Raw genomic sequence first — 224,602 nt, forward strand, 5'->3', positions numbered from 1 at the left:
GGGGGCCGTGCCCACTTTAGGCCTGCATGGAGAAAAGATTAGCTAGACAACAATCGGTTCGATAATCGAACACTGAGTCGATTATCGGATTGTTTGGCGCATTCCCCCGACTTAACCTTCAAAGCACTTCGGCGCCACCTCCGCGCCTTTTTTGATCCACACCGGGAGCCCAACCCCATGGCTGAAATGCTCACCCTGACCGACGCGGTAAAGCGCTTCGTGAACGACGGCGATACCGTTGCACTCGAAGGTTTTACCCACCTGATCCCTACGGCAGCGGGTCATGAAATCATTCGTCAGGGCAAGAAAGACCTGACGCTGGTGCGTATGACCCCTGACTTGGTCTACGACCAATTGATCGGTGCCGGTTGCGCCCGCAAGCTGATTTTCTCCTGGGGCGGCAACCCGGGCGTGGGTTCCCTGCACCGCCTGCGCGACGCGGTCGAGAAGCAATGGCCGCAACCGCTGGAGATCGAAGAACACAGCCACGCCGACCTGGCCAATGCCTACGTCGCCGGTGCTTCCGGCCTGCCGTTCGCGGTGCTGCGTGCCTACGCCGGTTCCGACCTGCCCAAGGTCAACCCGCTGATCAAGAGCGTGACGTGCCCGTTCACCGGCGAAGTGCTGGCGGCGGTGCCGTCGGTGCGCCCGGACGTGACCGTGATCCACGCGCAAAAGGCCGACCGCAAGGGCAACGTGCTGCTCTGGGGCATTCTCGGTGTGCAGAAGGAGGCGGCCCTGGCGGCCCAGCGCTGCATCGTCACCGTGGAAGAAATCGTCGATGACCTGAATGCACCGATGAACAGCTGCGTATTGCCGACCTGGGCCCTGACGGCCGTGTGCCATGTACCCGGTGGCGCGCATCCGTCCTACGCCCACGGCTACAACGAGCGCGACAACCGTTTCTACCAGGCGTGGGACCCCATCGCCCGTGACCGCGAGACCTTTACCGCCTGGATCGATGAATACATCCACGGCACTGCCGACTTCAGTGAATTCCAGGCCAAGCTGACCACACAGCAGGAGGCCCAGTAATGGCTTACTCGACCAATGAAATGATGACCGTCGCTGCCGCGCGCCGTCTCCAGAACGGCTCCGTGTGTTTCGTCGGCATCGGCTTGCCGTCCAAGGCTGCCAACCTGGCGCGCCTGACCTCCTCGCCGGACGTGGTGCTGATCTACGAGTCCGGCCCGATTGGCGCCAAGCCGAGCGTGTTGCCGCTGTCCATCGGTGATGGCGAGCTGGCGGAAACCGCCGACACCGTCGTGCCCACGGGTGAGATCTTTCGCTACTGGCTGCAAGGCGGGCGCATCGACGTCGGCTTTCTCGGCGCAGCGCAGGTTGACCGCTTCGGCAACATCAACACCACCGTGGTCGGTGACTACCACCAGCCCAAAGTGCGCCTGCCGGGTGCCGGTGGCGCACCGGAAATTGCCGGCTCGGCCAAGAGCGTGCTGATCATCCTCAAACAATCGGCGCGTTCGTTTGTCGACAAGCTGGACTTCATCACCTCGGTCGGCCACGGCGAGGGCGGCGATTCGCGCAAGCGTCTGGGCCTGCCGGGCGCCGGTCCTGTCGGGATTATTACCGACCTGTGCATCATGGAACCGGAAGCGGGCACCCATGAGTTTGTGGTCACCGCGCTGCACCCCGGCGTGACCCGCGAGCAAGTAGTGGCTGCCACTGGTTGGGCAATTCGGTTTGCCGACCAGGTCAGCACCACCGCCGCACCGACCGACCTGGAACTGAGCGCCCTGCGTGACCTCGAAGCGCGCACGGCGGCCGCCCACGGCCAAGCGCCTGGAGAAGCCTGATGCGTGACGTATTTATCTGTGACGCGATCCGCACGCCCATCGGCCGGTTCGGCGGTGGCCTGGCCACGGTACGCGCCGATGACCTGGCGGCGTTGCCGATCAAGGCGCTGATCGAGCGCAACCCGTCGGTGGATTGGAATGCCGTCGACGAAGTATTTCTCGGCTGCGCCAACCAGGCCGGTGAAGACAACCGCAACGTCGCGCGCATGGCGCTGTTGCTCGCGGGCCTGCCGGAGAGTATTCCCGGCGTGACCCTCAACCGATTGTGCGCCTCGGGCATGGACGCCATCGGCACCGCGTTCCGTGCGATCGCCAGTGGCGAAATGGAGCTGGCGATTGCCGGCGGCGTCGAGTCGATGTCCCGGGCGCCGTTCGTGATGGGCAAGGCCGACGCGGCGTTCTCACGCACGATGAAACTGGAAGACACCACCATCGGCTGGCGTTTTATCAACCCGCTGATGAAGGCCCAGTACGGCGTGGATGCGATGCCGCAGACCGCCGACAACGTTGCCGATGACTACCAGGTTTCCCGCGTCGACCAGGACGCCTTCGCCCTGCGCAGCCAGCAACGCACCGCCGCCGCACAAGCCGCCGGGTTCTTCGCCGAAGAAATCGTGCCGGTACGGGTCGCCCATAAAAAAGGCGAGACGCTGGTAGAACACGATGAGCATCCACGGGACACCACCCTGGAAGCCCTGGCCAAGCTCAAACCCGTGAACGGCCCGGACAAAACCGTCACCGCCGGCAATGCTTCCGGTGTGAATGACGGTGCCGCCGCCTTGATCCTGGCCAGCGCCGAGGCCGTGCAAAAACACGGCCTGACTGCCCGCGCCCGCGTCCTGGGCATGGCCAGCGCCGGTGTCGCGCCGCGTGTAATGGGGATCGGCCCGGTGCCAGCGGTACGCAAGTTAGTGGCGCGCCTCGGTTTGGCGGTCACCGACTTTGATGTCATCGAACTCAACGAAGCTTTCGCCAGCCAAGGCTTGGCGGTACTGCGTGAACTGGGCATTGCCGACGATGCGCCGCAGGTCAACCCGAATGGCGGCGCCATCGCCCTCGGCCATCCCCTGGGCATGAGCGGCGCGCGCCTGGTACTGACGGCTTTGCATCAATTGGAAAAAACCGGCGGCCGCAAAGGCCTGGCGACCATGTGCGTGGGCGTCGGCCAAGGCTTGGCCCTGGCGATTGAACGCATCTAATAAAAGAGGACTGCACCATGAGTGACAAGCCTGGATACCGGCGCCCGCAAGCGGGCACTCAACCTGATTACCTGCACCCGGCCTACCAGTCGACGAACGTCCGTTCGCCGTCCCAGCCGTTGGTGTTTCTGCCCCATTCCTTGTCGGAAATCACCGGCCCGACCATCGGCGCCGAGCGGATCAACGCGAAGGACAACGACCTGACCGCCCAACATGACGGCGAGCCCCAGGGCGAACGCATCATCATTCACGGCCGCGTGCTCGACGAAAACGGCCTGCCTGTGCCGGGCATTCTGGTGGAAATCTGGCAGGCCAACGCCGCCGGGCGCTACAACCATAAGCGCGACCTGCATGACGCGCCGCTGGACCCGAATTTCACCGGCACCGGCCGTACCGTCACCGATGCCGATGGCTGGTATCAGTTCCAGACCATCAAGCCCGGCGCCTACCCGTGGGGCAACCACCACAACGCGTGGCGCCCGGCGCATATCCACTTTTCGCTGTTCGGTCCCAGCGTGCTGACGCGCCTGGTCACGCAGATGTACTTCCCCGGCGACCCGCTGCTGGAATACGACCCGATCTACAACTGCGTGCCGGACACCCGCGCCAAGGAACGCTTGATCGCCCGTTTCGACCTGGAAAAAACCATTCCTTCCTATGCCCTCGGCTACCGCTGGGACATCGTCCTGCGCGGCCGCGACGCCACGCCGATGGAGAAATGAGATGACACTCAACGCGACCACGTCCCACACCGTCGGGCCGTATTACCACATCGGCCTGACCTGGCTGAACCGCGAAGACCTGACCACCGCCGCCACCCTCGGCGAACGCGTGGCAATCAGCGGGCAAGTGCTGGACGGCAACGGTGAAGTCGTCAACGACGCTATGTTGGAAGTCTGGCAGGCCAACGCCGCCGGCAAGTACGACCACCCGGAAGACGAGCAGGACAAGGCCGTCGACCCGAACTTCGAAGGCTTCGGCCGCGTACCCGTGGATGGGGAAGGGCGGTTTCGCTTTACCACCATCAAACCGGGCGCAGTGCCGGGGCTCAAGGGCACGACCCAGGCGCCGCACCTGGTGGTGCTGGTGTTTGCGCGGGGCCTGGTGAAGCACTTGCTTACGCGGATCTACTTTGAGGGCGAGCCAATGAATGGGGATGACCCGTTGTTGGCGTGTGTACCTGCTGAGCGGCGTGAGACTTTGATTGCCAAGCAGGATGCGGAGGGTGTGCATCAGTGGAATGTGATTTTGCAGGGGACCGACAAGGAGACGGTGTTCTTCGATTATTGAAGTGGTCTTGAGGGCCTCATCGCAGGCAAGCCAGCTCCCACATCTTGATGTGTGAACACCGTCAAAGGTGGGAGCTGGCTTGCCTGCGATAGGGCCGGTTCGGCCACCCCACCTCTAAAGGTCTTGTTGTGGAACGAGCTTGTTGCAAAGTATGTCTAGGCTATAACCGTTCCCACTGAGTGAAAAATCATGACAACAACCACCAGTCACTACACCGGAGAAGAACGCAGCAAACGGATTTTTGCGATTGTCGGTGCTTCCTCCGGCAACCTCGTCGAATGGTTCGACTTCTACGTCTACGCCTTCTGCGCCATCTACTTTGCCCCGGCCTTCTTCCCTTCGGACAACCCCACGGTGCAACTGGTCAACACCGCTGGCGTGTTTGCTGCCGGCTTCCTGATGCGCCCCATCGGCGGCTGGCTGTTCGGTCGCGTGGCCGACAAACACGGGCGCAAGAACTCGATGATGATCTCGGTGCTGATGATGTGCGCCGGCTCCCTGGTCATCGCGTTTTTGCCCACCTACAACGACATCGGCGTGTGGGCGCCGATCCTTCTGTTGATCGCGCGGCTGTTCCAGGGTTTGTCCGTGGGCGGCGAGTACGGCACCACCGCGACCTACATGAGTGAAGTCGCGCTCAAGGGCCAGCGCGGGTTCTTTGCCTCCTTCCAATACGTGACCCTGATCGGCGGTCAACTGCTGGCGGTGCTGGTGGTGGTGATCCTGCAACAGATCCTCACTGAGGAAGAGTTGCGTGCCTGGGGCTGGCGGATTCCGTTTGTGATCGGCGCCGTTGCGGCGGTGATCTCGTTGCTGCTGCGCCGCACCTTGAAAGAAACCACCAGCAAGGAAATGCGCGAAGACAAGGACGCCGGCAGCATTGCCGCCTTGTTTCGCGACCATAAGGCGGCGTTTATCACGGTGCTGGGCTACACCGCTGGCGGCTCGCTGATTTTCTATACCTTCACCACCTACATGCAGAAGTACCTGGTGAACACGGTCGGCATGCACGCCAAGACGTCGAGCTACATCATGACCGGCGCGCTGTTCCTGTATATGTGCATGCAGCCGGTGTTTGGCATGCTGGCAGACAGGATCGGCCGCCGTAACTCGATGCTCTGGTTTGCCGGCCTTGGCACCTTGTTCACCGTGCCGATCCTGCTCACCCTGAAAACCGTCAGCAGCCCGTTCCTGGCCTTTGTGCTGATCACCCTGGCGCTGGCGATCGTCAGCTTCTACACCTCCATCAGCGGTCTGGTCAAAGCGGAAATGTTCCCGCCCCAGGTGCGTGCGTTGGGCGTAGGCCTGGCGTATGCGGTGGCCAATGCGATCTTTGGCGGCTCGGCGGAATTCGTCGCGCTGAGCCTCAAATCCATCGGCATGGAAAACAGCTTTTATTGGTACGTCACGGCGATGATGGCAATCGCTTTCCTGTTCAGCTTGCGCTTGCCGAAACAGGCGGCGTATCTGCACCACGATCTGTAAGGGACGGGTTATGACATTGCGCACGAGCAATCAACTGTTCGACGCTTACTTCACGGCGAGCAGCATGGCCGAGGTGTTCTGCGACAGAGGACGCTTGCAGGGCATGCTGGATTTCGAGGCTGCGTTGGCCCGGGCCGAGGCGAAGGTCGGGTTGATCCCGCAGGCCGCCGTTGCGCCGATTGCCCAGGCGTGCCTGGCCTCGCTGTACGACGTCGATGCCCTCGGCGTGGCGATTGCCACGGCGGGCAACTCGGCGATTCCGCTGGTGAAGGCCCTGGGTAAGTTGATCGCCAGTGAAGACGCCGGTGCCGAGCGTTATGTACACCTGGGCGCCACCAGCCAGGATGTGATGGACAGCGGCCTGGTGCTGCAACTGCGCCAGGCGCTGACGCTGATCGAAACGGACCTGGCGCGCCTGGGCGATATTCTGGCCGCCCAGGCCCAGCGCTATGCCGACGTGCCACTGGCCGGGCGCACCTGGTTGCAGCATGCGACGCCGGTCACGCTGGGGATGAAAATCGCCGGTTGGCTGGGGGCGGTGACCCGTAGCCGGCAACGCCTGGCCGAATTGAAACCGCGTTTGCTGGTGCTGCAGTTTGGTGGCGCCTCCGGCACGTTGGCGGCGCTTGGCGAGCAGGCACTGCCGGTGGCACAAGCCCTGGCCGATGAGTTGCAACTGAGCCTGCCCGAACAACCCTGGCACACCCAGCGCGATCGCCTGGTGGAGTTTGCCAGCGTGCTGGGCCTGATCGCCGGCAGCCTGGGCAAACTGGGGCGCGACTTCAGCCTGTTGATGCAGACCGAAGCGGCCGAGGTGTTCGAGCCCTCCGCGCCGGGCAAAGGTGGCTCGTCCACCATGCCGCACAAACGCAACCCGGTGGGCGCTGCCGTGCTGATCAGCGCCGCCACCCGTGTGCCCGGGCTGGTGGCGACGATGTTCAGCGCCATGCCTCAGGAACACGAGCGCAGCCTGGGCCTGTGGCATGCCGAATGGGAAACCCTGCCGGAGATCTGCCGGCTGGTGTCCGGCGCGCTGCAACAGGCGTTGCTGGTGAGTGAAGGTTTGGAGGTCGATCCTGAGCGCATGACGCAAAACCTCGATCTGACCCAAGGCCTGGTGTTGGCCGAAGCCGTGAGCATCGTGCTCGCCCAGCGCCTGGGCCGTGAGACCGCACACCATCTGCTGGAGCACTGCTGCAAACGCGCGGTCGCCGAAGGGCGGCACTTGCGTGCGGTGCTAGCGGACGAACCCCAGGTCACCGCCGAACTGTCAGCGGCCGAACTCGACCGCCTGCTCGACCCTGCCCATTACCTGGGGCTGGCCCACACGTGGGTCAGCCGCGCCGTAACCGAACATTTCTCTTGAGGAGACCACCGTGGCCTTTGTACAACTCGCCGATGGCGAACTGCATTACCAACTGGACGGCCCCGTGGGCGCGCCGGTCTTGGTGTTGTCCAACTCCCTGGGGACTGACCTGCACATGTGGGACATCCAGATCCCGGCGTTCACCGAGCATTTTCGTGTGCTGCGCTTTGATACCCGTGGCCATGGCAAATCCCTGGTCACGCCAGGGCCCTATAGCATCGAGCAACTGGGCCGCGACGTGATCGCGCTGTTGGATGCGCTGGATATCCAACGCGCGCATTTCTGTGGCTTGTCCATGGGCGGCTTGATTGGCCAGTGGCTGGGCATCCATGCGGGGGAGCGCCTGCATCGCCTGGTGCTGTGCAACACCGCTGCCAAGATCGGCACGCCGCAGATCTGGAACCCGCGTATCGAGATGGTCCTGCGCGACGGCACGGCGGCAATGGTCGCCCTGCGTGATGCGTCGATTGCGCGCTGGTTCACTGCCGACTTTGCGGCGGCCAACCCGCACCAGGCCAAGCAGATCACCGACATGCTGGCCGCCACATCCCCCGAAGGTTATGCCGCCAACTGCGCCGCCGTGCGCGATGCGGATTTTCGCGAGCAACTGGCGTTGATCAAGGCCCCGACCCTGGTGATTGCCGGTACCGACGACGCTGTTACGCCACCAGAGGGCAGCCGCTTTATCCAGAACCATGTGCAGGGTGCCGAATACGCCGAGTTCTATGCGGCGCACCTGTCCAATGTGCAGGCCGGCGCAGCGTTCAGCGACCGGGTTGTCGAATTTTTGCTGGCCCACTGAGGAGTCTTTTGTGGACGAGAAACAACGTTACGCCGACGGCCTGCAAGTGCGCCGCGAAGTGCTGGGCGACGCCCATGTCGATCGCAGCCTCAATGCCTTGACCGAGTTCAACAGCGAGTTCCAGGACATGATCACCCGCCACGCCTGGGGTGACATCTGGACCCGTCCGGGCCTGCCTCGGCACACCCGCAGCCTGATCACCATTGCGATGCTGATCGGCATGAACCGCAATGACGAGTTGAAGCTGCACCTGCGTGCAGCTGCCAGCAATGGCGTGAGCCGTGCCGAGATCAAGGAAGTGCTGATGCAGAGCGCGATCTACTGCGGGATACCGGCGGCGAATGCGACGTTCCACTTGGCGGAGTCGGTGTGGGATGAACTGGGCGTGGAATCCCGTCAACCCTCCTGAACCTGAAACACAGTAAAAAGTGTGGGAGCGGGCTTGCTCGCGAATGCGGTGGATCAGCCAATACATCTGGTACTGACAGACCGCATTCGCGAGCAAGCCCGCTCCCACATTGATTTTTGTGTGTCAGTGGGAATCCGCGTCCCACACCCAATTCCACACGCCCGGCAGGTGCACCGGTTCGCTCACATCCTTCACCGTGCGGGCCAGCGCGGCGCGTTCGAGCTGGGCCGTATCGGTGTAGAAGGGCTCAGCGGCAGTCCTCACGCCGTTGATCCGTGCGCTGTCCAGCAAGATCTGCAAGTACTCCTGCATATGCCGCGCGGTATAGCGGTTGATGTCATGAAACGTCACCACCACTGGAATCACCCCGTCCACCGTCGGCAATTCACCCAGGGCGATGCGCTCGCGCACCACCGACAGTTGGCGATACAAATTCGCGCGGCGCCGCGGGCTGCCGTTGAAACCCCAGATCTTGCCGTCGTTGGCGCTCAAGTCGGTGAGCAGCACGTGCATGCCATGACGCTGATAGGCGGCGAAGGTGCGGCGGTCGTAGTTCCAGAACGGTGGACGTACCAGCAGGGGCGGGCGGCCTGTGATCGAAGCGATGTCGGCCGCGCCTTGGGTTAGGGTGCTTTCCAGTTCGGTATCGTTCAGCCAGCGATGGTTGGTGTGGAACGTTGTGGCCGTGTGGAAGGCCAGGACATGCCCGCCGGCGTACTCGCGCTCCATGGTCTTGCGCCCGCGGGAGCTGCCGCCGGAGCGTGAGGATTCGGTCTGCAGGAAGAACACCGCCTTGATCCCCGGTAACACCGGGTTGTGCGCCAGGTCGTTGATCACCGTACGGCTCGGGTTGTTGTAGCCCGAGGCGCTGGGGCCGTCATCGAAGGTCAGCAGGAAGCGGATCGGCGCCATGCTCTGCAGGCGTTGCTCGGTCTGCGGCGTGAGGGCAATGGGTGCGCCGATGCAGCCGCTGAGGCTCAGGGCCAGGGCTAGCAGGGCGCACGCTAAAGCAAAGGATTTCATGGTGTGCACGGGCTCGAATAAAAAGCCGCTGCTGATTCAGCTCAGCAGCGGCAGGCGCGCACCATACAGCAAGGTCGATGACGGTTTACAGCAGACTGATCGGGTAACTGACGATCAACCGGTTTTCATCGAACTCGTTGTTGCTGTAGTCGCGGCGCATGCTGGAGTTGCGCAGGCGCACATTGAGGTTTTTGGCCACACCGCTTTGCACGGTATAGCCCACTTCGGTTTCGCGGCCCCACTCCTTGCCGTCAGTGATGGTGCCGGTGTGCACGTTGCTGCCACTGATGTAGCGGTTCATCAGGGTCAGGCCCGGCACGCCGAGGGCGGCGAAGTTGTAGTCGTGGCGCACTTGCCAGGATTTTTCCTGGGCGTTGTCGTAGCTGGAGTTGTAGCTGTCGTTGGCCAGGGTGCCGCCGCTGGTGCCGTTGACGCGCATCCAGGCGTTGTTGCCGGTGAGTTTCTGCAGGCCGACGTAGAAGGTGTTGCCGCCGTATTTGGCCGAGAACAGGCCGGACCAGGTCTTGTTGTCGAGGCTGCCGGCGCGGGCGCTGCCGTCGTCCTTGCCGTAGAAGAAGCCAAGGTTGGCGCCCAGGGTCCAGTCGCCCAGGGGTTGGCTGTGGATCAGGTTGACGTATTGCTGGCGGTAGATGTCCTTGAGCTGGGCGTTCCAGAGGCCGACCTGGGTGCGCTTGTCGTTGAACGCATATTCACCGCCCTGGAAGTTGAAACGGTCGGACGTGAAGGCGGTTTTACCGACCATCGACATGTCGTTCATGCTGCTGTCGTCACGCGGGCTGTTGGCGCGGAACTGGCCGCCATACAGGGTCAGGCCGTCGATTTCCTTGGAGGTGATCTGCCCGCCGCGCAAGGTTTGCGGCAGGGAGCGGCCATCGTCTGCGCGCAGGATCGGCAGTACCGGCATCCATTCGCCGACCTTCAGCTCGGTCTTCGAGATCCGCGCCTTGAACGCCACGCCCAGGCGCCCGAACTCGTCCGCCGGGCGGCCATCGTGGTCCAGTGGCAACAACTGGGTGCCGCCGGTGCCGCGCCCACCATCGAGCTTCAACGAATACATGCCCAGCACATCCACCCCGAAACCCACCGTGCCCTGGGTGAAGCCGGACTTGGCGTCGAGGATGAAACTCTGCGTCCACTCCTGCGCGCCGCCCTGGGTCTTGGTCGGGTTGGTGTAATTGCGGTTGAAGAAGAAATTGCGCAGGTTGAGGTTGGCGCTGGCGTCTTCCAGGAAGCCGTGCTCTTCGGCGACGACGGGCAAGGCAAGGCTGGTGACGGCGGCAGCCAGCAACAGCTGGCGAGGGTGGAACGTGCTCATGGCGTTGAACCTATTGTTATTGGAGGTGTGCAGGTGCGGGCCATGGTGCGGGGCGGTGTGCAGGCGGTTCAATCGGGGGGAGGCGGGTTGTGGGCGGTGATCGCACGCAAGTTGCCGGGCAGTGGCGCCCGGCGTTTATGCGCCTAGAGCACGTGCATCAGGCTGGTCCAGGGGATCTCGGGCAAATAGCGCTGGCACAGCAGCGTAGCGGGCACCATCACCGCCAGGAATGCCACCTGCAACGGACTCCAGTGGGCCCAGTGCAGGCCGCTGATCCACGGGTAAAGCTGCTCGAAGTTCTCGCTGGGTTGGCCGATGCGCCTGCGGTGAAGCAGGTGGATCAGGATCATTCCCAGGTAGCCCAGCATGCCCATCACCCCCAGCAGCAGGCCAAACATCCACAACATGCCCAATTGCGGGATGCCGTGGCGCAATACCAGCCACTGCTGATGCGGGTTGAACCGTTCGGGCAGCAGGCGCTCTGTCAGCCACAGGTCGGGGATGATCAAGCGAGAGGTCAGGGCGGCCCATAGCTGTGTGGAACGGATAGCGATGAACGCTGGAATGAGCGTCAGCAGCACCACCATCACCGCTTCGGTGATCATCTCCGATTTGGTCTCGGGCGCGACGGCCAGTGCCGCGGCCAGGGCCAAACCGCCCCACACCCTTATCCAGCTGCGATGGGACACCGGGCGTGGCAGGAATTTACGCCAGAAAAACACGTCGGCCTGGGGCAGGCGTTCCAACAACTGCGGGTAACGCCAGTTGAGGGTTTGGGCCAGCTGTTGGCAGGCGTGCCAGTCGTTGTCGCTGAACTGCGCCGTCATCCAGTTTTGCTGGGTCTTGGACATCGGCGTCAGCAGCAGGCGCGCCGCCATGGCATCGGCGGATTTCCAGGTGCGGTCCTCGGCCTTGGCCTGCAAGTGTTCGAAAAAGCTCTCCTGTTCACAGCGCGTGACCAGTTCGCGCCACATCCAGGCCGGTTCCGGGAACACGCCGGCCTGGTCGTCCCAGCCGAACGCCTGGCACACGCGCTCGAACAGCGGCACGCTCCAGGTGGTGTCATGCAGCAGGTGCAGGACGATGCGTTGCCACTGTTGTTGCAGGTCGAACACCCGCAGCCAGGGTTGGCTGGTCACTTGCGTGAGTTGGGTGATGAACTCGCGTTCGGCCTTCTGCTCCAGCAGCTCCTGCAAGGTGCGCCGGTAATCCTGCAACAACTCGCCGCTCAGCGCGTCGTGCTGCCACGGGGTCATGGCCACCTGTTGCCAGGGTGTCAGCCATTCAAGATGCTGCACCGCCCAACGGGTAATCGCGGCGCGCTCGCCTGGGCTTTCGAAGCAGTGGCGCAACAGGCCGGCCTGGAACGCCTCGGTGCAGCCCTGTTGTTGGGCCTGGGCCCAGCGTTCGTCCAGGTTGTGCAGGGTGAGGCCGTTGATCAGCGCCTGGGCCGGGTCGGGTCGGGGCGTTGCAAGCGGGGCAGGAGGGCGGGCGTTGACGTCCATCAGTTCGGCGAGGTCGTTGACGTTGCCGTAGGCCGATTCGGCCACGGCGGCCGGTACGGTCTCGGCCTCTTCTTCCCAGTCTGCCCGCCAGCGTGCGTAGGCCAGGGCTTCTTCGTAGGCTTCGCGCAGGCGCTGGAAGCCTTCGGCGTCATCGTCCGGGCGGCAGTTTTTGAGCAGCCGCGCATAGGTGCGTTTGATGCTGCGTTCGTCGCTCTCTTGCGGCAGTTGCAGTACGGTCCAACAATCCATGTGGTTGTTCCCTTAGCGCCAGAACCCGTTGTCGAGCTGCTCAAGTTGACGGGTCAGTTCGCTGCGGGCCTCGCGGATGCGGCGTTCGTCCTGGGTGTCGAGCACCTGCTGGAACTGCGCGGCCCAATGGCCGAGTTGTTCGCGCAGCTCGCCGAGGTTTTCCTGGTAAAGGCGTTCGAGGCGGGCGCTGAGTACGGTGTTGACCTGCTGGTCGCGCGGGTGGACCTTGAGCAGCGCCAAGGCTTGCAGGCGTTGCTGGATCTCGTCCGGGCTCAACACGCCAGGGTTGTTCTCGATCACCAGCGAGTGCTGCTCGCCGGTCAGCGGGATCTTCACCTGGGCTTCGAGCAGGCCGTTGTTGTCGTAGGTGAAGCGCACGTCCAGGGACACTTCACCGGCTTTGCGCTTGGGCACGGCAATGTCCAGTTGGCCCAGTTCGATGTTGTCTTTGACCAGCCGGCTTTCGCCCTGGTAGATCTTCAGCAGCACCTGGCTCTGGTTGTCGTGCAGGGTCACGACGGTCTTGACCCGGCTCACCGGCACGCTGCTGTTGCGTTCGATCAGCGGCAGGTAGTGGCCGCTTTCGATATGGCCACCGTATTGGTGCGAGGTTTCGATGCCGAGGGTGTAGGGGCAGACGTCGGTCAGCACCACTTCTTCCAGCGCCGCCGAACGTGCCTTGAGTGCCGCCTGGATCGCGGCGCCGTGGGCGACCACCTGGTCCGGGTCGAGGCTGATGGAGGGGAAGCGCCCGAACAAACCGGCGGCGAGTTTACGCACCAGCGGCATGCGCGTGGTGCCGCCCACCAGCAGGATTTCATCGAGGTCGCCCACGCGGATCCGCGCATCGCGCAGGGCCCGTTCGATTGGCGCCCGCAGGCGTTCGAGCAGCGGCGTGTAGAGCTTGGCGAGCTCCTGCTGGGTGATGGTTTTGACCCATTGGCGGCCGTCGACGCGCAGGGCGAACTCGGCGCTGTCGTCCTGGCCCAGGGCTTTGCGCACGCGCTCGGCTTCGCGGCGCAGGGCGTGCAACACGCTGCTGGTGGGCGGGAAGTCGGCGGCGTTGCGCTGGCTGTCGACGAAGTGTTCGAGCAGCAGGGTGTCGAAGTCTTCGCCGCCGAGGAAGTTGTCGCCGGCGCTGGCGCGCACTTCCATGACCCCGTCGAACAGCTCGATGATCGACACATCGAAGGTGCCGCCGCCGAGGTCGAAGACCAGGAACGAGGTTTCCTTGTCGCGCTGGTGCAGGCCGTAGGCGAGGGCCGCGGCAGTCGGTTCGTTGATCAGTTTGTCGACGTTGAGCCCGGCCAGTTCACCGGCGATACGCGTGGCTTTGCGCTGGCCGTCGCTGAAATACGCGGGCACGCTGATCACGGCGTCGGTGACGGTGTGGCCGTAGGTGCGTTCGATGTCTTCCTTGAGGCTTTTGAGCACCAGTGCCGAGAGTTCTTCGGGACGGAACGAACGGTCGCCCAGGCGCACTTCGGTGGCGCTGCCCATGTAGCGCTTGAACAGCGAGGTCGTCAGGTGCGGGTGGGTGTGCAGGCGTTCCTTGGCGGCCTGGCCTACCAGGATGCGGCCTTGGTCATCCAGGCCGACCACGCTTGGGGTCAGCAACTCGCCAAGGGCGTTGGGCACCATTTCGGCGGCATCACCGCGCCAGACAGCGGCGAGACTGTTGGTGGTCCCCAGGTCGATTCCTACGATCATTACGACAAGCTCCCTCTGTGGTCTGTAAGAATCTGTGACCAATTTTATCCTGAAAGGTTAAGCGAAATGCAAGGCGGCGGGTTTAGGGGGGGCTGATGGGGTTTGACCAAGCGCCGCTAGACCAATGTGGGCGCTGGCTTGCCTGCGATGCAGGCACCTCGGTGTGTCAGTTGCACCGCGGCGATGCTATCGCAGGCAAGCCAGCTCCCACAAAAGCGAGGCTCCACAAGCCAGCGCCTACATGCGCCACATTCAGGGCATAAAAAAACCGCTTCCGGTGAGGGAAGCGGTTTGTTCACAGCGGTGCGATCAGAACAGCTTCAGCGCCGGTGCTTCTTCTTTCAACGCCTCGTTTTTCGCAGTCTGCGCATTCCAGCCACCGCCGAGGGCCTTGTACAGGTTGACCTCGCTGGTGAGCTGCGCCAGGCGGTCGGTGATCAGCGATTGCTGGGCACTGAACAGTTGGCGCTGGGCGTCGAGGAAGGTCAGGTTGCTGTCGACACCAATGCGGTAGCGACGCTCGGCCAGGCGGTAGTAGTCCTGGTTGGCGGCGACGAAACCACGCTGGGCCTCCAGTTGCCGCTTGTAGGTCTCACGTGCGGCGAGGCCGTCGGAGACCTCCTGGAAGCCGGTCTGGATCGCCTTCTCGTAGGTCGCCACGTTGATCTCTTTCTGGATCTTCGCGTAGTCCAGGCTTGCGCGCAGGCTGCCAGCGTTGAAGATCGGGATGTTGATCTGCGGGGCGAACGACCAGGTGCCCGAGCCGCCCTTGAACAGGCCGCCCAAGTCCGGGCTCAGGGTGCCGGCGTTGGCCGTCAGGCTGATGCTCGGGAAGAACGCCGCACGGGCCGCGCCGATGTTGGCGTTGGCAGCCTTGAGGTTGTACTCGGCTTGCAGGATGTCGGGACGCCGTTGCAGCAGGTCCGACGGCAAGCCAGCCGGTACGTCGCTGAGCAGGTCATCCGACAGCGGCTTGCTGACCAGATTCGCCGGCAGGCCCGTGCCCAGCAGCAGGGTCAGGCTGTTTTCGTCCTGGGCCACCTGGCGGGTGTAACGCGCCAGGGCAACCCGGGCGTTTTCCACCGAGGTGCGCGCCTGGCTGAGGTCGAGGGCCGAGGCCACACCGACTTCGTTGCTGCGCGAGGTCAGCTTGAAGCTCTGCTCGTAGGCACCGAGGGTGTCCTGGGTCAGCTTGAGCAGCTCTTTATCAGCCTGCCAGGTCACGTAGGCCGTGGCCACGTTGGCGACCAGGCTGATCTGCGTGCTGCGGCGGGCTTCTTCGGTGGCGAAGTACTTCTGCAGGGCTTCCTCGCTCAGGCTGCGCACACGGCCGAACAGGTCCAGCTCGTAGGCGCTGATCCCGAGGGTGGCCGAGTACGAGCTGTTGATGCTCGACTCGCCGGTTTGCGAGGCACGTGCCGGTACGCGCTGGCGGCTGCCGCTGCCCGTGGCCGAGACGGCCGGGAACAGGTCGGCACGCTGGATGCGGTACTGCGCGGCGTAGGCGTCGATGTTCAGGGCCGCGACACGCAGGTCGCGGTTGTTCTCCAGGGCAACCTGGATCAGCTGTTGCAGGGCAGGGTCATGGAAAAACTGCTTCCAGCCCTGTTCGGCAGCGGCCTGGCTCGGCGCCTGGGCCGACGAATACGCCGGCACCTGCGGGAACTGTGCGGCTACCGGCGCTTCGGGGCGCTGATAGTCAGGTATCAGCGAGCAGCCACTGAGCACGAATGCCGTGACAGCTAAGGAAAGGAGCGACTTGCTCATTGGCCAGCCTCTTTATGGATGTCAGTAGGTTCAGTCTTTTTACGCTCGCCCGCGGCGGACACGGTTGCGAAGAACAGCGGTACCCAGAAGATCGCCAGAACAGTCGCGGTGATCATGCCGCCGATCACGCCTGTACCAATCGCGTGCTGGCTGCCCGAGCCGGCGCCCGAGGAGATCGCCAGCGGCAATACGCCAAGGATGAACGCCATGGAGGTCATGATGATCGGCCGCAGACGCATGCGAGACGCCTCGATGGCAGCCTCGACAATGCCTTTGCCCTGCTCGTGCAACTCTTTGGCGAACTCGACGATCAGGATGGCGTTTTTCGCCGCCAGGCCCACCGTCACCAACAAGCCCACCTGGAAGAACACGTCGTTGGACAAGCCGCGCATGCTCGTGGCGATCAACGCACCGACTACACCCAGCGGTACGACCAGCACCACCGCAATCGGGATCGACCAGCTTTCGTACAGTGCCGCGAGGCAGAGGAAGACCACCAGCAGCGACAGTGCGTACAGCGCCGGCGCCTGGGAGCCGGACAGACGCTCTTCGTACGACAGACCGGTCCACGCGTAGCCGACACCCGCCGGCAATTGCTTGGCGATGCGCTCGACTTCAGCCATGGCATCGCCGGTGCTGTAGCCCGGTGCCGGGGTCCCGAGGATTTCCATCGCCGCTACACCGTTGTAGCGCGAGAGTTTCGGCGAACCGTAGATCCACTTGCCCGAGGAAATGGCCGACATCGGCACCATCTTCCCGGAGTCACTGCGCACGAACCATTTGTCCAGGTCTTCAGGCGACATCCGGCCAGCGGCCTCGCCCTGCACGTACACCTTCTTCACCCGACCACGGTCGATGAAGTCGTTGACGTAGCTGCCACCCAGGGCAATCGCCAGGGTCTGGTTGATGCTCGACAGCGTGATGCCCTGGGCACTGGCCTTCTCGTCGTCAACGGTCAGCTCGTACTGCGGCTCATCGTTCACGCCGTTGGGACGCACGCCAGCAAGGATCTTGCTCTGCGCTGCCATGCCAAGGAACTGGTTGCGCGCTTCCATCAGCTTTTCGTGGCCAACGCCGCCCTGGTCTTGCAGGAACACGTCGAAACCGGTGGCGTTACCCAATTCGAGTACCGAAGGCGGCACGATGGCGAACACCATGGCGTCCTTGAAGGCGCCGAAGAAGTAGCCCTGGGCACGTTTGGCCACTTCGAATACCGACGTCGAAGCATCACGCTCATCCCACGGCTTGAGCATCACGAACGCGAGGCCCGAGCTCTGGCCACGGCCGGCGAAGTTGAAGCCGTTTACGGTAAATACCGATTTGACGGCTTTGCCTTCGCCTGGCTCGCCTTCCTTGTCGTGCAGCAGGAAGGCGCGCATGTCGTCGATGACTTTCTGCGTGCGTTCAGCCGACGAGCCGACCGGGGTCTGCACCTGGGCGAAAATCACGCCCTGGTCTTCTTCCGGGAGGAATGCGCTTGGAATGCGGGTGAACAACCAGACCATGCCGAGGACGATGACCAGGTACACGAAAAACGCCGGGAATTTGTGCTTGATCATGTTGCCCACGCCGCGCTCGTAGCTCAGTACGCCACGGTCGAAGGTGCGGTTGAACCAGCCGAAGAAACCACGCTTGGGTTGGCCGTGCTTTTCCGGGTCGATCGGCTTGAGCATGGTGGCGCACAAGGCCGGGGTGAAGATCAGGGCAACCAGTACCGACAACGCCATCGCCGAAACGATAGTGATGGAGAACTGTTTGTAGATCACACCTGTGGAGCCGCCGAAGAACGCCATCGGCAGCAGTACCGCCGAGAGTACCAGGGCAATACCCACCAGGGCGCCCTGGATCTGGCCCATGGACTTGACCGTCGCTTCTTTAGGCGACAAGTGTTCCTCGGCCATCACCCGCTCGACGTTCTCCACCACGACGATGGCGTCGTCCACCAGCAAGCCGATGGCCAGGATCATGCCGAACATGGTCAGGGTGTTGATGGTGAAGCCGAACGCCGCGAGGATGCCGAACGTACCCAGCAATACCACCGGTACGGTCATGGTGGTGATGATGGTGGCGCGGAAGTTCTGCAGGAACAGGAACATCACCAGGAACACCAGCACGATCGCTTCGACCAGGGTGTGAACGACACCGGAGATCGATTCGGTCACAACCGGGGTGGTGTCATACGGCACCACCGCCTTCATGCCTGGCGGGAAGAACGGTTCCAGGGACGCAACCGTGGCGCGGATGGCCTTGGCGGTGTCCAGGGCGTTGGCACCCGAGGCGAGCTTGATCGCCATACCGGACGCCGGCTTGCCGTTGAACTGTGCACTGATGCTGTAGTTCTGGCCGCCCAGTTCGATACGCGCAACGTCGCGCAGGCGAACCTGCGAGCCATCGGCATTGACCTTCATCAGGATCTTGCCGAACTCTTCGGCGGTTTGCAGGCGGGTCTTGCCGATGATGGTTGCGTTCAGCTGGGTGCCGGGCAGGGCAGGCAGGCCGCCCAGTTGGCCGGTGGCCACCTGTACGTTCTGCGCGGCGATGGCGCTGCTGACGTCTACCGGGGTCAGCTGGTAGTTGTTCAGCTTGGCCGGGTCGAGCCAGATACGCATGGCGTACTGCGAACCGAAGACCTGGAAGTCACCGACACCCGCCGTCCGGGAAATCGGGTCCTGGATGTTGGACACGATGTAGTTGGACAGGTCGTCCTTGGTCATGCTGCCGTCTTCCGACACCAGACCGATCACCATCAGGAAGTTCTTCACCGACTTGGTCACGCGGATACCCTGCTGCTGCACTTCTTGCGGCAGCAGTGGGGTCGCCAGGTTCAGCTTGTTCTGCACCTGAACCTGGGCGATGTCCGGGTTGGTACCCTGGTTGAACGTCGCGGTGATGGTCATGCTGCCGTCGGAGTTACTGTCCGAGGCGACATAACGCAGGTTGTCGATACCGTTGAGCTGTTGCTCGATGACCTGCACCACGGTGTCCTGCACGGTTTGTGCGGACGCGCCTGGGTAGGTCACCTGGATGTCGATGGCGGTTGGCGCGATGGCCGGGTATTGGTTGATGGGCAACTTCAGGATCGACAGTGCCCCGACCAGCATGATCACCAGGGCAATTACCCAGGCGAAAATGGGACGGTCGATAAAAAATTTCGACATGGGTTACTCCCCCTGGCCAGCAGCGGCGGCAGGAGCGGGAGCTGAACCGGCAGGCTTGGCGTTGTCGGCGTCCTTGACCTTGACTTCGATGCCCGGCTTGATGAATTGCAAGCCTTCGGTGATCACGCGGTCACCGGCGTCGAGGCCTTTTTCCACCAGCCAGTAGGCGCCGGACGTGCGGTTGGCAACCAGGGTGCGTTGCTCGACCTTGTTGTCCTTGTTCACCACCAATGCCGTCGGGATGCCCTTGATGTCGCGGGTCACGCCTTGCTGTGGCGCCAGGATGGCCTTGCTGTTCACACCGGCTTGCAACTGGGCATGAACGAACATGCCGGGCAGCAGGGTGTGGTCAGGGTTGGGGAACACGGCGCGCAGGGTTACCGAACCGGTGGTCTGGTCAACCGACACTTCGGAGAATTCCAGCTTGCCGTCCTGGCCGTACGCGCTACCGTCTTCCAGGGTCAGCTTGACCTTGGCGGCATTGGCACCGGCTTTTTCCAGTTGGCCGCTTTCCAGGTCGCGGCGCAGTTTCAGCATTTCAGCCGAGGACTGGGTGACGTCGACGTAGATCGGGTCCAGTTGCTGGATCACCGCCATGGCATCGGTCTGGCCATTGCTGACCAGCGCGCCTTCGGTCACCGAAGAACGGCCGATACGCCCGGAGATCGGAGCGAACACTTTGGTGTAACGCACGTTGATCTGGGCGGTTTGCACGTTGGCTTCCGCGGTCATGCGGTTGGCGACGGCGGTGTCGTATTCCTGGCGGCTGACGGCCTGCTCATCGACCAACTGCTTGTAGCGATCGGAGATGGACTTGGTCTGGGTCAGGCTGGCCTGCGCGCTTTTCAGGGTGGCGTCATACACCGACGGGTCGATCTGGTAGAGCTGTTGCCCTTCCTTCACGTCGCCGCCTTCCTTGAACAGGCGCTTGAGAATGATGCCGTTGACCTGTGGGCGAACTTCCGCAATGCGGTAGGCGGTGGTGCGGCCTGGCAGCTCGGACGTCAGGGTATAGGCTTGCGGTTGAATGGTGACCACGCCGACCTGAGGGGTTTGGGCGGGCGGAGCCGCTTCTTCCTTTTTACATCCGCTGAGCAGCGATGCCAGGGCGACGGCAGTGACCAGAGCGGTAACAGCTGGCTTAAGTTGCATGAAGATCCTCGGGTCAGGCGCGCAGGATGCGCACAAGAAATGTGGAAGGGTGAAAAACAAGCTGTGAGTAGATAAGTAGCTTGCTACGCAATATACTTACGTTCACGGTTGTTTGTAAACTCTTGACAGGCTTCGCGTAATGTTGACAAAGCAGTGCCCAAAGCCTCGATTTCATTACGTTCGGCACCCACGATGGTGCCGTCCCACAAATATTCAGATGATCGTCAACGGCTATTAATTCTGCGTTAACGATAGTCTCAAGTGTCCTGATTGAGGTTTTACTGCCATGGTTCGTCGCACCAAAGAGGAAGCTCAGGAAACGCGCAGCCAGATTCTCCAAGCCGCCGAGCAGGCCTTTTATGAGCGCGGTGTGGCACGCACCACTCTGGCGGATATCGCTGCGCTGGCCGGCGTGACGCGGGGTGCCATCTATTGGCATTTCAGTAACAAATCCGATTTGCTCCAGGCGTTGCTCGACACCCTGCACGAACCCCTGGACGAACTGGCCCGGGCCAGTGAAAGCGAGGATGAACTCGACCCGCTGGGCTGCATGCGCAAGCTGTTGATTCACTTGTACCATCAGGTGGCCCTTGACCCGAAAACCCGGCGCATCAATGAGATCTTGTTCCATAAGTGCGAATTCACCGATGAAATGTGCGACATGCGCCGTCAACGCCAGACTCACAGCCTGGAGTGCAATCTGCGTATCGGCTTGACCCTGCGCAATGCAGTGCATCGTGGTCAACTGCCGGAAAACCTCGACACCACCCGTGGTGCAGTGTGCATTCATGCCTATATCAACGGGTTGATCGGCCAATGGTTGCTGGTCCCCGACAGCTTCCAACTGCATCAGGACGCTGAGCGCTGGGTTGATATAGGGCTCGACATGCTGCGCTTGAGCCCCAACCTGCGCAATTGAGACAAAATGCGTAATTGCATCCGGTTGTGTCAACAGTAAAGCCTAAGGATGGTCAATCGTCCTTGTGCCGTATTTGTGGGGTGACTTTATATACGCGCTGGCCGGGGGTTGATAGGTAGCCGGCTAAGTATTTTGTAGGGATTTTGTTGCAGGGGTGTGAAGGAATGTTTCCTGGCCCCCATGAAAAAGCCCCGGTTCCTGCGAGCCGGGGCTTTTTCGTTTCAGCTTGTTACATCACAGCGCGAGGGTCGGGTAGTCGATGTAGCCGACCGGGCCTTTGCCATAGAAGGTTTGCGGATTCGCTTCGTTCAGCGGCGCATCAGCCTTCAAGCGCGCCGGCAGGTCCGGGTTGGCAATGAACGGCACACCAAAGGCCACCGCATCCGCCTTGCCCGAGGCCAGCCAGGCGTTGGCGCTGTCCTTGGTGAAGCGTTCGTTGGCGATATAGGTGCCGCCGAACGCTTTTTTCAGTTGTGGGCCGAGGCTGTCCGCGCCTTCTTTTTCACGGGAACAGATGAACGCAATGCCACGCTTGCCCAGTTCGCTGGCGACGTAGGTGAAGGTCTCTGCCAGATTGTCGTCACCCATGTCGTGGGAATCGGCACGTGGTGCCAAATGCACACCCGCACGTCCTGCGCCCCAGACCTCAATGGCGGCGTCGGTCACTTCCAGCAGCAGGCGTGCACGGTTTTCCAGGGAGCCGCCGTAGTTGTCGGTGCGCTGGTTGGTGCTGCTTTGCAGGAACTGGTCGAGCAGGTAGCCGTTGGCACCATGGATTTCCACGCCGTCGAAGCCGGCGGCCTTGGCGTTCTCGGCGCCGGTACGGTAGGCGTCGACGATGTCGGCGATTTCCGCGGTTTCCAGGGCACGTGGGGTCGGGTAGTCGGCCAGTGGGCGCACCAGGCTGACATGGCCTTTAGGCTGGATTGCGCTCGGGGCCACCGGGGTTTCGCCGTTCAGGTACGACGGGTGGGAGATGCGCCCCACATGCCACAGTTGCAGGAAGATCTTGCCGCCCGCGGCGTGCACGGCCTTGGTGACGTTGGCCCAGCCACGTACCTGGTCGTTGGACCAGATGCCCGGGGTGTCCGGGTAACCCACGCCCAGCGGCGTCACGGAGGTGGCTTCGCTGAGGATCAGCCCGGCGGAAGCACGTTGCACGTAGTACTCGGCCATCAGCGCGTTGGGCACGCGACCTTCATCGGCACGGCAGCGGGTCAGCGGCGCCATGATGATGCGGTTGGACAGTTCCAGGTCGCCCAGTTTGATCGGATCGAAAATAGTCGTCATGGGAAAACACCTTCTCTTTGAAGTTGATCAGTTGGTCACAGGGGCCAGGTCGGCATCGCCGTTCTGACGGAAAGTAATCAGGGTCACCAGCAGCGCCAGGATCGCCAGGGCACCGGCGGCCAATGGCACGCTGGTGAGGCCGAAACCGTGGGCGATCACGCTGCCGCCGACCCAGGCGCCAAGGGCGTTGCCGATGTTGAAGGCACCGATGTTCAAGGTGGACACCAGGTTCGGCGCGGCTTTGCCGAAGGTCACGACGTTGATCTGCAACGCAGGCACGGCGGCGAACGCGGCGGTGGCCCACAGGAACAAGGTGATTTCCGTCGGGATCACGGCGATGCTGGTCCAGCTCAGCGCGGTGGACACCACCGCCATGCTGATGAACACGCCGATCAGGGTCGCGGCCAGGCGCTTGTCCGCCAGCTTGCCGCCGACGATGTTGCCCAGGGTCAGGCCCAGGCCGATCAACAGCAGGGTCCAGGTCACGCCTTGGGGCGAGATGCCGGTGACGTCGCCCAACAGCGGCGCGATGTAGGTGAAGAGGGTGAACATCGACGCGGAGAACAGCGCAGTCATGGTCAGCGACAACCAGATACCAGCACCTTTAAGGGCCGCCAGTTCGGCACGCATGTCGAGTTTTTCTTCGTCACGCTTGGCCGGCAGGAAGCGGATCAGGCCGATCAGCGCGACCACACCAATCACGGTCACCGCCCAGAACGTCGAACGCCAGCCGGCGGCCTGGCCCAACGCCGTACCCAACGGTACGCCCAGCACGTTGGCCAGGGTCAAGCCGCTGAACATCAATGCCACGGCCGATGCGCGCTTGTTGGACGGCACCAGGTTGGCGGCGACCACCGAACCGATCCCGAAGAACGCGCCGTGGCACAGCGCGGTGACCACACGGGCAAACATCAGCACGTTGTAGTCGCTTGCCAGGGCGCAGAGCAGGTTGCCGACAATAAAGATGCCCATCAACGCTACCAGGGCGGCCTTGCGCGGCAGCTTGGCGGTGGCCAGTGCCATGAACGGCGCGCCAATGGCCACGCCCAGGGCGTAGCCGGTGACCAGCCAACCGGCGCCGGGGATCGACACACCGAGGTCCGCCGCCACATCGGGCAACAGGCCCATGATGACGAACTCGGTGGTGCCGATGGCGAAGGCGCTCAGGGCCAGTATGAGTAGCGAGAGGGGCATTGGGGTTCCTTTACAGCGGTGCGCTGAGTTCTGTAGTGAGCGCATCGAGGAACGCCTGGATGGTGTCCTCGTTGCGTTTGAAAAAGTGCCACTGCCCGGCCTTCTGGCTGCTGATCAAACCCGCGCGTTGCAAGGTCGCCAGGTGGGCCGACACGGTCGACTGGGACAAGCCGCAGCGTTGGTCGATCTGCCCGGCGCAAATGCCGTATTCGTGGTTGTGCAGTTGCTCGGGGAATTGCACTTTCGGGTCTTTCAGCCAGTTGAGGATGTCTCGCCGTACTGGGTGCGCCAGGGCTTTTATTATTTCGTCGAGGTCGATGGACATGGCAGGTGCTCGGTGTCTTGAAGCGTTATATCGCGATGAGGCGAACCTTAAATCGTTATATCCCGATATACCAATATGATTTTGCTCTGAGGACAGGCCAAATCGGTATATCGGGTTATAACGATACGTTGGCGGCAGTGCTAAACTGCGCGCCATGAATTATCTCGCACATCTGCACCTGGGCGGCCAACTTCCTGCGCAACTGCTGGGCAGCCTCTATGGCGACTTCGTCAAAGGCCGCCTGCAAGGCCAGTTCAGCCCGTCAATCGAGGCGGCGATCCAGCTGCATCGTTCCATCGACCGCTTTACCGACAGTCATCCGTTGGTGGGGCAGGCGTTGTCGCGCTTCAGCCTGACCCGCCGGCGTTATGCCGGGATCGTCCTCGATGTGTTTTTCGACCACTGCCTGGCGCGGGATTGGGCGCTGTATGCCGACCAGCCGCTGGAGCGCTTCACCTCGCAGGTGTACCGCGTGCTGGCGGCCGAGCCACAACTGCCGGGGCGGCTGGCGCAGATTGCGCCGTATATGGCGGCCGATGACTGGTTGGGTTCGTATCGTGAGTTTGCAGTGATGGAGCAGGTGCTGCGGGGGATTTCGCGGCGGTTGACGCAGCCGCAGGAGCTGGGATTTGCGATGCAGGAGTTGGGTGAGTTGTATGAGCCGTTGAGCCAGGATTTCCGTCTGTTCTATCCCGAACTGCAAGCCTTTGCACAAAACCACCTGATTAATGAGGTCTAAATGTGGGAGCGGGCTTGCTCGCGAAAGCGGTCTGTCAGTTACCGATGTGCTGACTGATCCACCGCTTTCGCGAGCAAGCCCGCTCCCACATTTTTTTGACCGCGCCCGCTTTAAGCGGCGAATGCAGGCCGAGCATCCACTTGTTCCGCCTCCGGCACCGGCCCGAACAACGCCTTCTGCACCGCCTGCTGCGCCTGATACGCCAGCGCCGCACGCTCCTGCCCGGCGCACGCAATCGGCTTGAGCAGATGAATTTCTACATCGCCCTGATCATTGGCAAACAAGCGCATCAGGTGCGAGAGCAAATCATCATCGCCAATAAACGGCGCCAATGCGTCCACCTGACCCTCGCGCAGATAGCGGATCGCGACAGGTTGTAGCGCCACATCCGCATCAATCGCACTGGCCAGCAAGCGCCCGTGAAAGGTGCGCAGGCTGCGCCCGTCGGTGGTGGTGCCTTCGGGGAACATCAGCAGCGGGTGCTGTTGCTCCAGATGGCGGGTCATCTGCTTGCGAATCAACTGGCTGTCGCCCGAACCACGGCGAATGAACAAGCTGCCGGCCTTCGCCGCCAACCAACCGGCCACCGGCCAGGTGCGCACTTCGGCCTTGGACAGGAACGACATCGGCGCCACGGCGCCCAGCAATGGAATGTCGGTCCACGACACGTGATTGCTCACCCACAGCATCGGCTGGGTCGGCAGCTCACCGTGTACCGTGACGCGAAAGGGCAGGGCGTTGCTCAGCCGCGCCATGAAAAACCGCGACCAACGCTGGCGCCGCGGCATCGAATTGGCGATACCCAAACGCTCGAACAGGCCAAACACACTGGCCATGCTCAAGCCCAGCGCCACCACCACCAGCACGCGGGCAATGCGCCCGTATACCCGCAGGCGGCTCATCACATGGCCGCCTTGAAGTGGCGGGCGTAGCGCGGGCACAAGTTATCGCGCTTGAGCAGGATGAACACGTCGGCCACCTGGAAATCCTCGTCCCAGCACGGCTCGCCGCAGATCTTCGCACCCAGGCGCATGTAGGCCTTGAGCAGCGGCGGCATCTCCGCGATGACGTTGGACGGTAGGTCCAGCGCCGGCAGTGGTTTTTTCGGTTCGGCACGCAGGTGTTCGTTGCACAGGTAGCGTTCGCGCAGGCGCTGCATGATCGCGTGGGCCTGGATGCCACCGTCGTGCATCGGGATGCTCGCGCAGCCCATCAGGTAGCTGTAGCCGCCCTGGTTCAGCACTTCGGCCAACTCGCCCCACAATACGGCGATGGTGCCGCCGTTGCGGTAGGCCGGGTCGACGCAGGTGCGGCCGATTTCCAGGATCGGGCCTTGCAGGTGGAGCAAGCCATGCAAGCTGAATTCTTCTTCGCTGTAGAACCGACCCAAGGTGCTGGCGGCCGCGTGGTCGAGCAAGCGGGTGGTGGCCACCAAACGACCGCTGTTCAAGTCCCGCACGCCGATGTGGCTGCAGTGAACATCATAGTCATCCATGTCCAGACCCAGTTCCGCGCCTTTCAGCTTGGCGTTGAATTCGCCGCTGAACACGTTGAACCGCAAGGCCTGGGCTTCCTGCAATGCCTGCGCGCCAACCAGGCGTTCGGCTTGCAGACGGCGTTCATTGCCGGTGTCGCTGATGCGGGCGATCTGAGTCATGGCGAGTCTCCGAGTGCCGGCCACGATTTCGGCCGGTCGACTTTGTTGTCCAAACTCAGGCTATGGAGGCCCGGTGTCATCTCCATGAAGTTATGGTGACGCTTGGATGACAGGCTGCCCTGTCGCAAATCTGTCATTGCCCTGCGCTAGCCTCGCGGGCTTGAATGCCCCCCTTGAGTCCGCGTCCATGGTCAGAGGCCTGTTGTGTGTTGCCCTGCTGTCAGTCACCGTTACCGCCCACGCCGAAACCTGGCCTGCCAAGGAGTGGGCCAGGGGCTCGCAAATCGAAGGCCCCGCGCTTGATGCCTTGAACGCCTACGCATTTCCCCCGCGCGACGATGCCACCCGCCAAGGCATTCGCACCGATGCGCTGCTGGTGGTCCGTGATGGCGTGGTCATCTACGAACGCTACGCCGCGCCGACCACGGCCAGCACTGCGCACCTCACTTGGTCTGTCAGTAAAAGCCTGATGGCGACGGTGTTGGGCGTGGCCTACGGTGAAAACCGCTTCAAACTGACCGACCCGGCTGCGCGGTTTTATCCGCCGATGAAGCAGCACCCCACGGTGACGATGGCCGACCTGTTGCACTGGGCCTCGGGTCTGGACTGGCAGGAGGACTACGAATACGCCCCGCTGAAATCCTCGGTGGTGGCGATGCTCTACACCCGTGGACATCGCGATATGGCTGAGTTCGCCGCCGACACCGACGCCGCCCACGCGCCGGGCCAGGTGTTCCGTTATTCCAGCGGCGACAGCAACATCCTGTCCGCCGCCCTCAAGGGCATGCTTGGCCACAAGGCTTACATGAGTTACCCGTGGGATGCGCTGTTCAAGCCGTTGGGCATTCACAACGCGACCTGGGAAACCGATGCCGATGAAACCTATGTCGCCTCGTCCTACGCCTACCTCACTGCCCGCGACCTCGCGCGCGTCGGCCTGTTGATGGCGCGGGACGGTCGCTGGGGCGAGCAGCAGTTGCTGCCCAAGGAATGGATTGCCTTCAATCGCCAGGCGTTTGCCCACTACCAGGCCGGCCAGGATGAAGCCGTGCCGGGCGGGCACTGGTGGCTCAATCAAGGCGCCCAAAGGCCGTGGCCGGATGCGCCCGCCGATACCTTCGCCGCCCTGGGCCATTGGGGACAGGCGTTGTATGTGATGCCCGACGAACACTTGGTGATCGTGCGCTACGGCGATGATCGCGACGGCAGTTACCGCCACAACGAACTGCTCAAGCGCGTGCTCGCGGCGGTGCAGCCATGATCCGTGGTCGGCCGTTTACAAGCCTGCTGATCGTGCTGTTGCTCGCCCTGTTGGGCTGGGCCTGGCACGAGCGCGTCAACCTGCAAGCCTTTCCCGACATCATCGCGGCGTATACCGCCAAGGAATATTGTTCGTGCCGTTATGTGGCGAACAACCCCGCCGAGTATTGCCGTGGTTACGTGAAGCAATACGTGCCCACCAGTGCGTTCAGCGATAACCCCGAGCGCAGCGAAGTTACCGCCAGCGGGATGGGGCGTACCCACACGGCGCGCTGGCTTGGCGACCGCCAGGGCTGCCGCCTCAATCCCTGATACGCCTCATATCCCTTGTGGGAGCGGGCTTGCTCGCGAAAGCGTCATGTCAGCCACTGAATAGTTGACTGACCCACCGCTTTCGCGAGCAAGCCCGCTCCCACACAAGCGCCACTCCACTCAAACCCGTGCCCAGATTGGATTTGCGCCGCTTGGGACATTGCGCTTAAGGTTCGTGCAGGTTTTTCTCCCTACGAGTCTTTAATGCTGATCAAACCCCTGGCCTTCGCTCTGTTGGCCGCCGCTGCCGTGCCTGCCCATGCCGACTGGTATCTGGATAACGAATCCTCACGCCTGTCCTTCGTCACCAGCAAAAACACTGACATCGCCGAAGTGCAGCGCTTTCTGGTGTTGCATGGCAAAGTCGACGGCAACGGCGCGGCGCAGGTCGAAGTGGAGCTGGAGTCGATCAACAGCGGCATTCCGTTGCGCGATGAGCGTATGCGCAATGACCTGTTCGAAATCAAGACCTTTCCCGACGCGCTGATCAACGCGCAGATCAACCTGCAACCCATCAATGACCTGGCCCCCGGCGCGCAATTGGAACTGCGCTTGCCGCTGCGCGTCACCTTGCACGGCAAGACCCAGACCTACAACGCCGAACTGCTTGCCACGCGCCTGGATGACCGGCGCTTCCAGGTCGTGACCCTGGAGCCGGTGGTGATGCATGCCGAGGACTTCGATTTGATGCCCGGCGTGGCAGCGTTGCGCAAGGCGGCCGGTTTGGCGTCGATCAGCTTGTCGGTGCCGGTGGGTGCGGTGCTGATCTTTACGGCGCGCTGACCGTGGGCGGCGCAGTGTTCCCGTGGCGCAGCGCCAACCGCTTCGAGTTGTTGATCGACGGGCCGAATTTCTTCCCGCAGATGCTGGTGGAGATTGCCCGTGCCGAGCGGCAGGTTGAACTGGAGTTGTACCTGGTGGAAGCCGGCGCCTGTGCCGAGGCCATGGTGCAGGCGTTGGTGCTTGCCGCTGAACGGGGTGTGCGGGTGCGCTGCCTGTTTGATGACTACGGCAGCCTGGCGTTTACCCTCGGGCTGCGCAAACGCCTGACCGATGCCGGTGTGGAACTGCGTTTCTACAATCGCCTGAACTGGCGGCGCTGGATGCGCAACCTGTACCGCGACCACCGCAAACTGTTGCTGGTCGACCAGGGCTGCGCCTTCGTCGGCGGCACCGGTGTTACCGATGAATTCTGGAACCCGGGCCACGACACGGCCGACTGGCACGAAGTGATGGTGCAGATCAGCGGCCCGCTGGTGCAGGACTGGCAGGCGCTGTTCGACCGCCAATGGCACGCCAACGCCGCCCGCCGCGAATGGAAACCCGCGACCCGTTTCGGCTTGCCGCGCTTGCCCAGAATGCCCGCCACCGGGCCGGGGCTGGGACGTGTTGCATACGCCGACGCCCGCCAGCATCGGGATATTCTGCAATCGCTGATTCGCGCCTTGAACGGCGGCCAGCAACGTATCTGGCTGGCGACCCCGTACTTCCTGCCGACCTGGGGCGTGCGCCGCGCATTGCGCCGGGCGGCAGGGCGCGGGGTGGATGTGCGCTTGCTGCTGACCGGCCCGCGCACCGACCATCCGTCCGTGCGCTATGCCGGGCACCGGTATTACCCGCGCCTGCTGCGCTCGGGGGTGCAGATCTTTGAATACCAGCCATGCTTTTTGCACTTGAAGATGGTGCTGGTGGACGATTGGGTCAGTGTCGGCTCGTGCAACTTCGATCACTGGAACCTGCGCTTCAACCTCGATGCCAACCTGGAAGCGTTGGACCCAGAGTTGACGCAAGCGGTGGCGGGCAGTTTCGAGCGGGATTTTGCCCAGAGCCTGGCGGTCAGCCTGGAGGCATGGAAGTCGCGGCCGTTGTGGCGGCGAGTGAAGCAGCGGGTGTGGGGGTGGATTGATCGGTTGGTGGTCAACGTGCTCAACCGACGCGGTTAACCAGACCGCCGCCCCCACATTTTTTGACTGCGTACGCTTTTAGAGCAGTTCGAACGTCTGCTGCTGCACATCCTGGGAGTCCAACCCGATCTGCACATTGAACTCACCCGGTTCCGCCGCGAACTTGAGCTGGGTGTTGTAGAACTTCAAGTCGTCCTCGGTGATGCTGAAGTGCAGCGTGCGTTCTTCGCCAGCCTTGAGCAGCACCTTCTGGAAGTTCTTCAGCTCCTTGATCGGGCGGATCATCGAACCGGCCACGTCCTGGATATACAGCTGCACCACGGTTTCGCCGTCGACCTTGCCGGTGTTCTTCACGGTGACGCTGGCGTCGAGCTTGCCGGTCTTGTTCAAGGTGGTGGACGACAATGCCATGTCCGACAGGCTGAACGTGGTGTAGCTCAGGCCATACCCAAACGGGAACAAGGGCCCGGTGGTGTCATCGAAGTACTGCGAGGTGTAGTTGCCTGGCTTGCCCGGCGTGAACGGCCGGCCGATGGTCAGGTGGTTGTAGTAGGTCGGAATCTGCCCCACCGAACGTGGGAACGTAATCGGCAGCTTGCCCGATGGGTTGTAGTCACCAAACAGCACGTCGGCGATGGCGTTGCCACCCTCGGTGCCGGCGAACCAGGTTTCCAGGATCGCGTCGGCCTGCTGGTTCTCTTCGAGAATCGACAACGGGCGGCCGTTCATCAGCACCAGTACCAGCGGCTTGCCGGTGGCTTTCAGCGCCTTGATCAGGTCGCGCTGGCTCTGCGGGATGTTCAGGTCGGTGCGGCTGGAGGATTCGTGGGACATGCCACGGGACTCACCCACCGCTGCCACGATCACATCGGCACTCTTGGCGGCTTTCACCGCTTCGTCGATCAACACTTGCGGTGCGCGTTTGTCGTCCACCACTTCCGGGGCATCGAAGTTGAGGAAGTTGAGGTAGTCGACCACGGCCTTGTCGTTGGTGATGTTGGCGCCGCGGGCATAGATCACTTTGCCTTTTTCGCCGATCACCGCGTTCAGACCGTCCAGCAGGGTCACCGATTGCGCCGGGCGCCCGGCGGCGGCCCAACTGCCCATCATGTCGATCGGTGCCTTGGCCAGCGGGCCGACCAGGGCGATGGTCGCGGATTTTTTCAGTGGCAGGGTGTTGTTCTGGTTTTTCAGCAAGACCAGGCTGCGCCGGGCAATATCACGCGCCTCGGCGCGGTGCAGGCGGCTGTCGGCATAGGTGTCGGCCGGGTCATCCTCGGCCTTGCCGATGCGCAGGTACGGGTCCTTGAACAGGCCCATGTCGTACTTGGCGCCGAGTACTTCGCGCACGGCGTTGTCGATGTCGCTCTGTTCTATCTCGCCGGACTTGAGCAGCCCTGGCAATTCCTTGCCGTACAGCGAGTCGTTCATGCTCATGTCGATACCGGCCTTGATTGCCAGCTTGGCGGCTTCACGCCCGTCCTTGGCCACGCCGTGCTTGATCAGTTCGAAGATCGCGCCGTGGTCGCTCACGGCCAGGCCCTTGAAGCCCCAGTCCTTGCGCAGCAGGTCGTTCATCAGCCAGGTGTTGGCGGTGGCGGGCACGCCGTTGATCGAGTTCAGCGCCACCATCACACCGCCGGAACCGGCCTTGATCGCCGCGTGGTACGGCGGCAGGTAGTCCTGGTACATCTTGACCGGGCTCATGTCGACCACGTTGTAGTCGCGCCCGCCTTCCACCGCGCCGTACAGGGCGAAGTGCTTGACGCTGGCCATGAGGCTGTCGGCATTCGCGGGGCTGGTGCCCTGGAACGCCTTGACCATCACTTCGGCAATCCGCGAAACCAGGTAGGTGTCTTCGCCGAAACCTTCGGAGGTACGGCCCCAGCGCGGGTCGCGGGAGATGTCGACCATCGGCGCAAAGGTAATGTCGAGGCTGTCGGCGGCGGCTTCCTGGGCGGCGATGCGCCCGGAGCGGTGGATCGCGTCCATGTCCCAGCTGGAGGCCAGTGCCAGGCTGATCGGGAAGATAGTGCGGTGGCCGTGGATCACGTCATAGGCGAAGAACATCGGGATCTTCAGGCGGCTGCGCATCGCCGCGTCCTGCATCGGACGGTTTTCCGGGCGGGTGATCGAGTTGAAGGTGCCACCGATGCGACCGGCGGCGATTTCCTTGCGGATCAGCTCGCGGGGCATTTCGGGGCCGATGCTGATCAGGCGCAATTGGCCGATCTTCTCATCGAGGGTCATCTGCTTGAGCAGGTCGCTGACGAAGGCGTCCTTGTCCTTAAGCGCAGCAGGCTTTGTTTCTGCCCATACGGGGTGACTGGCCAGAGTGGCAACAAGGCCGAGCAAACACAGCTTTTTCATGAATATCCTTTTTCGGCTCACTGCACAGCGAAAATGCGCTGTTCTGCCAAAATGTGGGGAGCGTACGTTGTTGTTCGAGTGTTATACCGACAAATGCCGCACACTTCGGAACTCTTGTTTGCGGTGGGCATCTTTTTAGCTGATTGATTCGATGCAATCCAGTCGTGGTAGCGGATTATGCCTCACGGTTGCCAAATTCCATCAAAGTTCGCCAGGAGAAACACCATGCAAGCAGCACAGGGTTACCGCTGGGGCTTGAAAGCCGCGGCATTGTTATTGATCAGCAGCGTGCTCAGCGGTTGCGGCATCAACAATATTCCGACACTGGACGAACAGGCCAAAGCCGCCTGGGGCCAGGTGCAGAACCAGTACCAACGGCGTGCCGACCTGATCCCCAACCTGGTGGAAGTGGTCAAGGGCTACGCCGCCCATGAGCAGGACACCCTTACCGCGGTGATCGAAGCACGGGCCAAGGCCACCTCGATCCAGGTGGATGCCAGCACCCTCGACAACCCGGAAAAACTCAAGCAGTTCCAGCAAGCCCAGGACGGTTTGAGCGGCGCCCTCAGCCGCCTGATGGTGGTGTCCGAGCGCTATCCGGACCTCAAGGCCAACCAGAACTTCCTGGCCCTGCAATCCCAGCTTGAAGGCACCGAAAACCGCATCGCCGTGGCGCGCCGCGACTTTATCCAGGCGGTGCAGGCCTACAACACCGAGATCCGCACCTTCCCGGGCCGGCTGTGGCACAGCGTGATGTACAGCGACTTGCCGATCCGCGCCTCGTTTGAAGCCACCAGCGCCGACGCCGATAAAGCGCCGCAAGTGAAGTTCAAGTAAAGCTGCACTGAGGTGTCGATGCGTTTACTAAGGATAGGCCTGGCGCTGTGGCTGTTGGCTTGCGTGGGCGTGGCCCAGGCGGCGCTGACATTCCCGGCGCTGACCGGGCGGGTGGTCGATAACGCCCAGATGCTCGACGCGCCCACGCGCGAGCGGCTGACCCAGCAATTGCAGGCGCTGGAGCAGACCTCGGGCGACCAGATCGTGGTGGTCACCGTGCCCGACCTGCAAGGCGTGCCCATTGAAGACTTCGGTTACCAATTGGGCCGCCACTGGGGCATCGGCCAGAAGGGCAAGGACAACGGCGCACTGCTGATCGTCGCCCGCGATGAGCGCAAATTGCGCATCGAAGTCGGCTACGGCCTGGAAGGTGTGCTCACCGATGCGCAAGCGTGGGTGATCATCAACCAGGTGATCGCACCGAAGTTCAAGGCTGGTAACTTCAGCCAGGGCATCAGCGACGGCGTGGCGGCGCTGCTGCAGGTGGTGGGCGGCGAACCGCTGGCCGTGCCGGCGCATGTGGCGGATGCCAACTTTGCCAAGGATAATCCCGGGTTTTCCATTGGCTTGTTTATCCTGCTGATCGGCGTGTTGTGGTTGTGCAATCGCCTGGGCCTGCCGGTGGGCGCGATCCTGCTGGCGATTCTCAGCAGCAGCGGCCGTGGTGGTGGCGGCGGTGGCGGCGGCGGTTTCCGTGGCGGCGGTGGTGGTTTCGGCGGCGGTGGGGCTTCGGGCGGCTGGTGATGATAATAATGAGAGAGCAACGATAACCATGGCATTACTGACTGAACACGAGCAGCGCCAAGTCGCCGAAGCCATCGCCCGGGTGGAGAAAACCACCGACGCGGAGCTGGTGACGGTACTGGCGGCCCGCGCCGACGATTACGCCTACATCCCGCTGTTGTGGGCCAGTCTGATCGCGCTGGTGGTGCCCGGCGTGGTGCATTACCTGTCGGGCTACATGACCATGTACACCTTGCTGCTGGCGCAGTGGGCGACATTCATCGTGTTGTGCCTGGTGTTCCGCTTGCCCAAGGTCACCACGCGCTTGATCCCGCGTTCGGTGCGCCATTGGCGCGCATCCAACCTGGCCCGCCGACAGTTCCTGGAGCAGAACCTGCACCACACCCTGGGTAGCACCGGCGTGCTGATTTTTGTCAGCGAGGCGGAGCGGTATGTGGAGATCCTGGTGGATGACGGGATTTCCAAGCGCCTGGATGACAGCAGTTGGGATGCCATCGTGCAGGCGTTTACCCAACAGGTGAAGCAGGGGCAGACGCTGGCGGGGTTTATCGACTGCATCGAAGCGTGTGGCGAGTTGTTGAAGGTGCATGTGCCGGTGACGCAAACCCGCAATGAATTGCCCAATCGCCTGATCGTACTCAACTAAAAATGTGGGAGCGGGCTTGCTCGCGAATGCGGTGTGTCAGTCAACAGATTCATTGTCTGATCCACCGCATTCGCGAGCAAGCCCGCTCCCATATTGGGTGTTGTGTCGGCAATACAATTACCGTTAGTCAAATAACCCCGTGCCCTGAAGCCCCGTCCCCCCTAAAATGCCCGGCATTCCCAGCCCGAGGCGTTTTTGTTCATGTCTGTCACCGCTCAACCTGTCAGCGACCACCACGCCCAGTTCATCGAACTGCTCGGCACAAGCCTCGCGCAGAACGCCTTTATCAAGCTGGTGCTGGCCAAGTACGTCGGTGACGAAGCCGAGTTGCAGCGCCTGATCATCAAGGCGGTGACGGTCAAGGAGCAGGCGTGCCTGTCCTTCGTCTATCGCTATAAAACCCGCGACATCACCAAGAACTTCCCCGTGGCCGAGGGCGTGGCGACGATTGCCGCGCTGCTGCCGGCGCAGTTCAAGAACGCGCACTTATTGTCGTTGACCGACGAAGCCCAGCTGGAATACAGCAAGAAGAACAAAAGCTCGCTGTTCAAAAGCAAACCGCAGCAACTGCGCGAGGCGCCGAGCGCCGAGCACAACCGTGAGAAGAATCGCTTCCTCGACCTCAGCCGGCCATTCCTCGCTGACCTGGGCGTGACCGACGCCAAGCAGGCGCTGATCCCGTCGATGTCGCGCAAGTGGAAGCAGATCAACAAGTTCATCGAAGTGTTCAGCCATGCGCTGACCAGCTCACCGCTCAAACTGGACCGCCCGGTGCGCGTCGCCGATTTCGGCTCGGGCAAGGGTTACCTGACCTTCGCCATCCACGATTACCTGCGCAACACCCTCAAGGCCGAGGGCGAGGTGACGGGCGTCGAGTTGCGCGAAGACATGGTGACGTTGTGCAACAGCGCCGCCGCGCGCCTGGAACATCCGGGGCTGGTGTTCAAATGTGGCGATGTGCGCAGCGTGGCGCCGAGCGAACTGGACGTGATGATTGCCCTGCACGCCTGCGACATCGCCACCGACTATGCGATCCACACCGGTATCCGTTCCGGCGCGTCGATCATCATGTGCTCGCCGTGCTGCCACAAGCAGATCCGCCTGCAGATCCAGAGCCCGGCGCTGTTGAAGCCGATGCTGCAATACGGCTTGCACCTGGGGCAGCAGGCCGAGATGGTGACCGACAGCTTGCGTGCGTTGTTCCTCGAAGCGTGCGGATATGAAACCAAGGTGTTTGAATTCATCTCGTTGGATCACACCAACAAAAACAAGATGATTCTGGCGGTCAAGCGTGAGCAGCCGCTGGATAACGCGCAGTTGCTGGAAAAAATCCAGGAGCTGAAGGCGTTCTACCACATCACCGAACACTGCCTGGAAACCCTGCTGCGTGCGGATGGCTACCTGAACTGAACAGCTATCCCCTGTGGGAGTGGGCGTGTGTGGGAGCGGGCTTGCTCGCGAACGCGGTGGATCAGTTGAAAAATGTGTGACTGACACACCGCATTCGCGAGCAAGCCCGCTCCCACATTTAGACCGTGTCTGGCTTGAGAGCAGGCGCAGGCTGCACCGAAGTCTTGCGCCCCAGCATCACCGTCACAATCACCCCACAGGCAAACACCCAGGTAATCGGCTCAATGTGTTCGCCAAAGAACAATGCCGAAAACGCGATGGTGAAGAAGATCTGCAACAGCTGGATCTGGCTGACCCGCGCAATGCCGCCCATGGCCAACCCGGCGTACCAGGCGAAGAACCCCAGGAACTGCGAGAACAGCGACACATACCCAAACGCCCACCACGTACGTATCGACACCGCGCCTTGATGCTGCGCCGCCAAGTACCACACCGGGCCGATCAACAGCGGCGTCGACAGCACCAGCGCCCAGCAGATCACCTGCCAGCCGCCCATCTCCTTGGCCAGGCGGCCACCTTCGGCATACCCGAGGCCGCCCACGGCGATGGCGCCGAGCATCAGCAAGTCGCCCGCCTGGATACTGCCCGCGCCGGTGATCAAGGCATAACTCAACACCAGCCCACTGCCCAGCGCCGCGCAGGCCCAGAAGGCTTTTGACGGCCGCTCGTGGGACAGCCACGCCGCATACAGCGCCACACACAGCGGTTGCAGGCCGTTGACCAGCGCGCCGTGGGACGCCGGCAGGGTTTGCATGGCCCACGCCGACAGCACCGGAAAGCCCAGGATCACCCCGGCAATCACCAGGCACAGCCCGCGCACCTGGCGCCAGCTCGGCCACTGTTCACGGCGCCACAGCAACAAGGCTGCCGCCGGGATCGCCGCGAACAACGCACGGCCGAGGCCGTTGAGCAACGGGTGGATTTCCTGCACCACGATGCGGGTGAAGGGCAGGGTCAGGCTGAAGATGATGACGCCCAGCAGGCCAAGGGCCATACCGGTGTTTTCGCGCGAGCTCATGGAGTGGGACCGAAATCGATAGGGCTTCAAGGGAAGCCCATCTAGCCACAACCCCCGCCGATCAAGGGCCTACAGCTGGGTGCGGATTTATCCGTACAGTTGCATGCTGGAGGAGCCGGGTGTGTGTAGGGAGCTGGGTTTGCCCGCGATGCAGGCACCTCGGTATGCCTGTTGCACCGAGGTGATGCTATCGCAGGCAAGCCAGCTCCCACAAAAGCCAGCTCCCACTCGACCGGCTCGCTCGGTTAGAAGAACCGCGTAACGCTGATCTTCGCGTTACGCCCTTCGCTGTAGGCGCGGTCGCCGCTGAGTGCCGGGCGGTAGTTGTTGTTGAGCAGGTTATCGACGGTGAAGTTGACCTCGGTGCCTTTCAGGCCGGCTTGCTGCGGCTTCCAGTTGGCGAACAGGCCCATGCTGGCGTAGTCGTCGTTGGCGTATTGGTCGTAGAACGTGTCGCCCACGCTGCTGTTGAAGCCGCTGGAGTATTTGTCGCTGGGCAGGCGGTCGGTCTTGCGCACGAACTGCGCGGTCCAGCCGACCTGCGCGTTCCACGCCGGGATCTTGTTGCCCATCATCAGCACCCATTTGGCCGGTGGAATATCTCGCGCGTACACGTGGGTGCTGGTGGCCCACGGGTTGGTGTAGGGGTTGTCGCGTTTGCCGGTGGCCCAGGAGTAGGTCACCGAGCCGAACACGTAAGTCGAGTCGTAATAGGCTTCCAGCTCGAAGCCCTTGATGGTCATGCCACCGACGTTGCGGTAGTTGGTCTTGGCCGCCATGTCGGCGCTGGTGCAGACGCTGTCGATGGTGCCGGACACGCTGTTTTGCCGGTCGCAACCGATGCCCGTGGCCTTGAAGATTTCGTCTTCGATGCGGTTATGGAACAGCGTGGTGCGCAGTTGCAGGTTGTCGCCATGGCCGATGAGGTTGGAGAAGTTGGTGACGTTACCCGCCGTGATCGCCGTGATGCGCTCCGGCTTGAGGTTGAGGCTGGTGGACGTGCGGCTGCCGAGGCCTTGCACTTCGTATTGTTCGTCGATCACCGGGGCGCGCCAGGTTTTGTTCCAGCTGGCGAACATCGCCACATCCGGGGTGATGGCCCAGTAGGCGGCCAGGCGCGGCGACCAACCGGTGTAGGTTTTGTCGCTGTAGTCGTGGCCGATGCTGGGATCGGGGTTGCTGTAGTACGGCGCGTCGTTGGCTTCGCCACGGTTGCGCACATGGTCATAGCGCAGGGACGGGGTGATGGTCACGTCGCCGATCGTCACCGCGTCCTGCACGTAGAACGAATGGGTGTCGACTTTGCCGTGGGGCATGAAGTACGGCTGGAAATGCCCGTAGTTGTACTTGGCGGTGTTGTAGGTGGCGCCCGGCATCCAGCTTTCGGTTTCACGCTTGTGCTTGCGGATCTGCACCCCGGTGGTCAGCGCGTGTTCCAGCGGCCCGGTGATGAACAGGCTGGTGTTGCGCAACTCCAGGATCTTGTCGCCATAGGCCGTGTCCATCTTGCGCCCGCCGGTGGCCAGGCTGAACGAGGCGTCCTCGTTGCGCTCGTCGGTCTGGTCGGTGCGGGACACCGAGTAGCTGAGCTTCAAGTCGATCAGCGGGTTGTCCAGCGGCTGGTAGACGTACTTGCCGGAGTAGGTGGTGTCGACGGTGGTGCGGTTGGCCAGGAAGCGCTTTAGTGCGCCCTCGTAGCCATAGCGGTCGATGGCCGATTGCAGCGGCGGTGTGGGATAGCTTTTGGCCGAGAACGGCGTCCAGCGCTCGCTGCTCGCGCGCGAGTACGACAACCCCATGCTGTGTTCATCGGTGAAGTGCGCGTTGACCTTGAACAGCTTGCCGTCCACATCCTGGGCGCTGTTGGGCAGGCGCTTGGGGTTGATCGGGAACTTGTTGTCGGGATCGGGCGGGGTGCCGGCCAGTTTCATGTCGCCGCCGTCGCGCTGGGTCAGGTAGGCGAGCGCATCGAAGCGGCCGTCGTCGGTGCGGCCGTAGACGGCTGAGCTATAGACCTGCTCGTGGTCGTTGCTGGCGTAGCCGTACTTGAGCATGGCTCCGGCGTTGCGGCCGTCTTCCAGCAGGTCGGGGGCGTCTTTGGTTTCCATGATGATCGAGCCGCCAAAGCCGCCGTTGCCGGTGAAGGCCGAGTAGGGGCCTTTCTCCACTTCGACGCTCTTGATCAGCTCGGGCTCGATAAACACCGTGCCTTGCTGGTAGCGCTCAAAACCGCTCTTGGTCGCGCCATCCACCGACATCGGTACGTCTTCGGCCTCGCCGAAGCCACGGATGTTGATGGTCTGCCCGCCCGGCTTGGACGAGCCGCCCATGAACACGCCTGGCAGGGTCTGCAACAGCGATGGGATGTTGTTGGGCTGGTAGCGGTCGATGTCGGCCTGGCGCAGGGTTGAGCGGCCGACGGTGGTGGAGTCGACCTTATTGCCGGTGCCGATCACGCTCAGGGCATCCAGTTGCACCGCGCCGCTGTTGGTGGTCTTGGGGTCTTCGGGCTTGACCACGTAGGTGCTGCCGACCCTGATCAGGGTAAATTCACCGTTTTTGAGCAGGGTGCGAATGGCCACTTCCGGGGTGAAGTCGCCGTCGAGCGCTGGCGCCTGCACGTTCTTGAGCAGCGTTTCATCGAACAGCAGCTGGATTTTAGCCTGCTGCGCCACTTGGCTCAGAGACGTGGCCAGCGCCTGGGCGGGCAGTTGCAGCCTGAGCGAATCCGCCTGGGCGCTGAGGCTGAACGCCAGGCAACTGGCGATGAGGGTCGGTCGAAGAAACAGGTGCGAAGCGTGGCAAGGCGCGCGAAACATGAAATCCCCCGGTGCGGCTAACTAGCCAAAAGGTGTGCGTATCAAGTGCAGACCGGAGGAAGACGGGGCAGGTAAATAAATCCACACCTGCGAATGCAAAATATTCTCAAATAGGTGTTATTTGCTTGCTTCGATCCTGATGATGCCATCGGCTGAGGTCACGGTTTTTACCGGCAGCAGGGCCGGGAGGGCGCTGAGCAGGGCGTCCGGATCGTTTATGTCGAGGTTGCCCGAGACCTTCAGTTGCGCCACGGCATGGCTGACCTGCATCGGGGCTTGCGGGCGGTAAAGGCCCAGTTCGTCGATCAGGCTGGCCAGCTCGCGATTGCGAAATGCCAGGTGCCCGCTGCGCCAGTCGGCGACTTCTTCGCCGGTGAGGCTTTGCTGCTGCAGGGTGCCCTTGGCGTAGTTGAAGGTGGCGCGTTGTTGGGCTCCGAGCAGTGCGACGGGGCTTTTGGCATCGGGTGCGAAGGCGACCTGGCCATGGGCGACGCTGACCACCAGTTGCTGCTGGCTGCGGCGCACGTCAAAACCGGTGCCAACCACCCGTACATTCGCTGCGCCGGCTTGTACGAACAGTGGGCGTTCCTTGTCAGGCGCGACCTCTATGTACAACTGGCCCTTGTCCAGGTGAAGAATGCGCTGGTAGGCGCTGAAATCCACGCGCACGCGGGTGTTGGCGTTTACATACAAGGTGCTGCCATCGGGCAGGTTCAAGGTGCGCATGCCCTTGGCGTGGGCGGCAACCTGGGTGTGAAAAAGCTCGCGTGGCGTGTCGATCCTGTTGGCCAGCACGGCGCAGACCAACGCGGCGGCCACCGCCAGAGCCGGGCGCCACATCGGCGCTTTGCGCTTGGGCAGCGCCACGGGTTTGTTCAGTTGCTGCAATTGGGCCAGGTCGGCCCACAGTTGCTCGAACTCGGCATAGGCGCGGGCATGCGCAGGCTCGGCCTGCCAGGCGGCAAAGGCCTTGCGCTCGGTACGGTCGGGGTCGTTGCGGTTGCGGGTAAACCAACTGGCGGCTTGGGCGTCGATAGAGTCGATCTCTTCGATGTCCATTGCGTCTGTGTCGCTCAGGCGGTTCATTCTGGCTGCTCCGTGCCGGGTTCGTATTGAAGGCGTCGCTTGCAATGCAGCAGGGCGAAGGCGATGTGTTTTTCCACCATGCTGGTGGAAATCCCCATGCGTTCGGCGATCTGCGCCTGGCTCAGGCCTTCGAAGCGGTGCAGCATAAGGGCTTCTCGGCGGCGGGGCGAGAGCTCGGCGAGGACTTCTTTCAACTGTTCCAGGCGTTGCAAGCGCTGCACGGCGGCCATGGGCTCGTTGTGCTCGTCGGTGACCGGCTCGGCATCCCGTTCGGCCTGATCGCTGTGGACGGTATGGCGCACCTTCTGTTTGCGCCAGTGATCACGCAGCAGGTTGCGTGCCATCTGGAACAGAAACGCCCGCGGCTGCTCGACCTTGGCGCGGTCGCGGTAGTCCAGCCATTGGGTGAAGACGTCCTGGGTCATGTCCGCAGCGTCGCTGGCGTTGTCCGTGCGTTTGCGCAGGAAATACAGAATATCTGTATAGAATCCGCGAAAGGCATCGGCCGACAGCGGGTCGGGCTTGGGGCGAGACATGAATATCCTTCTTGACGAAGCGCGACGTAGGAAAGTCGCGAATGGTATCGAGAACCATTGCTATTTGTCTCTAAAAAAGTGGGAGAGGCCTTGCCCTCGATGACCCTGGTTCAGCCAACGCATGCAGTGGCTGACACTCCGGCATCGGGGCCACGCCCCTCCCACATTTTTCTCAGCGTTCGACGGGCACGGACAGCGCAGGATTGCCCAACGCATGGGTACGCGCGGCAAAGAACCTCAGTTCCACATCGGTTCCCTCGAACAGCTGCGAATACCGCCGCTTCTGCTGACGAATAAACCCATCACTGCGTCCCGACACCGAAATCGCCAAGGTGGTCAATCCCGCCTGGCGAATCGCATCCACCAAGTGTTTGTCCTGTGCCCCCAATTCGTGGCCGAAGATGCACAACGCCCCTTCATGGGTCAGCAATTGCTCATAGCAGAACGACAGGTAATCCGAACTGCGGATGGTCTTGAGCTTCTCTTCAACCTTGCCCTCGCTGACAAACAGTGGCACATCGTCGAGGGTCTTGATCGTGTTGTTGATCGCAAAACTGCTGAGCAAGGTGCTGTCGGTGGTCGGCAGCTTGCGTGCGGTGCCGTCGAGGTTGCGCACCAGGTGCAGACCGCCGTGCAGGTAGAGGATGCGCGTGGCGTCGGTGCGGGTGTTGCGCAGGTCGAAGCTGGCGTCGGCGCTGCGGAACAGGTCGTCAATGCCCGGCGCGTGCAGGATCGCCCAGTAGTTGAGCAAGTCGTAGTTGCTCGTGAATACCGTGGAGTAGCTTGCCAGTTCGCGGTTGATCGTCGCCAATGTCGACGGTTGCACCAGACGCCACGGGATATGCACGGCGTGGATGGTATTGATCAGCGCTTCCTTGATCGCGTAGTAGCGATTGCGCGGCGCCGCCGAGCTGACTGCCAGCGCCTTGTTGACCCGGCTGGTGGTTTTCAGGGCACCCAGGGCTTGCTCGAAACTGCGGGTTTGCAGGGCATCGAACACGCTGAGCTCGGATTGGCTCAGGGGCTTTTCTTCGACGGTGCGGGCGTTTTCGAACAGCGAGTCGTAGGCAAAGTCTTCCCAAATCGTACGGCTGGCGCCGTTGCCGATCAGAATCCCGCTGAAGTCGATCGCGCTGCGCAGGGCGCTCCAGTCTTCAAGGTGGGCGTCAATATCCTGGAAATCCTTCATTGCGGCGGGTCTACTCGAAATCGGCTGGGCGGTGACTTTATCACGAGCGGGCGTTGATCCTGATCAAGATGCGCTGCGCGCCACGGGTTGATTCTGTAGGCATAAAGCCTCTGAGGATTCGCCATGAGCAGCACCTTCTTTATTCCCGCCGTCAACATCATGGGCACTGATTGCCTCGACGAAGCCATGACTGCCATTCGCAACTACGGCTTTCGCAAGGCGCTGATCGTCACCGACGCCGGCTTGGCCAAGGCAGGCGTGGCCCACATGATCGCCGAGAAACTGGCGATGCAGGACATCGACTCGGTGATCTACGACGGCGCCAAACCCAACCCCAACGTGGAAAACGTCGAGAACGGCCTGGCGCTCTTGCAGGCGAGCGCCTGCGATTTTGTGGTGTCCCTGGGCGGCGGTTCGCCGCACGACTGCGCCAAGGGCATCGCCCTGTGCGCCACCAATGGCGGGCATATCGGCGACTACGAGGGGGTCGACCAATCGAGCAAGCCGCAACTGCCGCTGGTGGCCATCAACACCACCGCCGGCACCGCCAGCGAGATGACCCGTTTCTGCATCATTACCGACGAAACCCGCCACGTGAAAATGGCCATCGTCGACCGTAACGTCACGCCGCTGCTGTCGGTCAACGACCCGGCATTGATGGTCGGCATGCCCAAGGGCCTCACCGCCGCCACCGGCATGGACGCCTTGACCCACGCCATCGAAGCCTACGTGTCCACTGCCGCCACGCCGATCACTGATGCTTGCGCGATCAAGGCCATCGAACTGATCAGTGCCAACCTGCGCCTGGCCGTGCGCGACGGCAGCGACAAGGCCGCGCGGGAAAACATGGCGTATGCGCAGTTCCTCGCCGGCATGGCGTTCAACAACGCGTCGCTGGGCTTTGTACACGCCATGGCCCACCAACTGGGCGGCTTGTACGATTTGCCCCACGGCGTGTGCAACGCTGTCCTACTGCCCCATGTGCAGAGCTTCAACGCCAGCGTCAGCGCCAAACGCTTGTGCGACGTGGGCCGCGCCCTGGGCGCCGACGTCAAGGGCATCACCGTGGAAGAGGGCGCCCAGGCGGCCATCGCGGCGATTCGCAGTTTGTCCCAGGACGTCGACATCCCCGCTGGCCTGCGTGAACTGGGCGCCAAGTTGCAGGACATCCCGCTGCTCGCCACCAACGCCTTGAAGGATGCGTGCGGGCTGACCAACCCACGGCGCGCGGATCAAAGGCAGATAGAAGAGATCTTTCGCAGCGCTTTCTAGCGGGGCAGTGACGAGCCGCAAGCGTTAAGCTACAAGTGAAATCGCATTCAACTTGAAGCTTGAGCTTGCGGCTTGCCGCTGAGGTCCCCCTATGAGAGTTCTGTTATTCGGCGCCACCGGCATGGTCGGCCAAGGTGTTCTACGTGAATGCCTGCTGGCCGCTGACGTGCAGGAAGTGGTCGCGGTTGGCCGCACGCCCCTGACCCAGGAACATGGCAAGCTGCATCAGGTGTTGCACAGCGACATGCTGGATTTCCAACCCCTGGAAAACCTGCTGCAAGGTTTTGATGCGTGCTTCTTCTGCCTCGGCGTTTCGTCGGCGGGCATGAGTGAACCCCGGTACACCCACCTCACCTACGACCTGACGTTGGTCGCGGCCAGCACGTTGGCGCGGCTCAATCCGCAGATGACGTTTATCTATGTGTCCGGCGCCGGTACGGACAGTTCCGAGGCGGGTAAGTCGATGTGGGCGCGGGTCAAGGGCAAGACCGAGAATGCCTTGCTGCGCTTGCCGTTCAAGGCGGTGTATCTGTTCCGGCCAGGGGTGATCCAGCCGCTGCACGGGGTGCGGTCGAAGACGCCGTTGTACCAAGGGTTTTATGCCGTGCTCGGGCCGTTGCTGTCGCTTGTACGCCAGGTCAAGCCAAGTTGGGTTGTCAGCACCGAGACTGTTGGCCGGGCGATGTTGCAGGCGGCGAGCCAGGGCGCGCCACAACCGGTGGTGGAGCAGGCCGAGATCAATCGACTGGCCGGCGAGCGCCGCTGATGTTGCACAAGAGCCTGGTGCGCCGCCTGGATTTGATCACCTTGCAACTGTTTGTCGCGGTGTTTGAAGAGGGCACGCTGACCCGTGCCGCTTCGCGCGAAGCCATTGCGGTGTCGGCTGCCAGCAAGCGGCTGATGGAGTTGGAGCAGGTGCTGGGCGTCAGCCTGTTTGTGCGGCGGGCCAAGGGCATGGACCTGACGGCCGCCGGTGAAACCCTGTTGCACCATGCACGGCAGATGCTGTTCAACGTCGAGAAAATGGGCCTGGAACTCGGCGAACACAGCCATGGTGTGCGCGGCTATGTGCGGATGCTGGCCAATCTCTCGGCGATCATTGAGTTCCTTCCCGAAGACCTGCGGGATTTTTCCGCACTGCACCCTCAGGTCAAAACCGACCTGGAGGAGCGCCCCAGCAACGGCGTGGTCCAGGGTGTGCTGGATGGCGTGGCGGACCTGGGCATCTGCTCCAGCGACACCGACATCAAAGGCCTGCCCAGCGTGATTTATCGCCTCGACAAACTGGTGGTGCTGATGCCCGCGGATCACGCCTTGGCAGCCCGCGATAGCCTGGCCTTCGCCGAAACCCTGGACAGCGACTATGTCGGCCTGCACGCCGCCAGCTCGATCAATATGCGTACCCACGCCGCCGCACGGGAGGCGGGCAAGATGTTGCGCCTGCGTATTCATGTGCCGGGGTTTGATGCGATGTGCCGGATGGTCCAGGCGAACATGGGCATCGGCATTCTGCCGCGCAAGGCGTACGAATTGTTCGGCCGCGCCCTGGGTTTGCATGCTGTGCCGCTGACGGATGCCTGGTCGGATCGCAGCCTGATCCTGGTGGTACGTGATGAGGCGCAACTGTCGCCAGTGAGTCGTTTGCTCTTTGATTACCTGAGCAATACGTCTGAGTCCTACAGATAATTCTTCGATCGTTCGCCTTTCGCGAACGCTACTTGCCAACTGACGGTTGGATTTCTCCTGTATTGGCCCTCTAGTCTTGGCCCCATATTCCAAGAATAAGAGGTCCACACCATGACGGGTCCCCTGAGCGGTATCAAGGTGATCGAGATCGGCACGCTGATTGCCGCGCCGTTCGCCGCCCGGCTGATGGCCGAGTTTGGCGCCGAGGTGATCAAGATCGAAGCCATTGGCCAGGGCGATCCACTTCGCAAATGGCGAAAGCTGCATGAAGGTACGTCGCTGTGGTGGTACCTGCAATCGCGCAACAAGAAGTCCCTGGCGTTGGACCTCAAGTCCGGCGAAGGCCTGGACCTGATCAAGCAACTGCTCGGCGATGCCGACGTGCTGATCGAAAACCTGCGTCCCGGTGGCCTGGAAAAACTCGGCCTGGGCTGGGACGTGTTGCACGCCCTCAACCCCAAGCTGACCCTGGTGCGCATCTCTGGCTATGGCCAGACCGGCCCGTATCGCGACCGTCCTGGCTTCGGTGCCATTGGCGAGGCCATGGGCGGCATCCGCTACACCACCGGCAACCCGGACTCGCCTCCGGCGCGGGTCGGGGTGAGCCTGGGGGACTCCCTCGCGTCCCTGCACGGTGTGATCGGCGCGCTGATGTCGCTGTTGCGGGTCAAGACCGGGCAGGGCGATGGGCAGATCGTCGATGTGTCGCTGGCCGAAAGCGTGTTCAATCTGATGGAAAGCCTGGTGCCCGAATACGACATGCTCGGCCATGTGCGTGAACGCAGCGGCGGCGCCTTGCCCGGCATCGCGCCGTCCAACACCTACCTGACCGCCGATGGCGCCTACGTGGTGATTGCCGGCAACAGCGACCCGATCTACAAGCGCCTGATGAGCGCCATCGGTCGCGCCGACCTGGGCGAAGCGCCGGAGTTCGCCCATAACGATGGCCGCGCCGCCAAGAGCGGGCTGCTCGATGCGGCGATCACCCACTGGACCAGCAGCCTGCCCATCGACCAGGTACTCAGCGCGCTGGAAGCCGCCGAAGTGCCGGCCGGCCGCATCTATTCCGTGGCGGACATCGTCAGCGATCCGCACTATCAGGCGCGGGACATGTTGCTCAGCGCCGAGCTGCCCGGCGGCGTGTCGGTGAAGATGCCCGGCATCGTGCCCAAGCTCTCGCAAACGCCTGGCGGGGTGAACTGGTCGGGTCCGGCCCTGGGCCAACATACGGATGACATTCTTGGCAGCCTGGGTCTTACCGGCGCCGATATTCAACGCCTGAAAACGTCCGGAGTGGTGCAATGATTCACGACTATTCAGACCCGCTGATCGTGCAGGAAGTCTCCCCGCGGGACGGCCTGCAAATCGAGCCGACCTGGGTCGAGACCGCCGACAAGATCGCCCTGATCGACCAGCTTTCACTGGCCGGTTTTTCGCGGATCGAAGCCGGTTCGTTCGTGTCACCGAAGGCCATTCCCGCATTGCGCGATGGCGAGCAGGTGTTCCAGGGCATCCAGCGCAAGGCCGGTGTGATCTACGTGGCGTTGATCCCCAACCTCAAGGGCGCCCAACGCGCCATCGAGTCCCGCGCCGATGAGTTGAATCTGGTGATGTCTGCCAGCCAGACCCATAACCTGGCCAATATGCGCATGCGATGCGAGGCGTCGTTGGCGGCGTTCGGCGATATTGTCAGCTTTGCCGCCGACCATCCCGTGCGCCTCAACGCCAGTATCGCCACCACCTTTGGTTGCCCGTTCGAAGGAGCGATCGATGAGGATCGCGTGCTGCAGATTGTCGATGCTTATCGCGAGCTGGGCATTCAGGGCATCAGCCTTGCCGATACCACCGGAATGGCCAACCCGCGTCAGGTCGAGCGCCTGGTCAAGCGTGTGCTGGAGCGTGTGCCCGCCAATGACCTGACCCTGCATTTCCACAACACCCGCGGCCTGGGGTTGTGCAACGTGCTGGCGGCCTACGAGGCTGGGGCCCGGCGGTTTGACGCGGCCCTCGGCGGCCTTGGCGGCTGCCCGTTTGCGCCGGGGGCGTCGGGCAATATTTGCACCGAAGACCTGGTCAACCTGTGCGAAGAAGTGGGCATTCACACCGGGATCGACTTGCCGCACCTGCTGCACCTGTCCCGCCAATTGCCGGCCTTGCTGGGGCACGAACTGCCCGGCCAGGTGGCCAAGGCCGGGCGCAATTGCGACCTGCATCCACCACCGGCGTACATCGCCACGCTGTAACCCCGCACCAGACAACAAAAACAATCGGGCGCCCGTGAGCAGCCCGCTGGAGAGAAAACATGAGCACTAATCCGTTAGAGGCCGGCGCGCGCCCGGCAGGTGAAGTCGATCCGATCAAAGCCGTGGTCAACAAGGTCGCCTGGCGTCTGATGCCATTGATCATGGTCTGCTACCTGTTCGCCTTTTTTGACCGTATCAACATCAGCTTCGCCAAGTTCCAGCTGCAGGCCGACCTTGGCCTGAGCAACACCGCATACGGCTTGGGGGCTGGGCTGTTTGTGGTTGGCTATGTGATTTTCGAAGTGCCGAGCAACATGATGCTCTACAAGGTCGGGGCTCGTCGGTGGATCGCGCGGATCATGGTGTCCTGGGGGCTGGCGACGGCGGCTATGGTGTTTGTCACGGCTGAGTGGCAGTTCTACGTGCTGCGCTTTCTGATTGGCGCCATGGAGGCAGGCTTTGCGCCGGGCGTGCTGTATTACCTGACGCTGTGGTTTCCCCAGGACTTCCGTGGGCGTATTACCTCGATGCTGTTCCTAGCTTCGGCGTTTGCCGGGCTGGTGGGGGCGCCGTTCTCCGGGCTGGTGCTGGAGCACATGGACGGTGTGCTGCAGATGCGCGGCTGGCACTGGCTGTTCCTGCTCGGTGGTATGCCGTGCGTGGTCTTGGCGTGGATGGTGCTGACGCAGTTCAAGGACCGTATTGAAGATGCGCCGTGGCTCAGCGCCGAAGAAAAAACCTTGCTCTCCAGCCGCATCGCCGTGCATGAGGTCCACAAGAAGGGCTCGCTGCTCCAGGCCCTGCGAATTCCCGGTTTCCTGATGCTGGGGCTGATCTACTTCCTGATCCAGGTAGCGTCCTACGGCCTTAACTTCTGGGCGCCGCAATTGATCCGCAGCACCGGTATCGAAAGCTCGGTGGTGATCGGCTTGCTGACCGCCATCCCCTATATCTGTGGTGCGATCACCATGGTGCTGGTAGGACGCTGGTCGGATGCCACCGGTGAACGCCGCAAGTTTGTCAGTGGGTTGGTGGCATTGGGCGCGGTAGGGTTTTTCTGTGCCGGTATCTTTGACGACCACACCACGTTCCTGATCGTGGCGCTGGGCCTGTTGGGTGCGGGGATCATCGCTGCCATCCCGACCTTCTGGACCTTGCCGCCCAAACTGCTGGCCGGCGCGGGTGCCGGTGCGGCGGGCGGGATTGCCTTGATCAACACCCTGGGACAATTGGGCGGTATTGTCAGCCCGGTGATGGTTGGACGGATCAAGGACATCAGCGGCAGCACCACCCCGGCGCTCTACGTGATTGGTGTGTGTGCGTTGATCGCCGCTGCGCTGTTGTTGTGGGGGCTGCCACAAAAGCTGCGTACGTCCGACAAGCGTTGACGAATTATCACGCTGCGGCCAAGGCCTTGGCTGGCGTGGCGCTAAACTGAATCAACGCCACCCCGCCAATCAACAACAACGCCCCCAGCACCCGGGGCGTTGTCAGTTGCCGCTCCGCCAGCCCAAACAGGCCAAAGTGATCGAGCAGCAACGAGGCGAGCATCTGCCCGGCCATGGCCAGTGCAATAAATCCTGACGCACCGAGCTTGGGCAACAGCATCAACGCCAGGGAAATAAAACACACGCCAAATGCGCCACCGGCCCACATCCACAACGGCGCCTTGCTGATAAAACCCAGGCTCGGCAGGGGCAAGCGCAGCGCCACAATCACCGGCAGCAACACGACAATGCTTACCAGCAGCGACGCCAGGGTGGCCCACAACGGGTGCCCGAGCCCGCGCCCGAGGTTGGCGTTGATCGCACTCTGAAACGGCACCACTGCCCCGGCGATCACTGCCAGCGCCAATAAACCCAGCCAATGCAACGTGGTCATCATGAATCTCCCAAAGGTTTTGCTGGACTCTAAGGTATTCGTCGCGCAAATTTAAATTCCAAGTTCTTATGCCGAGCATGCAGCTGATGAATGATCTGCGCCGCATCGATCTCAACCTGCTGGTGATCCTCGACGCCTTGCTCAGCGAGCAACACGTCACCCGCGCCGCCGAGCGTTTGCACCTGAGCCAGCCGGCGGTCAGTCATGCGCTGGCGCGCTTGCGCGATGTGCTCGGCGATCCGTTGCTGGTACGCCAGGGTGGCGGCTTGGTACCCACCGCGCGCGCCTTGGAGTTGGCGGCGCCACTGGCCGAAGCCTTGGCCCAGGTACAGGCGTTGCTGGCGCCCAATCAATTTGATCCGGCGTCGGCCAAGCGGCGGTTTCGCCTGGCGATGTCGGACTACAGTGCGGCGATTTTCCTACCTGATTTGGTGCGCATGCTGCGCCGTGAAGCGCCGGGTATTGACCTGCAAATCATCCAGGCCAGCCGCGAGGGCATGGTGGATGGGGTGCTTAATGGCGATCTCGACCTGGCTGCCGGGGTCTTTCCTGACATGCCGGCGGAACTGCGGACTACACCGCTGTTTGAAGAGCACTACACCTGCCTGGTGGACCGCAACAGCTTGCCGGAGGGTGGCACACTGGACCTGCCCACCTACCTCTCGCGCCCCCATGTGTTGCTGGAAATGCGAGGCAGCGGCACGCCGGAAATCGAGCGCGCATTGACGGCAATCCGTGAGCGCCGGCATGTGGCGATCAGCCTGCCGCACTGGGGCGTGGCGCCGCAGTTGATCCAGGGCACGGATCTGATTTTGACGGTGTCGTCGCGGGGCTTGCTGAACATCGATCACCGGCATTTGGTGGCCGTGGCGCCGCCGTTTCATATTCCGTCGTTCGCGTTTGAGCTGGCGTGGCATGTGCGGCGGGGTGGGGATTCGGGGTTGCAGTGGTTGCTGGGGCGGATGCGGGGTGTATTGACTGATATAGAAGTGTGTTCAGCATTGCGCTGCGAGGTAGAACATGCAGAATCTTTCCACCCTTAACCGTCCGTCAGAGTCGCGCCCATGACCCCCTCCTTGCTGCTCGCCGTCCTCGCTTCAGGTTTTATCTACGGTATCACCCCGGGCCCAGGCGTCCTCGCCGTATTCGGCATCGGCGCCGCCCGTGGCCGTCGCGCCGGGGCGGGTTTTCTGTGCGGGCACTTGTTGGGCGATGTGGTGTGGTGCAGCACGGCGCTGATCGCCATCGTTGGTGCGCGGGAGGTGGGCAGCGGTGCATTTGATGTGCTGGGCGTGCTCAGCGGCCTGTATCTGTTCTGGCTCGGCTGGCGTGCGATCCGCACCCAGCGCCGCAGCAGCGATGCACCGCAAGGCGCTGCGCGGCATCCGTTCTGGCACGGCATCCTGTTCGGCCTGACCAATCCCAAGGCGTACCCGGTGGCGGTTGCAACCTTTACGGCGTTGTTGTCCAGTCGTGCCGAGTTGCTGACGTGGTCGATGTTGCCTGCGCTGATCTTCCTCAGCTTCGTCGGTGGCGTGCTGGCCTACGCGATCCTGATTGGCGTGGTCGGCGCCCAGCGGGTGCGCACGGTGTATCAGCGGCATGAAATCCTCATCACCAGGCTTTGTGGGGTGATGTTTATCGGCTTTGCCATCAATGCGTTGGCCCATGCGCTGCCGGGTTTGTTTGCCAGTAAACCGGCGTGACGCAATCACGACCGTTCGTCGCACTGGCAAGTTTTTTCTAAACCTTTGCCGCCCTGAAAATTCGAATTCAGGGCGGGGTGTATTCCCCCTCGCCTAATTTTGCCCTGGAGGAACCCATCATGAGCCGCATGGCTATCCGGTTACGCACCGCCAGTTTCGCGATGCTGCTGGGCCTCGGCGCCAGCAATGCTTTCGCCCAGTCGCCTGCTGAATTCATCGAGCAGGCCTCGGCCAAAGGGATGGCCGATATCGAAACCAGTCGCATGGCCCACGCCAAGACCTCGTCCCAGGAAATCAAGGATTACACCATCGAGGTGATCAACGAACGCACCCTGGCCAACCAGCACCTGGCGGCCATCGCCAAGAAGCTGGAGCTGCCGGTGGCGCCGCGGGAAAAGATCGTCGACAAAGCCGAAACCTTGATGCCCGAGCTCAAGGACGGCGACTCCTTCGACGCCGCCTACACCGCGCAACAGGTCAAGGAAAACGAAGACGCCATTGCCCTGTTCAAACAGGAAGGTGCGGCGTCGGATGTGCCGGAAATCAAGGCGCTGGTGGATGAGACGTTGCCCAAGTTGCAGGAGCGTCTGCAAAAGGCCCGTGCCCTGGCGTCGACCTACGGTAAAGGCCATCAAGGCGACGGTTGAGTGTCTGGCCGGAACTGAAAAACGGCGGTTGGAGCCTTTCCAACCGCCGTTTTTTATTCGCTCTAGAACGCCATTTCCGCCTGGCCGGTGCCTTCCAGCGCAAGCAGGTATTGCTTGGCTTGCAGGCCACCGGCGAACCCGGTCAGTTCACCCGAGGCGCCAATCACCCGATGGCACGGTGCGATGATCGAGATCGGGTTGCGCCCGTTGGCCGCGCCCACGGCGCGCACGGCCTTGGGGTTGCCGATCTGCCGGGCGATCTGGCTGTAGCTGCGGGTTTCACCGAAGGGGATGGTCAGGAGTGCCTGCCAGACCTGTTTCTGAAAGTCGGTGCCGCTGAAGTCCAGCTCCAGGGTGAATTGACTACGGGTGCCGGCGAAATATTCCTGCAACTGGCGCTCGGTTTCCAACAGCACCGGGCTGCTGTTGGCCTCCTGCAATTGCCCCAGGCGTACACGGTTGGCGCGCTCTTTTTCCCACAGGATTGCGCTGAGCTTGCCGTCGCGCGCCACCAGGGTGAGCTGGCCGACCGGGGAGGGCATGAGTTTGTATTCGTAGGGCATGGGTGGGCTCCTGTGGGCGAACGTCATGGCGCCACTGTAATTGTATCCGCCCGGTTGGAAACTACGTTTCTTGCGATTGAATTTTCCTGGGCCTAGAAGTTCCAGTACACCCAGTTGGCGTAGAGCGGATACCAGTAAATCCAGGAAATGGAATACAAAGCCTTAAGAAATGAGGCTGTTCCCGTCAGTAACAGAGAAATGACATTGAACGCGGTGATGATGGAGGCGAACACGGTCAAGCGTCGGTTGGCATGTTGCCTGGCCAACCGTATGCCATAAGCCGACGCGACGATCGATCCTGCCGCGATGACCGGTCCGATGAAAAACGGCAGCCTCATAAACGACAGTAGCAGCGGCAAGACCAGTACCCAGCCGACCACCTGGCGTCGTATGGCCTTTGGCGTGTGTTGCTGGGGTTCAAGCATGGGCGTGATCTCGGTGTCAGGGGGGAGGAGCTGACATCATTTAGAGATCAACTCGTCACCACAGTCGGACTTTGCTGAAGTGGCGCTGGCGGTCTTGTTGCAGAAACGTCAGCGCCGCCGCCGCGGCTTCTTCGGCAATGATCTCTAAGCATCCTTCGTAAACATTCTGCTTGCTATCGAGCGTCTGCCACTTCACCTATCACCCTCATAAAGGCTTGGACTGATAGGTTTTTTTCTACATCACGAGTCAGCACCAACAACTGTGCACACGCATCCACTTCCACCAAAGGCCTGTACGTCACGCCCTTGTGCATCAAGCTTTGCGCGCATTGCGGCACCAACGCCACGCCTTGCCCTGCCGCCACCAGGGCAATGATCGAGGTGATCTGTCGGCCGGTCGGCCCCGCGCGCAGGGGCTGCCCATGCTCGCGGTACAGCTGTTCGATGGACTGGTTCAGTCCCGATCCATGATCCGCCGGAAACAGGATCAGCGGATAAGCACTGAGCTGCGCCAAGCTCACCCGCGCCTGGCGCGCCAACGGGCTGTCGCTGGCCAACGCGGCCACCAAGGGTTCCTGGCCCAGCGACAGAGCCTGCACTTCGCTGCTTTGCGGCAACCGGCGGCTCAAGCCAATGTCCAGGCGCCCGTCCGCCACCTGCGCGCCGAGGCTGCCGGAGGCGCATTCCACCAGGGTCAGCTGCACGTCGGGAAAGCGTTGGGCAAAGGCATGGATCACCTGGCTGAACAGGTCCGACAAGGCAATCGAACTGACATACCCCAATGCCAGTTGCCCAGCGGTGCCTGCGGCCAGTTTGCCGGCGATCACCTGTGCCAGCTCCACCTGTTCCAGCACACCCCGCGCATAGGGCAAGAACGACCGGCCTTGAGCGGTAAGTGTCACGGTGCGGCTGGTGCGATCGAACAGTTTGAAGCCCAACTCGGCCTCCAGCGCCGAAATCTGCCGGGTCAGCGGTGGCTGGGCCAGGTGCAGGCGAATGGCTGCTCGACCGAAGTGCAATTCTTCGGCGACCGTCAGAAAGTATCGCAGCTTGCGTAGGTCGAGCATCCTGGCCCTCGGGTATTGATCGGTGTGAATTCGGTATTGGTTCAAGACCTGCCGGGCATTCTATAAAGACCTCACAACATAAAACGAGAGGTTTCATGACGTCGCGCCTGTCTTGACCGGCTGCAAGCGCCTTGAGCCTGAGCAGATTCCTACGCCATGACCGACACCGTCGTTATACCCGCTTCCCAATGCTCTGCCCGCCGTCGTTCGTTGATCGCCGGGTGCAGCGCCCATGCCGTACACGATGGCTTGACCGACGTTATCTATGTGCTGCTACCCATCTGGCAGGCGCAGTTCGCCATGTCCTACGCGCAGATCGGGCTTCTGCGCGGCGCCTATTCCGGGATGATGGCTGTGTTCCAACTGCTGGCGAGTCGTGCCGCCAAACGCTGGGGGCGCACACCGTTGCTGGTGGGGGGGACTGCGCTGGCGGGTATTGCTTACTTGATGGTTGGGCAAGCCACCGGGCTGGTGCTGTTGCTGCTGGCCTTGCTATTGGGCGGCCTGGGCGCGAGTACGCAGCACCCGCTGGCGTCGTCGATGATCAGCGATGCCTATGAGGAGGGGGGTGGGATCAAGCAGGTGCTGTCTCAGTACAATTTCTCCGGGGACATCGGCAAAACCCTGATCCCCGGCTTGGTTGGCCTGCTGCTCACCGTCATCAGCTGGCGCGCCAGTGCCACCTTGTTGGGGCTATTGGGTTTGGCGGCGGCGGGACTGTTGTGGTGGCTGATTCCTACGCCGTCGCGAGCACCTGCCACCACGAAAACGGCCAGACCCTCCAGTGGAATCGGCTCCGCCAGCGGCTTGCGCGCACTGATCTGCACCGGCACCCTCGATAGCGCCGTACGCATGGGCTTTCTCACGTTCCTGCCGTTCCTGCTGCAAGCCAAAGGTGCAGGTACGGCGGGTGTCGGCCTGGCCCTGAGCCTGCTATTTGTCGGTGGCGCGTTCGGCAAATTGCTCTGCGGTTATCTCGGAGCACGCATTGGCATGATGAAGACCGTGTGGCTGACGGAAACCACCACCGCGCTGCTGATCATGGCGGCGGTGTACCTGCCGCTGAATGGTTTGATGCTGACGTTGCCGCTGCTTGGCCTGGTGCTCAACGGCACATCTTCGGTGTTGTACGGCGCCGTGCCGGACCTGGCCGGTGCGGGCAGGCGGGAGCAGGCGTTTGCGCTGTTCTACACTGGCACGATCGGCGGCGGGGCGCTGGCGCCCGTGGTGTTTGGCAGCGTTGGGGATGCGCTGGGCGTGCCGGTGGCGGCGATGGTGTTGGCGGCAGTGTTGTTGCTGACGTTGCCGTTGGCGTGGTGGGTGGAGAGGGGGATGGTAGACGAGCGGTGATGTGATTGTTCATCTTGCGACGTTGCCTACACCCCCATCGGAACGGCGCGGGTTGTACTCGCTGTGTGAGCTATTTATGGTTTTCCAACGGCGGCATCGTCAGCCTCGGCGTTCGACGGCAGCTGTGCGCGGTATCACTCGAGTGCGCCGGTATCCCGAAAGCTACCCGGTGCATTTATCCGCGCGCAGCTGCCACCCTTATCGAATCACCTTATTTCAGGCACAAAAAAACCGGCCACCAGGGCCGGTTTTTTCATGCATCCCCCGTCAAAACCATCCTGACGTTGGACCAACAATTAAGTGGAGCGGGTAGAGGGAATCGAACCCTCGTCGGAAGCTTGGGAAGCTACTGTTCTACCATTAAACTATACCCGCTCAGAGCGGCTGACTTTGTACCAGATGTTCATCGGGATTTGAAGTTTTTCTTTGGAAAATGTGCAGGTTGCGTGCGTCGGATAAACCGATGGACGGAGCCTGTGCAGGAGCAAGTCTGCGTTCAATCACTGACGTTCTCCTGCACAGGGTCGCATTTCAGATTGCAAATGCATGCTGTGTCTGGCCTTGGTGGTACCGCAATCGGCTGGCTGGCCGCTCTGATTTCAAGAACCCGACGACCGCGTCCCGGCTGTCCCGGCACGCTGCCTTGTGCTCCATATCCAGGAAGTGCCCGGTGGCCTGGATGGTGCTGAAGCTGCTGTTGGCCACGTGTTGGCCGAACAGCTTGGCGTCGTGGGCGCTGGTGTATTCGTCCCATTCGCCGTTCAGGAACAGCACTGGAATGTCGATCTGCTTGGCTGCCTTGAGGTAGCACAGCCGGTCGCTGTTGAGCACCTGGCTGATGTGAAAGTGCATCTGCCCGTATTCATGCTCGGCCAGGCTGCTCACGTGCTTGTAGTTGAAGCGCTTGAACAACGATGGCAGGTGTTTGCCGATGGTGTTGTTGACGAGGTGGCCGACGCGGTCGCGGTCGAGGTTGCCGAGGTAGTCAACGCCGCGTTCAAGGTAGTCGCGCATGGGCGCGTTGATCACGGGTGAGAACGAGCTGATCACTGCCTTCTCCACACGGCGCGGGCGGTGGGCGAGGGCGACCAGGGTGGCGGCGCCACCCCAGGAGAATGACAGCACGTGTTCGGCGGCGAAGTGGTCGATGAGTTCCAGGAGGATCTGGCCTTCGACGTCCTTTGTCAGCATTTGCTCATGACGGTTATGGATTTTGGAACGGCCAGCGTAGGGCTGATCGTACAAAACCACATTGAATTGCGGGTGCAGGCTTTTGACGGTTTGAGCGAAGGATGCCGTGGTGGCCATGGAGCCATTGACCATGATGATGGTCTTTGCAGCAGCGTCCGCGCGATAGAACTCCGTGTAAACCCGATACTGACCCTGTATATCCAACACAGCGATTTCTGGCCTCATGTCGTAAGACTCCTGGCAAGCGGGTAGGGCGCGCAGGTAACTCTGCACGAGCTTTGTGACAGGTAGGCATACGCCTGGAAAATGAGCGCCCATGTCGATCCGCTGACGGCTGGCCGACGGGTGTTGTTATGGCGGGCAGTTTTGCCTGGAAGGCCCGTAGATCAAGCGCGGGCGGGGGCAAGGTGTTTCTTGGAAGTTATAGGCGACTCGCGAGTCATAATTTGGCTGGTGATTTGGATTCAAGCAGCAGACCTGCCACCTCGCAAGGTTATAAAACGGTTTTTTGCCATCACCGGCCGAACGGTCGTCAAACCTGTCGGATTTCGTCATCGGTCAGCGCCCGGTACTCGCCCGGCGCCAGGGCGGCATCCAGCACCAAGGGGCCCATCCGCTCGCGATGCAGGCCGATGACCTTGTTATCGAAATGCCCGAACATACGTTTCACCTGGTGATAGCGCCCTTCAACGATGCTCAGCCGCGCCGTTCTCGGCCCCAGCAACTCAAGTGCGGCCGGTTGGGTGGTGAGGTCTTCGAACGCAAAGTACAGGCCTGCGGCAAACGTCGGCGCGTATTGCGGGCCGATGTCCTGTTCGGTGTCGACAAGGTAGACCTTGGGCAGCTTGGTCTGCGGTTGTGTCAGGCGCCGTGACCACTGGCCGTCGTTGGTGATCAGCATCAGGCCGGTGGTGTTGAAGTCCAGGCGCCCGGCGATATGCAGCTCGTCCTTGTCCGGTTCATCGAGCCAGTCGAGCACGGTCGGGTGTTGCGGGTCTGTTGTAGCGCTCACGCACCCCTGCGGTTTGTGCAGCATGAAATACCGCGCCGGTTTGCCCGCCTGCAGAACCTCATCATCAACACATACACGACTGAATTCGCGCACTTCATGGTGCGGATCGCTGACTGCAACGCCGTCGACGGTCACACGCCGTTCAACCAGCAGCAGACGCACTTGCTTGCGATTGAAACGTGGCAGGTTGCTGAGGAAACGATCGACGCGCATTACGGCTGCTCAAGTCCGCGTAGCTGCGCATCCACCTGGGCACAGCGCGGGCACAGGCAGGCTTTGTTGCGCAGATCATCGGGCAGCGCTTCGAGCACCGCCGGGTCGATGGTGACGCTGTAGCACCAGCAGGCCTGGTCGACGGTGCGAGGGTCGGCCAGGGCGCAGTCGTTGCGGGCGCCGCAGGCGGGGCAGAGGGTTGGCGTGGTCATCGGTCGGTTCAGGCTGAAAGGGTGCAAGGTCCCGGTGAGTCCCGGTGTGCCTTGCACGATACAGCGCTGCCCCGACGCAGGCTACTTACAGCTGGAACTTGCTGACCAGTACGTTGAACGATGTGGCCAGGCGCGACAGGTCCTGGCTGGAGGCGTTGGTCTGATGGGCGCCAGCGGCGGTCTGGGTGGACAGGTCCTGGATGTTGAGCAGGTTGCGGTCGACTTCACGGGCGACCTGGGCTTGCTCCTCGGAGGCGGAGGCGATCACCAGGTTGCGCTCATTGATCAGCGCCACGCTGTCGGTGATGCGCTGCAGCGCTTCGCCGGCATTTTGCGCCAGGGTCTGGGTGTTGTTGGCCCAGGTCAGGCTTTTGTTCATCGCGGCCACCGCGTCGTCGGCGCCCACCTGCACTTCCCCAATCATTTTTTCGATGTCGACCGTGGAGGTTTGGGTGCGATGAGCCAACGCACGCACTTCATCGGCCACCACCGCAAAACCACGGCCTTGCTCGCCTGCGCGGGCCGCTTCGATGGCCGCATTGAGCGCCAGCAGGTTGGTCTGGTCGGCGATGCCGCGGATCACGTCGATCACCTTGCCGATTTCCCGCACCTGGCCGGCGAGGTCTGCGACCGACTGCGTTGAATCGTTGATCTCGACCACCATCGCGCTCATGCCGGACACCGCCTGCGCCACCTGCTGGCGGCCGTCTTCAGCTTCGTCGGTGGCCTTGAGCGAGGCTTGCGAGGTGGACACGGCGTTGCTGGCCACTTCGTCCACGGCGGCGGTCATCTGGTTCACGGCGGTGGCGGCTTGCTGGATTTCGTCATTCTGGCGGGTCAGCCCACGGCTGCTTTCTTCGGTGACCGCGCTCAGTTCTTCGGCGGCGGAGGCCAACTGGTCGGAGGCATTGGCGATTTCCAGCAGGGTGCTTTTCAGGCCACCTTGCATGTCCGACAGCGCCATCAGCAGTTGCCCGGCTTCGTCGGTGCGTTCGGTGAGGATGGCGTGGGTCAGGTCGCCACGAGCAATGCGCTGCGCACTCTGCACCGCTTGCGCGATAGGGCGGGTGATCAGGCGGGTGATCAGCACGCCAATGATGATCGCGATCAGGAAGGCCATCACGATGCCGCCGATCATCCAGGCCATGGCGCTGCTGCGCAGTTCTTCGGCGGCCACGGCGCCTTCCTTGATCTGGCGGTTATTCGACTCGATGATCACGCGGATCAGCTCGCGTGCCTGGCGGAACAGTTCGTTGTTGGTGCTGTTGAGCTGGGCCCGAGCCTGCTCGAGCTGGCCGCTGTCGAGCATGGCCATGATGCGTTCGGAGTTGCTGATATAGGTGGGCCAGATCTGGTCAAGCTTGTCGCCCGCCGCCCGTTCGTCGTCTTCCAGCGGCGTCGCGCGGTAGGTGGCGTAGGCGGCCTGGCTGCGCTTGAGTTCGGCGGCAATGTCCTGGCGCACGCGGTCGCGGTCTTGCTGGGAGACGTCGCCGTTGCTGGCATCCATCAGCCGGTACAAACCGCGGTTGTGCGCGACCAGGCCGTTGAGGGTGGCGGCGGTGGTGCTGACCGAAACCAGATTGTTGGAGAACGTCAGTTCCAGCGCGGTGGCGAGTCGGACCACGCCTTTGATGCCCAGGGTACCGACCCCAAGTGTGACCAGTGCACAGAGTAGAAATGAAAGGAGAAGCTTGGTTGAAATTTTCATGGCTCGAATCCGAGGGAGTTGGCGAATGACGCACGCTAGAGCCTCCCTGGCCTGGTGCGATGTCATAGTGACATCATCGCAATCCACAAAGTTTCGGGCCAGATAAATTTACTGAATCGATACAGCCCAATGATGGATAAACCTTATGCGTGAGTACGCTGCGAAGGGCGTGTATCGGCAACCTGTGTAGTTGTGTCTAGTTGTAACCAAAACGCACCAGATTCGGTTTTTGTTGTCAGATATTTCGTCATTCGGTGAAAGCTGAGTGCCGCCCCCCAGCGTCGCTGGAGGAGCTCCTTCGCGGTCCAGGAGGCCGCCATGTATCGACGACTGCTGCTCAGCGCTTTACTTGGTCTGACCCTTTCAGCCTGTGTGCCCTACTACGATGGAGGCCAGAGTTACTATCGATCCGAGGTCTATACGTCACCGGCGCCGGCGTATTACTACGGGGGTGGCACCGCTTACCAATACCGCCGTGATTACTACCCCGCACCGCGTTATTACGCGCCGCAACCGCGCTACTACCCGGCGCCGCGCTATTACCAGCCGGCCCCGCGTTACTACGGCCCGCGTGCCGGTTACCGGCCCTATCCGAACCAGGGCTGGGGTGATCGTGGCGATCATGGCGGGCATGATGGACGTGGTCGCGGTTCCGACCATGGCGGCGGCCGCGGCGGTCATCGCTGACAGGACTTGAAGGCAAGCGGCGCAGGAAGCGCCGCTTTTTTTTGCGCGAAATACTCAGTATTCGGACAAATCCGCCAGCGGGTGGCGACCTTCCCACACCTTGTGGAAGTGAGCCTGTACGACCGCGTCCGGCAGGCTGTTGATGTCCGGCCAATGCCAGTGCGGCGTCTGATCCTTGTCGATCAAGCGCGCACGCACGCCTTCGCTGAACTCCGGGTGACGGCAGCAGTTGAGGCTCAAGGTGTATTCCATCTGAAACACCTGGGCCAGGGACAGGTGACGGGCTCGGCGCAGTTGTTCCCACACCAGGTGCGCCGTGAGTGGGCAGCCTTCGCTCAAGGTCTTGCCGGCACGGCTGAACAGCGGGTCGTTGTGCTCGCGCAACTGGCTCAAGGCGCGCCAGGCTCCGCGTACATCACCCACATCCAGCCAGGCGTCGATCTGCGTCCGGCGCGGCAGCCACTGCGCTTCGGGTTGCTGGCTGACGGCTTCCTGGGCCAGCGCCTTGAGCAGGCTGTTGAGTTGTATCGACGTTTGTTCCTGCCAGTTCAGTTGCAGCAGGCCTTCGATCAATTCGTCCTGCTGGTCGTCGCGCAGGAAGCGGTCGGCCAGGCCCAGGTCTAAGGCATCGCGACCGTTGATATGCGCGCCGGTCAGGCCGAGGAACAGGCCGAGTTTGCCCGGCATGCGCGACAAGAACCAACTGGCGCCCACATCCGGGTACAGGCCGATACTGATCTCCGGCATTGCCAGGCGGCTGCTTGGCGTAACGATGCGCACCGACGCACTTTGCAGCAGGCCCATGCCGCCACCCAGCACATAGCCGTGGCCCCAGCAGATCAGCGGTTTCGGGTACGTGTGCAGGTGATAGTCGAGGCGATACTCCGCGGCAAAAAACTGCGCGGCCAGCGCCGGCACCACGCCGGGTTGTTCGCGGCACTCCATCGCGAGGCTGCGCACTTCGCCACCGGCGCAAAATGCCTTGGGCCCATTGCCGCGCAGTAGCACGCACACGATATTCGGGTCTTTCGCCCAACTGTCCAGGCGTTCGCCCAGGGCCAGGATCATCGGTAGGGAGAGGGCGTTGAGGGATTTTTCGGCGTCCAGGCTGGCGATACCGATGCGGGCACCGTCGCTGCCGGTCAGCTCTTCGAAGTGCAGGTTCATCGTGACCTCATTCAGGAAGGTAGAAGATTAGTATGATCGCTTCGTAGGAAAGTGCCGGTGGTGTGTCAGATCAATTGACAAGCGGGGTCGGCTTTCCTAGGGTTCGCCTCATTCTTTTTTACAAGACCATTGCATCATGACCGAAGGCGACCGTATCAAACTCGAACCCACCTGGAAGCACGCCCTGCGCGATGAGTTCGAGCAACCGTATATGAGCCAGTTGCGCGAGTTCCTGCGCGAGGAACATGCGGCCGGCAAAGAGATCTACCCGCCAGGCCCGCTGATCTTCAACGCGCTCAACTCGACGCCGCTGGACAAGGTCAAGGTGGTGATCCTCGGCCAGGACCCGTACCACGGCCCCGGCCAGGCCCACGGCCTGTGCTTCTCGGTGCAACCGGGCATACCCACGCCGCCGTCGCTGCTCAATATCTACAAAGAGCTCAAGCGCGACCTGAACATCGACATCCCCAACCACGGTTGCCTGCAAAGCTGGGCGGATCAGGGTGTGCTGCTGCTCAACACCACCATGACCGTGGAGCGTGCCAACGCCAACGCGCATGCGGGCAAGGGCTGGCAGTTTTTTACTGATCGGATTATCGAAGTGGTCAGCGCGCATCAGCCGCACTTGGTGTTTTTACTGTGGGGCGCCCATGCCCAGGGCAAGCAGAAGTTGATTGATGCGACCAAACACCTGGTGCTGACGTCAGTGCATCCGTCGCCGTTGTCGGCGTATCGCGGGTTTTTGGGGTGCGGGCATTTCAGCCGCACCAACAAGTTTCTTGAGCAGAATGGCGAAACGCCGATTGAGTGGCGGTTGCCGTCGCTTTAATGTCGGCCGCTGTGCCTTACAAGCGGACTTCTGCCACTGTTGAACTGCCGATATTGGCGACGTATGCCAATCGGCCGCTGGGCGCTACAACGATGCCGCGCGGCTTGTCGAAGCCAGGGATCGTGCCAATCACGGTTTGGGTACGGGTATTGATGATACTGACTCGGTTGCCATCGGTTTCGGTGAGGTAGGCTCGCTCCAGCATCGTGTGAAAAGCGATCTGGAAAGGGCCGAGCAACCCGCTGAGAGTCGAGCTTGCCTGAGCGGTGGTGGTGTCCCCGATATACACCTCGCCACGATCCCGGTAGGTGATGTACACGCGAGCGGCGAAGCGTGCATGCACAATGCTGGTGGGCTCTCCAGCAATCGTGCTGGTTTGGAACACGACCCGGTTGGTTCCCAGGTTGATGCTGGTCCAGTCATCGAGGGTCGAGGCGACATGTGAGCGCGCGTTGCCGGGCGCCACACAAATGTCTCTGGGATGGCGCACGGCAGTCGCAGCGATTCGCTGATGGGTGCTGGTATCGATCGCCACCACTTGCGAAGCGCCTTGGTCAGCGACGTACAGGCGCGCACCGGTCGAATTCAATGCAATGCCCCGGACGGTGGTGAACCCCCTGATTTGATTGATGAGCGTGTTGGTCGAGGTGTCGATCACAGTGATAGGCGTATCGCTTGCCTGACTGTTGTCGCTGGCATAAAGGCGAGGGGCCGTTGGGTTCATGGCGAGCCAGATGGGCGATCCTATATTGGTGATCGTGGTGATAATGCTCAAGCTTGCGGTATCGATAACAGTGATGCCGTGTGGAAGTGTTGCACTGGCGACGTAGAGGCGCGAACCATCACTATTGAGCACAAGGCGATTGGGAGAGCCTGGAACGGGGACCGTTCTGATGATTGCAGCCGGTTCGTTATCGTTTTTTTGATCTTCGGACGAGGTATGCATGATCACAACTCTCAATGGTCAGGTACACACCATTGATCTTCGTTACGAGAACGTTCGGCTAGCTGTGAGAATTGACAGTTCAGACGAATGGCAGTGGCCCCTCAGGGGCCACTGTTCGGTGGCGGATCAGGTTTGACGGTTCCAGTGCCTGAACAACGGCTCCGCCAAAAACAACACAAACAACAACCGCATCACCTGCATCGCCGTCACCAACGGCACCGACAATTGCAGGGTCTCGGCCGTAAGGCTCATCTCGGCAATCCCACCGGGCATCATGCCTAACGTCAGCGAGCGCAGGTCCAGATGGGTCAGCGCACTGAGCCCCACCGCTGCCAACGTCGCCAACGCCATGGTCAACGCCGTACCAATCAACGTGCGCCCCATGAACGACGGCGCCCGGCGAAAGAACTGACGATTGAAGTGGCAACCCAAACCGCTGCCGATCAACCACTGGCCGATCTGGCTGCCGCCATCGGGCAGGCCGATATGCAGATCCCATACGACGCTGGCGGTCGCACTCACCAGCAACGGCCCGAACAGCCACGGGTTCGGCTGACGCAAGCGCTGCCACCCCCAGGCCACCAATGCTCCAAGCGCAAACAACGCGAACAGCCACGGCCAACTCACCGGCGCCGGATGAAACTGTGGCGCGCCGCCTTCCAGCACATACTTGAAGATCGCCGGCACGCACAGCACCACCACCAGCACCCGCAGGCTTTGCCCCGCCGCGACCCGGCTGAGCACCGCACCATTGCGTGCGCCGAGGTTGACCATCTCCCCGGAACCGCCCGGCATGCTGGAGAAAAATGCGGTGGCGCGGTCTTCACCGCTGCGCCGCATCAACCAGACGCCGACCACGCTGGAAAGACTGGTGATCAGCGCGCCGAAGAAGATCAGCCCGAAATGGCTCAGCACCTGCTCGATCACCAACGGCGTGAAGTGCAGCCCGATGCCAATCCCTACCACCCATTGGCCGCATTTGCGCCCGCCGGGAATCTCCGCCAACTGCCACGGCGTGAGGCAGCGCACCAGGATGATCGCCAGCAACGAGCCGACCATATACGGCAAGGGCCAGCCGACAAGGCTGGCCAGGTAACCGCCGGCCAGGCCGACCAGCGGTGTTCCCCACCAATGTTTAAAGGTGACTTCAGACATCGGCCACGGCACGACGCTGCAGGGCACGTTTGCGATAGATCCGTACCAGCGGTAAAGCCAGCATCAGCGCGGTCAGCACCCACACACCAAAGGTGATCGGGCTCGACCAGAGGATGTCCAGCGCACCGTTGGAAATCGACAGCGCCCGGCGCAGGTTCTGCTCCATCAAGCCGCCGAGGATAAAGCCCAGCAGGACTGGCGACAGCGGGAAGTCGAGCTTGCGCAGGATGTAGCCGAAGATGCCGATGCCGACCATCAGGAACAGGTCGAAGGTGGTGGCGTGAACGGCGTACACACCGATCGCGGTGATGATCGCGATCACCGGTACCAGCGCCCAGTTCGGCACGGCGAGGATGCGCGTGAAGATGCGGATCATCGGGATGTTGAGGATCACCAGCATGATGTTGGCGATAAACAACGAGGCGATCAGGCCCCAGACGATGTCCGGTTGCTGTTGGAACAGCAGCGGGCCGGGCGTGATGTTGTACAGCGACAATGCGCCGATCATCACCGCCGTGGTGCCCGAACCGGGTACGCCGAGGGTCAGCATCGGCACCAGGGCACCGCAGGCGGATGCGCCGATCGCGGTTTCCGGGGCGGCGAGGCCGCGCATGTCGCCCTGGCCGAATTTGCCGCTGGCACCGGCCATGCGTTTCTCGGTCATGTAGGCAACCGCCGAGGCCAATGTTGCGCCAGCGCCAGGCAGCACGCCCATGATGAAGCCCAGCAGGCCACAACGGATATTCACCAAGAAGACAGCGGATGCTTCCTTCAGGTTGAACATCATCCGTCCGGTGGCTTTCACGGCTTCCTGGCCACGGTGGGTTTTTTCCAGCAGCAACAGGATCTCGCTGATGGAGAACAGACCCAGCACCAACACCACAAACTGGATGCCGTCGGTGAGGTGGATGTTGTCGCCGGTAAAGCGGTACACACCGCTGTTGGCGTCGATGCCCACCGCCGACAGGAACAGGCCGATCAGCGCTGCAACAAAGGTCTTCAACGGTTTGTCACCGGCCATGCCGCCGAGGCAGACAATCGCGAACACCATCAGTACGAAATATTCCGCCGGACCGAAGGCAATCGCCCATTTGGCCAGCAACGGTGCAAACAGCACCATGCCGCAGGTGGCGATGAACGCGCCGATGAACGAACTCCACGCCGACAACGACAGCGCTACACCGGCCAGGCCTTTGCGGGCCATCGGGTAACCGTCGAGGGTGGTCATTACGGTGGAGGCTTCGCCCGGAATGTTCAGCAGGATCGAACTGATCCGGCCGCCGTATTCGCAGCCCAGGTACACGGCCGCCAGCAGGATCAACGCCGACTCCGGCGGCAAGCCCAGGGCGAATGCAATCGGGATCAGCAAGGCCACGCCGTTGATCGGACCCAGGCCCGGCAACAGGCCGACTACGGTGCCGATCAAGGTGCCGCACAGCGCGGTCACCAGGTTGTACGGGGACAGTGCAACGCCGAAGCCCTGGCCCAAATAGCTGAAAGTATCCATATCAGTTCTCCAGAACGTCGAGCAGGCCGAGGGGCAGCGGAACATCCATGGCTTTATCGAACAGCAGATAGAGGCCCACGGCCATCAGGCTGACGATCACCACGCTCGGCAACCAGCGGCCGCCATACAGGCGCGCCATGGGGATGCCGATCAGCATGCTGCTGAGGATGAAACCCAGGGGCTCGAAGGTGGCGGCGAACACGATGAGCAGCGCCACGCAGATGCCGATCTTGATCAGGGTCTCGCGGTCCAGCGCCGGTTCTTCTTCCGTGTGTTTGGTCGGCTGTGGGCGGATGATCATGTAGATCAGGCCCAGGCTCATCAGCCCGAGCATCAGCAGCGGGTAGGCACGCGGCCCGACCGGCTCGTAGGAAAATGCGGCCTGGTACGGCCACGCCATCAGCGCAAGGCCGGCACAGACCAGCAGCATCACGCTGGCGAAAATGCGTTGTAAAAGCATAGGAAACTCCTAGGCCGCTTTTGTGGGAGCGCAGTGGCTCGCGAAGAATGCAAGGGCGCCGCGTGTATCCAGGCCGCACGCGTCATCGTTGACGTTTTTCGTGGGCAAGCGCGCTCCCACAGAGGGCATTTACTGGATCAAGCCAAACTCTTTGGCCAGCACTTTGTAGTCAGCCACCTGTTTCTTCACGTAGGTGTCCAGCTCCGGGCCGGTCATGGCGAACGGGAACAGCTCGCGCTGGTCACGCAGCTTGGCGAACTCGTCGGAGGCCAGCAGTTTGTCGAACGCATCTTTCCACCAGGCGTAGTCGGCATCGCTGACTTTTGGCCCGAGGTAGAAACCGCGCACCACTGGCCAGACGATGTCGTAGCCTTGCTCTTTGGCCGTCGGAATGTTCTTCATTTCCGGCTCGTCCAGGCGCTCTTCGGAGAACACCGCCAGCAGGCGCATGTCACCGCTGAGGATGTGTGGCATGGAGTCGGAGATGTCGGTACTGCCCACCTGGATGTGACCGCCGAGCAGGGCGGTGGCGATTTCACCGCCGCCTTCGAGGGCCACGTAGCGCAGCTCACGCGGGTTGATCCCGGCGGCCTTGGCGATCAGGGCGGTTTGCATCCAGTCCTGGCTGCCGACGGTGCCGCCGGAACCGATGACGACGCTGCCCGGATCTTTCTTCAGGGCTTTGACCAGATCGTCGAGGGTCTTGTAGGGCGAATCGTTTTTCACTGCGATGGCACCGTAGCTGGTGCCGACCGCTGCCAGCCAACGTACGGCGCTTTCATCGAAACGGCCGAACTTGCCCTGCGCCAGGTTCAGCAGCGAACCGCTGGACCAGGCCACCAGGGTGCCGGCATCCGCAGGGCGCTGCGCGACCACCGCGTTGTAGGCCACCGCGCCGACGCCGCCGGGCATGTAGGTCACGCGCATCGGCTTGCTCAGCAACTTCTCGTTGACCAGCGCGCTTTGCGCCAGTTTGCAGGTCAGGTCGAAACCACCGCCGGGGGAGGCCGGGGCGATGCATTCCGGGCGCTTGGGTTCTTCGGCGGCCAGCAGTTGGCCGGCGAACAGCATGCAGCCGGCGGCGAGGGCCAATTTACGCAGTGAAGGGGTCATTTTCTATCTCCGTCATTGTTGTTATGAGTGGCTGTTACCAAAGCGCAATGCTGTAGCTGACCAGCACGCGCATTTCATCCGCATCACGGGCTGAATAGTTGGAGCGGTACGTGGCGTTACGCAGGCGCACGGCCACATCCTTGAGCGTGCCGCTCTGCACGACGTATTTGATCTCGCTGTTGCGTTCCCACTCTTTGCCGGTGTCGCCGTTCTTGAGCTGGATGTTGTCACCCGAGATGTAGCGGCTCATGAAGCTCAGGCCGGGAATCCCCAGTTTGGCGAAGTCGTAGTCGTAGCGCGCTTGCCAGGAGCGTTCTTCGGCGCCAGCAAAGTCGTTGATCTGCACGAAGTTGACCAGGTACGGGTCGCTGCCATCCACATACGGAAACGCATTGTCACCGGACATGTGCTGGTAGCCGGCGCTGAGCTTATGGCCATTGAGGGCATAGCTGAACAGGCCGTTGAGGGATTTGTTGTCGATCTTGCCGCCACGGGCGCTACCGGTGTCATCACTGATGGCCAGGCGCAGGTCGGTGGAGAAGGTGCCGGGGCCCATCGGGCGGGCGGCGACCAGGCCGAGGAAGTGCTGGCGGTACACGTCATCGAGCTGGGCGAAGTGGTAGCTGCCGGTGATCTTGTCGGCGAACTTGTAGTCCACGCCACCGAAGTTGAAGTGCTTGCCGGTGGCGCCACTGACGAAGCGGCTGTTTTTGTTGTTGAGGGCGATGTCTTCGTAATTGGTGTCGTCGCGGTCCTTGGCTTTGTCCAGGCGGCCGCCGGTGAACACCAGGTTCTTGAACTCCTTGGAGGTGACCAGGCCGCCGTTGAAGGTTTGCGGCAGGATGCGTCCGTCGTTGGGCTTGAGGATCGGCAGTTCGGGGGCCAATGAGCCGATCTTCAGCTCGGTGGCAGAGATCTTCACTTTACCGGTCAGGCCCAGCTTGGCGTATTCGTTGGCGGCGCGGCCGTCATCATGGGTGGGTAGCAGGCCGGTGCCGGTACGGTCGGGGCTGGAGTCGAGCTTGACGCCGAGCATACCCAACGCGTCCACGCCAAAGCCGACGGTGCCGTCGGTGTAGCCCGATTGCAGGTTGAGCATGAACCCCTGGGCCCATTCGTCGCGTTTGGATTGCTGTGCACTGGTGCCGTCGCGGAAGTCGCGGTTGAAGTACATGTTGCGGGTTTCCAGGGTACCGCTACTGTCTTCGAAGAAGGCAGCCTGGCTAAGCGGCGAAAAGCCGGCAAGGGCAGCGGCGCTGGCAAGGGCGGTCTGGGTCAGGCGGGAAAAACGCACAGGCGAGAATGCCTGGGGCTGTGTCGACAGCATCGTGGTGTACTCCGTTATTGTTCTTATTTTGGCGAAAACGCTTCGAGGCGTTTTTCGGGCGCTGCGGCTCAGGCAGCTCAGTGGGCAAAGACCACCGTGTCTGGATGCTAAAGGGCGAAGCTTTCACTAACCTTTCAACCACCTTTCAATGTTTTCGGGCTTCACAGGGCAGGTTGCGCCTGTAAACTGCCCGCCAAAGCGTGGCGTCGACCACCCCTGAACGAGGTACAAATCCATGCGTGTCCTGTTGGTTGAAGACCACCTGCAACTCGCCGAAAGTGTTGCCCAGGCGCTCAAGAGCACGGGGTTGACCGTCGACGTGTTGCACGATGGCGTGGCCGCGGACCTGGCCTTGAGCAGCGAGGAATACGCGGCGGCGATCCTCGATGTGGGGCTGCCGCGCATGGACGGTTTCGAGGTGCTCGCACGCTTGCGGGCGCGTGGGAAAAACCTGCCGGTGTTGATGCTGACCGCGCGCAGTGATGTGAAGGACCGCGTGCACGGCCTGAACCTCGGCGCCGACGATTACCTGGCCAAGCCTTTTGAACTGACGGAACTGGAAGCGCGGGTCAAGGCGTTGCTGCGGCGCAGTGTGTTGGGCGGCGAGCGCCAGCAGGCGTGTGGTGTGTTGGTCTATGACCTGGATACCCGGCGCTTTACGGTGGGTGGCGAACTGATGACGTTGACGTCCCGCGAGCAGGCGGTGCTTGAGGCGCTGATTGCACGTCCGGGGCGGGTCATGAGTAAAGAGCAGCTGGCGTCCCAGGTGTTCGGCCTGGACGAAGAAGCCAGCCCCGATGCCATCGAAATCTACGTGCACCGTCTGCGCAAAAAACTCGATGGCCAGCCCATCTCCATCGTGACCTTTCGTGGCCTCGGTTACCTGCTGGAAGCGCGCGATGCATAAACCCAGCAGTTTGCGCTGGCGCCTGTTGTGGAACCTGGCGCTGTTGCTGGTGTTGTTGATGCTCGCCAGCGGCATGAGTGCCTACTGGAACGGGCGCGAGGCCGCCGACACCGCCTACGACCGCACCTTGCTCGCCTCGGCGCGGACCATCGCCGCCGGCCTGACCCAGGTCGACGGCACCCTCAGTGCCAACGTGCCGTATGTGGCCCTGGACACGTTTGCCTACGACAGCGCCGGGCGTATTTACTATCAGGTCAATGATATTGATCAGAAGCTGATTTCCGGCTACGAAAACCTTCCCGGCCCGCCACCCGGCACGCCGCGCACCGATGATTACCCGGCATTGGCGCGGTTCTATGACGCCACCTACCTGGGCCAGCCGGTGCGTGTGGTGAGCCTGCTCAAGGCGGTCTCCGAGCCAAACATGAACGGCATGGCGGAGATCCGCGTGGCCGAGACCGACGAAGCCCGTGTGAGCATGGCGCGCAGCCTGATGGCTGATACCTTGCTGCGCTTGGGCATGCTTGCCGTCGGTGCCTTGCTGTTGGTGTGGTTTGCCGTGAGCGCCGCGTTGCGCCCGCTGGAGCGTTTGCGCACCGCCGTGGAAGAGCGCCAACCCGATGACCTGCGGCCGCTGCCGTTGGTGGAAGTGCAGCATGAATTCGGCCCGTTGGTGCGTTCGCTCAATCACTTCACCGAACGCCTGCGTGGCCAGTTCGAGCGCCAGGCACAGTTTATTGCCGACGCGGCCCATGAGCTGCGCACACCGCTGGCGGCGCTCAAGGCGCGCTTGGAGTTGGGCCTGCGTGCCGAAGACCCATCGACCTGGCGCAGCACCCTGGAAAGCGCGGCCCAGGGCACGGATCGCCTGACCCATCTGGCTAATCAGCTGTTGTCGTTGGCGCGTATCGAAAACGGTGCACGGGCGATTGCCGAGGGTGGTGCGCAACTGCTCGATCTCAGCCAATTGGCCCGGGAGCTGGGCATGGCTATGGCGCCGCTGGCCCATGCACGCGGTGTGGCGTTGGCGTTGGAGGCCGATGAGCCGGTGTGGCTGCGCGGCGAGCCGACGCTGTTGAACGAGTTGTTGAGCAACCTGGTGGACAACGCCCTGGCCCATACACCACCGGGTGGCAATGTGATCTTGCGGGTCACGGCGCCGGCGGTGCTGGAAGTGGAGGACGATGGCCCGGGCATCCCGCTGGATGAGCGCGACCGGGTCTTCGAGCGCTTCTACCGCCGTAGCCAGCAGGGCTTGGGCTCTGGCCTTGGGCTGGCGATTGTCGGCGAGATCTGCCGCGCGCACCTGGCGCAGATCAGCCTGCACGATGGCGAACTGGCGGGATTGAAGGTGCGGGTGAGCTTTATCGCCGGTTGATCAGTAGAACATCGAGCGTGCTTCATCCAGCTCGACGCGCAGGGCTTCGCTGTACGGATCGACGCGCAGCTTCTTGAGCGCGGGGAGTGTGGAAACCACCACATCCGCCAAGGGGTGGTCGGTGCCGCGGTGGCAATACAGCATGGCGATTTGCACCAGATCGATGTAGTCGAGGCTGGCAGAGTCACGTTCAAGGTTCAGGTATTGCCCCGGCAGGCTGGCCAGCATCTCCGGGAAATCCCAGCCGTGCAGCAGCTTGTCGCCGAGCAGTGGGTGGATGCTGTCGATCACGTGGTTGAGGGCGATCGGGTCCGATAGCAGTTCGTAGTGGTCTTCGGCGTAGGTCAGGATCGGCAGCACACCGATCTGATGCACCAGGCCGCCAAGGGCTGCCTGGTCCGGCTTGAGCTGGCTGTGGCTGCGGCACAATGCATAGCTGACGCCTGCCACTTCGAGGCTGCGGCGCCAGACATCACGCATCTTTTGTTCGACCGTTTCGGAGCGGGCGTGGAAGATCTGTTCCATCACCAGGCCGATGGCCAGGTTGCTGCTGTAGTTGGTGCCCAGCCGAGTGATGGCGGTGTGCAGGTCGGTGACTTCCTGGGTCGCACGCAACAGCGGGCTGTTGACCACTTTGATCAGGCGCGCCGACAGTGCGGTGTCGCGCCCGATCACTTTGCTCAAGTGGCTGATGCTGATTTCCGGGTCTTCAGCGGCCTGGCGAATTTGCAGCGCCACTTCGGGTAATGTCGGCAGAACCAGATCATCGTTGCCGATGGCCGTAATCAAAGCCTGTTGGACTTTTTCCGCCAGCTTGTTCATTCAGAATCTCTAGGGTGTTGCCAAAAGGTACGGCGATTAACGCTGGATCTCTCGATCGCGGTCGAGTGTGTACGGCAGGTCAAGCAGGTGCAGGGCGGGGCCTTCAAGGCTGCCTAGATGCACATCGCCACTATCGGCAGCTTCGGCTTGCAATACGGCCAGAAGTTCAATCGTCTGGTCAGCTTTTGCTGCAATCACCACTTCGCCGATCGAGCTGTTATGGCTGGGCGAAAACAGCGGGGTGCCTGGCTCGGGTGTTTCAGGCGTATCCAGGCGCAAACGGTACAGGCGGCGTTTGAGTTTGCCCAGGTACTGCATGCGCGCGACGATTTCCTGGCCGGTGTAGCAGCCTTTCTTGAAGCTGACGCCGCCGATGGCTTGCAGGTTGAGCATCTGCGGGATGAACAGTTCGCGGGTTTGCGCCATGACCTGGCCGATGCCGGCGCGGATCTGGCCCAGCAGCCATTCGTTCAGGTCGGTTTCTTGCGCTTGCGCAGCCAATTGGGCGCGCACGGTGTCGGCGTGCTCGACGGGCACCCAGAGCTCGGCGCGCTCGGGCGAAACCCGAATGGCGATCAAGTGCTCGGTGCGTGCAACGCTGTCGGTCTCGGCTGGCAGTTCAAGGCCGAGGGCGGCCAGTGCCGGATCCGCACCCATCAGGCCGAAACGCACCCAGGCGGCGCTTTCGTCGGTGAGTTTGGATTTGGAGAAGACGGCGTATTTCTTCAAGTCGGCCAGTTGCGGCTCCAGCAGCTCGGTGGCCATGGCCAGCAACACGCCGTCACCTTGCAGCAGGATGCGAAAGCTCGATTGCATGCGCCCTTTTTGCGTGCAGCGCGCGCCGAGGCTGGCCTGGGTATCGCTCAGGTAGTTGAGGTTGCAGGTCAGTTGCCCTTGCAGGAACTTGGCAGCGTCGGAGCCGCGGACGGCGAGAACGCCTTCGTGGGACAGGGGGCAGAAGAAAGCGGAGTCAGCCATGGGTCATCGCAGGTCAAAAAGTCATGGGTGCATCATAGAGGGGCGCCCGGCAAATGGATAGTTTCCGTATGGGGCGACCAAAGCCGACTGTTCGGGTGCGGCCGGGCCTGTATACTTGCCGCCTATTTGAGGAGCGTTCCATGGTCGAAGATGTTGAAATCAATCGCCTCTACTGGCACAGCCGTCGTGGCATGCTGGAATTGGACGTGTTGTTGGTGCCTTTTACCAAAGAGGTTTACGCGACGCTCAATCAAGTGGACCGCGACCTCTATGTGCGGCTGTTGACGTGCGAAGATCAGGACATGTTCGGCTGGTTCATGGAGCGCGCCGAATCTGAAGATCCGGAGCTGCAGCGCATGGTTCGGATGATTCTGGATCGTGTCCAGCCCAAGTAATCACGCCTTTGAATGCCGCTGGCAGGCCTCACGGCTGTTGCTGGCGGCGTATCTCCTTGCCCAGCCGTTAGCACTGGGTGCGCTTTTGTTGCTTGATCTGTCCTATTCCAGCCTTGGTCTGTTGGTGTGCCTGGCGCATGCCGCCTGGGTCTTGCCGCGTCATATCCTGCTGACTCACCGTTCGTCGATTCGTGGCCTGCGCCGCGACGCAGACGGTTGGCACCTGTTCAGCGCCGAGCGGGGTTGGCATAGCGTGCAGTTGCGCCCCGACAGCCTGGCGTTGCCGCTGATCGTGGTGCTGCGCTATCGCGTGCCGGGGCAGTGGTGGGTGCGTTCGATCTGTGTGCCGGGTGATTCGCAGGCAGCCGATGTGCATCGGCGCCTGCGGGTGCGCTTGAAGTTCAGTCGCCGTAGGTGGTTGGCACCAGGATAGTGTCGCGGGCTTCGGGCAGCATCTCGGGGTAGTCGAGGGTGTAGTGCAGGCCGCGGCTTTCCTTGCGTTCCATGGCTGAGCGGATCATCAGCTCCGCGACTTGGGCCAGGTTGCGCAACTCGATCAGGTCGCGGCTGACTTTGTAGTTGCTGTAGAACTCGTCGATCTCATCCAGCAACAGCCGGACCCGGTGCTGCGCGCGTTGCAGGCGCTTGTTGGTACGCACGATCCCCACGTAGTCCCACATGAAGCGCCGCAGCTCGTCCCAGTTGTGGGCGATGATCACGTCTTCGTCCGAATCGGTGACCTGGCTTGCGTCCCAGCGGGGCAGGGCATCCGGCACGGGGATGCGTGGCAGTTGTTCGAGGATGTCCGCCGCCGCCGAGCGGGCGTAGACGAAGCATTCGAGCAGCGAGTTGCTGGCCATGCGATTGGCGCCGTGCAGGCCGGTGAAGCTGGTTTCGCCAATCGCGTACAGGCCGGGCACGTCGGTGCGGCCATTTTGGTCGACCATTACGCCGCCGCAGGTGTAGTGCGCGGCCGGGACGACCGGGATCGGGCCTTTGGTGATGTCGATGTTGAAGGCTAGGCAGCGTTCATAGACGGTGGGGAAGTGGGTCTTGATGAAAGCTTCGGGTTTGTGGCTGATGTCCAGGTACACGCAGTCGATACCCAGGCGCTTCATTTCATGGTCGATGGCGCGGGCGACGATGTCCCGTGGGGCCAGTTCGGCGCGCGGGTCGAAGCGTTGCATGAAGCGTTCGCCGTTCGGCAGTTTCAGGTGTGCGCCTTCGCCGCGCAGGGCTTCGGTGATCAGGAAACTCTTGGCCTGCGGGTGGTACAGGCAGGTGGGGTGGAACTGGTTGAATTCCAGGTTCGCCACCCGACAGCCCGAACGCCAGGCCATGGCGATGCCGTCGCCGCAGGCACCGTCAGGGTTACTGGTGTAGAGGTAGACCTTGGCCGCGCCGCCCGAAGCGAGAATGGTGAAGCGCGCACCGTAGGTGTCGACTTCGCCGCTGCCACGGTTGAGCACGTAGGCGCCGAGGCAGCGATCGCCTTCCAGGCCCAGGCGTTTTTCGGTGATCAGGTCGACGGCGACGCGTTGCTCCAGCAATTCGATGTTGGGGCGCTGGCGGGCTTGGTCGAGCAGGGTCTTGAAGATCGCGGCGCCGGTGGCGTCGGCGGCGTGGATGATGCGACGGTGGCTGTGGCCGCCTTCGCGGGTCAGGTGGAATTCGAAACCGCCGTCATCGCTGCCTGCGTGTTCATCGCGGGTGAACGGCACGCCCTGGTCGATCAGCCATTGGATCGCTTCGCGGCTGTGCTCCACGGTGAAGCGCACCGCGTCTTCATGACACAGGCCGCCGCCGGCGTTGAGGGTGTCTTCGACGTGGGATTGCACCGTGTCGGTGTCATCCAGCACGGCAGCGACGCCGCCCTGGGCCCAGAATGTCGAGCCGTTGGCCAGGTCGCCTTTGCTCAGGACCGCAATGCGCAGATGGCTGGGGAGGGTCAGCGCCAGACTCAAGCCGGCCGCGCCGCTACCGATCACCAGGACATCGTGTTGAAACTGTTGGCTCATTAGAAGGATTCCGCAAAAAGCGATCCAAGGGGCAGGCGCAGACAGGACGCCTGGATCGGCGAATCAAAGGGGCACACGGGCTACTAGTATATAGAGGGGGGGAGCGGCACAATAGCCGGGCATTCGTGGCAATGTGAGATTACGGTGCACGGCTCGGGTAGAATCAGCTGGTTATTGAAGCGGGAACTTTTTGCATAAGCCTCGACTCAATAGCAGGTTGCCCGAAAGCTGGGAAAACGTTGAGTTTATTGGCCCGTCGGGAGCATTGGACGCGTCAGAAAACCGGCGACAAGATTATTCGCGCAGCCGGCGTTGCCCGCGCTGCGTTTTTCGTGTGTGCCAAATCAGTGCGTGCCGGAAACTTGCTTGAAGGGGGAGAACTTTTGCGAAAAGACCGAGTCTATGTTTGCAAGCCTGATCGTTTAGTTATGCAAGCCTCCTTCAAGTACAACGAGGAGTGTTCATGCTAACCCAGGAAGAGGATCAGCAGCTGGTCGAGCGCGTTCAACGCGGCGACAAGCGAGCTTTTGATCTGCTAGTGCTGAAATACCAGCACAAAATTCTCGGGTTGATCGTGCGGTTTGTGCACGACACCCATGAAGCGCAGGACGTTGCACAGGAAGCCTTTATCAAGGCGTACCGTGCACTAGGCAATTTCCGCGGCGACAGTGCGTTTTACACGTGGCTGTACCGCATCGCCATCAACACGGCGAAGAACTATCTGGTCTCTCGCGGACGCCGCCCACCGGATAGTGATGTTAGTTCAGAAGATGCTGAATTTTACGATGGTGATCACGGCCTCAAAGATCTCGAGTCGCCGGAGCGTGCATTGCTGCGCGACGAGATCGAAGGCACCGTTCATCGCACCATTCAGCAACTGCCAGAAGATTTGCGTACGGCGTTAACTTTACGTGAATTCGATGGTCTGAGTTACGAAGACATTGCGAGCGTCATGCAGTGTCCGGTGGGGACTGTAAGGTCACGGATTTTCCGGGCCCGGGAAGCCATCGATAAAGCCTTGCAACCGTTGTTGCAAGAGAACTAAAGACAGCGGCGACAGCCAAGAGAGGAACCGCCATGAGTCGTGATGCCCTGCAGGAATCGCTGTCCGCAGTGATGGATAACGAAGCGGATGAACTGGAACTTCGTCGAGTGCTCAACGCATTTGATGACGCCGAAACCCGTGATACCTGGTCTCGTTACCAAGTCGCTCGGGCGGTGATGCACAAGGATCTTCTAATCCCTCGTCTGGATATTGCTGCGGCCGTTTCTGCCGCTCTGGCTGATGAAGCCGTTCCGGCAAAAGCTGCTCGTGGTCCATGGCGTAGCCTGGGTCGCCTGGCAGTCGCTGCCTCGGTGACTGTTGCAGTGCTGGCGGGTGTTCGCCTGTACAACCAGGACGAAATCGCCGGTGCCGAACTGGCTCAGCAGACCCAGCAGCCGGTCATGGCCGGTCCGCAAGTCAAAGGCCCAGCGGTATTGGCCGGCTACAAGGAAAGCTCTGACACCACCGGCCCGATGGCCAACGGTGTACTGCAAGGCCAATCCGGCTGGCAGGACCAGCGTCTTCCAGGCTACCTGCGCCAACACGCACAGGAATCGGCTCTGAAAGGCACTGAAAGCGCGCTGCCTTATGCTCGCGCCGCAAGCCTGGAAAACCGCTGATTCGTAAGGAGCTCTATGCGCGCCATACCGCTCCTTACGCTTTTGCTCAGCAGTTGGTTTGCACTCCCCGCCCACGCCGATGAAGCCCAAGACTGGCTGACTCGACTTGGGCGTGCAGAGCAGCAGCAAAGCTTTCAAGGTACGTTCGTCTACGAGCGTAACGGCAGTTTTTCCACCCATGACATCTGGCATCGTGTCCAGGATGGCCAGGTCCGTGAGCGGCTCTTGCAGCTCGATGGCTCTGCCCAGGAAGTCGTGCGGTTGGACGGCCGTACTCAGTGTGTCAGCGGCACTCTTGTCGCGGGCCTTGGCAATTCGCGTGATGCACCGTCACGTGCGCTTGATCCGCAAAAACTCAATGAATTCTATGAACTGGCCGTCATCGGCAAGTCCCGCGTGGCCGGTCGTAATGCAGTGATCGTCTCGATCACGCCCCGTGACCAATATCGTTACGGCTTCGAGCTGCACCTGGACCGTGATACCGCCTTGCCACTCAAGTCCCTGCTGCTCAATGACCAGGAGCAGTTGCTGGAGCGTTTTCAGTTCACGCGTTTAAATACGTCGACCGTGCCGGGTGATCGTGATTTGCAACCCAGCAGCGAATGCACGCCTATCGCCGCAGCTGGCGCTAGCGCGCCGCAAGTCCCGACCACCGAGAACTGGCATATGGAATGGTTGCCGCCGGGGTTTCAACTGACCAATAGCGCAGCGCGCACCGATACCCAGACGAAAGCAACGGTCGATAGCCTGATGTATGAAGACGGGCTGGCGCGCTTCTCGGTATTTCTTGAGCCGATCAACGATGCAAGCGTCACTGAAACCCGCACCCAATTGGGGCCTACAGTCGCCGTCTCGCGGCGCCTGAACACGGTGGACGGAGAGATGATGGTGACGGTTGTCGGCGAAATTCCGATCGGTACTGCTGAACGCATCGCACTGTCGGTGCGCGGCGAAAAAAAGACCGCCGCCCAGCCGTGAGTTGTTAATCCTATGTTCATCCTGAGCTTTCAATGTTAAGCCCATGCCGGGTCGGTTGCCGAGAGCATGAAATGAATGGATCAGCATTTTCACTTGCAAAAATCCCCCATGTTTTTTATAGGTCAGGGCTTGTCGGCTCTGGCCTTGCTTTGTTCGCGGAACAAAAATGTCGGTCGCAGTTTTCGGCGTTTCTTGAACCCTGTCGCTCAACCCTGCTCGTCGTAACGGGAGCTGTATGTCGATACCACGTTTGAAGTCTTATCTATCCATAGTCGCCACGGTATTGGTGCTGGGTCAGGCCTTGCCTGCGCAAGCGGCCGAGTTGCCTGACTTCACCCAACTGGTTGAGCAGGCCTCGCCTGCGGTGGTGAACATCAGTACCACGCAGAAACTGCCGGACCGCAAAGTCTCCAATCAGCAGATGCCGGACCTGGAAGGCCTGCCGCCGATGCTGCGCGAGTTCTTCGAGCGCGGCATGCCGCAACAGCGTTCGCCCCGCGGTGGCGGTGGCCAGCGTGAGGCGCAGTCCCTGGGCTCGGGCTTCATCATCTCGCCGGATGGTTACATCCTCACCAACAACCACGTGATTGCCGATGCCGACGAGATCCTCGTGCGCCTGGCGGATCGCAGTGAGCTGAAAGCCAAGCTGGTGGGTACTGACCCGCGCTCCGACGTGGCCTTGCTGAAGATCGATGGCAAGGACCTGCCGGTTCTCAAGCTGGGTAAATCCCAGGACTTGAAAGCCGGGCAGTGGGTTGTCGCCATCGGTTCGCCGTTCGGCTTTGACCACACCGTGACCCAAGGCATCGTCAGCGCCATTGGGCGTAGCCTGCCGAACGAGAACTATGTGCCGTTCATCCAGACCGACGTGCCGATCAACCCGGGCAACTCCGGTGGTCCGCTGTTCAACCTGGCCGGCGAAGTGGTGGGGATCAACTCGCAGATCTACACCCGTTCCGGTGGTTTCATGGGCGTATCGTTCGCCATCCCGATCGACGTGGCCATGGACGTTTCCAATCAGCTCAAGAGCGGTGGCAAGGTCAGCCGTGGCTGGTTGGGCGTGGTGATCCAGGAAGTGAACAAGGATCTGGCTGAGTCCTTCGGCCTCGACAAGCCGGCCGGTGCCCTGGTCGCGCAGATTCAGGATGGTGGCCCGGCAGCCAAGGGCGGCCTGCAAGTCGGCGACGTGATTCTGAGCATGAATGGCCAGCCAATTGTCATGTCGGCCGACCTGCCGCATCTGGTCGGCGCGCTCAAGGCCGGCGCCAAGGCCAAGCTGGAAGTGATTCGTGAAGGCAAGCGCCAGACCGTTGAACTGACCGTCGGTGCCATCCCCGAAGAGGGCGCCACCCTCGATGCCCTGGGCAACGCCAAGCCTGGTGCCGAGCGCAGCAGCAACCGCCTGGGTATTGCTGTGGTCGAGATGACCGACGAGCAGAAGAAAAGCTTCGACCTCAAGAGCGGCGTGGTGATCAAGGAAGTGCAGGACGGTCCTGCGGCACTGATCGGCCTGCAACCGGGCGACGTCATTACTCACCTGAACAACCAGGCCATTGAAACCACCAAGCAATTCACCGACATCGCCAAGGCGTTGCCGAAGAATCGTTCGGTGTCCATGCGTGTGTTGCGCCAGGGGCGTGCCAGCTTCATTACCTTCAAGCTGGCCGAATAATCCGCTAGCTCAATAAAAAGCCCCGCCCTCGGTTGACGAGGGCGGGGCTTTTTTGTGGGCGATGGGGGGGTTAGCTCATCATCCCCTTCACCAGGCGTTCCTGTTCGATCAGTTCACGCTGGCGTGCATCGATGCGTGACGATAACGGGAAATTGCTGCCCGCCCTGCGCTTGGCGAAGTCCAACTGCTGGATGGCCTGCTGGAAGTCGCCCACCAGCGCAAAGTACTCGGCGCGTGCCTGGTGCAGGCCAATGATGTTGCCAGACAAGCCGCGCGTTTCGGCGACCTGATACCAGACATCGGGATCGTCGGGGCGGGACTTGAGCAAACCGTCCAAGGCTTTCTCTGCATCGGCGGTACGGTTCTGTTTCAGCAGAAGGTCCACGCGCACCTGATTCAACGGATAGTTGCCGGGATATTGCGTGAGCATCCGATCCGTACGCTGTTGCGCATCCGGCAGGCGGTTGTTGTCGATGTCCAGTTGGACTTGAGCCAGGTTGTAGGTGATGTCGTTGGGCGCCTTGGCCAGCAAGGGGGCGAGGTTCTCCCGCGCTTCCTTGAACTGGGAGCCTTTGATCTGCGCGATGGCCAAGCCATAACGCGCCACATCGTTTTTCGGGTTCTCGTCCAATTGCGCCTGGAAACGCTTGGCCGCAAGACCAGGTGTGTCTTCGTATTGCAACTGCACCCGTGCGCGAATCAGTTGATAGCGCAGGCTGTCTTCCTTGCCGCCGGATTTGGCTTGCTCGGCGCGGTTGCGGGTGTCGGCGATCCGCGATTCGGTCACAGGGTGCGTCAGCAAGAATTCCGGTGGCTTGGCGTCGAAGCGGTATTGGCGCATCAGGCGTTCGAACATGGTCGGCATGGAGCGCGGGTCGTACCCGGCTTTTTCCAGGTTGAGGATGCCGATGCGATCGGCTTCTTGCTCGTTCTGGCGCGAGAAGCGGCGCTGTTCCTGGATGGCAGCGGCCTGGGTGCCGGCAATCGCGGCAATGCCGGCGTCACCTGCACCTGCGGCAGCGGCAATGATGCCGCCGAGCAGGGCGGCCATCATCGGGATCTGCATGCGCTGCTGCGCTTCCACGCCGCGTGCGAAGTGGCGTTGGGACAGGTGAGCCAATTCGTGGGCCAGTACCGAGGCGTATTCCCCCTCGGTCTGCGCATTGAGGAACAGGCCGCCGTTGACCCCGACGATCCCGCCAGGTGCGGCAAAGGCGTTGAGTTGCGGGCTGTTGATCAGGATGAACTCCAGGCGCCGGTCATTGACCTGGCTGGTCTCCACCAGTTTGTACACGCTGGTTTCGACATAATCCTTGAGTTGCGGATCATTCAGTTGCGAGACCTGGCCCCGCAAGTAGGCCAGCCAGGCACGGCCCAGCTGGTATTCCTGTTGTGGCGAGACAATGGCAGAACTGGCGTCGCCAAGTGACGGCAGGTCGTCAGCGAAGCCTGGGGAGGCCAGCAGGCAAGCCAGCGTCAGCAGGGTGGGGCGCAAAAAAGTCATGCACAGAGCCTTTCGACAAAGAGCTTACTGTAGCCGGACACTGAGCTTCGGACCAGATATTCTAAGCAGCTCAAACCCGTGCCCGGAGTAAAACCATGACCGACGCTGTAGCCTTTGATGCCGAACTCGATGCCAGCGGCCTCAATTGCCCGCTGCCTTTGCTCAAGGCCAAGCTGGAGCTCAATCGATTGGCCAGCGGCGCGGTGCTCAAGGTAATCGCCACGGATGCAGGCTCCCAGCGTGATTTCCGGACTTTTGCCAAACTGGCCGGTCACACCCTGCTGCACGAAGAGGACGCCGCCGGTGTGTACCGTTACTGGTTGCGCAAGGCCTGAACCGTTCGCCCCCACCACCTGAGGTCTATTGATGTTCAAAGTGTTACGAGACTGGATTCAGCGCTACTTCTCCGATGAGGAAGCGGTAGTGCTGGCCGTCCTGCTGTTCCTGGCCTTTACGGCGGTGCTCACTTTGGGTGGCATGCTGGCGCCGGTCCTGGCGGGGATGGTGCTGGCCTACCTGATGCAGGGCCTGGTCACAACCCTTGAGCGGTTGCGCTTGCCGGGCGGTGTGGCGGTGGGGTTAGTATTTGCCTTGTTCATGGGGCTGCTGGTGCTGTTTATCGTGGTGGTGTTGCCGTTGCTGTGGCATCAGTTGATCACCCTGTTCAACGAGCTGCCGGGCATGCTTGCCAAATGGCAGTCGTTGTTGCTGCTGTTGCCGGAGCGTTATCCCCATCTGGTGTCGGACGAGCAGGTGTTGCAGGCCATCGAAGTGGCGCGCGGCGAGATCGGAAAGTTCGGCCAGTGGGCGCTGACGTTTTCCCTGTCCAGCTTGCCGTTGTTGGTCAACATCATGATCTACCTGGTTCTTGTGCCGATCCTGGTGTTTTTCTTCCTCAAGGACCGCGCCATGATCGGCCGCTGGGTGCGCGGTTACCTGCCGCGCGAGCGGGCGCTGATCACGCGGGTGGCCGAGGAGATGAACCGACAGATCGCCAACTACATCCGTGGCAAGGTCATCGAGATCATTATTTGCGGCGGCGTGACCTACATCGCCTTTATCGCCCTGGACCTGAACTACGCGGCGCTGCTGGCATTGTTGGTGGGGGTCTCGGTGGTTGTCCCTTATGTCGGCGCCGTGGTGGTGACGGTGCCGGTGACGCTGATCGCGCTGTTCCAATGGGGGTGGAGTGATCAGTTCATCTACCTGATGGCGGTCTACGGGATCATCCAGACCCTGGATGGCAACGTGCTTGTGCCGCTGCTGTTTTCGGAGGCGGTCAACCTGCACCCGGTGGCGATCATCTGCGCGGTGCTGTTGTTCGGCGGGTTGTGGGGATTCTGGGGAGTGTTTTTTGCGATTCCCCTGGCGACGCTGTTCAAGGCGGTGCTGGATGCCTGGCCTCGGCAAGAACCCGTGGTAGCGCCACTGTTGTAACGGGCTGCTGTAGTGAGCGGGCTTGCCCCGCGCTGGGGGGCGAAGCCGCCCTAAACGGTACGCCGCGGTGTTTCAGGAAGACCGCGGTGCCTAGATTTGGGGCGGCTTCGCCCCCCAGCGCGGGGCAAGCCCGCTCACTACAGTCATGCTTTGTTCAAGGATTGTGCTGCGGCCAACACGGCATCCACATGCCCAGGCACCTTCACTCCACGCCATTCCTGGCGCAGTACGCCATCCTTGTCGATAAGGAACGTGCTGCGATCCACGCCCAGGTATTCCTTGCCATACAGCTTCTTCAGCTTGATCACATCAAACAGCTGGCAGACCGCTTCGTCCTTGTCGCTGATCAGCTCGAAGGGGAATTCCTGCTTGGCCTTGAAGTTCTCGTGGGACTTCACGCTGTCGCGCGACACCCCGAACACTTCGGTGTTGGCCGCCTTGAACGCTGCGTAGTGGTCACGGAACCCTTGGCCTTCGGTGGTGCAGCCCGGGGTGCTGTCCTTGGGGTAGAAGTAGATCACCACTTGCTTGCCCTTGAGGGCGGCGAGGCTGAAGGTCTGGCCGCTGGTGGCCTGAGCTTCGAAATCGGCTACGGGTGTGTCGATGACAACCGGCATGGGGCGTTCCTTACATAGGGTTCTGTGGGCGCCATGGCTCGATCAATGCGTCGAGGTTCAGGGCATCGGCGAAGTCCAGGAACTGGTCGCGCAACCAGCTGATCTGTACACCAGCCGGCAAGGTCACGGTAAACGTGGCGTTGAGCATGGTGCCGCCGGTTTGTGGCGCCTGGTAGGTGTCGCAGGTCAGGTTCTCCAGCTCGACGTTGTGGTCGATAAAGAACTGGCACAGCTCGTTGACGATGTCCGAACGGTACGCCGAGCTGACATACGCCACATAGGGCAAGGCCTGCGGACGGTTTTCCAGGGCGGCGCTGCGCACCACGTTTACGGTGAAGTTGTGTTTCTTGGCCAGGCCGGGCAGGCCGGTTTCCAGGCGCGCCAGGGCGTCCCAGGAGCCGGAAATCTGCAGGACCAGCGCGCTGCACTCGCCGTGGCGGGTCAGGCGGGAGGTCACGACGGCGCAGCGGTTCTCATGGCTGGCGCGGCACAGGACGTTGGTCAGCTCCATGGGGTTGGCGCCGAGGGCACTGATAACAAGGAATTGTTCGCGAACTGTGGGGGTGGACATGCAGCCTTCCTAAAGCGATGAGCGGTCGATACCGCGTGGGCTGTATCGATCAAAGGATGAAGGGTAGCGAAAACCGTCGCCAAGGGCTAGGAGGTGGCGTTTTCATTACGTGAACGGCCAGATTTCGACGCGCTTGGAGGCAGCCTTTGGCCCAATGATGGCATTGCCTGTCGTTTAGTTGCGCCAGAACGCATCCTCAGGCGGTACTTTGCTTGTGCAAGCATCTTGGCGCCAGTACCATTACGGCTCTCTTTTTCCGGCAGGAGCGGTTGCATGATTGCGGGCAGTATGGTGGCACTGGTCACACCCATGGATGCACAAGGTCATCTCGACTGGGACAGCCTGGGCAAACTGGTGGACTTCCACCTGCAAGAAGGCACCAACGCCATTGTGGCGGTCGGCACCACAGGTGAGTCGGCCACCCTCGATGTGGAAGAACACATCCAGGTCATCGAATTCGTGGTCAAGCGTGTGGCGGGCCGCATTGCCGTGATCGCCGGTACGGGCGCCAACTCGACGCGCGAAGCGATCGAGCTGACCAAAAACGCCAAGAAGGCCGGCGCCGATGCCTGCCTGCTGGTGACGCCGTACTACAACAAGCCGACCCAGGAAGGCCTGTACCAGCATTTCCGCGCCATTGCCGAAGCGGTCGACATCCCGCAGATCCTCTATAACGTACCGGGTCGTACCGCGTGTGATATGAAGGCCGAGACGGTGATCCGCCTGTCCACCGTACCGAACATCATCGGTATCAAGGAAGCCACCGGCGACCTGCAACGCGCCAAGGACATCCTGGCCGGCGTGAGCAGCGATTTCCTGGTGTATTCCGGTGACGACGCCACCGCTGTCGAACTGATGCTGCTGGGCGGCAAAGGCAACATCTCCGTGACCGCCAACGTGGCCCCGCGTGCCATGAGCGAAATGTGCGCCGCCGCCATCGCCGGTGACGCCGTGACCGCCCGCGCGATCCACGAGAAGCTGATGCCGCTCAACAAGACACTGTTTATCGAATCCAACCCTATTCCCGTGAAGTGGGCGCTGACTGAAATGGGCATGATGCCGGACGGTATCCGTCTGCCGCTCACCCGTCTGAGCGAAGCCTGTCATGAACCGCTGCGACAGGCCCTGCGCCAGTCCGGCGTCCTGGTTTAATTGAGGAAGCACTACGCATGAAGCGATTGGCCGGACTTTCCGCACTTGCCTTGATTATCTCCAGCACCAGTGGCTGCGGTTGGATCTGGGGCCCGGAAGGCTACTTCCGTGACCGCGGCAGCGATTACCTGGAAGCACAAGCAACCAAACCGATGCAACTGCCACCGGACGTCAACGTCGCCAAGCGCCTTGACCCGTTGCTGCCGATCCCGCGCAACGTCGCCGACGACACCACCAAGGGTGAGTACGTCGTGCCACGTCCACAGCCGATCTCGGCCGTGGCCGATGCCAGCGACTACAGCCTGCAGAAGAGCGGTGATTCGCGTTGGATCGTTGCTCAGCGTCCACCCGCCGAAGTCTGGCCAGTGGCAGTGCAGTTCTTCCAGGACAACGGTTTCCGTATCGACCAGCAGCGTCCACAGACCGGTGAATTCACCACGGCATGGCAGCAGGGCAACGAACTGTCCGCCACCATGGCCAAGCGCCTGCAGGCCGGTGGCGTAGCCTCCGACAGCGAAACCCGTGTGCGTGTGCGCATCGAGCCGGGTGTACAGCGTAATACCAGTGAAGTCTATGTGGTCAGCGCCGAGCGTCCTGCCGGCAGCACCGCCAACGTTGATTTCACCAACCGTTCGGTCAACACCGGTGTTGATTCGGCACTGGTCGACGAAATGCTGGCCAGCATGAGCCGTATTTCCGAGAAGGGCGGTTCGGTCTCCCTGCTCGCCGCACGTGATTACGATACTCCGAGCCGTGTCAGCCTCACCGAGGACGGCAGCGGCAACGTAGTGCTGAACCTCGGCGAAGACCTCGACCGTGCGTGGGCCAGTGTTGGTCGCGCCCTGGAGCAGGGCCCTTGGCGTGTTGAAGACATCAACCGCAGCCTGGGCCTGTACTACATCAACGTGGCTGAAAAAGCCGAGCGTAAAGACGACGAGCCAGGTTTCTTCGGCAAGCTGTTCGGCAGCAAACCGACCAAGGAAGAAATCGAGACCCGCGCCGAGCGTTACCAGGTTCGTTTGAGCAAGGTTGGCGAAAGCGTGCAAGTCACCGTCGAGAAGAACATCAACACCGTTGCGCCGGCTGAAACAGCGCGCAAAGTGTTGGGCGTGATTCAGGACAACCTGGGCTGATCCGATGCGTTTTGCCGTTCTCGGCAGCGGTAGCCAAGGGAACGGCACGCTGGTCGCACATGACGACACGTATGTGCTGGTGGATTGTGGTTTCTCGTTAAAAGAAACCGAGCGGCGCCTGCTGCGCCTGGGGGTACACCCCGCGCAGCTGAGCGCGATTCTGGTAACCCACGAACATGCCGACCACGTGCATGGCGTGGGTTTGCTGTCTCGGCGCTACAATCTTCCGGTGTACCTCAGTCGCGGCACCCTGCGCGGGATGCGCAAACCTATCGAGCCTAGAGGTTTCCTGGCCGGTGGCGAGCAACTGCAGATCGGTGCGTTGAGCATTGATGTGATTGCCGTCGCACATGACGCCCAGGAACCGACGCAGTATGTCTTCAGTGGCGGTGAGCGGCGTTTCGGCGTGCTCACTGACCTGGGGTCCTACTGCTCCAAGGTGCTGGACGGCTACCGCGACCTCGATGCGTTGATGATCGAGGCCAACCACTGTCGGGACCTGCTGGCTCGTGGTCATTACCCGTACTTTCTCAAGCAGCGGGTCGGCGGCGAACTGGGACATTTGAACAACCACCAGGCGGCATACCTGGTGTATGAGTTGGGCTGGCAAGACCTGCAACACCTGGTCCTGGCCCACTTGAGCAGCAAGAACAACCTGCCGACGCTTGCCCGGCAATGTTTTGTCGACACCCTCGGGTGCGACCCGGACTGGCTGCAATTGGCCGATCAAGATTCAGGGCTCGACTGGCGACACATCGCCTAGCCCACCTCACTCAAAGCGGAGCCCATCATGGAAAAACGTGAAGAACTCTACCGCGGCAAAGCCAAGTCGGTGTACAAGACCGACGACGCCAACCGCCTGATCCTGCTGTTTCGCAACGACACCTCGGCGTTCGACGGCAAGCGCATCGAACAACTTGATCGCAAAGGCATGGTGAACAACAAGTTCAACGCCTTCATCATGCAGAAGCTCGAAGAGGCCGGCATTCCGACCCAATTCGACAAACTGCTGGGCGACAACGAGTGCCTGGTCAAGAAGCTCGACATGATCCCGGTCGAATGCGTCGTGCGTAACTACGCTGCCGGCAGCCTGGTCAAGCGCCTGGGCGTGGAAGAGGGCCTCAAGCTCAACCCTTACACGTTCGAGCTGTTCCTGAAGGACGACGCCAAGGGCGACCCGTTCATCAACGAATCCCACGTCGTGGCGTTCGGCTGGGGAACCGCTGAACAACTGGCGCGCATGAAGGAGTTGTCCCTCAAGGTCAACGACGTGCTGAGCAAGCTGTTCGACGACGCCGGCCTGCTGCTGGTGGACTTCAAGCTCGAATTCGGTGTGTTCCACGACGGCTCCATCGTCCTGGGCGACGAATTCAGCCCGGACGGCTGCCGCCTGTGGGACAAGGACACCAAGAAGAAGATGGACAAAGACCGCTTCCGCCAGGGCCTCGGTGACGTTATCGAAGCCTACGAAGAAGTCGCCAATCGTCTTGGCGTACCGCTTTAATCGACGCAAGCATCTGATAGCACGGAAAAAAATCTCGCTTCGAGCTTTGCTTTCCTGAACCACGCTGTTATGATGCGCGCCGTTGGAGAGATGCCAGAGTGGCCGAATGGGACGGATTCGAAATCCGTTGTACCTTCACCGGTACCTAGGGTTCGAATCCCTATCTCTCCGCCATACAAATAAAAGCCCCGTAGACCAAAGTCTACGGGGCTTTTTTGTTTTCGGATTTCATTACTCCGCTGTACTACTCAAATCCTACGTCTCACGGTCTGGAGACGCTTTTTTTGCATGTCTGTCAGCAAGCAGCTGTGCAGCGTCTAGCGCGAACTGAAGGACGTTTGCAGCCTCTATGAAGGCTTCTGGGTCACATCCGTACCTTCATGGATTATTTCGCCTTCTATGACCTCCTGTACGACGCTATCGACGTACAGATAGACGCGCATCCTGTGGCGAGAGGTCGCCAAACCTCCCAAGATTCGGACTGCGCCGGCACCGTAAACGGCTCCAGCCTAGGAAATTACTCAATTAAAGAGTATTCATTGGTGCATATTTTGGGTTATGCATGGAGCTGGTTATATATACAGTTTTGGTGCCTGGTTTCCAGGGCTGTATAGGACACCAGGACGCCGCTTACTTTGAGCTGTTGAAATAAAAAATTTGTGCATTTCTGAACAATGCCAAGTCAGTATGAAGATTTTTATCTCTACAACAAATGGAATTGAGCTACCCCCTATTATTGTCACACCCGATCCGCTTCCACGACTTTCCGCTTAGGCCGGTTGAGCCACCAGGCTATTGCTCACCTTGCGACCCAGCACCAGCACCGTCACAAAACCCGCCCCGACCAACGCCGTGGCCAGGCTCAACAACACCGAGCTGCCCATCTGATCGACGATCCGTCCGCCGAAGAACGAGCCCAGGGCGATGATCACCTGGAACAAGGCGACGAAGAGCGGCATGCCGCGTTCGACGTCCTTGGGTGCCACGACAAACATCCAGATGCTGGCGCAGGCCGGGAAGGCGCCGAAGGCGAAGCCCCAGAGTGCAATCAGCATCGCTGCGCCGGTCATGCCAGTGGCGAAATGGGGGAACAGGGCGGTGCTGGTGCCGATCATCAGTGCGACCAGCAGCAGGGTGTTGCGCACGCTGCGGTTGGCGGCGAAACCGGCAAAGATGTTGCCCAGCACGCCGGCCACGCCATAGAGCAGTAGCAGCGAGCCGATCGTCGGCCCATCGAAACCGGCACTCTGTTTGAAGAAAGGGGCGACGTAGGTATAGGCGGCAAAGTGCGCCAGACCGATCAGCAATACGGCGATCAATCCGACCCGGGCTTGTGGGTTGATAAACAAGGCCGGCAGGTCACTCACGCGGATGGCTTTTTCCGGAGTCAGCCGTGGGAGCAGGAAGACCTGCGCCAGCAACACCGGCACGCCAACCAGTGCAGTCACCAGAAAAGTCATGCGCCAGCCCATCAAGCCGCTGAGCCAGGTGCCTACGGGCACGCCCAACACGGTGGCCAGTGTGACGCCCATCATGATGATCGAGGTGGCCTTCGCCACGCCCACGCCTTTGGGCGCCAGGCGGCCGCTGAGGGCGATGGCTGTGGCCCAGAACCCGCCAATGCTGATGCCCAGCAGTACGCGACCGAACAGCAGCAGGTTGAAGTCGCTGGCAAAGGCCACGACCGAGTTGGCGATGATCATGATCAGCGTCAGGCTGATCAGCAGGTAGCGACGGTCCATGGCGCCAATGAACACCGACAGCAAAGGCGCGGCGAGGGCGGCCATGATGCCGGGCAGGGTTACCATCAGCCCGGCATGCCCGGCACTGATACCCAAGTCGCTGGCGACGTCGTTGAGTACGCCTACCGGGAGAAACTCGCTGGTCACCAGGGCGAAGGCGCCAACGGCCACTGAGAGAATGGCCAGCCACTGCTGTTTGACGCTTTGCTGATTATGTTCGGGAAGGCCGCTAGGGGCCTGGCTGGCGCTTGGCATGATGGTGGGTTCCGAGGTGAATGTCGCCTGAAGCCAGGCGAGGGGAGGGAGTCAGGGAGGGGATTATAGGAATCGGTTGCGAATATCAAGAAGGCGCTCGTTTCGATAGTAATCATCAGTGCTATCGATGCGAAGCGTCTGGCAGGCGCGCTGGCAGGCACCGGGGTGTGCCCCGCGTGCGTGTATGCCGATGGCTCTCAAAGAAACTTTCCACACAAGGCATTACCTTCGTAGCTGTGCATGATCGGTCCCAGGAACATGAAAGGGCCGCATGCGTATAGGTAGGACGGAGGAGGGCGTGACTGGCAAACGGGAAGTTGCAGCGGCAGTGGCAACCCAACCCAAAGCGTCATGCCGCACCATTGGCGTTCGGTTTCTTTCGTGGATGATTCCCGCTGATCTGGAGCGGCTGCGTTTTTTGGCTCGGGAAGTGAAAGTTGCGCACCGACACAGCCGGTCAGGCAAGTGATCAGCACGCAGGCGATTAGAGTTTTTTCCATTTCAAACCGACTCGGGGGGAGTTTTCGACGTTCTCAATATTGTCGTTCGCGGGTATCGCGATTTCAGCGGCCGTGATCTACGTCGCGGGAGATGTTACTCAGGCGTCAGCTCCAGCACGCGGTTTCTCCCGCCCTCGGCCACCAGATAAGTCCCGCGCCCGGTAGGCACAATCGACTGCGGGGCTTTGAGGAACGACAGAATGGTCTGCTGGCGCCCCTGCTTATCAATCAGCAGCAATCGCGCCCGGTGCGTGGCATCTTCATTGATCCACAGCCCGCGCTCGTCGCACATCAGGAAGGTCGGCTGGTTCAAATTGCCCAGCACCACCGGGTCACTGCCGTCGGCGGTCAGCTCGCGCACCACGCCCTTTTTCTTCTCGTTGTAGAGCAGGCGGCCGTCCGTGCAGCGCACGATGGCTTCGCCTTCCTGCACCTGGTCGCGCAACACGGTCAGAGACTGGTCGCTCCAGCGGTAACGCAGCAGGCGCCCGGCCGGCTTGCGATCTTCGATGGCGTAGAGGTCGTCGCCCTCAACCCACACGCCTTGCACGCTGTCACCCTTGAACAGTTCGGTGACCACGCCGTCCTTGTAGAAACTGACGGGCAGGTCGGCGGACTCCTGGCTGAACACCCAGCCGCCGCGGGTTGGCACAATGCCGTCGGGTTTTGACAGGTTGGCCACCACCACCTCGCGCGATCCGTCGGGGTGGATGCGCACGATGCTGCCCTGACCTTTGTCGAGTTCCTGGCTGACCATCAGTGAGCCGTTCGGCAACGGCATCAGCGATGCCGCTTTCGCCACGTCGCGGTGTACCACCTGAACGCTCCAACCGCTCGCCGCACTCACGGGGTAGAAGCTCTGCCAGGCGAAGAAACCGAGGGCGGCGATAACCGGAGCGCCGACGAGGCACGCCCCGAGTCGCCAGAGACGCAATGGGTTTTTGTTATGGAATCGGGAGGTCATTGATCGCTCGGTCGATAGGATTCGGCATGCAGACTACGCAGGTGAGGGGTTTTTTTAAATGCGCGCAGGCCTGTTGCCGCTGCATTCGTATGATAATGGCCGACAAATCGACCTCATTGGCCCTTCTTCGTGATCATCAACTTCGACCTCAACGACCTCCAAGCCTTCCGCGCCGTGGTAGACAAGGGCAGCTTTCGCGGCGCTGCCGAGGCGATCCGGATCTCGCAGCCGGCGCTCAGCCGACGTATCGAAAAGCTCGAGTCCGCCCTCGACGTCAAGCTGTTCGAGCGCACCACACGGCGGGTCAGCCTGACCATGGTCGGCCGCGCTTTCCTGCCGCAGGTGGAGCGCATGCTCGACGACCTCGACATCGCGCTGATGGGCATCAGCAACGTTGCTTCCACGCGCATGGGCAATGTCACCATCGCCTGCGTTCCGTCGACCGCGTATTACTTCATGCCCCACGTGATCTCCGAATTCCACAAGCTGTATCCGAAAATTCGCCTGCGCGTGCTGGACGCGAGCGCCGGTGAAGTGTGCAACGCCGTGGAAAGTGGCGAGGCGGACTTTGGCGTGAGTTTCAGCGGCAGCCTGGCTGATGAAGTGGAGTTCGAGTTGCTGCTGCAGGAGCGCTATGTGCTGGCGTGTCGCCGTGATCATCCGTTGGCCGGGCGTGAGAGCGTGCCTTGGGCCGAGGCCTATGAACATGACTACATCACCGTGGATAAGACTTCAGGCAACCGCTCCCTGCTGGATCAGGCGCTGCGAGGCGTGCGGGTGAAAAAGCCGAGCATCTGCGAGACGCACCACGTGACCACGATGATCGGGCTGGTAGAGGCGGGGTTGGGGGTGGCGATGGTGCCTTCGATTGCCATGCCGGCAAACGAACACCCGCTGCTGGTCAGCGTGCCGTTGGTGGAACCGCAGGTGATGCGCAACGTGGGCTTGATCAAGCGCCGCGGACGGACGTTGCCGCCGGCGGCGCTGGAGTTGGAGCGATTGGTGCGGGAGATGCCGTTTCGGTCAGCGTGACACCGAGTCCAGGCCGGTGGATTGCACCACCGGTTGCGCTGCGGGCGAGGCGAGGAATTGCAGCAGCGCCTTGGCCTGCGCCGGGTGTTCGGCATTGACGGGAATACCCGCCGCAAAACGCGTCACAGACTGCACGTCCTCCGGGATTTTTCCGACGTAAGTCACCCCTGGCACTGGTAACAATTCCGCGACCTGCTGTAGACCGACTTCGTAGTCCCCCTTCGCGACCACCGAGGCCACCGGGATGCGTTCGATCATATTGCCCTTGGCCGGCATGCCGAGTTTGTGGAACAACTCCTTCTCGACATACACACCGCTGGCACTGTCCGAATACGCCACGGACTTGGCCTTGCTCAGCACTGCCTTGAGCTCGGCATCGGTGCCGATCGCCGGTTTGGGCGCGCCTTCCTTCACCACCAGGCCGATGCGCGAGTCCGCCAGTTCCACGCGGGAGGCCTTGTCGACCTTGCCCTGCTTGATCAGGTCATCCAGGGCGTAGCCGACCATGATCACCACGTCCGCGTGTTCGCCACGGGCCAGGCGGTTGGGAATCGCTTCCGGCGCCTTGCCCATCGACGGGCCGAGAATGGTGTCCAGGGTGTCGCCGCTCTGCTGGGCGTATTGCGGGCCCAGTAGTTTATAGGCAGCGGTGAAACCTCCGGAGGTCATCACCTTGAGCTCCTCGGCCTGGGCCGCCAGCGCCAGCGCGCCGAGGGCCAGGGCCGTCAGGGTATTGAGCAGCGGCTTCATCATGCCGCCCCCTGCATCACCTGGCCGCGACTGTTGGCGCGGCGATACAGGGCCAGGGTCGAGCACAGCGCGCAGGCTGCGGCGAACATCATCCAGTAGGCCGGCGAAGCCTTGTCCTCAGTGATGTGGATGAACCAGGTGGAGATCGCCGGGGTGAAACCGCCGAAGATCGCGGTTGCCAGGCTATAGGCCAGGGAGAAACCGGCCACGCGCACTTCCACCGGCATGATCTCGGTGAGGGCCGGGATCATTGCGCCGTTGTACATGCCATACAGGAAGGAGAACCACAGCAGGGTTTCCAGCATATGGGCAAAGCTGGGGGCGTTCACCACGTAGGACAGTGCTGGGTAAGCCGTGAGAACGGTCAGCGTCGTCATGGCGATCAGCACCGGTTTGCGCCCGAAACGGTCGCTCAAGGTGCCACCGATGGGCAGCCAGACAAAATTCGACACGGCCACCAGCAAGGTCACCAGCAGCGCGTCGGACGTGCTCAGTTGCAGCACGGTCTTGCCGAAGGTCGGCGCGTACACGGTGATCAGGTAGAACGCGGTAGTGGTCATCGCCACCATCAGCATGCCGCCGATGACCACGCTCCAGTTCTTCACCAGGGTGGCTAGCACTTCGCGCATGGTCGGGCGATGCTTGCGGTTGGCGAACTCTTCGGTTTCCTGCAGGTTGCGCCGCAGCACAAAGATGAACGGAATGATCACGCAACCGACGGCAAACGGAATGCGCCAGCCCCAATCGGCGACCACGGAGGGCTCCATCCACACGTTCAGGCCGTAACCGAGTGCGGCGGCGACCACGATGGAGATCTGTTGGCTGCCCGACTGCCAGCTGGTGTAGAAGCCTTTGCGGCCCGGGGTGGCCATTTCGGCCAGGTACACCGACACACCGCCCAGCTCTGCGCCGGCCGAGAAGCCTTGCAGCAGGCGCCCCAGCAGCACCAGCAACGGCGCCCAGAGGCCAATGCTGTGATAACCCGGCACCAGCACGATCAACAGCGTGCCGCTTGCCATGATCGACAGGGTCACGATCAACCCTTTGCGGCGGCCGACGTCATCGATGTAGGCGCCCAAGATGATCGCGCCCAACGGACGCATCAGGAACCCTGCGCCGAACACGGCGAAGGTCATCATTAATGACGCAAACTCATTAGCGGCGGGGAAGAACGCGGCAGCAATGTAGGTGGCGTAGAAACCGAACAGAAAAAAGTCGAACTGTTCAAGGAAGTTACCCGAAGTCACGCGAAATACCGCGCCAACTTTAGAGTGGGCAGCGTCGGGCCGGGTCGGACTAGTCATGGTTTTGTGTCTCCAGCGTTCTTTTAAAAGTGCTTGTTTCGCTTAAGACCTAGAATAGTGGCTGACACATTTAGAAATGAAAAGTGACAAATTTGGATGGATTGATGCGCGTTGGTTGTCAATGGCCGGCCCCGCCGCAAATGCCGACGCTGTTCTATGCTTGAAAGTGCGACCCATTTTTAAGGACCGGAGATGGACATGACTGACAAACAGAAACCACGGGAAGTGCCACAGGGTGAGCAACCCCGGCGACGTGAGGAAGAAAAGCCACAGACCTGGAAGCATCCAGACGACGGTACAGAGCTTTCCGAACGGGATCAGGAGCGTCCGCTCAAACCCTGATCCCTCGGCGGTGAAGATCAAATGTGGGAGCGGGCTTGCTCGCGAAGGCGGTGTGTCAGTTACAGATACTTCAACTGACCCACCGCCTTCGCGAGCAAGCCCGCTCCCACAGGGTTTCTATGTTCAGCCTTGGATAGGTGTGCACAACTCCACTAGCGTCCCATCCGGACAACGCACATACGACACCACTTGCCCCCACGGCTTGGCGCTCGGCGCCGACAGTTCGGTCGCGCCGTGTTCAAGGGCCTTGGCATGGGCGACGAGCACGTCTTCAGTCACAAACCCCACCTCCATGCCCAAGGGCTGCTTGGAGGCATGCGCCTGCACATGGCCGCCCGGGAAATTCATCTCCCCCAGTTCATGGGCAGCGAACGAGAGCGTGGTCTCGCCAGTTTCCAGCTCGCCATACGTGCCGGATTCATGCAGGAAACGGCGACTGAAGCCGAAGGCTTTTTCGAAAAATTCCAGGGAGGCGGCCACGTCGGGCACGTAGATGATGGTGTAGGCAAATTTCATGGTTGGCGGTCCTTGTCGGTAGTGGGCAGAGGTAGCAGCCCTGGGCGGTAGCTGGCGATCAACAGCAGTGAGGCGAGGCAGAGGGTTGGTTTTATCACAGCAGGGCATCCATTCCACAAGCAGACAAAAAGGGCACTACACCAGCAACGACGTCGGAAACCCCGCCGCCAGCACCACAAAGGCGATCACCGCCGCCAGGCACAAACCGATGAACACGCGCAGTAGCGTCCTCACGGTGGGGGAGGCGATGAACTGAACAACCCAGATACAGAGCCCGGCCACGACAATGGCCAAGGCGATAATGACCCACACGATGGTGTTCCCGCGACCTTCAAACGCTGATTTATAGTCCCAAAGCCGCCGGATGAACAGTGTGCACATAGACGCAGCCCCGCGGGCTTCCTACACTGCGGCTTGTCGTGGGGAAAGGGCAGGCGCCGATGAATCGCAATGAATTACGCAAGGCCGACATCAACCTGATGGTGGTCTTCGAAGCACTGATGCTGGAGCGCAACGTCACGCGGGTCGCGGAGAAGTTGTTTCTTGGCCAGCCCACCATCAGTTCGGCGCTCAACCGTCTGCGCACATTGTTCAACGATCCGCTGTTCATTCGCGTCGGTCATCGCATGGAGCCCACCGCGCGCGCCGAGGAAATCATCCAGCACTTGTCGCCGGCGTTGGATTCGCTGTCGTCAGCCTTGAGCCTGACCCACGATTTCGACCCCTCGATCAGTTCCATGACCTTTCGTATCGGCCTGTCCGACGATGTCGAGTTCGGCCTGCTGCCGCCTTTGCTACGCAGCCTGCGCAGCGAAGCGCCGAAGGTGGTGTTCGTGGTGCAGCACGTCGACTACTGGCGCATCCCCGATCTGCTCGCGTCTGGCGACATCACCGTGGGCATCACCCAGACCCGTGGCCTGCCGGCCAATGCCAAGCGCAAACTGCTGCGCCATATCCGCCCGCGTATCCTGCGCGCCGACGCGTCCGACACACCGCTGACCCTCGATGAATATTGCTCACGGCCCCATGTGCTGGTGTCCCACACCGCCAATGTCTCCGGGTTTGCCGATGAGTGGCTGGCAGAGATCGGCCGCAAGCGCCAGGTGGTGTTATCGGTGCCGCAATACAGCGCATTGCCGGCGCTGCTGGCCGGCACCGACCTGATCGCCAGCCTGCCGGACTACACCGCCGAGGCCATGGCCGTGTCGGGCAACCTGTTCTGCGAGCCGTTTCCGTTCGAGACGCCAACCCTGGATTTGTCCATGGTCTGGCTCAGCCACGTGGACACCGACCCGGCCGAGCGCTGGGTGCGTTCACGACTGGAAGCGTTTATGAGTGACCGCGGCCTGGCAACCCAAGCCTGAGGCGTTTATCCGTGATATATCTAGAAATCTTCCTACGTTAGCCTCGGAGACACCCATGCCGCACCTGCACCTGGAATACACCGCCAACCTGACGCAACTGGACACCGACAAGGCCTTGTTGCGCCTGAACCATGCGTTGGTGGCCTCCGGTCAGTTCGGCGCCGAGTTCGACATCAAAAGCCGTGCGTGCAAGGTCGAGAATTTCCGTGTCGGCACCGGCCTGAACGAGCGTGGGTTTGTTGCGGTGCGCCTGGCATTGCTCAGTGGGCGTTCGCCGCAGGCCAAGAAGCAACTCTCGGAAAGCCTGCTGGCTGTGTTGCAGGAGCTCAGCGTGTGGCCTGAAGGCGTGCAGGTTCAATTGAGCGTCGAACTGCTGGATATAGATCGCGATTCCTACAGTAAAGTCGCCATCGGCTGACCCACAACCCCTTGTGGCGAGGGAGCAAGCTTCCTCACCGCAAAGCGTTATAGCAAGCCCTGGTCAGCGCAGACTTTCACCACCTGCTCACGAAACCACGTATTGGCACTGTCCTGCTCACTGGTTTCGTTCCATTGCATATCCAGGGTGAACCCCGGCAACCCGTTGGGCGCCTCGCAGTGGCCAAACACAGTGGCGGGGGCCAGCAGTTTCTGCACGCGGCGCGGCAGGGTGACGATAAAGTCAGTGCCGGTGATCATCTTCAGCGCGGCGCTATAGCTGTTGGCGCGGGCAATCACTTGGCGCTTGTGGGCCTGGCGCGCGAGCCAGCCATCGATCATGTTGGTGTCGGAGGTCCACGGCGTGGGGAACACATGGCGCCGTTCGATGAAGGATTGCAGGCTGAACGCCGGCTCTTTCGGCGCCGAGCGCTTGTCGAATACGCACACCAGGTCGTCTTCCAGCAGCATCTGGGTCTTGAAGTCTTTGTGGGCGCGGTGAAAGTGCGGGCCGAAGCAGATCACCAGATCCAGGCGGCCTTCGCGCAGGTCGTCGGCCGGGATGTCGGTTTCCAGTTTCTGCACATTGACGATCACCGGCAGGTCGGCGCGGTCGAAGTTCTTCAGCAGGCGCGGCAGGATCAACTGCTCGAAATACTCCGGAGCACACACATTGAAGGTCACCGCCTTTTGCGTCGGATCAAACGCCTGGCCACCGGCGTGGCACAGGTTGATGCTTTCAAGGATCTTCTGCACATGGCCATACATGCTGGTGGCCTTGTACGTCGGACGCATGCCCGCCCGCGTGTTGATAAACAGCTCATCTTCAAAACTGGTGCGCAGTTTCTTCAGGCTGTAGCTCACGGTGGACTGGCTGACGAACAGTGTTTCGGACACGTCGGTAACGCTGCTCTGGTCGTAGACGGCGATAAACACCATCAAGTCCTGCATATCGAGCTTTCTGAGCAAGTTACTGTTTAACATCGGTTTCGTCCGTAAACCCGTTGTACCGAACTCAGTACAAGACAGCGCAAAAGCTTAACGGAACGGCCGTACCATTAGAAAGCTCTGTAGGGCGTTTCTATGTTTGGCGTGAGACAAATACTGTTGGCAACACGACGTCAGCGGATATGGCGGGCGTAATGCCTGGGGTCGAAGCGCGTGACGATCAGCAGCATCACCACCACTACCGCTGTCAGCGACCACCAAGCCCATTCGAAGCTGCCCAACTGGTCGCGGATCATCCCGGCGATCAGCGGCGACAAGCCCGCAATCAGGTAGCCCACGCCTTGCACAAACGCAGTCAGGCCGCCGGCGCGGCGCGGGTTGTGCAGATGGTCTAGCGACAGGATCAGGCTCATCGGGAACAGCCCGCCGATGCCCAGGCCGAGCAGGCACGGCCACAGCAGGCTCAGGTGTTGGGGGCTGAGGATCAGGCCGCAGAAACCCAGGATGATCAGCACCAGCAACACGGCGACCACACCGCGTTTATCCTGGCGACGGTTGGCGATAGCCGGGGTGACCAAGCCGGAAACCACTTCCATCGCCGTCAGAAAACCCAGGAGCAAACCGGCGTTCTGTTCACTCCAGCCTTGCTCCACGTAGTACGGCGCCAGCCACGCCAGTACACAGGTGTAGGACGCTGTACCGAGCCCAAAAAATACCGCCAGCAGCCAGGCGCGGCGGTTGCCGAAAAACGACTCCTGCGTGCCGGCAGCGGCGTGGGGTAATGGCGGCAATGCTGCGCGCTGTGTGTACCAGCACACCAGGGCCAGCAGCGCGAGCAGCGCCCACACGGCCAGGCCGATGCGCCAGCTGCCGGTCTGCACCTGCACGAACGGCGCGAACGACGCCGCCAATGCCGCGCCGCCCATGATCGCAGTGACGTATAAGCCCATGAACAGCGAGACGTTATCGCTGAAGCGCGACTTGATCAGCGCCGGCATCAGCGCCTGGATCAAGGCGATCCCGACCCCGGCGGCAATCGCGCTGACGATCAACTCCAGCGCCGAATCCAAAAACAACCGCGACAGCGTCGCCACCCCAATCACCACCAGCGACCACACAATGCTGCGGTGCTCGCCAATGCGCTTGGCCACGCCCATGCCAAAAAACATCGCCAGCCCCATGGCCATCACCGGCAACATGGTCAGCAAGGCGGCACTGCTGAAACTCAACGGCACCTCGCCGCGTATCGACGACAACAACGGGCCGACCGCCGCCATTGAGGGGCGCAGGTTAAGGGCGACCAGCACCACGCTGATCATCAGCCAAACGGCGGTGGTGGGTTTTGCGTGAACGTTTTCCATGGGCCTGCCTTGAGTGAACAAGGGCGAATCAGGCCACGGGCGGGGCAGGGGGGCAAATCAGAAAGTCGCAGGCGCTATTGAAAAAATGCAGGTCGCTCACACACCACCTCTCTAAATGCGGAAACTGGCTTGTGTGGGAGCGGGCTTGCTCGCGAAAGCGGTGTATCAGTCAATACCTTCAGCGACTGACACACTGCATTCGCGAGCAAGCCCGCTCCCACACAATCTCGCGCCGACAGGCGAACTTCAGTGTCAGGTGGGCCTGATCACATGCTTGACCTCCTGAAACGCTGCCAACCCCCACGGCCCCAGCTCGCGGCCGATGCTGCTCTGCTTGTAACCGCCCCACGCCGTCTGCGGGAAGATCACCTGCGGTGCATTGATCCACACCAGCCCAGCCTGCAACGCATTGGCCACGCGCGCGGCGGTTTCGGCATCACTGCTGACCACACTGGCCACCAGCCCGAAATCGCTGTCGTTGGCCAAGGCGATTGCCTCGGCTTCAGTGGCAAAGCGTCTGACACACAGCACCGGGCCGAAGATCTCTTCGTTCCACAACGCGCTATCCAAGGGCACATCGGTAAACACCGTCGGCCGGATGAAAAAGCCCTGGGTCAGTTGCGCCGGACGCTCACCGCCGCACACTAACCGCGCGCCGTCCTCGATACCGCGTCTGATGTGCCCGAGTACGCGCTGGTATTGCGCACGGTTGATCAGCGCACCCATTTCCACCTCGTCGGCAAACGGATCTGCCACGCGGATGCCTTCAGCGCGCAGCTGCAAACGGCGTAGGAATTCGTCGGCCAAATTGTCGGCCACCAGCACGCGGCTGGTCGCCGAACAGATCTGTCCCGCGTTGAAAAAGCCACCGCCGCACGCCAGCTCCACGGCGAGGTCGAGGTCGGCATCGGCCAGTACCAGCAGCGAAGATTTGCCGCCCAATTCCAGGCTTACGCCCTTGATGGTTTCGGCCGCGCGCTGCATCACCTGCACCCCCACGGCATTGCTGCCGGTGAAGGAAATCTTCGCCACGCGCCGGTCCGCTGCCAGTGGCGCACCCACCGCCAGGCCGGTGCCGCAGACCAGGTTGAACACGCCCGCCGGGAAGCCCGCAGCGGCGATGATCCGCGCCAGTTGCAGCTCGGCCAACGGCGTGACCTCCGACGGTTTGAGCACCACGCAGCAGCCGGCGGCTAGGGCCGGCGCGAGTTTCCAGGCGGTGGTCACCATCGGAAAATTCCACGGCACAATCAGCCCCACCACGCCGCACGGTTCGCGGCGCAAGCGTGCGCTGAAATCCGTGGTGGGCAACTCGACCGGACGGTCCTGCCCGGCGTCCATGTCCTCGGCAATCGTGGCGTAGTACTCGAAGGTGGCGATCACGTCGTCCACATCGATACCCGCCTCAAACAGCGGTTTGCCGTTGTTGCTCGATTGCAACTGCATCAGCGGTTCGCGCTGCTCGGCCACACCTTTGGCGACCTTGCGCAACAGTGCGCCGCGATCCCTGCCAGTGCTTTTCGACCAGTCGCCGAATGCCGCACTGGCCGCGTCCACCGCCCGCGTTACCGCCGCGGCATTGCCTACGCTGACGTGCGCCAACACCGCCTCGGTGGCCGGGTTGATCACCTCCAGCATCTCGCCACCGGCCAGCCATTCGCCGTTGATAAACACGCCGTTCATACCGCCACCTCCTGCATCCAAAGTCCCTGGTCGATTTCAATCAGCGTCGGCCCCTGGCGATCAACGGCCGCGCGCAAGGCGGCGCGCAATTGCGTGATGCCCTGGATGCTCTCGGCGGCGCAGCCCAGTGCCTTGGCCACGCCGATGAAGTCGGGGGTGTAGATGTCTACGCCGACGGGTTCGATGGCGCGGTTGAGCATGTATTTCTTGATCTCTTCGTAGCCCTGGTTATTCCACAGCAGCACGATGATCGGCGTGCGTGCCTCCACCGCACTGGCCAGTTCCGGCAGGGTGAATTGCACGCCGCCGTCACCGATCAGGCACACCACCGGTTGCCCGGTGCCACGTCCCAGCCAGGCGCCGATCGCGGCGGGCAGGGCGTAGCCCAGGGTGCCGTAGCCGGTGGACGAATTGAACCAACGGCGCGGGTGGTCGAGGTTCAAGGTGAGGTTGGCGCTGTACACCGGTTGGGTGGAGTCGCCGACGATGACGGCATCGGGCAGTTCTTGCAGGACGGTGTCGAGGAACAGGGTTTGCGCGCGGGTAGCGGCGTCCCAGGTGGGCGCCAGTTCGGCCCACAACCGGGCAACGCGTGGTGCGCCCCAGTGGGCCTCGCGTGGGGGCAGTGGTTGGCGGTTCAGCTCGCTCAGCAGCGCCTCGGCGGCGATCTGTGCGTCGGCCACCAGCGCCACTTGCGGCGGGTAGTTGCGCACGGTCTGGTCGGCGTCGATGTCGATGCGCAGCAGGGCGCCGGGAATCTTGAAACCGCCGGCGAAGGTGACGTCGTAGTCGGTCTCGGCCAGCTCGGTGCCGATGGCCAGCACCACATCCGCTTCGGCGACCAGGGCGCGGGTGGCGAGCAGGGTCTGGGTCGAGCCGATCAACAGTGGGTGAGCCGAAGGCAGCATGCCTTTGGCGTTGATGGTCAAGGCCACCGGCGCGCCCAGCGCGTCTGCCAACCGGGTCAGTTCGGGGGCCGCATCGATGGCACCGCCACCGGCCAGGATCAACGGGCGCTTGGCCGCCGCCAGCAACTGGCTCATCTGCTTGACCGCCGCCGGCGCCGCCCCGGCACGCGCCACGCTGACCGGCTCGCTGCCGAGCAGGGCGTCGGCGTTTTCCACCAACACATCCAGCGGAATCTCGATGTGTACCGGCCGCGGTCGCCCGGCCTGGAACAGCGCGAACGCCCGCGCCAATACGCCGGGCAACTCGGCTGCCGACATCAAGGTATGGGAGAACGCCGCCACGCCGGCCATCATCGCGCCCTGGTTCGGCAACTCGTGCAACTTGCCGCGCCCGCCGCCCAGCTGGCTGCGCGATTGCACGCTGGAAATCACCAGCATCGGGATCGAGTCGGCATACGCCTGGCCCATCGCAGTGGTGATGTTGGTCATGCCGGGGCCGGTGATGATGAAACACACGCCGGGCTTGCCGCTGGTGCGTGCGTAGCCGTCGGCCATGAAACCGGCGCCCTGTTCATGGCGCGGGGTGACGTGGCGGATGCTGGAACGGGCCAGGCCGCGATACAACTCCACGGTGTGCACGCCTGGGATGCCGAACACCAGGTCCACGCCATAGCCTTCGAGGAGGTTGACCAATACTTCGCCGCAGGTTGCCATTGAGGTCGCTCTTGTTATGGATTCGAGGCGGTATTGGAGCGGCTGGCCGGTAGCGGCAACAATCGATAAAAAGTCATACTAGCCATGTCTCCACGTCATGGCTGCGCCTCCAATGAAACGCCTTCCGCCGTTGCCCGCGTTGCACACCTTCTGGGTCACCGCCCAGTGCTGCAACTTCACCCGCGCCGCCGAGCAATTGCACATCACCCAAGGCGCTGTCAGCCGACAGATCGCCGGGCTGGAAAGTCATCTGGGCTACACGCTGTTCCAGCGCCAGGCGCGTGGCTTGAGCCTTACCGACGAGGGCCGCGAATGGTCACTGCGGGTGCAACAGGTATTCGGCCTGATCGGTGAAGCGGTGGAGCAGATCGGCGGCCGTCGCCAGACCCTGCAACTCAAGGCTTCCACCTGTGTGATGCGTTGGTTGCTGCCGCGCCTGATGCAATGGCAAAAGGAGCGTCCGCAGGTTCCGGTGGAGCTCACCACCACCGTGGCCTACACCGTGGACTTTCGCCGCGAGCAGTTCGACGCGGCGCTGATCTATGCGCCCATCGCCGAGCAGCCGGCCGAGGCGCGGCATTTGTTCGATGAACAACTCACCCCGGTCTGCGCGCCCACGCTGCTCGGCGACTTGCACAGCCCGGCGGATCTGCAGCGACAGGTGCTGCTGCACCCCACGCGGGACGAACGGGATTGGGCGTTGTGGTTGAGCGCGGCAAACACCCGCTTGAGCAACCTGGCCCAGGGGCATCATTTCGAAACGCTGGATCTGGCGATGACCGTGGCGTCCCAAGGCTCGGGCGTGGCGATTGGCGACAGCGCGTTGATTGGCGAGGATGTGAAGGCGGGACGATTGGCGATGCCCTTTGCGCTGAGGGTGCCGACGGGGATGGGGTATTACCTGGTGTATCCGCCTGGGACGGTGCCGTCGCAAGGGCTTGAAGCGTTAATGGATTGGTTGGTCAGCCAGGCACAATCGTCCTGACACCGCAGATCCAATTGTGGGAGCGGGCTTGCCCGCGAAGGCGGCCTGTCAGTCAACACAGATGTCGCTGACCCACCGCCATCGCGGGCAAGCCCGCTCCCACATAAACCAGCTCCCACAGGTTTTACCGCGTTGTGTCAGTAGCCCACAGTGAAACGTTGGCGCGAGTGTTTTGGCGATTCAACTTCATCGATCAACGCAATCGCATAGTCCGCAAAACTGATCCAGCTACGACCTTCACTGCTCACCAGCAAATCATCCTGACCCACACGGAACTGGCCGGTGCGCTCGGTCTCCACGAACTCCGCCGACGGCGACAGGAAGGTCCAATCCAGTTCCTGCTCCTGACGCAGCGCAGCCAGAAATTCAGCGCCGGCACTGGCCTCAGCCTTGTACTCGGCCGGAAAGCCCGGGCTGTCAATCACACGGCTGCCATCCGGCAGCAACAACGAACCCGCGCCGCCCACCACCAGCAGGCGTTTGACCCCGGCTTTTTTCACCGGCCCGATCACCGCACTGGCGGGCAGGGTGGCGAAGTGTGCCGCGCTGATCACCACATCGTTGCCGCTGACCGCTGCCTGCAGGGCCTGGGCGTCCAGCGCATCGGCCTGCTTGACCGTGACGCCAGGGCGCGCGGCGATCTTGTCGGTATTACGCGCGATGGCGGTGACACTGTGCCCACGACGCAACGCTTCTTCCAGCAGTTGGCTACCCGCACGGCCGGTAGCACCAATGATTGCAATCTTGCTCATGATCTTCTCCAGTCAGTCAGGGGGTTAAAACCATTCACCACTTCATTTCGCCCTTGGCGACTTTGGCGCTCAGTTCCAGCGAGCTTTCGTCGGCGAGGGTCGGGTAACGCTTTTTCATGGCCGCGATCAGTGCGGCGGAGTCTTTGGCCTTGGCGGTTTCGATGTCGAAGGCCTTGATGTAGTCGGCAGTGAACGCCACCGATTTCAGGGTCGGCGTACCGAGGTAGTGGCCCGGGATCACGCTGCGTGGCTTGAGCTGTTGGATGCGCTGCAGGGTCGCCAGCCAGTCTTTGTGGGACTGGGCACTCTGGGTGTCGGCCATCCACAGGTGAATGTTCTCGGCGACCACCACGCCACCGACCACGGCCTTGATTGAAGGGATCCACACAAAGCTGCGATCCGGCTGCGCGCCGTCCAGGCCGATGACTTCCAGTTGCTGGCCTTCGAGGCTCAGGCTATGACCTGGCAGCACGTCCGGCACGATGGTTTTAGCCGGCTTGTCGGCGCCCATTTTCGGGCCCCAGAATTCCAGTTTGCCGGCCACGGTGGCCTTGATGTGGTCGACCACTGGTTGTGGCGCGAGCACCTTGGCATCGGGGAATGCAGTGGTGAGGGTGTCGAGGCCGAAGTAGTAGTCCGGGTCGCCGTGGCTGATGTAGATGGTGGTCAAGTGCTTGCCGCTGGCGCGAATCTTCTGCACAAGCTGCTCGGCCTGGGCCTTGCCGAATTGCGCGTCCACCAGGATCGCGTCCTTGGCGCCGCTGACCAGCACCGAGCTGACCGGGAAGATCGCGGCTTCGCCTGGGTTGTACACCTCAAGGGTCAGGTCGGCTGCGGCGGCGTGCGCGGCGAAGGCCAGGGCGGCGGTCGCCAGGGTCAAGCGTTTGAGGGTGGACAACATCGGGCAGCTCCAGCAGTCGATTCAAAGGATGCACAGAGCTTAGTTGCACCAAACCCAACTAAAAATGCGATGCTGGGACATAGTTTGTTTCTAAAAGCGGGCAAATCATGGATCGGCTTCAAGCAATGCGCGTGTTTGTCACGGTGGTGGACCTGGGTAGCCAGTCTGCCGCCGCCGACCACCTGGACCTGTCACGCCCGGTGGTCTCGCGTTATCTGGCCGAGCTGGAAGATTGGGTCGGCGCGCGCCTGCTGCACCGCACCACGCGCAAACTCAGCCTGACGGCGGCCGGCAGCGAAACCCTGCCCCGTTGCCGGCAGTTGCTGGAGCTGAGCTGCGACATGCAAGCCGCCGTCAGTGAACCCGATGATGCGCCCCGTGGCCTGCTGCGCCTGAGCGTGAGCACCTCGTTCGGCCAGGCGCAATTGGCCGAGGCGATCGCCGAGTACGTCAAGCGCTACCCGCTGGTGACGGTGGACCTGCAAATGCTCGACCGCACGGTGAACCTGGTGGATGAGCGCATCGACCTGGCCATCCGCACCAGCACCGACCTGGACCCCAACCTGATCGCCCGACGCCTGACGGTTTGCCGCTCGGTGGTGTGTGCCACCCCGGCGTACCTGCTGGAGCATCCGGCGCCGCAGAAAGTCGAGGACCTGGCGCGGCACAACTGCCTCACCCATTCCTATTTCGGCAAAAGCCTGTGGCATTTCGAAGAGGGCGGCGAACACGTTTCGGTGCCGGTGCACGGCAACATCACGGCCAACGAGGCCAGTACCTTATTGCGCGTGACCCTGGCCGGGGCGGGGGTGGGCATGTTGCCCAGCTACCAGGCCGGCGATTACATCCGCCGTGGCGAACTGGTGCGTCTGCTGCCCGCGGCCGAGCCCCGGCAAATGCACATCTATGCGGTATACGCGTCACGCAAGCACATGCCGTCGGCGCTGCGCAGCCTGTTGGATTTCCTGGTGTCGAGGTTTCCCCAAACACCTGTTTGGGACGAGGGGCTCTGAGTCGATATAAACAGACTGAATAGGCGCCAATAATGGCAACTTGCCCGGGCTGGCCTATGCTTTAAACAGCACTGTGTAGATCCGCTCAGAGGTCTGTGCCATGAGCATCAAAACCAGAAAGTACCTGATGATTTTCACCCTTAGCGCATTGGCCAGCGCGCTGTACGGGACTGCCGCCTACCGCGTCGAGCAAACCCGTATGCAACCGAGCTTTGCGATCAGTTGCCATCAGGACCAATGTGTCCCCCACACCGGCAGTTTCAGCGCCTTGCGCTAGAACCCGTCCGCTGGAGATTCCATGTGGGAGCGGGCAAGCCCGCTCTCACATAGACCTGTTCCCACTGTTTAGTTCGGTGTTGTCTCAGCCTTGAGCTGCTCGCGAAACGCCTTGGGTGAAAACCCGACCCGTCGGCGAAACAGTCGGGAGAAGTTGGTCGGGTCGGAAAAACCCAGCACTTCCGACATTTCATTGATGGTCATGCTGGTGTAGGTCAGCAGGCGTTTGGCCTCCAGCAACTGGCGGTCATGCATGATCTGCAATGCCGGTTGCCCGCCCAGTTCCCGACACGTCCCATTCAGGTGTGAGACCGAGATCCCCAACTTGTGGGCCAAGTCCTCAATCTTTGGATGTTCGCGGTAATGCTGCTCGACCAGTTGGGTAAAGCGCCGAAAGTACTCGCGCCCGCGCGGCGCGCGCGGATGGCGACGCTGAATCGCCTGGCGGCTGATCCACACCAGCAGCACGCTGACCAGGGCGTGCATCATCATGTCCCGTGACGGTTGTTCGTCGGCGTATTCTTCCTGCAGGCGGGCGAACTGGCTGTTGAGATAGCCACTGTCCTTGCCCGCCGGGTAACTGCCCAGCGCCTGCAAACCGTCCATCGTGCCGCCCAGTTGCGTCTGCAAGTGATTGACCAGTGGCGCCGCCAGTGTCACCACATAACCCTCGACATCCTCGGCAAACCGGAACCCGTGCACACACAGCGGCGGCAGCACCTGCAATGTCGCTTCGTTGAGGGTACTGCGCAGGCCTTCGATTTCCAGTTGTGCCTGGCCTTTGTGCACGTACAGCAATTGGCACAGATCCGCGTGCCGGTGGGGCTGGATTTCCCACTGGTATTCCCGGCTGCGTCGGGAAATGGTTTCGCAGTGCAACAAATCGGGGGTCGGCCATTGCTGGTTTTCCCCGTAAAGCTTGAAGACCGGAATCGCGGTTTTGGTCATGGTTTCAATCCGACACTCAGGACAGTGGTGCGGTAATCGCCCCGATTGGCGAAAAACGCAGGTTTTGGCTCAGTTTTCACCTTCTTATGCCAGCCACTCAAGTTAAAAATGCCAGCAACAAGATCAATGACAACTCTTTCACTCTATCCGTTCGAGTGGAATACGCAGGCGATAAAAATAATGAAAATCCTGAAAACCCAAGTCGCCATCATCGGCGCCGGACCTTCCGGGCTGTTGCTCGGCCAACTGTTGCACAACGCCGGTATCCAGACCCTGATCGTAGAGCGCCAGAGCGCCGACTATGTGCGTGGCCGCATCCGTGCCGGGGTGCTGGAACAAGGCATGGTCGACCTGCTGCGCGAGGCGGGCGTGAGCCAGCGCATGGACGCCGAAGGGTTGGTGCATGACGGCTTCGAACTGGCGCTGAACGGCAAGCTCAGCCACATCGACCTCAAGGGTTTGACCGGCGGCCAGTCGGTGATGGTCTACGGCCAGACCGAAGTGACCCGCGACCTCATGGCCGCCCGCGTCGCTGCCGGCGCCACCACCTTCTACGAAGCCAGCCATGTGCAGCCGCACGCGCTGAAAAGTGATCAACCCTGGCTGACCTTCGAACACCAGGGCGAACCCTATCGCCTGGAGTGCGACTACATCGCCGGTTGCGATGGATTCCACGGTGTTGCCCGTCAGTCGATTCCGCAAGAGTCGCTGAAAATCTTCGAACGTGTGTATCCCTTCGGCTGGCTCGGCATCCTCGCCGACACGCCGCCGGTACACGCCGAGCTGGTGTACGCCAAGCACCCGCGTGGCTTTGCCCTGTGCAGCATGCGCTCGCCCACGCGCAGTCGTTATTACTTGCAAGTGCCGGTGCAAGAGCCGTTGGATGAATGGTCGGACGCACGCTTCTGGGATGAACTGAAGACCCGCCTGCCAGGCGACCTGGCCGCGCAGTTGGTGACCGGGCCGTCCATCGAGAAAAGCATCGCGCCGCTGCGCAGTTTCGTGGTCGAGCCGATGCAATACGGGCGCCTGTTCCTGCTCGGCGATGCCGCGCACATCGTGCCGCCCACCGGCGCCAAGGGCTTGAACCTGGCGGCCAGCGATGTGAACACGCTGTTGCGGATCTTGCTCAAGGTGTACCGCGAAGGACGTGTGGACCTATTGGAAAACTACTCGGCGATCTGCCTGCGCCGGGTGTGGAAGGCCGAGCGGTTTTCCTGGTGGATGACCTCGATGCTGCACCAGTTTCCAGAGGCGGATGGCTTCAGCCAGCGGATTGCCGAGAGTGAGCTTGATTACTTCATCCACTCCGAGGCGGGGCGTAGGACCATTGCCGAAAACTACGTAGGCCTACCCTACGAAACCATCGACTAACCCCCCTGCAACGCCTGTAGGTGGTTTCAGGGGCTGTAGTAACCCACTGCGACCATGTAATGCCCGCTCTTGCGCAAGTACGCATGCTTGTTCTCGACCTTGCCGGTCACCGGGTTTTTCCAGCGGTACTTGTACTCACCCTGGTCCTGCTCGGCCATCAGCTTGAGGATCGGCTCGCCCACCGGCTTGCCGTCCGGGTCCTTGATCTTGCCGAAGTCGGTGTTGATCAACCGCAGGGTGGTGCCGTGGGCCACGTAGCGCTCGGTATTGAGGTCGACCACGAACACGTACAGGTCATCCTGCAGGAAGCCGCCTTGCAACGAATTGATCGCCTTCAGTGTGCCGGCTTCGTCCTTGACCAGTGCGTTCACGGCCTTGTTGCGCAGGGCACGCGCCTGTTCCGGAGTGGCCCGTGGCAGGTAGTAGCCGACCGCGAGGATGCGCTCGCCGACGCGCTGATAGAACACATGCTTGTGTTCCACTTTGCCGTCGTTCCAGTTCTGCCAGCGATAGTCGGCCTGCTGGATGCCTTGGCTTTCGGGCACGTTGAGGGCGTCCTTGAACGATTGGCGCAGCTCGGGCCCAAGCACCTCACTGACATCACGGCCGATCAAGGCGGAGGAGGGGCCGCCGCTGGCCAGCAGCACGCCTTTGGTGTCGAGCACGAACACGTAGCGGTCCTTGTCGATGAATTCGCCTTGGCGGCTGAACGCGGCGAAGGCCTTGTCACCGTTGCTCTGGTAATACGCCAAGGCTTTTTCCAGCAGTGCCTTGGCGGCTTGAGCGTCCTCGTCCTGAGTCGTTGCAGCGTGCACCTGGCTGAAACACAACAACAGCAGCCAGGTGATGTGGCGCAGTGCCTTCATGGTCCGTTCCTCGTTCTTGTTGATGTGCCAAGAGCGTAGACGGCTGTAGTCCAAGGCGTCGAATGTTTAGCCAAGTTGCACCCAAACTCCGCCAAGCCTGAATTTATTCACCTATGCCGGCGTGTGACGCTGCCGGGCATCGACCTCACTGTGATCGCCCATGGACGGTTCCGCCGATACGCTCCCCGAGCTGGCTTTCTGGGCACTGTTCCACTGCCGGCACGCACGCCCACCAGACGCCTTTCTTCTACGTTGATCCACCCCCTGTAGGGCGTGCTCCTGCGCGCCTGTCCGACACAAACGTATGAGAATGCCCATGAGCGATTTCGCATGCCTGCACGAAGCCCAGACCTTTCTGGACCAGCACCCGGACATCGAGATGTTCGAACTGTTTATCCTCGACAACAATGGCGTGCCACGTGGCAAGCTCCTGCACCGCGATGAACTGCTGGCGGTGTACGCCAGCGGCCGGCCGCTGCCCAGCACCATCCTCGGCCTGACCATCAATGGCGACGACGTAGAGGACTCCGGGCTGGTCTGGGACGTGGGCGATATTGACTGTCGCGCCTACCCCCTCAGCGGCAGCCTGCAGCGCATGCCATGGCGGTTGATCCCGACGGCGGCGGTGCAAGTCAGCATGCACCCAAGCGAAGGCCTGCCCGCCACGGTGGCCGACCCCCGGCACTTGCTGGCCAGGGTGATCGACGGGCTCAAGGCCGACGGTTATTACCCGGTGATGGCGGCGGAGCTGGAGTTCTACCTGCTGGACCAGCAACCCGACAGCCATGGCCGCCCGCAACCGGCACGGGACATGGACGGCGGCCGCCCACGTTCGACCCAGGTCTACGGCCTGCGCGAGCTGGAACAGATCGAACCGTTTCTCGCCGACCTCTATAGCGCCTGCAAATTGCAAGGCATCCCGGCACGTACGGCGATCTCCGAATACGCCCCGGGCCAAGTCGAGATCACCCTGGAGCACCGCGCCGACGCCCTGCAAGCGATGGATGAGGCGGTGCGCTACAAGCGCCTGGTCAAGGGCGTGGCGCACAAGCACGGGATGACCGCCTGCTTCATGGCCAAGCCGTTCGACGACCTCGCCGGCACCGGCATGCACATGCACGTCAGCCTGGCGGACGCAGCGGGCAACAACCTGTTCGCCAGTGAGGCTGCCGACGGCACGCCGCTGCTGCGCCAGGCGGTGGGCGGCATGCTCAGTACTTTGCTCGATTCGCTGCTGCTGTTTTGCCCCAACGCCAACTCCTACCGGCGTTTCCAGAGCAACAGCTATGCGCCACTAGCCGCCACCTGGGGGGTCGACAACCGCACCGTCAGCCTGCGTGTACCTGGTGGCCCGGCCCCATCCCGGCACATCGAACACCGCATCTGCGGTGCCGACGCCAACCCCTACCTGGCTGCTGCTGCGATCCTGGCCGGCATCCATCGAGGTATCCGCGAACAACGCGACCCCGGCGCGCCGGTGGAAGGCAATGGCTATGCCCAGGCCAAGGAGTTGCTGCCCACTGACTGGCTGACCACCCTGCGTGCGCTGGAAGGCTCAAGCTGGGCGCGAGAAGCGTTTGGCCATGAGTTCCTCGGCGTGTACCTGGCGGTAAAACGTGCGGAATACCGCCAGTTCATGGGCGAGGTCGGCGCGCAGGATTGGCGCTGGTATCTGCATCAGGCCTGAACAAGTCGACGGTAGTGATGGTTTCAACCTTTTTTTCACGTTGCAGTGGTTAAGCTGCGAATCAAGGTCGTTCACTCCCGTTTCACTTACATGAGCTCGCGATGTCGCCACAACCTCCATCCTCCATCGAGATCGAATTCGCCGAGCGCTGTGGCCGTGAGCACGCGCGGGTCTGCGGCGATACGCGTCCGCCCGGGCTGCTGCAGCGCCTGGCGGCCTGGCGTGTGCAGCGGCTGGTGCGCCATGCACTGAACGCGGCGGGCGAGCCGGGGCTGATTCTGGATCTGGCGTGTGGTTCGGGGCGCTTCTGGCCGGTGTTGGCCGAGCACGTCAACCGCGTGATCCTGGCCTCGGATAATTCCCAGGACATGCTCGACCACGCCCGCGGTCATCACCCGGCATTGCTCAAGCGGATCAAGACGTTCCAGGGCTCGGCGTTTTCCATCGGCCTGTCGGCGAACGCGGTGGACTGCATTTTCTGCCTGGAGCTGTTTCGGCATGTCCCCGGCAGTGACGGGCGCCTGGCACTGCTGCGCGAGTTTTACCGGGTCAGTCGCGACACGGTGATTGTTTCGGTCAATTCGGCGGTGGCGGTGGAGCCGGAGTTTCGCCAGGCCGGTTTCGAGGTGCTCAACCACCAGGAATTCGTGCCGGGCTCCAAGCTGTGGCGGGTCTACGTGCTGCGTAAGGCAGGATAACTCCCGTTCATCGGACTATTCTTTATCTCTTGTGGGAGTTTTCGTGTGGCGCACGCACTGCGGATGCTCGCAATGCCCTTTCGCGATATATACTGCGCGCCATTCTTCAAGGGAGAGCCGTGTGGCCATCGATATTCACTGGATCTGCGACAACGATAGCCTCGGCCAGCATTGCGCCGAATGGCAGCAGTTGCCATTCGTCGCCCTCGACACCGAATTCATGCGGGTCGACACCTTTTATCCCATCGCCGGGCTGATCCAGATTGGTGATGGCGTACGCGCTTACCTGATCGATCCCCTGACCATCGACAACTGGCAACCCTTGGCCGCCTTGCTGGAAAACCCGGCGGTGATCAAGGTGGTGCACGCGTGCAGCGAAGACCTCGAAGTGCTGCTGCGCCTGACCGGCAGCCTGCCGGTGCCGTTGTTCGATACGCAATTGGCGGCCGCTTACCTGAACCTCGGTTTCTCCATGGGCTATTCGCGCCTGGTGCAGGCCGTGCTGGACATTGAGCTGCCCAAGGGCGAAACCCGCTCGGACTGGCTGCAGCGGCCGTTGTCCGAGACGCAGATCAGCTACGCCGCCGAAGACGCGTTGCACTTGGCGCAGGTCTACATCCGCCTGCGTCCGCAGCTGTCCGACGACAAATACGCCTGGGTATTGGACGACGGCGCCGAGCTGGTGGCCAACCTGCGCCGCGAAGTCGACCCCTACGAGGTGTACCGCGACGCCAAGCTGGCCTGGAAACTGTCCCGCGCGCAACTCGCGGTATTACGTGAGCTGTGCGCCTGGCGCGAACAGCAGGCGCGTGCCCGCGACCTGCCGCGCAACCGCATTATTCGCGAACACTCGCTGTGGCCCCTGGCCAAGACCCAGCCGGATAACCTCGCCGCCCTGGGCAAGATCGAAGACATGCACCCGCGCACCGTGCGTCAGGATGGCCAGTTCCTGCTGGACCTGATCAAACGTGCCGGCAGTGTGCCCGCTGACCAGTGGCCGCCCGCCGTCGCCGAGCCCTTGCCGGTGGACGCCGCCGCGCTGATCAAGCAACTGCGTGCCCTGGGCCAGGCCGAAGCCGAACGCCTGAACATGGCGCCGGAACTGATGCTGCGCAAGAAAACCCTCGAAGCCCTGGTCAAAAGTGGCTACCCCGATGGGCCTTACCAATTGCCAGACTCGCTGCGTGGCTGGCGCCGCGAGTTGATGGGCCAGGCGCTGCTCGACAGCCTGGCCACTGCCGGAGAACAGCCTTGAAACGTATTTGCTCCATCTACCGCAGCCCCAAACGCGCCGGCATGTACCTTTACGTGCTTAAAAGCGATGTGCTGGAACGTGTGCCCGAAGGCCTGCTCGCGGTGTTCGGCAAGCCGGTGCACGCGTTCAACCTGGTGCTGACCCCTGAGCGCAAGCTGCAACAGGAAGACATCGCCCAGGTCCTGGAAAACCTCGACAAGCAGGGCTACCACCTGCAAATGCCGCCGCCCGAGGACGAGTACATCGAGCACTTGCCCGAAGAACTGCTGCGCCGTAACGACCCGATGTGATCGGTCAGTGCCCCCTTCCGGGCACATTTTTCAATGCAATCGTATTGGTGGGCGGTGGCCGTAAGGATGCGGGCGGCCGTCTGCACTGTTTTTGAAAGGTTTTAAGCATGCGTGTTCTGATTGCTGAACAGGATCACCCGCTCTACGCCCAATTGCTCGGCGAAGCGGCACCGGACCTTGAGGTGTTGACCAGCGGCGACTCGGCCGAATTGTCCCGCCTGGCCGCCGATTGCCCGGTATGGCTGGGCCAGCCCGATCTACTGGCCACCCTGTTGCGCCAAGGCCATCAACCGCAGTGGCTGCAATCGACCTGGGCGGGCATCACGCCGCTGCTGGCCGACGGCCTGACCCGCGACTATCGCCTGACCCGCGCAGTGGGCATTTATGGCCAGGTCATGGCTGAGTTTGTCCTCACCTACATGCTCGGCCATGAGCGCGAAGTGCTGGCGCGCTTGGTCAGCCAAGTGGAACGCAAGTGGGACAGCCGCACGGGCCAGAGCCTGGCGGGGCGTAAGGTGCTGATCGTCGGCACCGGCGATATCGGCCAGAGCGTTGCGCAGTTCCTGGTGCCGTTTGGCGTCAAGCTGTACGGCATTGCCAGCACTGCGCGCGAGCAGGCGCCGTTTATCGAAGTGGCCGGTCTGGATCAGTTGGGCCGCTTGGTGGGCGAGGTGGACTATGTGATCAACCTGCTGCCGAACACGCCGAGCACCCATGATTTGTACGACGCGGCGCTGTTCAAGCAATTCAAGCCGACAGGTTTGTTTATCAACGTTGGGCGCGGTGTTGCTGTGGTCGATGCCGACTTGGTCGAAGCGCTGAAGGAAGGGCACTTGGCTGGCGCGGTGATCGACGTGTGCCGCCAGGAACCATTGCCGCAACGCCACCCGTTCTGGACCGCCTGGGGGCTGTTGCTGACCGGGCACAGCTCGGCGCCGACGTCACCGCAGTTGATGGTGGAATTGTTCTTGCAGAACGTGCGGGCGTATCAAGCCAAGGAAGTGCTGCGCGGCGAAGTGGATTTCGCCCGCGGCTACTGACACCACGCAGTAAAAAATGTGGGAGCGGGCTTGCTCGCGAATGCGGTGTGTCAGTCGCCTGATGAGTTGGCTGACCCACCGCCTTCGCGAGCAAGCCCGCTCCCACACAAGCCTGCTTATTGCCTCAGCTTCAGAGGCTGAAATCGCCTTCGGAAACCAGCTCGCTCAACGGTCGACGCGGGCTCGGCACTTCACGGCCTTGCAGGTATTCCGGCAAGGTCGATTTGTCGCCCAACTTGCCCACCGCCACGGCGGCATGCAGCGCATAACCTTCTGGAATCTTCAGCTCTTTGCGCGTCAGCTCCTGATCGAAACCGGCCATACCGTGGGTGTGCCAGCCGCTGAGGCTGGCTTGCAACGCTAGGTGGCCCCAGGCCGAACCGGTGTCGAAGGTGTGCCACAGCGCTGGGGTTTCTTCGCTGGCGCCGGGGGCGGTGAAGTCGGTCTTCGAGGCAATGATCACCAGGGCCGATGCGTGTTGCGCCCAACCACGGTTGAACTCATTCAGCAGGCCGAGGAAACGTTCCCAGTCCGGCGTATCGCGGCGTGCGTAGAGAAAACGCCATGGCTGCGAGTTATAGGCCGATGGCGCCCAGCGCGCAGCTTCGAAAAAGCTCAGCAGGGTTTCCTGTGGGATGCTCTCGCCGGTAAAGGCGCGGGGCGACCAGCGGTCGGTGAACTGGGGGTGGATCGGGTAATCGGCAACACGTGTCATGTGCGGTTCCTGAGGGTCAATTCGGCGTTCAAAGCTACTGCGCGGTCACTAGACTGACAAGTGTTGTTACACCGCCAGTCGTAAGCGCTTGGTTCCAAGGGCCTTGGGCACTAGACTGGCGGCCTTTTAACATACCGATACTGATGTAGAGCCATGGCCGCCAAAGTCGAACCTTTCTGGATACGCAAAACCCTTGAACACCTCGATCAGGAGGAGTGGGAGTCGTTGTGCGACGGCTGTGGCCTGTGCTGCCTGCAAAAGCTTGAGGACGAAGACGACAACAGCGTCTATTACACGCGCATCGCCTGCAAACTGCTCGACCTGAAAACCTGCCAGTGCACCGACTACCCCAACCGCCGCGACTCGGTGCCCGATTGCATCCAGCTCACGCCCGGGCAGGCCGACCAGTTCAAATGGCTGCCGCCGACCTGCGGCTACCGCCTGGTCAGCGAGCGCAAGGATCTGCCGCTGTGGCACCACCTGGTCTGCGGCGACCGTGACGCGGTGCACCACGAACGTATTTCCCAGTCCGGGCGCATGCTCGCCGAAGGCAGCGTGCCCGAAGACGACTGGGAGGATTACCTGATCTTCCGCGCAGGCTGATAAAGGAGTCGCTATGACGATCGCAGCCAAGCTGGCCACCACCCTGGTGTTGCTGGCGCTGAGCGGGCCGGGGTGGTGCGCGAAGAAAGTCGATCTGGATTATCACGTCAAGTTGCTGCCCCAGAGCGATCAGGCCGAAGTGCGGGTGAGCCTGTCCCAGGGTTCGGCGGTGCGCAGCCTGGACTTTGACCTGGGCCGTGACGGCGACTACAGCGACTTCAAGGCCGACGGCCAATGGCGCGTCAAAGGCCAGCGGGGTGTGTGGCAGCCCGGCGCCGACAAAGTCAGCCTGACCTACCGCGTACGCCTGAGCCATGCACGCAAGGCCGGGATCTACGAAGCGCGCATGACCCCAGGCTGGGCGCTGTTTCGTGGCGAAGACCTGGTGCCCACTGCGCGGCTCGACCAGCAGGACGGCGTCGAGTTGGTCTCGCGCCTGACCTTCGAATTGCCCGCCGGCTGGAAAAGCGTCGAGACCGCCTGGCCGCGTATCGGCAAAAACAAATTCCGCATCGACAACGTCTCGCGCCTGTTCGACCGGCCCACCGGCTGGATGCTTGCCGGCACCCTTGGCAGCCGCCGCGTGCGCCTGGGCGAAACCGAGGTCACCGTGGCTTCGCCCAAGGGCCAGGCCATGCGCCGCATGGATGTGCTGACGTTGCTGACGTTCGTCTGGCCGCAAGTGGAAGCGGCGTTCCCACGCCATCCAGCCAAGCTGCTGGTGGTCGGCGCCAGCGACCCGATGCGCCGCGGCGCGTTTGCCGCGCGCGATTCGATCTACCTCAACAGCCGCACGCCGCTGGTCAGCGAGAACGGCAGCAGCCCGTTGATCCGCGAAGTGGTGCAGGCGATTGGGCGCTTCAATGATCACGACACCAGCGACTGGATCAGCGAAGGGTTGGCGCAGTACTACGCCATCGAGCTGGTACGGCGTGCCGGGGGGATTACCGATGAGCGTTATCAGGCGATCCAGGCGCGGTTGGTGAAGGAGGGCAAGGACGTGACGTCGCTGCGCGGCGAGCATGTCAGCGGGGCGACGGTGTCGCGGGCGGTGGTGGTGTTGCAGGAGCTGGATCGCGAGATTCGGGTGAAGACCCACAACAAGCGCTCGCTGGATGACCTGGCCCAGGCGGTGATGCGGGCCAACAGCATTACCACAGCGGAGTTTGTGCAGCTGGCTGAAAGCGTGATCGGCGAAGGGTCGGTAGTGCTGGACAGCAAATTACTGCGTTGACGCTGAACCCAATGTGGCAACGATCAATGTGGCAGCTGGCTTGTCTGCGATAGCGGTCTATCTGTGCCAGTTGTATTGGCTGAACCACCGCTTTCGCGGGCAAGCCCGCTCCCACAATTGGATCTCCAACATCTGATAGATCGTGTTCAGACAGTGGGTTTTTCCGCAGCCACTTCAGCCGGGGTCTTGAGGTTTTTCAACTCGGTTCCCACGCGTTCGATCTTTGTACGAATGGTGTTCATCTCCTGCCGGCCCTGCTCCAGCTTGTCCTTGAGCGAACTGTGCCCAGTTACCCCACGGGCCAGCACAACGCCGCCAATCGCCACCTGGATCAGGCCAAAAATCCCGCCACGGCGCAGGCCTTTGCCTACCATCATCATGCCACCGGCCACGGAGCCGATGCGTTCCAAGCCGTGCACGTTTTTGCTGTCGTTCATGATCTGTCTCCAACAAGGCGAGTGATACGTAGCTGACTGCCGGCAGGCGCCGGATGTTCCCGCAAAATCAGTATTTGGGGCCCGAGCGGGTGTTGTTGCCCTTGGCCAGGCGGTCGTAAAGCACCACATTGACGGTGGCGGCGAGGTTCATGCAGCCGGTGGTCGGGATGTAGACCACGTCTTCACACCAGTCGCGGATCTCTTTGTCGAGAGAACCGTCCTCGGGGCCGAAGATGTACAGCGCACGGTCGGGGTGGGTGTATTCGGGCAGCGGGCGGGCGCCGTCCACCAGCTCTACGGCGACCGGGATGCAGCCCAGGGGCAGGATCTTTTTCAGGTCATCGATGCCGATCAGCGGAATGTCGTGGTGGACCTTCTTGGTGTCGGTGATGAAGTCCCGCGCGCGCTCGTAACGCACGCCGGTGTAGAACACCGAGGCCACGCCGTAGCAGCCGGCGGCGCGCATGACCGAGCCGACGTTTTCGGGGGATTTGGGGTTATACAGACCGATGCAGCTGTAGCGTTTATTGCCCACGGGGAAGGGTGCCTTGGCGGAAAAAAACGCGATTATACGGTGCTGAGGGCTGTGGTGCTTGGGCCATTGCTTTCGCGAGCAAGCCCGCTCCCACATTGGATTGGGTTCACAGATGTCTATCTGTGAATACAGTCAAATGTGGGAGCGGGCTTGCTCGCGAAGCGGCCAGTACCGACAACACAGGACTATCAGTCGTCCTTCTTCATCAGCCCCGCCAACGCCGCAAACGGGTTGTGCGTGGCCTTGGCAATCGTCGGGCTGCTGGTGGAGCCTTCGCCGAAATACTGCTGGTCGGTGTACCGCGAGTGTTCATTGTCGTGGCAATACAGGCACAGCAATTCCCAGTTGGAGCCATCCTGGGGGTTGTCATCATGGTTATGGTTACGGTGATGCACGGTCAGTTCGCTCAGGCGCTTGCCGGCGAATTCACGGGCGCAGCGGCCGCACACGTGGGGGTACATCTTCAACGCTTTGTCGCGATAGCCCATTTCCCGGTCGCGCTGGGCATCGGCGAGGATGCGGTCCAGCTTGGCGGTGTGGGAGGGCGGGTTGGTTGAGCTCATCATGGCTCCTATATTTTGGTGGTCACGGTAAGGCTTGATTCTAGCCGTTCACGGCGCATTTAGCCCTTGAGCTTTTCGGCGATCCAGATGGTGTGCCGCGTGCCTTTGTTGCCGTGGGCGAACACCTGCACCTCTTCGGCCTTGAAGCTGGCCTTGCGCAGTTTATCGCTGAACAGCTTGTCGGCACTTGCCGACCACACCGCCAGTACGCCCTTGGGCCGCAGGGCCTTGGCGCAGGCCGCCAGGCCGCCGGCGGAGTACAGCCAGCTGTTGGCGCGTTGGGTGAGGCCTTCGGGGCCGTTGTCGACGTCGAGCATGATCGCGTCAAAGCCCTGCGGCTCGGCCTGCAGCACCTTGGCCACGTCTTCCATGCGGATCACCGTGCGCGGGTCCAGCAACGGCCGGCCGGATTTCTCCCCCAGTGGGCCACGGTTCCACTCCACCACGCCGGGCACCAATTCAGCGACCACCACCTCGGCGGTCTTGCCCAAATGCTTGAGCGCCGAGGCCAGGGTAAAGCCCATGCCCAGGCCGCCGATCAGCACCCGTGAATCCGGGCGCCCGGCGACCTTGCGGCAAGGAATCTCCGCCAGCGCGTCTTCGGAGCCATGCATGCGCGTGTTCATCAGTTGGCCGCCGTCACCGCCCTGGATCTTGATCACAAAATCCTCGCCGTATTCGAACAGGCACAAGGCACCGCCGTTGTCGGGGATCGGGGTGGTGTCCAGCAGAACGAAACGTTTCATGGAAATCTCATTGGGAAGGGCATTCTTGCGCGGTTGGGAGTAGCCTTACGACATTCCGGTCAGGCCATGGAGCCATCGATGAAGTGCAGCATTCTAACGGTCATTGTGTTGAGCGCGCTCACATTGGGTGCGGCGCAGGCTCAGGAGTTGCAAACCGTACCGGTTGCGCCGGCGCCAACCCCAGGCGCACCAGGCACGCCCACGCCGACGTTGTATCCGCAGGTCACCCCGCCGGTCGCGCCCAAGGCCACGGCTAACGGTTCCCCCGCGCTGGTGCCGATCGTGTTGCCGACGCCGCCAAAAGACCAGACGGTGCCCGGCTTGCAGCAGAACGACAGCAAACCGAAGACCCCGGGCGGTTAAAACTGCTGGGAGAGCAATTGCCCGTCGGCCATGCGCAGGCGCTTGGACAGGGCAATGGCGATGGCGCGGATAATCTTGGCCGCGACCCTGGGCGCGTCATTGAGCATTTTCTCCAGGGAATCCTTGCCCAGGTTCAACAGCACACACTCCGAAGCGGCCACACAACTGGCGGAACGTCGCTCGCCATCGAGCACGGCCATTTCGCCAAACGCCCGCCCACTGCGCAGGGTGGCGATGGTCACGCGCTGGCCGCTGGGGTTGGCTTTCTGCACGGCCACCTGGCCGCTGTGGAGGATGCACATGAAGGTGCCGGCATCGCCTTCCAGGAAGATCACCTCGTCCCGGGCCATGCTGCTGATGTTGAAGTAGCCGGCGGCGATGTGAAAATCTTCCGGCAACAAGGGGTCGAACAGGCCGCAGTCCATGAGCATGTCGCGGATTGCATTGTTGAGTAAGGTCGGTTCTGGCATGGCGTAGGTATTGGTCCGTCAATCTTGTAGGGCGGTTCTGTGTTCAGACAGAACCGCCGCGCTAAGTTCCTAAATCAACCCCAGCGCCTTGAACACAAATGCATATTCGAGCGCTACGTCACGTAATCCCTGGTAACGCCCGCTCATCCCGCCATGGCCGGCGCCCAGTTCGGTCTTGAGCAACAGCAGGTTGTTGTCGGTCTTGGTGTCGCGCAACTTGGCCACCCACTTGGCCGCTTCCCAGTACTGCACACGGCTGTCGTTATAGCCGGCGATCACCAGCAGGTGCGGATAGGCCTGGGCGCGTACGTTTTCGTACGGTGCGTAGGCTTTTATCCGCGCATACACCTCGGGTTCTTCCGGGTTGCCCCACTCGTCGTACTCAGTGATGGTCAGCGGCAGCTCCGGGTCGAGCATGGTGTTGAGCACATCGACGAACGGCACTTCGGCAATCGCTGCCTGGAACAGCTCCGGGCGTTGGTTGAGCACCGCGCCGATCAGCAGGCCGCCGGCACTGCCGCCGCTGATCGCCAGTTGTGAGGCGCTGGTCAAACCCTCGGCGATCAAGTGTTCGGCGCAGGCGATGAAGTCGCTGAAGGTGTTCTGCTTGTGTTCCTGCTTGCCGTTGCGATACCAGGCTTCGCCCAGCTCGCCGCCGCCGCGCACGTGCGCGATGGCAAACGCCACGCCACGGTCCAGCAGGCTCAGGCGGGCGTGGGAGAACCACGGGTCGAGGCTCGAACCGTAGGCGCCGTAGCCGTACAGATACAGCGGTGTCGGCTTGCCCAGTTGGTCGCGCTTGACCACCAGGCTGATCGGCACCTGGGTGCCATCGGCGGAGGTGGCCCACAGGCGCTGGCTCACGTAGTCGTCGGCGTTGAACACGCCGAGCACCGGGGTTTCCTTGAGTACCTGTTGCGCGCCGCTGGCCAGTTCCAGCTGGCGCACCTGGGCCGGGCGGTTCAGGGCTTCGTAGCGCAGGCGGATCTTGTCGCTGGCAAATTCCAGGCTGTTTTGTACGTAGAGGCTGTAGGCGGCGTCGGGCAATTCCACGCGGTAGGCAGGCAGACCCTCTGGATGCACTTCGATCACCGGCAGCCCGCCGATGCGCAGGCTCAGGGTCATGGCGCTGGTGTTGAGGCTGACGCCATCGAGCATCACGGCGTCGCTGTGGGGGATCAGGTTCTGCCACTCGGCTTCGGTCGGCACGTCGCCAATGTCGGTCGCCACGAACAGCGCGTAGTTGATGCCATCGCGGTTGCTGCGGATAAACCAGGTCCAGGCGCCATTCAGTTGGCCGTGGTCGACATCGTATTCATGGTCTTCGACCCGTGGCGCCAGGCACCTGAAGTCAAGGTGTGGCTGCTCGGCGTCCAGCGCCCAGATCTCGCTGGTGGTCTTGCTGCCCAGGGCTAGCAGCAGTTGCCGTTCGGAGCTGGAACGGTAGCAATGCAGGAAGAAACGTCCGTCGGGCTCGTGGAACACTTCCTGCGCCGCCGTGCCGTCCAGGCGGTAGCGATACAGCTTGTGCGGGCGGTGGGTGTCGTCCAGCTCGGCAAAGAACAGGGTCAGGCTGTCATTGGCCCAGGTCATGCTGCCGTCGCAGTTCTCGAACTCCAGTTCGCTGACCTTGCCGCTGGCCAATTCCTTCACGAACAGGGTGTAAATCTCTTCACCGTTGGTATCCAGACTGTAGGCCAGACGCTGATGGTCAGGGCTGATGCTGAACGCGCCCAGCGAAAAAAAGCCGCCATTGGCCAGTACGTTCGGGTCCAGCAGCAGTTCTTCGCTGCTCTCGTCCACGGTGTTGCTGTCATCGGCCGGGCGACGGCAGCGGTAGTGGCGGGCGTATTCGTCGCCGGCGGTGGTGCGTGTGTAATACAGGTACGGGCCCCATGGGGAGGGCAGGGACAGGTCGGTTTCGAGGATGCGGCCCTTGATCTCTTCGAACAGGGTTTCGCGCAGGGCCTGCTGGTCGGCGAGCTGGGCTTCCTGCCAGGCGTTTTCGGCCTTGAGATAATCCAGCACCTCGGCACTGTCACGTTCCTGCAGCCAGGCGTAAGGGTCCTGGCCTGGGGCCTTGCGGGCAATCGGGGCGTTGGATGATAAAGGCATGTATCTATCCCTGTCTGGCGGACGGTGGCAGGCATTGCAGCCGCGGCACGCAAAAGCCGTTATCATAGCCGCCTGTTTGCCTACCTTGCCATGGACACCATGACCGAGAACGACTATCTGACCGCTTGGGGCCTCTACGCCTTCGCCGCTTTGGGCTGCCTGTTGGTGTGGTGGCGCATGACCCGCTGGATCTGGCGCTGGCTGCGCGAGCCGCTGCAGTTGCTGATGGCGGTGCTGCTGTTCAGCCCGACCATCGTCGACCCGGTCAAGACCCAGTTCGCGCCCGCCGTGGCCATCACTGCGCTGGACCTGGTGCTCAAGGTCGGCAACAACGCATGGCGCGCCATTTCCGATTTGTTTATGTACACGATGATTGCCTTTGGCGTGTATCTCGTCATCGTGTTGATCCGCTGGCCCATCGAACGCGCGGCCAACGCCCGCCGTGAGCGCAAGGCCGCTGCCGATGCGGCATTGGCGGCCGAGCCAGAAGAGGATGACGAACCTTTTCGCCGTCCGGCGCCTGTCAGTGGCATGCGCGTCGAACCGCGCCTTTAACGACGTAGCGAGAGCCCTGGCATGTGTGAATTATTGGGCATGAGTGCCAACGTCCCCACCGACATCGTGTTCAGCTTTACCGGGCTGATGCAGCGTGGCGGGCGCACCGGTCCCCATCGTGATGGGTGGGGCATCGCCTTCTATGAAGGCCGTGGCCTGCGGCTGTTCCAGGACCCGGCGGCGAGCAGTGAGTCGGAAGTCGCGCTGCTGGTGCAGCGTTATCCCATCAAAAGTGAGGTGGTGATTGGCCATATCCGCCAGGCCAACGTCGGTAAGGTGTGCTTGTCCAACACCCACCCGTTCGTGCGCGAGCTGTGGGGGCGCAACTGGTGTTTTGCCCACAACGGCCAACTGGCGGACTTCAACCCGCGCGCCACCTTCTATCGCCCGGTGGGCGATACCGATAGCGAAGCGGCGTTCTGTGATCTGCTCAACCGTGTGCGTGAGGCTTTCCCGGAACCTGTGGACATCGAGCAGGTGCTGCCGGACCTGATCGCCGCCTGTGCCGAGTACCGCAGCAAAGGCGTGTTCAACTGCCTGCTCAGCGATGGTGACTGGCTGTTCTGCTACTGCTCGACCAAGCTGGCGCAGATTACCCGTCGCGCGCCTTTTGGCCCGGCGCGTTTGAAAGATGTCGACGTGATCGTCGATTTTCAGGCTGAAACCACCCCCAATGACGTGGTGACGGTGATCGCCACCGAGCCGCTGACCGACAACGAAAACTGGACCCGCTACGTACCGGGCCAATGGAGCCTGTGGCGACGCGGTGAATGCGTCAGCCAGGGCATCACCGAGTAAGGATATTGACCATGTTGCTCAGCTATCTGCGGTTGGTGTTGTTTGCCATTGGCTTGTTGGTCGGCGTGCAAGTGCCGGGGTTTATCAACGACTACGCCAAGCGCGTCGAAGCCCACCTGATCGAGGCCCAGACCGGCCTGCGCGGGTTTGAGTCGACGGCGCAGCAGTTCTTCAACGGCGATTTGAAGGCGCTGGTCGCGCATTACCGCGCCAGTGATGACCCGGTGTTCCAGAGCGATGCCAGCAGCCTGGGCGCGATGCTTGATCGCCAGGTGGCGTTGGACAAGCAATTCCAGGCGATGCAAGGCCCGTGGTACATCCGTGCGCTGCAAGTGGCGGTGGCGGCCGACCCGGACATTCGCCTGGAGACCTGGAAGGGCTACAGCTACCAGATCCTGCTGACACCCGAAGCCATGGGCTGGGGGCTGGGCGGGGCGATGTTGCTGTCGTTCGGGTTGGAATGCCTGTTCCGGTTGATCGACTGGGTGGTGTTGGGCGGCAAGCGTCTGCGCCAGAGCCGGCCGATCGAAGAGCGCGACCTGAAGGGTTTATAAGCCGCACACAGATCCACATGTGGGAGCGGGCTTGCTGGCGAAAGCGGAGTGTCAGTCAAAGATGTTGTGACTGATCTACCGCATTCGCGAGCAAGCCCGCTCCCACAGTTTTAATCGGGTTTCGTCAGTTGCATTCTGTTTTCGCCGACTTCTACCGCATACCGAGCCACCACCTTCTGGCACAACCCGACAATTTCCTCCACCAACTCCACCCCTACGCGCCACGACACCACCACCTGCAAATTCGGCAGTTTCTGCGCCATCGGCAACATCACCAATTCGCCGCGCTCCAGCTCTTCCATCACCAGCACCGGCGGCAATGCGCCAATCCCGAAGCCGTCACGCAGCAAGCGGGTAATTGCCGACACCGAGTTCACACAGTTCATCCGTGGTGCGGCCACGCCGTTGGCTTGCATCAGGCTCAACACGTCCTGGTGCGGGTGGGAGTTTTTCGAGTAGGTGATGATGCGTTCCTGGGCCAGTTCGGCGAGGGACGCGTAGTCGCGGTGGTAGATCGACTGGCTGGCGACGATCCAGGCCATCGGGTGGCTGGCCAGTTCCAGGCTGCGCACGGTTTCGAGGCGCAGCAGGTCGGTTTGCAGGATCAGGTCAAGGAAGCCTTTTTGCAGCTGATCGCTGAGGTTCAATGCGGTATCGGCGACCAATTCGATTTCCACCAGCGGGAAATGGTCCATCAGTTCGGCGACCAACGGGCTCAGCCAGGTGTGGATCACTGTGTCCATCGCACCGATGCGGATGCGCCCGACCTTGCTGCTGCTGGTCTCCAGGGACTGCTTCAAGCCTTGCATGGTCACCATCATCTGCTCGGCGTAATCGAGCACCTTCACGCCTTCCGGGGTCAGGCTCACGCCGCGTGAGTCGCGCAGAAACAGTTTCACCCCCAGCTCGCTTTCCAGCACGGCGATGCGGCTGGAAATCGAGGCCTGGGTGGTGAACAACTTCTCGGCGGTCAGGCGAAAGCTCTTGAGCTTGGCCACCCAGACGAAGGTTTCGAGGAACTTCAAATTCATGGGATCAACTTTTTCTTATGCATGGATCGGTTTTTATTAGTTGGACGCCGCACCAGGCCAGCGCCAAAAATCGAGCTATTCCACGATAAGCGTGTAGGGGTGTCAGGACAAGTTGCGAGTTCTGCGTAAAAAATCCCACACTACAAAAAAACAAAGCCTACAGGAGTAGCCCACCGTGAGCCGTCTGCTATTGAATTGCGACATCGGCGAAAGCTTTGGCAACTGGACCCTGGGTCTGGACGCCGAAGTCATGCCGTTCATCGATTGCGCCAACGTGGCCTGCGGTTTCCATGCCGGCGACCCGAGCATCATGCGCAAGACTGTCAGCCTGGCGCTCAAGCACGGTGTGCAAATCGGTGCGCACCCGGCATATCAGGATCTGCAAGGCTTCGGCCGCCGCTCCATGGCCTACACGCCGCAGGAAATCCAGGATCTGCTGCATTACCAGATCGGTGCGCTGGATGGCATCTGCCGCGCACAAGGTGCACGTGTCAGCTACGTCAAACCCCACGGCGCGATGTACAACGACATGATGGCCAACCCGGCGCAATTGCGCGCGGTGATCCAGGCCGTGGCCGCGTACGGCGACTTGCCGCTGATGCTGCTGGCCACCCGCGACAACAGCGCGGCCCAGGCCTTGGGCGATGAGTACGGTGTGACCCTGTGGTTCGAAGCGTTCGCCGACCGTGCCTACGACAGCCAGGGCCACCTGGTTTCGCGGCAATTGCCCGGTGCCGTGCACCATGATGCCGACACCATCGTGCAGCAGTCCCTGACCATTTCCCGCGGCGCAGCGCTGGTCGCCAGCGACGGCAGCCCGCTGGTGTTGCAGGCCAACACCCTGTGCGTGCACGGCGATAACGCCAGCTCGGTCGCCGCCGTGCAGCGCATCCGCGAGGCATTGAAGCCCGCATGAAGCCACGGATCGAAGTAGTGGCCATCGACTGCCTGATGGTGCGCCTGTTTGATGTCATCGCCGAAGCCAACATGCCGTGGATGCTTGCCGCCACCCAACGCTTGCGCAGCGGATTCGGCGCGGCATTGGTCGACCTGGTGCCGTCCTACACCACCTTGATGGTGCATTACGACCTCACGGCATTGAGCCCGGCCCAGGCACGCGAGTTGATCGACCAGGCGCTGACCGACCTGCAACCGCACACCCAGGGCAGCGGCCAGTGCCACGTGCTGCCGGTGTGGTACGACCTGAGCGTCGGCCCCGAACTGAGCCTGCTCAGCCAGCGCAGTGGCTTGAACATCGACGAGGTGATCCGCCGCCACAGCGCCCACGAATACCAGGTGTTCGCCCTCGGCTTCGCCCCCGGTTTCGCCTTTATGGGGCTGGTGGAGGACATCCTCGCCACGCCGCGCCTGAGTACTCCGCGCAAACGCGTGGCGGCCGGCAGCGTCGGCATCGCCGAACGGCAGACCGCTGCGTACCCGGTGGTGTCGCCGGGCGGCTGGAACCTGATCGGCCGCACCCCGGCCAAGTTGTTCGACCGCGAGCGCGACGGCTACAGCCTGATGCAGCCCGGCGATACGGTGCGCTTCGAACCGGTCGAGCACGCCGAATTCATCCAGCTGGGTGGCGATGACACACCGTTGGAGGCGCAGGCATGAGCCGCTTATTGATCGAGGCCAGCACGCCGCTGTGCCTGTTGCAGGACGCCGGACGCTTTGGCGTGCGCCATCTGGGCGTGACCCAGGGCGGGGCGCTGGATTGGGTGTCGATGGCCTGGGCCAACTGGCTGCTGGGCAATGCGCTGGATGCGCCCGTGGTGGAAATCACCCTCGGCGGTTTTACCGTGCACGCCGAGGACTATTGCTTGTTGGCCCTGGCCGGCGCGGACCTGGGGGCGTTTATCGACGAACGTGCGATCAGCCCCGGCCGCAGTTTTATCCTGCAAAAGGGCCAGCGTTTGCGTTTCACCCAACCGTTCAATGGTGCGCGGGCTTACCTCGCCGCGCCAGGCGGGTTTGACGCGCCGCAGGTGCTCGGCAGTTGCGCCACGGTGGTGCGCGAAGAACTGGGCGGGGTGGATGGTTTTGGCAAAGCGCTGGCTGAAGGCGGGTGCCTGGCGTATTCCGGTGCCGGCGGCGCGATGAAAGTGCTCAGCGATCCAGGCTTTCCGGCCAAAGCTGCGTTGGATGTGATCGTCGGCGCACAAATCGGCCAATTCAGCGGGCAAAGCCTGTTCGATGCGTTCAACAGCGAATGGACCCTCGACAGCCGCGCCGACCGCATGGGCATGCGTTTGCTGGGCACGCCGTTGCAGTACCAGGGGCCGTCGCTGATCTCCGAAGGGATTCCGTTGGGGGCGATCCAGGTGCCGCCGGATGGGCAGCCGATTGTGTTGCTCAACGATCGACAGACGATTGGTGGGTATCCGCGCCTGGGCGCGTTGACGCCGTTGGCGCTGGCGCGGCTGGCGCAGTGTTTGCCGGGGGAGAAGGTCAGGTTGGCGCCGGTGGTGCAGGAGACGGCGCATCGGCAGCACACCGAGTTCTTGCAGCGTTTTAAGTAACGTCGCAATTAAAAATGTGGGAGCGGGCTTGTGTGGGAGCGGGCTTGCTCGCGAATACGGTGTGTCAGCCACCTGATGAGTCGACTGAACCACCGCTTTCGCGAGCAAGCCCGCTCCCACATTGGGATCTCCGTTTTATTTGGAGAGGAAGCGCATCCCTTCTTCCAGCCCGCGCAACGTCAGCGGATACATCTGATCCTCGACCAACTCCCGCACAATCCCCGTCGACGCCGTATACCCCCAGGTGTCCTTGGGATACGGGTTAATCCAGATCAGCTTCTTGTACTTGGCCATGAAGCGCTGCATCCACACATACCCCGGTTCTTCGTTCCAGTGCTCGACGCTGCCGCCGGCCTGGGTGATCTCATACGGTGCCATCGACGCATCGCCGATAAAGATCACTTTGTAGTCCGCGCCGTACTTGTGCAGCAGGTCCTGGGTGGAGGTGCGCTCCGAGGTGCGGCGTCCGTTGTTCTTCCACACCGACTCGTACACGAAGTTGTGAAAGTAGAAGTACTCCAGGTGCTTGAACTCGGTCTTGCACGCCGAAAACAGCTCTTCGCAGATCTTCACGTGGGCGTCCATCGAGCCGCCGATGTCGAACAGCAACAGCAGCTTGATGGTGTTGCGCCGCTCCGGGCGCATCTGGATGTTCAGCAAGCCGGCATCGCGGGCGGTGTGGTCGATGGTGCCGTCGATGTCCAGCTCTTCGGCGGCGCCCTGGCGCGCGAACTTGCGCAGGCGGCGCAGGGCGATCTTGATATTGCGTGTGCCCAGTTCCACCTGATCGTCGAGGTTCTTGTACTCGCGCTGGTCCCACACTTTGACGGCCTTGCCCTGGCGCTTGCCGGCGTCACCGACGCGGATGCCCTCGGGGTTGTAGCCGCCGGAACCGAACGGGCTGGTGCCGCCGGTGCCGATCCACTTGTTGCCGCCGGCATGGCGTTCTTTCTGTTCTTCCAGGCGTTTCTTGAACTCCTCGATCAGCTTGTCGAGGCCGCCCAGGGATTGGATCTGCGCACGTTCTTCATCGCTCAGGGAACGTTCGAACTCCTTGCGCAGCCAGTCTTCGGGGATCAGTGCCTGCAAGTGCTCGTCGAGCTTTTCCAGGCCGTTGAAATAGGCACTGAACGCCCGGTCGAACTTGTCGAAATGCCGCTCGTCCTTGACCAGGATCGCCCGGGCCAGGTAGTAGAACTCGTCCATGTCGGCGAAGGTCACGCGCATTTTCAGCGCGTTGATCAGGTCCAGCAGCTCGCGCACCGACACCGGCACCTTGGCGGCGCGCATTTCATTGAACAGGTTGAGCAGCATCAGCGATTACCGCGACGGCTCATGAACGCCAGACGCTCCAGCAACTGCACGTCTTGCTCGTTCTTCACCAAGGCGCCGGCCAGTGGTGGGATCGCCTTGGTCGGGTCGCGCTCGCGCAGTACGGCTTCGCCGATGTTGTCGGCCATCAGCAGCTTGAGCCAGTCCACCAGTTCGGAGGTGGACGGTTTTTTCTTCAGGCCTGGCACCTTGCGCACGTCGAAGAACACGTCCAGCGCTTCGCTGACCAGGTCTTTCTTGATGTCGGGGTAGTGCACGTCGACGATCTTTTGCAGGGTGGTACGGTCGGGGAAGGCGATGTAGTGGAAGAAGCAGCGGCGCAGGAACGCGTCCGGCAGCTCTTTTTCGTTGTTGGAGGTAATGATGATGATCGGGCGCTTCTTGGCCTTGATGGTCTCGTCGATCTCGTAGACGTAGAACTCCATCTTGTCGAGTTCTTGCAGCAAGTCGTTGGGGAACTCGATGTCGGCCTTGTCGATTTCATCGATCAGCAGGATCACCCGTTCCTCGGACTCGAAGGCTTCCCAGAGCTTGCCCTTTTTCAGGTAGTTGCGTACGTCGTGCACCTTGTCCACGCCCAGTTGCGAGTCGCGCAGGCGGCTGACCGCGTCGTACTCGTAGAGGCCCTGGTGGGCCTTGGTGGTGGACTTGATGTGCCAGGTGATCAGCTTGGCGCCGAAGGACTCGGCCAACTGCTCGGCGAGCATGGTCTTGCCGGTGCCGGGCTCGCCCTTGACCAGCAGCGGCCGCTCCAGGGTGATGGCGGCGTTGACGGCCAGTTTCAGGTCGTCGGTGGCTACATAGGCCTGGGTGCCTTCGAACTTCATCGGTGTTTCCTCGAATTCATCAATGCCCGGACTATACCGCGCAGCCCCGGCGACTGTGAACGCAGACGGGTTATTCAGTCTCTGAATGGCGGGTCACGACCTGAATGTGTACTCGTACCCATGTGGGAGCGGGCTTGCTCGCGAATGCGGTGGTTCAGTCGGCATTTACGGTGGCTGACACTCCGCCTTCGCGAGCAAGCCCGCTCCCACATTTAATCGGCGCTGGGCTTGGGTTGCTCGTAGCGGGCATTAAAGGCCTGGATGAAACCATTGCGTAAAATCGCCAGAAACGCACCGAATGCGCTGACATCTCGCTGATGCACGCTGCCGCTCAATTCCACCCGGGTGGCGAACTGGTTTTTCTGCTGGTTCTTCAACACGGTTTCGCTGGTGCCCACCACGGCCTCCCAGATCGACCGGAAGATGTTCTTGTCTTTGTTTTCCACGTCCTGTTGCCAGTCGAAGACTTCCACGTCCCGCAGCAGCGGCTTGATATAGCCAGTCAATTGGCCTTTTTCCGCCTGGGCTTCGATCACCACATCGCCGGTACCGGCCTTGAAATCGAACTTGCCGTAGGCCGAGGCGAAGGCGTTCATGCGCTTGAGTTGCAGATCCTTGGCGCGGAAACGGAATTCAAAGTTCTCGAAGTTGCTCAACGGGTCGAAAGTGGCGCTGGCTTCCAGCGGCGCCTGGCCTTGCAGCAGGGCCTTGCCCTCGAAGCGGGCGTCGCGCTGGCCTTTGACGTCTACGATGTTGGTCAGGTTATAGAAGCTGGCATTGACCGCCGTTGCGTTGATGTTGACTGGCGGCTTGGAGCTGAAGTTGTGGAAGGCAATTTTGCCGTCTTCGATGCGCACTTCGTCGAGGGTGATCGGTGCCAGCTTGCTCAGTTGTGCACGCCAGTCGGTCCCCTTACCGGTCTGGGACGCCTGTTTGTTGGCGCCGCCGTCAACGAAGTTCACCTCAGGCTTGATAAACCGCACCTTGGCCACCACCGCACGGTCGGACCACAATGCTTGCCAACTCACCGCCAAATCGATCAACGGCGCCTTGAGCAGCGGAACTGGCACCTTGCCGTCAATCTTGATGATCTCCAGGCCGTTGATCCTGTACGCGCCGCGCCACAGGGCCAGGTCCACGTCGCTGACCCGGCCGCGGTAGTCGCCCATGTCGGCGAGCTTGTCGTTCAGGTAGTTGCGCACCAGATAGGGCAGGGCCAGGTCCAGGGCGACCAGCACCACTACCAGCCCGGCGACGGTCCATAGCGGCCAGCTGTAGCGACGTTTCATGTAGGTATTCTCCGTATAGATAGGCGATTGACCTCTAAGGGGCGCGCAACGTTCCAGCGACTGGACGCTTTGCCGCACGAGGCATACCCTTGTTGCCTTCCCGGATACCGTCAACATAGGACCCGTCATGAGCCGCATCTTTGCAGACAACGCGCACTCCATCGGTAATACGCCCCTGGTGCAGATCAACCGTATCGCGCCGCGTGGTGTGACCATCCTGGCCAAGATCGAAGGGCGTAACCCCGGTTACTCAGTGAAGTGCCGTATCGGCGCGAACATGATCTGGGACGCGGAAAGCACCGGCAAACTCAAGCCGGGCATGACCATTGTCGAGCCGACCTCGGGCAACACCGGCATCGGCCTGGCGTTTGTCGCTGCCGCCCGTGGCTACAAGCTGCTGTTGACCATGCCGGCGTCCATGAGCATCGAGCGGCGCAAGGTGCTCAAGGCCCTCGGCGCCGAGCTGGTGCTGACCGAACCGGCCAAGGGCATGAAGGGCGCGATCGAGAAAGCCGCTGAAATCGTCGCCAGCGACCCGGCCCAGTACTTTATGCCCGGCCAGTTCGAAAACCCGGCCAACCCGGCGATCCACGAAAAAACCACCGGCCCGGAAATCTGGAACGACACCGATGGCGCGGTGGATGTGCTGGTGGCCGGCGTCGGCACGGGTGGCACCATCACCGGCGTGTCGCGCTATATCAAGAACACTGCGGGCAAGCCGATTTTGTCGGTGGCCGTGGAGCCGATCGTGTCGCCGGTGATCACCCAGGCGCTGGCCGGTGAAGAGATCAAGCCAAGCCCGCACAAGATCCAGGGCATCGGCGCCGGTTTCGTGCCGAAGAACCTCGACCTGTCGATGGTCGACCGCGTGGAGCTGGCCAGTGATGAAGAATCCAAGGCCATGGCCCTGCGCCTGATGCAGGAAGAAGGGATTCTGTGCGGTATCTCCTGCGGTGCGGCGATGGCCGTGGCGGTGCGCCTGGCGCAGAAACCGGAGATGCAGGGCAAGACCATCGTGGTGATCCTGCCGGACTCCGGTGAGCGCTACCTGTCGAGCATGCTGTTCAGCGATCTGTTTACCGAACAGGAAAACCAAGCCTGATGTGTGTCTGTGGCGAGGGCGCAAGGTTTGATATGTATCAGCCGGTCAGCCAAAGCCTTCTGCATAATGGCCCAAGTGTTTATGATGCCCGGCGCATTTTTCCAGGAGTTGCTGCATGACCTTTTCTTTGGCCGCCAAACTGTCGGTGTTGCTGTTGTTTATCGGCAGCACGCTGTATGTGCACCTGCGCGGCAAGGCCCGTTTGCCGATATTGCGTCAGTTCGTCAACCATTCGGCGCTGTTTGCCCCCTATAACGCCTTGATGTACCTGTTCTCGGCGGTGCCGTCCAAGCCTTACCTGGACCGCTCCAGGTTCCCGGAACTGGACGTGCTGAAGGACAACTGGGAAGTGATCCGCGAAGAGGCCATGCACCTGTTCGACGAGGGTTACATCCGCGCCGCCGAAAAGAACAACGACGCCGGTTTTGGTTCCTTCTTCAAGAAGGGCTGGAAGCGCTTCTACCTCAAGTGGTACGACAAGCCGTTGCCATCGGCCGAGGCGCTGTGCCCGAAAACCGTGGCGCTGGTGAGCAGCATTCCCAACGTCAAGGGCGCGATGTTCGCGCTGTTGCCGGGTGGCAGCCACCTCAACCCGCACCGCGATCCGTTCGCCGGTTCCTTGCGTTATCACCTGGGTCTGTCCACGCCGAACTCCGACGCTTGCCGCATCTTTGTCGACGGCCAGGAATACGCCTGGCGTGATGGCGACGACGTGATGTTCGATGAAACCTACGTGCATTGGGTGAAGAACGAGACTGAAACGACCCGCGTGATCCTGTTCTGCGACATTGAGCGGCCGTTGAGCAATGGCTTCATGACCCGCGTCAATCGTTGGGTCAGCAAGCAACTGGGCCGCGCCACAGCGCCGCAGAACCTGGACGACGAGCGCGTCGGCGGGATCAACCAGGCGTATGCCTGGAGCAAGACCTTCAGCGACAAGTTCAGTGGTGTGGTGAAGCAGTGGAAGCGCAAGCATCCCAAGGCCTACCGGATTGCGCGGCCGGTGTTGGCCGTCGTTGTGTTGGTGCTGCTGTGGAAGTGGTTGTTCTGACCTGAATCTGTGAATACGGTCAAAATGTGGGAGCGGGCTTGCCCGCGAATGCGGTGGATCAGTCGAAACATCTGTGACTGATATACCGCATTCGCGGGCAAGCCCGCTCCCACACTTGATTTGCAGTGTTGCTCAGGACGCGATCAGCTGCCGCAGGACGTAGTGCAAGATCCCCCCCGCCTTGAAGTATTCAACTTCGTTCAGCGTATCAATCCGGCACAGCACCTCGACCTTCTCGCTGCTGCCATCCTCCCGCGTGATCACCACTGTCAGGTTCATCCGCGGCACGATCTCCACGCCCGTCAGCCCCAGAATATCGATCTGCTCCTTGCCGCTGAGCTTGAGCGTCTTGCGGTTCTGATCCAGCTTGAACTGCAACGGCAACACGCCCATGCCCACCAGGTTGGAACGGTGGATCCGTTCGAAACTCTCGGCGATCACCGCCTTCACCCCCAGCAGGTTGGTCCCCTTGGCTGCCCAGTCGCGGCTCGAGCCCGTGCCGTATTCCTGGCCGGCGATCACCACCAGCGGCGTCCCCGAGGCCTGGTATTTCATCGACGCATCGTAGATCGCCATTTTCTCGCCAGTCGGGATGTACAGCGTATTGCCGCCTTCCTCGCCGCCGAGCATTTCATTGCGGATGCGGATGTTGGCAAAGGTGCCGCGCATCATCACTTCATGGTTGCCCCGGCGTGAGCCGTAGGAGTTGAAGTCGCGCGGCTCCACGCCTTGCTCGCGCAGGTAGCGGCCGGCGGGGCTGTCGGCTTTGATGTTGCCAGCAGGGGAGATGTGGTCGGTGGTCACCGAATCGCCGAGCAGGGCCAGGACGTTGGCGCCCTTGACGTCTTCGATCACCGGCAGCGGTCCGGAAATATCGTCGAAGAAAGGCGGGTGCTGGATGTAGGTGGAATCCTCCTGCCACACGTAGGTCGCGGCCTGCGGTACTTCAATCGCCTGCCACTGCTCGTCACCGGCAAACACTTCGGCGTATTCCTTGTGGAACATGCCGGTGCTGACCTGGGCCACCGCGTCGGCGATCTCCTGGCTGCTCGGCCAGATGTCCTTGAGGTACACCGGCTTGCCCTGCTGATCGTTGCCCAGCGGCTCGCTGCTGATGTCGATGCGCACGGTGCCGGCCAACGCATAGGCGACCACCAGGGGCGGCGAGGCCAGCCAGTTGGTTTTCACCAGTGGGTGCACGCGGCCTTCGAAGTTGCGGTTGCCGGACAGCACCGAAGCCACGGCGAGGTCGGCTTTCTGGATGGCTTTTTCAATCGGCTCCGGCAACGGGCCGGAGTTGCCGATGCAGGTGGTACAGCCATAGCCCACCAGGTCGAAGCCAAGTTTGTCGAGGTAGTGGGTGAGCCCGGCGGCGTTGTAGTAGTCGGTGACTACCTTGGAGCCCGGTGCCAGGGAGCTTTTGACCCAGGGCTTGCGCGTCAGGCCCTTTTCCACGGCCTTTTTCGCCAGCAGCCCGGCGGCCATCATCACGCTGGGGTTGGAGGTGTTGGTGCAGGAGGTGATCGCGGCGATCACCACGGCGCCGTTTTTCAGGCGATAGGTCTGACCTTCGAAGTCGTAATCGGCTTCACCCACCAAGTCGGCATTGCCCACGGCGACACCGCCGCCGCCTTCGCTTTCCAGGCGGCCGACCTCTTTGCTGGCCGGTTTGAACTGCAGGTCGAGGAAGTCGCTGAACGCCTGGCCGACATTCGGCAGCGAAACACGGTCCTGCGGACGTTTTGGCCCGGCCAGGCTGGCTTCGACGCTGCCCATGTCCAAGGCCAGGCTGTCGGTGAATACCGGTTCCTGGCCGGCATTGCGCCACAGGCCCTGGGCCTTGGTGTAGGCCTCGACCAGTTTGACGGTTTCTGACGGACGGCCCGACAGACGCAGGTAGTCCAACGTCACCTCATCCACCGGGAAAAAACCGCAGGTGGCGCCATATTCCGGAGCCATGTTGGCAATGGTGGCGCGGTCGGCCAGAGGCAGGTCGGCCAAGCCGTCGCCGTAGAACTCGACGAATTTACCCACCACGCCTTTCTTGCGCAGCATCTGGGTCACGGTCAGCACCAGGTCGGTGGCGGTGATGCCTTCCTTGAGCTTGCCGGTGAGTTTGAAACCGATGACTTCCGGGATCAGCATCGACACCGGCTGGCCGAGCATCGCCGCTTCCGCTTCGATGCCGCCGACGCCCCAGCCGAGTACGCCGAGGCCGTTGATCATGGTGGTGTGGGAGTCGGTGCCGACCAGGGTGTCGGGGAAGGCGTAGGTGCGGCCGTCCTCGTCCTTGGTCCACACGGTGCGGCCCAGGTATTCGAGGTTGACCTGATGGCAGATGCCGGTGCCGGGCGGCACCACGCTGAAGTTGTCGAAGGCGCTCTGGCCCCAGCGCAGGAAGGCGTAGCGTTCGCCGTTGCGCTGCATTTCGATATCGACGTTTTGTTCAAAGGCGTCGGCGTTGCCGAATTTATCGACCATCACCGAGTGGTCGATCACCAGGTCCACCGGCGACAGCGGGTTGATGCGCTGCGGGTCGCCCCCGGCCTTGGCCACGGCGGCGCGCATGGCGGCCAGGTCGACGACGGCGGGGACGCCGGTAAAGTCCTGCATCAGTACGCGGGCGGGGCGGTACTGGATCTCGCGGTCGGACTGGCGCTCCTTGAGCCAGGCGGCAATGGCCTTGAGGTCGGCGCCGGTGACGGTTTTGTCGTCTTCCCAGCGCAGCAGGTTTTCCAGCAGCACTTTGAGCGACATCGGCAACCGGTCCAGGTCGCCCAGGCTTTTGGCCGCCTCGGGCAGGCTGAAGTAATGGTAGGTCTTGCTGTCGATTTGCAGGGTTTTAAGGGTTTTCAGGCTATCAAGCGATGACATGACGCGACTCCTTATGATCCGCACGGCTACGGACCTGACGGGACAGACAGAGCTATAAAGCTAGCGCTGTTTTCATTAGCAGGCTAATAACTGGACTCTATGGTTAAGTCCAAGGTTCCGAACTCAGCTATCATGCGCGCGTTTTCATGACAGACATTGCGATAGCGCAACGTCGGTCGAGTCACCAGGAGAGTTGATGAACACCCTTTTTATGCACTGCCGCCCGGGGTTTGAAGGCGAAGTCTGTTCCGAGATCGCGGAACACGCCGCGCGCCTGAACGTTTCCGGCTACGCCAAGGCCAAGACCGGCAGCGCCTGCGCCGAATTTGTCTGCACCGAAGAAGACGGCGCCCAGCGCCTGATGCACGGCCAGCGTTTTGCCGAGTTGATCTTCCCAAGGCAGTGGGCGCGCGGGGTATTTATCGACCTGCCGGAAACCGACCGTATCAGCGTGATCCTCGCCCACCTGCGCGAGTTCCCGGTATGTGGCAGCCTGTGGCTGGAGATGGTCGACACCAACGACGGCAAGGAACTGTCGAACTTCTGCAAGAAATTCGAAGTGCACCTGCGTAAAGCCCTGCTCAACGCCGGCAAGCTGGTGGACGACCCGAGCAAGCCGCGCCTGCTGCTGACCTTCAAGAGCGGCCGCGAAGTGTTCATGGGCCTGGCCGAGTCGAACAACTCGGCGATGTGGCCGATGGGCATTCCGCGCCTCAAATTCCCGCGTGAGGCGCCGAGCCGTTCGACGCTCAAGCTGGAAGAGGCCTGGCACCACTTTATCCCTCGCGACCAGTGGGACGAGCGCCTGCACGGCGACATGACCGGCGTCGACCTCGGTGCCGCCCCCGGCGGCTGGACCTGGCAACTGGTCAACCGCGGCATGCTGGTGACCGCCATCGACAACGGCCCCATGGCCGAAAGCCTGATGGACACCGGCCTGGTGCAACACTTGATGGCCGACGGTTTTACCTTCGTGCCCAAGCAGCCGGTGGACTGGATGGTGTGTGACATTGTCGAGAAGCCCGCGCGCAATGCCGCGTTGCTGGAAACCTGGATCGGCGAAGGGCATTGCCGTGAAGCGGTGGTGAACCTGAAGCTGCCGATGAAGCAGCGTTATGCTGAAGTGAAGCGTTTGCTCGAGCGTATCGAGGACGGCTTCAAGGCGCGTGGGATTCGGGTGGAGATCGGCTGCAAGCAGCTGTACCACGATCGCGAGGAAGTGACGTGTCACCTGCGCCGCCTGGAAACCCCCAAGAAACCCAAGAACCGCTGAATATTTGAAGTGACCTCAAAACCCCTGTGGGAGCGGGCTTGCTCGCGAAAGCGGTGGTTCAGTCAAATCATCAGTGACTGGCACACCGCATTCGCGAGCAAGCCCGCTCCCACACAAGCCCGCTCCCACAGTTGGAGCGGCGCCCGTTTCAGGAGTGATGTATGAACCTCGATTTGCCTGTAGACGCTGTGCTCGACGCCACCGGCCTCAACTGTCCCGAGCCGGTGATGATGCTGCACCAGCACATCCGCGACCTGCCGCCCGGCGGCTTGCTCAAGGTGATCGCGACCGATCCGTCAACCCGTCGCGATATTCCCAAGTTCTGCGTGTTCCTCGACCACGAACTGGTGGATCAGCAGGAGCAGGCCGGTACGTACCTGTACTGGATTCGCAAGAAGTCCGCTTAACCCAGGGCTTTTGCCGCGCGAATGCGTCGACGTGCACTGCGCGCCAGGCGCACCAGCAACATCCCTGCCGCACAACTCAGGCCGACGATCAGGCCCTGCCACAAACCGCTGGGGCCGCTCGGTTCGCCGAGCCAGTCGGTGAGCCCCAGGGCGTAGCCGACCGGTAGCCCCACGCCCCAATACGCGAACAGGGTCAGCACCATGGTCACCCGCGTGTCCTGATAACCGCGTAGTGCACCGGCGGCGGTGACTTGCAGCGAGTCGGAGAACTGGAACAGCGCGGAAAACACGATCAGCGTCGAGGCCAGGTGGATCACGATCGGGTCCGGCGTGTAGATCGCGGCAATCTGCTCGCGAAACACCAGCATCAGGCTGCATGACAAGCATGCGTAGGCGAGGGCGGTGCCCATGCCGACCCCGGCGGCGAAGCGCGCTTCCCGCGGCTGGCCCCGCCCCAGTGCCTGACCGACGCGCACGGTGACGGCCATGCTCAGGGAGTAGGGGATCATGAACACCAGCGAGCTGACGTTCAGTGCGATCTGGTGACCGGACACCACCGTGGCACCGAGGCTGCCGATCAACAGGGCGATCACCGCGAAGATGCTCGATTCGGCAAAGATCGCCACGCCGATGGGCAGGCCGATACCCAGTACGCGCTTGATCACGGCCCACTGCGGCCAGTCGAACCGCTTGAACAGTTCGCTGCTCTGGTACGCCGGGCCGAAAAACGTCCAGCCGGCCAGGCCGAGCATCATCACCCACATCGCGATGGCCGTGGCCCAGCCGCAGCCCACGCCGCCCATGGCCGGCACGCCGAGGTGGCCGTAGATGAAGATGTAGTTCAGCGGAATGTTCAGCGCCAGGCCGCACAGGCCCATGACCATGCTTGGCCGCGTACGGCCCAGGCCATCACTGAAGCAGCGCAACACGTAATACAGCGCGATCGCCGGCATGCCGGCGGCGATGCCGTGCAGGTAGCCCATGGACGGTACGATCAGATCCGGCTCGACGTTCATCCAGTGCAGGATCGGTTCTGCGCTGAGCAGCAACAGCGAGGCGATGCTCCCGACCACCAGCGCCAGCCACAGCGACTGGCGCACCAACGGCCCGATTTCGCTGAACGTGCCCGCACCGTAGCGCTGGGCGACTTTTGGCGTGGTCGCCAGCAGCGTGCCGGTCATCAGCAGATACACCGGGATCCAGATCGAATTGCCCAGGCCCACTGCCGCCAGGTCCTGCGGGCTGACGCGCCCGGCCATCACGGCGTCGACGAAACTCATCGCGGTGGTTGCCAGTTGGCCGATCATGATCGGCAGGGCGAGCGTCAGTAGGTCGCGCACTTCCCGGCTGATGCGGGCGGGGCGGGTGAGGGGAGCGGTGGCAGTGTTCACGTACGGGTGTCCAGGAATAAGGGAGACGCAAGGACGGCGGATTCTACGCCCTGACGCAATGGTCAGGAAAAAACCTGTGTTAGCGATTTGTAAGCACCCTTCCAAGCACCACAAATCCCCTGTGGGAGCTGGCTTGTGTGGGAGCGGGCTTGCTCGCGAAGGCGGCGTGTCAGGCGACTGATTTGTTACTGACCCACCGCATTCGCGAGCAAGCCCGCTCCCACACAAGCTCCCCTGCATGGGAACTGTGTACACTGCGGGTCCGCGAAAGGAGCCTGCCATGTTGATTGTTGCCGACGAAAATATTCCGCTGCTCGATGCCTTCTTCGAAGGCTTTGGCGAGATCCGCCGGGTGCCCGGCCGTTCCATTGACCGCGCCACCGTGGAGCAGGCCGATGTGCTGCTGGTGCGTTCGGTGACCAACGTCAATCGCGCGCTGCTGGAAGGCTCGTCGGTGCGGTTTGTCGGCACGTGCACCATCGGCACCGATCACCTGGACCTCGACTACTTCCAGCAGGCCGGCATCCAGTGGTCCAGCGCCCCCGGCTGCAATGCGCGGGGCGTGGTGGATTACGTGCTGGGCAGCTTGCAGACCCTGGCCGAGATCGAAGGTGCCGACCTCAATCAGCGCACCTACGGCATCGTCGGCGCCGGGGAAGTCGGCGGGCGGCTGGTCAAGGTGCTCAAGGGCCTGGGCTGGAACGTGCTGGTGTGCGATCCGCCACGGCAGGGCGCCGAAGGCGGGGATTACGTCAGCCTGGAGCAGATCATCGAGCAGTGCGATGTGATCAGCCTGCACACGCCGCTGACCAAGTCTGGCAACGGTTCCACCTGGCACCTGTTTGATCGTCAGCGCCTCAACCAGCTCAAGCCCGGCACTTGGCTGATCAACGCCAGCCGTGGGCCGGTGGTGGACAATGCGGCCCTGCGCGAAGTGTTACTGGCGCGCGAAGACCTGCAAGCAGTGTTGGACGTGTGGGAAGGCGAGCCCGAGGTCGACATCGACCTGGCCGACCTGTGCGTGCTGGCCACGCCGCATATCGCCGGCTATAGCCTGGAAGGCCGCCAGCGCGGTACGGCGCAGATCTATCAGGCGTTCTGTGCTTATCTGGGGCAGGCGCCGAGCATTCAACTGAGCGACCTGCTGCCGCCATTGTGGCTGGCCGAGGTGCACCTGAATGCAGAAACCGACCCGGCCTGGGCGCTGGCGACCTTGTGCCGCAGCGTGTATGACCCGCGCCGCGACGATGCGGATTTTCGCCGCAGCCTTGTAGGTACGGTGCAGGAACAGCGCACGGCTTTTGACCTGTTGCGCAAGCATTATCCGGCGCGGCGTGAGATCGATGGTTTGAGCGTGCGCATCAACGGTGAGTCGGCGGTGCTGACCCGTATCGTCTCGGCGTTGGGCGCCAAGTCCCTGTAGGCGCTCCCACGCCACAAAAAAACCCGGCCACCTGGGCCGGGTTTGAAAGAGCTTGGGCGCTTCAGCCTTGCTTGGCAGGCGTGACCAGTCGCTGTTCCAGCTCGCTGCACGCTTGCTGGATCATCTCTTCGGTGATCTGCACTTCGCGGCCCGTTGCATCGATATACGAGCAAGGCAACTGCTGCGGCTGACGGATCACTTCAATCTTGGCATTGCTGCTGGTGTGCAAGGTCATGGCCTGTCTCCTCATCAGGTTGTGTACCTACTCTAATTCCCCCGCGTGACCGCGCTGTTACAACTCCCTGCAAGATCATCGGTTCGAACCCTCAGTCCACCAGAAACCACTGCGGATTTCCAGCCGGGTATTAGACCGATAGCCTCTAGGCGCCCATGCTGGCGGGCATAATTAACCTGACTCATTGTTATTCAGCCAAGTTCCCCCAATGTTGCAGTGTAGATACCTATCCTCCTTGCGCAGGTGATGCCCTCCATGTTCTCGATCCGTCAACGCCGTGCGATCCGCCTGGCCAGCCGCTTTATCGCGCCCTACCGCTGGCAGGCGCTGGGTGCCTTGTTGGCGCTGATCATCACGGCAGGCATCACCTTGTCCATGGGGCAGGGCATCCGCCTGCTGGTGGACCAGGGCTTCATGACCCAATCGCCGCACCTGCTCAACCAGTCCATCGGTCTGTTCATGCTGCTGGTACTGGGCCTGGCCGTGGGCACCTTTGCGCGGTTCTACCTGGTGTCGTGGATTGGCGAACGGGTGGTGGCGGACATCCGGCGTCAGGTGTTCAACCACCTGATCTACCTGCACCCGGGGTTCTACGAGAACAACCGCAGCTCGGAAATCCAGTCGCGGCTGACCACCGACACCACGTTGCTGCAATCGGTGATCGGTTCGTCGCTGTCGCTGTTCCTGCGCAATGGGTTGATGGTCATCGGTGGCATCGTGCTGCTGTTTGTCACCAATCCCAAGCTCACCAGTATTGTGGTGGTTGCGTTGCCGCTGGTGCTTGCGCCGATCCTGATCTTCGGCCGCCGCGTGCGCAGCTTGTCGCGCCAGAGCCAGGACCGGATCGCCGACGTGGGCAGCTATGTGTCCGAGACCCTTGGGCAGATCAAGACCGTGCAGGCCTACAACCATCAGGTGCAGGACGAGCAGCGCTTCGCCATGACCGTGGAAGAGGCCTTCGCCACGGCGCGCAAACGTATCGTCCAGCGCGCATGGCTGATTACCCTGGTGATCATGCTGGTGCTCGGCGCCGTGGGTGTGATGCTCTGGGTGGGGGGTATGGACGTGATTGGCGGGCGCATTTCCGGTGGGGAGCTGGCGGCGTTTGTGTTCTACAGCCTGATCGTCGGCAGCGCTGTCGGCACCCTGAGTGAAGTGCTCGGCGAATTGCAGCGTGCTGCCGGTGCCGCCGAGCGCATCGGCGAATTGTTGCAGTCAAACAATGACATCCAGGCTCCTGCCACCGGCACGGTCCAGTTGCCGGAGCGCGTCAGCGGTCGTATGGAGTTGCAAGACGTGCGCTTTTCCTACCCATCGCGGCCGGACAGCTACGCCATCGACGGCTTGAATCTGACGATTAACCCTGGCGAAACCCTGGCCCTGGTCGGCCCGTCCGGCGCAGGCAAATCGACGATTTTCGATTTGCTGCTGCGTTTCTATGACCCGCAGCACGGCCGTATCCTGATCGAAGGCCAGCCGCTGACCGAACTTGAGCCCATGGACCTGCGCCGCCAGTTCGCCCTGGTGTCCCAAAGCCCGGCGCTGTTCTTCGGCAGCGTCGAAGAAAACATCCGCTATGGCAACCCGACCGCCACCCGGGAACAGGTCGAAGCCGCCGCACGCATCGCCCACGCCCACGATTTCATCCTGCAAATGCCCGACGGCTACCAGACCCACCTGGGGGACGGCGGCATGGGCCTTTCCGGCGGCCAGCGCCAACGCCTGGCCATCGCCCGCGCCTTGTTGGTGGATGCACCGATTCTGCTGCTGGACGAAGCCACCAGTGCGCTGGATGCCCAGAGTGAGCACTTGATCCAGCAAGCCCTGCCGCAACTCATGCAGGGCCGTACCACGCTGGTGATCGCCCATCGGTTGGCAACGGTGAAGAACGCGGACCGGATCGCGGTGATGGACCAAGGCAAGCTGGTGGCGGTGGGCACGCATCAGCAACTGATTGCGAGCAATGCGCTGTATGCGCGGTTGGCGGCGTTGCAGTTCAGTGACAGCCCCTGACGGGCGTAGTGAGCGGGCTTGCCCCGCGCTGGGGGGCGAAGCCGCCCCAAATCCAGGCCCCGCGGTCTTACTGATACACCGTGGTGCCTGGGTTTAGGGCGGCTTCGCCCCCCAGCGCGGGGCAAGCCCGCTCACTACAACCAGGACTATTGGTCGTCAAAGTAGCGTTCGTGCCAATCCACCAGCGGCTGCGGTGAATTGAGCTTCTGCCCGTAGATCACCGAATAAGACAGCACGTTCTGTACGTACTGGCGGGTTTCGTCGAACGGGATGCTTTCCACCCACACGTCGAAACTCAGGTGATCGGCGCCGCGCAGCCATTGACGTACGCGACCGGGGCCGGCGTTGTAGGCGGCCGATGCGAGCACGCGGTTGCCGTTGAACTGGCTGTGCACCTGGCTCAGGTAGGCCGCGCCGAGCTGGATGTTTTTGTCCGGATCGAGCACCTGGGTCGGGGAGGCCAGGGGGATGCTGAACTTGCGCGCGGTTTCCTTGGCGGTGCCGGGCATCAGTTGCATCAGGCCACTGGCGCCGACGCCGGAGCGGGCGTCGTCCATGAACGCGCTTTCCTGGCGGGTGATGGCGAACACCCAGCTCGAATGCAGGCCGCGCACCTTGGCTTCACGCACCAGGGTGTCGCGGTGGGCCATCGGGAAGCGGATGTCCAGGTCGTCCCAGTACTGCGCCTGGCTGATGGTACGGATCGCCGGGAAGTACCACTTCATGTCGTAGGCCAGCTTGGCCTGGGCGACCATTTCGTCGCGGTTGAAGTGGCGGCTGACGTGATACCACTCACGACGGCCATCGACGATCTGGCCGCGGGCGTAGAACTCCAGGGCGCGGCGCACGCCTGGGGTGTTGCGCACCTTGTTGGTCAGCGCCTGGCTCATCACCAGCGGTTTGTTGGTCAACTGGTAGGGGGATTTGGAGCGGTCGGCGGCGAGGAAACCGTAGAAATCACGTTCCTTGGCCACGTTTTTGTACAGCACCAGGGCTTGCGGGTTTTTGGGTTCGGCCAGTTCCAGGGCGCGGGCCTGCCAGTAGCGCCAGCGGTTGGTGGTCGCCAGGTCTTGTGGGAGCTTGCGGGTGAGCTGGTAGGCATCTTCCCAACGTGCCAGGCGCAGCAGCAGGCGCAGGCGCCATTCGGACACGGTGTTGTCGCGCAGCTCCGGGTCGTACTGGGTCATCACGTCAAGGGCGCGCGGGTCGTAGCGACGTGCCAGGGTCAGGCCGATTTCACGGGCGATCGACACTTTTTCGTCACGGGAGAAGTGCATGCTGCTGGCATAGCCGTCGAGCAGGGCCATGGCCTTGTCCGGGTCCTGGCGCGCCAGGCGACGCAGGCCCAGGCCCACGGCGTCAGACATGGCCTCGTTGACCGGCCGGAAGCGCGACGGGTCGCTCAGCATCTCGGGCTTTTGCGCAACGTCCACCATCAGGCGGCCTTGGGCGCCGAGGGTTGGCAGGGTTTTCACCAGGCTGTTGGCCAGCGCGTAGTTGCGCGCTTCGGCGGCGAGTTTGGCACGGTCCCAGATCTTCTGTTCGGTGAGTTGGCCGTCTGCGGCCCATTGGGCGAAGGTGGCATCACAGGCGGCTGGCTGGGACTTGCCGGTCAGCCAGAGCTTTTCGGTGGTCTTGTAGCCTTCTGCCTTCAGATTGTGGGTGAGTTGGTACTGGGCGTGCAGGCAGTCCAGTTCGACGAAGTTGAGCTTGGGCTCGTAGTACTTTTCAAAGGTCTGCCAGTCGCCGCGCTCGGCCAGCCAGCGCAGCCAGCGCAACTTCATCCAGTTGGCTTGGGGCAGGTCACCGTTTTTGCCGAGAAATTGTTCGATTTCCTCGTTGCTCGCGGTTTTCAGGCGCGCGGTCAGCTCGTCGTAGGCCAGGTACGGCGTCAGCGGGTAGTCGGCCAGCGCCTGGCTGTATTGCATGTACGGGCCGGAATCGCCCTTGGCCAGGGCACGCTTGGCCTCATCGTAATATTGACGTTGGGTAGTGAGGTCCACGGCCTGGGCGGATTGGGCGGCAGTGGCGGAAAGAAGCAGACAAGATAAAAAGTTGAAAAGGCGACTGCGCATGAGACGTCCGTGCAGAGAAATCACGAAGAGCGCCGGTAAGGCCGACACTAGATTGCCCCTAGCTTAGCCTTTTGCTCGACACCTACGAAAGCTTTGCTGGCCGGTTCGTTCAGGTTCGCCGGAAATGTCCTACAGAACGTGTCGATAGCGAAAATGCCAGCCGCATCCCACCCCTAACTCAGGTAGAATGCGCGCCCAGTTTTTGGAGAAGCGTATGACCCTGCTCAAATTCAGCGATGTGTCCCTTGCTTTCGGCGCTATGCCGTTGTTGGACAAGGTGTCCTGGCAGATCGCCCGTGGTGAGCGGGTGTGCATCATCGGCCGCAACGGCACCGGCAAGTCCAGCATGATGAAGCTGGTAAAAGGCGACCAGAAGCCCGATGACGGCTCCGTGTGGCGCTCCCCAGGCCTCAAGATCGGCGAATTGCCGCAAGAATTGCCGGTGGCCGACGGACGGACAGTGTTCGACGTGGTTGCCGAAGGCCTCGACGGCGTCGGCGCACTGCTCGCCGAATACCACCACCTGGCACAGAACTGCGTCACCGAAGACGACCTGAACAAGCTGATGCATGTCCAGCAAGACCTCGAGGCCCGTGACGGCTGGCGTTTGCAGCAACTGGTCGACAGCACTCTGAGCCGCCTGCAGCTGCCGCCCGACAAGACCCTCGCCGAGTTGTCCGGCGGCTGGCGTCGTCGTGTGCTGCTGGCCCAGGCCCTGGTATCCGAACCGGACCTGCTGCTGCTCGATGAGCCAACCAACCACCTGGACATTGGCGCCATCGCCTGGCTGGAAGAAGCCCTCAAGGATTTCCAGGGCGCCGTGCTGTTTATCACGCACGACCGTTCCTTCCTGCAAAACCTGGCCACACGCATCCTTGAACTGGACCGTGGCGGCCTGATCGACTGGAACGGCGACTACGCCAGCTTCCTGGTGCACAAGGAAGCCACCCTGGCGGCTGAAGAGACCGCCAACGCGCTGTTCGACAAAAAGCTGGCCCAGGAAGAAGTCTGGATCCGCCAGGGCATCAAGGCCCGTCGCACCCGTAACGAGGGCCGCGTGCGCGCCTTGAAAGCCCTGCGCGTCGAGCGCAGCGAGCGTCGCGAGCGTACCGGCAAGGCGAATATCCAGCTGGATACCGCCGAGAAATCTGGCAAGCAGGTGATGGTGCTGGAAAATGTCAGCTTCCATCACCCGGACGGCCCGTTCCTGATCAAGGACTTCTCCATGGTCCTGCAGCGTGGTGACCGTATCGGCCTGTTGGGCGCCAACGGTACTGGCAAGACTACCTTGCTCAAGCTGATGCTCAGCGGCCTGCAACCGACCAGCGGCAAGGTTGAGGAGGGCACGCGCATCGACGTGGCTTACTTCGACCAGTTGCGCCACCAGTTGGACCTGGAAAAAACCGTGATCGACAACGTCGCCGAAGGCCGTGACTTTATCGACATCGACGGCCAGAGCCGTCACGTGCTCAGCTACCTGGGCGACTTCCTGTTCAGCCCGCAGCGTGCACGCACGCCGGTGAAAGCCTTGTCTGGTGGTGAGCGTGCGCGCCTGCTGCTGGCCAAGCTGTTCAGCAAGCCGGCGAACCTGCTGGTCCTCGACGAACCGACCAACGACCTCGACGTGGAAACCCTCGAGCTGCTGGAAGAGGTGTTGCTGACCTTCAACGGCACCGTGCTGATGGTCAGCCACGACCGGGTATTCCTCGACAACGTGGTCACCAGCACCCTGGTCTTCGAAGGTGAAGGCAAGGTGCGCGAGTACGTCGGTGGTTACCAGGACTGGCTGCGTCAGGGCGGCTCGCCGCGCCTGCTGGGCGTGACCGAGAGCAAGTCCGGCAAGGCCGACCTGACGTCGGCGGTGGTGACGCCTGTGGTCGCCGCTGCACCGGTCCAGGAAGCAGCACCGGCTGCCAAGAAGAAGCTGAGCTACAAGCTGCAGCGCGAGCTGGAAGCCCTGCCGGGTGACATCGACGCCAAGGAACAGCAGATTGCGGCGGTAGAGGCCGAAATGGCTGACGCGGGGTTCTACCTGCGTCCGGCGGCTGAGACTGCCAAGGTCATCGCCTCCCTGGAAAAGTTGAACCAGGAGCTGGAAGCGTTGGTTGAGCGTTGGGCTGAGTTGGATGCCTGATTGATTCCTGCACATTAAAAAAGCCCGGCTTTCATTCGCATGAACGCCGGGCTTTTTGTATGAAATGCTATCAAACGTGTGGGAGCTGGCTTGCCTGCGAAAGCGGTGTATCAGCCGCCAAATGCCGCAGTTGACAGACCGCTTTCGCGGGCAAGCCTGCTCCCACATTGGATCTTCATATCGCTCAAGGGGCTTTGACCAGCTTGACGGCCAGTACGTCGCACGGCGCACCGTGCAGCACGTCGTTGGCGGTGGAGCCCAGCAGCAGCGCCAGGCCGTGTCGCCCATGGCTGCCGACCACGATCAGGTCGCAATTCTGTTCCTTGGCCAGGTGGTGGATTTCCTGGCGTGGTTGGCCGTAGGTGAGGTGGGAATTTTCCTTGGTCACCTCAGGATATTTGAGGATCAGGCGGTCAAGACGCTCCTTGGCCTGATCAAACTGTTGTTGCTGCAGCTGGGACAGGTCCATCGGCACATCGCCGCCAAAGGCCATGGCCATGGGCTCGACGATATGCACCAGCGATAATTTGGCGCCGCTGGCGACGGCTAACGCGCGCGCACGTTTGATGACTGGATCGCACTCTTCAGTCAGGTCGACAGCGACCAGAATACGTTCGTAGGACATGGGGCGTTCCTCCAGGGGACTGCAATAGATTCAGTATGGCTGCTTTCAAGCGGATGGGGTTGCGTCAGATCAAATCCGCTCATCTAGAAATTCGGGAGTACACATATGACGGTCTGGATAGTGGTGTCAATCCTTGTGGTGGTTCTGAGCCCTCTGGCCTGGCTGCGCCCTTCGCGCCATCAGAGCGGGCGCATGGCCCTGCGCATGGAGGCGCGCCGCATCGGCCTGGCCATGCAATTGGCGCCTCAGGAGTGGCCGCACTGGCTCAAGCAGGAGCCGCCGAGCCCGTGCGCGCAGTACTGTCGGCCACGGCGCGGCAGCACACCGGCGCTCTGGAGTTACTGGCAACTGGAGCCGGGGGTGTGGGTCAACCAGTGGCGTGAAGTGTGCGTCGACGAGACGTTGCTGGGGTATTTTTCGACGCTGCCGGACAACGTCTACAAAATCGAGGCGGATAAACAAATGATCGCCTTGTATTGGGGCGAGAAGGGTGATGCGAGTGTGTTGAAGGACATTGATACGCTGCTCAAAGCCTTGGCCTGAGCCAACCCGTGCAGCAAAAATGGCAGGCAATAAAAAGCCCGACATCATCATCGGGCTGGAGTTGGCCAGGCAGGCCGGTAATTCTGAGTTGTCTTGCGCCGGATGTTCATCCGTGCGCTTTGCGGTTGCGGCTAGCCTAGCCGTATATCCGAATCTGTACAGCCTTTTCCCGGCTCTTTTCTATTATTGATTTCGTGAATATTCGAATATTGACGAGGCGTCGGTGTGGGCGCGGGGTTCTGAAATGACTGGAAAGTCGCGTTTTTCCTAGCCTTTCGAGCGATTGACAATTGCCCGGAATTGGATGAAGGTGGCGTACCCAAATCAAACGGGCGTATGAATTGAGCGTTTGTCTGTCAGACCGCTCATACATAATCCCGACTATCGCATTGGCGGGTGTGCCTGGCGGATTGGCCTGAACGTTGACCAAATCATCAATGTCCAACCAATAGGCCAGCGTCCAATGTGTACTGTTCAGCTTCCATATCGTGGAGATCAGTTGATGATTTACGAAGGTAAAGCCATCACGGTTACGGCTCTTGAAAGTGGCATCGTCGAACTGAAGTTCGACCTCAAGGGTGAGTCCGTCAACAAGTTCAACCGTCTAACCCTGAATGAATTGCGTCAGGCCGTAGACACCATCAAAGCAGATGCTTCGGTCAAGGGCGTGATCGTTTCCAGCGGCAAGGACGTGTTTATCGTCGGCGCTGACATCACCGAATTCGTCGACAACTTCAAGCTGCCCGATGCCGAGCTGGTGGCTGGCAACCTCGAAGCCAACAAGATTTTCAGCGATTTCGAAGACCTCAACGTGCCGACCGTTGCCGCAATCAACGGCATCGCGTTGGGCGGCGGCCTGGAAATGTGCCTGGCGGCGGACTTCCGCGTCATGTCGGCCACGGCCAAGATCGGCCTGCCTGAAGTCAAACTGGGCATCTACCCAGGGTTTGGCGGCACCGTCCGCCTGCCGCGCCTGATCGGTGCGGACAACGCCATCGAGTGGATTGCCGCCGGCAAGGAAAACCGTGCTGAAGACGCGCTGAAAGTCGGCGCCGTCGATGCCGTGGTTGCCCCGGACAAGCTGGCAGAAGCCGCACTGAACCTGATCAAGGGCGCCATCAGCGGCGAATTTGACTACAAGGCCAAGCGCCAGCCGAAACTGGAAAAACTCAAGCTCAACGCCATCGAACAAATGATGTCGTTCGAAACCGCCAAAGGTTTCGTGGCTGGCCAGGCCGGCCCGAACTACCCGGCGCCGGTTGAAGCGATCAAGACCATCCAGAAAGCGGCGAACTTCGGTCGCGACAAAGCCCTGGAAGTCGAAGCAGCAGGTTTCGTCAAACTGGCGAAAACCTCGGCGGCCCAGAGCCTGATCGGCCTGTTCCTGAACGATCAGGAACTGAAGAAAAAGGCCAAGGCCTACGACGAAATCGCCAAGGACGTGAAGCAGGCTGCCGTACTCGGCGCCGGTATCATGGGCGGCGGTATCGCCTATCAGTCGGCGTCCAAAGGCACGCCGATCCTGATGAAAGACATCAATGAACACGGCATCGAGCAGGGCCTGGCGGAAGCCGCCAAGCTGCTGGTCGGTCGTGTGGATAAAGGTCGCATGACCGCAGCGAAGATGGCTGAAGTGCTTAACGGCATTCGTCCTACGCTGTCCTACGGTGATTTCGGCCATGTCGACCTGGTGGTCGAAGCGGTTGTCGAAAACCCGAAGGTCAAGCAAGCCGTATTGGCCGAAGTGGAAGCTCAGGTCAAAGACGACACCATCCTGGCGTCCAACACCTCGACTATTTCCATCTCGCTGCTGGCCAAGGCCCTCAAGCGTCCGGAAAACTTCGTCGGCATGCACTTCTTCAACCCGGTGCACATGATGCCGCTGGTAGAAGTGATCCGTGGCGAGAAGTCCAGCGAGCTGGCCATCGCCACCACCGTTGCCTACGCCAAGAAAATGGGCAAGAACCCGATCGTGGTCAACGACTGCCCGGGCTTCCTGGTCAACCGTGTGCTGTTCCCGTACTTCGGCGGTTTCGCCAAGCTGGTCAGCGCCGGCGTGGACTTCGTACGCATCGACAAGGTCATGGAAAAATTCGGCTGGCCAATGGGCCCGGCGTACCTGATGGACGTGGTCGGCATCGACACCGGCCACCACGGTCGCGACGTAATGGCTGAAGGCTTCCCGGACCGCATGAAAGACGACCGCCGCTCGGCTGTCGACGCGCTCTACGAGGCCAAGCGCCTGGGCCAGAAAAATGGCAAGGGCTTCTACGCCTACGAGACCGACAAGAAGGGCAAGCAGAAGAAAGTGGCCGACCCTTCGGTGCACGAAGTCCTCGCGCCTGTCATCTACGAGCAGCGTGAGGTGTCGGACGAAGACATCATCAACTGGATGATGATCGCCCTGTGCCTGGAAACCGTACGTTGCCTGGAAGACGGCATCGTTGAAACCGCCGCCGAAGCCGATATGGGCCTGGTGTACGGGATTGGTTTCCCTCCATTCCGTGGTGGTGCGCTGCGTTACATCGATTCGATCGGTGTGGCCGAGTTCGTTGCCCTGGCTGATCAATACGCTGATTTGGGCCCGCTGTACCACCCGACCGCGAAGCTGCGTGAAATGGCCAAGAACGGCCAGAGCTTCTTCGGTTAAGCGCCCAAACGACTAGAGCGAGACTATTTATGAGCTTGAATCCAAGAGACGTGGTGATTGTCGACTTCGGTCGCACGCCAATGGGCCGCTCCAAGGGCGGCATGCACCGCAACACCCGTGCCGAAGACATGTCGGCACACCTGATCAGCAAATTGCTGGAACGCAACGTCAAGGTTGATCCGAGCGAAGTCGAGGACGTGATCTGGGGCTGCGTCAACCAGACCCTGGAGCAGGGTTGGAACATCGCGCGCATGGCGTCGCTGATGACCCAGATCCCGCACACTGCGGCCGGCCAGACCGTCAGCCGCCTGTGTGGCTCGTCGATGAGCGCGCTGCACACCGCTGCGCAAGCGATCATGACCGGCAACGGTGATGTATTCGTGGTCGGCGGCGTGGAGCACATGGGCCACGTCAGCATGATGCACGGCGTCGATCCGAACCCGCACATGTCGCTGTACGCGGCGAAAGCCTCGGGCATGATGGGCCTGACCGCAGAAATGCTCGGCAAGATGCACGGCATTACCCGCGAAGCCCAGGATGCGTTCGGCCTGCGTTCCCATCAGCTCGCCCACAAGGCGACGGTGGAAGGCAAGTTCAAGGACGAAATCATCCCGATGAACGGCTATGACGAGAACGGTTTCCTGAAACTGTTCGACTACGATGAAACCATTCGTCCGGACACCACCCTGGAAAGCCTGGCGGCCTTGAAGCCGGCGTTCAATCCAAAGGGCGGTACCGTGACGGCGGGCACTTCGTCGCAAATCACCGACGGTGCTTCGTGCATGATCGTGATGTCGGCGCAGCGTGCCCAGGACCTGGGTATCCAGCCGCTGGCGGTGATCCGTTCGATGGCAGTGGCGGGTGTGGACCCGGCAATCATGGGCTATGGTCCAGTACCGGCCACACAAAAAGCCTTGAAGCGCGCGGGCCTGACCATCAACGACATCGACTTCTTCGAGCTCAACGAAGCTTTCGCCGCACAGGCCTTGCCAGTGCTGAAAGATTTGAAAGTACTCGACAAGATGAATGAGAAGGTTAACCTGCACGGCGGCGCGATTGCCCTGGGCCACCCATTCGGTTGCTCCGGTGCGCGTATCTCCGGCACTTTGCTGAACGTGATGAAGCAAAATGGCGGCAACCTCGGGGTTGCAACCATGTGCATTGGTCTCGGCCAAGGCATTTCCACCGTCTTCGAACGCGTCTAAGCGTTGGGTTGACGGAAGCCGGGGCCCAGTGCCCCGGTTTTTGTTTTTGGGCAGTTTCGTATTTTTTTTCAACAAATTTTGTAAGAGGGGCAGAGCATGAAAGTCGAACCAGGGCTCTACCAGCATTATAAAGGTCCGCAGTACCGTGTTTTCAGTGTGGCGCGGCATTCCGAGACCGAAGAAGAAGTGGTGTTCTACCAAGCACTGTATGGGGATTACGGCTTTTGGGTACGCCCATTGAGCATGTTCGTGGAGACCGTCGAAGTTGACGGTGAGCAGGTCCCGCGCTTTGCTTTGGTCCAGGCCGAACCCAGTCTTTTTTCAGGGCAATAACAGCTGGTCGCGCGGAATGCTGCGCTTGACCTCACCTTGTTGCCACTATATATAGCGTTGCCGCGACAGGCGCCAACTGCCTTTCACTTCTCGAATTCAGGAATTTTCCGATCCATGGGCAAATCGCTGGTCATTGTGGAATCCCCGGCTAAGGCCAAGACCATCAACAAGTACTTGGGTAACGAGTACGTGGTGAAGTCGAGTATCGGCCATATCCGAGACCTGCCCACCAGCGGTTCGGCTAGCGCCAGCAAGGAGCCTGCCGCCAAGCGCGGCAAGGCGGCTGCGGGCGAAGGTCCGGTGCTCAGCCCTAAAGAGAAGGCGCGCAAGCAGCTGGTATCGCGCATGGGTGTGGACCCGGATCATGGCTGGAAGGCCAAGTACGAAATCCTTCCGGGCAAGGAAAAGGTCATCGAAGAGCTGCGCCGGCTCGCCAAGGATGCCGACACCATCTATCTCGCAACGGACTTGGACCGCGAAGGGGAAGCCATTGCCTGGCACCTGCGGGAAGCCATTGGCGGTGATGACAGCCGCTACAAGCGTGTGGTGTTCAACGAAATCACCAAGAAAGCCATCCAGGAAGCCTTCTCCAAGCCGGGCGAGCTGGACATCGACCGCGTCAACGCCCAGCAGGCCCGTCGCTTCCTCGACCGCGTCGTGGGTTACATGGTCTCGCCGCTGCTGTGGGCCAAGATCGCTCGCGGCCTGTCCGCCGGCCGTGTGCAATCGGTTGCGGTAAAACTGGTGGTGGAGCGTGAGCGCGAGATCCGTGCGTTCATTCCTGAAGAGTATTGGGAAGTCCACGCCGACCTCGGCACCGCCAAGGGCGCCAACGTGCGCTTTGAAGTGGCCCGCGAGAAAGGCGAGGCCTTCAAGCCGCTGAACGAAGCCCAGGCCATGGCCGCGCTGGAGAAGCTCAAGGCTTCCAGCTACAGCATCGTCAAGCGTGAAGACAAACCGACCAGCAGCAAGCCGTCGGCGCCGTTCATCACTTCCACCTTGCAACAGGCCGCAAGCAACCGCCTGGGCTTTGGTGTGAAGAAGACCATGATGATGGCCCAGCGCTTGTACGAAGCCGGCTACATCACTTACATGCGTACTGACTCCACCAACCTGTCGCAAGACGCGGTGGCGATGGCGCGTACTTATATCGAAGGCGAGTTCGGCAAGAAGTACCTGCCGGAGAACCCGAACGTCTACAGCAGCAAGGAAGGCGCACAGGAGGCTCACGAAGCGATTCGTCCTTCCGACGCCAACACCACGCCGGCCAAGCTGACCGGCATGGAGCGCGACGCTGAGCGCCTCTACGAGTTGATCTGGCGCCAATTCCTGGCCTGCCAGATGCTGCCGGCGCAATACCTGTCCACCACGGTGACTGTTGCGGCTTCCGACTTCGAGCTGCGTGCCAAGGGCCGTATCCTCAAGTTCGACGGCTACACCCGTGTGATGCCGCAAATCGCCAAGCCAGGCGATGACGACGTGCTGCCGGACATGGCCCAGGGCGACACGCTGAAACTGATCAAGCTCGATCCGTCCCAGCACTTCACCAAGCCGCCGGCCCGTTACTCGGAAGCCAGCCTGGTGAAAGAGATGGAAAAACGCGGTATCGGTCGTCCTTCGACTTATGCGGCGATCATCTCGACCATCCAGGATCGTGGCTACGTTGCGCTGCACAACCGTCGTTTCTACTCGGAAAAGATGGGCGACATCGTTACCGAGCGCTTGTCCGAGAGCTTCTCCAACCTGATGGACTACGGCTTCACCGCCGGCATGGAAGAGAACCTCGATGACGTCGCCCAGGGCGAACGCGACTGGAAAAACGTGCTGGACGAGTTCTACGGCGACTTCAAGAAGAAGCTCGAAGTGGCCGAAAGCCCGGAGCACGGCATGCGCGCCAACCAGCCGGTGATGACGGACATCCCGTGCCTGACCTGCGGCCGTCCGATGCAGATCCGGACCGCGTCCACTGGTGTTTTCCTCGGTTGCTCGGGCTACAGCCTGCCGCCGAAAGAGCGCTGCAAGGCCACGGTCAATCTGGTGCCGGGCGATGAAATTGCGGCTGACGACGAGGGTGAATCCGAGTCGTTGGTGCTGCGTGGCAAGCACCGTTGCCCGATCTGCAGCACGGCGATGGACGCCTACCTGCTGGACGAGAAGCACAAGCTGCACATCTGTGGTAACAACCCTGATTGCAACGGCTACGAGATTGAAGAGGGCACTTACCGCATCAAGGGCTATGAAGGTCCGAGCCTGGAGTGCGACAAGTGTGGCAGCGAGATGCAGCTCAAGACCGGCCGTTTTGGCAAGTTCTTCGGTTGCACCAATCCGACGTGCAAGAACACCCGCAAACTGCTGAAGAGCGGCGATGCGGCGCCACCGAAGATGGACCCGGTGAAGATGCCCGAGCTCAAGTGCGAGAAGGTCAACGACACTTACATCCTGCGTGATGGTGCTTCGGGCTTGTTCCTGGCTGCCAGCCAGTTCCCGAAAAACCGCGAGACCCGTGCCCCGCTGGTGCTGGAGATCGTGCCGCACAAGGATGAGATCGATCCTAAGTACCACTTCCTGTGTGAAGCGCCGAAGAAGGACCCGGATGGCCGCCCAGCCGTGATCCGCTACAGTCGCAAGACCAAGGAGCAGTACGTGCAGACCGAAGTGGATGGCAAGCCTACCGGCTGGAAAGCGTTCTACGACGGCGGCAAGTGGAAGGTCGAGGACAAGCGCCAGGGCGCTTGATCGACTAACCTGTCGGAGTTGTAGGGGCGGGCTTGCTGTGGCGAGGGAGCTTGCTCCCGCCGGACTGTGCAGCAGGCCCAAGCTTTGGGTACGCTGCGCGCCCCAGCGGGAGCAAGCTCCCTCGTTACATTACAAAACCAGCATCAAGCCTCATTTCGTTGTGGAGACTGCCGTTATGGCCAACGAACTCTATACCCGTACCAATCAGAAAATTTACTTTGCGGGTTTGTCTCTGGAGGCCCTTGGCCGTGCCGAGGACGGGAAGGAGATGAATGCCATCGCGTTGGTCCAGGCGGGGCGTGAAGCGGCGTTGTTCCACCTGTACGGTGCTTTGCTGGGGCTGTGCCATGAAATCGCCGGGTTCTATCGCTTGCCCCAGGCCGGTTCGCCCCGCGCAGAAATGATCATGAACCGCGAGGTGCTGGAAACCATGGCCATCCCTGAGCTGGCCGAACTGGTGGAAATGGCCCAGAGCCCCGACAGTTGGGTGGCGCGCCTGCTCAAGGCCCATGCCGATATGTTCCAGCCTCCGCGCGTCCCCCATGTGCCCAAGGGCGATGTGACCCAGCCGCTGATCGTGGCAGTTGCGTTGGAAGAAGACGAGCCCAAGCCGTTGAGCCGGCAGGAGCTGGAAAGCTGGCGTCAGGACCTGAAAAAAATGGCACTGCGGTTTCGCGAAGGCTTGAACGAGTGCTGATGTACCCCCACTGTTTAGCTATGCAGCAGAGCGCGCCGTTCATCATGCTGTAAAGAAACCTCTTCAGATCCTCAGCGGGGCCGGGTGGATGACTGATATAATCCCGGCCTTTCGTGGAGAACTGACTTTTATGCCAACGTCCTTTCTGGAAATTGTTGAACTGCCTGACGGCCGAATCGAGCTGCGCCGGGCTGAGGACGAGGGTTCTCTGGTGACTTTGGACTTTTCCGAAGACGCAAAAGCGTTCCTGCAAGGCCAGCACGTGGAAGTGGCAAAAGCCATGTTGAGCGTTGGTGTGCAGATGGCAGGGCGTCTGGCGGAAGGCGAACCGGAGAAGGATGATGGGCCGCGGGTTCTTCATTAAGAACCGAACTGCAGTGCAGAGAGCGGGCTTGCCCCGCGCTGGGCTGCGAAGCGGCCCTAAATAGATTGATGCGGTCTATCAGGCATTCCACGGTGCCTGGTTTTGGGGCTGCTTCGCAGCCCAGCGCGAGCAAGCTCGCTCGCCACAACAAGCTCTCTGGCCACAGTGAGCGCGCCCACCACAGCCCAGCCTGTGACTTTATCCCAATCGAATATTCAAGCTCTGAGCATCGCCCACGCGCGCTGCGCTGACCAACTGTTGCTTGGCGCTGGCATTCAGTGGATTCAACCAGCTCACCACCGTATGGCTACGGCCCAGGCGTAACGCTTCGCACGTCAACTGCTGCGCACTTTGCGCGCCACGTGGTTGCAGCAGCAGGATGCGCTCGCGGTTGAGGCCGGCGTCCCGCAGCCAGGCCTGGGTCAGGCTGGCGGGCGGGGCGATCAACGTCAACCAACGGGCGTCGTCCTGTTCTTCGCTGAGTTCGCGCAGGATTGGCGCCAGCAGGCTCAGGCAGCTCCCGGCCGCACCGCGCAACGACAATTCACTGAACGCCTCGGGCTCGGCGCTCCAGGGCGCCTCGACCGTTTCCTTGAGGATAGGCGCAAGGGGTTGGGCCATGAAGGCCTCGAACAGCGACAGTTGTGTGTGTTGTGGGGTGTGCACGAGCTGCATGATGATGCCTCCTTTAGCGGCGAATGACGCCGACGCTCAAGCCTTCGATCACCAGGTCCTGATCTTTCAGGTTCACTTCAATCGGTGCGAACTCAGGGTTCTCGGCCAGGAGCCAGACCTTGCTGCCTTCGCGCTTGAAGCGTTTTACGGTGACTTCATCGCCGATACGGGCGACGACGATCTGGCCATTACGGGCTTCGCGGGTGGTGTGGACGGCCAGCAGGTCGCCATCGAAAATGCCCACGTCCTTCATGCTCATGCCATGGACCCGCAACAGGTAGTCGGCGCGAGGATGGAAGAAGGTCGGGTTGATGTTGCAGGATTCCTCGACATGCTGCTGTGCCAGGATCGGCGCACCGGCGGCGACGCGGCCGATGATCGGCAGTGTCGATTCGTCGGCCTTGGCTTCGAAGCCAGGGATGCGAATGCCGCGTGAAGCTCCCGGGGTCATCTCGATCGCGCCTTTGCGGGCGAGGGCCTTGAGGTGTTCCTCGGCGGCGTTGGGGGACTTGAACCCCAGTTCCAGCGCAATTTCCGCTCGTGTCGGCGGGTAGCCGTTGTCATCGAGGCAGCGCTTGATAAAAGCCAGAATCTCAGCTTGGCGTGGCGTCAGTTTTAGCATGTTGATCGCTCTGTCTTTTTATACAGTGACTGGGATTATATACAGTGAACTGCGCTTGGCAATCATCCTTTTCTGTCGCTCCGCTGGACGGTCATTCGTCACTCCTCCTACAAGCCGGAGATAGCGCTGCCTACAGACCAGGAAGGATGTGATTAAATAGCGATTAAATAGATGACTGACCGGCCGGAAAACGGACCCTCAGGGTTGACAAGACACACCCTGAAACGTATGTTTCAAACAAGTGTTTGTCAGGCGGAGTAGTCATGGCCCAGTCGGAAACCGTTGAACGCATTCTCGATGCTGCCGAGCAGTTGTTCGCGGAAAAAGGATTTGCTGAAACTTCATTGCGGCTGATCACCAGTAAGGCCGGGGTCAACCTCGCTGCAGTGAACTACCATTTCGGCTCGAAAAAAGCCCTGATCCAGGCCGTATTCTCGCGCTTCCTGGGGCCATTCTGCGCCAGCCTCGACCGTGAGCTGGAACGCCGCCAGACCAAGCCTGACAACAAGCCAAGCCTGGAAGACCTGCTGGAGATCCTCGTCGAGCAAGCGCTGGTGGTGCAGCCGCGCAGCGGCAACGACCTGTCGATCTTCATGCGCTTGCTGGGCCTTGCGTTCAGCCAGAGCCAGGGCCACCTGCGGCGGTATCTGGAAGACATGTACGGCAAGGTATTCCGTCGTTATATGTTGCTGGTCAACGAAGCCGCCCCGCGCATCCCGCCGATCGAACTTTTCTGGCGTGTGCACTTCATGCTCGGCGCCGCAGCATTCAGCATGTCCGGGATCAAGGCGCTGCGGGCGATTGCCGAGACCGATTTTGGCGTAAATACCTCCATCGAGCAGGTCATGCGCCTGATGGTGCCATTCCTCGCCGCCGGCATGCGTGCCGAAACCGGCGTGACCGACCAGGCCATGGCTGCCGCGCAATTGCGCCCGCGCAGCAAATCCACCCCGGCTGTCGCCAAGGTTTGACCGTTCCGGGTGTGCGCGGCCGCTTGCATCCGCTAAGCTAGCCGCCCATGCCGAATTCAGCTATCTACTCGCAACCCGTTGTGTTCACCGTGCCAATCGCATCGGGTGAGGGCAACGGGTTGTGTGCGTTATTTAAGGAAGGTTTATGACTGCTGCCCTGCAAGGTTCATTGATGGTCGACGTTGCCGGTACCTGGCTGACGGCCGAGGATCGCCACCTGTTGCGCCAGCCTGAAGTGGGCGGCCTGATCATTTTTGCGCGCAACATCGAGCATCCGCGCCAGGTACGCGAATTGAGCGCGGCGATTCGTGCGGTGCGCCCGGACCTGCTGCTGGCGGTCGACCAGGAAGGCGGTCGCGTGCAGCGTCTGCGCCAGGGCTTCGTACGCCTGCCGGCCATGCGTGCGCTGGCGGACAACCCCAACGCCGAATACCTGGCCGAGCAGTGTGGCTGGATCATGGCCACTGAAGTGCTGGCCGTGGGCCTCGACCTCAGCTTCGCTCCGGTGCTGGACCTGGATTACCAGCGGAGCGCCGTGGTCGGCACCCGTTCTTTTGAAGGCGACCCCGAGCGCGCCGCCGTGCTTGCCGGGGCTTTTATCCGTGGCATGAATAGCGCCGGTATGGCCGCCACCGGTAAGCATTTCCCAGGGCACGGTTGGGCTGAGGCCGATTCCCACGTTGCCATTCCCAATGACGAGCGCAGCCTGGAACAGATTCGCGCCAATGACTTGGTGCCTTTCGCACGCCTGAGTCAGCAGTTGGCGGCAGTCATGCCGGCCCACGTGATCTACCCGCAAGTCGATGCCCAGCCCGCAGGGTTTTCGCGGCGCTGGTTGCAAGACATCCTGCGCGGCGAGTTGCAATTTGATGGGGTGATTTTCAGCGATGACCTGTCCATGGCCGGTGCCCATGTGGTCGGCGATGCGGCCAGTCGGATCGAGGCGGCGCTGACGGCGGGTTGCGACATGGGGCTGGTGTGTAACGATCGCGCGGCGGCGGAGTTGGCACTGACTGCTGCCCAGCGGATGAAAGTGACGCCGTCGGCCCGCATCGCGCGGATGCGCGGGCAGGCGATTGCTTCGACAGATTACAAGCAAGACCCGCGCTGGTTGTTGGCGCTGACTGCGTTGCGGGATGCGCAGTTGATCGGCTGAATACCGTGGTGTGGCCATCGCAGGCAAGCCAGCTCCCACATTCGACCGAGTGCCTGTTTTGGAATGCGCTCAACCTGTGGGAGCGGGCTTGCTCGCGATAGCGATCTACAGCTCAGCGCTTCTCTTGCTTATTCGGCAACGGCGCAAACAGCGCCTCAATATCCTCGTTCCCCAACTGCCAATCCCCCGTCGTGCGGCCATCCAGCACGCCGGCCGCCAGGTCGGACTTTTCCTTTTGCAGATGTTGGATTTTCTCCTCCACTGTGCCCCGTGCAATCATTTTGTAAACGAACACCGGCTTCTCCTGGCCAATGCGATACGCACGGTCGGTGGCCTGGTTTTCCGTGGCCGGGTTCCACCACGGGTCGTAATGGATCACCGTGTCGGCTTCGGTGAGGTTCAACCCCACGCCACCGGCCTTCAGGCTGATCAGGAAAATCTGCAGCTTGCCGCTTTGGAAGTCCCTCACCGGCGTGCGCCGATCCCGGGTCTGGCCGGTCAGCAGGGCGTAGGCGATGTCGCGTTTCTTCAACTCGACTTCGATCAGGCTGAGCATCGAGGTGAACTGCGAAAACAACAGGATCCGTCGCCCTTCGGCAAACAGTTCTTCGAGCATTTCCAGCAGGCTGTCGAGCTTGCCTGAGCTGCTGCCGCGGGCGGGCAGGGCGGCGTCGTTGACCAGGCGCAGGTCGCAGCAGACCTGGCGCAACTTCAGCAGCGCTTCAAGAATGATGATCTGGCTGCGCGCCACGCCCTTGCGGGTGATTTCATCGCGCACTTTCTTGTCCATGGCCAGGCGCATGGTTTCGTACACGTCGCGCTGGGCTTCGTTGAGATCGACCCAGTGGATGATCTCGGTCTTGGGCGGCAACTCCGTCGCCACTTGTTCTTTGGTGCGGCGCAGCAAGAAGGGTTTGATCCGACCGTTAAGGTGCTGCAATCGCACCTCGCTGGCGCGCTTTTCGATCGGCACGCGGTAATCACGGTTGAAGCTTTTCACGTCACCCAGCCAGCCCGGCAGCAGGAAGTGGAACAGCGACCACAGCTCGCCCAGGTGGTTTTCCAGTGGCGTACCGCTCAGGCACAGGCGCTGCCGTGCGTTCAGCTCACGCGCCGCCTGGGCGGCCTTGCTGTTAGGGTTCTTGATGTATTGGGCTTCATCGAGGATCAGCACGTGCAAGGGCTGGGCGGCAAGCACTTCGATGTCTTTGGGGAGCAGGGCATAGGTGGTCAGCAGCAGGTCGTAGTCCTGCAGGCTGGCGAAATGTTTCTTACGCCCGGCGCCGTAAAGTGCCAGAACTTTGAGTTGCGGGGTGAAGTGCGCAGCCTCATCGAGCCAGTTGGGAATCAGGCTGGTGGGCATCACCACCATGCAGGGCCGATCCAGGCGCCCGGCAGCTTTCTCGGTGAGAATATGCGCCAGGGTTTGCAGGGTTTTGCCCAGGCCCATGTCGTCCGCAAGAATGCCGCCGACATCGAGCTGACGCAGCGACTGCATCCAGCTCAAGCCTTCCAGTTGATACGGGCGCAAGGTCGCGTTCAGCCCGTCTGGCGCCACACAGCTGAAATCCTTGATGTCCCGCAGGCGCTGGGCGAAGTTGCGGATCTTCTCGCCGCCCTCCCATTGCAGCGGCAGGTCTTCCAGCGGGTTCAAGCGGATTGCATCCGCCTTTGCCAGGCGCAACGTTGTGGTGCCGGGTTCCTGTAGGTAAAACTCCCCGAGGGTTGCCAGCACCGGTTTCAAGCGGCCGTAGGGCAGCGCCACTTGCAGCGGGCCGTGGCCGTTGGGCAGGCCGGGGATGTTCACCAGGATCAGCTCATCGTCGCGGCGTCGCGCAAGTTTCTCCGGGTTGAGGATCTCGGTGTGGGAGCGCATCAGGTTCAACAGGATCGGCAGCAAGCTCAGGCGTTCGCCGTTGACGATAATTCCCAGTTCCAGGTCGAACCAGTCGCGCTCCGGCCCTTCATCGACGGTGGCGTACCAATCGTCGACGGCGCTCAGGTCAAAGCCGAAATCCTCGTCGATCTGCAACTCCCAGCCCTCGGCGCGCAAGGTGGGCGACGCATTGAGGGTGAAGTTCAGCCAGGCACTGTCATTGACCATCTCGAACAGCTCGCCGGCACTTTCCGGCAAGGCTTTGCTCTGGCGGGTGGCGATCTTGAAACCCAACAGGCGCAGTTGCTCGCGATACGGTTGCTCCAGCTCCGGATGCCGCTTGATCCGCAGGCTCTGGGTGTCCTGACGGACGATGATGTCGGCGTTCTTCTGCCCGCTGACATAGTTGCCCAGGTAGTTGAACGACAGCGCCGCGCGGTGCTGGATATAGCGCTGCATCTTGCCATTGCGCGGTTCAAAGGCGCTGAACTCGACGCTGGCCAGCCACAGGCGCGGCACCGGCAGCACATCCTCCATGAGCACTTGCGGCAATACCACGCGGTTATCCAGCACGGCCTGGAGTTTTTCCAGCAGCTCGGCATCCTGGGCAGCGGCGGGGTAGTCCAGGGTTTCCTGGACCTTGAGCAGCACTGCTGCGATGTGTTTGCAGTTGGTGTGCACCGGGCAGGTACAGCGGCTGTCGACGAGGATCAGCGTGCCCTTGGCCGACTCGCGCAACGAGATGGTCTGCCGGTAGACGTTGCCGCCCGAACCCAAGCAACTGGCGATGATGGTGCTGTCGCCGGACTCGACGATGCGCACGCGATTCTCCAGGGCATAACGCCGCCCGCGCTCCAGGCTCTGCTCTTTAAAGCGATTGGCCCATGACGGAGCCAGGGGTTTGGTCAATTGCGACGTCAGGGGCATGGCGCTGGATCAGTCCTGAATGTCAGGCGGTGGTGCGCTGGGTGGCTTGGCGGTCAGCGAAGTGATCTTGATCAGCAAGGCCAGGTGGCCGCCGTCCAGGTAGTTGAGCTGGTTGTTCTTGGTGCGCACGTCGGTCTGGCTCAGATGTTCGCTGGCGATCACGCTGCCGTTGCTGTCGAACCTGTTGAGCCAGAAGTCGGCGTCGATGTCGGTGAAACGGCCCAATTGCAGGTTCAGTACACCTTCGATGGGGAACTGGCCGAACTGTTCCTGGCAGTCGGTGATCGCGACCTTTACCGGTTGCTCGCCGAGGTTTTGCTCCCAGGCCTTGTGCACCAGCACGGTGTAGCTGTTGTCGGCGCGCAGCTTGTCGACAATATTGCTCAGGCGTGGCGGGCTCATTTTATCGGCGTTCAGATGCATCGCCCCGGCATCCCAGTTTTCCGGCGCGGCGCGGCTGTTGAGCGGCGGCTCCGCATTCTGGCGCACCAGGATCATTTCCACCTGGTACGGGCTGTCGGCGAACGCCGACGGGGCCACGACCAGCAACAACAGGCTCAGGGTGCGGAACAGGCGCATGACGGCGTCCTTCAAACAGATTTCGGGATGAGGCGCTCAAACAGCGCCTCCAGGGTATTAAAGCGTTCTTCGGCGCGCTCCATTGGCACCATGAACTTGAACAGCGTAGCCCCTTCGAACTTGTAGCGGTTGGGCTGGCCCTGGATCAGTTTGATCAGCACCAGCGGGTCCACCGGCGTCTGCGCTTCAAACTCGATACGCCCACCTTGCGGCCCGGCGTCGACCTTCTTGATCCCCAGTTGCTCGGCCTGCAATTTGAGCAGGGTCAGGCGTACGAGGTTCTTGGTCGGTTCCGGCAGCAGGCCGAAGCGGTCGATCATCTCCACTTGCAGGTCCTTGAGGCCTTCTTCATCGGTAGCCGAAGCGATGCGCTTGTACAGGATCAGTCGCGCATGCACGTCGGGCAGGTAGTCCTCGGGAATCAACGCTGGCAAGCGCAGGTTGATCTCCGGACCACCGCCCAGCGGCTGATCGAGGTTGGGTTGTTCGCCCTTGCGGATGGCTTTCACCGCGCGTTCGAGCATCTCCATATACAGCGTGAAACCCACCGCCTGGATCTGCCCGCTCTGGCCGTCGCCCAGCAGTTCGCCGGCGCCACGGATTTCCAGGTCGTTGGTGGCCAGTACAAAACCAGCGCCCAGGTCCTGGGTGTTGGCGATGGCCTCCAGGCGCTTTTCCGCGTCGGAGGTGATCTGTTGGCGCGGCGGCGTCAGCAAGTAGGCGTACGCCTGGTGGTGGCTGCGCCCGACCCGGCCACGCAGTTGGTGCAGTTGCGCCAGGCCGAATTTGTCGGCCCGCTCGATGATGATGGTGTTGGCGCTCGGTACGTCGATGCCGGTCTCGATGATGGTCGAGGCGATCAGCACGTTGAAGCGCTTGTGGTAGAAGTCGCTCATCACCTGTTCGAGTTCACGTTCGCGCATCTGCCCATGGCCGATGGCGATACGCGCCTCCGGCACCAGCTCGGCGAGGTCGGCTGCGCATTTCTCGATGGTCTTCACGTCGTTGTGCAGGTAATACACCTGCCCGCCGCGCAGCAGTTCACGCAGCAGCGCTTCCTTGACCGTGCTTTTGTTCTGCTCCATCACAAAGGTGCGCACCGACAGGCGGCGCGCCGGCGGCGTGGCGATGATCGACAGATCGCGCATGCCCGACACCGCCATGTTCAGCGTGCGCGGAATCGGCGTGGCGGTGAGGGTGAGGATGTCGACTTCGCTGCGCAGGGCCTTGAGCTGTTCTTTCTGGCGCACACCAAAGCGGTGCTCTTCGTCGATGATCACCAGGCCCAGGTTCTTGATTTTCACATCATCCGACAGCAGCTTGTGGGTGCCGATCACGATGTCGATCTTGCCTTCGGCCAAATCGGCGACGGCGGCATTCACTTCCTTGGCCGACTTGAAGCGGCTCATCACTTCCACGGTCACCGGCCAGTCGGCGAAGCGGTCGCGAAAGCTGTTGTAGTGCTGTTGGGCGAGCAGGGTGGTGGGCACCAGGATCGCCACCTGGCGGCCGCCGTGTACCGCAATGAAGGCGGCGCGCATGGCCACTTCGGTCTTGCCGAAGCCCACGTCGCCGCAGACCAGGCGGTCCATCGGCTTGGGTGCGAGCATGTCGGCACGCACCGCTTCGATGGTGGTTTGCTGGTCTGGGGTTTCTTCGAAGGGGAAGCCGGCGCTGAAGGTGGCGTAGTCGGCTTTCGGGTCGGCGAACGCATAGCCTTCGCGGGCGGCGCGGCGGGCATAAATGTCGAGCAACTCGGCGGCCACGTCGCGCACCTGTTCGGCGGCCTTGCGCTTGGCTTTCTGCCAGGTCTCGGAGCCCAGGCGGTGCAACGGTGCCAGCGCGTCGTCGCTGCCGGTGTAGCGCGCGATCAGGTGCAGGTTGGCCACCGGCACGTAGAGCTTGGCGCCCTCGGCGTATTCCATGGTGAGGAATTCTGCGGCCTGGTTGTCGATCTCCAGGGTTTGCAGGCCGAGATAACGCCCGACACCGTGGTCGATATGCACCACCGGCGCGCCTTCGCGCAGTTCGGTGAGGTTCTTGATTACCGCGTCGTTGTTGGCGTCGGCGCGTTTTTCACGACGGCGGCGCTGCATCACGCGTTGGCCGAACAGCGGGCTCTCGGCGATCAGTGCCAGGGCCGGGTCGTCCAGCAGCAGGCCTTCATCCAGCGGCGCGATGGTAATCGCCAGGCGGTCTTTGCCTTTGACGAAATCCGGCCAGCTGTCGACAGTTTTCGGTCGCAGTTTCAGGCGTTCGAGCAGTTCCAGCAGCACTTCACGGCGGCCGGCGGATTCGGCGGTAAACAGCACGCGGCCAGGGAAATCGCCGAGGAAGTTGGACAGCGCTTCCAGTGGCTGGTTGGCCTTGGCTTCAATCGCCAGGTTGGGCAGCGCCTGCGCGGGAAAGCGCTCGCGGCCACTGCCAGCGTCCACGTCCTGCTGGCTGGCGACCACGCGCGGCCAGTTTTTCAGGCGGGCGAAGCAGTCTTCCACCGGCAGGAACAACTCGGCGGGCGGCAATAAAGGCCGGGACGGATCGACGCGACGTTCTTCGTAGCGGTTGCGCACATCGTTCCAGAAGTTTTCCGCCGCTTGCTCGATGCCTGGCAGGGAGAACACCTGGGTGTCCTGGGGCAGGTAATCGAACAGGGTGGAGGTTTCGTCGAAGAACAGCGGCAGGTAGTACTCGATACCAGCGGGTGTAATCCCGCTGCTCAAGTCCTGGAAGATCGGGCAGCGGCGGAAGTCGACGTCGAAGCGTTCACGGAAGCGCGCCTTGAAGCGGGTGACCGCATCCTTTTGCAACGGGAATTCCCGCGCGGGCAGCAACTTGATCGAATCGACTTTATCGATGGAGCGCTGGTTTTCCGGATCGAAGGTGCGCAGGGTCTCGATTTCGTCATCGAACAGGTCGATGCGATACGGCAACTTGCTGCCCATCGGAAACAGGTCGATCAGCGCGCCACGTACGGCGAACTCACCGTGCTCGTACACCGTGTCCACGCAGCGGTAGCCGCTGGCTTCCAGGCGCGTGCGCATCTGCTCTACATCGAGCTTCTGGCCGACATCCAGCACCAGGCTGCTGCCCAGCAGGAACTTGGTCGGCGCCAGGCGGTGCAGGGCGGTGGTGATCGGCACCACCAGCACTCCGTGGGCCAGTTCCGGCAGGCGGTACAGGCTGGCGATGCGCTGGGAGATGATGTCCTGGTGCGGCGAGAACAGGTCGTAGGGCAGGGTTTCCCAGTCGGGAAAATGCAGCACCGGCAAATCGGGGGCGAAGAAGCTCAGCTCCTGCTCCAGCCGTTCGGCGCTTTGGCTGTCGGCGGTGAGCAGCAGGGTAAAGCGCTTGGCTGCGCTGGCAGCCTCGGCGATGGCCAGGCTCAGGGCGGCACCGGGCAGGTTGCCCCAGTGCTGTTTGCCTGCCGCAGCAGGGAGAAGCGGTAGACGCAGGACGGGCACGGAAGGTTGAGCTCCAAGCGTTGCGACAAAGTCGGTAATTGTAACGGGGCAAGGCGCCGTCTGTCAGTTGCTGACTGCGCCTATTACGGTTTGTAGGAAATGTAGTGGCTAAGACAAACAATGGCGGGTTTTGACTCAATATGTAGTGCCAAAACTGCTCAGGTTTTCGGAGGGTTACGGACAAGTCGCGTGCCGCGCTCAACTGATGGCCTTCTGAAACCCGCGTGTTTACTGGGCTCCAGCGTGGTGCCTGTTTTTCGCAAGCACTTTTTGTTGGGTTGCGCGCATTGCTCCGAGGGCGGTCGGGCGGCATAATGTAGCCCCTTTTTTCTGCCCCTACATGTGGAAGGTTCCCGTGACTCAGAAGCCCGACCAGTGTCTTGGTGAATGGATCGACCGTGAAGCACTCGCAGAAGCGATGATTCCGCTTATCGGCCAGCTGTACCGCAATAACAATGTGGTGAGCTCGATCTATGGCCGCAGCCTGATCAACCAGTCTGTCATCGCGATTCTCAAAGCTCACCGCTTTGCGCGCCATCGCTCCGCCGACGACAGCGAACTCTCCGTCCACGAAACATTCCCGCTGCTTAAAGCCATGAGCGAGCTCAAGCTCGGCGCGGCTTCGGTAGACCTGGGCAAGCTGGCCTACAAATTCCGCAAGGAAGGCGCCGGGCGTACCGCCGAGCAGTTCGTGCGTGAAGAATTGGCCGATGTGGTGGGTCAGCAAAACGCCGCTGCCCGCAAAGGCACCGACGTTGTGCTGTACGGCTTCGGTCGTATCGGCCGCCTGCTGGCGCGCATCCTGATCGAAAAAACCGGTGGCGGCGACGGCCTGCGCCTGCGTGCCATCGTGGTGCGTAAAGGCGCCGACAACGACCTGACCAAGCGCGCAAGCCTCTTGCGTCGTGATTCGGTGCACGGTCCGTTCAACGGCACCATCACCATCGACGAAGAAAACAACACCATCACCGCCAACGGTAACCTGATCCAGGTGATCTACGCGAAGAACCCGACTGAGGTGGACTACACCCAGTACGGCATCAAAGACGCGCTGCTGGTGGACAACACCGGTGTGTGGCGTGACGCCGAAGGCCTGGGCCAGCACCTGGCCTGCCCGGGTATCGACCGCGTTGTCCTGACCGCTCCGGGCAAGGGCAAGCTGAAGAACATCGTTCACGGCATCAACCACGGTGAAATCACCGCTGACGACAAGATCGTGTCCGCCGCTTCCTGCACCACCAACGCCATTGTGCCGGTGCTCAAGGCGGTGAATGACAAGTTCGGCATCGTCAACGGTCACGTTGAGACAGTTCACTCGTACACCAACGACCAGAACCTGATCGACAATTTCCACAAGGGCGATCGCCGTGGCCGCAGCGCCGCGTTGAACATGGTCATCACCGAGACCGGTGCTGCCACTGCCGCCGCCAAGGCCCTGCCTGAACTGGCCGGCAAGCTGACCGGTAACGCGATCCGCGTTCCGACGCCTAACGTGTCGATGGCCATTCTCAACCTGAACCTTGAGAAAGCCGCTACCCGCGAAGAGATGAACGAGTACCTGCGCTTCATGGCGCTGCACTCCGATCTGCATAAGCAAATCGACTTCGTCAATTCCCAGGAAGTGGTCTCCACCGACTTCGTTGGCTCGCGCCACGCCGGTGTGGTGGACGCTGAAGCGACCATCACCCAGGACAACCGTGTTGTCCTGTACGTGTGGTACGACAACGAGTTCGGCTACAGCTGCCAGGTGGTTCGCGTGATGGAAGACATGGCCGGGGTCAACCCGCCTGCGTTCCCGCGCTAAGCATCAGCGCTGAATGAAAAAGCCCCGACTGGTTCGGGGCTTTTTTGTGGCTGAGGGGTTTGTGTTGGTTGTGAGTGCCTCATCGCGGGCAAGCCCGCTCCCACATTTGGAATGCAACCCCCTGTGGGAGCGGGCTTGCCCGCGAAGGCGTCAGCTCAGTCAACCGATCAGTTTCAGTCCAGCAGCGCCTCTGACAACCCCTTGGGCGCCAGCCAGATTCCCAGGTAAGCCTTCGCCAGTTCACGATCGCGACTGCTGAACACCACCTGGCCATTGATCTCCAGATTCAAGCCGCGCGCTGCTCGATAATCCAGCGCATACCGGTCGCCCCGGCGGATGTCGCGAAAGTGGGCGTGCAGCCGGGCCACTGCGGGCTTCAAGCGCGCGTCGGCTTGCTGGCGCTCCAGCGTGCTATTGGCCGCCTTGATCACATCGCTGCGATCAATGTCGCGGTAGTAATACAGTTCAAGACGCAGGTCCTGTTGTTGATGCCAGGCGAGCTTCGCGCTGATGTCAGGCGGGGCGTACAGGGCGGCTGCGTACACATCGGCCCAGAGGTAGGTGAGCACGGTCTGGTTTTTCAGGGTCAGCGCATGCGCCTGCACCGGAAAATCCGCTTGCCTGAGACGATCTGCCTCATTGGCTTGGGCTGTGGGCGCCAACATCAGCAATAGACAAAAAAGCGCATGCCGCATAATGGCCAGTCCTGAAAGGGTGCGTGCCTACAGGTTAATTCAATTTGCAATGGCGACTGGATTTATGGGTGATCTGCGACAAGTGGTGATGATGGGGATGCTTGCCCTGCTGGCGGGATGCGGTGGCGAGACGCTGGAGCACTTTGAAGGCCCGACCATGGGCAGTACGTATTCGGTCCAGTATGTCAGAACGGCCCATACTCCGGCGCCGAAAGAGCTTCAACGCCAAGTGGAAAGTCTCTTGGATGAAGTTGACCGGCAAATGTCGACCTACCGCGGCGATTCGGACATCGAGCGCTTTAATGCCCTGCCGGCGCACAGTTGCCAGCCCATGCCCGAGCCGATCCTGCACTTGGTGCGCACCGGGGAGCAGTTGTCCCTGGCCAGTGACGGCGCGTTTGACCTGACGGTCGAGCCGTTGCTCAACCTGTGGGGCTTCGGCCCCCTGGCGCGTGAACTGAAGGTGCCGGACGCGGCGACGCTGGCGCAGGTCCGCCAGCGGGTTGGCCACCAGCACCTGCGCATCAACGGCGCGCAGTTGTGCAAGGACGCCGCCGTCGAGGTCGACTTCAACAGCATCGCCGCCGGTTACGCAGTGGATCGCATCGCCGAGTTGTTGGTCGGGCAGGGCATCCACCATTACCTCGCCGAAGCGACGGGCGAACTCAAGGCTGCCGGGCGCAAACCGGACGGCACACCCTGGCGCATCGCCCTGGAAGAGCCGCGTGACGATCAACGGGTCGCCGAAAGAATCATCGCCGTGGATGGCTTTGGTGTGTCCACGTCAGGTGACTATCGCAATTATTTCCAGCAGGATGGACAGCGTTATTCCCACACGCTGGATGCGCGCAGTGGTACGCCGATCAGGCATCGACTGGCGTCGGTGACGGTGTTGCATCCGTCGGCGCTGATGGCCGATGGGTTGTCGACGTTGCTGTTGGTGCTTGGGCCTGAACAGGCGTGGAACTACGCCGAACAACAGCAGATCGCGGCGTTTTTTGTGCTGCGTGAGGGCGAAGGTTTCGTCACACGCAGTAACAAGGCATTCGAGCAACTGACGGCGCTGAAACCGTAATCGGCAGCCTGTAGTAAAGGCAAGACTGGCCTACGACGCGACCAAGGGTTAATGTGCGCGGCGTTGAGCCTTATATAGACTGTGCCCCGGTTCACACACTTGAGCCAAATTGTCCTTCATGACCGCTGGCCGCGGCATGATTTAGCCCGGCGTCCAACCGTACGCCTGGCCTGTTCTGAGGAGTACGCATGGCTGTCTACAACTACGACGTGGTGGTACTGGGTTCCGGCCCGGCTGGAGAAGGTGCGGCGATGAACGCCGCGAAGGCAGGGCGCAAGGTGGCGATGGTCGATAGCCGTCGCCAGGTCGGCGGTAACTGCACCCACCTGGGTACCATCCCGTCCAAGGCGTTGCGTCACTCCGTACGCCAGATCATGCAGTTCAACACCAACCCGATGTTCCGGGCCATTGGTGAGCCGCGCTGGTTCTCGTTCCCGGACGTGCTGAAAAGCGCCGAGAAAGTCATCTCCAAGCAGGTCGCCTCGCGCACTGGCTACTACGCGCGCAACCGTGTCGACCTGTTCTTCGGTACCGGCAGTTTCGCCGATGAGCAAACCGTCGAAGTGGTCTGCTCCAATGGCGTGGTCGAAAAGCTGGTGGCCAAGCACATCATCATCGCCACGGGGTCGCGTCCGTATCGTCCGGCGGACATCGATTTCCACCACCCGCGTATCTACGATAGCGACACCATCCTGAGCCTGGGCCACACCCCGCGCAAACTGATCATCTACGGCGCCGGCGTGATCGGCTGTGAATACGCCTCGATCTTCAGCGGCCTGGGTGTGTTGGTGGAGCTGGTGGACAACCGCGACCAGTTGCTGAGCTTCCTCGACTCGGAAATTTCCCAGGCGTTGAGCTACCACTTCAGCAACAACAACATCACCGTGCGCCACAACGAAGAGTACGAGCGCGTCGAAGGCCTGGACAACGGCGTGATCCTGCACCTCAAGTCCGGCAAGAAGATCAAGGCCGACGCCTTGCTGTGGTGCAACGGCCGTACCGGCAACACCGACAAGCTGGGCATGGAAAACATCGGGGTCAAGGTCAACAGCCGTGGCCAGATCGAGGTGGACGAGAACTATCGCACCTGCGTGCCGAACATCTACGGCGCCGGTGACGTGATCGGCTGGCCAAGCCTGGCCAGTGCCGCGCATGACCAGGGCCGTTCGGCCGCTGGCAGCATCGTCGACAATGGCAGCTGGCGTTATGTGAACGACGTGCCGACCGGGATCTACACGATTCCCGAGATCAGCTCGATCGGCAAGAACGAGCACGAACTGACCAAGGCCAAGGTGCCTTACGAAGTGGGCAAGGCGTTCTTCAAGAGCATGGCGCGTGCGCAGATCGCCGGTGAGCCCCAAGGCATGCTGAAGATCCTGTTCCACCGCGAAACCCTGGAAGTCCTCGGCGTGCATTGCTTCGGCTATCAGGCGTCGGAGATCGTGCACATCGGCCAGGCGATCATGAACCAGCCGGGCGAGCAGAATACCCTCAAGTATTTTGTGAACACGACGTTCAACTACCCGACCATGGCCGAAGCCTATCGGGTAGCCGCCTACGACGGTCTCAACCGGCTTTTTTGAGCGGCTCCGGCCGGTGGCCTGAGCCGGCCGGGGAGACCGATTTCAGTAATTCCCGAGGGTGGCAGTGGCCAAACCGGGAAAGTCTGTAATCAGGCTATCTACGCCGAAGTCGGCGAGCCTGCGCATCAGCGCAGGTTCGTTGACCGTCCACACGGATACATGCAGGCCCTGGCGCTGGGCTTTTTCCAGACGCTCGGGGGTGCACAACGTCCAGTTCAACGCCAGAATCTCACAGCCGTAGTTCTGCGCGACCTTCAGCGGGTCGAGCCAGGCGTATTCGGCCACCAGGCCGCGTGACAGATCCGGGGTGAGTTCTACCGCAGCTTTCAGTACTTCCCGCGAACTTGAGGTCACGGTGACCTTGTCCATCAGGCCGAAACGTACGGCCATCTCACGAATTGCCAGTACGGTGGTGGCCGCGCGGGTGCGCGAAGCGCTTTTGACTTCCAGTTGCCAGTGATCGAAGTCGCATTTTTCGAACAGTTCTTCCAGGCGCGGGATCGGGCAAGGCGTGATCCAGCCAGGGCCGCCCTTGCGCGCGTCCATCTTCACCAGGTCCGCCGCCGAGTATTCGACGACTTTGCCGCGCCGGTCGGCGGTGCGCTTGAGGGTAGGGTCGTGGATGACCATCAACTCGCCGTCCATGGACAGGTGCAGATCCAGTTCACAACGGCGCACGCCGTGCTTGAGGCATTCCTGAAAGCTGGTCAGGGTGTTTTCCGGTGCTTCGCCTTTGGCACCGCGGTGGCCGTAAATCAGGGTCACAATTGCTCCTTTGCGCCAGCTGTCCTGGCGGGGTGAATAGGGATTCAGGTGTCTTGGGCGTCGCTTTGTTCCCGCGCCAGTCGGCGTTCCTGGGCTTGTTTTTGCAGGATGTAGCGGGCGAGCAGTTGGCGTTGGGCGTCGGTCATGGATTCGAATTCGGTGCCGATGTCAAAACCTTCGCCCTTGGGATCGCAATGGGTCACCCGCGCACGCAGCAGCAGGCCGAGCGCCTGGGGCATCAGCACCAGCTTGACCGCCAGGTGTGCGCCGGGGACGAGCGGGGTGGGGTGCTGGAAGTCGATGCCGCCTTCGGAAATGATCACCGGCTGTGGCTCGCCAACCGCACTGCGCAGGCTTTGCGCCATGACCTGGCTGAGCAGGTCCAGGCGCTTGTTCTGCACTTTGAGGAAAGCGGCCAGGCTGCGATCTTTCTCGCTGATCTGGCGTAGCAGGTGTTGGGCTTCGAATTCGCTCAGGTGCAGTTCGCTGAGCAGATTGAACAGCGGTGACTCATCCTGCAACACTTCCTTGCTCGCCGCTTCAGGGGCGGACAGGTTTTTGATTTGAAGTGCGATCATGTCGTCGATACGGTAGTATTCGCGGCGCTCTTCTTCATCTAATGTCGACATGGCGAACCCCAGCTAGCGTTAATGGTCTGAGTGTAAAGCTGCTTACCAGACCCCGCCACCGGGACGTCTTCTTTTCCTCCGAACAAGCCCCGACATGTTCAGACCTCTCTTCGTATTTATCGGCACGCGTTATACCCGTGCAAAGCGTCGCAATCATTTTGTGTCGTTCATTTCCTTGACCTCGATGATCGGGCTCGCCTTGGGCGTGGTCGTGATGATCGTGGTGCTGTCGGTGATGAACGGCTTCGATCATGAGATGCGTACCCGCGTGCTGGGCATGGTGCCCCACGCGACCATCGAGGGCGACGCGCCCATCAGTGACTGGCAAAGCCTGGCCGACAAGGTCAAGCAGAACCCCAAGGTAGTGGCCGTCGCGCCGTTTACCCAGATGCAGGGGTTGCTGACCAATGACGGCAAGGTGCAGAAGATCCTGCTCAATGCCATCGATCCGGCCCAGGAGCGCAACGTCTCGATCATCGACAAGTTCATGTTGTCGGGCAAACTCGATGACCTGGCGCCGGGTGAATTCGGCATTGTGATCGGCGACAAGGCGGCGGCCAAGCTCGGCGTTAACCTGGGTGACAAGCTGACCTTCGTCGCCCCGGAAGTCACCGTGACCCCGGCAGGCATGTTCCCGCGCATGAAGCGCTTTACCGTGGTCGGCACCTTCCACGTCGGCGCCGGCGAGATCGACGGCTACCTCGGCTTGACCAACCTCACCGACCTGGCGCGCCTGCATCGCTGGAAGCCGGATCAGGTGCAGGGCCTGCGTCTCAAGTTCAACGACCTGTTCGACGCCCCGCGTACCTCGTGGGAAATCGCTCAGCACCTGGGTGAAAGCCAGTACTACGCCCGCGACTGGACGCGTACCCACGGCAACCTGTACCAGGCCATCCGCATGGAAAAAGCCATGATCGGCCTGCTGTTGCTGCTGATCGTCGCCGTGGCCGCGTTCAATATCATCTCCACGCTGGTGATGGTGGTGAACGACAAGAAGGGCGACATCGCCATTCTGCGCACCCTGGGCGCCACGCCCGGGCAGATCATGGCGATCTTCATGGTGCAGGGCACGGTGATCGGCGTGGTCGGCACCTTGATCGGTACCGCCGTCGGGATTTTGGCCGCGCTCAACGTCAGCGCCGCCATCGCCGGCCTTGAAACCTTGATCGGCCACAAATTCCTCAACGCCGACGTCTATTTCATCGATTACTTGCCGTCCCAGGTGCAGGCCCAGGACGTGTTGATGGTGGGCGGCGCCGCGTTGGTATTGAGCTTCCTTGCCACCCTGTATCCAGCCTGGCGCGCGGCACGTACCCAGCCAGCACAGGCCTTACGTTATGAGTGAATCGGGCATGAGTGAAAAAGCAATCTTGAGCTGCCGCAACCTGGGCAAGTCCTACGAGGAAGGCCCGGAGTCGGTGGTGGTGCTGTCGAACCTGCAACTGGAACTGCATCCAGGCGAGCGCGTGGCGATTGTCGGCAGTTCCGGCTCCGGCAAAAGTACCCTGCTGAACCTGTTGGGCGGCCTCGATACGCCGTCCCAGGGCAGCGTCTGGCTGGCCGGCGAAGAGCTTTCGGCCCTCGGTGAAAAGGCTCGTGGCCAACTGCGCAACCGTTCCCTCGGTTTTGTGTACCAGTTCCACCACCTGCTGCCGGAGTTCACCGCCCTGGAAAACGTGTGCATGCCGCTGCTGATCGGCAAGACCGCGATCCCGGAAGCCCGCCAGCGCGCCCAAGCCTTGTTGGAGCGCGTCGGCCTCGGCCATCGCCTGGAGCACAAGCCGGCCGAGCTGTCCGGTGGTGAGCGCCAGCGCGTGGCCATCGCCCGCGCCCTGGTGAACAACCCGGGCCTGGTGATGCTCGACGAGCCGACCGGCAACCTCGACTCCCACACCGCCCAGGGCATCAAGGACTTGATGCTGGAACTGAGCACCCAGATGCGCACCGCGTTCCTGGTGGTGACCCATGACATGAGCATGGCCCGCCAGATGGACCGTGTGCTGCATCTGCAGGAAGGTCATCTGGTCGCCATCTGACCTGTTTCAAGCCCGGTGTCCTACATCGGGTTTTCTATTTTTCCAACGGTGCCCGCGAATGTTCAGACCGTTATCGATTTTCATCGGCACGCGCTATACCCGCGCCAAGCGCCGCAACCGTTTTGTTTCGTTTATCTCGATGACCTCGATGATCGGCCTCGCCCTGGGCGTGCTGGCGATGATCGTGGTGTTGTCGGTAATGAACGGCTTTCAGCGTGAAATGAGCTCGCGCATCCTTGGCATGGTGCCCCACGCCACCATCGTCGGCGTGAACCCGATTGACGACTGGCAGCCGCTGGCTGCCGCTGCGATGAAGAATCCCGAGGTGACTGCCGCAGTACCGTTCACGCAAATGGATGGCATGTTCTCCTACAAGGGCGCCATGCAGCCGATTGAAATCAGCGGCGTCGACCCAGCCCAGGAAGGCAAGGTGTCGATCGTGGCCCAGCACATCGTGCAGGGCAAACTGGATGACCTGAAACCCGGCGAGTTCGGTGTGGTGGTCGGCGAAATCACCGCACGGCGCTTTCGCCTGAACGTGGGTGACAAGCTGACCCTGATCGTGCCGGAAATCAGCAGCGCGCCGGGGGGCATCACCCCGCGCATGCAGCGCTTGAATGTGGTCGGCATCTTCAAGGTCGGCGCCGAGCTGGATGGCTCCATGGCGTTGATCCACATGGCTGACGCGGCAGAAATCCAGCATTGGCAGCCGAACCAGGTGCAGAGCGTGCGCCTGGCGGTGAAGGACCTGTACGCCGCCCCCAAAGTCTCGGCCGATATTGCCGCTAGCCTGGGCGCGGCTTACAAGGCGGATGACTGGACCCACACCCAGGGCAGCCTGTTCAGCGCGATGAAGATGGAAAAGACCATGATCGGCTTGTTGCTGCTGATGATCGTCGCGGTGGCGGCGTTCAACATCATCGCGACCTTGATCATGGTGGTGAACGACAAGGGCGCCGACATCGCGATTCTGCGCACCATCGGCGCCACGCCACGCCAGATCATGGCGATCTTCATGGTGCAGGGCACGGTGATCGGCATCGTCGGCACGTTGATTGGCGGTGTGCTGGGGGTGATTGCGGCCCTGAACGTGAGTGAGCTGGTGGGCTGGGTCGAGCGGGTGACGGGGCAGCATATCTTCAGCTCAGACGTGTACTTCGTCAGTAACCTGCCCTCGGAGCTGCAAGGCGGCGATGTGCTGCTGATTTGTACGGCGGGGTTTGTGTTGAGCTTTTTGGCGACGCTGTACCCGGCGTATCGGGCGGCGAAGATTGAGCCGGCGCATGCCCTGAGATACTCGTAGTTTTTAAGACCGTCTTCGCGAGCAAGCCCGCTTCCACATTTTGAGTTGTGAATACATTCAAATGTGGGAGTGGGCTTGCTCGCGAAGCGGCCGGCACCGCCTGCATCAATCCGGCTGTGGCAGCTCAACCACAAACCTGGTCCACCCCGGCCCGGACTCACAGAAAATCCGCCCCCCATGCGCCCGCACAATCGACTGGGTAATCGCCAGCCCCAGCCCCGCATGCTCGCTGCTGCCCTCGCGCCGCGCCGGGTCAGCCCGGTAGAAGCGGTCAAACAGCTTTGGTAGCAACTGCGGTGCAATGCCTTCCCCGGTGTTCTCGACAGTCAGCCGCACCCCGTCCTCGATCCGTACCCGCACTTCTCCGCCTGTCGGGGTGAACCGCAGCGCGTTATCCAGCAGGTTCGACAGCGCCCGACGCAGCATCCCACGATCCCCGGTGATGTGGGCCGTGCCTTCGCGCGTCAGGCTGATCTGCGCGTCTTCCGCCAGCAACGCAAAAAACTCCAGCAGGGCATCCACTTCGTCCGCCAGTGCCAGCGGTTCGCGCCTGGGCATCAGCAAGCCGTGGTCCGCCTTGGCCAAATACAACATGTCGTTCACGAGCTGTGCCATCCATTGCAGCTCTTCCAGGTTGCTGTGCAGGGCCTCGCGATAATCCTCTAGCGGGCGTGGCTGGGTGAGGATGACCTGGGTCTGGGTCAGCAGGTTTGACAGCGGCGTGCGCAGTTCATGGGCGATGTCGGCGGAGAACGCCGAGAGGCGCTGGAACGCGTCGTCCAGGCGGCCGAGCATGGCATTGAAGGCTTGGGCCAACTCGGCCAGTTCCGCCGGCATTTGTTCTTGGGGCAGGCGCTGGGTCAGGGAGTGGGCGGAAACGCCCGCCGCCACTTCCCCCATGCGCCGCAGTGGCCGCAAGCCACTGCGTGCCGCCCATGCGCCGAGCAGTGCGGTGGCGAGTGCCGAAAGGCCGACGGTGAGCCAGATCAAATGCTGCATGCGTTGCAGGAAGTGCTGGTGGTGGGTGATGTCGAGCATCAGGCTCAGTTGCGCCGAGCCCGGTTGACCGGCGCTCAGCGGCGCGTTGTAGACACGGTAATCGGTGCCGGCGTGTTGCAGGCGATGCAGGCCGGGGGATTCGGGTAGAGTGACCCCTGGCGCACCATCAAACCAGCGTTGGCCGGCAGCGCTGATGCGCAGGGTCAGGTCGGGTTGGTGATCGAGTTCAGTGCGCAATTGCGCTTCGCGCTGGCTGAATAGCTGCGGCGTGTCGACCCCCTGCAAGGTACTGCGCAGGGCTCCCAGCCTGGTTTCGAGCAGTTGCTGGTCCAGTTCGATGAAGTGCGCCTCGCTGGCGCGGTTGAACAACACGCCGGCGAGCAACGAGACCACCGCCGTGCACGCGGCAAACAGCAGCGCCAGGCGGCTGGCCAGGGACAGGCGCTTGATCAATTGACACGCTCCTCCAGCACATAACCCATGCCGCGCACCGTGTGGATCAGTTTGTTGGGGAAGTTGTCGTCGACTTTCAGGCGCAGGCGGCGGATCGCCACTTCGATGATGTTGGTGTCGCTGTCGAAGTTCATGTCCCACACTTGTGAGGCAATCAGGGATTTTGGCAATACTTCGCCCTGGCGGCGCAGCAGCAGTTCCAGCAGGGAGAACTCCTTGGCGGTGAGGTCGATGCGCTGGCCATCCCGCTCGACGCGGCGGCGGATCAGGTCCAGGCGCAAGTCGGCCAGTTGCAGGGCGGTTTCCTGCGGCGAACTGCTACCGCGGCGCAGCAGGCTGCGTACCCGGGCCAGCAGTTCGGAAAAGGCGAAGGGTTTGACCAGATAATCGTCGGCGCCGAGCTCCAGGCCATGCACGCGGTCTTCCACGGCGTCGCGAGCGGTGAGAAACAGCACCGGAATGTCCAGGCCAGCGCTGCGTACCGCTTGCAGGATTTGCCAGCCGTCGCGCCCCGGCAGCATCACGTCGAGGATTAGCAGATCATAGTCGCCGGTCAGTGCCAGGTGCTGGCCGCTGGTGCCGTCGGCCACCAGTTCGGTGGTGAAGCCGGCCTCGGCCAGGCCCTGGCGCAGGTAATGGCCGGTTTTCGGTTGGTCTTCGACAATCAGCAATTTCATGGGCGGCTCTTGGTTGCGGTGCACGAGGCGCTTTATACCGTGGGTTACGGGATCAGGGCGCAACCTGACAAAGTTGTAATCTAGCAGTCAGCTGGCTGGCAGCGGCCTCATCTTAGAGTGCTGTCCAAGCGGGTTACACATTTTTGGAGAGTTGAGATGGCATTGCGTACACCCCTGATGTTGGCAGGTTGCCTGTTGGTGGCGAGTTTTGGTGCGATGGCGGATGCGGCACATACCTTTGCCTTCGGCCACGCGGCCCCTGCCGAGCAGGCCACGCGTACCGTGGAAGTGACCCTGCAGGACATTGCTTTTTCGCCCAAGTCACTGGACGTGAAGGCCGGTGAGACCGTGCGCTTTGTCCTAGTGAATAAAGGCCAGTTGCTGCACGAATTCAACCTGGGCGATGCGGCGATGCATGCCCAGCACCAGAAGGAAATGTTGCAGATGCAGGCCAGCGGTATGCTCACCGCCACTGGCATGGGCAAGATGGATCACAGCGCCATGGGCCATGGCGCAATGATGAAGCATGATGATCCCAACAGCGTGTTGGTCGAGCCCGGCAAAACCGCCGAGTTGACGTGGACGTTCACCCAGTCCACGGGCCTGGAGTTTGCTTGCAACCTGCCAGGGCATTATCAGGCGGGCATGGTTGGCAAGCTGAACGTCGAGTAGGCCGCAAAGGCGGGGGCAAAGGCTGGTAGACTGGCGGCGTTTATTTAGCCAGGTTTCCGCCATGCATCCCGCAGCCGAACATTCGCCGCTGGGCAAGTCCAGTGAATACATCTCCACCTACACCCCGTCGTTGTTGTTCCCGATCCCTCGCGCCGCCAAATGGGCCGAGCTGGGCCTGAGTGCCGAGACCCTGCCATACAAAGGCGTGGATTTCTGGAACTGCTTCGAACTGTCCTGGCTGCTGCCGTCGGGCAAGCCGGTGGTGGCCATCGGTGAGTTCAGCATCCCGGCTGACTCGCCGAATATCATTGAGTCCAAGTCCTTCAAGCTGTACCTCAACTCGTTGAACCAGACCGCGTTTGCCGATACGGCAAGCCTGGAAGCGACCTTGCGTACCGACCTCGGCGCCGCCGCCGGCAAGCCAGTGAGCGTGCGCATCCGCAGCCTGGCCGAGATCGAGGCCGAAGGCGTGATGGCGTTGCCCGGTGTGTGCATTGATGAGTTGGACATCAGCGTCAGCAACTACGAACACCCACGCCCGGAACTGCTGCGTTGCGATGAATCGCGGATTGTCGAGGAGAGCGTGCATAGCCACCTGCTCAAATCCAACTGCCCGGTGACCAGCCAGCCCGATTGGGGCAGTGTGGTGGTCGAATACCGGGGTCGCGCGTTGGACCACGCGAGCTTGCTGGAATATATCGTGAGCTTTCGCCAGCACTCTGACTTCCATGAGCAGTGCGTGGAGCGCATCTTCCTGGATTTGCAGCGCTTGCTGAAGCCGGAAAAACTGACCGTGTATGCGCGGTATGTTCGCAGGGGCGGGTTGGATATCAACCCGTATCGCAGTACTGAAGATGTGGCGTTCCAGAACGTGCGCCTGGCGCGTCAGTAAAGCCGGAAAACGTCACTCTTCAGGAGTGGGGGGAGTGGTTCCTCCCGCCACTTTCTTATCTATGCCTAATGTGCGTGGATAGACGGCGTTTCGTGGGTATCAGTATGTGATTTTCTCTTTGCCATCGCCAACTGGGAAATATCGATCATTCTCGTCTGTAGCCCCACCATAGCTCCTCGAAATTGAGTATGAAGGCTCAGTTCCTTTGCCTTTCATAGCCTCTTGCTGCCCTGCATCTATCTCGTTCTGCTGAAAATACTGTTGCATTACTTGAAAAGCTGGCGATGCGCTCGATACGGCACTCATTATAAGTAAAGCTCCAAAGTTAATTGAAAGGACCATTCCTCTCACAACCTCAGTGGCAAGCTCCGTGGTTTGGGTTCCCGTCGATGATGAAATTTCCCGCAAAAGCGACGCTATGATTCTACAAAAGGGAAGGCGTATTTCTGAGCAAAAAAAAGCCGACGCCCGCTTAGGCATCGGTTTTCAATTGTTTGCCGAGAGGGATCCGCGCAAATGCAGCTCTGATAGATGTTGATTTTCAGGTGCTATGCCGTCAGATCCCGATATTGCCCAAGGTGACCATGATATTGCGCAAGGTCCCGGAAATCACCGGGTGCTCAGCGTCGAACTCAATGGCCGCTTGATTCACATCATCGGAAATACTCGGTGTCTGGGTGGCCGGCTCAAGTTCAAGTTGTAATTCGAACTTGGCAATCAAGGCTTGCAATGCTGTACGTTTTTCTTCCGACAGCGGCGGTTCCTGTTCCAACTGCCCGCGCAGGATTTCGACCTGTTCTTCCAGTTTTTTGCGATCAGGCATGACGTGTTTCCTTTTATCGATAGGCACTGACATAGACCACGGTACGCCGAGAAAGGTCTACGGGCTGACCTGTAGATTAATCCACTGGCGCCAACCGTGCATGATCCGTGTCAGGGCTTCTCGCCTTTTAGTTGGCGCAGGCTGATGTCGGCCAGGCAGGTGCCGAGTTCGCCCAGGTGGTCGATCACCGAGTGCACGCCCAGCCCGTACAGGGCCACGGTGGCTTTGCCGCGCTTGTGCTCGCGCTCTTGCTCGCTCAATGCCTGCCATTGTGTCGGGGCCATGCCGCACAGCGAGCCGCAGGATGCCAGGCCAATCGTCCACAGGCCGGCGTTGAGCCCCGATTGCAGCAAGCGCGGTTCGCCGCTGACCAGCACACAGCCTTCCAGGCGTTCTATGTTCAGTTCCATCAAGGCTTGCCAGCAGGCGTGAGGCGCAGGCCAACGGATGGCAGAGGGCGATGCGGCTTTCAGCCAGCCCGGCAATACGGCGGCCAGTGGTGTGGTGACGCAGGCGGGCAGTTCATCCAGCCAGGCGCAGGGCACGCCTTGTTCATGCAGGCTGCGCAGGATGCTCAGGGCGCCCGGCGTGGCGTGGGAGCCCGGCGAGGGCGAATCGGTACGTGCCTGGGAACCGAAGTCCACCAGGCAGCCACTCAGGCCGAACAATACAGCGGTCAAGGCAGGCGCGCTGGCGATGGCAATCTCGGCGTGAGGCATGTCGACATCCCTGAAATAGCTCTGACGCTATCGGCATGGGATGACAAGTGGATGACACAGGGCCTCAATTGTAGGAATTTTGTGCATTTTAGACAGGACGTTTCCCCGACTGCTGCGTAAATGGACACTTCCGTCATATACTCACCGACTTATTCAGGGCATAGCGCCCATGACAGACCCTTAAGGAGCAAAAGCTATGCGCTGGAGCCACTATTTCGCTCAGCTGTCGGTGTGTGCCACTGTCCTGCTGGCCCCGTTCGCTGTACAGGCCGCCTCGGAAGATGATCCGTGGGAAAGCGTCAACCGCCCGATCTTCACCTTCAACGACACCGTTGATACCTATGCGCTCAAGCCATTGGCCCAGGGTTATCAGTTCGTGACGCCGCAATTCATGCAGGACGGCGTTCATAACTTCTTCCGTAACATCGGCGATGTCGGCAACCTGGCCAACAACGTGCTGCAGCTCAAGCCGCATGCGGCGGGTGTGGACACGGCGCGCTTGCTGATGAACACCACGTTTGGTGTGCTCGGCTTTATCGACGTCGGTACCAAAATGGGGTTGCAACGCAGTGACGAAGACTTCGGTCAGACCCTCGGCTACTGGGGCGTCGGCAGTGGTCCTTATGTGATGCTGCCACTGCTGGGCCCAAGCACCCTGCGTGATGCACCGTCCAAATACGTAGACAGCTACACCCAGCCGTACCGCTATATGAACGACATCGGCTGGCGCAACAGCACCTTTGGTCTGAACGTTGTCGATACCCGTGCCAGCCTGCTGGACAGCGAGAAGCTGATCACCGGCGACAAGTACACGTTCATCCGCAATGCTTACCTGCAGAACCGCGAGTTCAAGGTCAAGGACGGCAAGGTCGTCGACGACTTTTAAGCCGTGATGTTTTGAAACGAAAAAGGCGACCTCGATGGTCGCCTTTTTTGTGGGCAGGTTTCAGTACATTTTCAGGATCTTGAGCCCGAGGTGCTGGTCTGGGCCGTTTGTCTTGGTCCAGACCACTTCGGTGTCCGCTTCCAGTCCCGTGAGGGCGCTGTGCTCGGAATCGATGCGTACAGTCAGTTTGTCGCCTACCTGGAATTGGCGAGGTGCCTGCACCTGCATGCCGGAACTGGAAAGGTCCACGCAAACCCCGGCAATCTCCTGCCCGGCGTGGATCAGCGACACATCGGCATCCACTCGCATGCGGATGAAATCGCGTTTTTCGGCGTAGTCGCGCTCGTGTTGGCTCACGGGTTCCATCCTTACTTTGTGTTGTGGTCGTGGCTGTTCTTATAACTCTCGGTGATTTGCGATGTAAAGACGCTTGGCGACCATCGGCATGAGCTTGAAACCCCAGACGGATGGGAGTACCGTCTGCGCCTTAGAAGGGCACCTCTGCTTTACCGTTGTGCGTGGGCCAAATGCCCATGCTTTGTAGGACAGAGAGGCTAGAAAGCGAATCCAGTAAGTGCGCCCGGCCATTGTCGCGCCACCTACGCCAACCTAATTCTGGCGCCGTTTGCCCACATGCAAAAAACCAGTGCCACGCTGCTGATAATCGATGACGACGAAGTAGTGCGCGCGAGTCTCGCGGCCTATTTGGAAGACAGTGGCTTCAGCGTCCTGCAGGCCAGCAATGGCCAACAGGGTCTCCAGGTATTCGAGCGCGACAAGCCCGACCTTGTGATCTGCGACCTGCGCATGCCCCAGATGGGCGGCCTGGAGCTGATTCGCCAGGTGACCGAGCTCGCGCCGCAGACGCCGGTGATTGTCGTGTCCGGTGCCGGGGTGATGAACGATGCGGTCGAGGCTCTGCGCCTGGGCGCTGCCGACTACCTGATCAAGCCCCTTGAAGACCTCGCGGTGCTGGAGCACTCGGTGCGTCGTGCCCTGGATCGTGCACGCCTGCTGCTGGAAAACCAGCGCTACCGCGAAAAGCTCGAAACCGCCAACCGCGAACTCGAAGCCAGCCTGAACCTGCTCCAGGAAGACCAGAACGCCGGTCGCCAGGTGCAGATGAACATGCTGCCGGTGAGCCCGTGGACCATTGACGAGTTTCAGTTTGCCCACCAGATCATTCCGTCCTTGTACCTGTCGGGTGATTTTGTCGACTACTTCCGCGTTGATGAGCGGCGTGTCGCGTTCTACCTGGCCGATGTCTCCGGCCATGGTGCTTCCTCTGCTTTTGTCACCGTGTTGTTGAAGTTCATGACCACGCGGCTGCTGTTCGAATCCAAGCGCAATGGCACCTTGCCGGAGTTCACCCCGTCCGAGGTGCTGGGCCACATCAACCGAGGCCTGATCAGCTGCAAGCTGGGCAAGCACGTAACGATGGTGGGCGGCGTGATTGATGAAGAAACCGGTCTTTTGACCTACAGCATTGGTGGTCACCTGCCGATGCCTGTGTTGTACACGCCTGACAGTGTGCGTTACCTGGAAGGACGGGGTCTGCCCGTAGGCTTGTTTAACGAAGCCACCTACGAAGACCACATCCTGGAACTGCCACCGACGTTCAGCTTGACGCTGATGTCCGATGGCATCCTCGACCTTCTTCCAGAGCCTACACTCAAGGAGAAAGAAGCTGCCTTGCCCCAAAAGGTCAAGTCGGCGGGCGGCAGCCTGGATGGCCTGCGGCAGGTTTTTGGATTGGCCACGCTAGGGGAGATGCCGGATGATATCGCCCTATTGGTGTTGAGCAGGAATCTTTGATGAGTACCGGAAGAATCCAATTCGCCGAGCAAGACGGGACCTTTGTCCTGAAGTTTGTCGGTGAAGTGCGCCTGACCTTGTGTTCGGCGCTGGATGCGACGATCGAGCGGATCTTCACCGCGCTGAATTTTTCGGCGATCGTGATCGATCTGACCGAAACCCGCAGCATCGATAGCACGACCCTTGGGTTGTTGGCCAAGTTGTCCATTCTGTCGCGGCAGAAGGTCGGCCTGTTGCCGACGGTGGTCACCACCCACGAAGACATCACCCGGCTGTTGCAGTCCATGGGCTTCGATCAGGTGTTCAACATCGTTGATCGCCCGATTCCGTGCCCGGAATGCCTGACTGACTTGCCGTCCCAGGACCAGTCCGAGGAGGTGGTACGCATCAAGGTGCTGGAAGCGCACAAGATCCTGATGGGCTTGAACGAGTCCAACCGCGAGGCGTTTCACGACCTCGTCAATGCCCTCGAGCGCCACTGATCTCCTGTGTAGGAATACGTCCCAAATATGGAAGGGGGCTCGCCCCGATAGCGCCAGATCGATCAGCGCACTTCCAAACAGACAAAAAAGGGCGGCACCTTCACAGGTGCCGCCCTTTTTGTTGCTGCTGCCTTACAGCTTGGCAGTCAACAGCGCCTCCAGCTTCTCCTGGTCACGCGCAAACTGGCGAATGCCTTCGGCCAGCTTCTCGGTTGCCATCGCGTCTTCGTTGGATTCCCAGCGGAACTGCGCTTCAGTCAAATGCACGCGTGGCTCACCGGCATGGCCGGGCGACAGCTTGCGCTCCAGCTTGCCGGTATCGGCAGCGAGTTTTTCCAGCAGGTCCGGGCTGATGGTCAGGCGATCACAACCGGCCAGCTCTTCGATCTGGCTCAGGTTGCGGAAGCTCGCACCCATCACCACGGTCTTGTAGCCATTGGCCTTGTAGTAGTTGTAGATGCGCGTCACCGACTGCACGCCTGGATCTTCCGAGCCGGTGTAGTCGGTGCCGTTGGCCTTCTTGTACCAGTCGTAGATGCGACCCACGAACGGCGAAATCAGGAACACGCCCGCTTCCGCGCAAGCCACCGCTTGGGCGAAGGAGAACAGCAGGGTCAGGTTGGTCTGGATGCCTTCTTTTTCCAGCTTCTCTGCGGCGCGGATGCCTTCCCAGGTGGAGGCGATCTTGATCAGTACGCGGTCACGGCCAACGCCGGCTTTTTCGTACAGATCGATCAGACGGTGCGCACGCTTGAGTACGGCGTCAGTGTCGAACGACAAGCGTGCATCCACTTCAGTGGAGATGCGCCCCGGGACTACTTTCAGGATCTCCTGGCCCACGGCCACCGCAAAGCGGTCACTGGCCAGGCCAACGTCGCCGTTGCAGTCTTTCACGCACTCATCCAGCAGCTTGGCATAGGCCGGAATCGACGCCGCCTTGAGCAGCAGGGACGGGTTGGTGGTGGCATCCTGCGGTTTGACCCGGGCGATAGCTTCGAAATCGCCGGTATCGGCTACGACAGTGGTGATTTGCTTGAGTTGTTCCAGCTTGGAAGTCATGGGCGTGCTCTGTCCTGTGGGTCTGATGACATTACCCGAGCGCTGACAGCCGCTCAAGGGCGCAAATGCGTTCATCGGCCCGCCGTGGCAACAACCTGGGAACGGTCATCTGAATAGCGGGCCTGACGGTTTAATAGGAGGGCGAAAAGGCTGGCAGGTTCAACTCCGCTAATGGTCAGCGCCCATCCAGCAGAGCGGCTGCCTGATCGAGCAGTGCCAGTGGGTCGGCAGCCTTGTGAATATCCACCGACAGCAACTGCCGGAACTTGCGCGCTCCAGGAAAGCCGGTGCCCAGCCCCAGCACATGCCGGGTGATGTGGTGCATCGAACCGCCTGTCGCCAAATGCGCCGCGATATACGGCCGAAGTTGCGCCAGCGCCTGCGCCCGCGTGATCACCGGCTGCGTGCTGCCAAATAGCTGCTGATCGACCTGCGCCAGCACATAGGGGTTGTGATACGCCTCGCGCCCCAGCATCACCCCGTCAAAGGTCTGCAAGTGCTCCTGGCACTGCTCCAGCGTCTTGATTCCACCGTTCAGGATGATCTCCAGCTCGGCAAAATCCCGCTTCAGCTGCGCCGCCACGTCATAACGCAAGGGCGGAATATCCCGATTCTCCTTGGGCGATAAACCCTCCAGAATCGCAATGCGCGCATGCACGGTAAAACTGGTGCAGCCTGCGTCCTTCACCTGCCCGACAAAATCACACAGCTCGGCGTAGCTGTCCCGGCCATTGATCCCGATGCGGTGCTTCACCGTTACCGGAATCGACACCGCATCGCGCATTGCCTTCACACAATCTGCCACCAGCGCCGGATGGCCCATGAGGCACGCGCCGATCATATTGTTCTGCACGCGATCACTGGGGCATCCAACGTTCAGGTTCACCTCATCATACCCGGCGGCCTCGGCCATCCGGGCGCAGGCCGCCAAGTCCGCCGGAACGCTGCCACCCAGTTGCAGTGCCAACGGGTGCTCGGCGTCGTTGTGGCGCAGGAAACGCTCGTGGTCGCCATGCAGGATCGCGCCGGTGGTCACCATCTCGGTGTAGAGCAGTGCGTTTTTTGACAGCAGGCGCAGGAAAAAACGGCAGTGGCGATCAGTCCAATCCATCATCGGCGCGACGCTGAAGCGGCGAGAGGGCTCGGAGCGGGAAAGGTTAGCGTTTGCTGGGGATTCGGCTTTTTCGGAGTTCATTAATACTGATCTTTTATACGGCGGTTTTTACCCGTGTTCCCTTGTTTTCTGAAGTCGGTAGCTACGTAGTAGCGATCGACATTCGGCAATGTAGCAACTGGAAATGGGCACGATCACAGCACGTAAGCGCAAGGACAACTCGACAGCCTACGCGGCGCAGATACGGATCAATCGGGATGGCAAGACAGTTTATCAGGAAAGCCGAGCCTTCGATTGTAAGCCGGTCGCCCAGGCGTGGGCCAAGCGACGGGAGACCGAGCTGGCTCAGCCAGGTGGGTTGGGCCATGCAGCGCTGAACAGCCAGAGTTGGTGGAGTACGCGCAGCCCACGCCTTTCCAGCCGAATATCTATCTGGGTATTTGGAAGAGGTTTTGGCTGATTGCCTGGTGCAGTGACGTCGAGGTTTGCCGGCTACAATAAAACGTTGCCGAGTGGAATGCTCGGGCGGACATAATCAATGTGTTGTGAGGCGCTAGACTATTTTATGAATTCGCCGGTCAATAACCAGAATTTGACTTCTGTCAGCCACCATGTGAGCCAGGCTGAGCGCGCCCATTATATGGGGCATCGCGGCGCGGTGCTTTGGTTCACTGGGCTCTCCGCCTCTGGCAAGTCGAGTCTGGCGATGGCGTTGGAAGCTCACCTGTTGAGGTCGGGTTACGCGTGCTACACCCTTGACGGGGATAATGTCCGCAAGGGGCTTAACGCCAATTTGGGCTTTTCAGAAGACGATAGAACAGAAAATATTCGCCGGGTAAGTGAAGTGGCGGCCCTGTTCGCCGATGCGGGCATGATTTGCATCACGGCGTTTATTTCACCCTATCGTGAGGGGAGGGCGCGTGCGCGTGCCGTCGCCTGCAACACTTCGTTTCATGAGATCTACATAGCGGCAGACTTGGCAACCTGTGAGATGCGTGACCCCAAGGGTCTATACCGCAAGGCCAGGGCCAAAGAGCTTCGCGATTTTACCGGTATAGACGCGCCTTACGAGCCGCCGCTGGCCCCTGATCTGATCATCGACACCGCTGGCCAGACGTTTGAGCACAGCTTGGGTCGACTGATTGAATATGTGGACGAACATATCCTGCCTGGAACTGACAAGTAATCAGCCGCTTCACGCACAGAACAAACTGAGTTCAATGAGTGTTACTGCCCCGTCATCAGAAGAACAGTCGACGTGTATTGAACCCGATGTTTTTAAACGATGCCTAAAAGCCTGAAGTGTCCGTGGATATCGCCGACTATAAAGTCTCGACCCGTTTTGTTGGGATTAAACGATTGGACTTGGTACATGCTGAGTGACTTTATGAGTTGATATTCAGGTCTGAGACTATCGCTTGGCCGGGATTTTGATAAAAAGTCCTGGGGGCAACATGCCCTATAAGGCCGCTGTAAACCCCATGCTTGCGGCGCTGCCGTCACTGAATCCGTACCCTGCTGCCGGATGGCATTCAGGATTTGGCCTCACCCTGTAGTCACCGTGCCTTTATGAAAAATCTCCCGTCTGGCTCGGCGGCTTATATTTTCATACTTGCTTGCTGCATAGATGCTGTCGAATCGACGACGATCGATATCGCCATATTTGCTCAACTCGTCCATGACGAGTTGGTCGTATTCCTGTTCGATCACAAAGCGGAAGACTTCCCGGCGATAATAGAACCCGAATTGAAACGCTAATACTTCGGCCAAGTAGTCCGCCGGAGTGAGGAAGCAGTTTTCCAGATCAATTGCCTTTGCGGGGCGTGCGTCGTCAAAATTGATCATCACGTTGTTTGCCCAGAAGTCCATGTGCACGATGCCTTTTTCGTGCAGGGCGCGAAGCAGGTCGAATGACCGCGTGATCAGGCTGCGGATGTCGCGGCTCTGGTTTAGCCACTCGAGACCATTGAGATGGTCATCGAGCATTTCGGTGAAGATAAAAAACTCCTGGATCAAGCCAATCGCCGATTTCCTATAGCCAAAGCCCAGCAAGTTGGCGACGGGGGCCCCGCGTTTCTGTGCGCCGTAGGTGTTGATGACTTCTTCGACCGGCCAATCGAACGCGCCGTCGCGCTTGGCACGTCCGAGGGTCACTCTCAATTTTGGCTTGAGGCTGTCGAGGGGTTGAAACTTGGCAAAAAGGTCGCTTTCCATGCCTTGAAGCGGGGCGCTGATGCGGTGCGGTAGCTGGTGTCGGCTGTCGATCAGACTCTGGATCGCCAACTCGACACTGCTATCTGTTTCTTGTGTCAGAAAAATCCTGGCGTTGCGGTGGTCGAGTGTTGCTGGAAAGCTCCGAAGCACACCTGGGTCGGGGAAAATCAAAACACGTCCTTGTCATGGAGGAAATATGACGGGAATGTTACACGTGAGGTGCTATTGGATCCAACCTGAACCTAACCTGTCTGATAAATAAATAACTATCCGCAGCTGGGCTTTGTTTCATTGACAGGTGCGTCTCGATCGTTTAATCGCCTCCGCGCATCCGCCGGGCTACCAGGTAAAGCCCCAGTCCAATCAAGGCGGTCGCTGCGCCAATGTAGCCGGTGCTGGTCCACCCCAGGCCTGCAGTGATCGCGATCCCGCCAAACCATGGTCCCAACGCATTGGCCAAGTTGAATGCCGCGTGGTTGGACGCCGCCGCCAGGCTTGGTGCTTCGTGGGCAATGTCCATCAGGCGGATCTGCAGCGGTGCTGCCAGTGACACCATGGTGCCGACCAGGCCGATGCCCAGCAACACACCCCAAAGCGATCCGGCAGCGAAAGGGAAGAACACCAGCACGGCCATCGACCACACCAATATCAACCCCACGGCGCGGAACTGCATACGATCGAACAGCTTTCCGCCGGCAATATTGCCGATGATGCCGCCAACGCCAAATGCGGCCAGGCCGAAGGGGATCCACTGAGGCGCGACCTTGGTCACTTCGAGCATGGTCGGGGCCAGATAGCTGAAGACACAGAACATGCCGGCAAAACCAATGGCGCCAATCGACAGGGCCATCCACACCTGGGGTTTGGTGAAAGCGCGCAGTTCCTTGCGTGGGTCGCTGCGCGGTTCGTCATGACGCTCGGGGACGAAGCGCCAGACCAGGGCGATGGTGCAGAGGGCGATCAGGCTCACCAGCGCAAACGCCGAACGCCATCCCAGATGCTGCCCCAGGAAAGTCGCGATTGGATTGCCCAGTAGCATGGCCAGAGTCAAGCCCATCATTACGCGCGCGACTGCACCGGCGCGCTTGTCCGAGGGCACCATGCTGGACGCTACTACGGCGGCAATCCCAAAGTAAGCACCGTGGGGCAGGCCGCTGACAAAGCGGAACGCCACCAGGGAGCTGAACGTCGGGGTGAAGGCGGTCGCCAGGTTGCCCAAGGCATAAAGGCCCATCAGCAATAGCAGCATATGTTTGCGCAATAGCCTGGCGCCAAGGATTGCCAGCAGCGGGGCGCCGACCATTACGCCCAGGGCATACGCGCTGATCGCATGGCCCACCTGGGGTTCGCTCAGGTGCAGGTTGCTGGCGATGTCGGGCATCAAGCCCATGATCGCAAATTCGCCGGTACCAATCGCGAAGCTGCCGACGGCCATCGCCGCTTCCATTTTGGCGGCGCTGCGCGCGGGCAGTACGTGCCCAAGTGTTTGTTGGGTGGACATGGGATGCTCTGTTCTCAAGGGGCGCAAGGTAAGCCGGTGATGCTAAAGAACGTCAAGGGAGGCGTCTAGGAAAGGCTTTTCACGCCAGAGCTCAGGGCTTTCAGGTGCTTGGCGTTCAGGTATGGTTTGGTCCGTAGAATGCGCAGGGTAGAAGAGTCGTTAGTGAGTGGTGGCGCAGGGATTTCATACGATCGCTCGAACCCTCGATGAGTGTTTAATACAAACCGCTGCGAATGCGCTGATTGTTTTTAAATAGTGGTTCTTGTGGTCTGTCCAGCATTAATAGTGTTAGTCGCGATTCGTACGCTCATAATGAGATTTGAGCAGGGGTAGTAAGGCCAATAAACACCCTACTAATAGTCCCAGGAAAATACCCGCTACCAAATACGGTGTTATGGCTTTTGCGTTTTTTATTTTGACTTTACCCAGGGTGTTGAATGCCCTGAGGCTGTGATCAACCGTCAGGGACGGTAGGCTGAGGGCAAGGGCCTGTGTGTTGGCGGTATCCAATATCGATTTCAGTTTCGATATAGCCAGTTCTTTTGAGTTTGCCTTGAACGACGCCAGATGGACGTAGGGTTGGGGTGTGCCCACGATGTCAACCTTGTTGGCTGTCATGATGCCCATGGCGATGTAGTACACATCGTCCTGGATCGAGCTGTAGAGCTTGATTTCTATCGGTTGTGTCGTCGAGACGGGCACTGTTTCGGTGCTGCGCACTTCTCTGTACATACTCAACAACGAGCCTTTGGTGATATAGCTGCTGGCAACCCATTTAGGGGGTGAAAAGTAAAACGCAGCCAACGCAATCACTATTCCAATTACGACGGCTATAATTATTTTTATTTTATTTTTCCATAAGGCATGGATGAACGGCAGGAGATCTATTTCATCATCGTTGTATTGATTATTCGGCTTCGTCATGCTTCTCACGAGAGATCCTTTTTAATACGTTTCGATGATTGTAGATTAGTTAAATGCATTTGCTGTTACAGCGTTACCGGACAATGACAATATCGATTGTGGCGGGAGGCGAAAGGTTCCAATCTGCTCCGGTCTGGCGTTTCCTCCGGTAGCCCGCCGATGTCGGGATTCGACCGCTGAGTCCACATCAGACGCCCCATCCTCCTCGGGCATGATATTCTGCGCGCCATCTTGGTTTGAGCTTTCCTCGGCACGTACACCCGAATACGTGCCGGCGGATGACTGTCGCCGAGGTAGCTGAAGCCAATAATGATAAGAAGTCAGCGCAGAAGGGACATAAAAGTGAGGTCGATACGTCGGCCTTGTGTGCCCACCCTGCGGTCCTGAAGTGAATGTGCAAACCCTACCTCGCGGTGCGTTGCCTGGCGCAGCATGAAGGAGGGTTGCCCATGATTAGGGGCAGTGGGGCGGATGGCGTTTTATCATAGGTGCTACTGATGTTTAAGAAAGTAAACACTGCCCTGCTGGGGCTGGCTTTGTCGATGGGGATCACGTCCGTTCACGCGGAAGAGGCAAAGAAAGTCGATGTGCTGCTGATCGGCGGCGGCATCATGAGTGCAACCCTGGGTGTATGGCTCAATGAGCTGGAGCCGGGTTGGTCGATGGAGATGGTCGAGCGCCTCGATGGCGTCGCCGAAGAAAGCTCCAACGGCTGGAACAACGCGGGTACCGGTCACTCGGCTCTGGCTGAACTGAACTACACCCCGGAAGACAAGAACGGCAACGTTGAGATCCCGAAAGCGGTCGAAATCAACGAAGCATTCCAGATCTCCCGTCAGTTCTGGTCCTGGCAGGTCCAGCAGGGCGTGCTGAAGAACCCACGTTCGTTCATCAACACCACTCCGCACATGAGCTTTGTGTGGGGCGATGACAACATCAAGTTCCTCAAGAAGCGTTACGAAGCCCTGCAAGCCAGCCCGCTGTTTGCCGGCATGCAGTACTCCGAAGACCCGGCGCAGATCGCCAAGTGGGTCCCGCTGATGATGGAAGGGCGTGACCCGAACCAGAAAATCGCGGCTACCTGGAGCCCGCTGGGTACTGACATGAACTTTGGCGAAATCACGCGCCAATTCGTCGCTCACCTGCAAACCACGCCCAAGTTCGACCTGAAACTGTCGAGCGAAGTGCAGGACATCACCAAGAACGCCGACGGTTCGTGGCGTGTCAGCTACAAAAACCTGAAAGACGGTACCAAGACTGAAACCGACGCCAAGTTCGTGTTCATCGGCGCGGGCGGCGGTGCACTGCACCTGCTGCAAAAATCCGGCATTCCTGAAGCCAGGGAATACGCTGGCTTCCCGGTAGGTGGTTCGTTCCTGGTGACCGATAACCCAACCGTGGCCGAGCAGCACCTGGCCAAGGCCTACGGCAAAGCGTCGGTTGGCGCGCCACCGATGTCGGTTCCGCACCTGGACACCCGCGTGCTGGATGGCAAGCGCGTGATCCTGTTTGGCCCATTCGCGACCTTCTCCACCAAGTTCCTGAAGGAAGGTTCGTACCTGGACCTGCTGACCAGCACCACCACCCACAACATCTGGCCAATGACCAAAGTCGGTATTCGTGAATACCCGCTGGTCGAGTACCTTGCCGGCCAACTGATGCTGTCGGATGACGACCGCTTCAAGGCGCTGCAAGAGTACTTCCCGAACGCCAAGAAAGAAGACTGGCGCCTGTGGCAAGCCGGTCAGCGCGTGCAGATCATCAAGCGTGACGAAGAGCAGGGCGGCGTCCTGAAACTGGGCACCGAAGTGGTCAGCTCTGCCGACAACACCATTGCAGGCTTGCTGGGTGCATCGCCGGGCGCGTCCACCGCGGCTCCGATCATGCTGACCGTGCTGCAGAAAGTGTTCAAGGACAAGGTTGCGACCCCTGAGTGGCAGGCCAAGCTGCACCAGATCGTACCGAGCTATGGCACCAAGCTGAACGACAGCCCTGAAGCGGTTGCCAAGGAATGGGCCTACACCGCTGGTGTCCTGCAACTGCCGACACCGCCTGTGATCCCACAAAGCGCTGCGCCAAAGGCTGTCGAGGCTGCAAAGCCTGCGGCTGAGCCGAGCAAGCCGGCGTCTGACCTGGCGTTGTAAGAAACAGCTGTGGTCCCACGGACCACGCTGAAACAAAAAAGCCCGCTGAACCGGCAACGGTCAGCGGGTTTTTTTTGTGCGCAGGTTACCCGTGGGTGCGAACCCGCTCGACTGCAGGCAATTCCACCGTTCGCTCGGCTGCGGCCAGCGCCGCCTTCAAGGCGTGCTGGTCCAATCGGACACAATAGGCCGGTTTGGCCCGCTCAAATCGCCAGCTTTCATCCAGCCCACCGGCATCCACCGCGTCGAAACCCAACTCATCAAGCAATCGGATCACTTGCGCCTTTGCCGCTGCATCATCCGCAGCCACTGGCAGCGCACGGCGGTCGGTGGCGCCGTGAGGGCGCGCATCCTGGGTCAGCTCCGGCGCAAAGATCGCATTGAACACCTTCACTACGTGCGCGTGTGGCAGATGGTCGGCGAGCAGCCGGCTGGTGGTGGTTTCAAAACGGTCCAGCACCGGGATGTGCCCGTCGCGCTGCGGATAGTAATTGTTGGCATCCATCACCGTCTTGCTTTCCAGCCATTGCGGGAGCACGGCGCGATAGTGCTCCAGGGGAATCGCTATGAGCACCAGTTCGCCGAACTTGGCGGCGTCTTCCGCGCGGCCGACTTGAACACCGGGTATGCCGCTGAGCACGCTGCTCATGGTTTGTGGGCCACGGGAGTTGCTCAACATCACCTCGTGCCCGGCAGCCAGGGCCAACTGGGCAACAGCGCGCCCGATGAATCCTGCTCCAATAACGCCAATGTTCATGTCCTTGCTCCAGTGAATTGCGGGAGTGGTTATGATGATTGGCAACCATTTGGTGATAAATGATCGTTCTGGTGTCGCTGTTGTTACTGGGAGTAGGGAATGATGGACCGTCTTTCAAGCATGAAGGCTTTCGTGATGGCTGCCGAATCAGGCTCCTATGCCCGTGCGGCCGAGCGCTTGAACATGTCGGCACAGATGGTCGCCAAACACGTCGCGGCACTTGAGCAACGTCTCGGTGCCCGCCTGCTCAACCGCACCACGCGGCGGCAAAGCCTGACGGAGTTGGGTAGTGCGTACTACGAGCGTTGCAAACATATCCTGACGGAGGCTGATGCCGCCGACTCGCTGGCGCAGATCATGAACGACACGCCGCGCGGCAAGCTGAAAGTCACTGCGCCGGTGACGTTTGGTTCCTACAGCCTGATGCCCTTGATCACCCAATTTCTACGCGACCACCCGGATGTGGAAATCGACCTGCACCTGACCGACCGATTCGTCGATCTGGTGGAGGAGGGTTACGAGGTGGCATTTCGCATTGGTCCCCTCGCGACCACCGGCCTCACCGCGCGACCACTTGCGCCTTATCGTCTGGTGGTTTGCGCGGCACCCGCTTACCTCGCAGCGAGAGGTCTACCGCTGACGCCGGCAGACCTTGAGCACCACGAATGCCTGGGCTACGCCTTTTGGTCTCGCCCGGCGGATCGCGAGTGGGTTTTTCACCAGGGCGCGACGTCGTACACCGTGCCGGTTGCCAGTCGTTTGCGGATCAACGAAAGCAGGGCCCTGATGTCCGCTGCGCTGGATGGTTTTGGTATCGTCCTCGGCCCGGAAGATTTCTTGCGTGTGGCGTTGGCCAAGGGAGAGTTGGTCCGGGTACTGCCTGACTTCGATGCGCCAAGTCGGCCGATGCATCTGGTCTATACCGCCAACCGGCAGCGTACGGCCAAGCTGCGGCGATTTGTCGAGGCCGTGTTGCAGCGTTTCGGCGGTGATGGGTTCAGCAACCCGACAGACACGACCTGTTAAAAATACTCCAGGCCAAGCAGGAGCGTGGCTGCAGCAAGGGGGGATTTTGTCGGTGTAGGTGTAGGGCGATGACGCCCGAGGGGTTTGTATGTTGCTACGTTATGCGGCATTGGCGGCGGTGGTCGTCGCGGCATCCGGGTGTGTGCAAGAGCGTGTCGTGCATGAACGCAGGCCGGTTCAGCGTGAATACGTCGAGGTGATTGCCCCGCAGCCGCCGCCCGTGCAGGTGATCGAAGTCGAGCCGCCAGTCCGTTATGGCTACGTATGGTCGCGCGGTTACTGGCGTTGGGCGGGTGGGCGTTACGTTGCGGTTCACGGCCATTGGGAGCCGGTGCGCGAGGGGTATCGCTACGTGCATCCGCATTGGGTGCAACGTAGTGATGGTTACCACTGGCAGGGTGGTGGCTGGGTGCGTTGAGCCCCAGGCTAGCTCGGCTTCTTGATACCCAGCAGCCGAACTTCCCGCAATAGCGCGGCACCGAGCTGATCGGTGCCCAGTTCCTTGTAACCCACCGCCTTGATCTCGCCGTTCTCTTCCGCCTGGATGATGATCACCGGCGTTTCCTTGCCGGTGGTTTCGTCGACATGCATCGCGTACTGCGGAATATCCAGCTTGATCGGCGTACCCGCCGCTTCACCTTTCACATTGATAAGAAACGCCGCACAACCCGTATCGACGTCCGCACTGGTGGCGGAGCGGCCACTGACAAAGCAGGTTTGTGGGAGGTCGGGCCAGATGATGGTGTTGGCGCTGGCCAAGGGCGATGCAATGCTCAGGATTGCGAGAAGAAGCGTACGCACGTGGGTCTTTCTCTCGATCAACGTTGAACGGGATTTTTACCAAAGCCTCAATGTCGTCGCAACACTACGGTTCAGCCCAGTCGTTTCATGCCAGGTGCCCTGGCTGCTTCAATGTCAAAGGTGGCCGTGTACTCACACCCCGCCGCGTGGCCGCAGCGTTCGATCAGGCAGTCGGCAAAATCGGCTTTGTTCGCGCTGAAGCGGCGCAGTGCCTGCCAGATGATCTCGGCATGCTCGAGGGTGATTTCACGGGTGCGCAAAAGCGTTTCCAGCACCGTCACCACCTCCTGCTTGAGGCATTGGTAGCAACTTTGCAGAACCCACACCAGTTCAACTACCGACACCAGGCTGACAAAGCCCGGCGACAGGGTGGTGAGCGATTCGATCAGCGCGGATGCCTTGGGCGATTGCACAGGGTCATCCTGGGTGACATAGCGCACCAGCACATTGGTATCCAGGCCGATCATCGCGCTTTTGCCCCTTGCGCCGCGATGGCGCGGCTCATATCGTCAAGGGACACGGGTTTGGCGGGTTTGCGGATCAGGCCCTTGAGGTCATGCACGGTTTTGCTCGCCGCAATCAGCGAGAACTGGCCGTCTTCCATTTCGACAAATTCCACGCGGTCGCCTGTTTCCAGGCCCAGGGCGGTCCTGACCTGAACGGGAATAGTGATTTGCCCTTTTGAGGTAAGTGTGGCGGTTGCCATAGTGAGAATCTCCATGGTGATATTCCTTACCTTAGGGTAAGGAATTATGGAGGACAAGATCCGTTGGTCCATAGGTTGCGCCTCGTGCAGTGTGTGAATCGGAATAACTGAACCCTAGTCCGATTCACCGCATCAGCACGCCCGGCAACGTGGCCAAAGCGCTACAACGTATGACCAACTGATGGCGTTATTGCACCACGCGGTAACACGGCACATACGCCGCGCCGCCCGGCAACTTCATGCGGTGCTGGGCGACGAATGCCTGCAACAGCTCGTCCAGCGGTTTCATGATCGCCGCATCGCCGTGGATCTCGTACGGGCCGTTCTCTTCGATCAGGCGGATGCCTTTGTCCTTGACGTTGCCCGCCACAATGCCCGAGAACGCGCGGCGCAGGTTGGCCGCCAACTCATGGGGCGGCAGCGCATGGCTCAGTTGCAGGCTGGCCATGTTGGCGTGGGTCGGGTCGAAGGGGCGCTGGAAACCTTCATCGATCTTCAGCAGCCAGTTGAAGTGAAACGCGTCGTTGCGCTCGCGACGGAACTGTTTCACTGCCTTGAGCCCGGCCGTCATCTGGCGGGCCACTTCGGCCGGGTCGTCGATGATGATCTGGTAGTGCGCCTGCGCCGCTTCGCCAAGGGTTGCTCCGACGAACGCGTGCAGTTGCTGCAGGTATGGCGCGGCGTGTTTCGGCCCGGTGAGGATGACCGGAAACGGCAGGTCCTTGTTGTCCGGGTGCATCAGGATGCCCAGCAGGTACAGGAATTCTTCGGCCGTCCCGGCGCCGCCCGGGAAGATGATGATGCCGTGGCCGACACGTACGAAGGCTTCCAGACGTTTTTCGATGTCCGGCAGGATCACCAGTTCGTTGACGATCGGATTCGGTGCTTCCGCCGCAATGATGCCCGGCTCGGTCAGGCCCAGGTAGCGCCCGCCGGTAATCCGTTGTTTGGCGTGGGAAATGGTCGCGCCTTTCATCGGACCTTTCATCACGCCCGGGCCGCAGCCGGTGCACACATCCAGGCTGCGCAGTCCCAGTTCGTGGCCGACTTTCTTGGTGTATTTGTATTCTTCGGTGTTGATCGAGTGCCCGCCCCAGCACACCACGATCTTAGGCTCGACACCGGGGCGCAGCGTACGGGCGTTGCGCAACAGGTGGAACACGTAGTCGGTGATGCCCTGGGAGTTGCTCAGGTCGATGCGCTGGCTGTCCAGCTCGTTCTCGGTGTAGACGATGTCGCGCAGGGCGCTGAACAGCATTTCGCGGGTGCTGGCGATCATTTCGCCATCGACGAACGCGTCGGCTGGCGCGTTCAGCAGTTCCAGGCGCACGCCGCGGTCCTGCTGGTGGATGCGCACTTCAAAATCTTTGTAGGCGTCGAGGATGGTCTTGGCGTTGTCGATATGCGCGCCGGTGTTGAGGATCGCCAGGGCGCACTGGCGGAACAGGGTGTAGATACTGCCGGTGCCGGCTTCGCTCAGTTGTTGCACTTCACGTTGAGACAGGGTTTCGAGGCTGCCCTTGGGGCTGACGGAGGCATTGATGACTTGACGTTGGGGCATTCTGATTCCTTGAAAGCGCAGCCATCGCACCCCCATGGGCTGCGATGGCTAGAGAAGAATGGGCGCCGAACTCGGTCGCACGAGACGGATATTTACCTCAGGCCCAAGGCCGAGTGCAAACACCGTCCCGCACCATCATGCCGCAGAACTTACTGAATCAGCTTCCAGTTTTTGTAGAAAACCCGACGCAGGGTAAAGACCATCCCGGCAAACCCCGCGATCACGGCCTTGAGCACCGAAGGCAGCGGCGTTGGTCGCACGATGTCGATAAACAGGCAGTAGCGCTTGGCGTCGTTTTTATTGAAGGATGCGTGCATCAACGTGTCATCGAAAATAAACAGTGGATCGTCGTGCCAGTAATGTTTGTGCTGGCCCACCTGGATGTACACGCCCTCGTGATGGGGGGCAGGTGCCATGTTGTAAAGCACACGAAACATCATGCGCAGCGGGCCGAAGTGAAAGGAGGTCGAACGGTTTTCGTTGAATACCGATACGCCGACGGTCTTCACGAATGGCAGTTTTTCCCGCAGTTTCGGGATGTCCAGCGTGGTTTCGATTGGGCGTCCGTACCACTGGAAAAACAACATGCCGCGTTTTTTCTCGGCCATGCGTTCATCCAGGTAACCGATGATTTCACCCTTGTGGGCCATGGCCTCATCGATCACTTGCTGCAAGTCTTCGCGCCAGGCGGGCGGCAGGTCGTGCATCGTATAAACGTGGCGATTGCGCGAGCTCAACAGGTCGAACAGCGTGTTGAACGGCGCCAGCAGCCAGGTGTTGCGGCCGCTGCCGATAAAGTATTTCTTGATGGTGGGGGCGTCATACAGCCCATTGCGCAGGAAGTCGTAGATCCCACAGACCAGTACCAGGCCAAGAAACACCGCGGTGGTCAGGGGGAACAGGCAAATGATCAGCAAAACGCCGAGTATCCAGGCGATCGACACCGCTTTTTTGCGTAGGGCAGACGTGTTCATGCAGCTCAGCTCCGGCAGGACGCCATTCGACAGGTCCGTATCCGTGGCCGCGAGTGGTGGGGTTTGAAACATATTGAAACAATCGCGCCATGATAAGGCGTCCGGTGCCGCAGAGTCGTTTTAAATATTGCAAAATTGTGAAGGCTTTACACAGTTTTTCACCGGATATGGGTTTTACCGATTGGATTTTGTAAACAGAAGATTTGCGACTATCGTGACGCTTCGGTTTTTCGGACGTCATAGACCGGTACGATTGAAGTTGAATGGCCACCACTGGCCATCGACCCCTTGGAAGAGGCAGAAATTTTATGATCATCAAACCGCGGGTTCGTGGCTTTATCTGTGTGACCGCTCACCCTGTTGGCTGTGAAGCGAACGTCAAGGAACAGATCGACTACGTGACCCAACACGGCGCCATCGAAGGCGGCCCCAAGAAGGTGCTGGTCCTCGGCGCCTCCACCGGCTACGGCCTGGCCGCGCGCATCAGTGCTGCGTTTGGCTGCGGCGCCGACACCCTGGGCGTGTTTTTTGAGAAAGAGGGCGAAGAAGGCAAGCTCAGCTCCGCCGGTTGGTACAACAGCGCTGCATTCGAAAAGTTTGCCGTCGAGAAAGGCCTGTACGCCAAGAGCATCAACGGCGACGCGTTCTCCGACGAGATCAAGCGCCTGACCATCGAGACCATCAAGAAAGACCTGGGCAAGATCGACCTGGTGGTCTACAGCCTGGCCGCACCACGCCGCACCGATCCAAAAACCGGTGAAGTGTACAACTCCACCCTCAAGCCGATCGGCAAGGCTGTGACCCTGCGGGGTATCAACACCGACAAGGGCGTGGTGGTCGATACCACCCTTGAGCCTGCGACCCAGGAAGAAATCGCCGGCACCGTCAAAGTGATGGGCGGTGAAGACTGGCAGCTGTGGATCGACGCCCTGCGTGACGCCGACGTTCTGGCCGAAGGCGCCAAGACCACCGCGTTCACCTACCTCGGTGAAAAGCTGACCCAGGACATCTACTGGAACGGCTCCATCGGCGAAGCCAAGAAAGACCTCGACAAGAAAGTCCTGACCCTGCGCGACAACCTTGCTGCGCTGAAGGGCGATGCCCGTGTGTCGGTGCTCAAGGCCGTGGTTACCCAGGCCAGCTCGGCAATCCCGATCATGCCGCTGTACCTGTCGCTGCTGTTCAAAGTGATGAAAGAGCAGGGCACCCACGAAGGTTGCATCGAGCAGGTCTACGGCCTGTTCAAGGACAGCCTGTACGGCAGCCAGCCGAAACTCGACGCCGACGGCCGCCTGCGTGCCGACCTGGCCGAGTTGGAGCCGAAGGTCCAGGACGCCGTGGCAGCATTGTGGGATCAGGTGACCGATGACAACGTCGACGAGATCAGCGATTTCGCCGGCTACAAGGCTGAATTCCTGCGCTTGTTCGGCTTCGAGGTCGAGGGCGTGGACTACGACGCTGATGTGAATCCGACCGTGAAAATCAATGGTCTTGTCTCTGCATAAATAGGTGTCGGGGTCGACAACAGCAGCCTCAATCGCCGTGTCATGAGGCTGCTGTCTTGTTTGCGCCTCACAGCGTCAGCCTTGGCCAAAGGCTGACGCCAACCGTCCTTGGGCCTGGACGAAGCCAGAGCGCTTGATACTGTTCACTTCGCTTTCCCAAAGTGGATTCAGGGGCACGTGATAGCCGCTGTCCTTGGCTGTTCTTATCAGTTCAGCCATCTCTTTGCGGTCGTTGATGATGCAGATTTCGTCATATCGCCCTAGCCGGGTGGGCAGGAAGAACGTTGCCGGGTAATTGGCGGCAACGTCCGTCGCAGGGCTGCCAGAGTCCGCATTGTGGTGAACCACCCGCTCTCCATCACCGACCAACTGGTGATTGATCAGCTTTATCATGTCCGTTATTCGCTGTGTGGCGTTGCCCAGGTCGAAGTCTTCCTTTCGATAGAAATGTTCGGTGTCTTCATAGTCTGCGCGTAACGCTTCGGGCACCTCGAACACCGACGGGTCTGGTTGTTGCTGTCTGTAGCGATCAATTCTCTGCGTGAAAACACTGTGCGCAATATCGGGCACCGGGATCTTATCCTGTGATCCGAAATCGCTGAGGTGGGGCGCGACCATGTGCAGGTCATAGTCGGCTGTCAACGCCTTGCCTGTTTCGGATTTGGCCAGGACTTCGACGGGTTTGTCCTTATGGGTAATGGCATAGCTGTCTTCTGTTGGCGCTGTGCGCTTGCCTTCGAATGCATACACCTCCTGGCTTGGCGCTCTGGCGTTGAAACGCAGCGTGCCGTCCTGCTCGTTCACGGCCAGCTGAGTGATCTGACCGAGTTGTATCAACTCGCCGAGGCGGTTGCGTGAGAGCTTCAAGGGGATCGCAACCGCATGCTTGTCCTTTATGCATTCCTCGACTTGTCTATTGGCTCGCGCAACCTTTTCGGGCTCGCAGACCTTGAACTTTTCAAGCTTGCTGAAGGCCTGGTCCTTGCAGATCAGGCCCGCTTGCGGCCCCCAGTTGGCGCTTTTTCCCTTGATATGATAGTCCTTGGTGGGATGCCCGTTCTCAATCAATCCGGTAGCGACCGCTTCCACGGGGCGTACGCCGATGATGGAGTTGGTCTGCGCCGCAATCCTCTGCAAGGGCACAAGGTGGCTCGGGACTATTCCGGTCTTTCCTCGGACACGTTCGAACGCCGCGTATACCGGATCATTCATGTCTTGGAGGGGGCCAGCCGGTTGATGGGGTAGGGTGTGTTGCAAAGTGTTCAAGCTCAGCGCAGAAGGTGAAATAGCCGAGGTGAGTAAACCGGTCATTGAATTGCTCCACTTCGTGTTCGTCGGGACGTTGGATGTTCCCTTCCAGCCCAAAGCGCTCCTTCGGTCACGTAGGAAACACTAGAGCAACTGTTATTTTGTTGGGAGAAGTGAGTGTTACTAACGATTTGAAAAAGAAGCGCAGAGGAAGTGTTCAAGGCCGTAATACAAGGGGCATAGCTCTGTATTCTGTTCATGTGCCGTGAAATTATCAGAACAGTCGTACGCATGTTTGCTTGCCTGGGCGTGCCATGCGCATGGGAGACTGGCGTATCACACTAACGGAGGTGGGTATGGCTATTCGTGCAGTAGTTTTTGATTTTGGCGGTGTCCTGTTCGATTGGAACCCGCACCACCTGTACCGCAAGCTGATTGCCGATGACCACGAACGGCAATGGTTCCTCGACAACATCTGCACCCAAGCCTGGAACACCGAGCAGGACGCCGGTCGCAGCCTGGCGGACGGCACCCGCAGCCTGATCGAGCAATTTCCCCAGCATGAACGCCTGATCCAGGCCTATTACGAGCGTTGGCACGAGATGCTGCGTGGCTCCTTGCCCGAAGGCGTGGCGATTCTCAAGGCATTGCACCAGGCCAGCATGCCGTTGTTCGGGCTGACCAACTGGTCTGCCGAGACCTTTCCCTATGCGCGGGCCAACTACCCGTTCCTGCAGTGCTTTCGCGACATCGTCGTGTCAGGCGAATTGAAACTGATCAAGCCCGATGCGGCGATCTATCAGGCAAGCCTTGGCCAGGTCCGCGCGCACTTGCCGGATATTCAGCCCGCTGAAGTCGTGTTTATCGATGATGTCGCCGGCAATATTGACGCCGCCGTCGCCCTCGGTTGGCAAGGCATTCACCATGTGTCGGCCGAGCACACCGCAGCGCGGTTGCGTGAGTTGGGAGTGGGCTTCTAGCGCGCCCACTTTTCCATGGCGAAATCGACGAATGCTCGCAGTTTGGGCAGGCGGTAACGGTCCTGGCCGTACAGCAAATGCATGGGGCGACTGGGCAGTTGGTAGGCCGTCAGCAAGGCCACCAGTTTTCCCTCCTGCAAGTCGGGCTGCACCAGGGCATCTGGCAGCATGACGATGCCCATGCCTTGCACGGCTGCCTGGCGCAAGGCCTGGGAGCTGTTGATGGTCAGCGAGCCGGACACCGGGATTTCCACTTCGCCTGCCGCGCCGCTCATGCGCCACAGCTTGTCGGCGTTGCGCCAATCGTCGGTGGACGGGTAGGCGAACGCCAGGCAGTCATGTTGCTGCAAGTCTTCGGGAGTCTGTGGTGTGCCACGTCGCGCCAGGTAGCCCGGTGAGGCGCAGAGGGTGATGGTGTAATCCTGCATCGGCCGGGCGATCAGGCTTGAGGGTTCCAGTTCGCCCAGGCGGATGGCCACGTCGAAGCCGCTGTCGACCATGTCCATGCGTTGATTGCTGAGCACCACATACAGCTTGATCAGCGGGTAGCGTTGGGAGAATTCGCTCAAGGCCGGGGCCAGGCGCTCGGTGCCGAAGGCGGGTGGGGCGGTGATTCGCAAGGTGCCTTTGGGCACATCACTGTGGGCTTGTTCGGCGAGTTGTTCGGAGTCGGCCACCAGCCCCAGCACTTCCAGGCAACGCTGGTAATACTGCCCGCCGAATTCCGTGAGGCTCTGTTTGCGAGTGGTGCGCTTGAGCAGGCTGACGCCCAGGCGTTGCTCCAGGGCGCGCAGGTGATTGCCGACCATGGTGGTCGACATCCCGCAGGCCTGGGCGGCGGCGGTCATGCTGCCGGCTTCCACTACTTTCACGTAAACCGACATCGCCTGGAACAGGTCCATTATCAATCCCTTGTTTAAAGTTATTGCAGGAAAGCGCAGTTTATCCAGCTCAGGTGGCTAACGATACTGTTGGCATCACAATGAAGCACTGGAGCCTGACACCATGACCGCCGCCTGCCTGATGAGCACTTATCAACCCTTGGCCCTGAGCTTTACCCGCGGCCTGGGCACGCGCCTATGGGACCACCAGGGCCGCGAATACCTGGACGCAGTGGCGGGCGTGGCCGTGACCAACGTCGGGCATTCCCATCCAAAATTGGTGACAGCCATCAGCGAACAGGCGGGTTTGCTGCTGCACACTTCCAACCTCTACAGCATCGACTGGCAGCAACGGTTGGCCCAGCGCCTGACCCGACTGTCCGGCTTGGACCGCGCATTCTTCAACAACTCGGGGGCCGAAGCCAACGAGACGGCGTTGAAGCTGGCGCGTTTGCATGGCTGGAAAAAAGGCATCGAAGAGCCTCTGGTGGTAGTCATGGAAAACGCTTTCCACGGCCGCACCCTTGGCACCATGGCCGCCAGCGATGGGCCATCGGTACGCCTGGGCTTCCAGCGTTTGCCAGGGGATTTTCTCAAGGTGGCTTTTGGGGACCTGGCGGCGATAGAAGCCATCACCCAAACGTTCGGCACGCGTATCGCAGCGGTACTGTTGGAACCCATCCAAGGTGAAAGTGGAGTACTGCCTGCACCGCCGGGTTACCTGCAAGCCCTGCGCAATCACTGTACGCGCCACGGTTGGCTGCTGATGCTCGACGAAATCCAGACCGGCATTGGCCGCACGGGGCGTTGGTTTGCCTTCCAGCATGAAGGCATCGTGCCGGATGTGATGACCCTGGCCAAAGGCCTCGGCAATGGCGTGCCGATTGGTGCCTGCCTGGCGCGCGCGGCGGTGGCGCAACTGTTCACGCCCGGCAGCCACGGCAGCACGTTTGGTGGCAACCCGCTAGCCTGCCGCGTGGGCTGCACCGTGCTGGAGATTATTGAGGAGCAAGGCTTGCTGCAGAACGCCGCGCAACAGGGCGAACGCTTGCTGGCGCGGCTGCGCGTGGAATTGAGCGAGCATCCGCAAGTGTTGGCGATTCGCGGGCAGGGCCTGATGATCGGTATCGAACTGGCCAGCCCTTACCGCGACCTGGCCCAGCGTGCAGCCCAGGAGCATGGCCTGTTGATCAACGTGACGCGGGGCAAGGTCATCCGTTTGCTGCCGCCGCTGACGCTGGAGGCGAAAGAGGTCGAGATGATCGTGCGAGCCATCACCCGCCTACTGAATTGATCACAGGGTGAGTGTGGGCCCATTGAGCCATTCCTGGTTCAGGGTCTCGGTGTCTCCGAGGTATTCCAACAGCCACGCCATCGCCGGCGACAGTTTGTTCGGCGCCCAGGCCACGCACGAAGGGCTGGCCGGAAATGGCCGGGTCAGTTGCAGCGCCACCAACTCGCCGCGCTCGATCCATGGCGATACCTGATGCGCCGGCGCCATGCCGATACACAGGCCGTCGCGCAGGCAATCAATTGCCGACGGCCAATTCGGCACCACCAGCCGCCGCTGATTATCCAGGGTCCAGGTGTCGCGCTTGGGCAGATTGCGCGAGGTATCGGTCATGCACAGCGAGGCGAAGGGCCGCAGTTGATCGTCACTGAGCAGGCCTTCTACCGCCGCCAGCGGATGCTGTGCACTGACCACGCACAGCCAATTCAACAGCCCCATGTCGCGAAAGGTGAAATGGCTGGCCACGGGCACCGCACTGGTGGCGCCGATCACGATGTCGGTGCGTTCGTCCGCCAGGGCATCCCACACGCCGTTGTACACCTCGTATTCCAGCAGCAGTTCCACCTCGGGAAATTGGCGATAGAAATCCAGCACCAATTGCCGACAACGTTGGGGTTTGACGATGGAATCCACCGCGACTTTCAACTGGCCGCTCCAACCGTTGGCCACCTGCTGGCACATGCGCCGGGTGCCGAGCATTTTTTTCATGACCCCACGGGTTTCGTCGACGAACAGTCGGCCGGCCGCCGTCAGCTCGACATCACGGTGGCGCCGCACAAACAACGGCACGGCCAACCACTCCTCTATCTGACGCACCGTATAGCTGATGGCCGACGGCACGCGGTTCAATTCCTGCGCCGCAGCGCTGAAGCTGCCATGCCGGGCCACCGCATCGACTACATCCAGGGAGTATTCGGACCACATGACGGCTGCCTTCAAAATTATTGATAAGAGTATCCAATTATTATCGCTTCACACAGGAACTGTCAGCTTCATAATAGGCGCCAGTCAGCAAATAGTTTGATGGCAGGATCAACAAGGCTTCGATGAAAAATTCTTTTGGTTTCACTTGGTATCTGGCGGGGCTGAGCATGCTCGGTTACCTCGCCATGGACATGTACTTACCGGCGTTCGGCGCCATGGGCGCGCAGTTACAGATTGGCGCGGGGGCGGTGGGCGCCAGCTTGAGTATTTTCCTTGGCGGTTTTGCGCTGGGGCAGTTGGTATGGGGGCCGTTGTCCGACCGCCTGGGGCGCAAGCCGATCCTGCTCGCGGGCTTGAGCCTGTTTGTGCTGGGTTGCGCGGGTATGTTCTGGGTCGAGACGGCGGCGCAGTTGCTTGCGCTGCGCTTTATCCAGGCGATTGGCGTGTGTTCCGCCGCCGTGAGCTGGCAGGCGCTGGTGATTGACCGTTATCCGGCCGACAAGGCTCATCGCGTGTTCGCCAGCATCATGCCGTTGATGTCTCTGTCGCCGGCCCTGGCGCCGTTGCTGGGGGCGCTGGTGTTGAACCATTTGGGTTGGCAGGCGATCTTCGGGGTATTGCTCGGTGTGTCGCTGCTGCTGTTATTGCCGACATTGTTCCTGCGCACTGTGCCGAAACGTCGGACGCAAAAAAGCGAACCTGTGCGCCTCGGTTATGGCCAGTTGCTCGGTTCCCGCGTGTTTACCGGCAACGTAATGATCTTCGCTGCCTGCTCTGCCAGTTTCTTCGCCTGGCTGACGGCTTCCCCCTTCATCCTTGGCGACATGGGCTACAGCCCGAACGATATTGGCCTGAGCTACGTGTTGCCCACGTTGGCGTTTCTGGTCGGCGGCTACAGCTGCCGCAGCGCCTTGCAGCGTTTCCAGGGCAAGACGCTGTTGCCCTGGTTGCTGGTGGCGTATTGCATCAGCATGTTGGCGTTGTACCTGGTGGCGACGTTGAGCGTGCCGACTCTCACCACGTTGTTGATTCCGTTCTGCCTGATGGCGTTGGTCAACGGTGCCAGTTACCCCATCGTGGTGGCGAATGCACTGATGCCATTTGCCGAAAACTCCGGCAAGGCGGCCGCCCTGCAAAACACCCTGCAACTGGGGCTGTGCTTTCTCAGCAGCTTGCTGGTGTCGTCGCTGATCGACCAGCCGCTATTGATTACTGTGATTGTGATGTTGGCGACCGCGCCGCTGGCGGTGTTGGGTTATTGGCTGGCGCGGCCGAAGGCTGACAATGGCGAACTGGCGAACGTTTGACCTGAAAACTCGATGAAAAAATGTGGGAGCGGGCTTGCTCGCGAATGCGCTAGATCAGTCAATGCTGTTCCAACTGATACACCGCATTCGCGAGCAAGCCCGCTCCCACATTTTGATCCGGTTTCTTCAGTTGCCTGGCGGTAGGCTAAAAGGTGATTTCCATATTCACCGTCGGCGTCGACGTACGACTGCCCCGGCCGCCGTCCACACCAAACTTGTTGTGCCAATACTCATAACCCACGCCGAGATACAGGTTCGGCTTCACGCTTTTACCCGGGCGCACCGCCACCATCAATGCGCCGCGCATCAGCGCTTCCGGCGCGGTGTCGCGGCCGTGGTAGTCCTCGCCTTTCTCGCCGACGTAGTTGATGAAACCCTGGAATTTCGCCGCATGGTTGGCGATTTCGAATGGGCGCATCCAGGTCAGGTTGAGCATGTAGGTGTCGTCGAAGGTGTGGTTCGACTCCCGCGCGCCAGGGATGCCGGTGTGGTTCTTTTCCTTGTAGTACAAAAGGCTCAGGTCCAGCACACCGACGGTGTTGAACTTCAAGGTCGGGCCAATCACCACCGCACGTTTTTTCGCCGAGGCGAAGTTGTTGTTGCGGTTGGCATCGAAGCCCAGGGTCAGCGCGTAATCCTTGATCAGGCCGGTGCCCAGCGGCACATCAAATACCCGTGAGGCATACAGTTGGTGGCGGTACACCGCATACACCTCGCTGCCGCCATGGTCAGTACCCTTGCGTGGGTCGCTGCTGTCGGAGAGGAACACATCCAGGTTCAGAAAGTTGCTGCCGTACGCGTAACCGCTGGCGTGGGTGAAGCTGTAGATGCGCTTGCTGAATTCGTCGGGGTTGTTCGGATTGGTGAACTGTTGGCCGTAGCGGAATCCTACGCTGTTGTTCATCCATTCCACCGCGACAGCCTCCCCGCCGCCGAGGAGTGCGAGTAAAACGGTTGCGCCGTGCAGTGCCTTTTTCATTGTTTTAGTTCCTTTGGCGTTTGGCTCATGGCGGCCTTGCAGGGGCCGCCGGGCGCAGTATCGACACAAGGCTGGCGCGCACCAAAGAACAGAATCTCGCCTGGGCCGATGCCGAAACGGCAGCAGCCGGGTTGCCTGAGAAGTCAGGAAATACGTGACGCTGCGCCGGTTTCGTCGCGTTCGCGCAAGGCGATTTCTTCGCCCAACAAATGCGCCAGCGCCTGCACGGCCACCGGCAGGTCGCGTTCCTTGCGTGCATACACGCCCAAATCGCTGAAGATGCCGCCCTGGTCACTCAACGGGATATGCAGCAGTTCGCCGCGCGCCAGGTCGGCCTCGATGCCGATACGGGTCTGGAAGGCGATGCCCAATTGCTGGCGTGCCAGTTGACGGGCCAGTTCCATCGAGTTGCTGTGCAGCAGGGCTTTGCCTGGTGCTGCGCGTTTGTGCAGCGGCGCGATCAGGTGGTGCACCGACAGCTCGCTCTTGGCCTGGATCACTCCGTGTTCGCAACACTGCCCGTAGCTGACGCAGCTTTCTCCCGCCAACGCGTGCGCCGGTGCCATGAGTGCACCCAAGCGGAAATGGCCGACACACAGCTGGGTGATTTCGCCACTGCGGGGTAGGGCAAATGCCAGCCCCAGATCCGCCTGGCCGTTGATCACCGCGCTGGGGATCGACTGCGAACCCTGCACCGTGACGCCAATCGTGACCTTCGGATAGCGCTCGCGCATGCGCTTGAGTGCGGTGGGCAGCAGTTCGACGGCGGCACCTTCCACCGTGGCGATCTCCACGTGGCCGGTCTGCACACCATGCAAGCCATCCAGTTCGCCGCGCACCCGTTCCACATCCTGCAGCAGCAGGCTGATGTGGCGCGTCAGGATCTCGCCCGCCGCCGTCACGCGCAGGCCGCCGGGCAAACGCTCGAACAATGTTGCGCCCATCTCGTCCTCCAGCTTGAGGATCTGCCGGTTCACCGCCGACGACGCCACGTTCAGGCGCCGCGCGGCTTCGCGGATCGAGTGACAGCGTCGCACCATGTCGAAGTAGTAGATGGCCGGGGCGTGGATGCGCAGTTTGCGGTTGAGCATTTTTTTCAGGTCCTTTTGCGCAGGTGTTCGAGCCACAGGGCAGGGCGGCTGAATGGATTTTTGTAACGGCGATTACCAGCTTGTTGTGAAATTGATTGTATACAACTCTATGGACATCCTCTGTTTCCTTTGCATACAGTGATTGCACAACAAAAACAGAGATCCCCTCACCATGACTATCCCGAAGGCTTCACCGCAGCGGCCTGAAGATGAAAATCTCGGCGTCGCCGCCAACATGGCTTACGGCCTGCAGCATGTCCTCACCATGTACGGCGGCATCGTTGCCGTGCCGTTGATCGTCGGCCAGGCGGCCGGGCTGTCGCCGGCGGACATCGGCTTGTTGATCGCCGCGTCGCTGTTTGCCGGTGGCCTGGCCACGCTGTTGCAAACCCTGGGTTTACCGTTCTTTGGTTGTCAGTTGCCGCTGGTGCAGGGCGTGTCGTTTGCCGGTGTGGCAACCATGGTGGCAATCGTTGGCAGCGACGGCGCTGGCGGGGTGCCAGCGATTCTCGGCGCGGTGATGGCCGCGTCATTCATCGGGTTGCTGATTACCCCGGTGTTTTCGCGAATTACCAAGTTCTTCCCGCCGTTGGTGACCGGCATCGTCATCACCACCATCGGCCTGACCCTGATGCCCGTTGCGGCGCGCTGGGCCATGGGCGGCAATAGCCGTGCGGCGGATTTTGGCAGCATGTCGAATATCGGCCTGGCGGCGCTGACCCTGGTGCTGGTGCTGTTGTTGAGCAAGATCGGCAGCGCGACCATTTCCCGTCTGTCGATCCTGCTGGCGATGGTGATCGGCACCGTGATCGCGGTGTTCCTGGGCATGGCCGACTTCTCCGGCGTGACCCAGGGGCCGATGTTCGGTTTTCCTACGCCATTCCATTTCGGCATGCCAACCTTCCATGTGGCCGCGATCATTTCCATGTGCATCGTGGTGATGGTGACGCTGGTGGAAACCTCGGCGGACATCCTTGCGGTCGGCGAGATCATCGACACCAAGGTCGACTCCAAGCGCCTGGGCAACGGCTTGCGCGCCGACATGCTGTCGAGCATGTTTGCGCCGATCTTTGGCTCGTTCACCCAGAGCGCCTTTGCGCAGAACGTCGGCCTGGTGGCGGTTACCGGGGTCAAGAGCCGCTTTGTGGTGGCCACGGGCGGGTTGTTCCTGGTGATCCTCGGCCTGCTGCCGTTCATGGGCCGAGTGATTGCGGCGGTGCCCACGTCAGTACTCGGCGGGGCCGGGATTGTGCTGTTCGGCACCGTGGCGGCGAGCGGGATCCGCACGCTGTCGAAGGTTGACTACCGCAACAACATGAACCTGATCATCGTCGCCACTTCCATCGGTTTTGGCATGATCCCGATTGCCGCGCCGAGCTTCTACGATCATTTCCCGAGTTGGTTCGCGACCATCTTCCATTCGGGGATCAGCTCGTCGGCGATCATGGCGATCCTGTTGAACCTGGCGTTCAACCACTTCACGGCGGGTAATTCGGATCAGCAATCGGTGTTCGTGGCGGGGACGGAACGCAGCTTGTGCTTCCAAGATGTGGCGGCGTTGCGTGATGGGGATTACTTCCGGGGCGGGAAATTGTTTGATGCCGAGGGCAAGGAAATCCCGTTGGTGGCGCAGGTGCAGAAGCGCACGGCCATGCCCGAGGCCACCGAGGTTTAAAAATGTGTGCGGGCTTGCTCGCGAAGGCGGTGGATCAGCCAATGAATCTGTTGACTGACACACCGCCTTCGCGAGCAAGCCCGTTCCCACATGTTGAATTCAGCCCGTCTTCAGCGCTTGGTGTTTTACAGAACAGGCGTCATCCAAAAACTTCACCACAGTCCCCATGCACGCTTGGCGTTCTTCCACATGGGGCATGTGGCTGGAGTCTTCAAACAGTGCCCAGCGCACGTCCGCGATCTCATCCAGGAACGGCTTGACCACCAATGGCGTGGCCTCGTCGTGCCGGCCGGAGATCACCAGGGTCGGCACCTGGATCGCCGACAACCGGCCAATCGACTTCCAGTCCTTCAAGCTGCCGATCACGTGGAATTCGGTCGGGCCGCTCATGGCGTGGTACACCGTGGGGTCTGAGTCGACTTGGGCAAAGGTGCGCGCCACTTCTTCCGGCCACGGGTTGACCCGGCACACGTGCTGGTCATAGAAAATCCGCGAGGCGGCGAGGTATTCCGGGTCTTGGTAGGTGCCGGCGGCTTCGTGCTTGAGCAAGGTTTCGTGCACGCCTTCGGGCAACAGCTTGCGCAGGCGGTTGGCTTCGCTGACCCAGGTGCGCATGCACGTCGGCGAGTTGGCTGGGATAAACGCGCGCAGGCCTTTGGGTTGGCGGATCGCATGTTCACTGCCGAGCATTCCGCCCCAGGACTGGCCGAGGATTGCGTAGTTGTCGCTGATGTTCAGGTGGTCGAGCAGGTTGTCGAGTTCGTCGAGGAACAACTCGACGGTCCAGAACGACGGGTCTTTATCCGGCAAGTGGGTGGAGCGGCCGTTGCCGAGTTGATCGTAGTGGATCACGGCATGGCCGCTGGCCGCGACGTCCTTGAAGGCGTCTACGTAGTCGTGGGTGCAACCGGGGCCGCCGTGGATGATCACCAGCGGCGTGCGGCCGGTGGTCAGGTCGCCGGTAACACGGTACCAAGTCTGGTAGGCGCCAAACGCCGCATACCCTTCGCGGATTTTTTCGATGAATTCCATTTCGTACCCTGCTCGTGAAAAAAAGGATCAGGGACACGATAGTCGGCACGCCAAATTTAGGTAACTAGCAAAACAGCTAGGTTTTACTCTCTGGTCAATCTTCCAGGAGCCGGTAATGGGTGGCCCGGACCACCGCTTGCACGCGGTTCTTGGCCCCCAGTTTATGCATTGCCGAGGCCAGGTGCAGGGTCACAACGGCCAGCGAACGACTCAGTTGCGTGGCAATTTCGGCCGCAGTGAGGCCGTCGGCGGCCCATTTCAGGCACTCGCGTTCGCGTTTGGTCAGGTGAATATGCGGGTAGGTGCGTAGCTCTTTGCTGAACAGCGGGTAGGCCGCTTCCTGCAAGGCGTGGGTAATCAGGCTGAAATCCGCGAGGGTCTGCTGTGCATCCTCCAGTACGCTGCGCGCCTTGCCGATGCGCAAGCCCGTCAACGAGGCGAAACCGCCGCGGGGCAGGTGGATCGGCACGCTGACGCCGCAGGTCAGTTGGCGTTCGTGCAGGTAGGACGAAACAGGAGCATGGCAGGGGTCGATGATCTTTTGCAGGGCCGTCTGGGCTTTTGCCTCGTAGGACCAGACAAACGGCGATACCGTGCTCAAGGCCAGGTGTTGCACCGGGTCGATCTGGTAGAAGCCTTCGCTGCACCACAAGGCGTGCCAGTCTGGTGGGGTGTTGCGCAACTCCAGCACCGAGGGGGTGATCAAGGCGCCGTCGTGATCGATGGGCACCGGGGTGTAGTCGTACACCAGCGCATCGAAACCCAACTGTTGGGCGAGGATAAAGGTGTTGTCCATCTGTTCGTCCAGGCTCCTGCCCGGCATCAGACGATTATTGAAGGCAGTAAGCTTGGCCAGCATCCGTTCTGCTCCCGAATTCATTTGAATCTCGACTTGCGGCAAGTAGAATGCCACGCCCCGGCGAAGGACTGCCAGGCCAAACCTATAAGAAATACTAGGTTATGGACGCACGGCAACCTCGGTAGTGTTGGCCTGATCAACGGCCGCTGCCAGCCAGGCTGATACCACACAAGGAACGTATGCATGTGGCGTGAAATTGCCCCCGACCAGCAATACAACGTGAGAGTCGACGGCCACAACCTCGTGGTCTACAGCTTCGGCGACGGCGATGAGGTGCTCTTGTGTCTCAACGGTGGCCCGGGCCTGCCGTGTGACTATTTGCGCGACGCCCATGGCTGGCTCAAGGAGCATAACCTGCGAGTGGTTGCATTCGACCAGCTTGGCACGGGCGCATCAGCCAGACCCACCGATGTTTCCCTGTGGGAAATCGGCCGTTATGTCGAAGAAGTCGAAACCGTCCGCCAAACCCTGAACCTGGGGCGTGTGCATTTGCTCGGGCACTCCTGGGGCGGTTGGCTCGGCATTGAATACGCCATTCATTACCCCGATGCGCTGAAAAGCCTGATCCTCGAAAATACCGTCGGCGACATTCCGCACTTGTCCCAGGAACTTGAACGCCTGCGCGGTGCCCTTGGCAGCGAAACCGTGGCAATGATGCAGCGCCATGAAGCCATGGGCACCCTCGATCATCCGCAGTATCAGGCCGCAATCACCCTGCTCAACTACCGTCACGTGTGCCGCCTGGACGAGTGGCCGGAGCCGGTCAAGCGCTCCCTCGGCGACTGGAACATGGGCCCGTACGAAACCATGCAAGGCCCCAACGAATTCCTCTACGTCGGCAACCTCAAGGACTGGAACCGCATCGCCGAAATGGCCGAGTTCAAGATGCCGACACTGATCACCACCGGCCAACACGACGAACTCACCCCGGCCTGCGCCATGCGCATGAAGATGGCGGTCAAGCACGCTGAACTGCACGTATTCCCCAACAGCAGCCATATGCCGTTTTACGAAGAGCCCCAGGCGTACTTCCCGGTGCTACTCGACTTCCTCGCGCGTCACCGAGGCTGACGGATGAACCTGGCGCGCTACCGTTTTGTGCTGTCCCGGCCACTGCAATTGCTGCCGGTGCTGTTTGGCATCAGCCTGATCACCTTCATCCTGGTGCGCTCGATCCCCGGCGACCCGGCGCGCGCCTTGCTCGGCTCGCGCAGCACGCCGGATGCGTTGCTGAAGATCCGCGCCCAGTACGGCCTCGACCAGCCGCTGTGGCTGCAATATTTCTACTTCCTGAAGAACCTGCTCAAGGGCGATCTCGGCCAGTCGCTGTTGTACAAGGTTGACGCCTTGAAACTGATCGTCACCCGCATCGAGCCGACCCTGGTGCTGGTGCTTGGCAGCGTACTGCTGGCGTTGCTGATCGCGGTGCCGCTGGCCACCCTGGCGGCGCGCAATAAAGGCGGTTGGGTGGACAACCTGATCCGGGTGTTCACCACGGTCGGCCTGGGCATGCCGGCATTCTGGCTGGGCTTGATGCTGATTCTGTTGTTGAGCGTGCAGTGGGGCTTGTTCCCGGTATCCGGCTACGGCCGCACCTTTCTCGACAAGGCGCACCATATGGTCTTGCCGTGTCTGACCATTGCCCTGGCTCTGTCGGCGGTGCTGGTGCGCAACCTGCGTGCGAGCATGCTGATGGAGTTGCAGGCCGATCACGTCACCGCCGCTCGGGCACGGGGTCTGTCAGAAGCCGCGGTATTTCGCCGGCATGTACTGCCCAATTCCCTGGTGCCGGCGGTCAACCTGCTGGCGGTGAATATCGGCTGGCTGATCAGCGGCACGGTGGTGATCGAAAGCCTGTTCGCCATCCCCGGTATCGGCCAATTGCTGGTGCGCGGCATTTTCACCCGTGACTACATGGTGGTGCAGGGCGTGGCCATGGTGCTGGCGTGTGCGACGGTGCTGGTCAACTTTGTCGCCGACGTGGTGACGGTGGCCCTCGACCCACGGGTGAAGATGCAATGAGCAGCCGCCCGTTGATTGCACCCTGGCGCTTGCGCCTGCGCTTGGGTTTTCGCAATGGTCGGCTGACCGCTGCGTCGGGGTTGTTGATCCTGCTGTTGTGGTTTGTCCTGGCGTTGCTTGCGCCATGGATCGCGCCCTATGACCCGATTGCGCAGAACACCGATTTCAGCCTGTTGGGCCCCAGCTGGGCGCATCCTTTCGGCACCGATAACTACGGCCGCGACATTCTCTCCAGGGTGATCTGGGGCGCACGCATCGATCTGCAACTGGCGATTGTCGGGGTGATCTTCCCGTTCATGATCGGCACCTTTGTCGGCGCGGTGTCGGGCTATATCGGCGGGCGCTTCGACAGCTTCTGCATGCGCGTGATCGACGTGATCCTGGCGTTTCCGTTCCTGGTGCTGATGCTGGCGATCATGGCCATCCTCGGGCCGGGCCTGAAGAGTTTCTACATCGCCATGGCGCTTGTGGGCTGGGTGTCGTATGCGCGCCTGATCCGCTCGCAGATCCTGGTGCTCAAGGAAAGCGATTTTGCCCTGGCCGCCAAGAGCCTGGGCTTTGGTCATGGGCGCATTCTGTTCCGGCATCTGCTGCCGAATGCGATGTTTGGCTCGATTGTGTTTTCCATGTCGGACGCGGTACTGGTGCTGCTCAACGGTGCGGCCGTGAGCTACCTGGGGCTGGGTGTGCAACCGCCCACTGCCGAGTGGGGGACGATGGTCGCCGAAGGGCAGGCGTTCATCACCACCGCCTGGTGGATCTGTACGTTCCCCGGCCTGGCCATCGTCACCTTGGCCATGGGTTTCAGCCTGCTGGCCGATGGTGTCGCGCAAGTGTTGGGGGATCGTTCATGAGCCTGTTGCAGGTGCAGGACCTGAGTGTGATTGCCAACAATGCCGGGCGCGATGTGACCCTGGTGGATCGCGTGTCGTTTGAGCTGGCCGAAGGCGAAATCCTCGGCCTGGTGGGCGAGAGCGGTTCGGGCAAGACCATGGCCTGTCGCGGCCTGATGCGCCTGTTGCCGTCGCCGAACCTGCGCGTGCAGGGCGGCGCCGTCCGGCTTGCCGGACAGGACTTGTTGCAGTTGGACGATGCCGGCATGCGGGCTGTGCGCGGTGGGCAACTGGGCATGATCTTCCAGAACCCGAGCAGCCACCTCGACCCGCTGATGCGCATCGGCGAACAGATCGCCGAGGGCATTCGCCTGCATCAGGGCGCCTCGAAAAAAGACGCACGCCTGCAAGCCATCGAGGTGCTGCGCCAAGTCGGCATTCCCGATCCCCAGGCGCGGGTCGACAACTACCCCCACGAGTTTTCCGGTGGCATGCGCCAACGTGCGATGATCGCCGTGGCCCTGGGCTGCAACCCGAAAGTGCTGATCGCCGACGAGCCGACCACTGCGCTCGATGTGACCGTGCAGGCGCAGATCCTGCGCCTACTGCTGGACCTGCGCGACCGTCGCGGCCTGTCGCTCATCATGATCACCCACGACCTCGGCGTGGTGGCGCAGACCTGCGATTCCATCGCGGTGATGTACGCCGGGCGCCTGTGTGAACACGGCAGCAAGTACGAACTGCTGGCCCATCCGCAACACCCGTACACGGCGGGCCTGATTGATTGCCAACCGGCCCATAGCAGCGGTCACGCCTTGTTGCGCACCATCGCCGGGCAACCGCCGCTGCTCGATGCATTGCCCGCCGGCTGCCGCTTCAGCCCGCGCTGCCCGCAGGTCGGCGCCTTGTGCACACAAGTGCTGCCGGAAGGTGCGCGAGTCGCCTGTCATTACCCACTGGGGGTGTCGGCATGAGCCTGTTGCAGATCAAGGACCTGGAAGTGAAATTCGCCGCGTCCGGCACCGGCTTGTTCGGCTTGAACAAGCAGTGGGTGAGGGCGGTGAACGGGGTTTCGCTGAACCTGGCGGCGGGGCAAACCCTGGGCTTGGTCGGCGAGTCCGGCAGCGGCAAGAGCACCTTGGGCCGGGCGATCTTGCACCTCAATCCGATCAGCGCCGGGCAGGTGCTGTTCGATGGCGTCGACATGGCCCATGGCAGCCCCATCGACATCGCACGCCTGCGCCATGAAACCGCGATGATTTTCCAGGACCCCTACGCCGCGCTGAATCCGCGCCACACCGTCGGTGAAACCATCGCCGAAGTGCTGCGGGTGCAGCGCAAGGTCGCGCCAGGGCAGATCCCGGCCCGGGTCGATGAACTGCTCGAACTGGTGGGCCTGCGCCCCGAACTGGCCAGCCGCAAGCCCGGCGCCCTCAGCGGCGGCCAGTGCCAGCGCGTCGGCATCGCTCGGGCGCTGGCGGTGGAGCCGCGCTTGATCATTGCCGATGAGTGTGTGGCGGCGCTGGATGTGTCGATCCAGGGCCAGATCATCAACCTGTTGCTGGAACTGCAACAGCGCATGAACCTGGCGATCCTGTTTATCGCCCATGACCTGGCCATCGTGCGCCGCCTGTGCGACCGGGTGGCGGTGATGTACCTGGGCAAGATCGTCGAGGAAGGGCCGGTGGAAGCGGTCTTCACCACGCCGCGCCATCCGTACACGGCTGCGCTGATCCAGGCAATTCCCGAGATCGATCCGCACAAGCCTTTGCCTACTGAACCCTTGCCTGGTGAGCCACCGAGCCCACTGAATTTGCCTACTGGTTGCGCCTTTCACCCGCGTTGCCGGCATGCGCAAACGATGTGTGCCGCGGTGTTGCCGCCCACCCATTTCCTGCACGAGCATCGATACAGTTGCGTGCTTGAAGAACCCTTGCTTTAACCCTCTGCCATTCATTAACAAGGAGTTGTGATATGCAATCGCGCCACTTGAAGTCTCTCGCCGCCGCTACATTGACCCTATGGTCCCTGACTACCGGGTTGGCGCAAGCCGCTGGGGTGCTGACCATCGGCTGCCGTGAAGACAGCACCACGTTCGACCCGATCAAAAGCGCGCAAAACCGCGATACCTGGGTGTTCGCCAACGTTTACGACACCCTGGTGCGCGTGGATAACCTGGGCACGAAGATGGAGCCGGGGCTGGCAGAAAGTTGGGATATTTCCAAGGACGGCCTGACCTACACCTTCAAGCTGCGGGATGCGAAGTTCTCCGACGGTTCGCCGATCACCGCCGAGGATGCGGCGTTCAGCCTGTTGCGCATCCGCGACAACAAGGCTTCGCTGTGGGCTGACCCGTTCAACCTGATCAACACGGCCAAGGCGACGGATCCGAAAACCCTGGTGGTCACCCTCAAGACTCCGGCCGTAGCCTTCCTCTCGCAATTGGCGTCGCCGACGGTATCGATTCTGTCGGAAAAAGCCATGACCAAGATGGGCGAAGACGCCTACTCGGAAAACCCGGTGACCTCCGGCGCGTTCACCGTAGACGAGTGGCGCAAGGGCGATCGTGTGATCCTGAAGAAGAACCCGAACTTCTGGCAGGCCAAGAACGTGAGCCTGGATGGCGTGGAGTGGGTCTCGGTGACCGACGACAACACGCGCATGCGCATGGTGCAGAACAACGAGCTGGATACGGCGATCTTCGTGCCGTTCTCGCGGGTTGAAGAACTGAAGAAAGACAAGAACGTGGTGATCCACGCCGACCCGTCGACCCGTGAAGATCATCTGTTGATCAACCACGAGCACGGCCTGCTGGCCAAGCCCGAAGTGCGTCAGGCACTGGACCTGGCCATCGACAAACAATCGCTGGTGAAGACCGCCACCTACGGTCAGGGCACTGTGGCGTATTCCTATATCCCCAAGGGCTCGCTGTACCACTACGCCAACAACCTGCAACGCCCGTACGACCCGGCCGAAGCCAAGAAACTGCTGGCGGCTGCCGGTGCCAAGGACTTGAAGCTCAACTATGTGGTCAACGCCGGCAACGAAGCCGACGAGCAGATCGCGGTGATCATCAAGGACCAACTGGCCAAGGTCGGCGTGACCGCCAACCTGCAAAAGGTCGACCCGACCCAGAGCTGGCAGATGCTGGTGGACGGTGAGTACGATATTTCGGTGATGTACTGGACCAACGACATCCTCGACCCGGACCAGAAGACCACCTTCGTGCTGGGCCACGACACCAACCAGAACTACATGACTCGCTACAAGAACGACAAGGTCAAGGACCTGGTGGCAGCCGCGCGGATCGAAGCGGACCCGGCCAAGCGTGAGCAGATGTATGTGCAATTGCAGAAGTTGGCGAAGCAGGATGTGAACTGGATCGACTTGTACTACAGCCCGTATATCAATATCTCGCGCAGCAATATCAGTAACTTCCTGCAGAACCCGTTGGGCCGCTTCACCCTTGAAGAAGTGGTGAAAAACTAGCTAACACCGCAATAAAAAATGTGGGAGCGGGCTTGTGTGGGAGCGGGCTTGCTCGCGAAAGCGGTGTATCAGGACCAGACCTGCTGGCTGACACTCCGCTTTCGCGAGCAAGCCCGCTCCCACACAGACCCCTCCCACATTTAGTTTTATGGTGTGTCAGTTGTTACTGCGCGTCGAACGCCTGGCCGTTGATGCCAGCGCTGTCCGGCCCCATCAAGTACAGGTACACCGGCATGATCTCTTCTGGCGCAGGCCGTTCCATCGGATTTTCCCCTGGATAGGCCTGGGCGCGCATGCTGGTGCGTGTGCCACCTGGGTTGATGCTGTTAGAGCGTACCGCTGCCACATCCTCAAGCTCGTCCGCCAGGGTCTGCATCAAGCCCTCAGTGGCAAATTTCGACACACCATAAGCCCCCCAGTACGCCCGACCCTTACGCCCGACGCTGCTGGAGGTGAACACCACCGACGCATCCTGGGACAGCTTGAGCAGCGGCAGCAGGGTGCTGGTGAGCATGAACATCGCGTTGACGTTCACGTGCATCACGCGCATGAAATTCTCGCCGGACAACTGTTCGATCGGCGTACGTGGGCCGATGATCGAGGCGTTGTGCAGCAGGCCGTCGAGGTGACCGAATTCCTTTTCGATCATCGCAGCCAGCTCATCGTATTGATGGGGCAGGGCGGTCTCCAGGTTGAACGGGATCACCACCGGCTGGGGGTGGCCGGCCGCTTCGATTTCGTCATACACCTGGGCCAGGTTGGCTTCGGTCTTACCCAGCAACAGCACGGTGGCGCCATGGGCGGCGTAGGTTTTCGCCGCCGCCGCGCCAATCCCGCGACCGGCGCCGGTCACCAGGATCACCCGGCCTTTGAGCAGTTCTGGACGCGCAGAGTAATCAAACATAAATAGCCTCGACAAAATTCACAGTGATACAGCGCTCAATGTGCAAGCCAGCTCCCACATGGAATCGGTGTTTTTGAGATTCTTGAGCAATCAGCAACTGCACAGCGCGCTATCGAGCACTTTGCGCAATTCCAGCGGGTGATCCACCACGACATCGGCGCCCCAATTACGCGGGTTGTCGTCCGGATGGATATAGCCGAATGTGACCGCTGCCGTACGGGTGCCGGCGTCGCGACCGGACTCGATGTCGCGCAGGTCATCGCCGACGAACAGCACGCTGGCTGGGTCCAGGTCGAGCATTTTGCACGCCAGGATCAGGGGCTCAGGGTCGGGCTTGCTGTTCTTCACGTGGTCCGGGCAGATCAACAGCGCCGAGCGCTCGGCCAGGCCCAACTGCTGCATGATCGGTTCGGCAAAGCGCAGCGGCTTGTTGGTGACCACGCCCCAGACCAGCTTGGACTTTTCGATGTCTGCCAGCAGTTCGTCCATGCCGTCGAACAGTTTGCTGTGGATCGCACAGCCCTTGAGGTAACGCTCCAGGAATTCCAGGCGCAACTCTTCAAAACCTGGGGATTCGGGGTCCATCGAGAAGGTCACGGCCACCATCGCCCGCGCACCGCCGGAGATTTCATCGCGGATGTGCTGGTCGTTGATCGGCGCCAGCCCGCGGTCGGCGCGCATCGCCTGGCAGATGGCGATAAAGTCCGGCGCGGTGTCCAGCAGTGTACCGTCCATGTCGAAGAGAACTGCTCGCAACTTCACAGGCTTATTCCTCGCGCAGGGTCTGGATCATGTAGTTGACGTCAACGTCGCTGGCCAGCTTGTAGTGCTTGGTCAGTGGGTTGTAGGTCAGGCCGATGATGTCCTTGACGGTCAGCCCGGCCTGACGGCTCCACGCGCCCAGCTCGGACGGGCGGATGAATTTCTTGAAGTCATGGGTGCCGCGCGGCAGCAGCTTCATGATGTATTCGGCGCCGATGATCGCGAACAGGTAGGCCTTGGGGTTGCGGTTGATGGTGGAGAAGAACACCTGGCCGCCAGGCTTGACCATGCGGAAGCAGGCGCGGATCACCGAGGACGGGTCAGGCACGTGTTCGAGCATCTCAAGGCACGTGACCACATCGAACTGCTCGGGCATTTGCTCGGCGAGATCTTCGGCGGTGATCTGGCGGTATTCGACGTTCACGCCGGATTCCAGCTGGTGCAACTGAGCCACGGCCAGAGGCGCTTCGCCCATGTCGATGCCCATCACCGTGGCGCCGCGCTGGGCCATGGCTTCGCTGAGGATGCCACCGCCGCAACCAACGTCCAGCACCTTCTTGCCGGCCAGGTTGACACGTTCGTCAATCCAGTTGACCCGCAGCGGGTTGATGTCGTGCAGGGGTTTGAACTCGCTTTCGCGGTCCCACCAGCGGTGGGCCAGGGCTTCAAACTTGGCGATTTCGGCGTGGTCGACGTTGCTCATGGTGCATCCTCTAAATCTGATAAATCGGTTTGTCGGTCTTGAACGTACCGCTTCAAGGCCGGCGTTATTCGCTATGCCCGCCGATGCGTTGGCCCCAGGCGATGGCCGTGGCGGTCAACTGTTGTTCATCCATGCGGGTCAATTGCCGGTCGTCGAGCAACTGCTTGCCGGCGACCCAGAGATGTTTCACGCAATCGCGTCCGGTGGCATATATAAGTTGTGAGACCGGATCGTAGATCGGTTGTTGCGCCAGCCCCGACAGATCGAAGGCGACCATATCCGCCGCCTTGCCGACTTCCAGCGAGCCAATTTCGCTTTCCAGGCCCATGGCGCGCGCACCATTGAGTGTGGCCATGCGCAAGGCGCGATGGGCATCCAGGGCGGTGGCCGAACCGGCGACGGCCTTGGCCAGCATCGCGGCGGTGCGGGTTTCGCCCAGCAGGTCGAGGTCATTGTTGCTGGCGGCGCCATCGGTGCCGATCGCCACATTCACCCCAGCCTGCCACAGACGCTCCACCGGGCAGAAGCCGCTGGCCAGTTTCAGGTTGGATTCCGGGCAATGGATGACGCTGGTGTTGCTTTCTACCAGCAAAGCCAGGTCGGCCTCGCTGATTTGGGTCATATGAACGGCCTGGAAGCGCGGGCCCAACAGCCCGAGGCGGGCCAGGCGTGCCAGTGGGCGCTCGCCGGTCTGCTCGACAGCTTGCTGCACTTCGAAGGCGGTTTCGTGAACGTGCATATGGATTGAAGCATCCAGCTCTTCGGCCATGACCCGGATCTTTTCCAGGTTTTCATCGCTCACGGTGTACGGTGCGTGGGGGCCGAAGACGATGTTGACGCGGGGGTGATGCTTGAGGTCGCCGAACAGCTCGACGCCCTGGCGAATCGCCTCGTCGGCGCTGCTGGCGCCGGGAATCGGGAAGTCGAGGATCGGAATTGCAATCTGCGCGCGCATGCCGCTGTTGTGCACGCAGTCGCTGGCCACCTTGGGGTAGAAGTACATGTCGCTGAAGCAGGTAATGCCGCTCTTGAGCTGCTCGGCGATGGCCAGGTCGGTGCCGTCGCGCACGAACGCTTCGTCGACCCACTTGGCTTCGGCGGGCCAGATGTGTTTTTCCAGCCAGGTCATCAGCGGCAGGTCGTCGGCCAGGCCGCGAAACAGGCTCATTGCCGCGTGCCCGTGGGCGTTGATCAGGCCAGGGCTGAGCAGCATGCCCGGCAACTCACGGACCTCGGTGGCCGCCAGTTTCAGCGCCGTCGCCCGTGGGCCGATAAACGCGATGCGCCCGTCGCGGATGCCCAGGGCGTGGTCCTTGAGCACCACGCCGGCAGGTTCGACAGGCACCAGCCAGGTCGGCAGCAACACCAAGTCGAGCGGGGCGGCAGTGGAGGTCATCGCGGGCTTCTTCCCAGGCAGCTATAAAAGAAGGCCGAAGTATACCCGAGCGTCCTGGCTGGCGGATCGCTATAATCGGCGGCTTTTGTTCATGAGTGCGGAGTAAGGGATGCGCGATCGACTGTTGGCTGCGGAGAAAGTGAAGGCCATCGATTGGCGTGATGGCGCGCTGTACCTGCTCGATCAGCGTGCCTTGCCGTCCCGGGAAAGCTGGGTCGCGTGCTCCACGGTTGAAGCCGTGGCCGCCGCGATCCGTACGATGGTGGTGCGGGGCGCGCCAGCCATTGGTATCAGTGCCGCCTATGGCCTGGTACTCGCCGCCCGTGAGCGGATTGCCGAGGGGGGTGACTGGCAGGCCGCCTGGGAAGAAGACTACGCACTTTTAGCCGACGCCCGCCCCACCGCGTCGAACCTGTTCTGGGCGTTGAAGCGCGTGCGTGACCGCCTCGATCGCGTCAAAAAGCACGCCGATCCGCTGGCGATGCTGGAGGCCGAAGCGATTGCGATCCATGAAAGTGATCGCGAGGCCAACCTGACCATGGCCCAGCTCGGCGTCGAGTTGATTCGCAAGCACCAGGGCAATGCCCAGGCGATCCTCACCCATGGCAATGCTGGCGCACTGGCCACCGGCGGCGTCGGCACGGCGCTTGGGGTTATTCGTGCGGCCTTTTTGGAGGGCATGGTCGAGCAGGTTTATGCCAATGAAACCCGGCCCTGGCTGCAAGGTTCGCGGCTGACCGCCTGGGAGCTGGCGGGCGAGGGTATCCCGGTGACGGTGAACGCCGACTCGGCCGGTGCGCATATCCTCAAGACCAAAGGTGTGACCTGGGTCATCGTCGGCGCCGACTGCATTGCCGCCAACGGTGATGTGATCAGCAAGATCGGCACTTACCAGCTGGCTGTATGCGCGATGCACCACGGCGTGCGTTTCATGGTCGTGGCGCCGAGTTCTACCCTGGACCTGATGATGGCCACTGGCGATGATGTTGCCCTGGAAGAGCGCGATGCCGGTGAGTTGCTCGAAGTCGCCGGCCAGCGCTTC

216 protein-coding genes, 2 tRNA genes and 1 pseudogene (1 of these 219 cut by a window edge) are annotated in these 224,602 nt (G+C 61.3%); 112 read left to right on the forward strand and 107 right to left on the reverse strand.

Going from position 1 to position 224,602, the window contains the following annotated elements; genetic code table 11:
* The first annotated feature begins 177 nt into the window (after nt 1-177).
* The 9 genes from LIY36_RS06950 (at nt 178) to pcaC (ending at nt 8,365) form a co-directional block, all read left to right on the forward strand.
* Nucleotides 178-1,035 carry a CoA transferase subunit A gene (locus tag LIY36_RS06950; RefSeq protein ID WP_226455225.1) on the forward strand — a complete coding sequence of 286 codons (858 nt, stop codon included), beginning with the start codon at nt 178-180 and terminating at the stop codon, nt 1,033-1,035.
* A complete protein-coding gene (locus LIY36_RS06955) occupies nt 1,035-1,814 on the forward strand; it encodes a CoA-transferase subunit beta (RefSeq protein ID WP_192299284.1) in 780 nt (259 codons plus the stop codon). Before LIY36_RS06950 ends, LIY36_RS06955 begins: the two co-directional genes overlap by 1 nt.
* Nucleotides 1,811-3,013: a 3-oxoadipyl-CoA thiolase gene (gene pcaF / locus LIY36_RS06960; RefSeq protein WP_226455439.1), complete on the forward strand. Its 1,203-nt coding sequence runs from the start codon at nt 1,811-1,813 to the stop codon at nt 3,011-3,013. The genes LIY36_RS06955 and pcaF overlap by 4 nt, the downstream gene beginning before the upstream one ends.
* Before the next feature lie 17 nt (nt 3,014-3,030).
* Entirely contained in the window at nt 3,031-3,735 is a 705-nt protein-coding gene (gene pcaH / locus LIY36_RS06965) for a protocatechuate 3,4-dioxygenase subunit beta (RefSeq protein WP_192299283.1), read from the forward strand.
* 1 nt (nt 3,736) lies between these two features.
* Entirely contained in the window at nt 3,737-4,303 is a 567-nt protein-coding gene (pcaG, locus tag LIY36_RS06970) for a protocatechuate 3,4-dioxygenase subunit alpha (RefSeq protein ID WP_192299282.1), read from the forward strand.
* A gap of 189 nt (nt 4,304-4,492) precedes the next feature.
* Entirely contained in the window at nt 4,493-5,788 is a 1,296-nt protein-coding gene (locus tag LIY36_RS06975) for an MFS family transporter (RefSeq protein WP_226455226.1), read from the forward strand.
* A 10-nt stretch (nt 5,789-5,798) separates the two neighbouring features.
* Nucleotides 5,799-7,154, forward strand: coding sequence for a 3-carboxy-cis,cis-muconate cycloisomerase (locus LIY36_RS06980; RefSeq protein ID WP_226455227.1), 1,356 nt, complete (start codon nt 5,799-5,801; stop codon nt 7,152-7,154).
* A gap of 10 nt (nt 7,155-7,164) precedes the next feature.
* Nucleotides 7,165-7,956, forward strand: coding sequence for a 3-oxoadipate enol-lactonase (gene pcaD / locus LIY36_RS06985; RefSeq protein ID WP_226455228.1), 792 nt, complete (start codon nt 7,165-7,167; stop codon nt 7,954-7,956).
* A 10-nt stretch (nt 7,957-7,966) separates the two neighbouring features.
* Entirely contained in the window at nt 7,967-8,365 is a 399-nt protein-coding gene (gene pcaC, locus LIY36_RS06990) for a 4-carboxymuconolactone decarboxylase (protein WP_226455229.1), read from the forward strand.
* A 123-nt stretch (nt 8,366-8,488) separates the two neighbouring features.
* Here the strand turns inward: pcaC and LIY36_RS06995 are convergent, their stop codons facing one another.
* From LIY36_RS06995 to LIY36_RS07025, 7 genes are all read right to left on the reverse strand, one after another.
* On the reverse strand, nt 8,489-9,388 hold the full coding sequence (locus tag LIY36_RS06995; protein ID WP_226455230.1) for a polysaccharide deacetylase family protein: 900 nt from the start codon (nt 9,386-9,388) through the stop codon (nt 8,489-8,491).
* An 85-nt stretch (nt 9,389-9,473) separates the two neighbouring features.
* The gene (locus tag LIY36_RS07000; protein ID WP_226455231.1) at nt 9,474-10,724 is read right to left on the reverse strand and encodes an OprD family porin; all 1,251 of its coding nucleotides are present in this window, start codon (nt 10,722-10,724) and stop codon (nt 9,474-9,476) included.
* Nucleotides 10,725-10,867: 143 nt separating this feature from the next.
* Nucleotides 10,868-12,478: a J domain-containing protein gene (locus tag LIY36_RS07005; protein ID WP_226455232.1), complete on the reverse strand. Its 1,611-nt coding sequence runs from the start codon at nt 12,476-12,478 to the stop codon at nt 10,868-10,870.
* 12 nt (nt 12,479-12,490) lie between these two features.
* On the reverse strand, nt 12,491-14,188 hold the full coding sequence (locus LIY36_RS07010; RefSeq protein ID WP_192299273.1) for a molecular chaperone HscC: 1,698 nt from the start codon (nt 14,186-14,188) through the stop codon (nt 12,491-12,493).
* A gap of 309 nt (nt 14,189-14,497) precedes the next feature.
* Nucleotides 14,498-15,955, reverse strand: coding sequence for an AdeC/AdeK/OprM family multidrug efflux complex outer membrane factor (gene adeC / locus LIY36_RS07015; protein ID WP_226455233.1), 1,458 nt, complete (start codon nt 15,953-15,955; stop codon nt 14,498-14,500).
* On the reverse strand, nt 15,952-19,113 hold the full coding sequence (locus tag LIY36_RS07020; protein WP_192299271.1) for an efflux RND transporter permease subunit: 3,162 nt from the start codon (nt 19,111-19,113) through the stop codon (nt 15,952-15,954). The genes adeC and LIY36_RS07020 overlap by 4 nt, the downstream gene beginning before the upstream one ends.
* Before the next feature lie 3 nt (nt 19,114-19,116).
* Nucleotides 19,117-20,265 carry an efflux RND transporter periplasmic adaptor subunit gene (locus LIY36_RS07025; RefSeq protein ID WP_192299270.1) on the reverse strand — a complete coding sequence of 383 codons (1,149 nt, stop codon included), beginning with the start codon at nt 20,263-20,265 and terminating at the stop codon, nt 19,117-19,119.
* 286 nt (nt 20,266-20,551) lie between these two features.
* Here LIY36_RS07025 and LIY36_RS07030 point away from each other — a divergent pair, with 286 nt between their 5' ends.
* A complete protein-coding gene (locus tag LIY36_RS07030) occupies nt 20,552-21,184 on the forward strand; it encodes a TetR family transcriptional regulator (protein WP_192299269.1) in 633 nt (210 codons plus the stop codon).
* 234 nt (nt 21,185-21,418) lie between these two features.
* Here the strand turns inward: LIY36_RS07030 and LIY36_RS07035 are convergent, their stop codons facing one another.
* From LIY36_RS07035 to LIY36_RS07045, 3 genes are read right to left on the reverse strand one after another with little or no spacing between them, the layout of a single operon-like run.
* Nucleotides 21,419-22,474: an alkene reductase gene (locus tag LIY36_RS07035; protein ID WP_226455234.1), complete on the reverse strand. Its 1,056-nt coding sequence runs from the start codon at nt 22,472-22,474 to the stop codon at nt 21,419-21,421.
* Nucleotides 22,475-22,501: 27 nt separating this feature from the next.
* A complete protein-coding gene (locus tag LIY36_RS07040) occupies nt 22,502-23,668 on the reverse strand; it encodes an MFS transporter (RefSeq protein WP_226455235.1) in 1,167 nt (388 codons plus the stop codon).
* A 10-nt stretch (nt 23,669-23,678) separates the two neighbouring features.
* Nucleotides 23,679-23,993: an ArsR/SmtB family transcription factor gene (locus LIY36_RS07045; protein ID WP_192299266.1), complete on the reverse strand. Its 315-nt coding sequence runs from the start codon at nt 23,991-23,993 to the stop codon at nt 23,679-23,681.
* A gap of 154 nt (nt 23,994-24,147) precedes the next feature.
* Here LIY36_RS07045 and LIY36_RS07050 point away from each other — a divergent pair, with 154 nt between their 5' ends.
* Nucleotides 24,148-24,732, forward strand: a complete 585-nt coding sequence (locus tag LIY36_RS07050; RefSeq protein WP_226455236.1) for an acyl carrier protein phosphodiesterase — start codon at nt 24,148-24,150, stop codon at nt 24,730-24,732.
* 110 nt (nt 24,733-24,842) lie between these two features.
* Here LIY36_RS07050 and LIY36_RS07055 read toward each other — a convergent pair whose 3' ends face one another.
* Nucleotides 24,843-25,634, reverse strand: a complete 792-nt coding sequence (locus LIY36_RS07055) for a lysophospholipid acyltransferase family protein (RefSeq protein WP_226455237.1) — start codon at nt 25,632-25,634, stop codon at nt 24,843-24,845.
* A complete protein-coding gene (gene olsB, locus LIY36_RS07060; protein WP_105525131.1) occupies nt 25,634-26,389 on the reverse strand; it encodes an L-ornithine N(alpha)-acyltransferase in 756 nt (251 codons plus the stop codon). Before olsB ends, LIY36_RS07055 begins: the two co-directional genes overlap by 1 nt.
* Before the next feature lie 187 nt (nt 26,390-26,576).
* On the opposite strand from olsB, the gene LIY36_RS07065 reads away from it, so the two are divergent.
* The 4 genes from LIY36_RS07065 (at nt 26,577) to LIY36_RS07080 (ending at nt 29,904) form a co-directional block, all read left to right on the forward strand.
* Nucleotides 26,577-27,650 (forward strand): serine hydrolase domain-containing protein, encoded by a 1,074-nt coding sequence (locus tag LIY36_RS07065; protein WP_226455238.1) that lies wholly within the window; start codon nt 26,577-26,579, stop codon nt 27,648-27,650.
* On the forward strand, nt 27,647-27,961 hold the full coding sequence (locus LIY36_RS07070) for an amidase (protein WP_226455239.1): 315 nt from the start codon (nt 27,647-27,649) through the stop codon (nt 27,959-27,961). Before LIY36_RS07065 ends, LIY36_RS07070 begins: the two co-directional genes overlap by 4 nt.
* A 204-nt stretch (nt 27,962-28,165) precedes the next feature.
* The gene (locus LIY36_RS07075; protein WP_226455240.1) at nt 28,166-28,744 is read left to right on the forward strand and encodes a YceI family protein; all 579 of its coding nucleotides are present in this window, start codon (nt 28,166-28,168) and stop codon (nt 28,742-28,744) included.
* Nucleotides 28,745-28,746: 2 nt separating this feature from the next.
* On the forward strand, nt 28,747-29,904 hold the full coding sequence (locus LIY36_RS07080) for a phospholipase D-like domain-containing protein (RefSeq protein WP_226455241.1): 1,158 nt from the start codon (nt 28,747-28,749) through the stop codon (nt 29,902-29,904).
* A 39-nt stretch (nt 29,905-29,943) separates the two neighbouring features.
* Here the strand turns inward: LIY36_RS07080 and bglX are convergent, their stop codons facing one another.
* Entirely contained in the window at nt 29,944-32,235 is a 2,292-nt protein-coding gene (gene bglX, locus LIY36_RS07085; protein ID WP_226455242.1) for a beta-glucosidase BglX, read from the reverse strand.
* A 225-nt stretch (nt 32,236-32,460) separates the two neighbouring features.
* Between bglX and LIY36_RS07090 the strand changes: the two genes are divergently transcribed.
* The 4 genes from LIY36_RS07090 to LIY36_RS07105 all read left to right on the forward strand — a co-directional run bounded on the left by LIY36_RS07090 (nt 32,461) and on the right by LIY36_RS07105 (nt 35,872).
* Nucleotides 32,461-33,072: a LemA family protein gene (locus LIY36_RS07090; RefSeq protein WP_192299258.1), complete on the forward strand. Its 612-nt coding sequence runs from the start codon at nt 32,461-32,463 to the stop codon at nt 33,070-33,072.
* Nucleotides 33,073-33,090: 18 nt separating this feature from the next.
* On the forward strand, nt 33,091-33,816 hold the full coding sequence (locus LIY36_RS07095) for a TPM domain-containing protein (protein WP_226455243.1): 726 nt from the start codon (nt 33,091-33,093) through the stop codon (nt 33,814-33,816).
* Between the two features lie 28 nt (nt 33,817-33,844).
* Complete coding sequence (locus tag LIY36_RS07100; RefSeq protein WP_226455244.1) at nt 33,845-34,462, forward strand: TPM domain-containing protein; 618 nt, start codon at nt 33,845-33,847, stop codon at nt 34,460-34,462.
* A 201-nt stretch (nt 34,463-34,663) separates the two neighbouring features.
* Nucleotides 34,664-35,872 carry a class I SAM-dependent methyltransferase gene (locus LIY36_RS07105; protein ID WP_226455245.1) on the forward strand — a complete coding sequence of 403 codons (1,209 nt, stop codon included), beginning with the start codon at nt 34,664-34,666 and terminating at the stop codon, nt 35,870-35,872.
* Between the two features lie 118 nt (nt 35,873-35,990).
* On the opposite strand, the gene LIY36_RS07110 is transcribed toward LIY36_RS07105, so the two are convergent.
* The 5 genes from LIY36_RS07110 to LIY36_RS07130 form a co-directional block, all read right to left on the reverse strand.
* On the reverse strand, nt 35,991-36,890 hold the full coding sequence (locus LIY36_RS07110) for a DMT family transporter (RefSeq protein ID WP_226455246.1): 900 nt from the start codon (nt 36,888-36,890) through the stop codon (nt 35,991-35,993).
* Nucleotides 36,891-37,135: 245 nt separating this feature from the next.
* Nucleotides 37,136-39,709, reverse strand: a complete 2,574-nt coding sequence (locus tag LIY36_RS07115; RefSeq protein WP_226455247.1) for a TonB-dependent receptor — start codon at nt 39,707-39,709, stop codon at nt 37,136-37,138.
* Between the two features lie 117 nt (nt 39,710-39,826).
* Nucleotides 39,827-40,795: a FecR family protein gene (locus LIY36_RS07120; RefSeq protein ID WP_226455248.1), complete on the reverse strand. Its 969-nt coding sequence runs from the start codon at nt 40,793-40,795 to the stop codon at nt 39,827-39,829.
* Entirely contained in the window at nt 40,792-41,331 is a 540-nt protein-coding gene (locus LIY36_RS07125; RefSeq protein WP_226455249.1) for an RNA polymerase sigma factor, read from the reverse strand. Before LIY36_RS07125 ends, LIY36_RS07120 begins: the two co-directional genes overlap by 4 nt.
* 172 nt (nt 41,332-41,503) lie before the next feature.
* A complete protein-coding gene (locus LIY36_RS07130) occupies nt 41,504-42,520 on the reverse strand; it encodes a DUF4917 family protein (protein WP_192299250.1) in 1,017 nt (338 codons plus the stop codon).
* A 123-nt stretch (nt 42,521-42,643) separates the two neighbouring features.
* On the opposite strand from LIY36_RS07130, the gene yiaY reads away from it, so the two are divergent.
* The 6 genes from yiaY (at nt 42,644) to LIY36_RS07160 (ending at nt 49,109) form a co-directional block, all read left to right on the forward strand.
* Nucleotides 42,644-43,792 (forward strand): L-threonine dehydrogenase, encoded by a 1,149-nt coding sequence (gene yiaY / locus LIY36_RS07135; protein WP_192299249.1) that lies wholly within the window; start codon nt 42,644-42,646, stop codon nt 43,790-43,792.
* A gap of 91 nt (nt 43,793-43,883) precedes the next feature.
* The gene (locus LIY36_RS07140) at nt 43,884-44,558 is read left to right on the forward strand and encodes an NAD(P)H-binding protein (protein WP_226455250.1); all 675 of its coding nucleotides are present in this window, start codon (nt 43,884-43,886) and stop codon (nt 44,556-44,558) included.
* Nucleotides 44,558-45,478, forward strand: a complete 921-nt coding sequence (locus tag LIY36_RS07145) for a LysR family transcriptional regulator (protein WP_226455251.1) — start codon at nt 44,558-44,560, stop codon at nt 45,476-45,478. The genes LIY36_RS07140 and LIY36_RS07145 overlap by 1 nt, the downstream gene beginning before the upstream one ends.
* Before the next feature lie 111 nt (nt 45,479-45,589).
* Nucleotides 45,590-46,783: a CaiB/BaiF CoA transferase family protein gene (locus LIY36_RS07150; protein ID WP_226455252.1), complete on the forward strand. Its 1,194-nt coding sequence runs from the start codon at nt 45,590-45,592 to the stop codon at nt 46,781-46,783.
* Nucleotides 46,780-47,721 (forward strand): hydroxymethylglutaryl-CoA lyase, encoded by a 942-nt coding sequence (locus LIY36_RS07155; RefSeq protein ID WP_226455253.1) that lies wholly within the window; start codon nt 46,780-46,782, stop codon nt 47,719-47,721. The genes LIY36_RS07150 and LIY36_RS07155 overlap by 4 nt, the downstream gene beginning before the upstream one ends.
* A 59-nt stretch (nt 47,722-47,780) precedes the next feature.
* The gene (locus LIY36_RS07160; RefSeq protein WP_226455254.1) at nt 47,781-49,109 is read left to right on the forward strand and encodes an MFS transporter; all 1,329 of its coding nucleotides are present in this window, start codon (nt 47,781-47,783) and stop codon (nt 49,107-49,109) included.
* 7 nt (nt 49,110-49,116) lie between these two features.
* On the opposite strand, the gene LIY36_RS07165 is transcribed toward LIY36_RS07160, so the two are convergent.
* Nucleotides 49,117-49,602, reverse strand: coding sequence for a DMT family transporter (locus tag LIY36_RS07165; protein WP_192299243.1), 486 nt, complete (start codon nt 49,600-49,602; stop codon nt 49,117-49,119).
* A gap of 77 nt (nt 49,603-49,679) precedes the next feature.
* Between LIY36_RS07165 and LIY36_RS07170 the strand changes: the two genes are divergently transcribed.
* The 3 genes from LIY36_RS07170 to LIY36_RS07180 all read left to right on the forward strand — a co-directional run bounded on the left by LIY36_RS07170 (nt 49,680) and on the right by LIY36_RS07180 (nt 51,955).
* Complete coding sequence (locus LIY36_RS07170; RefSeq protein WP_442962209.1) at nt 49,680-50,645, forward strand: LysR family transcriptional regulator; 966 nt, start codon at nt 49,680-49,682, stop codon at nt 50,643-50,645.
* A 21-nt stretch (nt 50,646-50,666) separates the two neighbouring features.
* Nucleotides 50,667-51,308, forward strand: a complete 642-nt coding sequence (locus LIY36_RS07175) for a LysE family translocator (protein WP_226455256.1) — start codon at nt 50,667-50,669, stop codon at nt 51,306-51,308.
* Nucleotides 51,309-51,427: 119 nt separating this feature from the next.
* The gene (locus LIY36_RS07180; RefSeq protein WP_192299240.1) at nt 51,428-51,955 is read left to right on the forward strand and encodes a DUF4142 domain-containing protein; all 528 of its coding nucleotides are present in this window, start codon (nt 51,428-51,430) and stop codon (nt 51,953-51,955) included.
* 62 nt (nt 51,956-52,017) lie between these two features.
* On the opposite strand, the gene LIY36_RS07185 is transcribed toward LIY36_RS07180, so the two are convergent.
* The 4 genes from LIY36_RS07185 to LIY36_RS07200 all read right to left on the reverse strand — a co-directional run bounded on the left by LIY36_RS07185 (nt 52,018) and on the right by LIY36_RS07200 (nt 54,010).
* Nucleotides 52,018-52,518, reverse strand: a complete 501-nt coding sequence (locus LIY36_RS07185) for a methylated-DNA--[protein]-cysteine S-methyltransferase (protein ID WP_192299239.1) — start codon at nt 52,516-52,518, stop codon at nt 52,018-52,020.
* 92 nt (nt 52,519-52,610) lie between these two features.
* Nucleotides 52,611-52,943, reverse strand: a complete 333-nt coding sequence (locus tag LIY36_RS07190) for a hypothetical protein (RefSeq protein WP_226455257.1) — start codon at nt 52,941-52,943, stop codon at nt 52,611-52,613.
* 55 nt (nt 52,944-52,998) lie between these two features.
* On the reverse strand, nt 52,999-53,139 hold the full coding sequence (locus LIY36_RS07195) for a hypothetical protein (protein ID WP_226455258.1): 141 nt from the start codon (nt 53,137-53,139) through the stop codon (nt 52,999-53,001).
* Nucleotides 53,117-54,010: a LysR family transcriptional regulator gene (locus LIY36_RS07200; protein WP_226455259.1), complete on the reverse strand. Its 894-nt coding sequence runs from the start codon at nt 54,008-54,010 to the stop codon at nt 53,117-53,119. The genes LIY36_RS07195 and LIY36_RS07200 overlap by 23 nt, the downstream gene beginning before the upstream one ends.
* Before the next feature lie 156 nt (nt 54,011-54,166).
* On the opposite strand from LIY36_RS07200, the gene LIY36_RS07205 reads away from it, so the two are divergent.
* Nucleotides 54,167-55,360, forward strand: coding sequence for an MFS transporter (locus tag LIY36_RS07205; protein ID WP_226455260.1), 1,194 nt, complete (start codon nt 54,167-54,169; stop codon nt 55,358-55,360).
* A 301-nt stretch (nt 55,361-55,661) separates the two neighbouring features.
* Here LIY36_RS07205 and LIY36_RS07210 read toward each other — a convergent pair.
* The 5 genes from LIY36_RS07210 to LIY36_RS07230 form a co-directional block, all read right to left on the reverse strand.
* Nucleotides 55,662-55,735 (reverse strand) — tRNA-Gly (locus LIY36_RS07210).
* Between the two features lie 156 nt (nt 55,736-55,891).
* The gene (locus LIY36_RS07215) at nt 55,892-56,776 is read right to left on the reverse strand and encodes an alpha/beta fold hydrolase (protein WP_226455261.1); all 885 of its coding nucleotides are present in this window, start codon (nt 56,774-56,776) and stop codon (nt 55,892-55,894) included.
* Nucleotides 56,777-57,083: 307 nt separating this feature from the next.
* The gene (locus tag LIY36_RS07220) at nt 57,084-57,776 is read right to left on the reverse strand and encodes a 16S rRNA pseudouridine(516) synthase (protein WP_226455262.1); all 693 of its coding nucleotides are present in this window, start codon (nt 57,774-57,776) and stop codon (nt 57,084-57,086) included.
* The gene (locus tag LIY36_RS07225; RefSeq protein ID WP_226455263.1) at nt 57,776-57,988 is read right to left on the reverse strand and encodes a cysteine-rich CWC family protein; all 213 of its coding nucleotides are present in this window, start codon (nt 57,986-57,988) and stop codon (nt 57,776-57,778) included. Before LIY36_RS07225 ends, LIY36_RS07220 begins: the two co-directional genes overlap by 1 nt.
* Nucleotides 57,989-58,073: 85 nt before the next feature.
* The gene (locus LIY36_RS07230) at nt 58,074-59,696 is read right to left on the reverse strand and encodes a methyl-accepting chemotaxis protein (protein ID WP_226455264.1); all 1,623 of its coding nucleotides are present in this window, start codon (nt 59,694-59,696) and stop codon (nt 58,074-58,076) included.
* Nucleotides 59,697-60,014: 318 nt separating this feature from the next.
* Between LIY36_RS07230 and LIY36_RS07235 the strand changes: the two genes are divergently transcribed.
* Entirely contained in the window at nt 60,015-60,383 is a 369-nt protein-coding gene (locus LIY36_RS07235; protein ID WP_226455265.1) for a hypothetical protein, read from the forward strand.
* A gap of 54 nt (nt 60,384-60,437) precedes the next feature.
* On the opposite strand, the gene LIY36_RS07240 is transcribed toward LIY36_RS07235, so the two are convergent.
* A complete protein-coding gene (locus LIY36_RS07240) occupies nt 60,438-61,550 on the reverse strand; it encodes an enoyl-CoA hydratase/isomerase family protein (RefSeq protein WP_226455266.1) in 1,113 nt (370 codons plus the stop codon).
* A gap of 136 nt (nt 61,551-61,686) precedes the next feature.
* Here LIY36_RS07240 and ung point away from each other — a divergent pair, with 136 nt between their 5' ends.
* Nucleotides 61,687-62,379: a uracil-DNA glycosylase gene (gene ung, locus LIY36_RS07245; protein ID WP_192299176.1), complete on the forward strand. Its 693-nt coding sequence runs from the start codon at nt 61,687-61,689 to the stop codon at nt 62,377-62,379.
* 16 nt (nt 62,380-62,395) lie between these two features.
* On the opposite strand, the gene LIY36_RS07250 is transcribed toward ung, so the two are convergent.
* The 6 genes from LIY36_RS07250 to LIY36_RS07275 all read right to left on the reverse strand — a co-directional run bounded on the left by LIY36_RS07250 (nt 62,396) and on the right by LIY36_RS07275 (nt 68,887).
* Nucleotides 62,396-63,325, reverse strand: a complete 930-nt coding sequence (locus LIY36_RS07250; protein ID WP_226455267.1) for a YncE family protein — start codon at nt 63,323-63,325, stop codon at nt 62,396-62,398.
* 126 nt (nt 63,326-63,451) lie between these two features.
* Nucleotides 63,452-64,480 carry an AbrB family transcriptional regulator gene (locus LIY36_RS07255; RefSeq protein WP_226455268.1) on the reverse strand — a complete coding sequence of 343 codons (1,029 nt, stop codon included), beginning with the start codon at nt 64,478-64,480 and terminating at the stop codon, nt 63,452-63,454.
* Nucleotides 64,473-65,987: a tripartite tricarboxylate transporter permease gene (locus tag LIY36_RS07260; protein ID WP_192299173.1), complete on the reverse strand. Its 1,515-nt coding sequence runs from the start codon at nt 65,985-65,987 to the stop codon at nt 64,473-64,475. The genes LIY36_RS07255 and LIY36_RS07260 overlap by 8 nt, the downstream gene beginning before the upstream one ends.
* A 1-nt stretch (nt 65,988) precedes the next feature.
* Nucleotides 65,989-66,447, reverse strand: a complete 459-nt coding sequence (locus LIY36_RS07265; protein WP_192299172.1) for a tripartite tricarboxylate transporter TctB family protein — start codon at nt 66,445-66,447, stop codon at nt 65,989-65,991.
* A 129-nt stretch (nt 66,448-66,576) separates the two neighbouring features.
* Entirely contained in the window at nt 66,577-67,560 is a 984-nt protein-coding gene (locus LIY36_RS07270; RefSeq protein WP_192299171.1) for a Bug family tripartite tricarboxylate transporter substrate binding protein, read from the reverse strand.
* Nucleotides 67,561-67,594: 34 nt separating this feature from the next.
* Nucleotides 67,595-68,887, reverse strand: coding sequence for an OprD family porin (locus LIY36_RS07275; RefSeq protein WP_192299170.1), 1,293 nt, complete (start codon nt 68,885-68,887; stop codon nt 67,595-67,597).
* Between the two features lie 235 nt (nt 68,888-69,122).
* Here LIY36_RS07275 and LIY36_RS07280 point away from each other — a divergent pair, with 235 nt between their 5' ends.
* Nucleotides 69,123-69,794, forward strand: a complete 672-nt coding sequence (locus LIY36_RS07280) for a response regulator (RefSeq protein ID WP_226455269.1) — start codon at nt 69,123-69,125, stop codon at nt 69,792-69,794.
* Complete coding sequence (locus LIY36_RS07285) at nt 69,787-71,172, forward strand: sensor histidine kinase (protein WP_226455270.1); 1,386 nt, start codon at nt 69,787-69,789, stop codon at nt 71,170-71,172. Before LIY36_RS07280 ends, LIY36_RS07285 begins: the two co-directional genes overlap by 8 nt.
* On the opposite strand, the gene LIY36_RS07290 is transcribed toward LIY36_RS07285, so the two are convergent.
* Nucleotides 71,173-71,994 (reverse strand): HDOD domain-containing protein, encoded by an 822-nt coding sequence (locus tag LIY36_RS07290; protein WP_226455271.1) that lies wholly within the window; start codon nt 71,992-71,994, stop codon nt 71,173-71,175. It lies immediately after the preceding gene.
* 36 nt (nt 71,995-72,030) lie between these two features.
* Nucleotides 72,031-72,972 carry a CAF17-like 4Fe-4S cluster assembly/insertion protein YgfZ gene (gene ygfZ / locus LIY36_RS07295; RefSeq protein WP_226455272.1) on the reverse strand — a complete coding sequence of 314 codons (942 nt, stop codon included), beginning with the start codon at nt 72,970-72,972 and terminating at the stop codon, nt 72,031-72,033.
* A gap of 140 nt (nt 72,973-73,112) precedes the next feature.
* Here ygfZ and LIY36_RS07300 point away from each other — a divergent pair, with 140 nt between their 5' ends.
* Nucleotides 73,113-73,367: an FAD assembly factor SdhE gene (locus LIY36_RS07300; protein WP_014717362.1), complete on the forward strand. Its 255-nt coding sequence runs from the start codon at nt 73,113-73,115 to the stop codon at nt 73,365-73,367.
* The gene (locus LIY36_RS07305) at nt 73,351-73,800 is read left to right on the forward strand and encodes a hypothetical protein (protein WP_226455273.1); all 450 of its coding nucleotides are present in this window, start codon (nt 73,351-73,353) and stop codon (nt 73,798-73,800) included. Before LIY36_RS07300 ends, LIY36_RS07305 begins: the two co-directional genes overlap by 17 nt.
* Here the strand turns inward: LIY36_RS07305 and nadB are convergent.
* Nucleotides 73,769-75,385: an L-aspartate oxidase gene (gene nadB, locus LIY36_RS07310; RefSeq protein WP_226455274.1), complete on the reverse strand. Its 1,617-nt coding sequence runs from the start codon at nt 75,383-75,385 to the stop codon at nt 73,769-73,771. The genes LIY36_RS07305 and nadB overlap by 32 nt on opposite strands.
* A gap of 463 nt (nt 75,386-75,848) precedes the next feature.
* On the opposite strand from nadB, the gene rpoE reads away from it, so the two are divergent.
* From rpoE to LIY36_RS07330, 4 genes are all read left to right on the forward strand, one after another.
* The gene (gene rpoE / locus LIY36_RS07315) at nt 75,849-76,430 is read left to right on the forward strand and encodes an RNA polymerase sigma factor RpoE (protein ID WP_003172477.1); all 582 of its coding nucleotides are present in this window, start codon (nt 75,849-75,851) and stop codon (nt 76,428-76,430) included.
* A gap of 32 nt (nt 76,431-76,462) precedes the next feature.
* The gene (locus LIY36_RS07320; RefSeq protein WP_003172479.1) at nt 76,463-77,050 is read left to right on the forward strand and encodes a sigma-E factor negative regulatory protein; all 588 of its coding nucleotides are present in this window, start codon (nt 76,463-76,465) and stop codon (nt 77,048-77,050) included.
* A gap of 15 nt (nt 77,051-77,065) precedes the next feature.
* A complete protein-coding gene (locus LIY36_RS07325; RefSeq protein ID WP_226455275.1) occupies nt 77,066-78,028 on the forward strand; it encodes a MucB/RseB C-terminal domain-containing protein in 963 nt (320 codons plus the stop codon).
* Between the two features lie 235 nt (nt 78,029-78,263).
* Entirely contained in the window at nt 78,264-79,700 is a 1,437-nt protein-coding gene (locus LIY36_RS07330) for a DegQ family serine endoprotease (RefSeq protein WP_192299159.1), read from the forward strand.
* Between the two features lie 70 nt (nt 79,701-79,770).
* Here LIY36_RS07330 and LIY36_RS07335 read toward each other — a convergent pair whose 3' ends face one another.
* Complete coding sequence (locus LIY36_RS07335) at nt 79,771-81,204, reverse strand: M48 family metalloprotease (RefSeq protein ID WP_192299158.1); 1,434 nt, start codon at nt 81,202-81,204, stop codon at nt 79,771-79,773.
* A 95-nt stretch (nt 81,205-81,299) separates the two neighbouring features.
* Here LIY36_RS07335 and LIY36_RS07340 point away from each other — a divergent pair, with 95 nt between their 5' ends.
* Together LIY36_RS07340 and LIY36_RS07345 are read left to right on the forward strand one after the other, a co-directional pair.
* A complete protein-coding gene (locus LIY36_RS07340) occupies nt 81,300-81,539 on the forward strand; it encodes a sulfurtransferase TusA family protein (protein ID WP_010212198.1) in 240 nt (79 codons plus the stop codon).
* A gap of 31 nt (nt 81,540-81,570) precedes the next feature.
* Entirely contained in the window at nt 81,571-82,641 is a 1,071-nt protein-coding gene (locus LIY36_RS07345; protein ID WP_192299157.1) for an AI-2E family transporter, read from the forward strand.
* Nucleotides 82,642-82,784: 143 nt separating this feature from the next.
* Here LIY36_RS07345 and LIY36_RS07350 read toward each other — a convergent pair whose 3' ends face one another.
* Entirely contained in the window at nt 82,785-83,258 is a 474-nt protein-coding gene (locus tag LIY36_RS07350) for a peroxiredoxin (RefSeq protein WP_192299156.1), read from the reverse strand.
* 10 nt (nt 83,259-83,268) lie between these two features.
* Nucleotides 83,269-83,829: a glycine cleavage system protein R gene (locus LIY36_RS07355; protein WP_017137336.1), complete on the reverse strand. Its 561-nt coding sequence runs from the start codon at nt 83,827-83,829 to the stop codon at nt 83,269-83,271.
* A gap of 273 nt (nt 83,830-84,102) precedes the next feature.
* Here LIY36_RS07355 and dapA point away from each other — a divergent pair, with 273 nt between their 5' ends.
* The 5 genes from dapA (at nt 84,103) to LIY36_RS07380 (ending at nt 87,792) form a co-directional block, all read left to right on the forward strand.
* Nucleotides 84,103-84,981 (forward strand): 4-hydroxy-tetrahydrodipicolinate synthase, encoded by an 879-nt coding sequence (gene dapA / locus LIY36_RS07360; RefSeq protein WP_192299155.1) that lies wholly within the window; start codon nt 84,103-84,105, stop codon nt 84,979-84,981.
* A 17-nt stretch (nt 84,982-84,998) separates the two neighbouring features.
* A complete protein-coding gene (bamC, locus tag LIY36_RS07365) occupies nt 84,999-86,114 on the forward strand; it encodes an outer membrane protein assembly factor BamC (RefSeq protein WP_192299154.1) in 1,116 nt (371 codons plus the stop codon).
* A 4-nt stretch (nt 86,115-86,118) separates the two neighbouring features.
* Nucleotides 86,119-86,877 (forward strand): MBL fold metallo-hydrolase, encoded by a 759-nt coding sequence (locus LIY36_RS07370; protein ID WP_192299153.1) that lies wholly within the window; start codon nt 86,119-86,121, stop codon nt 86,875-86,877.
* A 27-nt stretch (nt 86,878-86,904) separates the two neighbouring features.
* On the forward strand, nt 86,905-87,618 hold the full coding sequence (gene purC, locus LIY36_RS07375; RefSeq protein ID WP_003172493.1) for a phosphoribosylaminoimidazolesuccinocarboxamide synthase: 714 nt from the start codon (nt 86,905-86,907) through the stop codon (nt 87,616-87,618).
* A gap of 84 nt (nt 87,619-87,702) precedes the next feature.
* A tRNA-Ser gene (locus LIY36_RS07380) sits at nt 87,703-87,792 on the forward strand.
* Nucleotides 87,793-88,388: 596 nt separating this feature from the next.
* On the opposite strand, the gene LIY36_RS07385 is transcribed toward LIY36_RS07380, so the two are convergent.
* Together LIY36_RS07385 and LIY36_RS07390 are read right to left on the reverse strand one after the other, a co-directional pair.
* Nucleotides 88,389-89,615: an MFS transporter gene (locus tag LIY36_RS07385; protein ID WP_192299152.1), complete on the reverse strand. Its 1,227-nt coding sequence runs from the start codon at nt 89,613-89,615 to the stop codon at nt 88,389-88,391.
* Nucleotides 89,616-90,209: 594 nt separating this feature from the next.
* On the reverse strand, nt 90,210-91,079 hold the full coding sequence (locus LIY36_RS07390) for a hypothetical protein (RefSeq protein ID WP_226455276.1): 870 nt from the start codon (nt 91,077-91,079) through the stop codon (nt 90,210-90,212).
* A gap of 129 nt (nt 91,080-91,208) precedes the next feature.
* Here LIY36_RS07390 and LIY36_RS07395 point away from each other — a divergent pair, with 129 nt between their 5' ends.
* A complete protein-coding gene (locus tag LIY36_RS07395) occupies nt 91,209-92,111 on the forward strand; it encodes a LysR family transcriptional regulator (RefSeq protein WP_226455277.1) in 903 nt (300 codons plus the stop codon).
* Here the strand turns inward: LIY36_RS07395 and LIY36_RS07400 are convergent.
* Both LIY36_RS07400 and LIY36_RS07405 read right to left on the reverse strand, forming a co-directional pair.
* Nucleotides 92,103-92,861 (reverse strand): substrate-binding domain-containing protein, encoded by a 759-nt coding sequence (locus LIY36_RS07400; protein ID WP_192299382.1) that lies wholly within the window; start codon nt 92,859-92,861, stop codon nt 92,103-92,105. The two genes, LIY36_RS07395 and LIY36_RS07400, sit on opposite strands and share 9 nt — an antisense overlap.
* Nucleotides 92,861-94,165 carry an MFS transporter gene (locus tag LIY36_RS07405; RefSeq protein ID WP_226455278.1) on the reverse strand — a complete coding sequence of 435 codons (1,305 nt, stop codon included), beginning with the start codon at nt 94,163-94,165 and terminating at the stop codon, nt 92,861-92,863. The genes LIY36_RS07400 and LIY36_RS07405 overlap by 1 nt, the downstream gene beginning before the upstream one ends.
* 198 nt (nt 94,166-94,363) lie before the next feature.
* Here LIY36_RS07405 and LIY36_RS07410 point away from each other — a divergent pair, with 198 nt between their 5' ends.
* Nucleotides 94,364-94,507, forward strand: a complete 144-nt coding sequence (locus LIY36_RS07410) for a hypothetical protein (protein WP_192299149.1) — start codon at nt 94,364-94,366, stop codon at nt 94,505-94,507.
* A 123-nt stretch (nt 94,508-94,630) separates the two neighbouring features.
* Here the strand turns inward: LIY36_RS07410 and LIY36_RS07415 are convergent, their stop codons facing one another.
* Both LIY36_RS07415 and LIY36_RS07420 read right to left on the reverse strand, forming a co-directional pair.
* Nucleotides 94,631-95,023: a VOC family protein gene (locus tag LIY36_RS07415; RefSeq protein WP_226455279.1), complete on the reverse strand. Its 393-nt coding sequence runs from the start codon at nt 95,021-95,023 to the stop codon at nt 94,631-94,633.
* Between the two features lie 135 nt (nt 95,024-95,158).
* Nucleotides 95,159-95,335 carry a hypothetical protein gene (locus tag LIY36_RS07420; RefSeq protein WP_226455280.1) on the reverse strand — a complete coding sequence of 59 codons (177 nt, stop codon included), beginning with the start codon at nt 95,333-95,335 and terminating at the stop codon, nt 95,159-95,161.
* Between the two features lie 128 nt (nt 95,336-95,463).
* On the opposite strand from LIY36_RS07420, the gene LIY36_RS07425 reads away from it, so the two are divergent.
* Entirely contained in the window at nt 95,464-96,387 is a 924-nt protein-coding gene (locus tag LIY36_RS07425; protein WP_192299146.1) for a LysR substrate-binding domain-containing protein, read from the forward strand.
* Between the two features lie 55 nt (nt 96,388-96,442).
* Nucleotides 96,443-96,805, forward strand: coding sequence for a 5-carboxymethyl-2-hydroxymuconate Delta-isomerase (locus tag LIY36_RS07430; RefSeq protein WP_226455281.1), 363 nt, complete (start codon nt 96,443-96,445; stop codon nt 96,803-96,805).
* 47 nt (nt 96,806-96,852) lie between these two features.
* Here the strand turns inward: LIY36_RS07430 and LIY36_RS07435 are convergent, their stop codons facing one another.
* The 4 genes from LIY36_RS07435 to LIY36_RS07450 all read right to left on the reverse strand — a co-directional run bounded on the left by LIY36_RS07435 (nt 96,853) and on the right by LIY36_RS07450 (nt 102,418).
* Nucleotides 96,853-97,788 carry a LysR family transcriptional regulator gene (locus LIY36_RS07435; RefSeq protein ID WP_192299144.1) on the reverse strand — a complete coding sequence of 312 codons (936 nt, stop codon included), beginning with the start codon at nt 97,786-97,788 and terminating at the stop codon, nt 96,853-96,855.
* Between the two features lie 137 nt (nt 97,789-97,925).
* Nucleotides 97,926-99,113 carry a cyanate transporter gene (locus LIY36_RS07440; RefSeq protein ID WP_226455282.1) on the reverse strand — a complete coding sequence of 396 codons (1,188 nt, stop codon included), beginning with the start codon at nt 99,111-99,113 and terminating at the stop codon, nt 97,926-97,928.
* A gap of 252 nt (nt 99,114-99,365) precedes the next feature.
* Nucleotides 99,366-100,796: an aldehyde dehydrogenase family protein gene (locus tag LIY36_RS07445; RefSeq protein WP_226455283.1), complete on the reverse strand. Its 1,431-nt coding sequence runs from the start codon at nt 100,794-100,796 to the stop codon at nt 99,366-99,368.
* Nucleotides 100,793-102,418 carry a 5-guanidino-2-oxopentanoate decarboxylase gene (locus tag LIY36_RS07450; protein ID WP_226455284.1) on the reverse strand — a complete coding sequence of 542 codons (1,626 nt, stop codon included), beginning with the start codon at nt 102,416-102,418 and terminating at the stop codon, nt 100,793-100,795. The genes LIY36_RS07445 and LIY36_RS07450 overlap by 4 nt, the downstream gene beginning before the upstream one ends.
* 112 nt (nt 102,419-102,530) lie before the next feature.
* Here LIY36_RS07450 and LIY36_RS07455 point away from each other — a divergent pair, with 112 nt between their 5' ends.
* A complete protein-coding gene (locus tag LIY36_RS07455) occupies nt 102,531-103,403 on the forward strand; it encodes a LysR substrate-binding domain-containing protein (protein WP_226455285.1) in 873 nt (290 codons plus the stop codon).
* 137 nt (nt 103,404-103,540) lie between these two features.
* Here LIY36_RS07455 and LIY36_RS07460 read toward each other — a convergent pair whose 3' ends face one another.
* Nucleotides 103,541-104,155 carry an NAD(P)-dependent oxidoreductase gene (locus LIY36_RS07460; protein WP_192299139.1) on the reverse strand — a complete coding sequence of 205 codons (615 nt, stop codon included), beginning with the start codon at nt 104,153-104,155 and terminating at the stop codon, nt 103,541-103,543.
* 34 nt (nt 104,156-104,189) lie between these two features.
* Complete coding sequence (locus LIY36_RS07465) at nt 104,190-105,056, reverse strand: MBL fold metallo-hydrolase (RefSeq protein WP_226455286.1); 867 nt, start codon at nt 105,054-105,056, stop codon at nt 104,190-104,192.
* Nucleotides 105,057-105,163: 107 nt separating this feature from the next.
* On the opposite strand from LIY36_RS07465, the gene LIY36_RS07470 reads away from it, so the two are divergent.
* The gene (locus LIY36_RS07470) at nt 105,164-106,069 is read left to right on the forward strand and encodes a LysR family transcriptional regulator (RefSeq protein ID WP_226455287.1); all 906 of its coding nucleotides are present in this window, start codon (nt 105,164-105,166) and stop codon (nt 106,067-106,069) included.
* Between the two features lie 100 nt (nt 106,070-106,169).
* The gene (locus LIY36_RS07475) at nt 106,170-106,346 is read left to right on the forward strand and encodes a hypothetical protein (RefSeq protein WP_192299136.1); all 177 of its coding nucleotides are present in this window, start codon (nt 106,170-106,172) and stop codon (nt 106,344-106,346) included.
* A 68-nt stretch (nt 106,347-106,414) separates the two neighbouring features.
* Here LIY36_RS07475 and LIY36_RS07480 read toward each other — a convergent pair whose 3' ends face one another.
* The gene (locus tag LIY36_RS07480; RefSeq protein WP_226455288.1) at nt 106,415-107,293 is read right to left on the reverse strand and encodes a helix-turn-helix domain-containing protein; all 879 of its coding nucleotides are present in this window, start codon (nt 107,291-107,293) and stop codon (nt 106,415-106,417) included.
* A gap of 180 nt (nt 107,294-107,473) precedes the next feature.
* Between LIY36_RS07480 and pobA the strand changes: the two genes are divergently transcribed.
* Nucleotides 107,474-108,667, forward strand: coding sequence for a 4-hydroxybenzoate 3-monooxygenase (pobA, locus tag LIY36_RS07485; protein WP_226455289.1), 1,194 nt, complete (start codon nt 107,474-107,476; stop codon nt 108,665-108,667).
* A gap of 26 nt (nt 108,668-108,693) precedes the next feature.
* Here pobA and LIY36_RS07490 read toward each other — a convergent pair whose 3' ends face one another.
* Nucleotides 108,694-109,533: a cache domain-containing protein gene (locus LIY36_RS07490; protein WP_226455290.1), complete on the reverse strand. Its 840-nt coding sequence runs from the start codon at nt 109,531-109,533 to the stop codon at nt 108,694-108,696.
* Between the two features lie 316 nt (nt 109,534-109,849).
* Between LIY36_RS07490 and LIY36_RS07495 the strand changes: the two genes are divergently transcribed.
* From LIY36_RS07495 to LIY36_RS07515, 5 genes are all read left to right on the forward strand, one after another.
* Nucleotides 109,850-111,220, forward strand: a complete 1,371-nt coding sequence (locus LIY36_RS07495; RefSeq protein WP_226455291.1) for a glutamine synthetase family protein — start codon at nt 109,850-109,852, stop codon at nt 111,218-111,220.
* A gap of 101 nt (nt 111,221-111,321) precedes the next feature.
* Nucleotides 111,322-111,918 carry a class I SAM-dependent methyltransferase gene (locus LIY36_RS07500; protein ID WP_226455292.1) on the forward strand — a complete coding sequence of 199 codons (597 nt, stop codon included), beginning with the start codon at nt 111,322-111,324 and terminating at the stop codon, nt 111,916-111,918.
* Between the two features lie 121 nt (nt 111,919-112,039).
* Nucleotides 112,040-113,173 (forward strand): ribonuclease D, encoded by a 1,134-nt coding sequence (rnd, locus tag LIY36_RS07505; RefSeq protein ID WP_192299130.1) that lies wholly within the window; start codon nt 112,040-112,042, stop codon nt 113,171-113,173.
* Entirely contained in the window at nt 113,170-113,463 is a 294-nt protein-coding gene (locus LIY36_RS07510; RefSeq protein WP_159962113.1) for a YcgL domain-containing protein, read from the forward strand. Before rnd ends, LIY36_RS07510 begins: the two co-directional genes overlap by 4 nt.
* A gap of 107 nt (nt 113,464-113,570) precedes the next feature.
* Nucleotides 113,571-114,503 carry a D-2-hydroxyacid dehydrogenase gene (locus LIY36_RS07515; protein ID WP_226455293.1) on the forward strand — a complete coding sequence of 311 codons (933 nt, stop codon included), beginning with the start codon at nt 113,571-113,573 and terminating at the stop codon, nt 114,501-114,503.
* A gap of 130 nt (nt 114,504-114,633) precedes the next feature.
* Here LIY36_RS07515 and LIY36_RS07520 read toward each other — a convergent pair whose 3' ends face one another.
* Complete coding sequence (locus tag LIY36_RS07520) at nt 114,634-115,218, reverse strand: nitroreductase family protein (protein ID WP_226455294.1); 585 nt, start codon at nt 115,216-115,218, stop codon at nt 114,634-114,636.
* Nucleotides 115,219-115,371: 153 nt separating this feature from the next.
* Here LIY36_RS07520 and LIY36_RS07525 point away from each other — a divergent pair, with 153 nt between their 5' ends.
* Both LIY36_RS07525 and LIY36_RS07530 read left to right on the forward strand, forming a co-directional pair.
* Entirely contained in the window at nt 115,372-115,821 is a 450-nt protein-coding gene (locus tag LIY36_RS07525; protein WP_207044615.1) for a YcgN family cysteine cluster protein, read from the forward strand.
* Between the two features lie 13 nt (nt 115,822-115,834).
* Nucleotides 115,835-117,055, forward strand: coding sequence for a hypothetical protein (locus LIY36_RS07530; protein ID WP_226455295.1), 1,221 nt, complete (start codon nt 115,835-115,837; stop codon nt 117,053-117,055).
* A gap of 146 nt (nt 117,056-117,201) precedes the next feature.
* On the opposite strand, the gene LIY36_RS07535 is transcribed toward LIY36_RS07530, so the two are convergent.
* The 4 genes from LIY36_RS07535 to LIY36_RS07550 all read right to left on the reverse strand — a co-directional run bounded on the left by LIY36_RS07535 (nt 117,202) and on the right by LIY36_RS07550 (nt 119,336).
* Nucleotides 117,202-117,492 carry a YgaP family membrane protein gene (locus LIY36_RS07535; RefSeq protein WP_226455296.1) on the reverse strand — a complete coding sequence of 97 codons (291 nt, stop codon included), beginning with the start codon at nt 117,490-117,492 and terminating at the stop codon, nt 117,202-117,204.
* A 67-nt stretch (nt 117,493-117,559) separates the two neighbouring features.
* On the reverse strand, nt 117,560-118,027 hold the full coding sequence (locus LIY36_RS07540; protein WP_014717486.1) for an RNA methyltransferase: 468 nt from the start codon (nt 118,025-118,027) through the stop codon (nt 117,560-117,562).
* A gap of 188 nt (nt 118,028-118,215) precedes the next feature.
* Nucleotides 118,216-118,590 carry a YajD family HNH nuclease gene (locus LIY36_RS07545; protein WP_003210675.1) on the reverse strand — a complete coding sequence of 125 codons (375 nt, stop codon included), beginning with the start codon at nt 118,588-118,590 and terminating at the stop codon, nt 118,216-118,218.
* 59 nt (nt 118,591-118,649) lie between these two features.
* Nucleotides 118,650-119,336 (reverse strand): spermidine synthase, encoded by a 687-nt coding sequence (locus LIY36_RS07550; protein WP_226455297.1) that lies wholly within the window; start codon nt 119,334-119,336, stop codon nt 118,650-118,652.
* A gap of 78 nt (nt 119,337-119,414) precedes the next feature.
* Here LIY36_RS07550 and LIY36_RS07555 point away from each other — a divergent pair, with 78 nt between their 5' ends.
* A complete protein-coding gene (locus LIY36_RS07555; RefSeq protein ID WP_017736284.1) occupies nt 119,415-119,699 on the forward strand; it encodes a hypothetical protein in 285 nt (94 codons plus the stop codon).
* On the opposite strand, the gene LIY36_RS07560 is transcribed toward LIY36_RS07555, so the two are convergent.
* Nucleotides 119,696-120,169: a cyclic nucleotide-binding domain-containing protein gene (locus tag LIY36_RS07560; protein WP_226455298.1), complete on the reverse strand. Its 474-nt coding sequence runs from the start codon at nt 120,167-120,169 to the stop codon at nt 119,696-119,698. The two genes, LIY36_RS07555 and LIY36_RS07560, sit on opposite strands and share 4 nt — an antisense overlap.
* Before the next feature lie 69 nt (nt 120,170-120,238).
* Nucleotides 120,239-122,284, reverse strand: coding sequence for a S9 family peptidase (locus LIY36_RS07565; RefSeq protein ID WP_226455299.1), 2,046 nt, complete (start codon nt 122,282-122,284; stop codon nt 120,239-120,241).
* 24 nt (nt 122,285-122,308) lie between these two features.
* On the opposite strand from LIY36_RS07565, the gene LIY36_RS07570 reads away from it, so the two are divergent.
* From LIY36_RS07570 to LIY36_RS07580, 3 genes are read left to right on the forward strand one after another with little or no spacing between them, the layout of a single operon-like run.
* The gene (locus LIY36_RS07570) at nt 122,309-122,839 is read left to right on the forward strand and encodes an MFS transporter (protein WP_192299121.1); all 531 of its coding nucleotides are present in this window, start codon (nt 122,309-122,311) and stop codon (nt 122,837-122,839) included.
* 21 nt (nt 122,840-122,860) lie between these two features.
* Nucleotides 122,861-123,637 (forward strand): class II glutamine amidotransferase, encoded by a 777-nt coding sequence (locus tag LIY36_RS07575; protein ID WP_192299120.1) that lies wholly within the window; start codon nt 122,861-122,863, stop codon nt 123,635-123,637.
* A gap of 11 nt (nt 123,638-123,648) precedes the next feature.
* Nucleotides 123,649-124,191, forward strand: coding sequence for a DUF2937 family protein (locus LIY36_RS07580; RefSeq protein ID WP_192299119.1), 543 nt, complete (start codon nt 123,649-123,651; stop codon nt 124,189-124,191).
* Nucleotides 124,192-124,301: 110 nt separating this feature from the next.
* On the opposite strand, the gene LIY36_RS07585 is transcribed toward LIY36_RS07580, so the two are convergent.
* Nucleotides 124,302-125,222, reverse strand: coding sequence for a LysR family transcriptional regulator (locus LIY36_RS07585; protein WP_226455300.1), 921 nt, complete (start codon nt 125,220-125,222; stop codon nt 124,302-124,304).
* A gap of 175 nt (nt 125,223-125,397) precedes the next feature.
* On the opposite strand from LIY36_RS07585, the gene LIY36_RS07590 reads away from it, so the two are divergent.
* Genes LIY36_RS07590 through LIY36_RS07600 form a run of 3 tightly spaced genes read left to right on the forward strand, consistent with a single transcriptional unit; the run spans nt 125,398 to nt 127,744 of the window.
* A complete protein-coding gene (locus tag LIY36_RS07590; protein WP_192299117.1) occupies nt 125,398-126,138 on the forward strand; it encodes a 5-oxoprolinase subunit PxpA in 741 nt (246 codons plus the stop codon).
* Nucleotides 126,135-126,839, forward strand: coding sequence for a 5-oxoprolinase subunit B family protein (locus LIY36_RS07595; RefSeq protein WP_226455301.1), 705 nt, complete (start codon nt 126,135-126,137; stop codon nt 126,837-126,839). Before LIY36_RS07590 ends, LIY36_RS07595 begins: the two co-directional genes overlap by 4 nt.
* The gene (locus LIY36_RS07600) at nt 126,836-127,744 is read left to right on the forward strand and encodes a biotin-dependent carboxyltransferase family protein (RefSeq protein WP_226455302.1); all 909 of its coding nucleotides are present in this window, start codon (nt 126,836-126,838) and stop codon (nt 127,742-127,744) included. The genes LIY36_RS07595 and LIY36_RS07600 overlap by 4 nt, the downstream gene beginning before the upstream one ends.
* A gap of 135 nt (nt 127,745-127,879) precedes the next feature.
* Here LIY36_RS07600 and LIY36_RS07605 read toward each other — a convergent pair whose 3' ends face one another.
* The 3 genes from LIY36_RS07605 to LIY36_RS07615 form a co-directional block, all read right to left on the reverse strand.
* Nucleotides 127,880-129,058 carry a vWA domain-containing protein gene (locus tag LIY36_RS07605; protein ID WP_226455303.1) on the reverse strand — a complete coding sequence of 393 codons (1,179 nt, stop codon included), beginning with the start codon at nt 129,056-129,058 and terminating at the stop codon, nt 127,880-127,882.
* Entirely contained in the window at nt 129,058-129,903 is an 846-nt protein-coding gene (locus LIY36_RS07610; RefSeq protein ID WP_003210690.1) for an AAA family ATPase, read from the reverse strand. Before LIY36_RS07610 ends, LIY36_RS07605 begins: the two co-directional genes overlap by 1 nt.
* 212 nt (nt 129,904-130,115) lie before the next feature.
* The gene (locus LIY36_RS07615; RefSeq protein ID WP_226455304.1) at nt 130,116-131,192 is read right to left on the reverse strand and encodes a DUF748 domain-containing protein; all 1,077 of its coding nucleotides are present in this window, start codon (nt 131,190-131,192) and stop codon (nt 130,116-130,118) included.
* 127 nt (nt 131,193-131,319) lie between these two features.
* Between LIY36_RS07615 and cysK the strand changes: the two genes are divergently transcribed.
* Both cysK and LIY36_RS07625 read left to right on the forward strand, forming a co-directional pair.
* Complete coding sequence (gene cysK, locus LIY36_RS07620; RefSeq protein WP_226455305.1) at nt 131,320-132,294, forward strand: cysteine synthase A; 975 nt, start codon at nt 131,320-131,322, stop codon at nt 132,292-132,294.
* A gap of 115 nt (nt 132,295-132,409) precedes the next feature.
* The gene (locus tag LIY36_RS07625) at nt 132,410-133,345 is read left to right on the forward strand and encodes an aspartyl/asparaginyl beta-hydroxylase domain-containing protein (RefSeq protein ID WP_226455306.1); all 936 of its coding nucleotides are present in this window, start codon (nt 132,410-132,412) and stop codon (nt 133,343-133,345) included.
* 132 nt (nt 133,346-133,477) lie between these two features.
* Here LIY36_RS07625 and acnA read toward each other — a convergent pair whose 3' ends face one another.
* On the reverse strand, nt 133,478-136,219 hold the full coding sequence (gene acnA, locus LIY36_RS07630) for an aconitate hydratase AcnA (RefSeq protein WP_226455307.1): 2,742 nt from the start codon (nt 136,217-136,219) through the stop codon (nt 133,478-133,480).
* A gap of 196 nt (nt 136,220-136,415) precedes the next feature.
* Between acnA and rlmM the strand changes: the two genes are divergently transcribed.
* Together rlmM and tusA are read left to right on the forward strand one after the other, a co-directional pair.
* Nucleotides 136,416-137,492 carry a 23S rRNA (cytidine(2498)-2'-O)-methyltransferase RlmM gene (rlmM, locus tag LIY36_RS07635; RefSeq protein WP_226455308.1) on the forward strand — a complete coding sequence of 359 codons (1,077 nt, stop codon included), beginning with the start codon at nt 136,416-136,418 and terminating at the stop codon, nt 137,490-137,492.
* A 161-nt stretch (nt 137,493-137,653) separates the two neighbouring features.
* Complete coding sequence (gene tusA, locus LIY36_RS07640) at nt 137,654-137,899, forward strand: sulfurtransferase TusA (RefSeq protein ID WP_192298614.1); 246 nt, start codon at nt 137,654-137,656, stop codon at nt 137,897-137,899.
* On the opposite strand, the gene LIY36_RS07645 is transcribed toward tusA, so the two are convergent.
* Complete coding sequence (locus LIY36_RS07645; protein ID WP_226455309.1) at nt 137,896-139,290, reverse strand: MATE family efflux transporter; 1,395 nt, start codon at nt 139,288-139,290, stop codon at nt 137,896-137,898. The two genes, tusA and LIY36_RS07645, sit on opposite strands and share 4 nt — an antisense overlap.
* A gap of 280 nt (nt 139,291-139,570) precedes the next feature.
* On the opposite strand from LIY36_RS07645, the gene pdxB reads away from it, so the two are divergent.
* Nucleotides 139,571-140,713, forward strand: coding sequence for a 4-phosphoerythronate dehydrogenase PdxB (gene pdxB, locus LIY36_RS07650; RefSeq protein WP_226455310.1), 1,143 nt, complete (start codon nt 139,571-139,573; stop codon nt 140,711-140,713).
* Nucleotides 140,714-140,774: 61 nt separating this feature from the next.
* Here pdxB and LIY36_RS07655 read toward each other — a convergent pair whose 3' ends face one another.
* Nucleotides 140,775-140,948, reverse strand: coding sequence for a PA1571 family protein (locus LIY36_RS07655; protein ID WP_192298617.1), 174 nt, complete (start codon nt 140,946-140,948; stop codon nt 140,775-140,777).
* 246 nt (nt 140,949-141,194) lie between these two features.
* Here LIY36_RS07655 and LIY36_RS07660 point away from each other — a divergent pair, with 246 nt between their 5' ends.
* Nucleotides 141,195-142,961: an ABC transporter transmembrane domain-containing protein gene (locus LIY36_RS07660; protein WP_226455311.1), complete on the forward strand. Its 1,767-nt coding sequence runs from the start codon at nt 141,195-141,197 to the stop codon at nt 142,959-142,961.
* 146 nt (nt 142,962-143,107) lie between these two features.
* Here the strand turns inward: LIY36_RS07660 and LIY36_RS07665 are convergent, their stop codons facing one another.
* Nucleotides 143,108-145,036, reverse strand: a complete 1,929-nt coding sequence (locus LIY36_RS07665; protein ID WP_226455312.1) for a transglycosylase SLT domain-containing protein — start codon at nt 145,034-145,036, stop codon at nt 143,108-143,110.
* Nucleotides 145,037-145,250: 214 nt separating this feature from the next.
* Between LIY36_RS07665 and LIY36_RS07670 the strand changes: the two genes are divergently transcribed.
* Nucleotides 145,251-147,170 carry an ATP-binding cassette domain-containing protein gene (locus LIY36_RS07670; RefSeq protein WP_226455313.1) on the forward strand — a complete coding sequence of 640 codons (1,920 nt, stop codon included), beginning with the start codon at nt 145,251-145,253 and terminating at the stop codon, nt 147,168-147,170.
* Between the two features lie 184 nt (nt 147,171-147,354).
* Here LIY36_RS07670 and LIY36_RS07675 read toward each other — a convergent pair whose 3' ends face one another.
* Nucleotides 147,355-147,795, reverse strand: coding sequence for a universal stress protein (locus LIY36_RS07675; RefSeq protein ID WP_192298621.1), 441 nt, complete (start codon nt 147,793-147,795; stop codon nt 147,355-147,357).
* Nucleotides 147,796-147,900: 105 nt separating this feature from the next.
* On the opposite strand from LIY36_RS07675, the gene LIY36_RS07680 reads away from it, so the two are divergent.
* The 7 genes from LIY36_RS07680 (at nt 147,901) to LIY36_RS07710 (ending at nt 156,323) form a co-directional block, all read left to right on the forward strand.
* Nucleotides 147,901-148,338: a hypothetical protein gene (locus tag LIY36_RS07680; RefSeq protein ID WP_226455314.1), complete on the forward strand. Its 438-nt coding sequence runs from the start codon at nt 147,901-147,903 to the stop codon at nt 148,336-148,338.
* 502 nt (nt 148,339-148,840) lie between these two features.
* Complete coding sequence (gene fadB, locus LIY36_RS07685; protein ID WP_226455315.1) at nt 148,841-150,988, forward strand: fatty acid oxidation complex subunit alpha FadB; 2,148 nt, start codon at nt 148,841-148,843, stop codon at nt 150,986-150,988.
* Nucleotides 150,989-151,017: 29 nt separating this feature from the next.
* Complete coding sequence (gene fadA / locus LIY36_RS07690; RefSeq protein ID WP_192298624.1) at nt 151,018-152,193, forward strand: acetyl-CoA C-acyltransferase FadA; 1,176 nt, start codon at nt 151,018-151,020, stop codon at nt 152,191-152,193.
* A gap of 96 nt (nt 152,194-152,289) precedes the next feature.
* Nucleotides 152,290-152,526: a DUF1653 domain-containing protein gene (locus LIY36_RS07695; RefSeq protein ID WP_028619417.1), complete on the forward strand. Its 237-nt coding sequence runs from the start codon at nt 152,290-152,292 to the stop codon at nt 152,524-152,526.
* 114 nt (nt 152,527-152,640) lie between these two features.
* The gene (gene topA / locus LIY36_RS07700) at nt 152,641-155,262 is read left to right on the forward strand and encodes a type I DNA topoisomerase (RefSeq protein ID WP_226455316.1); all 2,622 of its coding nucleotides are present in this window, start codon (nt 152,641-152,643) and stop codon (nt 155,260-155,262) included.
* 175 nt (nt 155,263-155,437) lie between these two features.
* Nucleotides 155,438-155,959, forward strand: a complete 522-nt coding sequence (locus LIY36_RS07705) for a DUF6586 family protein (protein WP_192298626.1) — start codon at nt 155,438-155,440, stop codon at nt 155,957-155,959.
* A gap of 130 nt (nt 155,960-156,089) precedes the next feature.
* The gene (locus tag LIY36_RS07710; RefSeq protein WP_026136850.1) at nt 156,090-156,323 is read left to right on the forward strand and encodes a hypothetical protein; all 234 of its coding nucleotides are present in this window, start codon (nt 156,090-156,092) and stop codon (nt 156,321-156,323) included.
* A 198-nt stretch (nt 156,324-156,521) separates the two neighbouring features.
* Here LIY36_RS07710 and sulA read toward each other — a convergent pair whose 3' ends face one another.
* Together sulA and lexA are read right to left on the reverse strand one after the other, a co-directional pair.
* A complete protein-coding gene (sulA, locus tag LIY36_RS07715; RefSeq protein ID WP_192298627.1) occupies nt 156,522-156,998 on the reverse strand; it encodes an SOS-induced cell division inhibitor SulA in 477 nt (158 codons plus the stop codon).
* Between the two features lie 13 nt (nt 156,999-157,011).
* Complete coding sequence (gene lexA, locus LIY36_RS07720; RefSeq protein WP_003172575.1) at nt 157,012-157,620, reverse strand: transcriptional repressor LexA; 609 nt, start codon at nt 157,618-157,620, stop codon at nt 157,012-157,014.
* 263 nt (nt 157,621-157,883) lie between these two features.
* On the opposite strand from lexA, the gene LIY36_RS07725 reads away from it, so the two are divergent.
* Complete coding sequence (locus LIY36_RS07725) at nt 157,884-158,591, forward strand: TetR/AcrR family transcriptional regulator (RefSeq protein ID WP_192298628.1); 708 nt, start codon at nt 157,884-157,886, stop codon at nt 158,589-158,591.
* A 145-nt stretch (nt 158,592-158,736) separates the two neighbouring features.
* Nucleotides 158,737-159,747: a beta-N-acetylhexosaminidase gene (gene nagZ, locus LIY36_RS07730; RefSeq protein ID WP_226455317.1), complete on the forward strand. Its 1,011-nt coding sequence runs from the start codon at nt 158,737-158,739 to the stop codon at nt 159,745-159,747.
* A gap of 112 nt (nt 159,748-159,859) precedes the next feature.
* On the opposite strand, the gene LIY36_RS07735 is transcribed toward nagZ, so the two are convergent.
* The 3 genes from LIY36_RS07735 to mfd are packed head-to-tail and all read right to left on the reverse strand — an operon-like array spanning nt 159,860 to nt 166,590.
* A complete protein-coding gene (locus LIY36_RS07735; RefSeq protein ID WP_226455318.1) occupies nt 159,860-162,550 on the reverse strand; it encodes a DEAD/DEAH box helicase in 2,691 nt (896 codons plus the stop codon).
* A 9-nt stretch (nt 162,551-162,559) separates the two neighbouring features.
* Nucleotides 162,560-163,129 carry a CsiV family protein gene (locus tag LIY36_RS07740; RefSeq protein ID WP_226455319.1) on the reverse strand — a complete coding sequence of 190 codons (570 nt, stop codon included), beginning with the start codon at nt 163,127-163,129 and terminating at the stop codon, nt 162,560-162,562.
* A gap of 11 nt (nt 163,130-163,140) precedes the next feature.
* Nucleotides 163,141-166,590, reverse strand: a complete 3,450-nt coding sequence (mfd, locus tag LIY36_RS07745; protein WP_192298632.1) for a transcription-repair coupling factor — start codon at nt 166,588-166,590, stop codon at nt 163,141-163,143.
* A gap of 340 nt (nt 166,591-166,930) precedes the next feature.
* Between mfd and LIY36_RS07750 the strand changes: the two genes are divergently transcribed.
* Nucleotides 166,931-168,394 carry a glyceraldehyde-3-phosphate dehydrogenase gene (locus LIY36_RS07750; protein WP_192298633.1) on the forward strand — a complete coding sequence of 488 codons (1,464 nt, stop codon included), beginning with the start codon at nt 166,931-166,933 and terminating at the stop codon, nt 168,392-168,394.
* A gap of 173 nt (nt 168,395-168,567) precedes the next feature.
* Here LIY36_RS07750 and LIY36_RS07755 read toward each other — a convergent pair whose 3' ends face one another.
* Nucleotides 168,568-169,089, reverse strand: coding sequence for a chalcone isomerase family protein (locus LIY36_RS07755; protein ID WP_226455320.1), 522 nt, complete (start codon nt 169,087-169,089; stop codon nt 168,568-168,570).
* Nucleotides 169,090-169,153: 64 nt separating this feature from the next.
* Here LIY36_RS07755 and LIY36_RS07760 point away from each other — a divergent pair, with 64 nt between their 5' ends.
* Nucleotides 169,154-170,164, forward strand: coding sequence for an FAD:protein FMN transferase (locus LIY36_RS07760; protein ID WP_226455321.1), 1,011 nt, complete (start codon nt 169,154-169,156; stop codon nt 170,162-170,164).
* A gap of 188 nt (nt 170,165-170,352) precedes the next feature.
* Nucleotides 170,353-171,747, forward strand: coding sequence for a Si-specific NAD(P)(+) transhydrogenase (gene sthA / locus LIY36_RS07765; protein WP_016971429.1), 1,395 nt, complete (start codon nt 170,353-170,355; stop codon nt 171,745-171,747).
* Nucleotides 171,748-171,789: 42 nt separating this feature from the next.
* Here the strand turns inward: sthA and LIY36_RS07770 are convergent, their stop codons facing one another.
* On the reverse strand, nt 171,790-172,512 hold the full coding sequence (locus tag LIY36_RS07770) for a glycerophosphodiester phosphodiesterase (RefSeq protein ID WP_192298635.1): 723 nt from the start codon (nt 172,510-172,512) through the stop codon (nt 171,790-171,792).
* A gap of 44 nt (nt 172,513-172,556) precedes the next feature.
* Nucleotides 172,557-173,141, reverse strand: a complete 585-nt coding sequence (locus LIY36_RS07775; protein WP_226455322.1) for a PilZ domain-containing protein — start codon at nt 173,139-173,141, stop codon at nt 172,557-172,559.
* A 94-nt stretch (nt 173,142-173,235) separates the two neighbouring features.
* Between LIY36_RS07775 and LIY36_RS07780 the strand changes: the two genes are divergently transcribed.
* The 3 genes from LIY36_RS07780 to LIY36_RS07790 are packed head-to-tail and all read left to right on the forward strand — an operon-like array spanning nt 173,236 to nt 176,480.
* Nucleotides 173,236-174,486, forward strand: coding sequence for a lipoprotein-releasing ABC transporter permease subunit (locus LIY36_RS07780; protein WP_192298637.1), 1,251 nt, complete (start codon nt 173,236-173,238; stop codon nt 174,484-174,486).
* A gap of 7 nt (nt 174,487-174,493) precedes the next feature.
* On the forward strand, nt 174,494-175,177 hold the full coding sequence (gene lolD / locus LIY36_RS07785) for a lipoprotein-releasing ABC transporter ATP-binding protein LolD (protein ID WP_003218941.1): 684 nt from the start codon (nt 174,494-174,496) through the stop codon (nt 175,175-175,177).
* A 58-nt stretch (nt 175,178-175,235) separates the two neighbouring features.
* The gene (locus LIY36_RS07790) at nt 175,236-176,480 is read left to right on the forward strand and encodes a lipoprotein-releasing ABC transporter permease subunit (protein ID WP_192298638.1); all 1,245 of its coding nucleotides are present in this window, start codon (nt 175,236-175,238) and stop codon (nt 176,478-176,480) included.
* A 105-nt stretch (nt 176,481-176,585) separates the two neighbouring features.
* On the opposite strand, the gene LIY36_RS07795 is transcribed toward LIY36_RS07790, so the two are convergent.
* Nucleotides 176,586-177,932, reverse strand: a complete 1,347-nt coding sequence (locus tag LIY36_RS07795; protein WP_226455323.1) for a heavy metal sensor histidine kinase — start codon at nt 177,930-177,932, stop codon at nt 176,586-176,588.
* The gene (locus LIY36_RS07800; RefSeq protein WP_226455324.1) at nt 177,929-178,609 is read right to left on the reverse strand and encodes a heavy metal response regulator transcription factor; all 681 of its coding nucleotides are present in this window, start codon (nt 178,607-178,609) and stop codon (nt 177,929-177,931) included. The genes LIY36_RS07795 and LIY36_RS07800 overlap by 4 nt, the downstream gene beginning before the upstream one ends.
* A 156-nt stretch (nt 178,610-178,765) precedes the next feature.
* Here LIY36_RS07800 and copI point away from each other — a divergent pair, with 156 nt between their 5' ends.
* Together copI and queF are read left to right on the forward strand one after the other, a co-directional pair.
* Nucleotides 178,766-179,281 carry a copper-resistant cuproprotein CopI gene (copI, locus tag LIY36_RS07805; protein WP_226455325.1) on the forward strand — a complete coding sequence of 172 codons (516 nt, stop codon included), beginning with the start codon at nt 178,766-178,768 and terminating at the stop codon, nt 179,279-179,281.
* Between the two features lie 61 nt (nt 179,282-179,342).
* Entirely contained in the window at nt 179,343-180,173 is an 831-nt protein-coding gene (gene queF, locus LIY36_RS07810; RefSeq protein ID WP_226455326.1) for an NADPH-dependent 7-cyano-7-deazaguanine reductase QueF, read from the forward strand.
* A gap of 99 nt (nt 180,174-180,272) precedes the next feature.
* Here the strand turns inward: queF and LIY36_RS07815 are convergent, their stop codons facing one another.
* The 3 genes from LIY36_RS07815 to LIY36_RS07825 all read right to left on the reverse strand — a co-directional run bounded on the left by LIY36_RS07815 (nt 180,273) and on the right by LIY36_RS07825 (nt 181,715).
* A complete protein-coding gene (locus tag LIY36_RS07815) occupies nt 180,273-180,479 on the reverse strand; it encodes a hypothetical protein (protein ID WP_226455327.1) in 207 nt (68 codons plus the stop codon).
* A gap of 250 nt (nt 180,480-180,729) precedes the next feature.
* A complete protein-coding gene (locus LIY36_RS07820; RefSeq protein ID WP_192298644.1) occupies nt 180,730-180,996 on the reverse strand; it encodes a DUF4404 family protein in 267 nt (88 codons plus the stop codon).
* Nucleotides 180,997-181,106: 110 nt separating this feature from the next.
* Nucleotides 181,107-181,715, reverse strand: coding sequence for an HAD family phosphatase (locus LIY36_RS07825; RefSeq protein ID WP_226455328.1), 609 nt, complete (start codon nt 181,713-181,715; stop codon nt 181,107-181,109).
* Between the two features lie 196 nt (nt 181,716-181,911).
* On the opposite strand from LIY36_RS07825, the gene LIY36_RS07830 reads away from it, so the two are divergent.
* Nucleotides 181,912-182,601 (forward strand): MlaA family lipoprotein, encoded by a 690-nt coding sequence (locus LIY36_RS07830; RefSeq protein WP_192298646.1) that lies wholly within the window; start codon nt 181,912-181,914, stop codon nt 182,599-182,601.
* Nucleotides 182,602-182,661: 60 nt separating this feature from the next.
* Here the strand turns inward: LIY36_RS07830 and LIY36_RS07835 are convergent, their stop codons facing one another.
* Nucleotides 182,662-182,958: a PilZ domain-containing protein gene (locus LIY36_RS07835; protein ID WP_226455329.1), complete on the reverse strand. Its 297-nt coding sequence runs from the start codon at nt 182,956-182,958 to the stop codon at nt 182,662-182,664.
* 276 nt (nt 182,959-183,234) lie between these two features.
* Here LIY36_RS07835 and rssB point away from each other — a divergent pair, with 276 nt between their 5' ends.
* Together rssB and rssC are read left to right on the forward strand one after the other, a co-directional pair.
* Complete coding sequence (gene rssB / locus LIY36_RS07840; protein WP_017737359.1) at nt 183,235-184,416, forward strand: two-component system response regulator RssB; 1,182 nt, start codon at nt 183,235-183,237, stop codon at nt 184,414-184,416.
* Nucleotides 184,416-184,898 carry an anti-sigma factor antagonist RssC gene (gene rssC, locus LIY36_RS07845; protein ID WP_010566476.1) on the forward strand — a complete coding sequence of 161 codons (483 nt, stop codon included), beginning with the start codon at nt 184,416-184,418 and terminating at the stop codon, nt 184,896-184,898. The genes rssB and rssC overlap by 1 nt, the downstream gene beginning before the upstream one ends.
* A gap of 132 nt (nt 184,899-185,030) precedes the next feature.
* Here the strand turns inward: rssC and tal are convergent, their stop codons facing one another.
* Nucleotides 185,031-185,957 (reverse strand): transaldolase, encoded by a 927-nt coding sequence (tal, locus tag LIY36_RS07850; RefSeq protein ID WP_226455330.1) that lies wholly within the window; start codon nt 185,955-185,957, stop codon nt 185,031-185,033.
* Between the two features lie 175 nt (nt 185,958-186,132).
* Complete coding sequence (gene dusA, locus LIY36_RS07855) at nt 186,133-187,152, reverse strand: tRNA dihydrouridine(20/20a) synthase DusA (protein ID WP_226455331.1); 1,020 nt, start codon at nt 187,150-187,152, stop codon at nt 186,133-186,135.
* 103 nt (nt 187,153-187,255) lie between these two features.
* Here dusA and LIY36_RS27790 point away from each other — a divergent pair.
* Nucleotides 187,256-187,441: pseudogene (locus tag LIY36_RS27790) on the forward strand (hypothetical protein); the annotation flags it as partial.
* A 195-nt stretch (nt 187,442-187,636) separates the two neighbouring features.
* On the forward strand, nt 187,637-188,257 hold the full coding sequence (gene cysC / locus LIY36_RS07860) for an adenylyl-sulfate kinase (protein ID WP_226455332.1): 621 nt from the start codon (nt 187,637-187,639) through the stop codon (nt 188,255-188,257).
* Between the two features lie 359 nt (nt 188,258-188,616).
* Here the strand turns inward: cysC and LIY36_RS07865 are convergent, their stop codons facing one another.
* From LIY36_RS07865 to LIY36_RS07875, 3 genes are all read right to left on the reverse strand, one after another.
* Nucleotides 188,617-189,456 (reverse strand): hypothetical protein, encoded by an 840-nt coding sequence (locus tag LIY36_RS07865; RefSeq protein WP_226455333.1) that lies wholly within the window; start codon nt 189,454-189,456, stop codon nt 188,617-188,619.
* A 142-nt stretch (nt 189,457-189,598) separates the two neighbouring features.
* Nucleotides 189,599-190,786 carry an MFS transporter gene (locus LIY36_RS07870; protein WP_226455334.1) on the reverse strand — a complete coding sequence of 396 codons (1,188 nt, stop codon included), beginning with the start codon at nt 190,784-190,786 and terminating at the stop codon, nt 189,599-189,601.
* A gap of 288 nt (nt 190,787-191,074) precedes the next feature.
* On the reverse strand, nt 191,075-191,710 hold the full coding sequence (locus tag LIY36_RS07875) for a Wzz/FepE/Etk N-terminal domain-containing protein (RefSeq protein WP_226455335.1): 636 nt from the start codon (nt 191,708-191,710) through the stop codon (nt 191,075-191,077).
* Nucleotides 191,711-192,207: 497 nt separating this feature from the next.
* Between LIY36_RS07875 and mqo the strand changes: the two genes are divergently transcribed.
* The gene (gene mqo, locus LIY36_RS07880; protein WP_192298653.1) at nt 192,208-193,854 is read left to right on the forward strand and encodes a malate dehydrogenase (quinone); all 1,647 of its coding nucleotides are present in this window, start codon (nt 192,208-192,210) and stop codon (nt 193,852-193,854) included.
* Between the two features lie 85 nt (nt 193,855-193,939).
* Here the strand turns inward: mqo and LIY36_RS07885 are convergent, their stop codons facing one another.
* Nucleotides 193,940-194,611 (reverse strand): NADPH-dependent F420 reductase, encoded by a 672-nt coding sequence (locus LIY36_RS07885; RefSeq protein ID WP_226455336.1) that lies wholly within the window; start codon nt 194,609-194,611, stop codon nt 193,940-193,942.
* A 99-nt stretch (nt 194,612-194,710) separates the two neighbouring features.
* Between LIY36_RS07885 and LIY36_RS07890 the strand changes: the two genes are divergently transcribed.
* The gene (locus LIY36_RS07890; RefSeq protein ID WP_226455337.1) at nt 194,711-195,637 is read left to right on the forward strand and encodes a LysR family transcriptional regulator; all 927 of its coding nucleotides are present in this window, start codon (nt 194,711-194,713) and stop codon (nt 195,635-195,637) included.
* Nucleotides 195,638-195,725: 88 nt separating this feature from the next.
* Entirely contained in the window at nt 195,726-196,055 is a 330-nt protein-coding gene (locus LIY36_RS07895) for a hypothetical protein (RefSeq protein ID WP_226455338.1), read from the forward strand.
* Nucleotides 196,056-196,063: 8 nt separating this feature from the next.
* Here LIY36_RS07895 and LIY36_RS07900 read toward each other — a convergent pair whose 3' ends face one another.
* The 5 genes from LIY36_RS07900 to LIY36_RS07920 form a co-directional block, all read right to left on the reverse strand.
* Entirely contained in the window at nt 196,064-196,438 is a 375-nt protein-coding gene (locus LIY36_RS07900; protein ID WP_192298657.1) for a hypothetical protein, read from the reverse strand.
* Nucleotides 196,439-196,509: 71 nt separating this feature from the next.
* Nucleotides 196,510-196,905: a PIN domain-containing protein gene (locus LIY36_RS07905; RefSeq protein WP_226455339.1), complete on the reverse strand. Its 396-nt coding sequence runs from the start codon at nt 196,903-196,905 to the stop codon at nt 196,510-196,512.
* Entirely contained in the window at nt 196,902-197,159 is a 258-nt protein-coding gene (locus LIY36_RS07910) for an AbrB/MazE/SpoVT family DNA-binding domain-containing protein (protein ID WP_226455440.1), read from the reverse strand. Before LIY36_RS07910 ends, LIY36_RS07905 begins: the two co-directional genes overlap by 4 nt.
* A gap of 172 nt (nt 197,160-197,331) precedes the next feature.
* Nucleotides 197,332-198,705 carry a nucleotide 5'-monophosphate nucleosidase PpnN gene (ppnN, locus tag LIY36_RS07915; RefSeq protein WP_226455340.1) on the reverse strand — a complete coding sequence of 458 codons (1,374 nt, stop codon included), beginning with the start codon at nt 198,703-198,705 and terminating at the stop codon, nt 197,332-197,334.
* A 149-nt stretch (nt 198,706-198,854) separates the two neighbouring features.
* Nucleotides 198,855-199,679: an aspartyl/asparaginyl beta-hydroxylase domain-containing protein gene (locus LIY36_RS07920; RefSeq protein ID WP_226455341.1), complete on the reverse strand. Its 825-nt coding sequence runs from the start codon at nt 199,677-199,679 to the stop codon at nt 198,855-198,857.
* 308 nt (nt 199,680-199,987) lie between these two features.
* On the opposite strand from LIY36_RS07920, the gene fabV reads away from it, so the two are divergent.
* Complete coding sequence (fabV, locus tag LIY36_RS07925; RefSeq protein ID WP_192298662.1) at nt 199,988-201,184, forward strand: enoyl-ACP reductase FabV; 1,197 nt, start codon at nt 199,988-199,990, stop codon at nt 201,182-201,184.
* A 75-nt stretch (nt 201,185-201,259) separates the two neighbouring features.
* Here fabV and LIY36_RS07930 read toward each other — a convergent pair whose 3' ends face one another.
* A complete protein-coding gene (locus tag LIY36_RS07930; RefSeq protein WP_226455342.1) occupies nt 201,260-202,495 on the reverse strand; it encodes a CyaA/EF/ExoY family adenylyl cyclase toxin in 1,236 nt (411 codons plus the stop codon).
* A gap of 293 nt (nt 202,496-202,788) precedes the next feature.
* Here LIY36_RS07930 and LIY36_RS07935 point away from each other — a divergent pair, with 293 nt between their 5' ends.
* Nucleotides 202,789-203,412: an HAD family hydrolase gene (locus tag LIY36_RS07935; protein ID WP_226455343.1), complete on the forward strand. Its 624-nt coding sequence runs from the start codon at nt 202,789-202,791 to the stop codon at nt 203,410-203,412.
* Here the strand turns inward: LIY36_RS07935 and LIY36_RS07940 are convergent.
* On the reverse strand, nt 203,409-204,314 hold the full coding sequence (locus tag LIY36_RS07940; RefSeq protein ID WP_192298665.1) for a LysR family transcriptional regulator: 906 nt from the start codon (nt 204,312-204,314) through the stop codon (nt 203,409-203,411). The two genes, LIY36_RS07935 and LIY36_RS07940, sit on opposite strands and share 4 nt — an antisense overlap.
* 103 nt (nt 204,315-204,417) lie before the next feature.
* Here LIY36_RS07940 and LIY36_RS07945 point away from each other — a divergent pair, with 103 nt between their 5' ends.
* Nucleotides 204,418-205,587 carry an aspartate aminotransferase family protein gene (locus LIY36_RS07945; protein ID WP_226455344.1) on the forward strand — a complete coding sequence of 390 codons (1,170 nt, stop codon included), beginning with the start codon at nt 204,418-204,420 and terminating at the stop codon, nt 205,585-205,587.
* Here LIY36_RS07945 and punR read toward each other — a convergent pair whose 3' ends face one another.
* Nucleotides 205,588-206,508, reverse strand: coding sequence for a DNA-binding transcriptional activator PunR (gene punR, locus LIY36_RS07950; RefSeq protein ID WP_226455345.1), 921 nt, complete (start codon nt 206,506-206,508; stop codon nt 205,588-205,590).
* A 122-nt stretch (nt 206,509-206,630) separates the two neighbouring features.
* Between punR and punC the strand changes: the two genes are divergently transcribed.
* Nucleotides 206,631-207,815 carry a purine nucleoside transporter PunC gene (gene punC, locus LIY36_RS07955; protein ID WP_226455346.1) on the forward strand — a complete coding sequence of 395 codons (1,185 nt, stop codon included), beginning with the start codon at nt 206,631-206,633 and terminating at the stop codon, nt 207,813-207,815.
* A 145-nt stretch (nt 207,816-207,960) separates the two neighbouring features.
* Here punC and LIY36_RS07960 read toward each other — a convergent pair whose 3' ends face one another.
* Together LIY36_RS07960 and LIY36_RS07965 are read right to left on the reverse strand one after the other, a co-directional pair.
* Nucleotides 207,961-208,794 carry a nucleoside-binding protein gene (locus LIY36_RS07960; RefSeq protein WP_226455347.1) on the reverse strand — a complete coding sequence of 278 codons (834 nt, stop codon included), beginning with the start codon at nt 208,792-208,794 and terminating at the stop codon, nt 207,961-207,963.
* A 143-nt stretch (nt 208,795-208,937) separates the two neighbouring features.
* Nucleotides 208,938-209,885, reverse strand: a complete 948-nt coding sequence (locus tag LIY36_RS07965) for a LysR family transcriptional regulator (protein WP_226455348.1) — start codon at nt 209,883-209,885, stop codon at nt 208,938-208,940.
* 172 nt (nt 209,886-210,057) lie between these two features.
* Here LIY36_RS07965 and LIY36_RS07970 point away from each other — a divergent pair, with 172 nt between their 5' ends.
* Nucleotides 210,058-211,560 (forward strand): nucleobase:cation symporter-2 family protein, encoded by a 1,503-nt coding sequence (locus LIY36_RS07970; protein ID WP_226455349.1) that lies wholly within the window; start codon nt 210,058-210,060, stop codon nt 211,558-211,560.
* Between the two features lie 99 nt (nt 211,561-211,659).
* Here the strand turns inward: LIY36_RS07970 and LIY36_RS07975 are convergent, their stop codons facing one another.
* Nucleotides 211,660-212,592, reverse strand: a complete 933-nt coding sequence (locus LIY36_RS07975; protein ID WP_192298672.1) for a proline iminopeptidase-family hydrolase — start codon at nt 212,590-212,592, stop codon at nt 211,660-211,662.
* 94 nt (nt 212,593-212,686) lie between these two features.
* A complete protein-coding gene (locus LIY36_RS07980; RefSeq protein WP_192298673.1) occupies nt 212,687-213,451 on the reverse strand; it encodes a LuxR family transcriptional regulator in 765 nt (254 codons plus the stop codon).
* Between the two features lie 183 nt (nt 213,452-213,634).
* Between LIY36_RS07980 and LIY36_RS07985 the strand changes: the two genes are divergently transcribed.
* From LIY36_RS07985 to LIY36_RS08010, 6 genes are read left to right on the forward strand one after another with little or no spacing between them, the layout of a single operon-like run.
* Complete coding sequence (locus LIY36_RS07985) at nt 213,635-214,522, forward strand: proline iminopeptidase-family hydrolase (RefSeq protein WP_192298674.1); 888 nt, start codon at nt 213,635-213,637, stop codon at nt 214,520-214,522.
* Nucleotides 214,523-214,525: 3 nt separating this feature from the next.
* Entirely contained in the window at nt 214,526-215,473 is a 948-nt protein-coding gene (locus tag LIY36_RS07990; protein ID WP_192298675.1) for an ABC transporter permease, read from the forward strand.
* Complete coding sequence (locus LIY36_RS07995; RefSeq protein WP_226455350.1) at nt 215,470-216,327, forward strand: ABC transporter permease; 858 nt, start codon at nt 215,470-215,472, stop codon at nt 216,325-216,327. Before LIY36_RS07990 ends, LIY36_RS07995 begins: the two co-directional genes overlap by 4 nt.
* Nucleotides 216,324-217,280, forward strand: coding sequence for an ABC transporter ATP-binding protein (locus tag LIY36_RS08000; RefSeq protein WP_226455351.1), 957 nt, complete (start codon nt 216,324-216,326; stop codon nt 217,278-217,280). Before LIY36_RS07995 ends, LIY36_RS08000 begins: the two co-directional genes overlap by 4 nt.
* A complete protein-coding gene (locus LIY36_RS08005) occupies nt 217,277-218,248 on the forward strand; it encodes an ABC transporter ATP-binding protein (protein ID WP_226455352.1) in 972 nt (323 codons plus the stop codon). Before LIY36_RS08000 ends, LIY36_RS08005 begins: the two co-directional genes overlap by 4 nt.
* A 32-nt stretch (nt 218,249-218,280) precedes the next feature.
* On the forward strand, nt 218,281-219,795 hold the full coding sequence (locus LIY36_RS08010; RefSeq protein WP_226455353.1) for an ABC transporter substrate-binding protein: 1,515 nt from the start codon (nt 218,281-218,283) through the stop codon (nt 219,793-219,795).
* Nucleotides 219,796-219,958: 163 nt separating this feature from the next.
* Here LIY36_RS08010 and LIY36_RS08015 read toward each other — a convergent pair whose 3' ends face one another.
* From LIY36_RS08015 to LIY36_RS08030, 4 genes are all read right to left on the reverse strand, one after another.
* Complete coding sequence (locus LIY36_RS08015) at nt 219,959-220,699, reverse strand: YciK family oxidoreductase (RefSeq protein ID WP_192298680.1); 741 nt, start codon at nt 220,697-220,699, stop codon at nt 219,959-219,961.
* Nucleotides 220,700-220,789: 90 nt separating this feature from the next.
* Nucleotides 220,790-221,461 (reverse strand): N-acetylmuramic acid 6-phosphate phosphatase MupP, encoded by a 672-nt coding sequence (gene mupP, locus LIY36_RS08020; RefSeq protein ID WP_226455354.1) that lies wholly within the window; start codon nt 221,459-221,461, stop codon nt 220,790-220,792.
* Between the two features lie 4 nt (nt 221,462-221,465).
* A complete protein-coding gene (ubiG, locus tag LIY36_RS08025; RefSeq protein ID WP_192298682.1) occupies nt 221,466-222,164 on the reverse strand; it encodes a bifunctional 2-polyprenyl-6-hydroxyphenol methylase/3-demethylubiquinol 3-O-methyltransferase UbiG in 699 nt (232 codons plus the stop codon).
* A gap of 64 nt (nt 222,165-222,228) precedes the next feature.
* Nucleotides 222,229-223,560 (reverse strand): TRZ/ATZ family hydrolase, encoded by a 1,332-nt coding sequence (locus tag LIY36_RS08030; RefSeq protein ID WP_226455355.1) that lies wholly within the window; start codon nt 223,558-223,560, stop codon nt 222,229-222,231.
* 109 nt (nt 223,561-223,669) lie between these two features.
* On the opposite strand from LIY36_RS08030, the gene mtnA reads away from it, so the two are divergent.
* On the forward strand, nt 223,670-224,602 hold the 5' portion of the coding sequence (gene mtnA / locus LIY36_RS08035; RefSeq protein ID WP_226455356.1) for an S-methyl-5-thioribose-1-phosphate isomerase. The gene runs 144 nt beyond the window's last position; 933 of the gene's 1,077 nt are visible here — the first part of the coding sequence; its start codon is at nt 223,670-223,672; its stop codon lies off the right edge, out of view.

Origin of the sequence: Pseudomonas sp. AF03-9 (genome assembly GCF_020515815.1) — a bacterium.
GTDB lineage: Bacteria > Pseudomonadota > Gammaproteobacteria > Pseudomonadales > Pseudomonadaceae > Aquipseudomonas.

Bases quoted from the DNA above. Each gene is read 5' to 3' on its own strand.
- LIY36_RS06950 (WP_226455225.1), top strand. From the start codon at position 178: ATGGCTGAAATGCTCACCCTGACCGACGCGGTAAAGCGCTTCGTGAAC.
- LIY36_RS06955 (WP_192299284.1), top strand. From the start codon at position 1,035: ATGGCTTACTCGACCAATGAAATGATGACCGTCGCTGCCGCGCGCCGT.
- pcaH (WP_192299283.1), top strand. From the start codon at position 3,031: ATGAGTGACAAGCCTGGATACCGGCGCCCGCAAGCGGGCACTCAACCT.
- pcaG (WP_192299282.1), top strand. From the start codon at position 3,737: ATGACACTCAACGCGACCACGTCCCACACCGTCGGGCCGTATTACCAC.
- LIY36_RS06975 (WP_226455226.1), top strand. From the start codon at position 4,493: ATGACAACAACCACCAGTCACTACACCGGAGAAGAACGCAGCAAACGG.
- LIY36_RS06980 (WP_226455227.1), top strand. From the start codon at position 5,799: ATGACATTGCGCACGAGCAATCAACTGTTCGACGCTTACTTCACGGCG.
- LIY36_RS06995 (WP_226455230.1), bottom strand. From the start codon at position 9,388: ATGAAATCCTTTGCTTTAGCGTGCGCCCTGCTAGCCCTGGCCCTGAGC.
- LIY36_RS07000 (WP_226455231.1), bottom strand. From the start codon at position 10,724: ATGAGCACGTTCCACCCTCGCCAGCTGTTGCTGGCTGCCGCCGTCACC.
- LIY36_RS07005 (WP_226455232.1), bottom strand. From the start codon at position 12,478: ATGGATTGTTGGACCGTACTGCAACTGCCGCAAGAGAGCGACGAACGC.
- LIY36_RS07010 (WP_192299273.1), bottom strand. From the start codon at position 14,188: ATGATCGTAGGAATCGACCTGGGGACCACCAACAGTCTCGCCGCTGTC.
- adeC (WP_226455233.1), bottom strand. From the start codon at position 15,955: ATGAGCAAGTCGCTCCTTTCCTTAGCTGTCACGGCATTCGTGCTCAGT.
- LIY36_RS07020 (WP_192299271.1), bottom strand. From the start codon at position 19,113: ATGTCGAAATTTTTTATCGACCGTCCCATTTTCGCCTGGGTAATTGCC.
- LIY36_RS07025 (WP_192299270.1), bottom strand. From the start codon at position 20,265: ATGCAACTTAAGCCAGCTGTTACCGCTCTGGTCACTGCCGTCGCCCTG.
- LIY36_RS07030 (WP_192299269.1), top strand. From the start codon at position 20,552: ATGGTTCGTCGCACCAAAGAGGAAGCTCAGGAAACGCGCAGCCAGATT.
- LIY36_RS07035 (WP_226455234.1), bottom strand. From the start codon at position 22,474: ATGACGACTATTTTCGATCCGATCAAACTGGGCGACCTGGAACTGTCC.
- LIY36_RS07040 (WP_226455235.1), bottom strand. From the start codon at position 23,668: ATGCCCCTCTCGCTACTCATACTGGCCCTGAGCGCCTTCGCCATCGGC.
- LIY36_RS07045 (WP_192299266.1), bottom strand. From the start codon at position 23,993: ATGTCCATCGACCTCGACGAAATAATAAAAGCCCTGGCGCACCCAGTA.
- LIY36_RS07050 (WP_226455236.1), top strand. From the start codon at position 24,148: ATGAATTATCTCGCACATCTGCACCTGGGCGGCCAACTTCCTGCGCAA.
- LIY36_RS07055 (WP_226455237.1), bottom strand. From the start codon at position 25,634: ATGAGCCGCCTGCGGGTATACGGGCGCATTGCCCGCGTGCTGGTGGTG.
- olsB (WP_105525131.1), bottom strand. From the start codon at position 26,389: ATGACTCAGATCGCCCGCATCAGCGACACCGGCAATGAACGCCGTCTG.
- LIY36_RS07065 (WP_226455238.1), top strand. From the start codon at position 26,577: ATGGTCAGAGGCCTGTTGTGTGTTGCCCTGCTGTCAGTCACCGTTACC.
- LIY36_RS07070 (WP_226455239.1), top strand. From the start codon at position 27,647: ATGATCCGTGGTCGGCCGTTTACAAGCCTGCTGATCGTGCTGTTGCTC.
- LIY36_RS07075 (WP_226455240.1), top strand. From the start codon at position 28,166: ATGCTGATCAAACCCCTGGCCTTCGCTCTGTTGGCCGCCGCTGCCGTG.
- bglX (WP_226455242.1), bottom strand. From the start codon at position 32,235: ATGAAAAAGCTGTGTTTGCTCGGCCTTGTTGCCACTCTGGCCAGTCAC.
- LIY36_RS07090 (WP_192299258.1), top strand. From the start codon at position 32,461: ATGCAAGCAGCACAGGGTTACCGCTGGGGCTTGAAAGCCGCGGCATTG.
- LIY36_RS07095 (WP_226455243.1), top strand. From the start codon at position 33,091: ATGCGTTTACTAAGGATAGGCCTGGCGCTGTGGCTGTTGGCTTGCGTG.
- LIY36_RS07100 (WP_226455244.1), top strand. From the start codon at position 33,845: ATGGCATTACTGACTGAACACGAGCAGCGCCAAGTCGCCGAAGCCATC.
- LIY36_RS07105 (WP_226455245.1), top strand. From the start codon at position 34,664: ATGTCTGTCACCGCTCAACCTGTCAGCGACCACCACGCCCAGTTCATC.
- LIY36_RS07110 (WP_226455246.1), bottom strand. From the start codon at position 36,890: ATGAGCTCGCGCGAAAACACCGGTATGGCCCTTGGCCTGCTGGGCGTC.
- LIY36_RS07115 (WP_226455247.1), bottom strand. From the start codon at position 39,709: ATGTTTCGCGCGCCTTGCCACGCTTCGCACCTGTTTCTTCGACCGACC.
- LIY36_RS07120 (WP_226455248.1), bottom strand. From the start codon at position 40,795: ATGAACCGCCTGAGCGACACAGACGCAATGGACATCGAAGAGATCGAC.
- LIY36_RS07125 (WP_226455249.1), bottom strand. From the start codon at position 41,331: ATGTCTCGCCCCAAGCCCGACCCGCTGTCGGCCGATGCCTTTCGCGGA.
- LIY36_RS07130 (WP_192299250.1), bottom strand. From the start codon at position 42,520: ATGAAGGATTTCCAGGATATTGACGCCCACCTTGAAGACTGGAGCGCC.
- yiaY (WP_192299249.1), top strand. From the start codon at position 42,644: ATGAGCAGCACCTTCTTTATTCCCGCCGTCAACATCATGGGCACTGAT.
- LIY36_RS07140 (WP_226455250.1), top strand. From the start codon at position 43,884: ATGAGAGTTCTGTTATTCGGCGCCACCGGCATGGTCGGCCAAGGTGTT.
- LIY36_RS07145 (WP_226455251.1), top strand. From the start codon at position 44,558: ATGTTGCACAAGAGCCTGGTGCGCCGCCTGGATTTGATCACCTTGCAA.
- LIY36_RS07150 (WP_226455252.1), top strand. From the start codon at position 45,590: ATGACGGGTCCCCTGAGCGGTATCAAGGTGATCGAGATCGGCACGCTG.
- LIY36_RS07155 (WP_226455253.1), top strand. From the start codon at position 46,780: ATGATTCACGACTATTCAGACCCGCTGATCGTGCAGGAAGTCTCCCCG.
- LIY36_RS07160 (WP_226455254.1), top strand. From the start codon at position 47,781: ATGAGCACTAATCCGTTAGAGGCCGGCGCGCGCCCGGCAGGTGAAGTC.
- LIY36_RS07165 (WP_192299243.1), bottom strand. From the start codon at position 49,602: ATGACCACGTTGCATTGGCTGGGTTTATTGGCGCTGGCAGTGATCGCC.
- LIY36_RS07170 (WP_442962209.1), top strand. From the start codon at position 49,680: ATGCAGCTGATGAATGATCTGCGCCGCATCGATCTCAACCTGCTGGTG.
- LIY36_RS07175 (WP_226455256.1), top strand. From the start codon at position 50,667: ATGACCCCCTCCTTGCTGCTCGCCGTCCTCGCTTCAGGTTTTATCTAC.
- LIY36_RS07180 (WP_192299240.1), top strand. From the start codon at position 51,428: ATGAGCCGCATGGCTATCCGGTTACGCACCGCCAGTTTCGCGATGCTG.
- LIY36_RS07185 (WP_192299239.1), bottom strand. From the start codon at position 52,518: ATGCCCTACGAATACAAACTCATGCCCTCCCCGGTCGGCCAGCTCACC.
- LIY36_RS07190 (WP_226455257.1), bottom strand. From the start codon at position 52,943: ATGCTTGAACCCCAGCAACACACGCCAAAGGCCATACGACGCCAGGTG.
- LIY36_RS07200 (WP_226455259.1), bottom strand. From the start codon at position 54,010: ATGCTCGACCTACGCAAGCTGCGATACTTTCTGACGGTCGCCGAAGAA.
- LIY36_RS07205 (WP_226455260.1), top strand. From the start codon at position 54,167: ATGACCGACACCGTCGTTATACCCGCTTCCCAATGCTCTGCCCGCCGT.
- LIY36_RS07215 (WP_226455261.1), bottom strand. From the start codon at position 56,776: ATGAGGCCAGAAATCGCTGTGTTGGATATACAGGGTCAGTATCGGGTT.
- LIY36_RS07220 (WP_226455262.1), bottom strand. From the start codon at position 57,776: ATGCGCGTCGATCGTTTCCTCAGCAACCTGCCACGTTTCAATCGCAAG.
- LIY36_RS07225 (WP_226455263.1), bottom strand. From the start codon at position 57,988: ATGACCACGCCAACCCTCTGCCCCGCCTGCGGCGCCCGCAACGACTGC.
- LIY36_RS07230 (WP_226455264.1), bottom strand. From the start codon at position 59,696: ATGAAAATTTCAACCAAGCTTCTCCTTTCATTTCTACTCTGTGCACTG.
- LIY36_RS07235 (WP_226455265.1), top strand. From the start codon at position 60,015: ATGTATCGACGACTGCTGCTCAGCGCTTTACTTGGTCTGACCCTTTCA.
- LIY36_RS07240 (WP_226455266.1), bottom strand. From the start codon at position 61,550: ATGAACCTGCACTTCGAAGAGCTGACCGGCAGCGACGGTGCCCGCATC.
- ung (WP_192299176.1), top strand. From the start codon at position 61,687: ATGACCGAAGGCGACCGTATCAAACTCGAACCCACCTGGAAGCACGCC.
- LIY36_RS07250 (WP_226455267.1), bottom strand. From the start codon at position 63,325: ATGCATACCTCGTCCGAAGATCAAAAAAACGATAACGAACCGGCTGCA.
- LIY36_RS07255 (WP_226455268.1), bottom strand. From the start codon at position 64,480: ATGTCTGAAGTCACCTTTAAACATTGGTGGGGAACACCGCTGGTCGGC.
- LIY36_RS07260 (WP_192299173.1), bottom strand. From the start codon at position 65,987: ATGGATACTTTCAGCTATTTGGGCCAGGGCTTCGGCGTTGCACTGTCC.
- LIY36_RS07265 (WP_192299172.1), bottom strand. From the start codon at position 66,447: ATGCTTTTACAACGCATTTTCGCCAGCGTGATGCTGCTGGTCTGTGCC.
- LIY36_RS07270 (WP_192299171.1), bottom strand. From the start codon at position 67,560: ATGACCCCTTCACTGCGTAAATTGGCCCTCGCCGCCGGCTGCATGCTG.
- LIY36_RS07275 (WP_192299170.1), bottom strand. From the start codon at position 68,887: ATGCTGTCGACACAGCCCCAGGCATTCTCGCCTGTGCGTTTTTCCCGC.
- LIY36_RS07280 (WP_226455269.1), top strand. From the start codon at position 69,123: ATGCGTGTCCTGTTGGTTGAAGACCACCTGCAACTCGCCGAAAGTGTT.
- LIY36_RS07285 (WP_226455270.1), top strand. From the start codon at position 69,787: ATGCATAAACCCAGCAGTTTGCGCTGGCGCCTGTTGTGGAACCTGGCG.
- LIY36_RS07290 (WP_226455271.1), bottom strand. From the start codon at position 71,994: ATGAACAAGCTGGCGGAAAAAGTCCAACAGGCTTTGATTACGGCCATC.
- ygfZ (WP_226455272.1), bottom strand. From the start codon at position 72,972: ATGGCTGACTCCGCTTTCTTCTGCCCCCTGTCCCACGAAGGCGTTCTC.
- LIY36_RS07300 (WP_014717362.1), top strand. From the start codon at position 73,113: ATGGTCGAAGATGTTGAAATCAATCGCCTCTACTGGCACAGCCGTCGT.
- nadB (WP_226455274.1), bottom strand. From the start codon at position 75,385: ATGAGCCAACAGTTTCAACACGATGTCCTGGTGATCGGTAGCGGCGCG.
- rpoE (WP_003172477.1), top strand. From the start codon at position 75,849: ATGCTAACCCAGGAAGAGGATCAGCAGCTGGTCGAGCGCGTTCAACGC.
- LIY36_RS07320 (WP_003172479.1), top strand. From the start codon at position 76,463: ATGAGTCGTGATGCCCTGCAGGAATCGCTGTCCGCAGTGATGGATAAC.
- LIY36_RS07325 (WP_226455275.1), top strand. From the start codon at position 77,066: ATGCGCGCCATACCGCTCCTTACGCTTTTGCTCAGCAGTTGGTTTGCA.
- LIY36_RS07330 (WP_192299159.1), top strand. From the start codon at position 78,264: ATGTCGATACCACGTTTGAAGTCTTATCTATCCATAGTCGCCACGGTA.
- LIY36_RS07335 (WP_192299158.1), bottom strand. From the start codon at position 81,204: ATGACTTTTTTGCGCCCCACCCTGCTGACGCTGGCTTGCCTGCTGGCC.
- LIY36_RS07340 (WP_010212198.1), top strand. From the start codon at position 81,300: ATGACCGACGCTGTAGCCTTTGATGCCGAACTCGATGCCAGCGGCCTC.
- LIY36_RS07345 (WP_192299157.1), top strand. From the start codon at position 81,571: ATGTTCAAAGTGTTACGAGACTGGATTCAGCGCTACTTCTCCGATGAG.
- LIY36_RS07350 (WP_192299156.1), bottom strand. From the start codon at position 83,258: ATGCCGGTTGTCATCGACACACCCGTAGCCGATTTCGAAGCTCAGGCC.
- LIY36_RS07355 (WP_017137336.1), bottom strand. From the start codon at position 83,829: ATGTCCACCCCCACAGTTCGCGAACAATTCCTTGTTATCAGTGCCCTC.
- dapA (WP_192299155.1), top strand. From the start codon at position 84,103: ATGATTGCGGGCAGTATGGTGGCACTGGTCACACCCATGGATGCACAA.
- bamC (WP_192299154.1), top strand. From the start codon at position 84,999: ATGAAGCGATTGGCCGGACTTTCCGCACTTGCCTTGATTATCTCCAGC.
- LIY36_RS07370 (WP_192299153.1), top strand. From the start codon at position 86,119: ATGCGTTTTGCCGTTCTCGGCAGCGGTAGCCAAGGGAACGGCACGCTG.
- purC (WP_003172493.1), top strand. From the start codon at position 86,905: ATGGAAAAACGTGAAGAACTCTACCGCGGCAAAGCCAAGTCGGTGTAC.
- LIY36_RS07385 (WP_192299152.1), bottom strand. From the start codon at position 89,615: ATGCCAAGCGCCAGCCAGGCCCCTAGCGGCCTTCCCGAACATAATCAG.
- LIY36_RS07390 (WP_226455276.1), bottom strand. From the start codon at position 91,079: ATGACCTCCCGATTCCATAACAAAAACCCATTGCGTCTCTGGCGACTC.
- LIY36_RS07400 (WP_192299382.1), bottom strand. From the start codon at position 92,861: ATGAAGCCGCTGCTCAATACCCTGACGGCCCTGGCCCTCGGCGCGCTG.
- LIY36_RS07405 (WP_226455278.1), bottom strand. From the start codon at position 94,165: ATGACTAGTCCGACCCGGCCCGACGCTGCCCACTCTAAAGTTGGCGCG.
- LIY36_RS07410 (WP_192299149.1), top strand. From the start codon at position 94,364: ATGACTGACAAACAGAAACCACGGGAAGTGCCACAGGGTGAGCAACCC.
- LIY36_RS07415 (WP_226455279.1), bottom strand. From the start codon at position 95,023: ATGAAATTTGCCTACACCATCATCTACGTGCCCGACGTGGCCGCCTCC.
- LIY36_RS07425 (WP_192299146.1), top strand. From the start codon at position 95,464: ATGAATCGCAATGAATTACGCAAGGCCGACATCAACCTGATGGTGGTC.
- LIY36_RS07430 (WP_226455281.1), top strand. From the start codon at position 96,443: ATGCCGCACCTGCACCTGGAATACACCGCCAACCTGACGCAACTGGAC.
- LIY36_RS07435 (WP_192299144.1), bottom strand. From the start codon at position 97,788: ATGTTAAACAGTAACTTGCTCAGAAAGCTCGATATGCAGGACTTGATG.
- LIY36_RS07440 (WP_226455282.1), bottom strand. From the start codon at position 99,113: ATGGAAAACGTTCACGCAAAACCCACCACCGCCGTTTGGCTGATGATC.
- LIY36_RS07445 (WP_226455283.1), bottom strand. From the start codon at position 100,796: ATGAACGGCGTGTTTATCAACGGCGAATGGCTGGCCGGTGGCGAGATG.
- LIY36_RS07450 (WP_226455284.1), bottom strand. From the start codon at position 102,418: ATGGCAACCTGCGGCGAAGTATTGGTCAACCTCCTCGAAGGCTATGGC.
- LIY36_RS07455 (WP_226455285.1), top strand. From the start codon at position 102,531: ATGAAACGCCTTCCGCCGTTGCCCGCGTTGCACACCTTCTGGGTCACC.
- LIY36_RS07460 (WP_192299139.1), bottom strand. From the start codon at position 104,155: ATGAGCAAGATTGCAATCATTGGTGCTACCGGCCGTGCGGGTAGCCAA.
- LIY36_RS07465 (WP_226455286.1), bottom strand. From the start codon at position 105,056: ATGTTGTCCACCCTCAAACGCTTGACCCTGGCGACCGCCGCCCTGGCC.
- LIY36_RS07470 (WP_226455287.1), top strand. From the start codon at position 105,164: ATGGATCGGCTTCAAGCAATGCGCGTGTTTGTCACGGTGGTGGACCTG.
- LIY36_RS07475 (WP_192299136.1), top strand. From the start codon at position 106,170: ATGAGCATCAAAACCAGAAAGTACCTGATGATTTTCACCCTTAGCGCA.
- LIY36_RS07480 (WP_226455288.1), bottom strand. From the start codon at position 107,293: ATGACCAAAACCGCGATTCCGGTCTTCAAGCTTTACGGGGAAAACCAG.
- pobA (WP_226455289.1), top strand. From the start codon at position 107,474: ATGAAAATCCTGAAAACCCAAGTCGCCATCATCGGCGCCGGACCTTCC.
- LIY36_RS07490 (WP_226455290.1), bottom strand. From the start codon at position 109,533: ATGAAGGCACTGCGCCACATCACCTGGCTGCTGTTGTTGTGTTTCAGC.
- LIY36_RS07495 (WP_226455291.1), top strand. From the start codon at position 109,850: ATGAGCGATTTCGCATGCCTGCACGAAGCCCAGACCTTTCTGGACCAG.
- LIY36_RS07500 (WP_226455292.1), top strand. From the start codon at position 111,322: ATGTCGCCACAACCTCCATCCTCCATCGAGATCGAATTCGCCGAGCGC.
- LIY36_RS07515 (WP_226455293.1), top strand. From the start codon at position 113,571: ATGCGTGTTCTGATTGCTGAACAGGATCACCCGCTCTACGCCCAATTG.
- LIY36_RS07520 (WP_226455294.1), bottom strand. From the start codon at position 115,218: ATGACACGTGTTGCCGATTACCCGATCCACCCCCAGTTCACCGACCGC.
- LIY36_RS07525 (WP_207044615.1), top strand. From the start codon at position 115,372: ATGGCCGCCAAAGTCGAACCTTTCTGGATACGCAAAACCCTTGAACAC.
- LIY36_RS07530 (WP_226455295.1), top strand. From the start codon at position 115,835: ATGACGATCGCAGCCAAGCTGGCCACCACCCTGGTGTTGCTGGCGCTG.
- LIY36_RS07535 (WP_226455296.1), bottom strand. From the start codon at position 117,492: ATGAACGACAGCAAAAACGTGCACGGCTTGGAACGCATCGGCTCCGTG.
- LIY36_RS07545 (WP_003210675.1), bottom strand. From the start codon at position 118,590: ATGAGCTCAACCAACCCGCCCTCCCACACCGCCAAGCTGGACCGCATC.
- LIY36_RS07550 (WP_226455297.1), bottom strand. From the start codon at position 119,336: ATGAAACGTTTCGTTCTGCTGGACACCACCCCGATCCCCGACAACGGC.
- LIY36_RS07555 (WP_017736284.1), top strand. From the start codon at position 119,415: ATGAAGTGCAGCATTCTAACGGTCATTGTGTTGAGCGCGCTCACATTG.
- LIY36_RS07560 (WP_226455298.1), bottom strand. From the start codon at position 120,169: ATGCCAGAACCGACCTTACTCAACAATGCAATCCGCGACATGCTCATG.
- LIY36_RS07565 (WP_226455299.1), bottom strand. From the start codon at position 122,284: ATGCCTTTATCATCCAACGCCCCGATTGCCCGCAAGGCCCCAGGCCAG.
- LIY36_RS07575 (WP_192299120.1), top strand. From the start codon at position 122,861: ATGTGTGAATTATTGGGCATGAGTGCCAACGTCCCCACCGACATCGTG.
- LIY36_RS07580 (WP_192299119.1), top strand. From the start codon at position 123,649: ATGTTGCTCAGCTATCTGCGGTTGGTGTTGTTTGCCATTGGCTTGTTG.
- LIY36_RS07585 (WP_226455300.1), bottom strand. From the start codon at position 125,222: ATGAATTTGAAGTTCCTCGAAACCTTCGTCTGGGTGGCCAAGCTCAAG.
- LIY36_RS07595 (WP_226455301.1), top strand. From the start codon at position 126,135: ATGAAGCCACGGATCGAAGTAGTGGCCATCGACTGCCTGATGGTGCGC.
- LIY36_RS07600 (WP_226455302.1), top strand. From the start codon at position 126,836: ATGAGCCGCTTATTGATCGAGGCCAGCACGCCGCTGTGCCTGTTGCAG.
- LIY36_RS07605 (WP_226455303.1), bottom strand. From the start codon at position 129,058: ATGCTGCTCAACCTGTTCAATGAAATGCGCGCCGCCAAGGTGCCGGTG.
- LIY36_RS07610 (WP_003210690.1), bottom strand. From the start codon at position 129,903: ATGAAGTTCGAAGGCACCCAGGCCTATGTAGCCACCGACGACCTGAAA.
- LIY36_RS07615 (WP_226455304.1), bottom strand. From the start codon at position 131,192: ATGAAACGTCGCTACAGCTGGCCGCTATGGACCGTCGCCGGGCTGGTA.
- cysK (WP_226455305.1), top strand. From the start codon at position 131,320: ATGAGCCGCATCTTTGCAGACAACGCGCACTCCATCGGTAATACGCCC.
- LIY36_RS07625 (WP_226455306.1), top strand. From the start codon at position 132,410: ATGACCTTTTCTTTGGCCGCCAAACTGTCGGTGTTGCTGTTGTTTATC.
- acnA (WP_226455307.1), bottom strand. From the start codon at position 136,219: ATGTCATCGCTTGATAGCCTGAAAACCCTTAAAACCCTGCAAATCGAC.
- rlmM (WP_226455308.1), top strand. From the start codon at position 136,416: ATGAACACCCTTTTTATGCACTGCCGCCCGGGGTTTGAAGGCGAAGTC.
- tusA (WP_192298614.1), top strand. From the start codon at position 137,654: ATGAACCTCGATTTGCCTGTAGACGCTGTGCTCGACGCCACCGGCCTC.
- pdxB (WP_226455310.1), top strand. From the start codon at position 139,571: ATGTTGATTGTTGCCGACGAAAATATTCCGCTGCTCGATGCCTTCTTC.
- LIY36_RS07655 (WP_192298617.1), bottom strand. From the start codon at position 140,948: ATGACCTTGCACACCAGCAGCAATGCCAAGATTGAAGTGATCCGTCAG.
- LIY36_RS07660 (WP_226455311.1), top strand. From the start codon at position 141,195: ATGCCCTCCATGTTCTCGATCCGTCAACGCCGTGCGATCCGCCTGGCC.
- LIY36_RS07665 (WP_226455312.1), bottom strand. From the start codon at position 145,036: ATGCGCAGTCGCCTTTTCAACTTTTTATCTTGTCTGCTTCTTTCCGCC.
- LIY36_RS07670 (WP_226455313.1), top strand. From the start codon at position 145,251: ATGACCCTGCTCAAATTCAGCGATGTGTCCCTTGCTTTCGGCGCTATG.
- LIY36_RS07675 (WP_192298621.1), bottom strand. From the start codon at position 147,795: ATGTCCTACGAACGTATTCTGGTCGCTGTCGACCTGACTGAAGAGTGC.
- LIY36_RS07680 (WP_226455314.1), top strand. From the start codon at position 147,901: ATGACGGTCTGGATAGTGGTGTCAATCCTTGTGGTGGTTCTGAGCCCT.
- fadB (WP_226455315.1), top strand. From the start codon at position 148,841: ATGATTTACGAAGGTAAAGCCATCACGGTTACGGCTCTTGAAAGTGGC.
- fadA (WP_192298624.1), top strand. From the start codon at position 151,018: ATGAGCTTGAATCCAAGAGACGTGGTGATTGTCGACTTCGGTCGCACG.
- LIY36_RS07695 (WP_028619417.1), top strand. From the start codon at position 152,290: ATGAAAGTCGAACCAGGGCTCTACCAGCATTATAAAGGTCCGCAGTAC.
- topA (WP_226455316.1), top strand. From the start codon at position 152,641: ATGGGCAAATCGCTGGTCATTGTGGAATCCCCGGCTAAGGCCAAGACC.
- LIY36_RS07705 (WP_192298626.1), top strand. From the start codon at position 155,438: ATGGCCAACGAACTCTATACCCGTACCAATCAGAAAATTTACTTTGCG.
- LIY36_RS07710 (WP_026136850.1), top strand. From the start codon at position 156,090: ATGCCAACGTCCTTTCTGGAAATTGTTGAACTGCCTGACGGCCGAATC.
- sulA (WP_192298627.1), bottom strand. From the start codon at position 156,998: ATGCAGCTCGTGCACACCCCACAACACACACAACTGTCGCTGTTCGAG.
- lexA (WP_003172575.1), bottom strand. From the start codon at position 157,620: ATGCTAAAACTGACGCCACGCCAAGCTGAGATTCTGGCTTTTATCAAG.
- LIY36_RS07725 (WP_192298628.1), top strand. From the start codon at position 157,884: ATGGCCCAGTCGGAAACCGTTGAACGCATTCTCGATGCTGCCGAGCAG.
- nagZ (WP_226455317.1), top strand. From the start codon at position 158,737: ATGACTGCTGCCCTGCAAGGTTCATTGATGGTCGACGTTGCCGGTACC.
- LIY36_RS07735 (WP_226455318.1), bottom strand. From the start codon at position 162,550: ATGCCCCTGACGTCGCAATTGACCAAACCCCTGGCTCCGTCATGGGCC.
- LIY36_RS07740 (WP_226455319.1), bottom strand. From the start codon at position 163,129: ATGCGCCTGTTCCGCACCCTGAGCCTGTTGTTGCTGGTCGTGGCCCCG.
- LIY36_RS07750 (WP_192298633.1), top strand. From the start codon at position 166,931: ATGTGGAAGGTTCCCGTGACTCAGAAGCCCGACCAGTGTCTTGGTGAA.
- LIY36_RS07755 (WP_226455320.1), bottom strand. From the start codon at position 169,089: ATGCGGCATGCGCTTTTTTGTCTATTGCTGATGTTGGCGCCCACAGCC.
- LIY36_RS07760 (WP_226455321.1), top strand. From the start codon at position 169,154: ATGGGTGATCTGCGACAAGTGGTGATGATGGGGATGCTTGCCCTGCTG.
- sthA (WP_016971429.1), top strand. From the start codon at position 170,353: ATGGCTGTCTACAACTACGACGTGGTGGTACTGGGTTCCGGCCCGGCT.
- LIY36_RS07775 (WP_226455322.1), bottom strand. From the start codon at position 173,141: ATGTCGACATTAGATGAAGAAGAGCGCCGCGAATACTACCGTATCGAC.
- LIY36_RS07780 (WP_192298637.1), top strand. From the start codon at position 173,236: ATGTTCAGACCTCTCTTCGTATTTATCGGCACGCGTTATACCCGTGCA.
- lolD (WP_003218941.1), top strand. From the start codon at position 174,494: ATGAGTGAAAAAGCAATCTTGAGCTGCCGCAACCTGGGCAAGTCCTAC.
- LIY36_RS07790 (WP_192298638.1), top strand. From the start codon at position 175,236: ATGTTCAGACCGTTATCGATTTTCATCGGCACGCGCTATACCCGCGCC.
- LIY36_RS07800 (WP_226455324.1), bottom strand. From the start codon at position 178,609: ATGAAATTGCTGATTGTCGAAGACCAACCGAAAACCGGCCATTACCTG.
- copI (WP_226455325.1), top strand. From the start codon at position 178,766: ATGGCATTGCGTACACCCCTGATGTTGGCAGGTTGCCTGTTGGTGGCG.
- queF (WP_226455326.1), top strand. From the start codon at position 179,343: ATGCATCCCGCAGCCGAACATTCGCCGCTGGGCAAGTCCAGTGAATAC.
- LIY36_RS07815 (WP_226455327.1), bottom strand. From the start codon at position 180,479: ATGAGTGCCGTATCGAGCGCATCGCCAGCTTTTCAAGTAATGCAACAG.
- LIY36_RS07820 (WP_192298644.1), bottom strand. From the start codon at position 180,996: ATGCCTGATCGCAAAAAACTGGAAGAACAGGTCGAAATCCTGCGCGGG.
- LIY36_RS07825 (WP_226455328.1), bottom strand. From the start codon at position 181,715: ATGCCTCACGCCGAGATTGCCATCGCCAGCGCGCCTGCCTTGACCGCT.
- LIY36_RS07830 (WP_192298646.1), top strand. From the start codon at position 181,912: ATGCGCTGGAGCCACTATTTCGCTCAGCTGTCGGTGTGTGCCACTGTC.
- rssB (WP_017737359.1), top strand. From the start codon at position 183,235: ATGCAAAAAACCAGTGCCACGCTGCTGATAATCGATGACGACGAAGTA.
- rssC (WP_010566476.1), top strand. From the start codon at position 184,416: ATGAGTACCGGAAGAATCCAATTCGCCGAGCAAGACGGGACCTTTGTC.
- tal (WP_226455330.1), bottom strand. From the start codon at position 185,957: ATGACTTCCAAGCTGGAACAACTCAAGCAAATCACCACTGTCGTAGCC.
- dusA (WP_226455331.1), bottom strand. From the start codon at position 187,152: ATGAACTCCGAAAAAGCCGAATCCCCAGCAAACGCTAACCTTTCCCGC.
- cysC (WP_226455332.1), top strand. From the start codon at position 187,637: ATGAATTCGCCGGTCAATAACCAGAATTTGACTTCTGTCAGCCACCAT.
- LIY36_RS07870 (WP_226455334.1), bottom strand. From the start codon at position 190,786: ATGTCCACCCAACAAACACTTGGGCACGTACTGCCCGCGCGCAGCGCC.
- LIY36_RS07875 (WP_226455335.1), bottom strand. From the start codon at position 191,710: ATGACGAAGCCGAATAATCAATACAACGATGATGAAATAGATCTCCTG.
- mqo (WP_192298653.1), top strand. From the start codon at position 192,208: ATGTTTAAGAAAGTAAACACTGCCCTGCTGGGGCTGGCTTTGTCGATG.
- LIY36_RS07885 (WP_226455336.1), bottom strand. From the start codon at position 194,611: ATGAACATTGGCGTTATTGGAGCAGGATTCATCGGGCGCGCTGTTGCC.
- LIY36_RS07890 (WP_226455337.1), top strand. From the start codon at position 194,711: ATGATGGACCGTCTTTCAAGCATGAAGGCTTTCGTGATGGCTGCCGAA.
- LIY36_RS07895 (WP_226455338.1), top strand. From the start codon at position 195,726: ATGTTGCTACGTTATGCGGCATTGGCGGCGGTGGTCGTCGCGGCATCC.
- LIY36_RS07905 (WP_226455339.1), bottom strand. From the start codon at position 196,905: ATGATCGGCCTGGATACCAATGTGCTGGTGCGCTATGTCACCCAGGAT.
- LIY36_RS07910 (WP_226455440.1), bottom strand. From the start codon at position 197,159: ATGGAGATTCTCACTATGGCAACCGCCACACTTACCTCAAAAGGGCAA.
- ppnN (WP_226455340.1), bottom strand. From the start codon at position 198,705: ATGCCCCAACGTCAAGTCATCAATGCCTCCGTCAGCCCCAAGGGCAGC.
- LIY36_RS07920 (WP_226455341.1), bottom strand. From the start codon at position 199,679: ATGAACACGTCTGCCCTACGCAAAAAAGCGGTGTCGATCGCCTGGATA.
- fabV (WP_192298662.1), top strand. From the start codon at position 199,988: ATGATCATCAAACCGCGGGTTCGTGGCTTTATCTGTGTGACCGCTCAC.
- LIY36_RS07930 (WP_226455342.1), bottom strand. From the start codon at position 202,495: ATGACCGGTTTACTCACCTCGGCTATTTCACCTTCTGCGCTGAGCTTG.
- LIY36_RS07935 (WP_226455343.1), top strand. From the start codon at position 202,789: ATGGCTATTCGTGCAGTAGTTTTTGATTTTGGCGGTGTCCTGTTCGAT.
- LIY36_RS07940 (WP_192298665.1), bottom strand. From the start codon at position 204,314: ATGGACCTGTTCCAGGCGATGTCGGTTTACGTGAAAGTAGTGGAAGCC.
- LIY36_RS07945 (WP_226455344.1), top strand. From the start codon at position 204,418: ATGACCGCCGCCTGCCTGATGAGCACTTATCAACCCTTGGCCCTGAGC.
- punR (WP_226455345.1), bottom strand. From the start codon at position 206,508: ATGTGGTCCGAATACTCCCTGGATGTAGTCGATGCGGTGGCCCGGCAT.
- punC (WP_226455346.1), top strand. From the start codon at position 206,631: ATGAAAAATTCTTTTGGTTTCACTTGGTATCTGGCGGGGCTGAGCATG.
- LIY36_RS07960 (WP_226455347.1), bottom strand. From the start codon at position 208,794: ATGAAAAAGGCACTGCACGGCGCAACCGTTTTACTCGCACTCCTCGGC.
- LIY36_RS07965 (WP_226455348.1), bottom strand. From the start codon at position 209,885: ATGCTCAACCGCAAACTGCGCATCCACGCCCCGGCCATCTACTACTTC.
- LIY36_RS07970 (WP_226455349.1), top strand. From the start codon at position 210,058: ATGACTATCCCGAAGGCTTCACCGCAGCGGCCTGAAGATGAAAATCTC.
- LIY36_RS07975 (WP_192298672.1), bottom strand. From the start codon at position 212,592: ATGGAATTCATCGAAAAAATCCGCGAAGGGTATGCGGCGTTTGGCGCC.
- LIY36_RS07980 (WP_192298673.1), bottom strand. From the start codon at position 213,451: ATGCTGGCCAAGCTTACTGCCTTCAATAATCGTCTGATGCCGGGCAGG.
- LIY36_RS07985 (WP_192298674.1), top strand. From the start codon at position 213,635: ATGTGGCGTGAAATTGCCCCCGACCAGCAATACAACGTGAGAGTCGAC.
- LIY36_RS07990 (WP_192298675.1), top strand. From the start codon at position 214,526: ATGAACCTGGCGCGCTACCGTTTTGTGCTGTCCCGGCCACTGCAATTG.
- LIY36_RS07995 (WP_226455350.1), top strand. From the start codon at position 215,470: ATGAGCAGCCGCCCGTTGATTGCACCCTGGCGCTTGCGCCTGCGCTTG.
- LIY36_RS08000 (WP_226455351.1), top strand. From the start codon at position 216,324: ATGAGCCTGTTGCAGGTGCAGGACCTGAGTGTGATTGCCAACAATGCC.
- LIY36_RS08005 (WP_226455352.1), top strand. From the start codon at position 217,277: ATGAGCCTGTTGCAGATCAAGGACCTGGAAGTGAAATTCGCCGCGTCC.
- LIY36_RS08010 (WP_226455353.1), top strand. From the start codon at position 218,281: ATGCAATCGCGCCACTTGAAGTCTCTCGCCGCCGCTACATTGACCCTA.
- LIY36_RS08015 (WP_192298680.1), bottom strand. From the start codon at position 220,699: ATGTTTGATTACTCTGCGCGTCCAGAACTGCTCAAAGGCCGGGTGATC.
- ubiG (WP_192298682.1), bottom strand. From the start codon at position 222,164: ATGAGCAACGTCGACCACGCCGAAATCGCCAAGTTTGAAGCCCTGGCC.
- LIY36_RS08030 (WP_226455355.1), bottom strand. From the start codon at position 223,560: ATGACCTCCACTGCCGCCCCGCTCGACTTGGTGTTGCTGCCGACCTGG.